The sequence below is a fragment of the Pseudomonas sp. B3(2017) genome (assembly GCF_002113595.1).
In the GTDB taxonomy this organism is placed as follows: Bacteria; Pseudomonadota; Gammaproteobacteria; order Pseudomonadales; family Pseudomonadaceae; genus Aquipseudomonas; species Aquipseudomonas ekonensis.
The window spans coordinates 56,142-283,058 of the sequence record NZ_NEIU01000002.1 but is presented as its reverse complement, the minus strand read 5'-3'; the positions used below and the strand labels follow the sequence as shown (position 1 = coordinate 283,058).

Annotated in this window: 202 protein-coding genes, 1 tRNA gene, 3 pseudogenes and 1 riboswitch (2 of these 207 running past the window's edge); of the genes and pseudogenes, 99 read left to right on the top strand and 107 right to left on the bottom strand. The window is 64.6% G+C overall.

Annotated features, from left to right (window positions below; all coding sequences use genetic code 11):
- From ftsY to rpoH, 4 genes are all read left to right on the top strand, one after another.
- A protein-coding gene (gene ftsY / locus CAG33_RS03915; protein ID WP_085637019.1) for a signal recognition particle-docking protein FtsY crosses the window boundary here: on the top strand, positions 1–331 show its 3' end. Its footprint begins 1,238 nt before the window's first position; the window shows 331 of its 1,569 coding nt (coding positions 1,239–1,569); its start codon lies beyond the left edge, outside the window; the stop codon is at positions 329–331.
- Positions 328–999, top strand: a complete 672-nt coding sequence (gene ftsE / locus CAG33_RS03910) for a cell division ATP-binding protein FtsE (protein WP_085580878.1) — start codon at positions 328–330, stop codon at positions 997–999. The genes ftsY and ftsE overlap by 4 nt, the downstream gene beginning before the upstream one ends.
- Positions 996–2,021 (top strand): permease-like cell division protein FtsX, encoded by a 1,026-nt coding sequence (ftsX, locus tag CAG33_RS03905; RefSeq protein WP_085630054.1) that lies wholly within the window; start codon positions 996–998, stop codon positions 2,019–2,021. The genes ftsE and ftsX overlap by 4 nt, the downstream gene beginning before the upstream one ends.
- 112 nt (positions 2,022–2,133) lie before the next feature.
- Positions 2,134–2,988 carry an RNA polymerase sigma factor RpoH gene (gene rpoH, locus CAG33_RS03900; RefSeq protein ID WP_085580874.1) on the top strand — a complete coding sequence of 285 codons (855 nt, stop codon included), beginning with the start codon at positions 2,134–2,136 and terminating at the stop codon, positions 2,986–2,988.
- Positions 2,989–3,188: 200 nt separating this feature from the next.
- Here rpoH and mtgA read toward each other — a convergent pair whose 3' ends face one another.
- Positions 3,189–3,911, bottom strand: coding sequence for a monofunctional biosynthetic peptidoglycan transglycosylase (gene mtgA / locus CAG33_RS03895; protein WP_085580872.1), 723 nt, complete (start codon positions 3,909–3,911; stop codon positions 3,189–3,191).
- A 74-nt stretch (positions 3,912–3,985) separates the two neighbouring features.
- On the opposite strand from mtgA, the gene CAG33_RS03890 reads away from it, so the two are divergent.
- The 4 genes from CAG33_RS03890 (at position 3,986) to trmB (ending at position 6,228) form a co-directional block, all read left to right on the top strand.
- Positions 3,986–4,366 (top strand): DUF423 domain-containing protein, encoded by a 381-nt coding sequence (locus CAG33_RS03890; RefSeq protein ID WP_085580870.1) that lies wholly within the window; start codon positions 3,986–3,988, stop codon positions 4,364–4,366.
- 71 nt (positions 4,367–4,437) lie between these two features.
- Positions 4,438–4,638 (top strand): sulfur carrier protein ThiS, encoded by a 201-nt coding sequence (thiS, locus tag CAG33_RS03885; protein ID WP_170929948.1) that lies wholly within the window; start codon positions 4,438–4,440, stop codon positions 4,636–4,638.
- Positions 4,639–4,698: 60 nt separating this feature from the next.
- Positions 4,699–5,493 (top strand): thiazole synthase, encoded by a 795-nt coding sequence (locus CAG33_RS03880; protein ID WP_085630052.1) that lies wholly within the window; start codon positions 4,699–4,701, stop codon positions 5,491–5,493.
- 9 nt (positions 5,494–5,502) lie between these two features.
- Positions 5,503–6,228 carry a tRNA (guanosine(46)-N7)-methyltransferase TrmB gene (trmB, locus tag CAG33_RS03875; RefSeq protein WP_085580866.1) on the top strand — a complete coding sequence of 242 codons (726 nt, stop codon included), beginning with the start codon at positions 5,503–5,505 and terminating at the stop codon, positions 6,226–6,228.
- A 131-nt stretch (positions 6,229–6,359) separates the two neighbouring features.
- Here trmB and CAG33_RS03870 read toward each other — a convergent pair whose 3' ends face one another.
- From CAG33_RS03870 to CAG33_RS03825, 10 genes are all read right to left on the bottom strand, one after another.
- On the bottom strand, positions 6,360–6,683 hold the full coding sequence (locus CAG33_RS03870) for a DUF3392 domain-containing protein (RefSeq protein ID WP_011336381.1): 324 nt from the start codon (positions 6,681–6,683) through the stop codon (positions 6,360–6,362).
- A gap of 22 nt (positions 6,684–6,705) precedes the next feature.
- On the bottom strand, positions 6,706–7,911 hold the full coding sequence (hemW, locus tag CAG33_RS03865) for a radical SAM family heme chaperone HemW (protein WP_085637016.1): 1,206 nt from the start codon (positions 7,909–7,911) through the stop codon (positions 6,706–6,708).
- Complete coding sequence (rdgB, locus tag CAG33_RS03860) at positions 7,908–8,504, bottom strand: RdgB/HAM1 family non-canonical purine NTP pyrophosphatase (RefSeq protein WP_085637013.1); 597 nt, start codon at positions 8,502–8,504, stop codon at positions 7,908–7,910. The genes hemW and rdgB overlap by 4 nt, the downstream gene beginning before the upstream one ends.
- On the bottom strand, positions 8,501–8,935 hold the full coding sequence (locus CAG33_RS03855; RefSeq protein ID WP_085637010.1) for a DUF4426 domain-containing protein: 435 nt from the start codon (positions 8,933–8,935) through the stop codon (positions 8,501–8,503). Before CAG33_RS03855 ends, rdgB begins: the two co-directional genes overlap by 4 nt.
- 26 nt (positions 8,936–8,961) lie before the next feature.
- Complete coding sequence (gene metW / locus CAG33_RS03850) at positions 8,962–9,582, bottom strand: methionine biosynthesis protein MetW (protein WP_085580859.1); 621 nt, start codon at positions 9,580–9,582, stop codon at positions 8,962–8,964.
- 7 nt (positions 9,583–9,589) lie between these two features.
- The gene (locus CAG33_RS03845; protein ID WP_085580857.1) at positions 9,590–10,729 is read right to left on the bottom strand and encodes a homoserine O-acetyltransferase; all 1,140 of its coding nucleotides are present in this window, start codon (positions 10,727–10,729) and stop codon (positions 9,590–9,592) included.
- Positions 10,730–10,962: 233 nt separating this feature from the next.
- Positions 10,963–11,256, bottom strand: a complete 294-nt coding sequence (locus CAG33_RS03840; RefSeq protein ID WP_085580854.1) for a DUF167 domain-containing protein — start codon at positions 11,254–11,256, stop codon at positions 10,963–10,965.
- Entirely contained in the window at positions 11,256–11,843 is a 588-nt protein-coding gene (locus tag CAG33_RS03835; RefSeq protein WP_085630048.1) for a YggT family protein, read from the bottom strand. The genes CAG33_RS03840 and CAG33_RS03835 overlap by 1 nt, the downstream gene beginning before the upstream one ends.
- A gap of 24 nt (positions 11,844–11,867) precedes the next feature.
- Complete coding sequence (gene proC / locus CAG33_RS03830) at positions 11,868–12,686, bottom strand: pyrroline-5-carboxylate reductase (RefSeq protein WP_085580850.1); 819 nt, start codon at positions 12,684–12,686, stop codon at positions 11,868–11,870.
- 9 nt (positions 12,687–12,695) lie between these two features.
- Complete coding sequence (locus tag CAG33_RS03825) at positions 12,696–13,388, bottom strand: YggS family pyridoxal phosphate-dependent enzyme (protein ID WP_085580848.1); 693 nt, start codon at positions 13,386–13,388, stop codon at positions 12,696–12,698.
- 56 nt (positions 13,389–13,444) lie between these two features.
- Here CAG33_RS03825 and CAG33_RS03820 point away from each other — a divergent pair, with 56 nt between their 5' ends.
- Complete coding sequence (locus CAG33_RS03820; protein ID WP_085580846.1) at positions 13,445–14,479, top strand: type IV pilus twitching motility protein PilT; 1,035 nt, start codon at positions 13,445–13,447, stop codon at positions 14,477–14,479.
- Between the two features lie 44 nt (positions 14,480–14,523).
- Here the strand turns inward: CAG33_RS03820 and CAG33_RS03815 are convergent, their stop codons facing one another.
- Entirely contained in the window at positions 14,524–15,141 is a 618-nt protein-coding gene (locus CAG33_RS03815) for a C40 family peptidase (RefSeq protein WP_085580844.1), read from the bottom strand.
- Between the two features lie 248 nt (positions 15,142–15,389).
- On the opposite strand from CAG33_RS03815, the gene CAG33_RS03810 reads away from it, so the two are divergent.
- Positions 15,390–15,821 carry a TM2 domain-containing protein gene (locus tag CAG33_RS03810; RefSeq protein WP_085580842.1) on the top strand — a complete coding sequence of 144 codons (432 nt, stop codon included), beginning with the start codon at positions 15,390–15,392 and terminating at the stop codon, positions 15,819–15,821.
- Between the two features lie 40 nt (positions 15,822–15,861).
- Here CAG33_RS03810 and CAG33_RS03805 read toward each other — a convergent pair whose 3' ends face one another.
- The 7 genes from CAG33_RS03805 to gshB all read right to left on the bottom strand — a co-directional run bounded on the left by CAG33_RS03805 (position 15,862) and on the right by gshB (position 21,825).
- Complete coding sequence (locus CAG33_RS03805; protein WP_085637007.1) at positions 15,862–17,133, bottom strand: dihydroorotase; 1,272 nt, start codon at positions 17,131–17,133, stop codon at positions 15,862–15,864.
- Positions 17,130–18,134 carry an aspartate carbamoyltransferase catalytic subunit gene (locus tag CAG33_RS03800; RefSeq protein WP_085580837.1) on the bottom strand — a complete coding sequence of 335 codons (1,005 nt, stop codon included), beginning with the start codon at positions 18,132–18,134 and terminating at the stop codon, positions 17,130–17,132. Before CAG33_RS03800 ends, CAG33_RS03805 begins: the two co-directional genes overlap by 4 nt.
- Before the next feature lie 27 nt (positions 18,135–18,161).
- Positions 18,162–18,665: a bifunctional pyr operon transcriptional regulator/uracil phosphoribosyltransferase PyrR gene (gene pyrR, locus CAG33_RS03795; protein WP_085580835.1), complete on the bottom strand. Its 504-nt coding sequence runs from the start codon at positions 18,663–18,665 to the stop codon at positions 18,162–18,164.
- Between the two features lie 81 nt (positions 18,666–18,746).
- Positions 18,747–19,184, bottom strand: coding sequence for a Holliday junction resolvase RuvX (ruvX, locus tag CAG33_RS03790; protein WP_085637004.1), 438 nt, complete (start codon positions 19,182–19,184; stop codon positions 18,747–18,749).
- Complete coding sequence (locus CAG33_RS03785) at positions 19,184–19,756, bottom strand: YqgE/AlgH family protein (RefSeq protein ID WP_085637001.1); 573 nt, start codon at positions 19,754–19,756, stop codon at positions 19,184–19,186. Before CAG33_RS03785 ends, ruvX begins: the two co-directional genes overlap by 1 nt.
- Before the next feature lie 111 nt (positions 19,757–19,867).
- Positions 19,868–20,767 carry an energy transducer TonB gene (locus CAG33_RS03780; RefSeq protein WP_085580829.1) on the bottom strand — a complete coding sequence of 300 codons (900 nt, stop codon included), beginning with the start codon at positions 20,765–20,767 and terminating at the stop codon, positions 19,868–19,870.
- A gap of 107 nt (positions 20,768–20,874) precedes the next feature.
- Positions 20,875–21,825 (bottom strand): glutathione synthase, encoded by a 951-nt coding sequence (gshB, locus tag CAG33_RS03775; RefSeq protein ID WP_085580827.1) that lies wholly within the window; start codon positions 21,823–21,825, stop codon positions 20,875–20,877.
- A 225-nt stretch (positions 21,826–22,050) separates the two neighbouring features.
- On the opposite strand from gshB, the gene pilG reads away from it, so the two are divergent.
- The 15 genes from pilG (at position 22,051) to madM (ending at position 39,394) form a co-directional block, all read left to right on the top strand.
- Positions 22,051–22,452, top strand: a complete 402-nt coding sequence (gene pilG, locus CAG33_RS03770; RefSeq protein WP_085580825.1) for a twitching motility response regulator PilG — start codon at positions 22,051–22,053, stop codon at positions 22,450–22,452.
- 60 nt (positions 22,453–22,512) lie between these two features.
- Positions 22,513–22,878, top strand: a complete 366-nt coding sequence (pilH, locus tag CAG33_RS03765; protein WP_003229091.1) for a twitching motility response regulator PilH — start codon at positions 22,513–22,515, stop codon at positions 22,876–22,878.
- Positions 22,879–22,888: 10 nt separating this feature from the next.
- The gene (locus CAG33_RS03760; RefSeq protein WP_085636998.1) at positions 22,889–23,428 is read left to right on the top strand and encodes a chemotaxis protein CheW; all 540 of its coding nucleotides are present in this window, start codon (positions 22,889–22,891) and stop codon (positions 23,426–23,428) included.
- Between the two features lie 140 nt (positions 23,429–23,568).
- Positions 23,569–25,629, top strand: a complete 2,061-nt coding sequence (locus tag CAG33_RS03755; protein ID WP_085580821.1) for a methyl-accepting chemotaxis protein — start codon at positions 23,569–23,571, stop codon at positions 25,627–25,629.
- A 20-nt stretch (positions 25,630–25,649) separates the two neighbouring features.
- Positions 25,650–31,547, top strand: a complete 5,898-nt coding sequence (locus tag CAG33_RS03750) for an Hpt domain-containing protein (protein ID WP_085636995.1) — start codon at positions 25,650–25,652, stop codon at positions 31,545–31,547.
- Positions 31,540–32,010, top strand: a complete 471-nt coding sequence (locus CAG33_RS03745) for a chemotaxis protein CheW (protein WP_085580817.1) — start codon at positions 31,540–31,542, stop codon at positions 32,008–32,010. Before CAG33_RS03750 ends, CAG33_RS03745 begins: the two co-directional genes overlap by 8 nt.
- A 130-nt stretch (positions 32,011–32,140) precedes the next feature.
- Positions 32,141–33,811 (top strand): malonate decarboxylase subunit alpha, encoded by a 1,671-nt coding sequence (gene mdcA, locus CAG33_RS03740; RefSeq protein ID WP_085636992.1) that lies wholly within the window; start codon positions 32,141–32,143, stop codon positions 33,809–33,811.
- Complete coding sequence (locus CAG33_RS03735; protein ID WP_085636989.1) at positions 33,811–34,683, top strand: triphosphoribosyl-dephospho-CoA synthase; 873 nt, start codon at positions 33,811–33,813, stop codon at positions 34,681–34,683. Before mdcA ends, CAG33_RS03735 begins: the two co-directional genes overlap by 1 nt.
- Positions 34,683–34,982, top strand: coding sequence for a malonate decarboxylase subunit delta (locus tag CAG33_RS03730; protein ID WP_085636985.1), 300 nt, complete (start codon positions 34,683–34,685; stop codon positions 34,980–34,982). Before CAG33_RS03735 ends, CAG33_RS03730 begins: the two co-directional genes overlap by 1 nt.
- On the top strand, positions 34,975–35,826 hold the full coding sequence (locus tag CAG33_RS03725) for a biotin-independent malonate decarboxylase subunit beta (RefSeq protein WP_085636982.1): 852 nt from the start codon (positions 34,975–34,977) through the stop codon (positions 35,824–35,826). The genes CAG33_RS03730 and CAG33_RS03725 overlap by 8 nt, the downstream gene beginning before the upstream one ends.
- Positions 35,823–36,608: a biotin-independent malonate decarboxylase subunit gamma gene (mdcE, locus tag CAG33_RS03720; protein ID WP_085636979.1), complete on the top strand. Its 786-nt coding sequence runs from the start codon at positions 35,823–35,825 to the stop codon at positions 36,606–36,608. Before CAG33_RS03725 ends, mdcE begins: the two co-directional genes overlap by 4 nt.
- Positions 36,605–37,228 carry a malonate decarboxylase holo-ACP synthase gene (locus tag CAG33_RS03715; protein ID WP_371856099.1) on the top strand — a complete coding sequence of 208 codons (624 nt, stop codon included), beginning with the start codon at positions 36,605–36,607 and terminating at the stop codon, positions 37,226–37,228. The genes mdcE and CAG33_RS03715 overlap by 4 nt, the downstream gene beginning before the upstream one ends.
- On the top strand, positions 37,225–38,145 hold the full coding sequence (mdcH, locus tag CAG33_RS03710; protein WP_085636976.1) for a malonate decarboxylase subunit epsilon: 921 nt from the start codon (positions 37,225–37,227) through the stop codon (positions 38,143–38,145). The genes CAG33_RS03715 and mdcH overlap by 4 nt, the downstream gene beginning before the upstream one ends.
- 66 nt (positions 38,146–38,211) lie before the next feature.
- The gene (madL, locus tag CAG33_RS03705) at positions 38,212–38,628 is read left to right on the top strand and encodes a malonate transporter subunit MadL (RefSeq protein WP_085636973.1); all 417 of its coding nucleotides are present in this window, start codon (positions 38,212–38,214) and stop codon (positions 38,626–38,628) included.
- A gap of 1 nt (position 38,629) precedes the next feature.
- Complete coding sequence (madM, locus tag CAG33_RS03700; protein WP_085580799.1) at positions 38,630–39,394, top strand: malonate transporter subunit MadM; 765 nt, start codon at positions 38,630–38,632, stop codon at positions 39,392–39,394.
- Between the two features lie 58 nt (positions 39,395–39,452).
- Here the strand turns inward: madM and CAG33_RS03695 are convergent, their stop codons facing one another.
- A complete protein-coding gene (locus CAG33_RS03695; protein WP_085636970.1) occupies positions 39,453–40,367 on the bottom strand; it encodes a LysR substrate-binding domain-containing protein in 915 nt (304 codons plus the stop codon).
- Between the two features lie 141 nt (positions 40,368–40,508).
- Here CAG33_RS03695 and CAG33_RS03690 point away from each other — a divergent pair, with 141 nt between their 5' ends.
- Positions 40,509–41,126, top strand: coding sequence for a hemolysin III family protein (locus CAG33_RS03690; RefSeq protein WP_085580795.1), 618 nt, complete (start codon positions 40,509–40,511; stop codon positions 41,124–41,126).
- Positions 41,127–41,141: 15 nt separating this feature from the next.
- Here CAG33_RS03690 and CAG33_RS03685 read toward each other — a convergent pair whose 3' ends face one another.
- Complete coding sequence (locus CAG33_RS03685; protein ID WP_085636967.1) at positions 41,142–42,059, bottom strand: LysR family transcriptional regulator; 918 nt, start codon at positions 42,057–42,059, stop codon at positions 41,142–41,144.
- Between the two features lie 108 nt (positions 42,060–42,167).
- On the opposite strand from CAG33_RS03685, the gene CAG33_RS03680 reads away from it, so the two are divergent.
- Positions 42,168–43,406, top strand: coding sequence for a D-amino acid dehydrogenase (locus tag CAG33_RS03680; protein WP_085636964.1), 1,239 nt, complete (start codon positions 42,168–42,170; stop codon positions 43,404–43,406).
- Positions 43,407–43,435: 29 nt separating this feature from the next.
- Entirely contained in the window at positions 43,436–44,350 is a 915-nt protein-coding gene (locus CAG33_RS03675) for a transporter substrate-binding domain-containing protein (protein ID WP_085630034.1), read from the top strand.
- Positions 44,351–44,486: 136 nt separating this feature from the next.
- Here CAG33_RS03675 and CAG33_RS03670 read toward each other — a convergent pair whose 3' ends face one another.
- Both CAG33_RS03670 and CAG33_RS03665 read right to left on the bottom strand, forming a co-directional pair.
- Complete coding sequence (locus tag CAG33_RS03670) at positions 44,487–45,206, bottom strand: 16S rRNA (uracil(1498)-N(3))-methyltransferase (RefSeq protein WP_085580787.1); 720 nt, start codon at positions 45,204–45,206, stop codon at positions 44,487–44,489.
- A gap of 149 nt (positions 45,207–45,355) precedes the next feature.
- Positions 45,356–46,762: an adenosylmethionine--8-amino-7-oxononanoate transaminase gene (locus CAG33_RS03665; RefSeq protein WP_085580785.1), complete on the bottom strand. Its 1,407-nt coding sequence runs from the start codon at positions 46,760–46,762 to the stop codon at positions 45,356–45,358.
- Positions 46,763–46,983: 221 nt separating this feature from the next.
- Between CAG33_RS03665 and CAG33_RS03660 the strand changes: the two genes are divergently transcribed.
- The 3 genes from CAG33_RS03660 (at position 46,984) to CAG33_RS03650 (ending at position 50,285) form a co-directional block, all read left to right on the top strand.
- Positions 46,984–48,771 (top strand): flavin monoamine oxidase family protein, encoded by a 1,788-nt coding sequence (locus CAG33_RS03660; RefSeq protein ID WP_085636960.1) that lies wholly within the window; start codon positions 46,984–46,986, stop codon positions 48,769–48,771.
- Positions 48,772–49,109: 338 nt separating this feature from the next.
- Positions 49,110–49,661, top strand: a complete 552-nt coding sequence (locus tag CAG33_RS03655; RefSeq protein WP_085580781.1) for a cytochrome b — start codon at positions 49,110–49,112, stop codon at positions 49,659–49,661.
- Between the two features lie 30 nt (positions 49,662–49,691).
- A complete protein-coding gene (locus CAG33_RS03650; RefSeq protein WP_085580779.1) occupies positions 49,692–50,285 on the top strand; it encodes a YceI family protein in 594 nt (197 codons plus the stop codon).
- Between the two features lie 252 nt (positions 50,286–50,537).
- Here CAG33_RS03650 and CAG33_RS03645 read toward each other — a convergent pair whose 3' ends face one another.
- The 4 genes from CAG33_RS03645 to ahcY all read right to left on the bottom strand — a co-directional run bounded on the left by CAG33_RS03645 (position 50,538) and on the right by ahcY (position 56,014).
- Positions 50,538–52,373: a DEAD/DEAH box helicase gene (locus CAG33_RS03645; protein ID WP_085580776.1), complete on the bottom strand. Its 1,836-nt coding sequence runs from the start codon at positions 52,371–52,373 to the stop codon at positions 50,538–50,540.
- A 224-nt stretch (positions 52,374–52,597) separates the two neighbouring features.
- Positions 52,598–53,407: an ABC transporter substrate-binding protein gene (locus tag CAG33_RS03640; RefSeq protein ID WP_085580774.1), complete on the bottom strand. Its 810-nt coding sequence runs from the start codon at positions 53,405–53,407 to the stop codon at positions 52,598–52,600.
- Positions 53,408–53,566: 159 nt separating this feature from the next.
- Positions 53,567–54,412 (bottom strand): methylenetetrahydrofolate reductase [NAD(P)H], encoded by an 846-nt coding sequence (gene metF / locus CAG33_RS03635; RefSeq protein ID WP_085630028.1) that lies wholly within the window; start codon positions 54,410–54,412, stop codon positions 53,567–53,569.
- A gap of 192 nt (positions 54,413–54,604) precedes the next feature.
- Complete coding sequence (gene ahcY / locus CAG33_RS03630) at positions 54,605–56,014, bottom strand: adenosylhomocysteinase (protein WP_085580770.1); 1,410 nt, start codon at positions 56,012–56,014, stop codon at positions 54,605–54,607.
- 23 nt (positions 56,015–56,037) lie between these two features.
- A riboswitch (S-adenosyl-L-homocysteine riboswitch) is annotated at positions 56,038–56,137 on the bottom strand.
- A 198-nt stretch (positions 56,138–56,335) separates the two neighbouring features.
- Here ahcY and CAG33_RS03625 point away from each other — a divergent pair.
- Both CAG33_RS03625 and CAG33_RS03620 read left to right on the top strand, forming a co-directional pair.
- Positions 56,336–56,740, top strand: a complete 405-nt coding sequence (locus tag CAG33_RS03625) for an acyl-CoA thioesterase (RefSeq protein ID WP_085580768.1) — start codon at positions 56,336–56,338, stop codon at positions 56,738–56,740.
- 175 nt (positions 56,741–56,915) lie between these two features.
- On the top strand, positions 56,916–57,797 hold the full coding sequence (locus CAG33_RS03620; RefSeq protein ID WP_085580766.1) for a formate/nitrite transporter family protein: 882 nt from the start codon (positions 56,916–56,918) through the stop codon (positions 57,795–57,797).
- Positions 57,798–57,808: 11 nt separating this feature from the next.
- Here the strand turns inward: CAG33_RS03620 and CAG33_RS03615 are convergent, their stop codons facing one another.
- Entirely contained in the window at positions 57,809–58,669 is an 861-nt protein-coding gene (locus tag CAG33_RS03615) for a LysR family transcriptional regulator (protein WP_085580764.1), read from the bottom strand.
- A 112-nt stretch (positions 58,670–58,781) separates the two neighbouring features.
- Between CAG33_RS03615 and CAG33_RS03610 the strand changes: the two genes are divergently transcribed.
- Positions 58,782–59,198: a VOC family protein gene (locus tag CAG33_RS03610; protein WP_085581208.1), complete on the top strand. Its 417-nt coding sequence runs from the start codon at positions 58,782–58,784 to the stop codon at positions 59,196–59,198.
- Positions 59,185–60,468: an amidase gene (locus tag CAG33_RS03605; protein ID WP_085636957.1), complete on the top strand. Its 1,284-nt coding sequence runs from the start codon at positions 59,185–59,187 to the stop codon at positions 60,466–60,468. Before CAG33_RS03610 ends, CAG33_RS03605 begins: the two co-directional genes overlap by 14 nt.
- Before the next feature lie 62 nt (positions 60,469–60,530).
- Here the strand turns inward: CAG33_RS03605 and CAG33_RS03600 are convergent, their stop codons facing one another.
- Complete coding sequence (locus CAG33_RS03600) at positions 60,531–61,793, bottom strand: sodium:proton antiporter (protein ID WP_085630024.1); 1,263 nt, start codon at positions 61,791–61,793, stop codon at positions 60,531–60,533.
- 190 nt (positions 61,794–61,983) lie between these two features.
- A complete protein-coding gene (locus CAG33_RS03595) occupies positions 61,984–63,153 on the bottom strand; it encodes an MFS transporter (RefSeq protein ID WP_085580758.1) in 1,170 nt (389 codons plus the stop codon).
- Positions 63,154–63,370: 217 nt separating this feature from the next.
- Here CAG33_RS03595 and CAG33_RS03590 point away from each other — a divergent pair.
- Together CAG33_RS03590 and CAG33_RS03585 are read left to right on the top strand one after the other, a co-directional pair.
- A pseudogene (locus tag CAG33_RS03590) lies at positions 63,371–63,550 on the top strand (EamA family transporter); the annotation flags it as partial.
- 40 nt (positions 63,551–63,590) lie between these two features.
- A complete protein-coding gene (locus CAG33_RS03585) occupies positions 63,591–63,974 on the top strand; it encodes an MAPEG family protein (RefSeq protein WP_085580756.1) in 384 nt (127 codons plus the stop codon).
- A 137-nt stretch (positions 63,975–64,111) separates the two neighbouring features.
- Here CAG33_RS03585 and CAG33_RS03580 read toward each other — a convergent pair whose 3' ends face one another.
- Positions 64,112–65,296 carry a murein transglycosylase A gene (locus CAG33_RS03580; RefSeq protein WP_085636954.1) on the bottom strand — a complete coding sequence of 395 codons (1,185 nt, stop codon included), beginning with the start codon at positions 65,294–65,296 and terminating at the stop codon, positions 64,112–64,114.
- A 128-nt stretch (positions 65,297–65,424) separates the two neighbouring features.
- Between CAG33_RS03580 and CAG33_RS03575 the strand changes: the two genes are divergently transcribed.
- Positions 65,425–65,874 carry a cytochrome c gene (locus tag CAG33_RS03575; protein WP_085581206.1) on the top strand — a complete coding sequence of 150 codons (450 nt, stop codon included), beginning with the start codon at positions 65,425–65,427 and terminating at the stop codon, positions 65,872–65,874.
- A 61-nt stretch (positions 65,875–65,935) separates the two neighbouring features.
- Here the strand turns inward: CAG33_RS03575 and CAG33_RS03570 are convergent, their stop codons facing one another.
- The 4 genes from CAG33_RS03570 to CAG33_RS03555 form a co-directional block, all read right to left on the bottom strand.
- Positions 65,936–66,322 carry a DUF1090 domain-containing protein gene (locus CAG33_RS03570; RefSeq protein ID WP_085580752.1) on the bottom strand — a complete coding sequence of 129 codons (387 nt, stop codon included), beginning with the start codon at positions 66,320–66,322 and terminating at the stop codon, positions 65,936–65,938.
- Positions 66,323–66,419: 97 nt separating this feature from the next.
- Positions 66,420–68,099: an NAD-dependent DNA ligase LigB gene (ligB, locus tag CAG33_RS03565; RefSeq protein ID WP_085636951.1), complete on the bottom strand. Its 1,680-nt coding sequence runs from the start codon at positions 68,097–68,099 to the stop codon at positions 66,420–66,422.
- A 204-nt stretch (positions 68,100–68,303) separates the two neighbouring features.
- Complete coding sequence (metK, locus tag CAG33_RS03560) at positions 68,304–69,494, bottom strand: methionine adenosyltransferase (RefSeq protein ID WP_085580748.1); 1,191 nt, start codon at positions 69,492–69,494, stop codon at positions 68,304–68,306.
- An 18-nt stretch (positions 69,495–69,512) separates the two neighbouring features.
- On the bottom strand, positions 69,513–70,508 hold the full coding sequence (locus tag CAG33_RS03555) for a metalloregulator ArsR/SmtB family transcription factor (protein WP_085636948.1): 996 nt from the start codon (positions 70,506–70,508) through the stop codon (positions 69,513–69,515).
- 271 nt (positions 70,509–70,779) lie between these two features.
- Between CAG33_RS03555 and tkt the strand changes: the two genes are divergently transcribed.
- The 6 genes from tkt to fba all read left to right on the top strand — a co-directional run bounded on the left by tkt (position 70,780) and on the right by fba (position 77,079).
- Positions 70,780–72,777 carry a transketolase gene (gene tkt, locus CAG33_RS03550; protein ID WP_085580744.1) on the top strand — a complete coding sequence of 666 codons (1,998 nt, stop codon included), beginning with the start codon at positions 70,780–70,782 and terminating at the stop codon, positions 72,775–72,777.
- A 181-nt stretch (positions 72,778–72,958) separates the two neighbouring features.
- On the top strand, positions 72,959–74,011 hold the full coding sequence (gene epd, locus CAG33_RS03545; protein WP_085580742.1) for an erythrose-4-phosphate dehydrogenase: 1,053 nt from the start codon (positions 72,959–72,961) through the stop codon (positions 74,009–74,011).
- A gap of 17 nt (positions 74,012–74,028) precedes the next feature.
- Entirely contained in the window at positions 74,029–75,192 is a 1,164-nt protein-coding gene (locus CAG33_RS03540) for a phosphoglycerate kinase (RefSeq protein ID WP_085580739.1), read from the top strand.
- Positions 75,193–75,226: 34 nt separating this feature from the next.
- Entirely contained in the window at positions 75,227–75,448 is a 222-nt protein-coding gene (locus tag CAG33_RS03535) for a hypothetical protein (protein WP_085580737.1), read from the top strand.
- Positions 75,449–75,505: 57 nt separating this feature from the next.
- A complete protein-coding gene (locus CAG33_RS03530) occupies positions 75,506–75,838 on the top strand; it encodes an MliC family protein (protein WP_085580735.1) in 333 nt (110 codons plus the stop codon).
- 176 nt (positions 75,839–76,014) lie between these two features.
- Positions 76,015–77,079, top strand: coding sequence for a class II fructose-bisphosphate aldolase (gene fba / locus CAG33_RS03525; RefSeq protein WP_085580733.1), 1,065 nt, complete (start codon positions 76,015–76,017; stop codon positions 77,077–77,079).
- A 79-nt stretch (positions 77,080–77,158) separates the two neighbouring features.
- Here fba and CAG33_RS03520 read toward each other — a convergent pair whose 3' ends face one another.
- From CAG33_RS03520 to CAG33_RS03505, 4 genes and pseudogenes are all read right to left on the bottom strand, one after another.
- Positions 77,159–77,410 (bottom strand): transcriptional regulator, encoded by a 252-nt coding sequence (locus tag CAG33_RS03520; RefSeq protein WP_085580731.1) that lies wholly within the window; start codon positions 77,408–77,410, stop codon positions 77,159–77,161.
- Between the two features lie 169 nt (positions 77,411–77,579).
- Positions 77,580–77,699 (bottom strand): annotated as a pseudogene (locus CAG33_RS28970) (DUF6124 family protein); the annotation flags it as partial.
- Between the two features lie 177 nt (positions 77,700–77,876).
- Positions 77,877–78,230 carry a DUF6124 family protein gene (locus tag CAG33_RS03510; protein WP_085636941.1) on the bottom strand — a complete coding sequence of 118 codons (354 nt, stop codon included), beginning with the start codon at positions 78,228–78,230 and terminating at the stop codon, positions 77,877–77,879.
- A gap of 388 nt (positions 78,231–78,618) precedes the next feature.
- Entirely contained in the window at positions 78,619–79,287 is a 669-nt protein-coding gene (locus CAG33_RS03505; RefSeq protein WP_085636938.1) for a polysaccharide lyase family 7 protein, read from the bottom strand.
- Positions 79,288–79,609: 322 nt separating this feature from the next.
- Here CAG33_RS03505 and CAG33_RS03500 point away from each other — a divergent pair, with 322 nt between their 5' ends.
- The 3 genes from CAG33_RS03500 to CAG33_RS03490 are packed head-to-tail and all read left to right on the top strand — an operon-like array spanning position 79,610 to position 82,598.
- Positions 79,610–81,733 carry a bifunctional diguanylate cyclase/phosphodiesterase gene (locus tag CAG33_RS03500; RefSeq protein WP_085580724.1) on the top strand — a complete coding sequence of 708 codons (2,124 nt, stop codon included), beginning with the start codon at positions 79,610–79,612 and terminating at the stop codon, positions 81,731–81,733.
- A 46-nt stretch (positions 81,734–81,779) separates the two neighbouring features.
- A complete protein-coding gene (locus CAG33_RS03495) occupies positions 81,780–82,271 on the top strand; it encodes a M48 family metallopeptidase (protein ID WP_085630018.1) in 492 nt (163 codons plus the stop codon).
- A 30-nt stretch (positions 82,272–82,301) separates the two neighbouring features.
- On the top strand, positions 82,302–82,598 hold the full coding sequence (locus CAG33_RS03490) for a helix-turn-helix domain-containing protein (RefSeq protein WP_085580718.1): 297 nt from the start codon (positions 82,302–82,304) through the stop codon (positions 82,596–82,598).
- 118 nt (positions 82,599–82,716) lie between these two features.
- Here CAG33_RS03490 and CAG33_RS03485 read toward each other — a convergent pair whose 3' ends face one another.
- Positions 82,717–83,169, bottom strand: a complete 453-nt coding sequence (locus tag CAG33_RS03485) for a GNAT family N-acetyltransferase (RefSeq protein WP_085580716.1) — start codon at positions 83,167–83,169, stop codon at positions 82,717–82,719.
- Positions 83,170–83,424: 255 nt separating this feature from the next.
- Between CAG33_RS03485 and CAG33_RS03480 the strand changes: the two genes are divergently transcribed.
- A complete protein-coding gene (locus CAG33_RS03480) occupies positions 83,425–84,162 on the top strand; it encodes an ABC transporter substrate-binding protein (protein WP_085580714.1) in 738 nt (245 codons plus the stop codon).
- Between the two features lie 134 nt (positions 84,163–84,296).
- Here the strand turns inward: CAG33_RS03480 and yccS are convergent, their stop codons facing one another.
- The 10 genes and pseudogenes from yccS to CAG33_RS28960 all read right to left on the bottom strand — a co-directional run bounded on the left by yccS (position 84,297) and on the right by CAG33_RS28960 (position 95,551).
- Complete coding sequence (yccS, locus tag CAG33_RS03475; protein WP_085580712.1) at positions 84,297–86,480, bottom strand: YccS family putative transporter; 2,184 nt, start codon at positions 86,478–86,480, stop codon at positions 84,297–84,299.
- 276 nt (positions 86,481–86,756) lie between these two features.
- Positions 86,757–87,935: an NAD(P)/FAD-dependent oxidoreductase gene (locus CAG33_RS03470; protein ID WP_085580710.1), complete on the bottom strand. Its 1,179-nt coding sequence runs from the start codon at positions 87,933–87,935 to the stop codon at positions 86,757–86,759.
- 81 nt (positions 87,936–88,016) lie between these two features.
- Positions 88,017–89,402: an ATP-dependent RNA helicase DbpA gene (gene dbpA, locus CAG33_RS03465; RefSeq protein ID WP_085630434.1), complete on the bottom strand. Its 1,386-nt coding sequence runs from the start codon at positions 89,400–89,402 to the stop codon at positions 88,017–88,019.
- 80 nt (positions 89,403–89,482) lie between these two features.
- A complete protein-coding gene (gene mdtD / locus CAG33_RS03460) occupies positions 89,483–90,910 on the bottom strand; it encodes a multidrug transporter subunit MdtD (protein WP_085580708.1) in 1,428 nt (475 codons plus the stop codon).
- 135 nt (positions 90,911–91,045) lie between these two features.
- Positions 91,046–92,383, bottom strand: a complete 1,338-nt coding sequence (locus CAG33_RS03455; RefSeq protein ID WP_085630016.1) for a TldD/PmbA family protein — start codon at positions 92,381–92,383, stop codon at positions 91,046–91,048.
- Positions 92,383–93,825: a TldD/PmbA family protein gene (locus CAG33_RS03450; RefSeq protein ID WP_085580704.1), complete on the bottom strand. Its 1,443-nt coding sequence runs from the start codon at positions 93,823–93,825 to the stop codon at positions 92,383–92,385. The genes CAG33_RS03455 and CAG33_RS03450 overlap by 1 nt, the downstream gene beginning before the upstream one ends.
- A 217-nt stretch (positions 93,826–94,042) precedes the next feature.
- The gene (locus CAG33_RS03445) at positions 94,043–94,384 is read right to left on the bottom strand and encodes an AzlD domain-containing protein (protein ID WP_085580702.1); all 342 of its coding nucleotides are present in this window, start codon (positions 94,382–94,384) and stop codon (positions 94,043–94,045) included.
- Complete coding sequence (locus CAG33_RS03440; protein ID WP_085580700.1) at positions 94,381–95,103, bottom strand: AzlC family ABC transporter permease; 723 nt, start codon at positions 95,101–95,103, stop codon at positions 94,381–94,383. The genes CAG33_RS03445 and CAG33_RS03440 overlap by 4 nt, the downstream gene beginning before the upstream one ends.
- Complete coding sequence (locus CAG33_RS28965) at positions 95,103–95,387, bottom strand: hypothetical protein (RefSeq protein WP_371856098.1); 285 nt, start codon at positions 95,385–95,387, stop codon at positions 95,103–95,105. The genes CAG33_RS03440 and CAG33_RS28965 overlap by 1 nt, the downstream gene beginning before the upstream one ends.
- Positions 95,388–95,524: 137 nt before the next feature.
- Positions 95,525–95,551 (bottom strand): annotated as a pseudogene (locus CAG33_RS28960) (hypothetical protein).
- A gap of 223 nt (positions 95,552–95,774) precedes the next feature.
- Between CAG33_RS28960 and CAG33_RS28955 the strand changes: the two are divergent.
- Entirely contained in the window at positions 95,775–96,026 is a 252-nt protein-coding gene (locus CAG33_RS28955) for a hypothetical protein (RefSeq protein ID WP_371857665.1), read from the top strand.
- 273 nt (positions 96,027–96,299) lie between these two features.
- Here the strand turns inward: CAG33_RS28955 and betA are convergent, their stop codons facing one another.
- From betA to betI, 3 genes are all read right to left on the bottom strand, one after another.
- Entirely contained in the window at positions 96,300–98,003 is a 1,704-nt protein-coding gene (betA, locus tag CAG33_RS03430; protein ID WP_085636935.1) for a choline dehydrogenase, read from the bottom strand.
- Between the two features lie 153 nt (positions 98,004–98,156).
- Positions 98,157–99,629 carry a betaine-aldehyde dehydrogenase gene (gene betB, locus CAG33_RS03425; protein WP_085580694.1) on the bottom strand — a complete coding sequence of 491 codons (1,473 nt, stop codon included), beginning with the start codon at positions 99,627–99,629 and terminating at the stop codon, positions 98,157–98,159.
- Between the two features lie 48 nt (positions 99,630–99,677).
- Positions 99,678–100,298 carry a transcriptional regulator BetI gene (betI, locus tag CAG33_RS03420; protein WP_085581202.1) on the bottom strand — a complete coding sequence of 207 codons (621 nt, stop codon included), beginning with the start codon at positions 100,296–100,298 and terminating at the stop codon, positions 99,678–99,680.
- A gap of 481 nt (positions 100,299–100,779) precedes the next feature.
- On the opposite strand from betI, the gene CAG33_RS03415 reads away from it, so the two are divergent.
- The gene (locus CAG33_RS03415) at positions 100,780–102,720 is read left to right on the top strand and encodes a BCCT family transporter (RefSeq protein WP_371856101.1); all 1,941 of its coding nucleotides are present in this window, start codon (positions 100,780–100,782) and stop codon (positions 102,718–102,720) included.
- 473 nt (positions 102,721–103,193) lie between these two features.
- Here the strand turns inward: CAG33_RS03415 and choV are convergent, their stop codons facing one another.
- From choV to CAG33_RS03400, 3 genes are all read right to left on the bottom strand, one after another.
- Positions 103,194–104,372, bottom strand: a complete 1,179-nt coding sequence (choV, locus tag CAG33_RS03410) for a choline ABC transporter ATP-binding protein (protein WP_085580689.1) — start codon at positions 104,370–104,372, stop codon at positions 103,194–103,196.
- Positions 104,369–105,214, bottom strand: a complete 846-nt coding sequence (gene choW / locus CAG33_RS03405) for a choline ABC transporter permease subunit (protein WP_085580687.1) — start codon at positions 105,212–105,214, stop codon at positions 104,369–104,371. Before choW ends, choV begins: the two co-directional genes overlap by 4 nt.
- Before the next feature lie 65 nt (positions 105,215–105,279).
- On the bottom strand, positions 105,280–106,227 hold the full coding sequence (locus CAG33_RS03400; protein WP_085580685.1) for a choline ABC transporter substrate-binding protein: 948 nt from the start codon (positions 106,225–106,227) through the stop codon (positions 105,280–105,282).
- A 435-nt stretch (positions 106,228–106,662) separates the two neighbouring features.
- On the opposite strand from CAG33_RS03400, the gene CAG33_RS03395 reads away from it, so the two are divergent.
- Positions 106,663–108,039 carry an L-serine ammonia-lyase gene (locus tag CAG33_RS03395; RefSeq protein ID WP_085580683.1) on the top strand — a complete coding sequence of 459 codons (1,377 nt, stop codon included), beginning with the start codon at positions 106,663–106,665 and terminating at the stop codon, positions 108,037–108,039.
- Between the two features lie 664 nt (positions 108,040–108,703).
- Entirely contained in the window at positions 108,704–109,807 is a 1,104-nt protein-coding gene (locus CAG33_RS03390; RefSeq protein WP_085580681.1) for a GlxA family transcriptional regulator, read from the top strand.
- Here CAG33_RS03390 and aac(6') read toward each other — a convergent pair whose 3' ends face one another.
- From aac(6') to CAG33_RS03355, 7 genes are all read right to left on the bottom strand, one after another.
- The gene (gene aac(6'), locus CAG33_RS03385) at positions 109,808–110,254 is read right to left on the bottom strand and encodes an aminoglycoside 6'-N-acetyltransferase (protein WP_085580679.1); all 447 of its coding nucleotides are present in this window, start codon (positions 110,252–110,254) and stop codon (positions 109,808–109,810) included.
- A 55-nt stretch (positions 110,255–110,309) separates the two neighbouring features.
- Positions 110,310–110,570: a hypothetical protein gene (locus CAG33_RS03380; protein ID WP_085580676.1), complete on the bottom strand. Its 261-nt coding sequence runs from the start codon at positions 110,568–110,570 to the stop codon at positions 110,310–110,312.
- A gap of 385 nt (positions 110,571–110,955) precedes the next feature.
- A complete protein-coding gene (locus CAG33_RS03375; RefSeq protein ID WP_085636932.1) occupies positions 110,956–112,119 on the bottom strand; it encodes a gamma-butyrobetaine dioxygenase in 1,164 nt (387 codons plus the stop codon).
- A gap of 24 nt (positions 112,120–112,143) precedes the next feature.
- The gene (locus CAG33_RS03370; protein ID WP_085580671.1) at positions 112,144–112,620 is read right to left on the bottom strand and encodes a thioesterase family protein; all 477 of its coding nucleotides are present in this window, start codon (positions 112,618–112,620) and stop codon (positions 112,144–112,146) included.
- A 136-nt stretch (positions 112,621–112,756) separates the two neighbouring features.
- Positions 112,757–113,722 (bottom strand): L-carnitine dehydrogenase, encoded by a 966-nt coding sequence (locus CAG33_RS03365; RefSeq protein WP_085630008.1) that lies wholly within the window; start codon positions 113,720–113,722, stop codon positions 112,757–112,759.
- A 137-nt stretch (positions 113,723–113,859) separates the two neighbouring features.
- Positions 113,860–114,747: a 3-keto-5-aminohexanoate cleavage protein gene (locus tag CAG33_RS03360; protein WP_085580667.1), complete on the bottom strand. Its 888-nt coding sequence runs from the start codon at positions 114,745–114,747 to the stop codon at positions 113,860–113,862.
- Positions 114,748–114,822: 75 nt separating this feature from the next.
- Complete coding sequence (locus tag CAG33_RS03355) at positions 114,823–115,767, bottom strand: choline ABC transporter substrate-binding protein (protein WP_085580665.1); 945 nt, start codon at positions 115,765–115,767, stop codon at positions 114,823–114,825.
- Between the two features lie 193 nt (positions 115,768–115,960).
- On the opposite strand from CAG33_RS03355, the gene CAG33_RS03350 reads away from it, so the two are divergent.
- Complete coding sequence (locus CAG33_RS03350; RefSeq protein WP_085630006.1) at positions 115,961–116,905, top strand: GlxA family transcriptional regulator; 945 nt, start codon at positions 115,961–115,963, stop codon at positions 116,903–116,905.
- Positions 116,906–117,071: 166 nt separating this feature from the next.
- On the opposite strand, the gene CAG33_RS03345 is transcribed toward CAG33_RS03350, so the two are convergent.
- Positions 117,072–117,488 (bottom strand): DUF3010 family protein, encoded by a 417-nt coding sequence (locus tag CAG33_RS03345; protein WP_085580661.1) that lies wholly within the window; start codon positions 117,486–117,488, stop codon positions 117,072–117,074.
- Positions 117,489–117,748: 260 nt separating this feature from the next.
- Here CAG33_RS03345 and CAG33_RS03340 point away from each other — a divergent pair, with 260 nt between their 5' ends.
- A complete protein-coding gene (locus CAG33_RS03340; RefSeq protein WP_085636929.1) occupies positions 117,749–118,696 on the top strand; it encodes a tyrosinase family protein in 948 nt (315 codons plus the stop codon).
- 40 nt (positions 118,697–118,736) lie between these two features.
- Here CAG33_RS03340 and CAG33_RS03335 read toward each other — a convergent pair whose 3' ends face one another.
- Positions 118,737–119,138 carry a lysozyme inhibitor LprI family protein gene (locus tag CAG33_RS03335; RefSeq protein WP_085630432.1) on the bottom strand — a complete coding sequence of 134 codons (402 nt, stop codon included), beginning with the start codon at positions 119,136–119,138 and terminating at the stop codon, positions 118,737–118,739.
- A 235-nt stretch (positions 119,139–119,373) separates the two neighbouring features.
- On the opposite strand from CAG33_RS03335, the gene CAG33_RS03330 reads away from it, so the two are divergent.
- The 9 genes from CAG33_RS03330 (at position 119,374) to CAG33_RS03290 (ending at position 134,997) form a co-directional block, all read left to right on the top strand.
- Positions 119,374–120,351, top strand: a complete 978-nt coding sequence (locus CAG33_RS03330) for a dipeptidase (RefSeq protein ID WP_085580657.1) — start codon at positions 119,374–119,376, stop codon at positions 120,349–120,351.
- Positions 120,352–120,425: 74 nt separating this feature from the next.
- Positions 120,426–120,956: a DUF5943 domain-containing protein gene (locus tag CAG33_RS03325; RefSeq protein ID WP_003228980.1), complete on the top strand. Its 531-nt coding sequence runs from the start codon at positions 120,426–120,428 to the stop codon at positions 120,954–120,956.
- 15 nt (positions 120,957–120,971) lie between these two features.
- A complete protein-coding gene (gene dgcA, locus CAG33_RS03320; protein ID WP_085580653.1) occupies positions 120,972–123,032 on the top strand; it encodes a dimethylglycine demethylation protein DgcA in 2,061 nt (686 codons plus the stop codon).
- A 154-nt stretch (positions 123,033–123,186) separates the two neighbouring features.
- Positions 123,187–125,136, top strand: a complete 1,950-nt coding sequence (dgcB, locus tag CAG33_RS03315) for a dimethylglycine demethylation protein DgcB (RefSeq protein ID WP_085580651.1) — start codon at positions 123,187–123,189, stop codon at positions 125,134–125,136.
- Positions 125,136–126,356 (top strand): electron transfer flavoprotein subunit alpha/FixB family protein, encoded by a 1,221-nt coding sequence (locus CAG33_RS03310; RefSeq protein WP_085629996.1) that lies wholly within the window; start codon positions 125,136–125,138, stop codon positions 126,354–126,356. The genes dgcB and CAG33_RS03310 overlap by 1 nt, the downstream gene beginning before the upstream one ends.
- Before the next feature lie 10 nt (positions 126,357–126,366).
- Positions 126,367–127,137 carry an electron transfer flavoprotein subunit beta gene (locus CAG33_RS03305; protein ID WP_085580647.1) on the top strand — a complete coding sequence of 257 codons (771 nt, stop codon included), beginning with the start codon at positions 126,367–126,369 and terminating at the stop codon, positions 127,135–127,137.
- Between the two features lie 1,106 nt (positions 127,138–128,243).
- The gene (locus CAG33_RS03300; RefSeq protein WP_085636926.1) at positions 128,244–131,696 is read left to right on the top strand and encodes a GMC oxidoreductase; all 3,453 of its coding nucleotides are present in this window, start codon (positions 128,244–128,246) and stop codon (positions 131,694–131,696) included.
- A gap of 162 nt (positions 131,697–131,858) precedes the next feature.
- Positions 131,859–133,727, top strand: coding sequence for a hypothetical protein (locus CAG33_RS03295; RefSeq protein WP_085636923.1), 1,869 nt, complete (start codon positions 131,859–131,861; stop codon positions 133,725–133,727).
- Positions 133,728–133,752: 25 nt separating this feature from the next.
- The gene (locus CAG33_RS03290) at positions 133,753–134,997 is read left to right on the top strand and encodes a metallophosphoesterase (RefSeq protein ID WP_085636920.1); all 1,245 of its coding nucleotides are present in this window, start codon (positions 133,753–133,755) and stop codon (positions 134,995–134,997) included.
- A gap of 107 nt (positions 134,998–135,104) precedes the next feature.
- Here CAG33_RS03290 and gbcA read toward each other — a convergent pair whose 3' ends face one another.
- Positions 135,105–136,397: a glycine-betaine demethylase subunit GbcA gene (gene gbcA / locus CAG33_RS03285; protein WP_085586769.1), complete on the bottom strand. Its 1,293-nt coding sequence runs from the start codon at positions 136,395–136,397 to the stop codon at positions 135,105–135,107.
- Between the two features lie 281 nt (positions 136,398–136,678).
- Here gbcA and gbcB point away from each other — a divergent pair, with 281 nt between their 5' ends.
- On the top strand, positions 136,679–137,779 hold the full coding sequence (gene gbcB, locus CAG33_RS03275) for a glycine-betaine demethylase subunit GbcB (protein WP_085586806.1): 1,101 nt from the start codon (positions 136,679–136,681) through the stop codon (positions 137,777–137,779).
- A 62-nt stretch (positions 137,780–137,841) separates the two neighbouring features.
- Here gbcB and CAG33_RS03270 read toward each other — a convergent pair whose 3' ends face one another.
- The 5 genes from CAG33_RS03270 to CAG33_RS03250 form a co-directional block, all read right to left on the bottom strand.
- Positions 137,842–138,606, bottom strand: a complete 765-nt coding sequence (locus CAG33_RS03270; protein ID WP_085636917.1) for a hypothetical protein — start codon at positions 138,604–138,606, stop codon at positions 137,842–137,844.
- The gene (locus CAG33_RS03265) at positions 138,603–140,012 is read right to left on the bottom strand and encodes a hypothetical protein (RefSeq protein WP_256576713.1); all 1,410 of its coding nucleotides are present in this window, start codon (positions 140,010–140,012) and stop codon (positions 138,603–138,605) included. Before CAG33_RS03265 ends, CAG33_RS03270 begins: the two co-directional genes overlap by 4 nt.
- A gap of 26 nt (positions 140,013–140,038) precedes the next feature.
- Positions 140,039–140,524: an Hcp family type VI secretion system effector gene (locus tag CAG33_RS03260; protein WP_085636911.1), complete on the bottom strand. Its 486-nt coding sequence runs from the start codon at positions 140,522–140,524 to the stop codon at positions 140,039–140,041.
- Positions 140,525–140,614: 90 nt separating this feature from the next.
- Complete coding sequence (locus tag CAG33_RS03255) at positions 140,615–141,439, bottom strand: NAD(P)-dependent oxidoreductase (protein ID WP_085636908.1); 825 nt, start codon at positions 141,437–141,439, stop codon at positions 140,615–140,617.
- 124 nt (positions 141,440–141,563) lie between these two features.
- Complete coding sequence (locus CAG33_RS03250) at positions 141,564–142,604, bottom strand: low specificity L-threonine aldolase (protein WP_085586775.1); 1,041 nt, start codon at positions 142,602–142,604, stop codon at positions 141,564–141,566.
- A 376-nt stretch (positions 142,605–142,980) separates the two neighbouring features.
- Between CAG33_RS03250 and CAG33_RS03245 the strand changes: the two genes are divergently transcribed.
- The 7 genes from CAG33_RS03245 to fdhA all read left to right on the top strand — a co-directional run bounded on the left by CAG33_RS03245 (position 142,981) and on the right by fdhA (position 151,975).
- Positions 142,981–144,234 (top strand): serine hydroxymethyltransferase, encoded by a 1,254-nt coding sequence (locus tag CAG33_RS03245; protein WP_085586776.1) that lies wholly within the window; start codon positions 142,981–142,983, stop codon positions 144,232–144,234.
- Positions 144,235–144,254: 20 nt separating this feature from the next.
- The gene (locus CAG33_RS03240; RefSeq protein WP_085586777.1) at positions 144,255–145,505 is read left to right on the top strand and encodes a sarcosine oxidase subunit beta; all 1,251 of its coding nucleotides are present in this window, start codon (positions 144,255–144,257) and stop codon (positions 145,503–145,505) included.
- Positions 145,506–145,519: 14 nt separating this feature from the next.
- Positions 145,520–145,849, top strand: a complete 330-nt coding sequence (locus CAG33_RS03235) for a sarcosine oxidase subunit delta (RefSeq protein ID WP_085586778.1) — start codon at positions 145,520–145,522, stop codon at positions 145,847–145,849.
- Positions 145,846–148,863, top strand: a complete 3,018-nt coding sequence (locus CAG33_RS03230; protein ID WP_085636904.1) for a sarcosine oxidase subunit alpha — start codon at positions 145,846–145,848, stop codon at positions 148,861–148,863. Before CAG33_RS03235 ends, CAG33_RS03230 begins: the two co-directional genes overlap by 4 nt.
- A gap of 127 nt (positions 148,864–148,990) precedes the next feature.
- Positions 148,991–149,623 carry a sarcosine oxidase subunit gamma gene (locus CAG33_RS03225; protein WP_085586780.1) on the top strand — a complete coding sequence of 211 codons (633 nt, stop codon included), beginning with the start codon at positions 148,991–148,993 and terminating at the stop codon, positions 149,621–149,623.
- 79 nt (positions 149,624–149,702) lie between these two features.
- Positions 149,703–150,560, top strand: a complete 858-nt coding sequence (gene purU / locus CAG33_RS03220; protein WP_085586781.1) for a formyltetrahydrofolate deformylase — start codon at positions 149,703–149,705, stop codon at positions 150,558–150,560.
- Positions 150,561–150,775: 215 nt separating this feature from the next.
- On the top strand, positions 150,776–151,975 hold the full coding sequence (fdhA, locus tag CAG33_RS03215; protein WP_085586782.1) for a formaldehyde dehydrogenase, glutathione-independent: 1,200 nt from the start codon (positions 150,776–150,778) through the stop codon (positions 151,973–151,975).
- A gap of 75 nt (positions 151,976–152,050) precedes the next feature.
- Here the strand turns inward: fdhA and CAG33_RS03210 are convergent, their stop codons facing one another.
- Complete coding sequence (locus tag CAG33_RS03210) at positions 152,051–152,311, bottom strand: hypothetical protein (RefSeq protein ID WP_085636901.1); 261 nt, start codon at positions 152,309–152,311, stop codon at positions 152,051–152,053.
- 75 nt (positions 152,312–152,386) lie between these two features.
- Positions 152,387–152,599, bottom strand: coding sequence for a cold-shock protein (locus CAG33_RS03205; protein WP_085586784.1), 213 nt, complete (start codon positions 152,597–152,599; stop codon positions 152,387–152,389).
- A gap of 327 nt (positions 152,600–152,926) precedes the next feature.
- Here CAG33_RS03205 and CAG33_RS03200 point away from each other — a divergent pair, with 327 nt between their 5' ends.
- Positions 152,927–153,481, top strand: a complete 555-nt coding sequence (locus tag CAG33_RS03200) for a DUF2780 domain-containing protein (RefSeq protein WP_085586785.1) — start codon at positions 152,927–152,929, stop codon at positions 153,479–153,481.
- A 1-nt stretch (position 153,482) separates the two neighbouring features.
- On the opposite strand, the gene CAG33_RS03195 is transcribed toward CAG33_RS03200, so the two are convergent.
- Positions 153,483–154,370, bottom strand: a complete 888-nt coding sequence (locus CAG33_RS03195) for an acyltransferase (RefSeq protein ID WP_085636898.1) — start codon at positions 154,368–154,370, stop codon at positions 153,483–153,485.
- 261 nt (positions 154,371–154,631) lie between these two features.
- On the opposite strand from CAG33_RS03195, the gene CAG33_RS03190 reads away from it, so the two are divergent.
- From CAG33_RS03190 to creD, 4 genes are all read left to right on the top strand, one after another.
- Positions 154,632–155,138 carry an ATP-dependent zinc protease gene (locus CAG33_RS03190; protein ID WP_085586787.1) on the top strand — a complete coding sequence of 169 codons (507 nt, stop codon included), beginning with the start codon at positions 154,632–154,634 and terminating at the stop codon, positions 155,136–155,138.
- Positions 155,139–155,212: 74 nt separating this feature from the next.
- A complete protein-coding gene (gene creB / locus CAG33_RS03185) occupies positions 155,213–155,893 on the top strand; it encodes a two-component system response regulator CreB (RefSeq protein WP_085586788.1) in 681 nt (226 codons plus the stop codon).
- Positions 155,893–157,311 (top strand): two-component system sensor histidine kinase CreC, encoded by a 1,419-nt coding sequence (gene creC, locus CAG33_RS03180; RefSeq protein ID WP_085636895.1) that lies wholly within the window; start codon positions 155,893–155,895, stop codon positions 157,309–157,311. The genes creB and creC overlap by 1 nt, the downstream gene beginning before the upstream one ends.
- Before the next feature lie 147 nt (positions 157,312–157,458).
- The gene (creD, locus tag CAG33_RS03175; protein ID WP_085586790.1) at positions 157,459–158,826 is read left to right on the top strand and encodes a cell envelope integrity protein CreD; all 1,368 of its coding nucleotides are present in this window, start codon (positions 157,459–157,461) and stop codon (positions 158,824–158,826) included.
- Between the two features lie 175 nt (positions 158,827–159,001).
- Here creD and CAG33_RS03165 read toward each other — a convergent pair whose 3' ends face one another.
- The 6 genes from CAG33_RS03165 to CAG33_RS03140 all read right to left on the bottom strand — a co-directional run bounded on the left by CAG33_RS03165 (position 159,002) and on the right by CAG33_RS03140 (position 165,445).
- Complete coding sequence (locus CAG33_RS03165) at positions 159,002–159,631, bottom strand: glutathione S-transferase family protein (protein WP_085636889.1); 630 nt, start codon at positions 159,629–159,631, stop codon at positions 159,002–159,004.
- Positions 159,632–159,933: 302 nt separating this feature from the next.
- Complete coding sequence (locus CAG33_RS03160; protein WP_085586793.1) at positions 159,934–160,113, bottom strand: hypothetical protein; 180 nt, start codon at positions 160,111–160,113, stop codon at positions 159,934–159,936.
- Positions 160,110–161,240, bottom strand: a complete 1,131-nt coding sequence (locus CAG33_RS03155; protein WP_085586794.1) for a PepSY domain-containing protein — start codon at positions 161,238–161,240, stop codon at positions 160,110–160,112. Before CAG33_RS03155 ends, CAG33_RS03160 begins: the two co-directional genes overlap by 4 nt.
- A 74-nt stretch (positions 161,241–161,314) precedes the next feature.
- A complete protein-coding gene (locus tag CAG33_RS03150; RefSeq protein WP_085636886.1) occupies positions 161,315–163,741 on the bottom strand; it encodes a TonB-dependent siderophore receptor in 2,427 nt (808 codons plus the stop codon).
- Positions 163,742–163,958: 217 nt separating this feature from the next.
- Entirely contained in the window at positions 163,959–164,930 is a 972-nt protein-coding gene (locus CAG33_RS03145) for a FecR domain-containing protein (RefSeq protein WP_085629965.1), read from the bottom strand.
- On the bottom strand, positions 164,927–165,445 hold the full coding sequence (locus CAG33_RS03140) for an RNA polymerase sigma factor (RefSeq protein ID WP_085629963.1): 519 nt from the start codon (positions 165,443–165,445) through the stop codon (positions 164,927–164,929). The genes CAG33_RS03145 and CAG33_RS03140 overlap by 4 nt, the downstream gene beginning before the upstream one ends.
- A 302-nt stretch (positions 165,446–165,747) precedes the next feature.
- Here CAG33_RS03140 and CAG33_RS03135 point away from each other — a divergent pair, with 302 nt between their 5' ends.
- On the top strand, positions 165,748–166,074 hold the full coding sequence (locus tag CAG33_RS03135) for a hypothetical protein (RefSeq protein ID WP_085586798.1): 327 nt from the start codon (positions 165,748–165,750) through the stop codon (positions 166,072–166,074).
- 53 nt (positions 166,075–166,127) lie between these two features.
- Here the strand turns inward: CAG33_RS03135 and CAG33_RS03130 are convergent, their stop codons facing one another.
- On the bottom strand, positions 166,128–166,835 hold the full coding sequence (locus CAG33_RS03130; protein WP_085586799.1) for a PolC-type DNA polymerase III: 708 nt from the start codon (positions 166,833–166,835) through the stop codon (positions 166,128–166,130).
- The gene (locus CAG33_RS03125; RefSeq protein ID WP_305879797.1) at positions 166,832–168,766 is read right to left on the bottom strand and encodes a putative nucleotidyltransferase substrate binding domain-containing protein; all 1,935 of its coding nucleotides are present in this window, start codon (positions 168,764–168,766) and stop codon (positions 166,832–166,834) included. The genes CAG33_RS03130 and CAG33_RS03125 overlap by 4 nt, the downstream gene beginning before the upstream one ends.
- 255 nt (positions 168,767–169,021) lie before the next feature.
- On the opposite strand from CAG33_RS03125, the gene CAG33_RS03120 reads away from it, so the two are divergent.
- Positions 169,022–169,480 (top strand): response regulator, encoded by a 459-nt coding sequence (locus CAG33_RS03120; RefSeq protein WP_085586801.1) that lies wholly within the window; start codon positions 169,022–169,024, stop codon positions 169,478–169,480.
- Positions 169,481–169,760: 280 nt separating this feature from the next.
- Here CAG33_RS03120 and CAG33_RS03115 read toward each other — a convergent pair whose 3' ends face one another.
- Positions 169,761–171,938 (bottom strand): malate synthase G, encoded by a 2,178-nt coding sequence (locus CAG33_RS03115; protein ID WP_085586802.1) that lies wholly within the window; start codon positions 171,936–171,938, stop codon positions 169,761–169,763.
- 564 nt (positions 171,939–172,502) lie between these two features.
- On the opposite strand from CAG33_RS03115, the gene CAG33_RS03110 reads away from it, so the two are divergent.
- Positions 172,503–173,021 (top strand): glycine cleavage system protein R, encoded by a 519-nt coding sequence (locus CAG33_RS03110; protein WP_085586803.1) that lies wholly within the window; start codon positions 172,503–172,505, stop codon positions 173,019–173,021.
- A gap of 223 nt (positions 173,022–173,244) precedes the next feature.
- On the opposite strand, the gene rarD is transcribed toward CAG33_RS03110, so the two are convergent.
- The 5 genes from rarD to CAG33_RS03085 form a co-directional block, all read right to left on the bottom strand.
- Positions 173,245–174,132, bottom strand: coding sequence for an EamA family transporter RarD (rarD, locus tag CAG33_RS03105; RefSeq protein ID WP_085586804.1), 888 nt, complete (start codon positions 174,130–174,132; stop codon positions 173,245–173,247).
- Between the two features lie 151 nt (positions 174,133–174,283).
- The gene (locus CAG33_RS03100; RefSeq protein WP_085636880.1) at positions 174,284–175,258 is read right to left on the bottom strand and encodes a serine/threonine protein kinase; all 975 of its coding nucleotides are present in this window, start codon (positions 175,256–175,258) and stop codon (positions 174,284–174,286) included.
- Positions 175,259–175,401: 143 nt separating this feature from the next.
- Positions 175,402–177,303 (bottom strand): PhoX family phosphatase, encoded by a 1,902-nt coding sequence (locus CAG33_RS03095; protein ID WP_085636876.1) that lies wholly within the window; start codon positions 177,301–177,303, stop codon positions 175,402–175,404.
- Positions 177,304–177,373: 70 nt separating this feature from the next.
- Positions 177,374–178,138 (bottom strand): TOBE domain-containing protein, encoded by a 765-nt coding sequence (locus CAG33_RS03090; RefSeq protein ID WP_085586346.1) that lies wholly within the window; start codon positions 178,136–178,138, stop codon positions 177,374–177,376.
- A 91-nt stretch (positions 178,139–178,229) separates the two neighbouring features.
- Positions 178,230–178,967, bottom strand: a complete 738-nt coding sequence (locus tag CAG33_RS03085) for a ComF family protein (RefSeq protein ID WP_085586344.1) — start codon at positions 178,965–178,967, stop codon at positions 178,230–178,232.
- A 91-nt stretch (positions 178,968–179,058) separates the two neighbouring features.
- Here CAG33_RS03085 and bioB point away from each other — a divergent pair, with 91 nt between their 5' ends.
- From bioB to CAG33_RS03030, 11 genes are all read left to right on the top strand, one after another.
- Complete coding sequence (gene bioB, locus CAG33_RS03080) at positions 179,059–180,114, top strand: biotin synthase BioB (RefSeq protein WP_085586342.1); 1,056 nt, start codon at positions 179,059–179,061, stop codon at positions 180,112–180,114.
- A gap of 154 nt (positions 180,115–180,268) precedes the next feature.
- The gene (gene bioF / locus CAG33_RS03075; RefSeq protein ID WP_085586340.1) at positions 180,269–181,447 is read left to right on the top strand and encodes an 8-amino-7-oxononanoate synthase; all 1,179 of its coding nucleotides are present in this window, start codon (positions 180,269–180,271) and stop codon (positions 181,445–181,447) included.
- Complete coding sequence (locus tag CAG33_RS03070; protein ID WP_085586338.1) at positions 181,440–182,171, top strand: alpha/beta fold hydrolase; 732 nt, start codon at positions 181,440–181,442, stop codon at positions 182,169–182,171. The genes bioF and CAG33_RS03070 overlap by 8 nt, the downstream gene beginning before the upstream one ends.
- Positions 182,164–182,973: a malonyl-ACP O-methyltransferase BioC gene (gene bioC / locus CAG33_RS03065; RefSeq protein ID WP_085636873.1), complete on the top strand. Its 810-nt coding sequence runs from the start codon at positions 182,164–182,166 to the stop codon at positions 182,971–182,973. The genes CAG33_RS03070 and bioC overlap by 8 nt, the downstream gene beginning before the upstream one ends.
- Complete coding sequence (bioD, locus tag CAG33_RS03060; protein WP_085586334.1) at positions 182,970–183,650, top strand: dethiobiotin synthase; 681 nt, start codon at positions 182,970–182,972, stop codon at positions 183,648–183,650. Before bioC ends, bioD begins: the two co-directional genes overlap by 4 nt.
- 122 nt (positions 183,651–183,772) lie before the next feature.
- A complete protein-coding gene (locus tag CAG33_RS03055) occupies positions 183,773–184,069 on the top strand; it encodes a pyrroloquinoline quinone biosynthesis protein PqqE (protein WP_085586332.1) in 297 nt (98 codons plus the stop codon).
- Positions 184,070–184,346: 277 nt separating this feature from the next.
- A complete protein-coding gene (locus CAG33_RS03050; protein WP_085586330.1) occupies positions 184,347–186,152 on the top strand; it encodes a phenylacyl-CoA dehydrogenase in 1,806 nt (601 codons plus the stop codon).
- Between the two features lie 263 nt (positions 186,153–186,415).
- The gene (locus tag CAG33_RS03045; protein ID WP_085636870.1) at positions 186,416–188,530 is read left to right on the top strand and encodes a cytochrome-c peroxidase; all 2,115 of its coding nucleotides are present in this window, start codon (positions 186,416–186,418) and stop codon (positions 188,528–188,530) included.
- 209 nt (positions 188,531–188,739) lie between these two features.
- Positions 188,740–190,029 (top strand): GGDEF domain-containing protein, encoded by a 1,290-nt coding sequence (locus CAG33_RS03040; RefSeq protein ID WP_085629952.1) that lies wholly within the window; start codon positions 188,740–188,742, stop codon positions 190,027–190,029.
- Between the two features lie 91 nt (positions 190,030–190,120).
- Positions 190,121–191,917, top strand: coding sequence for an acyl-CoA dehydrogenase C-terminal domain-containing protein (locus tag CAG33_RS03035; protein WP_085636866.1), 1,797 nt, complete (start codon positions 190,121–190,123; stop codon positions 191,915–191,917).
- A 232-nt stretch (positions 191,918–192,149) separates the two neighbouring features.
- Complete coding sequence (locus CAG33_RS03030) at positions 192,150–193,928, top strand: acyl-CoA dehydrogenase C-terminal domain-containing protein (protein ID WP_085636863.1); 1,779 nt, start codon at positions 192,150–192,152, stop codon at positions 193,926–193,928.
- Positions 193,929–194,184: 256 nt separating this feature from the next.
- On the opposite strand, the gene CAG33_RS03025 is transcribed toward CAG33_RS03030, so the two are convergent.
- Positions 194,185–195,084 (bottom strand): LysR family transcriptional regulator, encoded by a 900-nt coding sequence (locus CAG33_RS03025; RefSeq protein WP_085586319.1) that lies wholly within the window; start codon positions 195,082–195,084, stop codon positions 194,185–194,187.
- A gap of 169 nt (positions 195,085–195,253) precedes the next feature.
- Between CAG33_RS03025 and CAG33_RS03020 the strand changes: the two genes are divergently transcribed.
- Positions 195,254–196,531 (top strand): aspartate aminotransferase family protein, encoded by a 1,278-nt coding sequence (locus tag CAG33_RS03020; RefSeq protein ID WP_085636860.1) that lies wholly within the window; start codon positions 195,254–195,256, stop codon positions 196,529–196,531.
- Positions 196,532–196,715: 184 nt separating this feature from the next.
- Positions 196,716–196,874, top strand: coding sequence for a YqaE/Pmp3 family membrane protein (locus tag CAG33_RS03015; protein ID WP_065259115.1), 159 nt, complete (start codon positions 196,716–196,718; stop codon positions 196,872–196,874).
- Between the two features lie 48 nt (positions 196,875–196,922).
- Here CAG33_RS03015 and CAG33_RS03010 read toward each other — a convergent pair whose 3' ends face one another.
- From CAG33_RS03010 to CAG33_RS02965, 10 genes are all read right to left on the bottom strand, one after another.
- On the bottom strand, positions 196,923–198,731 hold the full coding sequence (locus tag CAG33_RS03010; RefSeq protein WP_085586315.1) for a S9 family peptidase: 1,809 nt from the start codon (positions 198,729–198,731) through the stop codon (positions 196,923–196,925).
- Entirely contained in the window at positions 198,697–199,869 is a 1,173-nt protein-coding gene (gene pqqE / locus CAG33_RS03005) for a pyrroloquinoline quinone biosynthesis protein PqqE (RefSeq protein ID WP_085586313.1), read from the bottom strand. Before pqqE ends, CAG33_RS03010 begins: the two co-directional genes overlap by 35 nt.
- Positions 199,841–200,116 (bottom strand): pyrroloquinoline quinone biosynthesis peptide chaperone PqqD, encoded by a 276-nt coding sequence (gene pqqD, locus CAG33_RS03000; protein ID WP_085586311.1) that lies wholly within the window; start codon positions 200,114–200,116, stop codon positions 199,841–199,843. Before pqqD ends, pqqE begins: the two co-directional genes overlap by 29 nt.
- Positions 200,113–200,865 carry a pyrroloquinoline-quinone synthase PqqC gene (pqqC, locus tag CAG33_RS02995; protein ID WP_085586309.1) on the bottom strand — a complete coding sequence of 251 codons (753 nt, stop codon included), beginning with the start codon at positions 200,863–200,865 and terminating at the stop codon, positions 200,113–200,115. The genes pqqD and pqqC overlap by 4 nt, the downstream gene beginning before the upstream one ends.
- Positions 200,866–200,999: 134 nt before the next feature.
- Complete coding sequence (pqqB, locus tag CAG33_RS02990; RefSeq protein ID WP_085586306.1) at positions 201,000–201,911, bottom strand: pyrroloquinoline quinone biosynthesis protein PqqB; 912 nt, start codon at positions 201,909–201,911, stop codon at positions 201,000–201,002.
- An 84-nt stretch (positions 201,912–201,995) separates the two neighbouring features.
- Entirely contained in the window at positions 201,996–202,070 is a 75-nt protein-coding gene (pqqA, locus tag CAG33_RS02985; RefSeq protein ID WP_003422658.1) for a pyrroloquinoline quinone precursor peptide PqqA, read from the bottom strand.
- A 164-nt stretch (positions 202,071–202,234) separates the two neighbouring features.
- Entirely contained in the window at positions 202,235–204,661 is a 2,427-nt protein-coding gene (pqqF, locus tag CAG33_RS02980) for a pyrroloquinoline quinone biosynthesis protein PqqF (protein ID WP_085636857.1), read from the bottom strand.
- 48 nt (positions 204,662–204,709) lie between these two features.
- Positions 204,710–205,504 carry a carbon-nitrogen hydrolase family protein gene (locus CAG33_RS02975; protein ID WP_085636854.1) on the bottom strand — a complete coding sequence of 265 codons (795 nt, stop codon included), beginning with the start codon at positions 205,502–205,504 and terminating at the stop codon, positions 204,710–204,712.
- 12 nt (positions 205,505–205,516) lie between these two features.
- Positions 205,517–207,199, bottom strand: coding sequence for an NAD(P)/FAD-dependent oxidoreductase (locus tag CAG33_RS02970; protein ID WP_085586300.1), 1,683 nt, complete (start codon positions 207,197–207,199; stop codon positions 205,517–205,519).
- 221 nt (positions 207,200–207,420) lie between these two features.
- Positions 207,421–207,882 carry an Lrp/AsnC family transcriptional regulator gene (locus CAG33_RS02965; protein ID WP_046029956.1) on the bottom strand — a complete coding sequence of 154 codons (462 nt, stop codon included), beginning with the start codon at positions 207,880–207,882 and terminating at the stop codon, positions 207,421–207,423.
- Positions 207,883–208,064: 182 nt separating this feature from the next.
- On the opposite strand from CAG33_RS02965, the gene CAG33_RS02960 reads away from it, so the two are divergent.
- The 4 genes from CAG33_RS02960 (at position 208,065) to CAG33_RS28115 (ending at position 213,772) form a co-directional block, all read left to right on the top strand.
- Positions 208,065–210,422, top strand: coding sequence for a glucose/quinate/shikimate family membrane-bound PQQ-dependent dehydrogenase (locus CAG33_RS02960; RefSeq protein ID WP_085636851.1), 2,358 nt, complete (start codon positions 208,065–208,067; stop codon positions 210,420–210,422).
- 461 nt (positions 210,423–210,883) lie between these two features.
- A complete protein-coding gene (locus CAG33_RS02955) occupies positions 210,884–211,477 on the top strand; it encodes a hypothetical protein (protein WP_085636848.1) in 594 nt (197 codons plus the stop codon).
- Positions 211,478–211,482: 5 nt separating this feature from the next.
- Positions 211,483–212,592: an ImmA/IrrE family metallo-endopeptidase gene (locus CAG33_RS02950; protein ID WP_085636845.1), complete on the top strand. Its 1,110-nt coding sequence runs from the start codon at positions 211,483–211,485 to the stop codon at positions 212,590–212,592.
- Positions 212,593–212,743: 151 nt separating this feature from the next.
- Positions 212,744–213,772 (top strand): hypothetical protein, encoded by a 1,029-nt coding sequence (locus CAG33_RS28115; protein WP_139832992.1) that lies wholly within the window; start codon positions 212,744–212,746, stop codon positions 213,770–213,772.
- An 81-nt stretch (positions 213,773–213,853) separates the two neighbouring features.
- Here CAG33_RS28115 and CAG33_RS28110 read toward each other — a convergent pair whose 3' ends face one another.
- On the bottom strand, positions 213,854–214,909 hold the full coding sequence (locus CAG33_RS28110; RefSeq protein ID WP_139832991.1) for a hypothetical protein: 1,056 nt from the start codon (positions 214,907–214,909) through the stop codon (positions 213,854–213,856).
- Between the two features lie 268 nt (positions 214,910–215,177).
- Between CAG33_RS28110 and CAG33_RS28105 the strand changes: the two genes are divergently transcribed.
- Positions 215,178–215,513, top strand: a complete 336-nt coding sequence (locus CAG33_RS28105; RefSeq protein ID WP_060484785.1) for a hypothetical protein — start codon at positions 215,178–215,180, stop codon at positions 215,511–215,513.
- Here CAG33_RS28105 and CAG33_RS02940 read toward each other — a convergent pair whose 3' ends face one another.
- Positions 215,514–217,769, bottom strand: coding sequence for a DotA/TraY family protein (locus tag CAG33_RS02940; RefSeq protein WP_085636839.1), 2,256 nt, complete (start codon positions 217,767–217,769; stop codon positions 215,514–215,516).
- A 292-nt stretch (positions 217,770–218,061) separates the two neighbouring features.
- Positions 218,062–218,289: a hypothetical protein gene (locus CAG33_RS02935; RefSeq protein ID WP_079743374.1), complete on the bottom strand. Its 228-nt coding sequence runs from the start codon at positions 218,287–218,289 to the stop codon at positions 218,062–218,064.
- A 573-nt stretch (positions 218,290–218,862) separates the two neighbouring features.
- On the opposite strand from CAG33_RS02935, the gene CAG33_RS02930 reads away from it, so the two are divergent.
- Entirely contained in the window at positions 218,863–219,108 is a 246-nt protein-coding gene (locus CAG33_RS02930; protein WP_085636835.1) for a hypothetical protein, read from the top strand.
- Positions 219,109–219,113: 5 nt separating this feature from the next.
- Entirely contained in the window at positions 219,114–219,542 is a 429-nt protein-coding gene (locus tag CAG33_RS28100; protein ID WP_139832990.1) for a hypothetical protein, read from the top strand.
- A gap of 83 nt (positions 219,543–219,625) precedes the next feature.
- On the opposite strand, the gene CAG33_RS28095 is transcribed toward CAG33_RS28100, so the two are convergent.
- The 5 genes from CAG33_RS28095 to rpoD all read right to left on the bottom strand — a co-directional run.
- Complete coding sequence (locus CAG33_RS28095; protein ID WP_139832989.1) at positions 219,626–220,591, bottom strand: hypothetical protein; 966 nt, start codon at positions 220,589–220,591, stop codon at positions 219,626–219,628.
- Positions 220,592–221,186: 595 nt separating this feature from the next.
- Entirely contained in the window at positions 221,187–222,266 is a 1,080-nt protein-coding gene (locus CAG33_RS02920; protein ID WP_085636829.1) for a site-specific integrase, read from the bottom strand.
- Positions 222,267–222,391: 125 nt separating this feature from the next.
- A tRNA-Ile gene (locus tag CAG33_RS02915) sits at positions 222,392–222,468 on the bottom strand.
- Between the two features lie 15 nt (positions 222,469–222,483).
- Complete coding sequence (locus tag CAG33_RS02910; RefSeq protein ID WP_085636827.1) at positions 222,484–226,230, bottom strand: bifunctional diguanylate cyclase/phosphodiesterase; 3,747 nt, start codon at positions 226,228–226,230, stop codon at positions 222,484–222,486.
- A 123-nt stretch (positions 226,231–226,353) separates the two neighbouring features.
- Positions 226,354–226,917, bottom strand: the final stretch of a protein-coding gene (gene rpoD / locus CAG33_RS02905; protein ID WP_085586292.1) for an RNA polymerase sigma factor RpoD. It continues 1,284 nt past the right edge of the window; only the last 564 of its 1,848 coding nucleotides appear in the window; its start codon lies beyond the right edge, outside the window; it ends in the stop codon at positions 226,354–226,356.

Here is a 226,917-nt window from a genome sequence, read left to right as displayed (position 1 = left end):
AGACAACCTGATGGAAGAGCTGAAGAAGGTTCGCCGGGTGATCGGCAAGCTCGACGCCGACGCGCCGCACGAAGTGCTGCTGGTGCTCGACGCCGGCACCGGCCAGAACGCCATCAACCAGGCCAAGCAGTTCAACCAGACCGTCGCATTGACTGGCCTGGCCCTGACCAAGCTCGACGGCACCGCCAAGGGCGGGGTGATCTTCGCCCTGGCCAAGCAGTTCGGCCTGCCGATCCGCTACATCGGCGTCGGTGAGGGCATCGACGACCTGCGCACCTTTGAAGCCGAACCCTTTGTCCAGGCCTTGTTTGCCGAGCGGGAGCGTTCATGATTCGATTCGAACAGGTCGGCAAGCGCTACCCGAACGGTCACGTCGGCCTGCATGAGCTGAGCTTCCGTGTCCGCCGTGGCGAATTCCTGTTTGTCACCGGCCATTCCGGCGCCGGCAAATCCACCTTGCTGCGCCTGCTGCTGGCGATGGAGCGTCCCACCAGCGGCAAGCTGCTGTTGGCCGGGCAAGACCTGAGCACCATCAGCAACGCGCAGATCCCGTTCCTGCGCCGGCAGATCGGCGTGGTCTTCCAGAACCACCAGCTGCTGTTCGACCGCACGGTGTTCAACAACGTCGCGCTGCCGCTGCAAATTCTCGGGCTGTCCAAGGCCGAGACCGCCAAGCGCGTCGACTCGGCGCTGGAGCGCGTGGCGCTGTCGGACAAGGCCGACCTGTACCCGGGCGACCTCTCCACCGGTCAGCAACAGCGCGTGGGCATCGCCCGCGCCATCGTTCACCGTCCGGCCCTGCTGCTGGCGGACGAACCCACCGGTAACCTCGATCCGCGCCTGGCGGCCGAGATCATGGGCGTGTTCGAAGACATCAACCGTCTGGGCACCAGCGTGCTGATCGCCAGCCACGACCTGGCCCTGATCGCCCGCATGCGTCACCGCATGCTCACCTTGCAGCGCGGCCGATTGATCGGCGACGGGGAGGCCGGCGTATGAGCGCGACTCGCAGTCCGAAGGTTTCCGAACGGGTGGCCCCCAAGGCCGCCGATCCGCAGCCGCCGAAGAAAAAGGCCAGCCATGACGATGACGGCCCGGATTTCGCCACGCTGTTCCGCGCTTGGCTCGAAAGCCACCGGGCCAGCTGGGTCGACAGCCTGCGCCGCCTCGGCAAGCAGCCGATCGGCAGCTTCTTCACCTGCATGGTGATGGCGGTGGCGCTGAGCCTGCCGATGGGCCTGTCGCTTCTGCTGAACAACATCGAACGCCTGGGCGGCTCGTGGCAGCGGGCGGCGCAGATTTCGCTGTACCTGCAGCTCGACGCCAGCCCGGAGCAGGGCGAGTCGCTGCGTGACCGGATCAAAGGCATGCCGGGCGTCGCCGAGGCCGAGTACGTCGGCCGCGACCAGGCGCTGGAAGAGTTCCAGCAGCAGTCCGGCCTGGGCGAGGCCCTGCGCGAGCTGCCGGAAAACCCGCTGCCCGGCGTGGTGCTGGTGACGCCGAAGGAAGTCGACAAGGCGAACCTGGAAGCATTGAGACAAACACTTTCCGAACTGCCCAAGGTACAGCAGGCGCAACTTGATCTAGTCTGGGTCGAGCGTCTGGCCGCCATCCTCAAGCTGGGCGACCGTTTCGTGTTCGGGCTGACGGTGCTGCTGGTTTCCGCATTACTTTTGGTGATAGGCAATACCATTCGTCTTCATATCGAAAACCGCCGCACAGAGATAGAAGTGATTAAACTCGTCGGCGGCACCGACAGCTATGTGCGGCGTCCCTTCCTTTATATGGGGGCGTTGTACGGCTTCGGTGCGGGGATTCTGTCCTGGGGTGTCCTGGCGTTCGGCCTGGACTGGCTGAACGACGCGGTGGTCGGGCTGGCCGGCCTGTACGGCAGCGATTTCGCGCTGGCCGGCGTGCCGGTCGCCGACGGTCTGTCGCTCTTGCTTGGCGCGGTGCTGTTGGGTTATATCGGTGCATGGATTGCAGTCGCACGTCATCTCAGGGAGCTGGCGCCGAAGTAGAATCTTTTTGCGCGTGATTGACCTCACGGTTTCAAGGGGAACTTGTTCAGCGGTTCCCGGTCAATTTTCGCAGTGCCAATGGCACGAGTATGTAAGTGGGAGGTTTTTTCGCATGACCAATTCTTTGCAGCCTGCGTACGCGTTGGTTCCGGGTGCGAACCTGGAAGCCTATGTGCACACCGTCAACAGCATTCCGTTGCTGTCGCCGGAGCGGGAGCGTGAACTGGCCGAGAGTCTCTACTATGAGCAGGATCTTGAGGCGGCTCGGCAGATGGTGCTCGCCCACCTGCGGTTTGTCGTACACATTGCCCGCAGCTATTCCGGCTACGGTCTGGCTCAGGCCGACCTGATCCAGGAAGGCAACGTCGGCCTGATGAAGGCCGTGAAGCGTTTCAACCCGGAAATGGGCGTTCGTCTGGTGTCCTTCGCGGTGCACTGGATCAAGGCCGAGATCCACGAGTTCATCCTGCGCAACTGGCGGATCGTGAAGGTCGCGACCACCAAGGCCCAGCGCAAGCTGTTCTTCAACCTGCGCAGCCAGAAGAAGCGTCTGGCCTGGCTGAACAACGAGGAAGTCCACCGTGTGGCGGAAAGCCTCGGCGTCGAGCCGCGGGAAGTGCGTGAGATGGAAAGCCGTCTGACCGGCCACGACATGGCCTTCGACCCGGCCGCGGAAGCGGACGACGACAGCGCTTTCCAGTCGCCGGCCAACTATCTGGAAGACCACCGGTACGACCCGGCCCGTCAACTGGAAGACGCCGACTGGAGCGACAACTCCAACCACAACCTGCACGAAGCGCTGGAAGTGCTGGACGAACGCAGCCGTGACATCCTCTACCAGCGCTGGCTGGCGGAAGAAAAGGCCACGCTGCACGACCTGGCGCAGAAGTACAACGTGTCGGCCGAGCGTATCCGTCAGCTTGAGAAAAGCGCGATGAACAAGCTCAAGTCGTCGATTGCCGCATGACCGGCCGCCCGGCATAAGAAAACGCCCCGATCAGCGATGATCGGGGCGTTTTCGTTTGTGGCCCTGTCCAGTGAAGCCCTGCGGTGATTGGGCTGACGCCATCGCCAGCAGGCTGGCTCCCACATGGGGGAGGGCAGCTGTATGCAGCTCCGTGTTCGCCGCAGGATCCTGTGGGAGCCAGCCTGCTGGCGATGTCGGCCTTACTGGGTCCAGGGCGCCCGGCGCGAATCGTTCAGGCCCAGCAGATAGCTGTCTCCGCCCAACTGGTTCATCTGCTGGCGGATCCAGCTCGCCCGGCGCAGGACGTACGGGCTCGGGCGGCTGGCGCTCCAGGCCCGCGGGTTGGGCAGCACGGCGGCGAGCAGGCTGGACTGCTGGCGCGACAGCGAGCGGGCGCCGGTGCCGAAGTGATGCCGTGCCGCCGCCTCGGCGCCGAACACGCCGTCGCCCCACTCCGCACTGTTCAGGTACACCTCAAGGATCCGCTGCTTGGGCCAGAGCACTTCGATCAGCGCGGTGAACCAGGCCTCCAGCCCTTTGCGCAGGTAGCTGCGGCCCGACCACAGGAACAGGTTCTTCGAGACCTGCTGGCTCAGCGTGCTGGCGCCGCGGATCGAGCCGCCCAGTTCGTTGTGGGCCAGCGCCGCGCGGATCGCGCTGATGTCGAAGCCCCAGTGCTCGGGGAATTTCTGGTCTTCCCCGGCGATCACCGCCACCTTGAGGTCGTCGGAGATCTCGTCCCACGGTTTCCAGGTGCGCTGCAGGTCGATGGGCTCGCCGTCGACCCAGGACTCGACCTTGCGTTCGACCATCAGCGCCGTGCCCGGCGGCGGCACGAAGCGGAACAGCACGACCAGCAAGACACTGCCGCCCGCGAACCAGAGCAGCGCCTTCGACAGGCGACGGAAAAATGAACGCAGCATAGAGATGGCTTGGCCGAACCGGATGAGCGGGCCATTATACAGACCCTGCCGACCGAGTCTGACTGGAGTTCTTCATGCTGCGTAGCTTTCTGATGCTGGCCGCTTTTTTCGGCTTCACCGGTGTCGGCCTGGGCGCGTTCGCCGCCCACGGCCTGAAAAGCCGCCTGACCCCCGAGTACCTGGCGATCTTCCACACCGGCGTCACCTATCAACTGGTTCACGCCTTGGCGCTGTTCGGCGTGGCGCTGCTGGCCACCCAGGTGCCGGGGCGTCTGGTCGCCTGGGCCGGTGTCTCGTTCAGCATCGGCATCCTGCTGTTCTCCGGCAGCCTGTACCTGTTGACCACCGTCGGCATCGGCAAGCTCGGCATTATTACCCCGTTCGGCGGCCTGGCCTTCCTGGTCGGCTGGGTGTGCCTGGGGCTGGCCGCCTGGCGTTTGCCGCTGACCGCTTGACGCTTGGTGCTGACCTTTAGGTCATGATCGGGCTAGAATGCCAGCCCCTAAAAATGATGGCGGCATCGCGCATGCGCATTCAGTTGAACGGCGAATCCTATGAACTGCCCGACGGTGAGACCGTTGCGGCCCTGCTGACCCGTCTGGAACTGACCGGACGCCGGGTGGCGGTCGAGCTCAATCTGGATATCGTCCCGCGCAGCCAGCATGCCGAGACCACGCTCAACGACGGCGACAATGTCGAAGTGGTGCACGCCATCGGCGGCGGCTAGTCCCGCCGGCCCCGTGGCCCGGCCATCCTGCAAGACCCTCACCTTTGAAGAGGATTTCCCATGAGCATCGTTCGCAGCGACAAGCCTTTCGTTCTGGCCGGTCGTACCTACCAGTCGCGTTTGCTGGTCGGCACCGGCAAGTACCGTGACATGGAAGAGACCCGTCTGGCCATCGAGGCCTCGGGCGCCGAGATCGTCACCTTCGCCGTGCGTCGCACCAACCTCGGCCAGATCGAGGGCGAACCGAACCTGCTCGACGTGCTGTCGCCGGACCGCTACACCTTCCTGCCGAACACCGCCGGCTGCTACGACGCGGTCGAGGCCGTGCGCACCTGCCGCCTGGCCCGTGAGCTGCTCGACGGCCACAACCTGGTGAAACTGGAAGTGCTGGCGGACCAGAAGACCCTGTTCCCCAACGTGATCGAAACCCTCAAGGCCGCCGAAACGCTGGTCAAGGAAGGCTTCGACGTGATGGTCTACACCAGCGACGACCCGATCGTCGCCCGCCAGCTGGCGGAAACCGGCTGCATCGCGGTCATGCCGCTGGCCGGCCTGATCGGCTCGGGCCTGGGGATCTGCAACCCGTACAACCTGCAGATCATCCTGGAAGAGGCGAACATCCCGGTGCTGGTGGATGCCGGTGTCGGCACCGCTTCCGACGCCGCCATCGCCATGGAACTGGGCTGCGACGCCGTGCTGATGAACTCGGCCATCGCCCACGCCCAGCAGCCGGTCATGATGGCCGAAGCCATGAAACACGCGATCGTCGCGGGCCGCCTGGCCTACCTCGCCGGCCGCATGCCGAAAAAACTCTATGCCAGCGCCTCTTCGCCGCTGGATGGTCTGATCAAGTAAGAGCCATTGATGACTGAATCGAACGACACGCCAATCCAGACGGAAGAAGGCGACGAGCGCCAACACCGCCGCATCAAGAGTTTCGTGATGCGCGCCGGGCGCATGACCGAAGGCCAGCAGCGCGGCCTGGAGCAGGGCGCGCCGAAGTTCGTGCTGCCGCTGGCCGACGCGCCGGTGGATTACGATCAGGTGTTCGGCCGCTCGGCGCCGCGCTCGCTGGAGATCGGCTTCGGCATGGGCCACTCGCTGCTGGAAATGGCGGCGGCGGCGCCGGAGCAGGACTTCATCGGCGTGGAGGTTCACCGTCCGGGTGTCGGCGCGTTGCTCAACGGCGTGCTGACCCAAGGCCTGAGCAACGTCCGCGTCTACGACTGCGATGCGATCGAAGTGCTCAACCGCTGCGTGGCCGACAACAGCCTCGATCGCCTGATGCTGTTCTTCCCGGATCCGTGGCACAAGAGCCGTCACCACAAGCGCCGCATCGTTCAGGCGTCCTTCGCTGAGCTGGTGCGCAGCAAGCTGAAGGTCGGCGGCATTCTGCACATGGCCACCGACTGGGAGCCGTATGCCGAATACATGCTGGAAGTGATGAATGTCGCCCCGGGCTACCGCAACCTCGCCGAAGACGGCAAGTGCGTGCCACGCCCGGCCGAACGTCCGATCACCAAGTTCGAACGCCGCGGCGAACGTCTTGGGCATGGCGTGTGGGACCTGAAGTTCGAAAAGCAGTCCTGATTCAGGCTGTAGATAAACCTGTGGGAGCTGGCTTGCCAGCGATGACGGCATAACATTCAACATCATCGTCGACTGTTGCGCCCCCATCGCTGGCAAGCCAGCTCCCACAAGTTTTCATGGCGTACTCAAAATCAGCGGCGATCCGCGACCACGCCGATCAGCACCAGCACCACCAGCAACACCGGCGCCAGGCTGTAGTTGTTGAACTGGCTCAGCCCCTTCACGACCCACGGCGTGGCGTAGATCAGCGCCGCACCGCTGCCGATCATGCACAGCAGGGCCATCAGCGGGACGCGCAAGGCGCCGGCGATGCTGCCCAGGCGTTGCTCGACCCAGCCCTTGAAGTCGGCGCCGAACAGCACCAGCAGGCAACCCACCAGCGCCAGGGCGATTTCCGAAAGGTTGCTGCGGCTCCACCGGGAGACGGTGGCGAGCAGGTCGAGTATCAGATCCATGCGGGTTTCCTTAGGGCTGAAATCAGCTCAGAAATGTCTGCAGCAAGTCGTTGAGAAAGAGTTGTCCGCGCTCGGTGGCCGCCAGACGTGACGGTTCGACCTGCAGCAGGCCGCTTCGTTCGGCTTCGCGGCGGCCTTCGGCCAGCGTCTCCAGCGGCAGGCCGGTGCGTTCCGGGTACAGGCGCGATTCGACGCCGGCGGTCAGGCGCAGGGCGTTCATCAGGAATTCGAACGGCATTTCGTCGTCGGTCAGGGCCTTCTCGCCGGCCTGAAAGCTTTTGGCCGGGTTGAGGTAGTCCTTCGGCAGGCGGGTTTTCCAGGTACGCACGATGCGCCCGTCCGGATGGCTGAGCTTGCCGTGGGCGCCGGCGCCGATGCCGATGAAGTCGCCGAAGCTCCAGTAGTTGAGGTTGTGCCGCGCCGCCCGGCCGGGCTGGGCGTAGGCCGAGACTTCGTACTGCGCGTAGCCATGCTCGGCCAGCAGCGCCTGCCCGGCTTCCTGGATGTCCCACAGGGTGTCGTCTTCCGGCAGCACCGGCGGCTGGTTCCAGAACACGGTGTTCGGCTCCAGCGTCAGTTGATACCAGGAAATGTGCGTCGGTTTCAGCTCGATGGCCTGGCGCAGATCGCTCAGGGCATCGTCCAGTGACTGGTCCGGCAAGCCGTGCATCAGGTCGAGGTTGAAGTTATCGAACCCGGCCTGGCGCGCCATGCCGGCGGCACGCACCGCTTCGTCACCGTTGTGGATACGGCCAAGGGCCTTGAGCTTTTCCTGCTGGAAGCTCTGGATACCGATCGACAGGCGATTGATCCCCAGTTTGCGGTAGGCGACGAACTTCTCTTGCTCGAAAGTCCCGGGGTTGGCTTCCAGGGTGATTTCGATGTCCTCGGCAAACGGGATGCGTTGTTTGACGCCTTCGAGCAAGCGGCCCAGTGCTTCGGCACTGAACAGGCTCGGCGTACCGCCGCCAAAGAAGATCGAACTCAACTCACGGCCGTACACCGCGTGCAGATCCTGATCCAGGTCGGCAAGCAACGCGTCGACGTATTCCTGTTCCGGCAGCACCGGGCTGGCGGTGTGGGAGTTGAAGTCGCAATACGGGCATTTGCGCACACACCACGGGATGTGGATGTACAGCGCCAGGGGCGGCAGCGTCGGCAACGGCGCCCGAGGCGAAGAGGCGGCGCCACCGACGATCAGTGGCGACGCAGAAGAATCACGGGTCATTTCAAGCCCAGACGCTGGCGCAGCAGATCCATTGCACGGGCGCGGTGGCTGATCTGGTTCTTGTCGCTCGGGCTCAGTTCGGCGCTGGACACGTTACGCTCCGGCACCCAGAACAGCGGGTCGTAGCCGAAACCGTGTTCACCGCTGGCGGCGGTCAGGATGCGCCCTTGCCACAGGCCTTCGCAGAGGATCGGCAGCGGATCGTCGGCGTGACGCACCAGCGCCAGCACGCAGACGAACTGTGCGCCGCGCTCGGCTTCAGGCACATCCTTCAAGGCGTCGAGCAGTTTGGCGTTGTTCGCCGCGTCGCCCTTGCCGTCGGCGTAGCGCGCCGAGTAGATGCCCGGCGCACCACCGAGGAAATCCACCGCCAGACCCGAATCGTCGGCCAGCGCCGGCAGCCCGGAGATGCGCGCGGCATTACGGGCCTTGAGGATCGCGTTCTCGACGAACGACAGGCCGGTCTCTTCCGGCTCCACGCTGCTGAACTCGCCGATCGAGCGCAGTTGCACCGATTCGCCGAGCATGGCCTGGAGTTCCTTGAGTTTGCCGGCGTTATGGCTGGCCAGTACGAGTTGCTTGAGATTGATCATTGGCCAGGGAAAAGCTCTTGGTTGAAATTGATGGTGTTGATCTTGTCGTCGGTCTGCACCTTGATCTCGAAGGTGCGGGTTTCCTGTTGTTCCACCGGGTATTGGGCAATGTAGTAGATCGCGCCCTGTTCGGTGATCTGGCGGAAGGTCAGCGGCACGCTCTGGCTGGTCAGATCCTTGACGGTGCCGGTGACATGGGCGATCAGCGGTTTGCCGTCCTTGATTACCGAGACATTGATCACGCCTTGATACTTGCTGCGGATCAGCTCGGCAGCTTTGGCGATGTCCGGTTGCAGGAACGTCGAGTTGAAGGTGTTGTAGTGCACCGTCACGTCGCCGAAGGTTTCCTGGCGTTCGCTCTTGATGACGTCGGCAGCCATGGCCGAGAGGCTCAGGCAGGCGGCCAACAGCGTGGTAATCAGGCGTCCCATGTTCGTTCTCCTCGCAATGTCGTGGTTCAGACCGCGATTCTGTGATCCTGCAGCGCCGGGCTGCTGACGCGGTAGATGCCGATCTCACCTAACAGATTAGGCCATAGCTTACTGGCCCACCCGTGGCGGTGCTGTTGATCCACGGCAAGCCGATCAATGACCTTCGCCTCACGTTCGCGGCAAAGTTCCTCAAAGTCCTCGAAGGTGCAGAAGTGGATGTTCGGCGTGTTGTACCAGGTGTACGGCAGGAACTCCGACACCGGCATCCGCCCCTTGCTCGCCAGGTACCAGCGGCAGCGCCAGTGGCCGAAGTTGGGGAAGGTGATGATGCACTGGCGGCCGACCCGCAGCATTTCGTCGAGGATCTTGTCCGGGTAGTGCACCGCCTGCAGGGCCTGGGTCATCACCACGATGTCGAAGCTGTTGCTGGCGAAGTTGCCCAGGCCCTTGTCCAGGTCCTGCTCGATGACGTTGATGCCCTTGGCCACGCACTCGGCAATGTTGTCCGGGTCGTTTTCCAGACCGTAGCCGGTGACCTGCTTGTGGTCGCGCAGCCAGGTCAGCAGTTCGCCGTCGCCGCAGCCGAGGTCGAGCACGCGGCTGCCGGCGGGGATCCATTCCTGGATGATTTCCAGATCGGCTCTCATGTCTTCCTCAAAGCGTGATGCGGTTCATGTAGTTGCCGAACGCCTGCAGATAGCGCGGGATCGGAATCAGGAAGGCGTCGTGGCCCTGGGGCGCGTCGATCTCCAGGTAGCTGACGTCCTTGCGCGCCGCCATCAGCGCGTCCACCAGTTCCCGCGAGCGGGCCGGGGAGAAGCGCCAGTCGGTGGTGAACGACATCACGCAGAACTTGGCCTTCGCGCCTTCGAAGGTTTTCGCCAGGTTATCGTCGAAGTTCGCCGCCGGATCGAAGTAATCCAGCGCCTTGGTCATCAACAGGTAGGTGTTGGCGTCGAAGCGGCCGGAGAACTCTTCGCCCTGATAGCGCAGGTAGCTTTCGACCTGGAATTCGACGCTGTGGAAGTCGTAGTTGAGCTTCTCGCTCTTGAGGCCCCGGCCGAATTTCTCGCCCATGGAGTCGTCGGACAGGTACGTGATGTGCCCGACCATCCGCGCCAGCATCAGGCCGCGCTTGGGGATCACGCCGTGTTCCTGGAACGAGCCGCCGTGGAACTCCGGGTCGGTGAGGATCGCCTGGCGCGCCACTTCGTTGAAGGCGATGTTCTGCGCCGACAGCTTGGGCGCCGAGGCGATGGCCAGGCAGTGGCGCACACGGTCCGGGTAGGTGATGGTCCATTGCAGCGCCTGCATGCCGCCGAGGCTGCCGCCGATCACCGCCGCCCACTGGGTGATGCCGAGGCGGTCGGCCAGGCGCGCCTGGCTGTGCACCCAGTCTTCGACGGTGAGCACCGGGAACTCGGCGCCGAACGGCTTGCCGGTGTCCGGGTTGACGCTGCTCGGGCCGGTGGAGCCGTTGCAGCCGCCGAGGTTGTTCAGGCTGACCACGAAGAATTTGTTGGTGTCGACCGGCTTGCCGGGCCCGATGCAGCTGTCCCACCAACCGGGCTTGCGGTCGTCGGGGCTGTGGTAGCCGGCGGCGTGATGGTGGCCGGACAGGGCGTGGCAGATCAGCACGGCGTTGCTCGCTTGGGCGTTCAGCGTGCCGTAGGTTTCGTAGATCAGGTCGTAGGCGGCCAGCGAACGGCCGCAGGCCAGGGCCAGCGGTTCGCTGAAGTGCGCCGTTTGCGGCGTCACCAGACCAACAGAATCGGGGGGAAAGGCAGCTGGCATCGACCCTGCTCTCGTTGAAATGAGGCGTAAGTCTAAAGACCGGTGGGGTCAGCGGCAAGCAACCGTCGGGCCTGATTTCACCCGTTGGGTGGGCGTTGTGAAACCCTGCGTCGCAATTGTGGTGCCGCTCAAACGGTGGGAGCCCGCCTGCTGGCGATGGCGCCTTCGCAGACGCCATCGCCAACAGGCGGGCTCCCACAGGAATCTCGGTCTGATGCTGTCGGGGCGGTGGGTCAGGCCGGACGCACCAGCCCCGGCAAGTCGGGCAATGTCTTGGGCGAGCACACCCGCACCCGCTTCTGCCGGTTCAGCTCGCCGGCGACCAGGCTGACCTGGCTCTTGGAGACCCCGAACGCCTTGGCCAGGAATCCCATCAGATAGGCATTGGCCTTGCCTTCGACCGGCGGCGCGGTCAGGCGGATCTTCAGGCGGTCGCCGTGCAGCCCGGCGAAATCATCGCTGCGGGCTGCAGGTTGCAGGTGGCACTCCAGGATCAGGTCGTCGCCGTCCCAGCGGAACCAGGCCATCAGATCAGGCCGAACAGTTCCCGCGGCATCAGGGCGTAGTAGGCCAGGCGCGGGATCAGCCAGCTCTGCAGCAGTTGCAGGACGATGAAGGCGAAGATCGGCGAGATGTCCAGGCCGCCCAGGTTCGGCACCAGGCGGCGGAACGGCGCGAGCACCGGCTCCGTGATCTGCTGCACCAGCTCGGCGCCGGGGTTGTGGCTGCCCGGCGCGACCCAGGACAGCACCACGCTGATGATCATGGCCCAGAACAGGATCTTCAGGAACAGCGCGAAGATGCCGATCAGCGCCCACGGCACCAGGAACAGCACATCGACCTTGTAGCCGCTGAGCAACAGGATCACGGCGAACAGCAGCATCTGCACCACGAGGGCCAGCACCAGCGACGACATGTCCAGGCCGAACAGGCTCGGGATGAACCGGCGCAGCGGCTTGAGCAGCGGTTGGGTGGCCTTGACCACGAACTGGCAGAGCGGGTTGTAGAAGTTCGCCCGCACCAGTTGCAGGATGAAGCGCATCAGGACGACCAGCAGGTACAGGCTGCCCAGGGTCTGGATCACGAAAATGGCAGCGTCGTTGAGTCCAAGCATTGTTGATTCCTTATGAAGTGCTGATCAGCGGCCCAGTTGCTCGGCCATTTCGGCCGAACGGTGCGCGGCGGCGCCGAGGGCCTTTTCCACCAAGGCTTCGAAGCCGTCGGCCTGGAACGATTTGATGGCGGCTTCCGTGGTGCCGGCCGGCGAGGTCACGCGGCGGCGCAGTTCGGCGGCGTCGACGTCGCTGGACACGGCCATGTGCGCGGCGCCCAGGGCGGTCTGCAGGGTCAGGCGCTCGGCGGTTTCCTTCGGCAGGCCGAGCTTGACGCCGGCGGCGGTCATGGCTTCGATCAGCAGGAAGAAATAGGCCGGGCCCGAGCCGGACACGGCGGTCACGGCGTCCAGTTGCTGCTCCTGCTCCAGCCACAGGGCGATGCCCACGGCGGACAGCAGTTCTTCGGCCTGCTGGCGCTGCGCGGCGCTGACGGCGGCGGTGGCGTACAGGCCGCTCACGCCCTGGCGCAGCAGCGCCGGGGTGTTGGGCATGCAGCGCACGATCGGCTGCTCGCCGAGCCAGGCGGTCATGCTGGCGCAGGTGATGCCGGCGGCGATGGACACCACCAGCTGGTTCGGCTTGAGGCTCGGGCGGATCGCTTCGCACACGGCCTTCATGGCCTGGGGCTTGACCGCCAGCACCACCACGTCGGCGCCGTCGATGGCCTGGGCGTTGTCGGCGAAGGTGTCGATGCCGTGTTCGGCGCTGACCCGGGCGCGGGTCTCTTCGCCCGGATCGCTGGCGCGGATCCGTCCCGCTTCCAGACCCTTGGCCCGCAGGCCGCCGATCAGGCTGGCCGCCATGTTGCCGGCACCGATAAAGGCAATGCGTGTATCGCTCATGTCAGGTCCTTATTGAGAAATGTGGCCGTAGTCGCGGGCGCCGAACAGGGCGGTGCCGATACGGACCCAGGTGGCGCCCTGGGCGATGGCCGACTCGAGGTCGTGGCTCATGCCCATGGAAAGGGTGTCGAGGGGCAGGTCGAGGCTGGCCTGCAAGCGCTGCACGGCGGCGAAGGCGGCGTCCTGGGCGGCCCGGTCTTCGGTCGGCTCGGGGATCGCCATCAGCCCGCGCAGCTTCAGGCGCGGCAATTGGCTGATGGCCTGCGCCAGGGCGGGCAGGTCGGCCGGGGCGCAGCCGGACTTGCTGGCTTCGCCGCTGACGTTGACCTGGATGCAGATGTTCAGCGGCGGCAGGTCGGCCGGGCGCTGCTCGGACAGGCGTTGGGCGATTTTCAGACGGTCCACGGAGTGCACCCAGGCGAAGTGCTCGGCGATCGAGCGGGTCTTGTTCGACTGAATGGGGCCGATGAAGTGCCAGATCAAGGGCAGGTCGGCCAGTTCCTGCTGCTTGCCCAGGGCTTCCTGCAGGTAGTTCTCGCCGAAGTCCCGCAGGCCGGCGGCATAGGCTTCACGCAGGGCCCGGGCGGGTTTGGTCTTGCTCACGGCCAGCAGCCGGACGCTGTCTTCGCCGCGTCCGGCGGCCTGGGTCGCGGCCTGGATGCGCGACCCGACGTTGAAAATGTTGTCTGCTATCGTGGACATCAAGAGGCGCCGGCGGTCTGAGGGTTCGCGGCATTCTACTGGAATTGGGGGACGCTATGGATATCACCGAACTGCTGGCCTTCAGCGCCAAACAGGGCGCTTCCGACCTGCACCTGTCGGCCGGCCTGCCGCCGATGATCCGCGTGGACGGCGACGTGCGGCGGATCAATCTGCCGGCGCTGGACCACAAGCAGGTGCACGAACTGATCTACGACATCATGAACGACACCCAGCGGGTGGACTTCGAGAAACATCTGGAAACCGACTTCTCCTTCGAAGTGCCCGGCGTCGCGCGGTTCCGGGTCAACGCGTTCAACCAGAACCGCGGCGCCGGCGCGGTGTTCCGCACCATCCCGTCCAAGGTGCTGACCATGGAGGACCTGGCCATGGGCGACGTCTTCCGCAAGATCACCGACGCCCCACGCGGCCTGGTGCTGGTGACGGGGCCCACCGGTTCAGGCAAGTCCACCACCCTGGCGGCGATGATCGACTACCTCAACACCCACCGCCACCATCACATCCTGACCATCGAAGACCCCATCGAATTCGTCCACGAATCGCGCAAATGCCTGATCAATCAGCGTGAAGTCCATCGCGATACCCGCAGTTTCGCCACGGCCCTGCGTTCGGCGCTGCGCGAAGACCCGGACGTGATCCTGGTGGGCGAGATGCGCGACCTGGAAACCATCCGCCTGGCGCTCACCGCCGCCGAGACCGGGCACCTGGTGTTCGGCACCCTGCACACCACTTCGGCGGCGAAGACCATCGACCGGGTGGTGGACGTGTTCCCCGGCGACGAGAAATCGATGGTGCGCTCGATGCTGTCCGAGTCGTTGCTGGCGGTGGTGTCGCAGACGCTGATCAAGAAGATCGGCGGCGGGCGGGTGGCGGCCCACGAGATCATGCTCGGCACCTCGGCGATCCGTAACCTGATCCGCGAGGACAAGGTGGCGCAGATGTACTCGGCGATCCAGACCGGCGGGTCGCTGGGGATGCAGACCCTGGACATGTGCCTGAAGGAGTTGGTGACCAAGGGGTTGATCAGCCGCGAGCATGCGCGGGAGAAGGCGCGCACGCCGGACAATTTCTGAGGGGGAGGTGTGCGGTGAGGGAGCAGGCTCCCTCACGGCGGGGCTCAGCGCTGGACGACGCGCATCTGCTTGGGTTCTTTGGGCAGTACGCGCTTGGCGACGACGTAGTGCTGTTCCCAGTACGGCTTGTTCAGCGTGTCGATGCTCACGGCCTTGCCGCGGCGCGGGGCGTGGATGAAGCGGTCGTTGCCCAGGTAGATGGCGACGTGGTTGACCCGGCGGCTCTTGATGTTGAAGAAGATCAGGTCGCCCGGCTTCAGGTCCTTGCGCTCGACCTTCTCGCCATGGCCGCTGGCCATTGCGTTGGAGGTGCGGGGCAGGTCGAAGGTGGCATCGTTGAACGCGTACTTCACCAGGCCGCTGCAGTCGAAGCCTTTGCTCGGGCTGCTGCCGCCCCAGCGGTACGGCGTGCCGAGGACGTTCACCGCGCGGCTCAGGACGTTGCTGCTTTCCTTGTTCGCCATCGGCGGCACGACCTTGCTGTGGCCGTTGCTGCTGAGCGTAGTGTGCTTGCTCTGCTTGCCCTTGTTCGACGGAGCAGACGCATGGGATTTGGGGGTGTAGCCGTTGACGTTGGGAAGTCGTTGCTCACGGTTGGTGGCGTGGGCGGCCAGTGGCATCAGTAGGCAAATGGTCAGCCATGTCTTGAAAAATGGACGCATTAGGCAGGGCTCTTGTGTGTTAGCGCGCAACTTTATAACAGCTTTTTTGTCCCTTCCGAGGCCGTTGGTCGATTCGAACAGGGGGCAACGGAACCAAACAAGCGGCAAATGGACGCCATTGTCGGACAGAAGTCAGGTGCTATAAGGCTTTGACGGGGAACACGGTAGCATTTGCCGTACGTCGGCTACCTGTAAAAAAGTCACAAAGAATTAAAGAATATTTATCTATTGCGTGAATCGAGGTCTTCATGAACCGCTATCAACCGCCTGGCGCGAACCAGGACACCCACAGCAAAGTGATCGGCTACCTGCTGTGGATTTTCGGCTTCACCGGCGCTCACCGCTTCTATTACGGCAAGCCCGTGACCGGGACGATCTGGTTCTTCACGTTCGGCCTGCTCGGCATCGGCTGGCTGATCGACGTGTTCCTGATCCCGGCGATGGACCGCGAGGCCGACCTGCGCTTCACCGCAGGCCCCATCGAATACAACGTGGCGTGGATCCTGCTGACGTTCCTCGGGGTGTTCGGCGTGCACCGCATGTATCAGGGCAAGTGGATCAGCGGATTGCTGTACCTGCTGACCGGCGGGCTGTTCTTCATCGGTGTGCTGTATGACTTCTGGACGCTGAACGACCAGGTTTCGCTGCGTAACCAGCAGAACCGCAGGGCCTTCCAGTGAAACGAATTGCGGCGAGGGAGCAAGCTCCCTCGCCGCAGGGTTACGCCTGGTGGCTGATCCGGCCGTCCACCAGGGTGTAGCGCACCACGCCCGGCAGGCTGTGGCCGATGAACGGGCAGTTCTCGCCCTTCGACAGCCAGGCTTCGCCGGCCACGGTCGACGCCTTCGGATCGAACAGCACGATGTCCGCCGCGCCGCCTACCTCCAGCTTGCCCGCCGGCAGGCGCAGGGCCTCGGCAGGGCCGGCGCTCAGGCGCGCCAGCAAGGTCGGCAGATCCAGCAGACCGTCCTCCACCAGTGTCATTGCCAGCGGCAGCAGCAGTTCGACGCTGCTGATGCCCGGTTCGGTGGCACCGAACGGCGCCAGTTTGGCGTCGCGCTCGTGGGGCTGGTGATGGCTGGAGATCGCCGTGACCACGCCGGACTTCACCGCTTCACGCAGGCCGTCGCGGTCGGCGCGGGTGCGCAGCGGCGGCTGGACGTGATAGAGGCTGCTGAAGTCGATCAGCGCCTCGTCGGTGAGAATCAGTTGATACAGCGCCACGTCCGCCGTGACCTTCAGGCCGCGGGCCTGGGCCTGGGCGATCAGCGCCACGCCCCGGGCACTGGTGAGCTGGCTGAAGTGCGCGCGCACGCCGGTCTGCTCCACCAGCAGCAGGTCCCGGGCCAGGGCCACGGTCTCGGCGGTCTCCGGGATGCCCGGCAGGCCGAGGAAACTGGCGGTGGCGCCTTCGTGGGCCAGGCCGCCGTCGGCCAGGTCGTGATCCTGGGAGTTGAAGATCACCGTGAGGTCGAAGGTCGCGGCGTAGTCCAGCGCCCGGCACAGGGTGCGGGTGTTGCCGAAGCTCTTGAGGCCGTTGCCGAACGCCACGCAGCCGGCGTCGCGCAGGGCCGCAAGCTCGGCCAGTTGCTCGCCGTCCAGGCCTTTGCTCAGGGCGCCGATGGGGAACACCTTGGTGTTGCCGGCCTCGCGGGCGCGGTCGAGGATCAGTTCGGCCACGGCGGAGGTGTCGAGCACCGGTTTGGTCTTCGGCGGGCAGCACAGGCTGGTCACGCCGCCGGCCGCCGCCGCGCGGGTTTCGCTGGCGATGGTGCCTTTGCGGCTGTAGCCCGGCTCGCGCAGGGCGACGTTGAGGTCCACCAGCCCCGGAGCGGCCACCAGGCCTTGGGCGTCGATGGTTTCCACGGCGGCGAACCCCGCCGGGGCGGCGCCGAGGGCGACGATCTTGCAGGCTTCGACGTGAATGTCGGTGACGCGGTCCAGGCCGCTGGCCGGGTCGATGACGCGTGCGCCGAGAATGCTGAGCTTCACTGGGCGTTCTCCTGCTCGAATTGGCGCTGGGCGGTCTGTCCGCTCATGGCCATGGACAGCACGGCCATGCGGATCGCGATGCCGTAGGTGACTTGGTTGAGGATGACCGAGTGCGGGCCGTCGGCCACCGCCGACTCGATCTCCACCCCGCGGTTGATCGGTCCCGGGTGCATGACGATGCAGTCGGGCTTGGCCCCGGCCAGGCGCGCGGTGGTCAGGCCGAACAGGCGGTAGAACTCGCCCTCGCTCGGCAGCAGGCCGCCGGTCATGCGCTCGCGCTGCAGGCGCAGCATGATCACCACGTCGACGTCCTTCAGGCCTTGGGCCATGTCGGTGTAGACCTTCACGCCGTACTGCTCGATGCCGATCGGCAGCAGGGTCTTGGGTGCGATCACGCGGATGTCCCGGCAGCCGAGGGTCTTGAGGGCGAGCATGTTCGAGCGCGCCACCCGCGAGTGCAGGATGTCGCCGACGATGGCCACCGAGAGGTTCTCGAAGCTGCCCTTGTGCCGGCGGATGGTCAGCATGTCGAGCATGCCCTGGGTCGGGTGGGCGTGGCGGCCGTCGCCGCCGTTGATGATCGCCACCTGCGGGCAGACGTGCTCGGCGATGAAGTGCGCGGCGCCGGAGTCGCCGTGACGCACGACGAACATGTCGGCGGCCATGGCTTCCAGGTTGCGCAGGGTGTCGAGCAGGGTTTCGCCCTTGCTGGCCGACGAGGTCGACACGTTCAGGGTGATCACGTCCGCCGACAGCCGCTGGGCCGCCAGTTCGAAGGTGGTGCGGGTGCGGGTGGAGTTCTCGAAGAACACGTTGCACACGGTCTTGCCGCGCAGCAGCGGGACTTTCTTCACCGCCCGGGCGCCGACTTCGAGGAACGAGTCGGCGGTGTCGAGGATTTCCGTCAGCAGCTCGCGGCGCAGGCCGTCGAGCGAGAGGAAGTGGCGCAGCTGGCCCTGGTCATTGAGCTGCAGCGGGCGCTTGGTGTCTAGAGGCGTCATCGCGAAGGGGACTCTCAATAGGGCGGATTAAAAGGCAAGGTCTTGCAGTTCGAGGTTCAGCTCAGGGCCGGACAGCTTGACCCGCTCGTGGGCGGCCAGCTTCAGCGTGGCGCCGACCACGTTCGGGCGGATCGGCAGCTCGCCGGCGTCCAGGTCCAGCAGGCAGACCAGGGTCACGCTGGCCGGGCGGCCGTAGTCGAACAGTTCGTTCATGGCGGCGCGGATGGTGCGCCCGCTCATCAGCACGTCGTCGATCAGCACCAGGTGCTGGCCTTCGATCTCGAAGGGCAGGGCCGAGGGGCGCACCTGCGGGTGCAGGCCGTTCTGGCTGAAGTCGTCGCGGTAGAAGGAGACGTCCAGGGTGCCAAGCGGCGCATCGCTGCCCAGTTCCTTGAGCAAGGCCTGGGCGACCCAGACGCCGCCGGTGCGGATGCCGATGAAACGCGGCTCGCCGATGCCGCGCGCGTCCAGGTGCGCCTTGAGGCGGGTCGCCATCTGGCTGATCAGATCGGCGGGATTGGGCAGGCTCATGGTTGCTCCTTCTCGGGGGCGGGCCGGCGCGTGTGGACGGCGGCCCGGGTCGTAGCCAAAAGAAAAGCGCCGAAGCGCTTGTCAGGATTCAAACAATGCGGTGTTTTCGTCGAGCCAGCCCTGCAGCAGCAGGGCGGCGGCGATGGCGTCCACCGGGTTGTCGCGGTAGCTGCCCTTCTGGCCGCCGCGGGCCATCCGCTCGCCCTTGGCCTCGAAGGTGGTCAGGCGTTCGTCGTGGGTATAGAAGGGCAGGTTGTAGCGGCCGTTGAGGCGGCGGCCGAACTTCTCGGCGCGCTCGCACATCTCGCTGGGCGTGCCGTCCATGTTCAGCGGCAGGCCGACCACCACGGCGTCGGGTTTCCATTCCTTGATCAGCGCTTCGACCTGGTTCCAGTCGGGCACCCCGTTCTGCGCCCTCAGGGTGCACAGCTCGCGGGCCTGGCCGGTGATGACCTGGCCGACCGCCACGCCGATCGAGCGGGTGCCGTAGTCGAAGCCGAGGATAAGGCGCAGGTCCATCAGGCGTGCCCCGCCTGGCTGGTCAGCAGGCTCAGGTTGATGCCCAGGTGCTTGGCGGCGGCTTCCAGGCGCAGGTCGCTGCGGGTGCTGAACAGGACGTCGGCGTCGTACGGGCAGGTCAGCCAGGCGTTGTCGGCCAGTTCGGCCTCAAGCTGCCCCGCTTCCCAGCCGGCGTAGCCGAGGGTGATCAGGCTCTGTTGCGGGCCGACGCCGTCGGCGATGGCGAACAGCACGTCCTGGGAGGTGGACAGCGCCAGGTGGCCGTCCAGTTCGACGGTGGCCTGGAAGGTCTGCCCCGCCGGATGCAGGACGAAGCCGCGGTCGGTCTGCACCGGGCCGCCGATGTAGATCGGCACGTGCTGGCAGCGTGCCGGCGGTTCGATGTCCGGGCGCAGCTGCTCCAGGATGTCGGTCAGGTTCAGCTCCTGCGGTCGGTTCACCACCAGCCCCATGGCGCCATTGGCCGTGTGCTCGACGATGTAGGTCAAGGTGTGGGCAAAGTTGGGGTCGGCCATGTGCGGCATGGCGATCAGGAAGTGATGCTTGAGGTAGCTGGGGCTGACGTTTTTCATGTGCGCTAGTGTGGCGGTCAAGGGGCGAACTGACAAGCCGGGGATGCTGACAAGTGCGCCCTGCGGTGCCCTTGATGGCGTCTTTGCGGGCAAGCCCGCGAAGGCGTTCCGTCAGTTGCTGGACAGGCGGTCGCCCCGGGCGAATTTCCAGGTGCGGATGATTTCCAGCCGATCGATGTCCGACAGATCCCCGGTGAACGGCGCAAACGGCGCCGCCAGGCGGACGATGCGCTGGGCGGCCTGGTCCAGCAGCGGCTGGCCGGAGGACTCCAGCACCATCACCTCATACAGCGATCCGTCGCGGTTGATCGACACCATCAGCCGCAGGTTGCCGTAGATCTGCTGGCGCCGTGCCTCGTCGGGGTAGTTGAGGTTGCCGATGCGCTCGACCTTCTTGCGCCATTCGTCCTTGTACCAGGCGCCCTTGTCGCGCATGGTCGAGGCGGCGCTCAGACGGTGGATCCGCGGGCGCTTGGCGTACAACTGCTGTTCGTGGGCCAGTTCGGCCTCAAGACTGGCGATGTCGCTGGACAGCTGCGAGCTGTCGAACGTCGGCGCGTCGACCGCCGGCCGGGTCTCGGTCTTGGTCTCTTCCTTTTTGGTCGGCGCCTTCTGCGGCTTTGGCGCGACCGTGGTCACGGCGGCCTTGGGCGCCGCTTCCTTCACCTCGGCCTTGGCGGCGGGGGGCGGGGTGATCTTCTTGACCTGGTTGTCCTGGAACGGCGCGACCTCGGTGGTCTTGGGAATCGCCTTCTTGTCCAGCGTACCGCTGCCTTCCTGGTTTTCCTGGGCGAGGAAATCCGCCTTGGCGGGCTTCTTCTCGCTCTTGAACGTGGCGAGGGTGATTTCCAGGGTCTTGCTGATCTGCTTGGGCTCGACCATGGTGAAGCCCACGCCCAGCAGCAGCGCCAAATGGATCAGCGCCGCCAGGAACAGGGTAAATCCGAGGCGATCGACCGGGCGCACGCCGGTGTGGGCGAGTTCTGCGGGCAGATCGGACGGAAGCGTCATGACAAGGAAACCAACATCGCGTTTTTCACAGGCCGCGCATGATAACGCAATGTTGGTCGTACGCCTTGGGCTTCAGGCATCAAGCGACAGGCTGCATGTGACGCACATCAAGCCTGCAGCTTTTTCCAGATGGCCTCCATCAGCAGACCGCCGATGTCGGTGCCGAAGGCGTTGTCGATTTCGCGGATGCAGGTCGGGCTGGTGACGTTGATCTCGGTCAGGTGCTCGCCGATCACGTCCAGGCCGACGAACAGCAGGCCCTTGGCGCGCAGGGTCGGGCCGACCTGGGCGGCGATCCAGCGGTCTTTGTCGGTCAACGGGCGGGCTTCGCCCCGGCCGCCGGCCGCCAGGTTGCCGCGGGTTTCGCCCTGGGCCGGGATCCGCGCCAGGCAGTAGTCCACCGGCTCGCCGTCGATCATCAGGATGCGCTTGTCGCCGTCCTTGATGGCCGGCAGGTACGCCTGGCCCATGATCTGCTGGGTGCCGAGGGCGGTCAGGGTCTCCAGGATCACCGACAGGTTCGGGTCGCCCGCGCGGTGGCGGAAGATCGACGTGCCGCCCATGCCGTCCAGCGGCTTGAGGATCACGTCGCCATGCTGGGCGGCGAACTCGCGCAGCACGTCGGCGCGGCGGCTGACCACGGTCGGCGGCGTGCACTGCGGGAACAGCGTGGCGAACAGCTTCTCGTTGCAGTCGCGCAGGCTCTGCGGCTTGTTGACCACCAGCACACCGGCGCTTTCGGCCTGCTCGAGCAGGTAGGTGGAGTACACGAACTCCATGTCGAACGGCGGATCCTTGCGCATCAGGATCACGTTCAGGTCGCTGAGGAGCGAATCCTGCTCCTGGCCCAGCTCGAACCACTTCTGCGGGTCGGCGAACACCTTCAAGGGCTTCATCCGTGCCCGGGCCTGGCCCTCGGCCTGGTACAGGTCGCGCTGCTCCATGTAGAACAGTTCCCAGCCGCGTTTCTGCGCGGCCAGCAGCATGGCCAGCGAGCTATCCTTTTTATAGGAGATGCTGGCGATGGGGTCCATCACAATCCCGACGCGAACGCTCATGGGGTTTTCCTCGAAAATGGGCTACCGAAACGGTGCGGAAAAAGTGGCGTCAGAGTGGCGCCGGGCGGGTTTGCGGTCAAGGGAAAACCCGTCGATAGATTGCATGGGGAGACTGTGCTAAAAAGGCTGCCATACCGGGCTGGCCCTTGAACGGCAAGGGTTTGCAGCCGGCAGTCATCGCAAAACGGACATATTGATTCGCAAAGGCGACGGTAGAGCCCCCTTATGGAACAGCAGTCCAGCGCCTTGAAGGTCATGGTGATCGACGACTCGAAAACGATTCGCCGCACCGCCGAGACCTTGCTGAAAAACGCAGGGTGCGACGTCATCACGGCGGTCGACGGTTTCGAGGCGTTGGCCAAGATCGTCGACAACCATCCGGACATCGTTTTCGTGGACATCATGATGCCGCGTCTGGATGGTTATCAGACCTGCGCTTTAATCAAGAACAACAGCGCGTTCAAGGCGACGCCGGTGATCATGCTGTCGTCCCGCGACGGGCTGTTCGACAAGGCCAAGGGGCGGATCGTCGGTTCCGACCAATTCCTGACCAAGCCGTTCAGCAAGGAAGAGCTGCTCGACGCGATAGCGGCCCATGTGCCGGGCTTTGCCGCAGTGCTGCAGTGAGACACGTACAAGGACGCGCGGCCAGCGGGCCGGGCGTCGACAAGAAAAATGGGGAAGACCATGGCTCGTATCCTGATCGTCGATGATTCGCCGACCGAAATGTACAAACTGACCGGCATGCTGGAAAAGCACGGCCATGAGGTGCTCAAGGCCGAAAACGGCGCCGACGGCGTGGCCCTGGCCCGTCAGGAGAAGCCCGACGCGGTGCTGATGGACATCGTCATGCCCGGCCTCAACGGCTTCCAGGCCACCCGCCAGTTGACCAAGGATGCCGAGACCAGCCACATCCCGGTGATCATCATCACCACCAAGGACCAGGAAACCGACAAGGTCTGGGGCACCCGCCAGGGCGCGAAGGACTACCTGACCAAACCGGTCGAGGAAGACACCCTGATCAAGACCCTGAACAACGTGCTGGCCGGTTGAGCGCGCAGCCATGAGCGGGTCGCTGACCGCGTTCGAGCTGCTGTGGCAGATGGACCTGCGCTGCCGGTCGCTGGCGGCGCAGCTGACGTCGCCGCCGGCCAGCCGGGACCTGTGGAGCGGCATCGGCTTCCGCCTGGGCGAGCACTGGTACGTGACGCCCATGGGCGAGATCAGCGAAGTGCTTCCTGAACCGCGCTTCACCCAGTTGCCGGGGGTCAAGCCGTGGGTCAAGGGCGTCGCCAACCTGCGCGGGCGGCTGTTGCCGGTGATGGACCTGTGCGGCTTCTTCGGCCATGAGCTGTCGCCGTTGCGCAAGCAGCGGCGGGTGCTGGTGGTGGAGCACCGGGAGGTGTTCGCCGGGCTGCTGGTCGATGAGGTCTTCGGGCTGCAGCATTTCGAGCAGGACAGCTTCGAGCCGTTGCCGATCAGTGAGCGGCAGGGTGCGAAGGCCGGGTTTCTCAAGGGGCACTTCCGGCGCGAACAGGACTGGCGGGTGTTCAGCCTGTTTGCCCTGGCGCAGTCCCCGGGGTTCATGAACGTCGCAATATAGCCGCAACAACAGAGCGCCCCTGTGGGAGCGGGCTTGCCCGCGAATGCGGTCTGACATTCAACATTGAGGCTGGCTGAGCCGCCCTTTCGCGGGCAAGCCCGCTCCCACAGGTCTGTGGCGAGTTTCGAAGGCGAGGACCGATGACAAAAGCAAAACCAGGCATGCCCGCAGAAGGCTCGCGCAGCCGCTCGCAGATCATCGTGCTGTTCATCGCGCTGATCGTGTTCATCATGCTGCTGTTCGCCAACTTCGCGTACCTCAACACCCAGGCCAACTACGACAAGCAGTACATCGGCCACGCCGGGGAGCTGCGGGTGCTGTCCCAGCGCATCGCCAAGAACGCCACCGAAGCCGCCGCCGGCAAGGCCGCCGCGTTCAAGCTGCTGAGCGATGCGCGCAACGACTTCGCCCAGCGCTGGGGCTACCTGAAGAAGGGCGACGCGGCCACCGGCCTGCCGCCAGCGCCGTCCACCGTGCGCCCGGAGATGCGCGCCGTGCAGCTGGACTGGGAGCGCCTGCTGAAGAACGCCGACGCCATCCTGTCCAGCGAACAGACCGTGCTCTCCCTGCACCAGGTGGCGGCGACCCTGGCCGAAACCGTGCCGCAGCTGCAGATCGAATACGAGAAGGTCGTGGAGATCCTGCTCCAGCGCGGCGCCCCGGCGGGGCAGGTGGCCATGGCCCAGCGCCAGTCGCTGCTGGCGGAGCGGATCCTGGGAGCGGTCAACACCGTGCTGTCCGGCGACGAGAACTCGCAGCAGGCCGCCGATGCCTTCGGCCGCGACGCCACCCGGTTCGGCCAGGTGCTCAACGGCATGCTGCAGGGCAACCCTTCGCTGAAGATCAGCCAGGTCGAAGACCGCGACGCCCGGGCGCGGCTGGGCGAGATCGCCGAGCTGTTCCAGTTCGTTTCCGGCTCGGTGGACGAGATCCTGGAAACCTCGCCGGAACTGTTCAAGGTGCGCGAGTCGGCGACCAACATCTTCAGCCTGTCGCAGACCCTGCTCGACGAAGCCTCGCACCTGGCCAGCCGCTTCGAGAACCTGGCCGGCGGGCGCAGCACCGACACCATCGGCGGCTACGTGCTGGGCCTTTTGGCGCTGGCGTCGATCATCCTGATCGGCATGGTCATGGTGCGCGAGACCAACCGTCAGTTGCGCGAGACCGCCGAGAAGAACGAACGCAACCAGAACGCGATCATGCGTCTGCTCGACGAAATCGAAGACCTGGCCGACGGCGACCTGACGGTGACCGCGTCGGTGACCGAGGACTTCACCGGCACCATCGCCGACTCCATCAACTATTCCGTCGACCAGCTGCGCGACCTGGTGGCGACCATCAACCTCACCGCCGGCCAGGTCGCCGCTGCGGTGCAGGAGACCCAGGCCACCGCGATCCACCTGGCCCAGGCCTCGGAGCACCAGGCCCAGCAGATCGCCGAAGCCTCCAACGCGATCAGCGACATGGCCCAGTCCATCGACCAGGTGTCGGCCAACGCCGCCGAGTCGTCGGCGGTGGCCGAACGTTCGGTGGACATCGCCAACAAGGGCAACGAGGTGGTGCACAACACCATCCACGGCATGGACAACATCCGCGAGCAGATCCAGGACACCGCCAAGCGGATCAAGCGCCTGGGCGAGTCGTCCCAGGAGATCGGCGACATCGTCAGCCTGATCGACGACATCGCCGACCAGACCAATATCCTGGCGCTCAACGCCGCGATCCAGGCGTCGATGGCCGGCGATGCCGGGCGCGGCTTCGCCGTGGTCGCCGACGAGGTGCAGCGCCTGGCCGAGCGTTCCTCCGCCGCCACGCGGCAGATCGAGACGCTGGTGCGGGCGATCCAGGCCGACACCAACGAGGCGGTCATCTCCATGGAGCAGACCACCACCGAAGTGGTGCGCGGCGCACGCCTGGCGCAGGACGCCGGGGTGGCCCTGGAAGAGATCGAAGGCGTGTCCAAGACCCTCGCCGCGCTGATCCAGAGCATTTCCAACGCAGCGCAGCAGCAGACCTCGTCGGCCGGGCAGATCTCCCTGACGATGAACGTGATCAAGCAGATCACCTCGCAGACCTCGTCCGGCTCCACCGCCACCGCCGACAGCATCGGCAACCTGGCGAAAATGGCCAGCCAGCTGCGCCGTTCGGTGTCCGGCTTCACCTTGCCGACGACGCCGGCGCCGGCAACGGACAAAGCGTGAGGCCGGCGGACGGAGCGGTCATGGGCGACCGGCACGACTATGTGGCCCTGGAATGGGTCAAGGGCGAGATCGCCGAAACCCTGAGGCTGGCGCACCAGGCCATCGAAGCGGTGCTCGACGAACCGTCGTCCGTCCCCGGGCTGGACGAGTGCCTGGCCTGCATCCATCAGGTGCACGGCAGCCTGCAGATGATCGAGTTCTACGGCGCGGCGCTGCTGGCCGAAGAGATGGAGCAATTGGTCGAGGCCCTGCGCGAGGGCCGCGTCAGCCACCGCGAAGAAGCCCTGCACCTGCTGCTGCAAGCCATCGGCCAGTTGCCGGTCTACCTCGACCGCGTGCAAGGCGCCCGGCGCGACCTGCCGCTGGTGGTGCTGCCGTTGCTCAACGACCTGCGCAGCGCCCGTGGCGAAAGCCTGCTGTCGGAGACCAGCCTGTTCAGCCCGCATTTGCCCGACAGCCCGCCGCTGGACGCCGAGACCCTCAAAGGGCTTGAACCGCCGGACCTGCCCAACGTGCTGCGCAAGCTGCGCCAGACGCTGCAGATGGCCCTGGTCGGCCTGCTGCGCGAACAGGACGACCAGACGCACCTGGCTTACCTAGCCAAAGTCTTCCTGCGCCTTGAGGCGCTGAGCGGCGCCGCGCCGCTCAGCCCGTTGTGGCAGGTCGCCTCGGCGCTGGTCGAGGGCATGCGCGAAGGGCGGATCGCCAACAGCCCGGCCTTGCGCAGCCTGTTCAAGGACGCCGACAAGGAACTCAAGCGCCTGCTCGACCAAGGCATGCCGGCCCTGAACCGGCCGCCCCCGCCGGAGCTGCTCAAGAGCCTGCTGTTCTACATCGCCAAAGCCGAACATCCCACCGGGCAGATGCTGACCATGAAAGACCGCTACTCCCTGGACGACGCGCTGCCCGACAGCGCGATGGTCGACGAAGAGCGCGCGCGCCTGGCCGGCCCCGACCGCGATGCCATGCGCTCGGTGCTGGTGGCGCTGTGCGAAGAGCTGGTGCGGGTCAAGGAGCGCCTCGACCTGTTCGTGCGCAGCGACCGCCAGCACGTCTCGGACCTGGACAGCCTGCTGGCGCCGCTGCGGCAGATCGCCGACACCCTGGCGGTGCTCGGCTTCGGCCAGCCGCGCAAGGTGATCATCGACCAGTTGGCGGTGGTGCTCGGCCTGGCCCAGGGCCAGCGCGTACCGAACGACGCCACGCTGATGGACGTCGCCGGCGCCCTGCTGTACGTCGAGGCGACCCTGGCCGGCATGGTCGGCACGGTCGAGCCGCAGGATCCGGACGACAGCCGCCTGCCCACCACGGACCTGACGCAGATCCACCAGATCGTGATCAAGGAAGCGCGCATCTGCCTGCAGCAGGCCAAGGACATGATCGTCGACTACATCGAGGCCGACTGGGACCGCCAGCCGCTGCAGCCGCTGCCGGAGCTGTTGATCCAGGTGCGCGGCGCGCTGGCGATGATCCCGCTCAGCCGTGCGGCGAGCCTGGTCGAGGCCTGCAACGGGTTCATCCGCGAGCGTTTGCTGCTCGACCCGCACGAGCCCGGCTGGCAGCAGCTGGACAGCCTGGCCGATGCCATCGCCAGCCTGGAATACTGCCTCGAACGCTTGGGCGATGACCCGCAGGCCGCCACCGAACCCTTGCTGGACGTGGCGCAGAAGAGCCTCGCCAAGCTCGGCTACTTCCCGGACGAACCCTATGTGCCGGTGCTGGCCGACGTGGTCAGCCCCGTTGACGCGCAGGCGATGCAGGATCGCCAGGCCCTGGACGATCCCGGGATCGTGCAGTCGCTGGCCGAGGTGCTGGCCAGCCCGGTGTCGGCGGTCAACCCGCCGGCGCAGACCACCCCCGAAAGCCTGTTGCCGCCGCCCGCCGATGAACCGCCGGTGGACGACGAGCTGCGCGAGGTGTTTCTCGAAGAGACCGACGAGGTGCTCCAGGTGCTGGGCGAGTGCCTGCCGCGCTGGTCGGCCGACCCCGGCGACCGCGCGGCCCTGAGCGAACTGCGCCGGGCCTTCCACACCCTCAAGGGCAGCGGCCGCATGGTGCGCGCGCTGATCCTCGGCGAACTGGCCTGGGCCGTGGAGAACCTGCTCAACCGCGTGCTGGAGCACAGCGTCGAGCCTGCTCCTGCGGTGGGCCAGGTGCTGACGGACTGCCTGCAACTGCTGCCGGAGCTGATCGCCGAATTCGCCGCCAACGCCCAGCGCCAGCGCAGCGATGTCGATCGGCTCGCCGCCCGGGCCCATGCCCTGGCCAGGGGCGATGCGCCGCCGGCCGCCCCAGGCATGAAGGACACCGCCGCGACGGATCCGCTGCTGCTGGAGATTTTCCGCAACGAGGCCGAAACCCATCTGGCCAGCCTCAACCGCTTCCTCGACCAGGCGGCCGAGCATGTGCCGCTGCCGGCCAGCGACGAATTGCAGCGCGCGCTGCACACCCTCAAGGGCAGCGCGTCGATGGCTGGCGTCTTGCCGATCGCCGAACTGGCGGCGCCGCTGGATCACCTGGCCCGGGAGTTCAAGGCCCACCAGCTGGCGCTGGATCTGGACGAAGTGGAACTGCTGCTGGAGGCCGAAGGGCTGCTGCGCATCGGCCTGCGTCAGTTGGGCAACGATCCGCTGGCGCCGATCGTCGGTGCGCAGTCGCTGATCAAGCGCACCGAGACCTTGCTGGCGGAACGGCTGGCGTCGATCCTCGACGAGCCGAGCGGCGGACTGCGGGTCAAGCGCGATCCGCAGTTGATCAACGACTTTCTGGCCCAGGGCATGGACATCTTGCTCGACGCCGAAAACCTCCTGCAGCGTTGGCAGCGGCACCCCGGCGAACGCCAGGAACTGAGCGCGCTGCTGGATGAGCTGACCACCCTGGGCGAGGCCGCGCACCTGGCCGACCTGTTGCCGGTGGACGTGCTGTGCGAAGCCTTGCTCGACCTCTACGGTGCCGTGGAGGAAAGCAGCCTGGCGGTCAGCGAGGCGTTCTTCGAGCAGGCGCAGTTGGCCCACGAAGCGCTGATCAACATGCTCGACGAACTGGCCGCCGGCCAGGAAATCACCCCGCAGCCCCAGCGCATCCGCGCCTTGCACGAGTTGCTCGACCAGAGCCTGGATCCGGCGTCCATGGGCCTGATCCGCAGCGACGGCAGCCGCACCCTGAGCATCCGCGAACTGGGCAGCGCCACCGCCGAACTGAACAAGGCCGCCGCCGGCAACGGGCCGGACGACGAGATCGTCGAGATCTTCCTGGAAGAGGCGGTGGATCTGCTCGACAGCGCCGGGCAAGCCCTGCGCCGCTGGCTGGCGGATCCTGCCAACGGGGCGCCGCTGCCGTCGCTGCAACGGGACCTGCACACCCTCAAGGGCGGCGCGCGGATGGCCGAGGTCGATGCGGTCGGCGATCTGGCCCAGGAGCTGGAGACCGTCTACAAGGGGCTGGCGGAGCGCCGTCACCGCCACAGCGATGCCTTGGGGCAACTGCTGCGTCAGTGCCATGAGCGGCTGGCGCTGCAGCTCGGTCACCTGCACGAGCGGCAGCCGCCGGAACCGGCGCAGGCGCTGATCGAGGCGCTGCGCCGGTTCCGCCAAGGCGAGCCCGAGACGCCCCCGGCGCCAGCCGCCCACGAGGAGAGCGCCGGTCACGACCCGGAGCTGCTGGAGGTGTTCCTCGACGAAGGTTCCGACATCATCGAGAGCTCCGGCGCGGCCCTGACCCGCTGGCAGGCCGACCCCGGCAACCGCCAGGAGGTCGAAACCCTGCTGCGCGACCTGCACACCCTCAAGGGCGGTGCGCGGATGGTGGAGATCGGCCCCATCGGCGACCTGGCCCATGAGCTGGAAAACCTTTACGAACGCCTGTCCGCCGGCACACTGCAGCCGGGGGCCGAGCTGTTCGCGCTGGTGCAGCGCAGCCACGACCGCCTGGCCCAGATGCTCGACGCGGTGCGCGCCGGGCAGCCTTGTCCGCCGGCGGACCGGCTGATCAATGCGATCCGCGACTTCAGCCACCCGGCGGCGCCGCAGGCCGCGGCCCCGGTGCCGGCCGTGCCGGTGAAGGCCGAACCCGCCGCCGCGGCCGCCGACAGCGGCGCGGACATGGTCAAGGTGTCCGCCGAACTGCTCGACGATCTGGTCAACCTGGCCGGCGAAACCTCGATCGTGCGCGGGCGGATCGAGCAGCAGGTCAGCGACGCGCAGGTGGCGCTCAATGAGATGGAAACCACCATCGAACGGATGCGCGACCAATTGCGCCGCCTCGACACCGAGACCCAGGGGCGCATCCTCAGCCGTCAGCAGGTGGACAACGAGCGGCTGGGCTACGAAGAGTTCGACCCGCTGGAGATGGATCGCCATTCGCAACTGCAGCAGCTGTCCCGGGCGCTGTTCGAGTCCGCCTCGGACCTGCTGGACCTGAAGGAGACCCTCGACCGGCGCACCCGCGACGCGGAAAACCTGCTGCAGCAGCAAGGCCGGATCAACTCCGAACTGCAAGAAGGGCTGATGCGCACGCGCATGGTGCCGTTCGAACGGATGCTGCCGCGCCTCAAGCGCATCGTCCGTCAGGTGGCCGAGGAACTGAACAAGGACGTGGCCTTCACCGTCGGCAACGCCGAAGGCGAAATGGACCGCAACGTGCTGGAACGCATGGCGGCGCCGCTGGAACACATGCTGCGCAACGCCGTCGACCACGGCCTGGAGCCTGCCCACGTGCGGCTGGCGGCGGGCAAGCCGGCCCAGGGGCAGATCACCCTCGACCTGTCCCGGGAGGGCGGCGACATTGTCTTCGATATCCGCGACGACGGCGCCGGGGTGCCGCTGGACGCGGTGCGGCGCAAGGCGGTCAAGCGCGGCCTGCTGGCGCCGGACGCCGAGATCAGCGACCGCGACGTGCTGCAGTTCATCCTGCAGCCGGGGTTCTCCACCGCCGAGAAGATCACCCAGATCTCCGGGCGCGGCGTGGGCATGGACGTGGTGCACGAAGAGGTGCGCCAGTTGGGCGGCACCATGAGCATCGATTCGGTGCCGGGGCAGGGGGTGCACTTCCGCATCCGCCTGCCGTTCACGGTGTCGGTCAACCGGGCGCTGATGGTGCAGTGCGGCGACGATCAGTACGCGATTCCGCTGAACACCATCGACGGCATGGTGCGGGTGCCGCCGAACGAACTGGAAGGGCACTTCCGGCTCGACCCGCCGGTGTACGAGTACGCCGGCCAGCGCTACGAACTGTGCTACCTGGGCGAGCTGCTCAAGACCGTCCCCCGGCCCAAGCTGCTGGGCCAGAGCCTGCCGCTGCCGGTGCTGCTGGTGCAGTGCAACGAGCGGCATGTGGCGGTGCAGGTGGACGCCATGGCCGGCACCCGCGAGATCGTGGTCAAGAGCCTGGGCCCGCAGTTCGCGGCGGTGCAGGGGGTGTCCGGGGCGACCATCCTCGGCGACGGCCGGGTGGTGCTGATCCTCGACCTGCTGGCGCCGATCCGCGCGATGCAGGCCCGTCTGCCGCAACGGCCGGCGCAGCCGGACATCGACAGCGAACCGCAGCGGCCGGTGCTGGTGCTGGTGGTGGACGACTCGGTCACCGTGCGCAAGGTCACCAGCCGCCTGCTGGAGCGCCACGGCATGAACGTGCTCACCGCCAAGGACGGGGTCGATGCGATGCTGCTGCTCGAAGAGCACCTGCCCGACGTCATGCTGCTGGACATCGAAATGCCGCGCATGGACGGCTTCGAAGTGGCGACCCGGGTGCGCGGCGACGAGCGCCTGCAGCACCTGCCGATCATCATGATCACCTCGCGCACCGGGCAGAAGCACCGCGACCGCGCCATGGCCATCGGCGTCAACGAATACCTCGGCAAGCCGTACCAGGAATCGGTGCTGCTCGACAGCATCGCCCAATGGAGCAAGAGACATGCATGAGCGGCGTCATAACCCGCGCACCAGCCAGCTCACCGGCCTGCTGCTGCCGCTGGCCGACCGCAACCTGATCCTGCCGAACGTGGCGGTGGCCGAGCTGATCGACTACCAGGCCGGCGCCTTCGACCTCGACACGCCGCCGTGGTACCTGGGCCGGGTGACCTGGCGCGAGCGGCAGATCCCGCTGCTCAGCTTCGAGTCGGCCTGCGGCAACCGGATCGTCATCGGCGAGCGGGCGCGGATCGTGGTCCTCAACGCCTTGGGCGGCCTGCCGCAGCTGCGCTTCATGGCCCTGCTGGTGCAGGGGATCCCGCGCTCGTGCAAGCTCGACAGCCAGTTGAGCTATGTGGACGTGCCGTTGTGCGCGCTGGAGCAGGCGGCGGTGCAGGTGGGCGACCAGGTGGCGAAAGTGCCGGATCTGCTGGGGCTGGAGAAGCTTTTGGTGGAGGCCGGGCTCACCGATTGACCCGGACGCTCCCGGCACCCACGGCCTCAACCATTACGCTGACCGTAACGATTCGCCGCGCTGCTTGATTGATGCTCCCTCCGCCCGCTCCTAAGGTTGGCTCCACGACAGCGAACCCCGTGGAGTGAGCATGACAACAACAATGACCCCCGACCCGCGCTGGACGCGGCGGCGTGACGAGAAGCGGCGTCGCCTCGACCGGGTGAGCGGCCTGGCCGACGGTGCGGTGCTGCCGACCGACCGGATCGTCGCGGCGCTCGAAGCGCTGATCCTGCCCGGCGACCGAGTGGTCCTGGAGGGCAACAACCAGAAGCAGGCGGACTTCCTGTCCCGGGCCCTGGCCAAGGCCGACCCGTCGAAGCTGCACGACCTGCACATGATCATGCCCAGCGTCGGCCGCTCCGAGCACCTGGACCTGTTCGAGCGCGGCATCGCCCGCAAGCTGGACTTCTCCTTCGCCGGCACCCAGAGCCTGCGCATCAGCCAGTTGCTGGAGGACGGCCTGCTGGAGATCGGCGCGATCCACACCTACATCGAACTCTATGCGCGGCTGGTGGTGGACCTGACGCCCAACGTGGTGCTCTCGGCCGGCTTCATGGCCGACCGCGCCGGCAACATCTACACCGGCCCCAGCACCGAGGACACCCCGGCGCTGATCGAGCCGGCGGCGTTCAGCGACGGCATCGTCATCGTCCAGGTCAACCAATTGGTGGACGACGTCAGCGAATTGCCCCGCGTCGACATTCCCGCCTCGTGGGTGGATTTCGTGGTGGTGGCGGACAAGCCGTTCTACATCGAGCCGCTGTTCACCCGCGACCCCCGGCACATCAAGCCGGTGCACGTGCTGATGGCGATGATGGCGATCCGTGGCATCTACGAAAAACACAACGTGCAGTCGCTCAACCACGGCATCGGCTTCAACACCGCCGCCATCGAGCTGATCCTGCCGACCTACGGCGAGTCCCTGGGCCTGAAGGGCAAGATCTGCCGCAACTGGACGCTCAACCCGCACCCGACCCTGATCCCGGCCATCGAAAGCGGCTGGGTCGAGAGCGTGCATTGCTTCGGCACCGAGCTCGGGATGGAGCAGTACATCGCTGCCCGCCCGGACGTGTTCTTCACCGGCCGCGACGGCTCGCTGCGCTCCAACCGGATGTTCAGCCAACTGGCGGGGCAGTACGCGGTGGACCTGTTCATCGGCGCCACGTTGCAGGTCGACGGCGACGGCCATTCCTCCACCGTCACCCGCGGGCGCCTGGCCGGTTTCGGCGGTGCGCCGAACATGGGCCACGACCCCCGCGGCCGCCGTCACGGCACCCCGGCCTGGCTGGACATGCGCCACACCGATTCGGCGCAGCCGATGCTCGAACGGGGCAAGAAACTGGTGGTGCAGATGGTCGAGACGTTCCAGGAGGGCGGCAAGCCGACCTTCGTCGAGACCCTCGACGCCGTGGACGTGGCGAAGAAGAGCGGCATGCCGCTGGCGCCGGTCATGATCTACGGCGACGACGTCACCCACCTGCTCACCGAAGAAGGCATCGCCTACCTGTACAAGGCCCGTTCGCTGGACGAGCGCCGGGCGATGATCGCGGCGGTGGCCGGGGTCACCGCCATCGGCCTGCGCCATGACCCGAAAGACACCGAGCGCCTGCGCCGCGAGGGCCTGGTGGCCTTGCCCGAAGACCTCGGCATCCGCCGCACCGACGCCACCCGCGAACTGCTGGCGGCCAAAAGCGTGGCCGACCTGGTCGAGTGGTCCGGCGGCCTCTACAACCCGCCCGCCAAGTTCAGGAGTTGGTGATGCACGCACTCCATCCGCAAGCGAAACCCGTCAGCCTGGCCGAGCGCCTGGCGGACCTGGCGGTGGACGCGCTGATCGACGAGGCCGACCTGTCGCCGAAACCGGCCCTGGTCGACCGTCGCGGCAACGGCGCCCACACCGATCTGCACCTGGGGCTGATGCATGCCTCGGCGCTGGCGCTCTGGCCGGCCTACAAGGAAATGGCCGAAGCCGCCACCGAGACCGGAACGATTGACCTGGCGTTGCGCGAAACCGTCGGCCGCATCGGCCGTGAAGGCGAACAGGCGATGCTGGCCACCACCGGCGGCGTCAACACTCACCGCGGCGCGATCTGGGCCTTGGGCCTGCTGGTGACGGCCGCGGCGCTGGCGCCTGAATCCAGCGGTGCCGGTGCGGTCGCCCTGCGCGCCGCGCGCCTGGCGCTGCTGGAGGACCGTCATGCGCCGCGTCCGTTGAGCCATGGCGCCCAGGTCGCCCTGCGCTACGGCGCCCGTGGCGCCCGCGAGGAAGCGCAACTGGGCTTCCCGGCGGTCACCGGGCGCGGCCTGCCGCAGCTCGAACGCAGCCGCGCCGCCGGCCACGGCGAGCAGAACGCCAGGCTCGACGCCTTGCTGGCGATCATGACCGGCCTGGCCGACACCTGCGTGCTGTACCGCGCCGGGGAACCCGGCCTGCACGCCATGCAGCGCGGGGCCCAGGCCGTGCTCGACGGCGGCGGCAGCGCCAGCCTGGCCGGCCGCCGGCATCTGCACGCGCTGGACCGGCAACTCATCGCATTGAATGCCTCGCCCGGCGGCGCCGCCGATCTGCTCGCCGCCACCTTGCTGCTCGACCGGATCGGTCACGGCGGCATCCTTCAGGGAGCGTATTGATGGAAACCCTATCGTTTGAATTCCCCGCCGGTCAGCCGCCGCGCGGACGTGCCTTGGTGGGCTGCGTCGGCTCCGGCGATCTGGAGGTGCTGATCGAACCGGGCCTGGCCGGCACGCTGTCGATCAGCGTGCAGACCTCGGTCAACGGCAGCGGGCAGCGCTGGCGGCATCTGTTCGTGCGGATGTTCGACGGCACGGTGCCGCCGGCCATGAATATCGAGATCCACGACTTCGGCGCCACCCCCGGCGTGGTTCGCCTGCGTCTGGAACAAGGCTTCGAGGAGATCGGCCATGACTGACAGCGCAACGTTGCTGAACAAGCACAGCTTCGTCGAGCTCGGTGCGCGGCAACGGGCCAAGGCCTTGCTCGACGCCGGCACCTTCCGCGAGCTGCTCGACCCGTTCCAGCGCGTCATGTCGCCGTGGCTGGAGCGCCAGGGCGTCGTCCCTCAGGCCGACGACGGCGTGGTGATCGCCAAAGGCAGCCTCGACGGCCTGCCGGTGGTCGTTGCCGCCATCGAAGGCGCGTTCCAGGGCGGCAGCCTCGGCGAGGTCGGCGGGGCGAAGATCGCCGGCGCGCTGGAGCTGGCCGCCGAGGACAACCGCAACGGCATCCCGACCCGCGCCGTCCTGCTGCTGGAGACCGGCGGCGTGCGCTTGCAGGAGGCCAACCTGGGGCTGGCGGCGATTGCCGACATCCATGCGGCGATTATCGACCTGCAGCAGTACCGGCCGGTGGTCGGCGTGGTGGCCGGCAGCGTCGGCTGCTTCGGCGGCATGTCGATCGCCGCCGGCCTGTGCAGCTACCTGCTGGTGACCCAGGAAGCCCGGCTGGGCCTGAACGGGCCGCAGGTGATCGAGCAGGAAGCCGGCATCGCCGAGTACGACTCGCGGGACCGGCCGTTCATCTGGAGCCTGACCGGCGGCGAGCAGCGTTTCGCCAGCGGGCTGGCGGACCGCTACGTGGCCGATGACGTGGCGCAGATTCGCGGGCAGGTCGCCGACCTGCTGCACCAGGGCCTGCCGGCGCACCCGCGCAGCCGGCGCGCCGAGTGGTTTTTGCAGCGTCTGGCGAGCCTGGACGCCGAGGCGCAGATCGAACCCTCGGTGGTTCGCGACCTGTATCAAGGAGAGCGTTCATGAGCGGAATATCCCTGCGGGGCCTGAACTGGTTCAACGCATTGAGCGGCGGTGCGCCGGCGCTCGAAGGCTTGCCGCCGTCGCTGCGGGTGGCGGACGTCGCCCTGGGTCGTCTGCTGGCGGTGGTGGCCGATCCGGACAACCGTTTTCCCCGCGCCCGTCAGGGCGAGGTCGGCCTGCTGGAGGGCTGGGGCCTGGCCAAGGCCGTGGACGACGCCGTTGTGGCCGACCGCGACGCATCTCACAAACGGGCCCTGATCGCCATCGTCGATGTGCCGAGCCAGTCCTACGGCCGTCGCGAAGAGGCCCTCGGCATCCATCAGGCGTTGGCCGGGGCGGCGGACAGCTATGCCCGAGCACGCCTGGCCGGGCACCCGGTGATCGCGCTGCTGGTGGGCAAGGCCATGTCCGGGGCGTTCCTGGCCCACGGTTATCAGGCCAACCGCTTGATCGCCCTGCGGGATCCGGGGGTGATGGTGCACGCGATGGGCAAGGCTTCGGCGGCGCGGGTGACCTTGCGCAGCGTCGAGGAACTGGAGGCGCTGGCGTCCAGCGTGCCGCCCATGGCTTACGACATCGACAGCTACGCCAGCCTGGGCCTGCTGTGGGAAACCCTGTCGGTGGCGCAGACCGAACAGCCGACGGCGGAGGATCTGGCGCGGGTGAGCGAATGCCTGCGGCAGGCCATCGCCGATGTGTCGTCGGCGGGCCTGGGCGGGCGCCTCGGCGCGGCCAACCGCGCCGCGTCGAGCCGGGTGCGCGAACTGCTGAGGGCGCAGTGGTGAGCCTGTCCTGGCCGCTGCCCCACGATCTGCTCTGGGGCATGACCCCGGCGCAGCTGCCGGCGCAGGCGCCGCTGTGGGCGGTCGAGTCGTTGCGCGCCGGCCATCCGGTGGTGGTGCGGCGTGCAGAGGGCGCACCCGGTCAGGTTGCTGTTGGCCTGCGCGGTGCGGCGCGGGAGCAGCGTTGGGCGGCGTTCATGGCGGCCGATTCGGTGGTGCGCCGGGTCAGTCCGGAGGCGCTGTGCCACGTCGACAGTCCCCGTGACCTGCCGGCGATGCGGGCGCTCAGGCAGCTTCGCCCGCTGCTCGACGACGGCGGCTGGGCCTGGGGCGTCAGCGGCAGCGCCGGGTTCGAACTGGCGAGCGGGTTTGCCGCGATGCACGCCGGCAGCGACCTCGACCTGATCCTGCGCACGCCGCAGCGGTTGCCCCGTCATCAGGCGCGCCAGTTGCTGGCGCTGCTTGAGCGTGCGGCCTGCCGGATCGATCTGCAGTTGCAGACGCCGTCCGGGGCGGTGGCCCTGCGTGAGTGGGCGGGCGCTTCGGCAAGGGTGCTGCTCAAAAGTGCGCAGCGGGCGTACCTGGTCAGCGATCCGTGGAACCCGCAGGAGCTGGCGGCGTGAGCAGCCTGCTGGTGTTCCCCGGCCAGGGCGCGCAGCAGCCGGGCATGCTCCGGCCGTTGCCCCGGCAAACGCTGGCGGAGGCCAGCGATGCGCTGGGCGAAGACGTCACGCGGCTGGACTCGCCGCAGGCCCTGCGCACGACACGGGCGGTTCAGCTCTGCCTGCTGATCGCCGGCGTGGCGGCGGCCCGACAGCTGCTGCAGGACGGTGCGCAGGTGGATTATGTCGCCGGCCTGTCCATCGGCGCCTACCCGGCGGCGGTGGTGGCGCAGGCGTTGAGCTTCGGCGATGCGTTGCGCCTGGTCAGCCTGCGCGGCGAACTGATGCAGCAGGCCTATCCGCAGGGCTTCGGCATGACCGCCATCACCGGCCTGCCTCCGGAGGCCGTGGAAGCGCTGGTCGCGCAGGTGCACAGCGGCGAATCCCCGGTCTACCTGGCCAACATCAACGCCGACAGCCAAGTGGTGATCGCCGGCTGCGATCCCGCGATGCACGCGGTGGCGGAGCTGGCGCGCCGCCGTGGGGCGGGCCTGGCGAAACGGCTGGCGGTGAGCGTGCCGTCGCACTGCCCGCTGCTGGAGGGCCCCGCGCAGGTGCTGGCCGACGCGTTCGCCGCCGTGCCGGTGCAGGCGCCGAAGATCGCATACCTGAGCGGCAGCCGTGCGCGTCCGCTCACCAGGCCCGAAGCCCTGCGCGACGACCTGGCCTTCAACATGTGCCGTGTGGTGGACTGGCGCGGCACCGTGCAAGGCGCCTATGAGCGCGGCGTGCGGCTGCAGATCGAACTGCCGCCCGGCGCGGTGCTGACCGGGCTGGCGCGCCGGGTGTTCGAGCAAGGCACGGTGATCGCCTTCGACGGCGCCCGGCCCGACACCCTGCAGGCGCTGCTGCGTGAGGAGGAGGGCCGCCGACCCTAGACCACCCAACTTCAGGCTTCGAACAACAAAAACAACATCCGACGATGCAACTTGAGGACTGCGACAATGATTATTTACGGTGTGGCGCTGCTGGCGATCTGTACGCTGGCAGGGGTGATCATGGGTGACCTGCTCGGCGTGCTGCTGGGGGTCAAATCCAATGTCGGCGGGGTCGGGATCGCCATGATCCTGCTGATCTGCGCACGGCTGTGGATGCACGGGCGCGGCGGCATGACCAAGGACTGCGAGATGGGCGTCGGCTTCTGGGGCGCCATGTACATTCCGGTGGTGGTGGCGATGGCCGCGCAGCAGAACGTCGTCACCGCGCTGCACGGCGGCCCGGTGGCGGTGCTGGCGGCGATCGGTTCGGTGGTGGTCTGCGGCTGCACCATTGCCCTGATCAGCCGTACGAACAAAGGCGAGCCGTTGCCGGACGAGCCGGCGCAGCCGGCCCCGATGGCCGCCCCGGCGGGAGGTCGCTGACATGTGGGATCTCATCGAGAAAGGTCTGGAGCACAACGGTCTGGTCACCGCGTTCGCGTTCGTCGGCGTGATCATGTGGGTGTCGGTGATTCTCTCCAGGCGCCTGACGTTCGGGCGCATCCACGGTTCGGCCATCGCCATCGTCATTGGCTTGGTGCTGGCCTGGGTCGGCGGCACGCTGACCGGCGGGCAGAAAGGGCTGGCGGACCTGACCCTGTTCTCCGGCATCGGCCTGATGGGCGGGGCGATGCTGCGGGACTTCGCCATCGTCGCCACGGCGTTCGAGGTGCAGGCCACCGAGGCGAGGAAGGCCGGGCTGATCGGCGTGGTCGCGCTGCTGCTGGGCACGGTGCTGCCGTTCATCGTCGGTGCGTGCATGGCCTGGGCCTTCGGCTACCGCGACGCGGTCAGCATGACCACCATCGGCGCCGGGGCGGTGACCTACATCGTGGGGCCGGTGACCGGCGCGGCGATCGGCGCGACGTCCGACGTGATGGCGCTGTCGATCGCCACCGGGCTGATCAAGGCGATCCTGGTGATGGTCGGCACCCCGGTGGCGGCGCGCTGGATGGGCCTGGACAACCCGCGTTCGGCGATGGTGTTCGGCGGCCTGGCCGGCACCGTCAGCGGCGTGACCGCGGGACTGGCGGCGACGGACCGGCGGTTGGTGCCCTACGGCGCGCTGACGGCGACGTTCCACACCGGGCTGGGCTGCCTGCTGGGGCCTTCGGTGCTGTTCTTCATCGTGCGCGGGATCGTCGGCTGACGTCGGGTGCCGGGTTGCCCTCAATCGCCAGCAGGCCGGCGATCGGGGGCGCCCGGCCTCAGGCCTGGCGGTTGGCGTACATCCGGCACTCCGCCAGCAACGCCAGCAGGTTCGGGTCGCGTTCCTTGGCCTTGAGGAACACCACGCCGATGTGCTGCTGCAACCGGTACTTTTCCTGCAACGGGATCAGTTTCACCCGGTTTTCGTACACCGCCGCGATCCTCCCCGGCAGCAGCGCATAGCCCACCCCGGAACTGACCATGCTCAGCAGGGTGAAGATGTCGTTGACCTGCATCGCCACCTTCGGCTCGAACCCCGCCTGGCGGAACACCCGGATGCCGTCCTGATGGGTGGCGAAGCCTTGGGTCAGGGTGATGAAGGTCTCGTCGCGCACGTCGGCCAGGTCGACCTCGCTGCGTTGGGCGAACCGCGAGTCGGCCGGGGTGGCCAGGAAAATGTCGTCGGAGAACAGCGGGATCTGTTCGCAGTCCGGGTCGCTGACGCTGTCGTCCAGCGACACCAGGATCGCATCGACCTCCATGTTCTTGAGCTTGTAGAGCAGGTCGATGTTCGAGCCCAGGATCAGGTCGATGTTGAGTTCGCTGCGGCGGATCTTCAGGCCCATGATCAGCTGCGGCACAGTCTTCACCGTCAGCGAGTAGAGGGAGCCCAGCTTGAAGCGTTCGGCGGAGAACCCGGCGGCCTCGCGGGTCAGGCGCACGCTCTCGACCACGTCCTGGATCAGCTTCTGCGCCCGCTCCTCCAGCACGTAGGCGCTTTCCAGCGGCGTCAGGCTGCGCCCCTCGTGCTTGAACAGCGGGCAACGCAGGGCGCTCTCCAGCGAATGGATGGCGCGGTGCACGCTGACGTTGCTGGTCTGCAGTTCGGCGGCGGCCCGGGCGAGGTTGCCGGTGCGCATGAAGGCGAGGAACACCTCGAGTTTCTTCAGGGTCAATTCTTCGTCGATCAGCATGGCGCGGACTCTTCTTGATTTCGGTCGATTGTGCCCAATTAACCGGACAGGCGCAGGCCCGCGTCGAACCGAAACATTGCGCTTTTACGCTCAAGGCCCGAGCCTTGCGCGCGGCGGTCATGAATCTGAGGTCAGCGACACATGTATCACGGGGAAAAACTCAACGCCTGGACGCACCTGGTCGGGGCGGTGGCGGCCTTCATCGGCGGGATCTGGCTGGTGGTGATCGCCAGCCTGGACGGCAGTCCGTGGAAGATCGTCAGCGTGGCAATCTACGCCTTCACCTTGCTGGTGCTGTACAGCGCCTCGACCGTGTACCACAGCGTGCGGGGGCGCAAGAAAGCGATCATGAAGAAGGTCGATCACTTTTCGATCTACCTGCTGATCGCCGGCAGCTACACGCCGTTCTGCCTGGTGACGCTGCGCGGGCCGTGGGGCTGGACGCTGTTCGGGATCGTCTGGGGGCTGGCGCTGATCGGCATCCTGCAGGAGATCAAACCGCGCTCGGAGGCGCGGATCCTGTCCATCGTGATCTACGCGGTGATGGGCTGGATCGTGCTGGTGGCGGTCAAGCCGCTGCTCGATGCGCTGGGGCCTGCGGGTTTCGCCTGGCTGGCCTCGGGCGGCGTGCTGTACACCGTGGGCATCATCTTTTTCGCCCTCGACCACCGGCTGCGGCATGCCCACGGGATCTGGCACCTGTTCGTGATCGCCGGGAGCCTGCTGCACTTCGTGGCGATCTGGTTTTACGTTTTGTAGGCGCCGGCCTGCCGATCAGTGTTGTGCGGCGCCCGGGCCACCGAGCTGTTCCCGGGCCCGGCGGCTGAAGATCTCCAGCAAGTCGCTCAGCGCATGGGGCGGCGGTTCGCTGGCGCGGATCACCGCGTACAGGGTGATCGGCAGCGGCGGGGCCAGCGGCCGCAGCGTCGTGGTCGCCGGGGCGGCGCCGAGGGCGGTGAACGGGTCGATCACTGCGACGCCGGCGCCGGACTCCACCATCGCCCGCGCCAGCGAGTAAGTCTGCACGGCGATGCGCACCCGAGGCGGCGGCTCCACCGCTTCGAGGTAACGGTCGAGCCGGGCGGCCAGCGGGTCGGCGCTGGACAGGCCGATCAGCGGCGCGTCCGCCAGCGCCGTCAGCGGCAGCGGCCGGCCGGCGTCCTCCGGCGGCCAGAACCCCTTCGGCGCCAGCGCCACCAGCACCCCCGACGCCAACGCCTGGGCTTTGAGCCCCGGATGGTCGGGCAGTTGCAGGGTGAGGGCCACGTCCACCTCGCGCATCAGCAGGTTCTGCGTCAGTTCGCGGCTGTGGGCGCTGGACAGCTCGCAGGCGATGTCCGGCCAGCGCACCGTCCATTCGTGGATGGCCGGCGGCAGCAGCGACAGCGCCAGGGCCGGGGTCGCGCCGATCCGCAGGCTGCGGCCGGGCGTGCGGCGCAGGCTCTGGGCCAGGCGCCGCACGCCTTGCAGGCTTTCGCTGACCTTGTCGACTTCGCGCTCCAGCTCCAGCGCTTCCGGGGTCGGCTGCAGCTTGCCGCGCACCCGCAGGAACAGGGCGAAGCCCAATTGCTGTTCGGCGTGCTGCAGCACTTTGGTCACCGCCGGCTGTGAGACATGCAGCAGCTGCGCGGCGGCGCTGACCGAGCCGGTCTGGCGGATGGCCTGGAAGACCTCGATGTGACGTAGGCGCATGGCAAGTCCATAACCTTTGCTTATGGGTCTGGCATCTTTATTCATTGTCCGGCGCCTGTCACCTGGCACTAACCTCGGCCTCGTCTTCACGAACGGTTAAGGACGGACATGGCTCAGCGTGTGTGCATCATCGGCGGCGGCGTGATCGGCCTGGCAACGGCCTATGCATTGGTGCGCGACGGCTTGCGGGTGACGGTGGTCGAGGCCCGCGACAGCTTCGGCGCCGAGACCAGTTTCGCCAACGGCGGACAGTTGTCCTACCGCTACGTCGCGCCGCTGGCCGACGCCGGCGTGCCGTGGCAGGCCCTCGGCTGGATGCTGCGCGGCGACTCGCCGCTCAAGCTGCGCCCGCGCCTGGATCCGCAGCAGTGGCGCTGGATGGCGGCGTTCCTGGCCGCCTGCCGCAGTTCGGTGAACCGTGAAAACGCCGCGCACCTGCTGCGCCTGGCGCTATTGAGCCAGCGCACACTGAAGGCCTGGCGCGAGGAGGACGGCCTCGCCGGGTTCCACTGGCGGCGCAACGGCAAACTGGTGACGTTCCGCGATGCCGGCCGTTTCGCCCAGGCCCGCCGGCACCTGGCCGACCCCCGGCAGCAGCAGGTGCTGAGCGCCGCCGAGTGCGCGCAGCTGGAACCGGCGCTGGCCGACGGGCCATTCGTGGGCGGGATCCATACGCCGGACGAGGAAGTCGGCGATTGCCACGGCTTTTGCCGGCAACTGGCGGCGCGGCTGGAGGTCTCCGGGTTGTGTGAGTTTCGCCTGGGCCGGACGGTGACCGGCCTGCGCCACCGCGACGCAGAGGTCACGGCCATCGAATTGGGCGACGAGGTGCTGGCGGTCGATCAACTGGTGATCGCCGCCGGCCACCGCAGCCCGCTGCTGGCGCTGCCGGGTCTGCGCCTGCCGCTGTACCCGCTCAAGGGCTACAGCCTGACCGTGCCGATCGGCGAGGGGCATCGGGCGCCGGACGTGAGCATCACCGACTACGACCGCAAGATCGTCTACGCCCGGATCGGCGAACAGCTGCGGGTGGCGGCGATGGTCGACATCGTAGGCTTCGACCCGGCCGTGGATCCCGCGCGGTTGGCCCTGATCCGGCGCCAGGCCCGCGACACTTTCCCCGAGGCCGGCGATTACGGCGCCGCCGTGGAATGGGCCGGCATGCGTCCGGCCACCCCCACCGGCGTACCGCTGCTGGGCGCCACGGCCTACCGCAACCTGTGGCTGAACCTGGGCCACGGCGCGCTCGGGTTCACCCTGGCCTGCGCCAGCGGGCAACTGCTCAGCGAGCTGATCGGCCAGCGCCGGCCGTCCATCGACCTGCACGGCTTCAATCCCCACGTCTGAACCCCGAACACCCACAACGGAGAACAACAATGCAAAAAATCACGTTGCTCGGCTGCACCCTCGGTCTGTTGCTCGGCGCTCAAGCCCAAACCCAAGCCCACGCCGGCGAAGCACCGCTGGGCGGCACGCTGGCCAAGATCGCCGGCGCCAATAGCATCACCCTGGGCTACCGCGACGCCTCGGTGCCGTTCTCTTACATAGGGGACAACACCGGCCAGCCGATGGGCTACTCGGTGGAGCTGGCGGGCAAGATCGTCGAACGCATCCGCCAGCAACTGGCGTTGCCGGAGCTGAAGGTGAAATACAACCTGGTGACCTCGCAGACCCGCATTCCGCTGGTGCAGAACGGCACCGTCGACCTGGAGTGCGGCTCCACCGGGGTGACGGCCGAGCGCCAGAAGCAAGTGGCGTTCTCCTACGGCTTCATCTACGTCAAAGGACAGCTGCTGACGGCCAAGGACAGCGGCATCCAGCGCTTCGACGACCTGCGCGGCAAGAACGTGGTGACCACCGCCGGCACCACCAACGAGCGCTACCTCAAGAGCTACAACCTCGACCACAAGCTCGACATGTTCGTGATCAGCGCCAAGGACCACGGCGAAGCGTTCCAGATGCTGCAGTCGGGGCGGGCGGCGGCGTTCTACATGGACGACGCGCTGCTCTACGGCGAACGGGCCAAGGCCCGGGATCCGCACAATTGGGTGGTGGTGGGGGAGGAGCAGTCGCGGGAGATCTACAGCTGCATGGTGCGCAAGGATGACCCGCCGTTCCTGGCGCTGGTCAACGGGGCGTTGGGGGATTTGTACGCGTCGGGCGAGATCAACGGGATCTACCGCAAATGGTTCGAACAGCCGATCCCGCCGAAGGGCCTGAACCTGGAGTTTCCGATGACCGTCGAGCTGAAGGCGATCATCGCCAGGCCGGTGAGCGATCCGGTGCAGTGACCGGCTTCAGGTCCGTGTGCCGCCCATCGCGGGCAAGCCCGCTCCCACAGGTATTTGTGGCGTATGCAATGCTTGTGAGCGACAGGGAACACTGTGGGAGCGGGCTTGTTCCGGGCGGCGATCCGACGATGGCGCTCTAGAAGTCACCCCAAAGTTGCTGGGCCACCGCCAGCGCCACCACCGGCGCGGTCTCGGTGCGCAGCACCCGCGGGCCGAGACGGGCGGCATGGAAACCGCCGGCCTTGGCCTGCTCGACCTCGGCCTCGGACAACCCGCCCTCCGGCCCGATCAGGAACGCCAGGCTCGCTGGTTTGGCGTGGCTCACCAGCGGCTCCGCCACCGGGTGCAGCACCAGTTTCAGGTCGGCCTCGGTCTGCTTCAGCCAGTCGGCCAGCAGCACCGGCGGATGGATCACCGGCACCCGCGAGCGGCCGCACTGCTCGCAGGCGCTGACCGCCACCTGGCGCCAGTGCAGCAGGCGCTTGTCGGCGCGTTCGTCCTTGAGCCGCACTTCGCAGCGCTCGCTGAAGATCGGGGTGATCTCGTTCACGCCCAGTTCGGTGGCCTTCTGGATTGCCCAGTCCATCCGCTCGCCGCGCGAAAGGCCCTGACCGAGGTGGATGCTCAGCGGCGATTCCGGCTGGCCGGCGAACTGCTCGTCGATGCGCACCGTCACGCGCTTCTTGCCGACCTCCGCCAGTGCGCCGAGGAACTCCTGGCCGGAACCGTCGAACAGCTGCACCGCATCGCCCTCGGTCATGCGCAGCACACGGCTGATGTAATGCGCCTGGGCTTCGGGCAGTTCGTGCTCGCCGAGGCTCAGGGGGGCGTCGATGAAGAAGCGGGACAGTCTCATGCGGGGTCTCTGTAAAAGGTGTGGGGCGTACGCAGCGGCTGTTCTGTGGGAGCGAGCCTGCTCGCGATGGCGACGACGGGGGCCGTCAGGCGAACCGGGGCGCTGTCATCGCGAGCAGGCACATTCCCGCAAGGGGGACTCTGCGGCAATCAGCCCGGATCGCGGAAGCCGGGGTGGAAGTCCTTCGGCACCGCCACGCTGACGCTGTCGCGGGTGGCGATGTCGATCCCTTCGCCGGCGACTTCGGCGAGGAAGTCGATCTGCTCCGGCGTGATCACATACGGCGGCAGGAAATACACCACGCTGCCCAGCGGACGCAGCAGCGCGCCGCGCTCCAGCGCATGCTGGAACACTTTGAGGCCGCGGCGCTCCTGCCAGGGATACGCCTCTTTCGAGGCCTTGTCCTTGACCATCTCGACCGCCAGCACCATGCCGGTCTGGCGCACTTCGGCGACGTGCGGGTGATCGGCCAGGTGCGCGGTGGCCGACGCCATGCGCCGGGCCAGCGCCTGGTTGTTCTCGATCACGTTGTCCTGCTCGAAGATGTCCAGGGTCGCCAGCGCCGCCGCACAGGCCAGCGGGTTGCCGGTGTAGCTGTGGGAGTGGAGGAAGGCGCGCAGGGTCGGGTAGTCGTCGTAGAAGGCGCTGTAGACCTCATCGGTGGTCACGCACGCCGCCAGCGGCAGGTAGCCGCCGGTCAGGGCCTTGGACAGGCAGAGGAAGTCCGGGCGGATGCCGGCCTGCTCGCAGGCGAACATCGTGCCGGTGCGGCCGAAGCCGACGGCGATCTCGTCGTGGATCAGGTGCACGCCGTAGCGGTCGCAGGCCTCGCGCAGCAGCTTGAGGTACACCGGGTGGTACATGCGCATGCCGCCGGCGCCCTGGATCAGCGGCTCGACGATCACCGCCGCGACGCTGGCATGGTGCTCGGCCAGGGTCTGCTCCATCGCGGCGAACATGTTGCGCGAGTGCTCCTCCCAGCTCATGCCTTCGGGGCGCAGGTAGCAATCGGGGCTGGGCACCTTGAGGGTGTCCAGCAGCAGCGCCTTGTAGGTCTCGGTGAACAGCGGCACGTCGCCGACCGACATCGCCGCCACGGTTTCGCCGTGGTAGCTGTTGGTCAGGGTGACGAAGCGTTTCTTGTCCGGCTGGCCGCGGTTGAGCCAATAGTGGAAGCTCATCTTCAGCGCGACTTCGATGCAGGACGAACCGTTGTCGGCGTAGAACACCCGGTCCAGCCCTGGCGGCGTCATCTTCACCAGGCGTTCGGACAGCTCGATCACCGGCTGGTGGCTGAAGCCGGCCAGGATCACGTGCTCCAGCTGGTCGACCTGATCCTTGATCCGCTGGTTGATGCGCGGGTTGGCATGGCCGAATACGTTCACCCACCAGGAACTGACGGCATCGAGGTAGCGTTTGCCGTCGAAGTCTTCCAGCCAGACGCCTTCGCCGCGCCGGATCGGGATCAGCGGCAGCTGTTCGTGGTCTTTCATCTGGGTGCAGGGGTGCCACAGGACCTTGAGGTCACGCTGCATCCACTGGTCGTTCAGGCCCATTTCCGGTCTCCTCGGGACGGCTCGCGCCTGGCGCGGGCAAACAATCGCGCAAGCCTATGCAATGCGTCGCGCCGGGACAACCCATTGTGTCGATTGAGCTACTTTACTTGGGGCGATAGACGTCGCTGGCGGCGTTTTGATGGCTGACGTATTCTTCGCGGTTCTCTGGGTCGCCTGACCCGAAAAACCGTTTTTTCCCGTGTATTTCCGGAGTTCGCTGAATGTCTGTCGGTTGGCTGCGCGCCTGTGCGCTGGTGGTGTTGGGGCTGTTCAGCGTTTCGGCGCTGGCCAAGGATAAAACCGCGATCGTGATCGGCGGCGGCCTGTCGGGCCTGACCGCCGCCTACGAGCTGCAGAACAAGGGCTGGCAGGTCACCCTGCTGGAAGCCAAGCCGAGCATCGGCGGCCGTTCCGGCATGGCCACCAGCGAGTGGATCGGCAACGACAAGACCCAGCCGGTGCTGAACAAGTACGTGTCGACCTTCAAGCTGAGCACCACGCCGGCCCCTGAGTTCGTGCGCACGCCGGGCTACCTGATCGACGGCGAGTACTTCTCCGCCGCCGACCTCGCCGCCAAGCAGCCGGCCACGGGCGATGCGCTCAAGCGCTACGAGAAGACCCTGGACGACCTGGCGCGCTCGATCGACGATCCGCAGAACCCGGCGTCCACCAACACTCTGCATGCCTTGGACCAGATCAACGTGTCCAGCTGGCTCGACAAGCAGAACCTGCCGGCCACCGCCCGCCAGCTGATCAACCAGCAGATCCGCAGCCGCTACGACGAGCCGTCGCGCCTGTCGCTGCTGTACTTCGCCCAGCAGAGCCGGGTGTACCGCGGCGTGTCCGACCGTGACCTGCGCGCCTCGCGCCTGGTCGGCGGCAGCCCGGTGCTGGCCCAGGCCTTCGTCAAGCAACTGAAGACCATCAAGACCAACTCGCCGGTGTCGGCCATCACCCAGGACAAGGACGGCGTGACCGTCAAGGTCGGCGCGGTCGGCTACCAGGCCGACTACGTGGTGCTGGCGGTGCCGCTGCGCGCCCTGAGCAAGATCCAGCTGACCCCGGCGCTGGACGCCCAGCACCAGGCGGCGATCAAGGGCACCAACTACGGCTGGCGCGACCAGATCATGCTCAAGTTCAAGACGCCGGTGTGGGAAAGCAAGGCGCGGATGTCCGGCGAGATCTACAGCAACACCGGCCTGGGCATGCTCTGGGTCGAGCCTGCGCTCAAGGGCGGGGCGAACGTGGTGATCAACCTGTCCGGCGACAACGCGCGGGTGATGCAGGCGTTCGGCGACAAGCAGATGGTCGATCAGGTGCTGATCCGTCTGCATGCGTTCTATCCGCAGGCCCGCGGTTCGTTCACCGGCTATGAGATCCGCCGCTACAGCACCGACCCGTCCACCGGCGGTTCGTACCTGGCCTTCGGCCCGGGCCAGATCAGCAAGTTCTGGCGCCTGTGGGAACAGCCGCTGCAGCGGGTGACGTTCGCCGGCGAGCACACCGACACCCTGTATCCGGGCACCCTGGAAGGTGCGCTGCGCACCGGCCAGCGCGCCGCCGGCCAGGTCGAAGACCTCGCGGCGGGCAAATCCTTCGCGCCGGTCAAGGTCGGCCCGACAGCCGCGGCCGCTGCGGTGGCGGCCGGTGCGGCGGGTGGCGCCGTGGCGGCGAAGAAGGGCAACTTCTTCACCAACCTGTTCGGCGGTTCGGACGACGACAAGAAGCCTGAGCCGGTGAAGGCCCCGGAGCCTGCGCCAGCCCCGGCTCCAGCTCCGGCGCCTGCGCCGACCCCGGCACCCGCGCCTGTTCCGGCGGAAGCGCCGAAGCCTGCGGCCCCTGTGAAGGCCGAACCGGCGAAGAAGGCCGCCAGCAAGCCGGCGGCGAAGAAACCGGCGGCCAAGACCGAGGCGAAAAAGCCTGCGGCCAAGGCACCGGCGAAAAAGGCCGAGCCGGCCAAGAAGCCTGTGGCCAAACCGGCGGCAAGCACCGAGGCCAAGACGCAGTAAGGCTTTGGCTTGAATGAAGAAGCGCGGCTCATGGGCCGCGCTTTTTTTGCCTGTCAGAGCGTCATCGCGAGCAGGCTCGCTCCCACATTCGAACGGATCTGTTCAGTTGAACAGCAATCCCTGTGGGAGCCAGCCTGCTGGCGATCGGGCCAGTACCGGCCATGAAATTCTCTGATCTCCCCACCAACATCCCGTCACACTTTCGCCTTTAATCTTTCCTTAACTCGCCACTTACAGACTCTTGATCGTATTTCTCGATATTTCAAAGCAAAATTTTCCGCTTTAATTCGATAGATAAGTCGATAGTCTTGGTTCGCAGTTCTCACAGGATTTGGGCAATGCAGCTACGTAACTCTTCTTCGCGCTACGGTTGGGTCAGCATCTTCATGCACTGGGGTGTGGCGCTGGCGGTCTTCGGGCTGTTCGCGCTGGGCTTGTGGATGGTGGGGCTGGATTATTACAGCAGCTGGCGCAAAGACGCGCCGGACCTGCACAAGAGCATCGGCCTGGTGCTGCTGGCGGTGATGGTGCTGCGGGTGCTGTGGCGTTTCGTCAGCCCGCCGCCGCCGACGCTGCAGAGCTACAGCCGGATGACCCGCATCGGCGCCAAGTTCGGCCATGCGTTCCTGTATTTCGGCCTGTTCGCCGTGATGATCGCCGGTTACCTGATTTCCACCGCAGACGGTGTCGGGATCCCGGTGTTTGGTTTGTTCGAAGTTCCTGCCCTGGTGTCCGGACTACCGGACCAGGCTGACACCGCCGGTGCGATTCACCTGTACCTGGCCTGGGCGCTGGTAATTTTTTCCGGCCTCCATGCGTTGGCTGCATTGAAGCACCACTTTATCGATCGTGATGCGACCCTCACCCGAATGCTGGGCCGCAAAGCCTGAACTCAACCTCGACTCAAAGGAAAAGAAAGCATGTTGAAAAAGACTCTGGCCGCTCTGGCCATCGGCTCCGCTGTGCTGTCCGCCAACGTGATGGCCGCTGACTACACCGTCGACAAGGAAGGCCAGCACGCCTTCGTCGACTTCAAGATCAGCCACCTGGGCTACAGCTTCATCACCGGTACCTTCAAGGACATCAGCGGCAAGTTCAGCTTCGACGCCGCCAAGCCAGAAGACAGCAAGATCGAGTTCGACGTGAAGACCGCCAGCGTGTTCACCAACCATGCCGAGCGTGACAAGCACATCGCCAGCAAAGACTTCCTGGACGTGGGCAAATACGCTGACGCCAAGTTCGTCTCCACCAGCGTCAAGTCCACCGGCAAGAACGCCGCCGGCAAAGACACCGCCGACGTGACCGGCGACCTGACCCTGCACGGCGTGACCAAGCCGATCGTGGTCAAGGCCGTGTTCCTGGGCGAGGGCAAGGATCCGTGGGGCGGCTACCGCGCTGGCTTCGAAGGCACCACCAGCATCAAGCGTTCCGATTTCGGCAAGATGATGGACCTGGGCCCGCAGTCCGACAACGTCGACCTGTACATCTCGTTCGAAGGCGTGAAAGCGAAGTAACTTTCGCCCGATGCGCAAAAAAACCCTGGCCTTGCGGCCAGGGTTTTTTTTGCCTTGCGGATGACTGCCGTCGCCGCAGCACCCCTGTGGGAGCCAGCCTGCTGGCGATAGCGGTGGGTCAGTCGGCAAATGCCTTGGACATGCCGGCCCCAGCGCCAGCGGGCTGGCTCCCACAAGGGGCAGGATCGCCCATGGCTTTTGCAAAAATGCCCCGGTTCTTGCGAACCAGGGCATTTTTTCAGCGGCGCGAGATCAGCGGTTGCGGGTCAGCAACGCCGGTTTCTCGCCACGCGGGCGGCTCGGCAGTTGATCGAGCTGCTCAGGGGTCGGGAAGCGGTCGGCCTTGGACTCCTTGTGCATGATCTTCGGCCCGGTGCTGCGCGGGTTCTGCACGGCCGGTTCGGCGCGGGAGCCTTCGTCGCGGTTCGGACGGCGGTTGCGCGACTCGTCGCGGCGGCCCTGGCCGTCACGGGACGAACCGCTGCGCGATCCGCCGCCGCCATTGCGTGGCTGGCCGTTCTGGCGGCCCTGGGACTGGCCGTTGCGCGGTGCGCCGGAGCCCTGGCCTTGGCCGGAACCGCCGGGACGACGGCCGCGGCCCGCTGCCGGAACCTGCTTGGGCACGTAGTCGACGCGGTTGCCGAAGTTGTCGATGTCGTCGTCGAGGAACTCGTCCGGGGCGCGGTCAGGGGCCGGGCGCGGCGGCTGGCTCGACTGACGCTGCTGACGGCTGCCTTCACGTTGCTTCGGCTGGCGGGCCGGACGCTCGCCGCGCTCGGATTTCTCGCCGGAAGCGGACTTGTCCTTTTCCTTGCCCTTGTCTTTGCCTTTGTCCTTGCGGCCGCCGCCGTTCTGGCCTTCGCCGCGCGGGCTGCGGGCGTTGCGCGGGTTGCGGCCGTCGGGACGCTCGCGGGTCTCCGGCTTCTCGGCTTCCACGGCGCTGGCATCGAAGCCCATCAGGTCGCCGTCGGCGATCTTCTGCTTGGTCATGCGCTCGATGCTCTTGAGCAGCTTCTCTTCGTCCGGCGCGACCAGCGAGATCGCCTCGCCCGAACGGCCGGCCCGGCCGGTGCGGCCGATGCGGTGCACGTAGTCTTCGTCGACGTTCGGCAGCTCGTAGTTGACCACGTGGGGCAGTTGGTCGATGTCCAGGCCACGGGCGGCGATGTCGGTGGCCACCAGGATGCGCACTTCGTTGGCCTTGAAGTCGGCCAGGGCCTTGGTGCGGGCGTTCTGGCTCTTGTTGCCGTGGATCGCCACGGCCGGCAGGCCGTGCTTGTCCAGGTATTCGGCCAGGCGGTTGGCGCCGTGCTTGGTGCGGGTGAACACCAGCACCTGTTCCCACGCGCCGGCGGTGATCAGGTGGGCCAGCAGCGCACGCTTGTGGCTGGCCGGCAGGCGGAACACGCGCTGTTCGATGCGCTCGACCGTGGTGTTCGGCGGCGTGACTTCGATGCGCTCAGGGTTGTGCAGCAGCTTGCCGGCAAGGTCGGTGATGTCCTTGGAGAAGGTCGCCGAGAACAGCAGGTTCTGGCGCTTGGCCGGCAGGCGGGCGAGGACTTTCTTCACATCGTGCACGAAGCCCATGTCGAGCATGCGGTCGGCTTCGTCCAGCACGAGGATCTCGACATGGGACAGGTCGATGCTGCCTTGGCCGGCGAGGTCCAGCAGACGGCCGGGGCACGCCACCAGCACGTCCACGCCACGGGCCATGGCCTGGACCTGCGGGTTCATGCCGACGCCGCCGAAGATGCAGGCGCTGACGAACTTGAGGTCACGGGCGTAGATCTTGAAGCTGTCGTGCACCTGGGCCGCGAGTTCGCGGGTCGGGGTCAGCACCAGCACGCGCGGCTGGCGCGGGCCGTGGCGCTGGGACTTGTCCGGGTGACCGTTGGGGAACAGCCGCTCCAGGATCGGGAGGGCGAAACCGCCGGTTTTACCGGTACCTGTCTGTGCCGCGACCATCAGGTCGCGACCTTGCAACACGGCGGGAATGGCCCGCTGTTGCACCGGAGTAGGCTCGGTATAGCCCGCGTCTTCGATAGCGCGGACCAAAGCCTCGGAGAGACCGAGGGAAGCAAAGGACATGAGTAATCCTGTTTTTTAGTTAGGGCTGGGCCCAATGGGAGTCTTGCCTGGCGCGAACCGCGTTTAACGTGACGCGGTCCCGTCCGGTCCTGCGGCGCATCCGAAGGCTCGTCCGGAGCGCTCGCGCGGGCTGAAAAGCTGCGCTGTAGCGGGTCGGGAGGCCTGTTACGGATCCGGGCGTCCGGGCGTGAGCCTGGCGGGAACGCCGGAGTATAACAGAGCAATCACTGTGCGCTGCGTTCCTGCTGCTCAACGGCCTTGCCGGCGGTGCTGGCGCTTTCCAGCGGCGCGGCGGCAGGGGCCGCTCCGTAGCGTGCGCTGAGCTCGGCGTAGGCCGGTTCGCGCTTGAAACGCTTGAGTTCGGCGCCGAAACGCTGCACCAGCAGATCCATCCCGGCGTTGCGCCGCACGGCCAGGTACTGGCTCTGGCGGCTGATGACCGTCGGGTTCTCGGTGATCTGGTCGCGGATCTCCAGTTGGTCCAGCAGGTGCTGGCCGACCCGGCGATCGGTGATCAGCAGGTCGATGCGCCCGCGCACCAGTTTGCCGAAGTTGGCCTCGTGGGTCGGGGCCGGTTCCCGGGTGAACAGCGGCGATTCGCTGAAGTCCTGGCTGTACAGGTAGCCGGGGGAGGTGCCGACGGTCAGGCCCTTGAGTTCGTCGAGGGTGCGGAACGGGTGCGGCCGCTCGTTGGCGTAGAACATCACGAATTCCACCACCGACAGCGGCTCGCTGGGGTAGAGCAGGGTGGCGTCGCGCTCGTCGCTGTGGAAGATGTCCAGCGCACCGTCGGCCTGGCCGGTCTCGAGCATCGACAGGCAGCGCTTCCAGGGCAGGAACTGCCATTCGACCTCGATGCCCAGGCGTTTGAAGACGATGGCGGTGGCTTCGTAGTCCAGCCCCAGGTTCTTGCCGCCGTCCTCATAGACGTAGGGCGCCCAGGGCTCGGTGACAATACGCAATTTCTCGCCCCGGGCGGCGAAGCTCAGGCAAGCGAAAACCAGCACGGTGAAAAACTGCGCGATCAAAGGCATGACTGGAGAGTACGACGAGAATCGGGAAAGAGCCAGAAAGCGGCGGCAGAAGCTCTGTTTCGGGCGTTGAAAGCAAAAAATCGCAGTTGCGAAAACTTCCGTAGGCGTTTTCCCAAACTGCGATTTCCCTTCTTGCTTGCCCCGTGAAGCTGACTGCCGTTAGCGCGGCAGCTTCAGGTTGTTCCACACCGCCAGGCTCGGTTCGGCCTGGTTCAGGGTGTAGAAGTGCAGCCCCGGCGCACCGCCCTGCAGCAGGCGTTCGCACATCTCGGTGATGACCTGTTCGCCGAAGCCCTGAATGCTTTGGGTGTCATCGCCGTAGGCTTCCAGCTGCTTGCGGATCCAGCGCGGGATTTCCGCGCCGCAGGCATCGGAGAAGCGCGCCAGCTTGCTGTAGTTGGTGATCGGCATGATCCCCGGCACGACCGGGATGTCCACGCCCAGGGCCTTCACGCGGTCGACGAAGTAGAAGTAGCTGTCGGCGTTGAAGAAGTACTGGGTGATCGCGCTGTCGGCGCCGGCCTTGGCCTTGCGCACGAAGTTGGCGATGTCGTCCTCGAAGTTGCGCGCCTGCGGATGCATCTCCGGGTAGGCGGCGATTTCGATGTGGAAGTGGTCGCCGGTCTCTTCACGGATGAATTCGACCAGCTCGTTGGCGTGGCGCAGCTCGCCGCTGGCCATGCCCATGCCGGACGGCAGGTCGCCGCGCAGGGCGACGATGCGGTTGATGCCCGCAGCCTTGTACTGGCTCAGCAGGCCGCGCAGGTCGGCCTTGCTGTCGCCGACGCACGACAGGTGCGGGGCGGCCGGGACTTTGACTTCGCTTTCCAGCTGCAGGACGGTGTTGAGCGTGCGGTCACGGGTCGAACCGCCTGCGCCGTAGGTGCAGGAAAAGAAGTCAGGGTTGTAGGTGGCCAACTGACGGGCAGTGGCGAGGAGCTTTTCATGCCCAGCATCGGTCTTGGTCGGGAAGAACTCGAAGCTGTAGCGACGTTCTTGGGACATGGAGGGAGCCTCCAGCTGCAAGCCGCAAGCTTTGGGCCGCAAGAGAAGCGGAGATGCGCTGATCCCTTGTGCCGCAGGCCTGTTGCCTGAAACTGTTCTGAAATAGTGGCGGAGCCCTCAGGCCTCGCACGGCAAGTTCGGCTTTTGGCCTTGCTTGCCGCTTGAAGCCTGAGGCTCGCAGCTGCTCGTGTCTTAGTAGCGGTAAGCGTGCGGCTTGAACGGGCCTTCGACGGTCACGCCGATGTAGTCAGCCTGTTGCTTGGTCAGTTGGGTGACCACGCCGCCGAAGCCGCGCACCATTTCCAGGGCCACTTCTTCGTCGAGTTTCTTCGGCAGCACTTCCACGGTCAGGCGCTCGGCTTTCTGGGCCGGCGACAGGTCGGCGTACTTCTGGCCGAACAGGAAGATCTGCGCCAGCACCTGGTTGGCGAACGAACCGTCCATGATGCGGCTCGGGTGACCGGTGGCGTTGCCCAGGTTCACCAGACGGCCTTCGGCCAGCAGGATCAGGTAGTCGTCGTTCTGTGCGTCGAAGGCGCCTGGGCCGGTGCGGTGGATCTTGTGCACCTGTGGCTTCACTTCTTCCCATGCCCAGTTCTTGCGCATGAAAGCGGTGTCGATTTCGTTGTCGAAGTGACCGATGTTGCAGACGACGGCGCGCTTCTTCAGAGCCTTGAGCATGTTGGCGTCGCACACGTTGACGTTGCCGGTGGTGGTCACGATCAGGTCGATCTTGCCCAGCAGCGCCTTGTCGATGCTCGCTTCGGAACCGTCGTTGATGCCGTCGATGAACGGCGAGACCAGTTCGAAGCCGTCCATGCAGGCCTGCATGGCGCAGATCGGGTCGACTTCGGACACCTTGACGATCATGCCTTCCTGACGCAGGGACTGGGCCGAGCCCTTGCCCACGTCACCGTAGCCGATGACCAGCGCTTGCTTGCCGGACAGCAGGTGGTCGGTGCCGCGCTTGATGGCGTCGTTCAGGCTGTGACGGCAGCCGTACTTGTTGTCGTTCTTGGACTTGGTCACCGAGTCGTTGACGTTGATGGCCGGGATCTTCAGCTCGCCCTTGGCCAGCATGTCCAGCAGGCGGTGAACGCCGGTGGTGGTCTCTTCGGTCACGCCGTGGACGCGATCCAGCACCTGCGGGTACTTCTTGTGCAGCAGCTCGGTCAGGTCGCCGCCGTCGTCGAGGATCATGTTGGCGTCCCATGGCTGGCCATCCTTCAGGATGGTTTGCTCCAGGCACCACTCGTACTCTTCTTCAGTCTCGCCTTTCCAGGCGAAGACCGGGATGCCGGCGGCGGCGATGGACGCGGCGGCCTGATCCTGGGTGGAGAAGATGTTGCAGGACGACCAGCGCACTTCGGCACCCAGGGCGACCAGGGTCTCGATCAGCACGGCGGTCTGGATGGTCATGTGGATGCAGCCGAGGATCTTGGCGCCTTTGAGCGGCTGCTCGGAAGCGTACTTGCGGCGCAGACCCATCAGGGCAGGCATTTCCGATTCGGCGATGATGGTTTCGCGACGGCCCCAGGCAGCCAGGGACATGTCGGCGACCTTGTAGTCGGTGAAATCTGCAGGCGTGATTACAGCGCTCATGAAGAGCCTCCATTCGTAATGTATGCGAATGGGCGCCGTTGTGCGTTTGGTGTCCGGCGCAAGGCCGGTCAACGCCCCATCCGAGCCTGACAGGTGGAACCTGCTGCAGCGCCCCTCGGACAGGTGGCGGGAAAACGGTAGCGCGTGAAGGTTACCGTTTTGAAACGGGGGCGATTATAGCCGTCTAGACTGATCTTCCAAAGGGTTTCTGTCGGCCAAATGAAGATTGCCAATGATGGCCATAGCGGATGGCTCATGGAGCGTGACTGTTCGGTCTGACATGATGGCGACCATCATTCGGCAAGACGCTCAGGAGTGAAGATGAATTTCCACACCCGCAAGTGGGTAAAACCCGAAGACCTCAATCCCAACGGCACCCTGTTCGGCGGCAGCCTGCTGCGCTGGATCGACGAAGAGGCGGCGATCTACGCCATCGTCCAGTTGGGCAACCAGCGCGTGGTGACCAAGTACATCTCCGAGATCAACTTCGTCAGCGCCTCGCGCCAGGGCGACATCATCGAACTGGGCATCACCGCCACCGAGTTCGGCCGCACCTCGATCACCCTCACCTGCGAAGTGCGCAACAAGATCACCCGCAAGAGCATCCTGACCGTGGAGAAGATGGTCTTCGTCAACCTCGGCGAAGACGGCCTGCCGGCGCCGCACGGGCGCACCGAGATCAAGTACGTCAAAGACCAGTTCAAGGATGACGTGCCGGTCCAGTAAGACCGGTTTCGCTCCCATCGCGGGCAAGCCCGCTCCCACAAGGACAGCGCTGCTCCCTGTGGGAGCGGGCTTGCCCGCGATGGCGGCCGCACAGTCACGAAGATTCTCCAGGCCGGTGAACAGTCCCGAGCGGCGCGGGTCGTAGCTAAACAACCCTGCCACCGGATTGCCTGCCATGACCACTCCGACAGACGGCAAGACCCCGGACCTTTCGCCCAAGGAACGGCACGAAGTCGAGAAGAGCCAGCCGCCCCGCGCGGCCGTGCTGCACGAAATCATCCGCACCCAGGGCGACCAGGAACTGGAGCGCAGCATCGCCGCGCTGTGGTGGTCGGCGCTGGCGGCGGGCCTGACCATGGGCCTGTCGCTGATGGGGATGGGCCTGCTCAACTCACGCCTGCCCGAAGGCGACGAGTTCAAGGTGATCGCCAGTTTCGGCTACTGCGCAGGCTTCCTCGCGGTGATCCTCGCGCGCCAGCAACTGTTCACCGAAAACACCCTGACCGCCGTGCTGCCGGTGATGACCCGACCGACCCTGGGCAATGTCGGCCGCCTGGTCCGGCTGTGGACGGTGGTGCTGGCCGGCAACCTGTGCGGCACGTTGCTGGTGGCCTACGTGATGCTCGAACTGCCGATCTTCGACAGCAAGACCGACGAGGCCTTCCTTGAGATCGGGCGCAAGGTCATGGAGAACCACGCCAGCCAGATGTTCGCCAAGGGCATCGTTTCCGGCTGGATGATCGCCACCATGGTCTGGATGATCCCGTCCATGGAGAGCGCGAAGATGTGGATCATCATCCTCATCACCTACCTCATGGCCTTGGGCGACTTCACCCACATCGTGGTCGGCTCGGCGGAAGTGTCGTACCTGGTGTTCGCCGGCGAACTGCCGTGGAGCGATTTCTGGGCGGTGTTCGCCGGGCCGACGCTGGCGGGCAACATCATCGGCGGCAGCTGCATCTTCGCCTTGATCAGCCATGCGCAGATCCGCAGCGAGAGCGGCGCACCGACACCCGACGCCCCTGAAGAAGACCGGGGCGAGTCGAAGAAGGATTGAGTGCGCTCAGGCTAGGCACTTGAAAGCGTCTTGCACAAGGCGCTGATCATGTTCGGCCGATCGGTCTGGGCAGGGCTGATCAGCACAATCTCTCGGTCGTATCGGTCAGAACCAATCGGGCTCACCGCACATTGATGACCCCATTGTTCAAAGCCGGACCAAAGGGGCACGAGGCTCACGCCCATCCCGCCTGTCACGAGCATGGCAATGGTCTCCAGCGCATCAAGATCGACCAGCGGCGTCGGCGTCAGTCCCTGATCCGCCAGATATTGCTCGGCATGCCGTCCGCCCCACGCGTCAGGGTCATAGCGGATGTAGGGCTGGCTCATCAGTTGTGCGGGGATGCTTTGCGTGGACTTCTCCTTTGACAGAAACACCAGCGGTTCTTTGCGCAGGGACACCACTTGCAGCGCTTTGGGCAACTCGAACGGTGGAACCACGAGGATTGCCGCATCCACCTCAGCCGAGAGCAGGGCTTGATACAACGACCGCGATGTTCCCGGCACGATCACTGGCGTCAGCCCCGGCGCCAGCTCGGTCAGTGCTCGCAGTGCTCCCGGCAACAGCCCGGTCAGAACCGTGGAGATTGCGCCGATGCGCAACTGTCCCGTCAGCCCTGCGACGTCGGCATCTCCCGCCAGTAGCGCTACTTCACGAACGATGCGCCTGGCCCGGGGCAGTAAATCGAGGCAGGCCTGGCTCGGCTTGGCGGCGTGGCCGACGCGGGACAACAGTTCAAAGCCGAGTTGCCGTTCGAGCGCGAGAATGCGCTGGCTGATCGCTGCGGCCGTCAACCCTTCGACACGCGCGGCATTGGCAATCGAGCCACACTCGACGACGGTGATCAGACTTCTCAGATAGCGCGAGTCCATAAGAAATGCTTTCGATGGTGGAAAGAATTACAGGCTATCTGTTTTGATGAAAACCGCACAGTCTTCAACCGTTGAGAGGTTTCTCTCGTCCGGCGATCGTCAGGAGTTCTTTATGCAGTCGATTTTCCATCTTGCTATGCATGTCCGTGATTTGCAGGTTACGCGCCAGTTCTATGGGGATTTACTGGGGTGCGAAGAGGGGCGCAGCACTGACTCCTGGGTCGATTTCAATTTTTTCGGGCATCAATTGTCGTTGCATCTGGGCGAGCCTTTTGCAGTCCGTAACACCGGTAAGGTTGGTGATCACGACGTGCCGATGCCGCACCTTGGCGTGATCCTCGAAATGTCGGACTGGCGCGTTTTGAGAGATCGCTTGATCGAGGCCCAGGTGCAGTTTGTTCTGCCACCCGGCATTCGTTTTGCCGGCCAGCCCGGTGAGCAGGCAACCATGTTTTTCCTCGATCCCGCCGGAAACCCGATCGAGATAAAAGGCTTCACAGATCTGCAGGGTATCTATGCGCAATTTTAATCAGATGGACGCGAGCGATATTTCCGAGAGCGTTCGGTCGCAGGCCGTGAGCGCAGAGTCGGTCGCCGAGCATTTTCTGGGCTGTGTCGAAGCGCGGGAGCTCAGCATAAAAGCCTTTGCAGCGTTCGACCCGGGTCAGGTGCGCGCTCAAGTTCGCCAGTTGAACAATGGCCACTTCAAAGGCCCTCTCGCCGGCGTGCCCGTGGGCATCAAAGACATCTTCGACACCGCCGATCATCCCACGGGGTTTTACTCCCCGATCTATGCGGACAACCGTCCTTCACGTGACGCACACGTTGTGGCGCTGTTGCGTCAGGCCGGCGCGGTGATCATGGGCAAGACCCACACCACCGAATTCGCCTACATGCACACTGGGCCGACCCGCAATCCGCATGATCTCGAACGGACGCCGGGAAGCTCCAGTGCCGGCTCGGCGGCGGGGATGGCAGCCGGGTTTTTCCCGATCGCCTTGGGCACGCAGACCGCCGGGTCGTTGATCAAACCCGCCTCGTATTGCGGACTGTATGCTTTCAAACCGACCTATGGGCTGGTTTCTCTGGAGGGGGTAAAACCACTTGCGCCGAGTTTTGACACGGTGGGCTGGTACGGCCGCTCGGTTCGTGACCTGCAACTGTTGGCTGAGGTGTTGATCCCCGGCATTGCGCAGCGTACTGATGAGCGTCGTCCAGGCAAGTTCGGCTTCTGTCGTACAGCGCGCTGGGATCAGGTCGATGAGGACATCGCCAGATCGCTGGACGCTGCCGTTGAAGATCTGCGCCGGGCCGGACATCAGGTGAGTGAGGTGGAGTTGCCGCAGGCGTTTGCGACGGTATTCGATGACCATTTGCTGATCAACGATTGCGAGGGGGCGCGGTCACTGGCCAAGGAGCTGCAAGCGCGACCTGAGCTGCTCAGTGATGAAGTGTTGGCCATGATCGAACGGGCCCGCCAGACAACGTGGGAGCAGGAGTCTGCGGCGAAGAAGCGCCTGGCAACTTTGGCTCCTGTGCTTGAAGCCCTATTCAAACCGTTTGATGCCATGCTCGGTGCGAGCTGCGGCATCGTCGCCCCGTTGGGCCTTGGCGCGACCGGGCCTTCCGATTTCAGTAAGTTCTGGATGGCGTTCGGTTTACCTCAGATCAACATCCCGCTCGTGCGCAATGCCGGGGCGTTGCCGGCTGGCCTGCAAATGATTGGCGGTTTCAGAGACGACAGCATTCTTTTGCACGCGGCCGAGCAGGTGGATGCGGTACTGAGAGCGGCGGACTGATGAAGGAGATATTGCGAGTGCCGTCGCAGCGCGGGTGCGCTGCGACGGAGTCCGATCCAGTGTCAGTGCGCAACATTGGCCGTGGCGGTGTCTTGTGGAGTCGTCACCCTACGGACAACCCGGCCAATGGTCAGGCCCTGCACCAGAATCGATGACAGCACGACGATGTAGGTGATGCTCAGCAACAAATCCCGTTCAGCGCCCAGCGGCAGCGACAGGGCCAGCGCCACCGAGACGCCGCCGCGCAGGCCGCCCCAGGTCAGTATCCGGATGGTGCCGCGCGGCACCGTGCGCCAGCGCCGCAGCAGGACGATGGCCGGGGCCACGGTGAGCAGGCGCGACAGCAGGATCGCCAGCGCCAGCAGACTCGCCGCCGCCACGTGCAGCCAGTTGAACGGCAGCAGCAACAGCTCCAGGCCGATCAGCGCGAACAGCAGAGCGTTGAGCATGTCGTCGAGCAGCTCCCAGAAACCGTCCAGGTACTTGCGGGTCATGTCGTTCATCGCCAGGTTGCGCCCCAGGTTGCCGATGATCAGGCCCGCCACCACCATCGCGATGGGCGCCGAGACGTGCAGTTCGGTGGCCATGGCCGAGCCGCCGATCACCAGCGCCAGGGTCAGCATCACTTCGATCTGGTGCTGCTCGATGCTCTTGATCATCAGGTACACCAGGTAGCCGATCAGACCGCCGAACAGCACGCCGCCGATGGCCTCGTGGGCGAACAGCAGGGCCGTGGCGCCGAGGGTCGGGGTCTCGCCCAGCTGCGCGATGCCCAGCAGCACGGTGAACACCACGACGGCGGTGCCGTCGTTGAACAGCGATTCGCCGACGATGGTGGTCTTGAGCGGCTTCGAGGCGTTGGCGGTACGCAGCACGCCGAGCACCGCGATCGGGTCGGTGGGGGAGATCAGCGCGCCGAACAGCAGGCAGTAGAGGAAGCTCACGTGCCAGCCGAACAGGGCAAAGATGTAATAGGCGAGGCTGCCGATCACGGCGGTGGCGATCAGCACGCCGAACGTGGCCAGCAGGCCGATGGGCCAGCGGTAGCTGCGCAGGTCGTTGAGGTTCACGTGCAGGGCGCCGGCGAACAGCAGGAACGACAGCATCCAGTTCATCAGCAGGTCGCCGAAGTCGATCTGGCCGATCAATTGCTGCACGCGCTCTTCAAGGCCCGGGTAGCCGAGAAAGCTCAGGCCTTGCAGCAGCAGGGAAAACATCAGTGCGGTGACCATCACGCCGATGGTCGGCGGCAGGCCGATGAAGCGGAAGTTCACGAAGGTCAGGAGGGTGGTGAGGCAGATAAACGCAGCAACGAGTTCAAGCATCCGGGGTCCTTTGGATGGGAGATGGAAGAGGCGCGTCCGATACTTGGACGCAAGGGTTGGATGGGCTGGCGCCGCTCAGGGGCACATGAGGCCGTCTGGGGTGAGGGAGCTTGCTCCCGCCGGCCCGCATGCAATTTTCCGTCGGGCGGGAGCGAGCGCCCCCGCCACGGGGATTGCGGCAGCCGGTGCTTCAGCCGCAGGCATTGACCGCAGCCATGCGCCGACGTTGCAGATAAATGAAGAAAAGCGCCGCCAGCACGGTGAGCACGCCGACCAGGGCACCGGTCCACGGGAGGTCCGCCAGGTCCGCGCCGCTGGCCACCACCAGCCCGCCGATCCACGCGCCCGACGCGTTGCCGAGGTTGAAGGCGCTCTGGTTCAGGGTCGAGCCGAGGTTCGGTGCTTCATGGGCCTGGTCGATGATCAGCAGTTGCAGGATCGGGCACAGGGCGAAGGCGAATACGCCCCACAGCACCAGGGTGATCGCGGCGGGCACCGCCGAGCGGCTGGTCTGGCTGAACGCCGCCAGGATCACCACCACCGCCAGCGCCACGCCCACCAGCGACGGCAGCAGGCGGCTGTCGGCCAGGCGGCCGCCGAGCATGCTGCCGCCGGTCAGGCCGACGCCGAACAACAGCAGCATCACTGTCACGCCGTGGGGGCTGATGCCGGTGACGTCCTGCAGGATCGGCGCGATGTAGGTGTACACGCTGAACAGGCTGGTGGATGCCAGCACGCTCATGCCCAGCGCCAGCAGTACGTTGGCCTTGCCCAGCACCTTGAACTCGCTGGCGAGGTCGGCGCGCTCCATCGGAATGTGCTTGGGCAGCCACAGCCACTGGGCGAGGGCGGCGATCACACCAATGGCGGCCACGGCCCAGAAGGTCGAACGCCAGCCGGCGAACTGCCCGAGCGCGGTGCCCAACGGCACGCCGAGCACGTTGGCCAGGGTCAGGCCGGTGAACATCAGCGCGATCGCCTGGGCCCGTTTGTTCGGCGCCACCAGGCCGGCGGCGACCACCGAACCGATGCCGAAGAACGCCCCGTGGCACAGCGCGGTGACCACCCGGGCGGCCATCAGGGTCGCGTAGTTCGGGGCCAGTGCGCAGAGCACGTTGCCGAGGATGAACATCAGGGTCATGCCCAGCAGCGTCGCCTTGCGCGGCATGTTGGCGGTGCCGACCGCCAGGACCGGCGCGCCGAACACCACGCCCAGGGCGTAGCCGGTGATCAGCAGGCCGGCGTGGGGGATGCTCACGGCGAGGTCGCGAGCGACGTCGGGCAGCAGGCCCATGATGACGAATTCGGTGGTGCCGATGCCGAAGGCGGCAGCGGCCAGTGCAAGCAAGGCGAGTGGCATGCGCAAGGTCTCTGTCGGTAGTCTTGACGCTTCGTTCAGGCAGGCGCAGGCCGACGGCCGGTCTCGGGCGGAGAACGGGTCAGGCAGTCATTGTTGGAATAGGTCTGTGCGCAACCGAGTGCGGCGTGGTCGCGTGCAGTATAAACAGCTGCGGCCCCATCGCGAATCAATAATATGACTAATTGCCCGCGGCCCTTGCGCAGCGCCGGCAAAGCCCTACGCTCTGGTGCTGGAGGCGATTCGGCAGGGCTCGATCGCCGAAGCGGCGGCGCTGCGGGAAATCAGCCTGATCCTGGGGGTGCTGTTCGGCATGCGCTGCCTCAAAGAACCTTTCGGCCGGCCACGGCTCTTAGCCTGTGGGCTGGTGCTGATCGGCAGGCTGGAGATGAAGCTCTGATCCGCCCGCCATTCGAACGACACGAAAAAGGGACTGCGCTATGACCGTGGCTTTGTGGTGTGTATTGATCGCGATTTTCCTGCCGTACCTGTGCACCGCCGTGGCCAAGGCCGTCGGCGGCTACAGGATGAGTGACAACCATGATCCCCGGGACTTTCTGGAGAGCCTCAACGGCCTGGCTCGGAGGGCCCATGCGGCGCAGCTGAACAGCTTCGAGGTGACGCCGGCCTTCGTCGCCGCCGTGATCGTCGCGCACCTCGTGGGCACGGCCGAGCTTGTGACGGTGAATGTGCTGGCGGTGCTGTTCATCACCAGCCGCCTGCTCTACATCATTTGCTACCTGGCGGACTGGGCGGTGCTGCGGTCGCTGGTGTGGCTCGTGGGGATGGGGTTGATTGCCGGGTTCTTCATTGTGTCGGCCTGAGCCTTGGGGAGGCTGACGGCCTCATCGCGAGCAGGCTCGCTCCCACATTGATCGGCAGTGACCGGGCCCCCGTGGGAGCCAGCCTGCTGGCGATGGCGTCAGTGACGGCGCCGGCGGGCTCCCACAAGGTTCGGCGGTCAGGACTTGCCCTTGACCGTATCGGCCACCTGCGGCACTTGCGGCAGCGCCGTGCCTTTAGGCCAGAGCATCCAGATCTGCCCCTGCTGCTTCATGTCCCCGGCCAGTTGCCCCGCCGCATCGCCGGTGCCCCAGAACAGGTCCGCGCGCACTTCGCCGGCGATGGCGCCGCCGGTGTCCTGTGCGGCCACCGGGCGCACCAGGGCGGTGCCGTCCGGGCGGGTGGTGGACAGCCACAGCAGGCTGCCCAACGGAATCACCTTGCGGTCCACCGCCGCGCTGTAGCCGGCGGTCAGCGGCACGTTCAGCGAACCGCGCGGGCCTTCGTCGCTGTCCGGGTTGCGGGTGAAGAACACATAACTGGGGTTGCTGCCCAGCAGCTCCGGGATGCGCGACGGGTTGGCCTTGGCCCAGTCGCTGATGGCGCCCATGGTGACGTCTTCCTTCTTCAGCTCGCCCTGTTCCACCAGCCAGCGGCCGATCGGGCGGTACGGGTGGCCGTTCTGGTCGGCGTAGGCGATGCGCAACTGGCGTCCGTCGTCGGTCTGGATCCTGCCCGATCCCTGGATCTGCAGGAACTGCAGGTTCATCGGATCGGTCAGCCAGGCCACCACCGGCGCATTGACGCCTTTGCTCTCGATGGTCGCCGCGTCGTCGTAGGGCTTGAGCACCCGGCCTTCGAGGCGTCCGCGCAGGCGCTTGCCCTTGAGCTCGGGGTACACGCTGTCCAGCGACACGATGATCATGTCGTCAGGCACGCCGTACACCGGGACGTTCGCCGTGGCAGTCTGGGTCAGGCTGCCGGGGTAGACCGGCTCGTAGTAGCCGGTGATCAAGCCGTTGGGGTTGTCGTTCTCGGCGCGCAACCCGTAGACGTCGAGGTTTTGCTTGAGGAACGCGCGGATGCTGCCGGCGCTCTGCGGGACATCGGCCGCCGCCGCGCAGGTCTTGCCCCAGACCGGGTCGGCCTTGAGCCGGTTGCACGCGCTGCGCCACGAACCGAAGCCGGCCACCAGGTCGTTGTCGGACACGGCGGGCAGCGCCTCCCAGGCGGCGCTGGAGTAAGTGGCGAGGGCGTGGGTCTTGGGCTTGGCCGTGTCGCCCCCGGTGCAGCCGGCGAGGATCGCCAGCAGCGGCAGGGTTGCGAAAAGCGGATGACGCCAGGCCTTGAAGCGGCTGTTCATGGAGTGGTTCCTGTGCCGGTTGCGTGAATGCTCCATGCGTTCAGGCAACCCGTATTTTTAATAGGGCTATTGGTGTTTGGCGGCCGCGCGAGGATACTGGCCGCCATTTTTCCGTGACCGAAGCCACCATGACACTCAAAAGAATCTCTGTTGCTTTGCTGGCCTGTCTGACCCTGTCCGCCTGCGGCGGCGTCGACCCCAACTCTCCGCTGGGCCAGCGCAAGGCGATCTTCAAGCAGATGCTCAAGACCGGCGAAGACCTGGGCGGCATGCTGCGCGGGCGCATTCCCTTCGACGGGGCGAAATTCGCCGACGGCGCGGTGAAGCTCGATGCGCTGTCCCATGAGCCGTGGAAGCACTTCCCGCAGGTGCGCGAAGAGGATCACACCAGCGCCAAGGACGATGTCTGGCAGAGGCAGGCGCGTTTCCAGGAAATGGCCCGCACCCTTGAGGCGGCCACCGGTGAACTGGTGATCGCCAGCCAAGTGCAGCCCTACAAGGCCAGCAACCTGGGGCCAGCGGTGCAGAAAGTCGAAGATGCGTGCAGTGCCTGCCATAAAGAGTTTCGCGATCACTGATAGCTGACGCGGTTGAATGACCGTGGCGAGGGCGCTTGCTCCCTTGCCGCAGTGGCTCTCGTTACTTGTCCAGTTCGTCCAGCGCCTGCTGCAATTCCTTGCGGGACTCGGCCAGCTTGTTCTTGCGCTTGTCGATCTTCTCCGGGTCGCCCTTCTTCATGGCCTTGTCGAGGTCGGCCTGGCGTTTGCTCACTTCGTGCTTGGCCTCCAGCACCTTGTTTTCGCGTTCCTTCTTCAGGCCGGCGTCGGTGCAGTGATCGGTGACTTCGCGCAGGGCGGTCTCCAGGCCGGCCTGCTGGTCGGCGTTGCCGTGGGCCTTGGCCTGTTCGATCTGGGTGACGATGTTCTGCTTCTTGGCGGCGCAGCCGGTGAGTTCCGGCGCTTCCTCGGCGGCCATCAACGGGGCGGCCAGGAATCCGCATAGGGTCAGCAGGGCAAGCGATTTCATAAAGGCTCCATGCGCTAAGGCATTCGGTTCGGTGGTGCGCTGCGCTGTTGGAGCGCCCCGACGGACATTGGGTTCCCGGCGTGCCGGGAGGCTGTGTTCAGAAGCCGTCGATGCCGGCGGCTTGCAGGGTGTCGCGCAAGGCCAGCACCTGCGGGTCGCGGAAAAAGGCGCTCAGTTGCGCCGCGCGGCCGGGGCCGATGCCGGGTTCTGCCTGCCATTGTTCGGTGTCGCGTTGCGCCAGCTCGTGCCAGGTGCCGTCCAGCGGTGCCTGTCCGGTCGGCGGCATTCCCAAGGCTTTGAGCCAGGTGGCGAACGGCCGCTGGCGGGCTGTGCGAAAACTGTCCAGCAGGCGGGCGCCGCTGCGCTCGCCGAAGCCGGGCATGTTAGCAAGCTCCGGCCCCTCGAGGGTCAACCAATCCAGCAGGCCGGTCAGGCGGCCTGTTTCCAGAAGTTTCTCCCAGGTGCCGCGACCGACATGGGGCAGCCCCAGCCCCTGCTTGCCGCCGAGCCAGGTCAGGCGGGCGAGGAACTGGCTTTCGCAGCCGGGCGTCGGTCGCCAGCAGCTCAAGGCGTGGAAATCGGTTGCCTGCGGAACAGCCAGCTCGACACGCTCGGCCGCGCGCAGGACGACGCCGTCTAGCCGGGGGATGGTCAGGCCGGCCAGGCTGACCGCGACCTGGTCGCCGGGGCGGATGTCCAGCGCCTGCCAGCGCTGGAACGAGCTGACGCTGACCCGTCGGATCTGCCGGTCGTCCAGCCGCACCGGCGCCAGCTCCAGCACCGGTGTGATGCGCCCCGTGCGCCCGATCCTGAAATCGACCTTGCGCACCTCGGCCAGGGCCTGGGCGAACGGGTACTTCCAGGCAATGCCCCAGTGCGGCGGCCGTGCCTGCCAGCGCTCGGCCGACGGGCGCCGGTCCTGACGCAGGACGACGCCGTCCGTGGCGAACGGCAACGGCGTGCGGAACCAATGCTCGCGCCATGCCTGGGCGTCGGCAAAGCGTTCGAGGGTGTGGGTGTAGGGCGCGGTCGCGGCGAATCCCAGGGCGGCCAGCGTCGAGAGCCTTTCGGACAAGGCCGAAGGCCCCTGCGGCCAGTCCCAGACGAACAGCCCTATGCCGCCGGCCTCTTCGGCGCCCAGATCCTTGCGGCCCATCAGGCCGGCGACGGTGGCGCGGGCGTTGCGGCCGCCGTCGCGGGACTGAACGTGGTCGCTCAGGCGCCAATAGAGTTCGCCCTGCACCAGCAGATCCACCGGTTCGGTCAGTTGCCGGGGAATGGCGGCGATCTTCTGCGCCGACGCTGTCCAGTCCTGGCCCCGGACTCCGTCGCCGCGGCTGATGGCCTGGTGCAGTCGCCCGCTGCGGTAGATCAGCGTGACCGCGACGCCGTCGACCTTGGGTTGAATCCAGAGGCCTTCGCGGTCGCGCAGCCAGGCTTCGACGTCTTTGCCGTCGTGGCGTTTGTCCAACCCGGTGTGGGCGATCGGGTGAGTGACAGGGCCTGTGGCCGTGCGCAGCGGGTTGGCCGGTGACGGAAGGCCGAAGCACCGGCGCCATTCGTCCAGGCGCAAGCGCGACTGGTCGTAGAGCCCGTCGGCGATCAGCGCCCGGCCTTCGCGGTGGTAAGCGTCGTCCCAGCGGTCGATCTGCCTTTGCAGGACGGCGGTTTCGGTGCGGGCCTTTTCCGGTGGCCAATCGGGGCAGTCGTCGGCGAGGGCGTTCGGGAGGATGAGCATCAACAGCAGTGGGAGCAGCAGGGGCATTGCAGCGGGCATCGTGAGCGTCCTTGCTCAAGGGGAACGCTTGAAGGGTAGGCGGGGAATCCGGGGGCGTCGGGCGGGTGTTTTTCGGGCTGTTTCCGGATGGGCAGATGCGGGCTTTTGGCTGGGGCGCTGCCCGAAGCGGGGAGGGAACCTGCAGGCATGAAAAAGCCCCGCAGGGCGTGAGCCGTGCGGGGCTTTTCGTGTCGCCTGGAGGTGTTACAGGCCGGCGGCGGAACGCAGGGCGTCGGCGCGGTCGGTCTTTTCCCAGGTGAAGGTGCTGAAGGTGTCGTCGCCGACGGTCTTGGTCTGCGGAGCGCGACCGAAGTGACCGTAGGCTGCGGTTTCCTGGTACATCGGGTGCAGCAGGTCCAGCATGGTGGTGATGGCGTAAGGACGCAGGTCGAACACTTCACGCACCAGTTTGATGATCTTGTCGTCGCTGATCTTGCCGGTGCCAAAGGTGTTCAGCGAGATCGAAGTCGGCTGGGCCACGCCGATCGCGTAGGACACCTGGATCTCGCAGCGCTCGGCCAGGCCGGCGGCGACGATGTTCTTGGCCACGTAACGGCCGGCGTACGCAGCGGAGCGGTCAACCTTGGACGGGTCCTTGCCGGAGAACGCGCCGCCGCCGTGACGGGCCATGCCGCCGTAGCTGTCGACGATGATCTTGCGGCCGGTCAGGCCGCAGTCGCCCACCGGGCCGCCGATGATGAACTGGCCGGTCGGGTTGATGTGGAACTGGGTGTCCTTGCTCAGCAGTTCGGCCGGCAGCACGTGCTTGACGATCAGCTCCATCACGCCTTCGCGCAGGTCGTTGTACGACACTTCCGGGTTGTGCTGGGTCGACAGCACCACGGCGTCGATGCCGACCACTTTGCCGCCTTCGTAACGGCAGGTGACCTGGGACTTGGCGTCCGGACGCAGCCAAGGCAGCAGGCCCGACTTGCGGGCTTCGGCCTGGCGCTGCACCAGTTGGTGCGAGAAGGTGATCGGGGCCGGCATCAGCACGTCGGTCTCGTTGCTGGCGTAGCCGAACATCAGGCCCTGGTCGCCGGCGCCCTGGTCTTCAGGCTTGGCGCGGTCAACGCCCTGGTTGATGTCGGGGGACTGCTTGCCGATGATGTTCATCACGCCGCAGGTGGCGCCGTCGAAGCCGACGTCGGAGCTGGTGTAGCCGATGTCGCAGATCACGTCACGGACGATCTGCTCCAGGTCGACCCAGGCGCTGGTGGTCACTTCACCGGCAACGATGGCCACGCCGGTCTTGACCAGGGTCTCCACCGCCACGCGTGCGTGCTTGTCCTGGGCAATGATGGCGTCCAGCACTGCATCGGAAATCTGGTCGGCGATTTTGTCCGGATGCCCTTCAGACACGGACTCGGAGGTGAAGAGGGAGTATTCGCTCATCTCGATGTTTTCCTGAATTTACCGATGGTGAGTGTCGCCAGCCGGCCGCTGAAAGTGGCGGACCTGGATCTGGAAACCATTACGTAAGCCTACATAGAGGCTGTCCCCGGGAACGAGTCCCGCAGCGGTGGCCCAACGGGCCAAATCGTCCTGTTCAAACCCCAACCACAGATCACCGCAGGCCTCCCTGGCCCAGCTCTGGTTGTGGCTGCATAACTCTGTCACGAGCAGGCTACCGCCCGGTTGCAGCAGGCTGGCCATGTGCTTGAGCGCTTCGGCCGGCGCGGCGAAATGGTGCAACACCATGTTCAATACCACGCAATCGGCCTGAAGGCTCACACCGTTCAATGCATCGGCCAATTGCAGGCTGACGTTAGCCAGCCGTTCACGAACGCATACCTGACGCGCCAGTTCGAGCATCGCCGCGCTGTTGTCCAGTGCGGTTACCGTGCCGAAACGGCGGGCCAGTTCCGGCAGGAAGGCTCCATCGCCGGGGCCGACTTCGATGGCCGTGGCAGCGCCGCCGAAGTTCAGTTTGTCGAGCAGGGCCAGCACGCTGTCGCGGTACTGCGGCAGGCCTGCGATCAAGTCTTGCTGGGCGCGGAATTTCTCCGCCACCCGTGCGAAGAAGTCCTGGCTGGCCGCCGCCCGTTGCCCGTGCACCTGGGCGATCCGCGCCTGCACGTCGTCCGGCAGGGCCAGGTTGTCGACTTCTTCTAACAATGCCGCGTGCAGCGTGCCGCCCAACAGTTCGGTGTGGGGCAGGGCGCGGCGGTAGAAAATCGCGTTGCCTTCACGGCGGGTCGCCACCAGCTCCGCCTGGGCCAGCACCTTGAGGTGATGGCTCATGCCGGACTGGCCGATGCCGAAGATCTGCGCCAGCTCCAGCACGCCGAACGAGTCGTTGGCCAGCGCCCGCAGCACGTTCAGCCGCAGCGGATCGCCGCCGGCCTTGCACAGGGCCGCCAGGTCGTCGCAGGCGTCATGGCGAATCGTAGGCACGCGTAAGTTCATAGGGGCAGCAGTCTAGTGACGGCCGGAAAGCATCGCAAGATCAATATCAAAAAGTTTTGATATTGATCGATGGGTGGTGTTTCCCACGCAATGGTTAACGTTACAGACGGGCGGCGGAAAGGATTCACCCGCCGAAAGCGCCGCCCGGCAGGGGAAAAACGTCTTCAGATGACTATCTGTCATTGCCCCGAGGCGTCCGGGTGAGGGAAAATGCTCGCCTTTTTTCCGTTTCGATTTTTCACCTTCAGCTTCAGAACCCAGGAGATCAGCGATGCCTAGCCGTCGTGAGCGTGCCAACGCCATTCGTGCCCTCAGCATGGATGCCGTGCAAAAAGCCAACAGCGGCCATCCCGGTGCCCCTATGGGTATGGCGGATATCGCCGAGGTGCTTTGGCGCGATTACCTCAAGCACAACCCGAGCAACCCGTCGTTCGCCGACCGTGACCGCTTCGTGCTGTCCAACGGCCACGGCTCGATGTTGATCTACTCGCTGCTGCACCTGACCGGCTACGACCTGTCGATCGACGACCTCAAGGCGTTCCGCCAACTGCACAGCCGCACCCCGGGCCACCCGGAATTCGGCTACACCCCGGGCGTCGAGACCACCACCGGTCCCCTGGGCCAGGGCCTGGCCAACGCCGTGGGCTTCGCCCTGGCGGAAAAGGTGCTGGGCGCGCAGTTCAACCGTCCGGGCCACAACATCGTCGACCACCACACCTACGTGTTCCTGGGCGACGGCTGCATGATGGAAGGCATTTCCCATGAAGTCGCTTCCCTGGCCGGCACCCTGGGCCTGGGCAAGCTGATTGCCTTCTACGACGACAACGGCATCTCCATCGACGGCGAGGTCGAAGGCTGGTTCACCGACGACACGCCGAAGCGTTTCGAGTCCTACAACTGGCAGGTGATCCGCAACGTCGACGGCCACGATCCGGAAGAGATCAAGACCGCCATCGACACCGCGCGCAAGAGCCCGCTGCCGACCCTGATCTGCTGCAAGACCACCATCGGCTTCGGTTCGCCGAACAAGCAAGGCAAGGAAGACTGCCACGGCGCCCCGCTGGGCGACGCGGAAATCGCGCTGACCCGTGAAGCCCTGAAGTGGAACCACGGCCCGTTCGAGATCCCGGCCGACATCTACGCCGAGTGGGACGCCAAGGAAGCCGGCCGCGCCGTCGAAGCCGATTGGGACCTGCGCTTCGCTGCCTACTCCGCCGCGTTCCCGACCGAAGCCAACGAACTGGTGCGTCGCCTGAGCGGCGAGCTGCCGGCCGACTTCTCCGAGAAGGCCGACGCCTACATCGCCGAAGTGGCGGCCAAGGGCGAAACCATCGCCAGCCGCAAGGCCAGCCAGAACGCCCTGAACGCGTTCGGCCCGCTGCTGCCGGAAGTGCTGGGCGGCTCGGCTGACCTGGCCGGTTCCAACCTGACCCTGTGGAAAGGCTGCAAAGGCGTCAGCGCCGAGGACGCCAGCGGCAACTACATGTACTACGGCGTGCGCGAGTTCGGCATGACCGCGATCATGAACGGTGTCGCCCTGCACGGCGGCCTGGTGCCTTACGGCGCGACCTTCCTGATGTTCATGGAATACGCCCGCAACGCCGTGCGCATGTCGGCCCTGATGAAGCAGCGCGTGATCCACGTCTACACCCACGACTCCATCGGTCTGGGCGAAGACGGCCCGACCCACCAGCCGATCGAGCAGCTGACCAGCCTGCGCAGCACGCCGAACCTGGACACCTGGCGTCCGGCCGACGCCGTCGAATCGGCAGTGGCCTGGAAAAACGCCCTGGAGCGCAAGGACGGCCCGTCGGCGCTGATCTTCTCCCGCCAGAACCTGCAGCATCAGTCCCGCGACGCGATCCAGATCGCCGACATCAGCCGCGGTGGCTACGTGCTCAAGGACTGCGCAGGCGAGCCTGAGCTGATCCTGATCGCCACCGGCTCCGAAGTCGGCCTGGCCGTCCAGGCCTTCGACAAGCTGACCGAGCAGGGCCGCAAGGTTCGCGTGGTGTCGATGCCGTGCACCAGCGTGTTCGACGCCCAGGACGCCGGCTACAAGCAATCGGTCCTGCCGCTGCAGGTCGGCGCGCGCATCGCCATCGAAGCGGCCCACGCCGACTTCTGGTTCAAGTATGTGGGTCTGGAAGGCCGCGTGATCGGCATGACCACCTACGGCGAATCGGCACCGGCTCCGGCGCTGTTCGAAGCGTTCGGCTTCACCCTGGAGAACATCCTGGGCCAGGCCGAAGAGCTGCTGGAAGACTAAGGCACACGGCGGTGACCTCCCGGTCACCGCAATTCCCTGTGGGAGCTGGCTTGCCAGCGATAGAGTCCGTTCAGTCAGCACATAGGTTGAAGCGGATGGCCCTATCGCTGGCAAGCCAGCTCCCACAAGGGCTGTGTCGCACATAAGCATTGCGTCTGGTCTGCGTATTATCGAGAACCCCATGCCTCAACCGCGTCCCTACAAAGTTGCACTCAACGGCTACGGCCGGATTGGTCGTTGCGTCTTGCGTGCGTTGTTCGAGCGAGGCGAGAAGGCCGGGTTCGAGATTGTCGCGATCAACGACCTGGCCGACATGGCCAGCATCGAATACCTGACACGCTTCGACTCCACCCACGGCCGGTTTCCCGGCGAAGTGAAGGTCGACGGCGATTGTCTGCACATTAACGGCGACTGCGTGAAGGTGTTGCGCAGTCCCACCCCCGAAGGCATCGATTGGGCGTCCCTGGGCGTCGATCTGGTGCTCGAATGCTCCGGCGCCTGGCACACCCGCGGCGACGGCCAGCGCTTTCTCGACGCCGGCGCGCCGCGGGTGCTGTTCTCCCAGCCGATGGCCAGCGAGTCGGATGTCGACGCCACCATCGTCTACGGCGTCAACCAGGACTGCCTGACCGGCGCCGAGCGCCTGGTGTCCAACGCCTCCTGCACCACCAACTGCGGCGTGCCGCTGCTGCGCCTGCTGGACCGGGCGGTGGGGCTGGAGTACGTGTCGATCACCACGATCCACTCGGCGATGAACGATCAGCCGGTCATCGACGCCTATCACCACGAAGACCTGCGCCGCACCCGTTCGGCGTTCCAGTCGGTGATTCCGGTGTCCACCGGCCTTGCGCGCGGCATCGAGCGCCTGCTGCCGGAACTTGCCGGGCGAATTCAGGCCAAAGCCGTACGCGTGCCGACGGTCAACGTGTCCTGCCTCGACATCACGATGCAGACCGCGAACGACACCGACGCCGCCGAGGTCAACCGGATCCTGCGCGACGCCGCCACCGCCGGCCCGCTCAAGGGGTTGCTGGCCTACACCGAGCTGCCCCATGCCAGTTGCGATTTCAACCATGACCCACATTCGGCCATCGTCGATGCCAGTCAGACCCGCGTCTCCGGCCCACGGCTGGTGAACATCCTGGCCTGGTTCGACAACGAATGGGGTTTTGCCAACCGAATGCTGGACGTTGCAGAGCACTATCTGCAGACAGCGATTCCAACAAACAAGTAATCCAGGAAGTGCGACCCATGACCGTGTTGAAGATGTCCGACCTCGATCTGCAAGGTAAGCGCGTATTGATCCGCGAAGACCTCAACGTCCCAGTCAAGGACGGTGCAGTCACCAGCGATGCGCGCATCCTGGCTTCGCTGCCGACCATCAAGCTGGCCCTGGAGAAAGGCGCGGCGGTGATGGTCTGCTCGCACCTGGGCCGTCCGACCGAAGGCGAGTTCTCCGCCGAGAACAGCCTCAAGCCTGTCGCCGACTACCTGAGCAAGGCTCTGGGCCGCGAAGTGCCGCTGGTGGCCGACTACCTGGGCGGCGTTGACGTCAAGGCCGGCGACATCGTGCTGTTCGAGAACGTGCGCTTCAACAAGGGCGAGAAAAAGAACGCCGACGAACTGGCCCAGCAATACGCCGCCCTGTGCGACGTGTTCGTGATGGACGCCTTCGGCACCGCCCACCGCGCCGAGGGTTCGACCCACGGCGTGGCCAAGTTCGCCAAGGTCGCCGCCGCAGGCCCGCTGCTGGCCGCCGAACTGGACGCGCTGGGCAAGGCCCTGGGCGCGCCGGCCAAGCCGATGGCCGCCATCGTTGCCGGCTCCAAGGTCTCGACCAAACTGGACGTGCTGAACAGCCTGAGCCAGATCTGCGACCAACTGATCGTCGGCGGCGGCATCGCCAACACCTTCCTGGCGGCGGCCGGTCACCCGGTCGGCAAGTCCCTGTACGAGCCGGACCTGCTGGACACCGCCCGCGCCATCGCCGCCAAGGTCAGCGTGCCGCTGCCGGTGGACGTGGTGGTGGCCAAGGAATTCGCCGAAACCGCCGCCGCCACCGTCAAGCTGATCGGTGACGTGGCCGCCGACGACATGATCCTGGACATCGGCCCGCAGACCGCAGCCAACTTCGCCGAACTGCTGAAATCGTCGAAGACCATCCTGTGGAACGGCCCGGTCGGCGTGTTCGAGTTCGACCAGTTCGGCAACGGCACCAAAGTGCTGGCCCAGGCCATCGCCGAAAGCGCCGCGTTCTCCATCGCCGGCGGCGGCGACACCCTGGCGGCCATCGACAAGTATGGCGTGGCCAGTGATATCTCCTACATTTCCACCGGTGGCGGCGCGTTCCTCGAATTCGTCGAAGGCAAGGTGCTGCCGGCCGTCGAAGTCCTGGAAAGCCGGGCCAAGGCCTGAGGCCGCCCGATTGGCCAGGCAAAGGAGTGTTCACATGGTCAAGTCGTTAGCGCTGTTGCTGCTGACCGCTGCGCTGGCCGCCTGCGGGAGCCACCCGCAGGCCGACGCGCAGCCGGACGCCGGCGAGGCGCACAAGGGCTGCTACCAGGCCGACTGGCAAGCCGAAACCAACCCGGTGCTGAACAAGCGCTCGGGGCCGGAAGGCCTGGACAAGTACGAGACGCAAACCCCGGCCAAGGAACAGGGCTGTCCTTGACGGGTCTGACCCTTTAACTCAGGGCCGGCGGCGTGCGCCGTCGGTCGAGGAACACGGATGAAAGGCTTGATCGCCGTTGCGGCGTTGGGATTGTTGGGCGGTTGCGCACAGTTGGGGCTGTTTCAGCCGTCCGCACCGGCGGACGACTGGACAACCTGGACCTGCGACAGCCAGGCCAAGGTGCTGTGGCGCTACACCGATGCCGGGCGCAAGGAAGTCGACGTGCGCCTGGGCGGCGGCGATCAGGTCTACCGCCTGAAGGAAGAGCCGGGCGCGTCGGGTGCGCTGTACAGCGACAACATGCTGGCGTTTCACATCAAGGGTGAGGAAGGCCTGGTCTACTGGGTCGCCACCAATGATCTGATCGGCCGGGGCTGCAAGGCGCAGTGACACGATTGAACGGATGTGCAGAGGTCCGATGCAGGGGCCTTTGCCGTTCACAGGATTTTGGCAACACCGAATCACCGGACCGGGCCTCGACCCCCGATCCGCAATCACTTGAATAGCCGCCGCCGCTCCGGCAGGCTGGCACGATTAACGACCCTCAACCGGGAGAGACACACACAATGGCACTCATCAGCATGCGCCAGATGCTGGACCACGCAGCCGAATTCGGCTACGGCGTTCCGGCCTTCAACGTCAACAACCTTGAACAAATGCGCGCCATCATGGAAGCCGCTGACAAGACTGACTCCCCGGTGATCGTCCAGGCTTCGGCCGGTGCCCGCAAATACGCAGGTGCCCCGTTCCTGCGTCACCTGATCCTGGCGGCCATCGAAGAATTCCCGCACATCCCGGTGTGCATGCACCAGGACCACGGCACCAGCCCTGACGTCTGCCAGCGCTCCATCCAGCTGGGCTTCAGCTCGGTGATGATGGACGGCTCCCTGGGCGAAGACGGCAAGACTCCGACCGACTACGAATACAACGTGCGCGTCACCCAACAGACCGTCGCCATGGCTCACGCCTGCGGCGTTTCGGTTGAAGGCGAGCTGGGCTGCCTGGGTTCGCTGGAAACCGGCATGGCCGGCGAAGAAGACGGCATCGGCGCCGAAGGCGTGCTGGATCACAGCCAGATGCTGACCGACCCGGAAGAAGCCGCCGACTTCGTCAAGAAGACTCAAGTTGACGCCCTGGCCATCGCCATCGGCACCAGCCACGGCGCCTACAAGTTCACCAAGCCGCCGACCGGCGACGTGCTGGCCATCGACCGCATCAAGGAAATCCACAAGCGCATCCCGAACACCCACCTGGTGATGCACGGTTCCTCGTCTGTTCCGCAAGAGTGGCTGGCGATCATCAACCAGTACGGCGGCGACATCAAAGAAACCTACGGCGTACCGGTCGAAGAGATCGTCGAAGGCATCAAGCACGGCGTGCGCAAGGTCAACATCGACACCGACCTGCGCCTGGCGTCCACCGGTGCGATGCGTCGCCTGATGGCCACCAACCCGAGCGAGTTCGACCCGCGCAAGTTCTTCGGTGAGACCGTGAAGGCCATGCGTGATGTGTGCATCGCGCGTTACGAGGCTTTCGGCACTGCCGGTAATGCTTCGAAGATCAAACCGGTTTCGCTGGAAGGGATGTATCAGCGTTATCTGAAAGGTGAGTTGAACGCTAAGGTCAATTGAGACTGGCGTTGAGCTGATTCAAAAGAAACCCGCCGAGAGGCGGGTTTTTTGTGGGCGCTGAGAAACCAGCCAGAGATTTTTACTCGAACAATCCCTCTAGCTCTTCAAGCGTCGGCATGCCCGCCGGAACGACGGTGAGTTCGCAATCGAGAGCGCACAATGCGCGAGCGTAGGCGATCATGCCGACAGAGAGGGTGCCTTTCTCGATAGCAATCACTTTGTATCGCGTCAATCGCGCGAGTTCGGCAAGTTGCGCCTGGGTCAGGCCGAGAGCGATACGTTTTCCGCGTATCTGAGCACCAAGTCGGCTGACGAGCAGAATATGATCCATGTGTCGTTAACGTAACATTCGTGAGGGAGTGTTCTTTAAACGGAACACTGAGTTTGAGCGAGCTTACGCCTGTGACGATCGAGCGAATGACACCCATAACGGACATTTCCAGTACCGATTGGGCAAAAGTCCGTTACAGGTAACATTTCTCACTGGGTTCCAACCCCAATCACACCTTTAACTCAACATGATCCAGCGCCTGATTCACCGCCAACTCTCCGAGCATCACCACTTGGGCGATGCCCAACGCGGTCTTGCGATAAGGCGTGTCGAGAGTGGCGGCGAAGTTGGGAGAAAGGGGAGAAAGGGGACGGATATATTTACTGATTAAATAAATCTGTCCCCTTAATACTGAAACGGCTGGCAGGTTGGCATTCACTCTTTCATTTGTGCATCGCTACAGAAAACCCACCGATTGGCGGGTTTTCGATGGCGTAAGTCAGGTGCGTGTCATCCGGTTCGAGCGCTACAGCTTCGGCTCAACGTTATCCAACGCCTGATTCACGGCCAATTCTCCCAGCATGACCAGTTGCGCAATGCCCTGGGCCAGTTTGCGGTGCGGGGTGTCGAGCAGGGTGGTGAAGTGGTCGAGCATGGCGCTGGCCGAGCCGAGGTTTTCGCTGGCGTCGGCCAGCAGGGATTCGGTGGTGTAGGCCGGGTTGGCGAAGTACATGGGGTCATGGGCGGGGTAGTTGGGCGTGACGGGGTTGAGGTAGTGGTCGAGGGCACGTTCGGCGGCTTCGTGGAGTTTGCGGGAATCGATGGATTCGTAGGGGGAGGCCGGATCGGTTTCAGGTGGATGCGGTGTCGATTTGATCATTGATGGTTTCTCGGATTGGGGCCGCAAACATCTCGCTACTAAACGGAGGGTGGCGGCTGTACGCAAGTTAGTAGACCGGGCAAAACCACCAAATCCCGGCGCACCCGAAGGCGCCATGCGCACAGCCACCATCAAGTGCAGGCGAAGGCCTGACGGGATGACGCTTGTACGGTGGTGGAAGTGCCGGGCTACTAAACCCGATCACTGGAAATCAGTGACGCGAACCAAGTTACCGAGGGCCCCCCAGGCGCACAAGCCGGCGGATTCTGGCGTACCGGTAGGCAGCGGCGCAAGCCGTTGTAGGCCTGGGGACGTAACGCCGGGTGTCTGTAAACGGGTGCGTTTAAGCGCGCTGCCCAAGGCCGGAAATCCCTGTGGTGAGGGTCGGTTACTTGTTGTGATCAATGTCGAGCTTGGAAAACGTCACCTGCCCACCCTCGCTCGTGTAGCCGGTGTTGTCCTGCACATACACCCCGGCCTTGAAATACAGCGGCTTGTTGCGCCAGGTCGCGCTGATCTGCGAATCCCATTGATAGCCCGCCGCGCTGACGCCCAAGGCGCCGCCGGGGCTGAGGTGGATGAGGTAGTTGAACTCGCGATCCAGTTTGATCCCGGTGGCGAGGGTGATGACGCGGCTTTCGTCCTGATCGGGGTGGGTGCGCAACTTGATCACCAGGTTGCCGGTCTCGGTGCTGGTTTTGTACTGGTATTCGAGTTTGAGCATCGGCTTCTGGCTTTCGTAGGCGTGGATCTGGCCGATGACGATCTTGCCGGAGCTGGGCACCTTGTTCACCGCCAAGGTTGCGCGCAGCAGGTTGTCGGCGTCGGGGTAGTACCAGTTGCGCAGGGTGCCGTTGCTGTAGGTCTCGCGCAGTTCGGTGCGCGGGTAGATGGCGTTCTCGGTTTTGGAGCCGGTGACCGGCGACCAGAAGAACAGCGTGCCGGTGTCGGAGTGGAAGTACTGGTCCTTGAAGCCGTTCACCAGTTTGGCGGTGTCGACGGTGTACGGCGGGTTGCCGACGGGAACGCTGAGGTTCCAGGTTGCGAGGTCGATCATGTCGGTGCTTCCGCTGATTTTCGCTGCACGCGCGTGCCAGAAGCTCTAGCCCGCGCCTTTCGGGGGCGGCCTTTATAAGCGCAAGGGTGTTTTTTGTTAACGCCCGCTCGGCGGATGATTGGCGCCAACATCCTGTCGAAGTGCCATCCTTCCCGGTTTCCGGGGGCTTCAGCGACGACCGTTAGTCGGCTACTCAAGCGTTTGCTTGGGTGATGGCCCTGTGATAGCTACAGCTTTTGCCGATCCCGGACTAGAGTGATGGCTCAGTAGGTGTACGGTTTTTCACCGGAATCCCGTCTGACGTCCCGACAAGAGAAGCAGCATGGAATGCGCGCAACCACAGCCAGGTGAAGGCAGCTCAGTCCTTTTGATCGTTGATGATTACCCTGAAAACCTGATCAGCATGCGGGCGTTGCTGCAACGCCAGGACTGGCAGGTGATGACGGCCGCCTCAGGCTTCGAGGCGCTGAACCTGTTGCTTGAGCACGATATCGACCTGGTGCTGCTGGATGTGCAGATGCCGGGCATGGACGGTTTCGAGGTCGCGCGGCTGATGCGCGGCAGCCAGCGCACGCGCCTGACGCCGATCATTTTCCTGACCGCCAACGAGCAGTCCCAGGACGCCGTGATCAAGGGCTACGCCAGCGGTGCGGTGGATTACCTGTTCAAGCCCTTCGACCCGCAGATCCTCAAGCCCAAGGTGCAGGCGTTGCTGGAGCACCAGCGCAACCGGCGGGCCTTGCAGCGCCTGAGCCAGGACCTGGAGATCGCCCGGGCGTTCAACGCCTCGGTGCTGGACAACGCGGCGGAGGGGATCCTGGTGTTGGCCGAGGACGGCTTGATCCGGTTCGCCAACCCGGCGATCTCCCGGCTGCTCAATGCTCCGGTGCAGGAACTGCAAGGTCAGGAGTTTCTCGATTTCCTGCAAAAGCCTCACATTCCCTTGTGGGCCGATTCCGATTTTTACGTGAGCTACAAGCGCGGCGAAACCCTGCGCCTGCACGACGCCTTGCTGCGCACCGCGCCGGGCCAGCAGGTGCCGGTGGCGTTGTCCTGCGCGCCGCTGCCCACCGAACAGCATGCGATGGTGGTGACGGTGCTGGACATGTCGGTGGTGCGCCACCTGCATCAGCAGCTGGAGTTCCAGGCCGTCACCGACCCCTTGACCGGGCTGCTCAACCGGCGCGGCTTCTACCAGACCGTGGAGAACCTGCTGCTGCGCGGCGAGCGCAGCGACAGCGCCTGGGTGCTGATGTACCTGGACCTCGACGGCTTCAAGCGGGTCAACGATTCCCTCGGCCACGATGCCGGCGACCGGGTGCTGCGCTGGGTGTCCGAGCAGTTGAAGGCGTGCCTGCGCCCGTTCGACATCCTGGCGCGGATGGGCGGGGACGAGTTCACGGCGCTGCTGGACCTGGAGTTTCCCGAGCAGGCGGCGAAGATCGCGGAGAAGCTCATCGAACGGGTGTCGATCTGTCAGCAGATCGAGGGCATGGACGTCACGTTGGGTGCCAGCATCGGCATCGCCACTTACCCGGATTGCGGCAACAGCGTCGATGGGTTGCTGCGCGCCTCGGACATCGCCATGTACGAGGCCAAGCGCGCCGGGCGTCAGCAGTACCGCTTCTACGACCCGGAGATGAACGGCCGGGCGCGCTCGCGGCTGATGCTGGAAGAGAGCGTGCGCACCGCCATCGAGAACCTCGACTTCAATCTGGTGTACCAGCCGCAGGTGGCGATCGCCGACGGGCGGATCCGTGGCTTCGAGGCGTTGCTGCGCTGGCACCATCCGAGCGCCGGCGACGTGCCGCCGGGCCTGTTCCTGCCGTTGCTGGAGGAAGCGCAGCTGATCAGCCGCCTCGGCAGCTGGATCTACCACCACAGCGCCGGGCAGCGGAAGGCCTGGCAGGCGCAGTTCGACGAGGACCTGGTGCTGGGCGTGAGCCTGAGCAACACCCAGTTCGGCCTGCCGAACCTGGTCACCGAGCTGCGGCAGGTGCTGGAACGTCATGGGTTGAAGCCACGGCAGTTGGAGGTGGAAGTCACCGAAGAGGCGCTGACGGTCAACCCGGACGACACGCGCAAGCAACTGCGCCTGTTGCGCAACCTCGGGGTGCGGGTGGCGCTGGACGACTTCGGCTCCGGCGCGTGCTCCTTGGCGCACCTGCGCGACCTTGAGTTGGATACGCTGAAGCTCGACCGACACCTGATCGCCCGATTGCCGGACTCGGCGCGGGACGCCTCGCTGGTGCGCAGCGTGCTCGAACTGAGCAAGGAGTACGGCCTGCTGGTGATCGCCGAGGGTGTCGAGACCCTGGCGCAGTACCGATGGCTGCAGGCCCATGGCTGCGAATACGTGCAAGGCTTCCTGGTGGCGCGGCCGATGGTCGCCGACGAGACCGTGCGGTTTGCCCAGCCGTTCGACTGGGGCGCGTTGGTCGGTTGAATTCGCTACACTGGCGGCCTTTCCATGAGCCCGTACCGCCAGCCCCATGACTGCGTTGAAATACCTCCAGGCCTATCCCGTGCAACTGCAGGATCAGGTGCGCCAGCTGATCGCCGACGGTCGCCTCGGCGACTACCTCGACCAACGCTACCCCGGCCGTCACGACGTGCAGAGCGACAAGGCCCTGTACGGCTACGCGCTGGAGCTGAAGCAGGAATACCTGCGCAACGCCCCGGCCATCGACAAGGTGCTGTTCGACAACCGCCTCGACCTGACCCACCGCGCCCTTGGCCTGCACACCACGGTGTCGCGGGTGCAGGGCGGCAAGCTCAAGGCCAAGAAGGAAATCCGCATCGCCTCGCTGTTCAAGGAGGCCGCGCCGCAATTCCTGAAGATGATCGTGGTGCACGAACTGGCGCATTTCAAAGAGTCGGACCACAACAAGGCGTTCTACAAGCTGTGCGAGCACATGTTGCCGGGCTATCACCAGATCGAGTTCGACCTGCGGGTGTACCTGACCTGGCGGGATCTGCAGTAGCGATCAACTGACGCGACAAGGAGTGTGTGGATGGACGTGAGCAAGACCAAGAGCAGTTTCTACCGCCGTCTGTACGTGGCGTACCTGATCGACAGCGGCCTGGCCAGCAGCGTGCCGGCGCTGACCGACGCCACCGGCATGCCCCGGCGCACGGCGCAGGACACCATCGCGGCGCTGGCGGACCTGGACATCGTCTGCGAGTTCGAGCAGGAAGAGGGTGCGCGCAACCATGCCGGGCGCTACCGGATCCGCGAGTGGGGGGCGATCGACCGGGGGTGGATCGAGCGCAACCTGCGGCAGATCAAGGCGGTGCTGGAGTATCCCTGAGTGCTGCGGTGAGCGGGCCGGCCCCATCGCCAGCAGGCTGGCTCCCACAGGTTCTGTGCCAGGCGCAACAGTGTGGGAGCAACGGTCTTGATCCTGCGGCGATCCGACGATGAGGCCCTCAGGCCCGGCGCATGCCGATGTGCGGAATGTCGTCTTCGAGGTATTCCTCGCCTGCCACGGCGAACCCGTAACGCCCGTAATACCCTTGCAGGTGCGCCTGGGCCGACAGGTAGACCGGCACCTGCGGCCAATGCTTTTCGGCCTGCTTCAGCGCCTGTTCCATCAGGGTGTGGCCCAGGCCCTTGCCGCGCCCTGACGGCGCGGTGAGCACCCGGCCGATCACCACGTCGCCGCCCTGGGACTGCGGATCCAGCAGGCGCAGGTAAGCCACCAGCTCGTCGCCTTCCCAGCCCATCAGGTGGCAGGTGTCGCCTTCCAGGTCCTGGCCGTCGGGGTCCAGGTAGGCGCAGCGCTGTTCGACCACGAACACTTGCGAGCGTAGCTTCAGGATGGCGTACAGCTGCTCCTTGCCCAGATCGCTGTGATGTTTGCAGACCCACTCGATTGTCATTGTCCGGTTCCTTGATTGGCGTCGCCCGATACTAAGCGCCGGGCCGGAATCTGTCTGCATGGCGCATAAATCTGTGACAAAGACCAAAATGCCATCATTCCGTCCTCGCGGTTCCGAGTTCTTTGTGTAATCTGCTGGTAAGCACTGTGCACTGGCTGCAATGAGCTAATGTTAGGGCCTGGGATGCGCGTCCACAGGCCTTGGGGTTTTGACTGAAAACACGCCGGGCAGCCCGCCCGCTAAGGATTTTCAAGCATGCCGCGATTGCATCGAGCCTTTGCTTTGATCGGATTGCTGTTGCTGGGCCAAAGCGCTGCCGCGGACAAGCTGCGCCTGGTGTTCGATGTCTGGCCGCCGTTCACCGACGAAACGCTGGCCAACGGCGGGCTGGCCACGGACATCGTCAGCACGGCCCTGTCCCGGGCCGGGTATGCCAGCAGCTATGAACAGGTGCCGTGGGCGCGGGCCTTGCTCGGCGTCGGCGAGGGCCGCTACGACGTGCTGGTCAACGCCTGGTACAACGACGAGCGGACCAAGCTTGGGCAGTTCTCCGGCGAGTACCTGCTCAACCGCGTGCGGTTCCTCAAGCGCAAGGACATGCCACTGGAATACAGCAGTCTGGAGGAACTGCACACCTACCCGATCGCGGTGGTGCGCGGTTACGCCTATTCGGCGCCGTTCGACGCCGACACCGCGTTGCAGAAGGTGCCGGTGCACAACTTCGCCATGGCCGTGCGCATGCTGGCGGCGGACCGGGTCAAGCTGACGCTGGAGGACGAGTACGTCGCGCGCTACTACCTGGCCCGCGAAGCGCCGAAGGTGCGCAACGCCGTGGAATTCCTGCCCAAGCCCCTGAGCGAGAACAGCCTGCACATCCTGGTGAGCCTGAAGAACCCGCAGCACGAGCAGATCGTGGCCGGGTTCGACCGGGAGATCGCGGCGATGAAGGCTGACGGCAGCTACGACAAGTTGCTCAGGCAGCATGGCATGTGAGCCCTGATCCGGAATCCGCTGTGCGGTGGATGGCCTCATCGCCAGCAGGCTGGCTCCCACAGTGGACTGTATTCCAGTCTTCAAAGGTGGGAGCCACCCTGCTGGCGATGACGCCATGAAAGGCGCCGCAGGACTCAGGCCTCGCCGGTGTCCTTGATCAAATGCGCCGCCAGGGTCCGCAACGGGCCCAACTGACGGCAGATCAACGCCAGTTGCGTCTGCACCAGCCGCTGCCCCTCATCGATCTCGTCCGGCATCTGCTCCAGCGCGTTGGCCAGCGCTTCTTCCTCGTCGCTCTGGATCGCGATCGGCTGCTTGCTCGCCAGGCCCTGGGCGATGTCGTCGATGCTGGCGGCCAGGCTGACGCCGGCGCCGTCGATCAGGTGCTCGCGTACGTCCTCCGGCAAGCGGGTTTCCCGGTGCGCGCCCAGGCCCGAGAGATAACTGAGCAGGGTGTGCGACAGCACCAGGAAGCGGAACCCGACGTCGGCCTCCTTACGGAAATGCCCAGGCTCCATGAGCATGTTCGCCAGGGTGGTGGACAGCGCCGCGTCGGCGTTGTGCGCGTTGCGCCGGGCCAGCCGGTAGGCGAGGTCGTCGCTCTTGCCGGCGGCGTACTGCTGCATGATCTGGCGCAGGTAGATGCTGTTGCAGGTCAGGGTGTTGGCCAGCACCTTGTTCAGGCGCCGGCCCTGCCAGTCCGGCAGGAACAGGAACACCGCCAGGCCCGCGATCAGGCTGCCCAGCAGGGTGTCGAGCAGGCGCGGGACGAACAGGCCGTAGCCGTCGCCCACCTGGTTGAAGCAGAACAGCACCATGATGGTGATCGCCGCGGTCGCCACGGTGTAGCGCGTGGTGCGGTTGGTGAAGAACACCACGCCGGCGGCGATGGCGAAGCACGACTGCACCAGCGGGCTGGGGAACAGGTCGAACAGCGCCCAGGCCACGGTCAGGCCGATGGCGGTGCCGAGGATCCGCTGGCCGAGCTTGCGCCGGGTGGCGCCGTAGTTCGGCTGGCAGACGAACAGCGTGGTGAGGATGATCCAGTAGCCCTGCGAAGGGTGGATCAGGTGCACCATGCCGTAGCCGATGCTCAAGGCCAGCGGCAGGCGCAGGGCGTGGCGGAACAGCAGCGAGGTCGGCGTCAGTTGCGTGCGCAGGCGCGTCCACACGTCCTTGAGGTTGCGCGGCGAACGGTCGAGCAGGCTGCTGTCGGTGGCGTCGGCCAGGGCGTCGGGGTTGCTGGCGTCGCTGAGCAGGCGGTCGAGGGTGCCGAGGTTGGCCGCCAGCGCCCGCAGCGAACGCAGCAGGCCGCGCCAGGCCGGGTTGCTCTGGATGCGCAGGTGTTCGAGGGAGGCGTGCAGGTCGCCCAACGCTTCGGCGAAGCTGGCGTCGTAGATGAACGGCTGGCGCATCTGGATCGATTCGGCCAGCGCCCGGCAGGCCTTGCCTTGCTGGCGCAGCAGGCGCTGGCAGCGGAACAGCACGTCGCTGTGGAAGAACGCGTCGGCCAGGGCGTTGTACGGGTAGTGCGAGGAACTGGCGCGCTCGTGGATGTCCTGGGCCAGGAAGTACAGCTTCAGGTAGCGGCTGACCTTGGAGCCTGGGCGACCGTTGCCGACCCGGTGCAGGATGATTTCCTTGGCGGTGTTGAGCGCCGCCACCACCCGGCCGTTCTGCTGCGCCAGCTCCAGGCGCCGGGCCTCGACGTCCAGTTGGCGGATCGGCTCGAACAGCGAGGCCTTGAGCTTGAGGTAGTAGCCCAGCTCGCGGAACAGCCGCGCCAGGCTCTGCTGCACCGGCTGGTTGGAGAACAACGCCTGCCACAGCACCGACAGCAGCCCGTACCACGCGGCGCCGGCCACCAGCAGCATCGGTTCGTGCCAGAAATCGCTGACCGCGCCGCCGCGCTGGTCGACGCCGATCATCGTGTACACCGACAGGATCAACGTCGCCGAGGCGATCGCCCCGTAGCGCTCGCCCAAGGCGCCGAGCATGGTCAGGCCGAAACTGGCCAGCGCCAGGGCGATGACGAACACGACGGGGTAGGGGAACAACAGCTCCACCGACAGCGCGGCGACGCTGAAGCAGACCAGCGTCACCGCCAGCGCGTTGAGGCGGCCTTGCCAGCTGTCGTCGGTCTCGGCCAGGGCGCTGGCGATGATCCCCAGGAACAGCGGGATCAGCAGCCCCATTTCATCCTGGAACCAGCACAGCGCCATGCTGCCGGTCAGGGCGATGAACACCCGCACGCTGTAGCTGAACTTGTCCAGCGCCCACAGGCGCCGCAAAGACTGACGAAACGAGGTCGAGGACATGAAATGCGAAGGCCTTCCGAGGCGATGCCGCTAAATTGAGCCAGTAATGACGCCGACGCAATGGCGCCGATCACATCGGACAGCAAAAAGTGTTCCTTGCATTGGTTTTGCCAAGCTCAATGTCCGAGGTTGGCAAAGAAACCTGTGGGAGCTGCGGTGCGACGATTCGACTTGCCAGAGATGGCTGACTGTCAGGCAACTACGATGTTGGCTCTACCGGCCTCATCGCTGGCAAGCCAGCTCCCACAGAAATTGCGTTTCATGTTTGAAAACGGATCAGACGTACTGCGCCGCCGCGTAGCCCGAGGCCCAGGCCCACTGGAAGTTGAAGCCGCCCAGGTGCCCGGTGACGTCGAGCACTTCGCCGACGAAGTACAGGCCCGGGCTTTTCAGCGATTCCATGGTCTTGGACGACACTTCCCGAGTATCGACGCCGCCCAGGGTGACTTCGGCGGTGCGGTAGCCCTCGGTGCCCGCCGGCACGACTTTCCAGCTGCCGAGCTTGTCGGCGATGTCCGCCAGCTCCGCGTGGGTGTACTGCTTCATCGGCTTGGAGGCGAACCAGTTGTCCGCCAGCAGGGTGGCCATCTTCTTGGTGAAGATTTCCCCGAGCAGGGTCTTCAGTTCGCTGTTCGGGCGTTCGGCCTGCTGCTGTTGCAGCCAGCCGGCGGCGTCGTGGTCCGGCAGCAGGTTGATCTCCACCGTGTCGCCGGATTCCCAGAACGACGAGATCTGCAGGATCGCCGGGCCGCTGAGGCCGCGGTGGGTGAACAGGATGTTCTCGCGAAAGCTCTGGCCGTTGCAGCTGACCAGGCAATCGACCGAGGTGCCCGACAGTTCGCCGCACAGGTCCTTGAGCTGGTCGGTGATGGTGAACGGCACCAGCCCGGCGCGGGTCGGCAGCAGTTCGTGGCCGAACTGCCTGGCCACCTGATAGCCGAAGCCGGTGGCGCCCAGGGTCGGGATCGACAGGCCGCCGGTGGCGATCACCAGCGACTGGCACTGGACCTGGCCGAGGGTGGTGTCGAGCAGGTAGCCGCCTTCGGTCTTCTCGATGGTCTGGATCGAGGTGTCCAGGCGCAGTTCGACGCCCACCTGGTCGCACTCGTCGAGGAGCATGCCGAGGATGTCGCTGGACTTGTTGTCGCAGAACAGCTGGCCGAGCTTCTTCTCGTGGTACGGCACGCCGTGCTTGGCGACCAGGCCGATGAAGTCCCACTGGGTGTAGCGGGCCAGGGCGGATTTGCAGAAATGCGGGTTCTGCGACAGGAAATTGCCGGGCTCGGTGTACATGTTGGTGAAGTTGCAGCGCCCGCCGCCCGACATCAGGATTTTCTTGCCGGCCTTGTTCGCGTGGTCGAGCAGCAGCACCTGGCGCCCACGCCCGGCGGCGGTCAGGGCACACATCAAACCGGCGGCGCCGGCGCCAATGATCACGACTTCGGTAGAGCGCAAAACGGTGTCCTCACACAAATTTCAAAATCACCGGAACCCCCTGCAGGAGCGAGCAGGCTCGCTCCTGCAGGTGTGTTGCTCTTACAAAATTCGCACCCGCAGCGAACGGCCCTTGATCTTGCCGCTGTTGAGCCGCGCCAGGGCCTGTTTGGCGATGCCGCGCTCCACCGCCACGTAGGCCTGGAAGTCGAAGATCGCGATCTTGCCCACCTGGGCGCCGGGGATGCCCGCGTCGCCGGTGAGGGCGCCGAGGATGTCGCCCGGACGCACCTTGTCCTTGCGCCCGGCGGCGATGCACAGGGTGCTCATGGCCGGCAGCAGCGGGCCGCCGCCCTGGGACTTGAGGTTGTCCACCTGATCCCAGTTCAGCGGGGCCTTCTGGCGCTCTTCGATGGCCCGTGCGCGGTGCGCTTCCGACGGCGCCACCAGGCTGACCGCGATGCCTTTCTCGCCGGCCCGGCCGGTGCGGCCGACGCGGTGGATGTGGACTTCGGAGTCGCGGGCCAGTTCGACGTTGATCACCATGTCCAGCGCATCGATGTCCAGGCCGCGGGCGGCGACGTCGGTGGCCACCAGCACCGAGGTGCTGCGGTTGGCGAACATCGCCAGCACCTGGTCGCGGTCGCGCTGCTCCAGGTCGCCGTGCAGGCCGACGGCCGAGATGCCCTTGGCGGTCAGGTGGTCGACGGTCTCCTGCACCTGCTGCTTGGTGAAGCAGAACGCCACGCAGGAGGCCGGGCGGAAGTGGCCGAGCACCTTGGTCACCGCGCTCAGGCGATCTTCGGGGGCGATCTCGTAGAAACGCTGTTCGATCTGGCTGTCGTCGTGCAGGGCCTCGACCTTCACCTGCTGCGGATCGCGCATGAAGTTCGACGCCAGCTGCTTGATGCCCGCCGGATACGTGGCGGAGAACAGCAGCGTCTGGCGGCGCGCCGGGGTCTGGCCGAGGATGTCTTCGATGGCGTCGTAAAAGCCCATGTCGAGCATGCGGTCGGCTTCGTCCAGCACCAGGGTGTTGAGGCCGTCGAGCACCAGGGTGCCCTTGCTCAGGTGCTGCTGGATGCGCCCCGGCGTGCCGACGATGATGTGCGCGCCGTGCTCCAGCGAAGCGATCTGCGGGCCGAAGGGCACGCCGCCGCACAGGGTCAGCACTTTGATGTTGTCTTCGGCGCGGGCCAGGCGGCGGATTTCCTTGGCCACCTGGTCGGCCAGCTCGCGGGTCGGGCACATCACCAGCGCCTGGCAGCCGAAGTAGCGCGGGTTGATCGGGTTCAGCAGGCCGACGCCGAACGCGGCGGTCTTGCCGCTGCCGGTCTTGGCCTGGGCGATCAGGTCCAGCCCCTTGAGGATCACCGGCAAGCTCTGCGCCTGGATCGGCGTCATCTGGGCGTAACCGAGGGAGTCGAGGTTAGCCAGCATGGCGGCGGACAGCGGCAAAGTGTTGAAAGCGGTGGCGATGGTGGTCACGGGACGGGCCTGCAAAACAAAATGTCGCGCAGTGTACCAGCACCGTGCCACTTTCCTCGAAAGTTCTGGACGAACAGCGGTCAATGTTCGATGTGCTGCTCCGCGCTGCGCACGCGCCGCCCGTCGTCCTTCGACAGCTGGGAGAAGATCGTGGCCGCCAGCATCGCCATCACGCCCACCGTCACGAACGTCAGCTGGAACGCGCCCAGGACGGTGTCGACGCCGTCGTTGCCGATCTGCGCGGTGAACCCGCCCAGCAGCGCGCCGGCGCAGGCCACGCCCAGGCTCAGCGACAGCTGCGCCACCACCGACAGCAGGCTGTTGCCGCTGCTGGCGCTGGCGTCGTCGAGGTCGATCAGGGTCACGGTGTTCATGGCGGTGAACTGGAGCGAGTTGATCGCCCCCAGGATCGCCAGCAGGCACAGCAGCAGCCAGTACGGCGTCTGCTCGCTGACCAGGCCCATGCTCGCCAGCATGATCCCCAGCGCCAAGGTGTTGCCGGTGAGCACGATGCGGTAGCCCAGGCGCTCGATCAGCGGCCGCGCCACCCACTTGGCGACCATCGCCGCAGCGGCCAGCGGCAGCATGCTCATCCCGGCCTGGGACGGCGAATAGCCCAGCGCCACCTGCAGCAGCAAGGGCACCAGGAACGGCAGGGCGCCGCTGCCCAGACGAGCGAACAGGTTGCCGAGGATGCCGACGGCGAAAGTGCGGGTCTTGAACAGCGACGGCGCGAACAGCGGATTGTCGATGTGCCCGGCGCGCAGCCAGTAGGCCGCCAGGCACGCCAGCCCGGCGAACAGCAGCAGCATCACCCGCAGGTGCGGCAGGTGCAGTTCGCCCAGGCCTTCCATGGCGATGGTGATCAGGATCATCGCCGCGCCGAACAGCACAAAGCCCATGCTGTCGAAGCGCGTGCGCTCGCTGCCGCGCAGGTCGGGGATGAACTTCCACACCGCGTAGCAGCCGATGACGCCCACCGGCAGGTTGATCAGGAAGATCCAGTGCCACGTCAGGTACTCCACCATCCAGCCGCCCATGGTCGGGCCGATCAGCGGGCCGAGCAGGCCGGGGATGGTGATGAAGCCCATGATCCGCACCAGTTCGGAGCGCGGGTAGGCGCGCAGCACCACCAGCCGTCCGACCGGCAGCATCAGCGCGCCGCCCAGGCCCTGGATCACCCGGGCGCCCACCAGCATGCTCAGGCTGCCCGACAGCGCACAAAGCAACGAGCCGAGGCTGAACAGCAGGATGGCGCCGAAGAAGATCTTCTTGGTGCCGAAGCGGTCGGCGATCCAGCCCGAGGCCGGAATCAAGAGGGCCACGGTGAGCATGTAGGCGATGACCACGCCCTGCATGCGCAGCGGGTCTTCGGCCAGGTCCTGTGCCATGGCGGGCAGGGCGGTGTTGAGGATCGTCCCGTCGAGGGACTGCATGAAGAAAGCGATGGCCACGACCCACGGCAACCAGCGGGCGGTGATGGCGTCAATCGGCGTGCGGTCGGGCATGGAACCTCTTGCGATGGTCGGGTAACCGGACAACCTGCGGGGGCGGGCCGGCCTGCGAAGAGGCCGTTTCATCCGACATCCCTGTCGATTGACCCACCGCTTTGGCGGCCAAGCCCGTTCCCGCAGGTCTTGTGTTTACAGGGTCAGCGTCAACCGGCTGACCAGCGCCCCCGGCAACAGCGCCGAAGACGTGTTGCGCTGGCTGTACGTGCTGGCCGACAGCAGCAGTTCCCGTTCGGCGGTCAGGGCTTCCAGCTGCGAACCCAGCAGGCTGTAGGCGCTGTCGTCGAAGCGCATGGTGCTGACCGGCGCCTGGATCCGGCCGTCCTCGACCCAGAAGGTCGCGAAGCGGGTCATGCCGGTCAGGCGCGCCGCCGGTTGGTCCGAGTAGTTCAGGTACCACAGGTTGCTGATGTACAGCCCGGTGCCCAATTGCTTGAGGATCTCGTCCTGGGGCAGTTGGCCTGCGGCCATGTTCAGCGCGCTCGGCGCTTCGCCGCCGCCGGCGCCGTTGGCGGCCAGGCCGTATTCGGCGGCGCTGCGCGAGCCCACCAGACGGTCGCCGGCCTTGCCTTCGACGATCAGGCGCAGGTCGCTGCGCGGATAGCCTTCACCGGAAAACGCCGGGCTCAACGAGCCGCTGACCTGCTCGTCGACGCAGACCAGCGGGCTGAAGGCCTGATCGCCGGCATACAGCTTCTGCAGCGGGCTGCTCTTGCTGGCGATCGACTGGGCCGAGAATCCACCCCAACTGAGCATGCCCATGATTTCCTCCAGCGCCGCCGGCGCCAGGTACGCCCGGTACTGCCCCGGCGCCAGGGTGCGCAGCGGCCGGCCGAGAAATTCCAGTTGCTCGCGGGCCTGGGCGAAGCGCTGGGCGAAGCCTTCGCGGCTCCAGTCGTGGCCGGCGTAGCTGGCCTTCACGGCCTGGCCGTTGTCGTGGAACAGGCTGAAGTCGAAATTGAAGCTGTTGGCCTGGTGCCAGCCGAACGCCCCCGAGGAGCTGGCGAAACCGCGGCTGATCGGCCCGGCGGCATAGAAGCCCACCAGATCCAGGCCGGCGGCGGCTTCGGTGATCTGCGCCACCACGTCTTCGGTGTCCGGCAGGGGATGTTCCTGCACGCTCTGGCTCTGCCAGCGGTTGTGGTTGAGCAGCAGGTACGGATCCTGCGGCAGCAGCGGCACGGTCTCGCGAAGCTGCTGCAGGCCTTCGGCCAGGCGTTGCAGGTCGGTTTCCGGCTCGCCGGACAGGGTGATCTGCAAGTCCGCATGGCGGCCGTCGTCGATCAGTTTCAGCCCGATGTTGGCCTGCTGCACCTGCCCGGCCTGACGCACCTTGGCGTGGTTGAAACGCACGAACGCCGAGGACTCGGCGGCGTAGCTGAGGGTGAATTGTTCCGGTTCGCGCACGGCGTCATGCAGCCAGTCGACCAGCGCCTTGAAGGCGGCGCTTCCGTTCCTGGAAATACTCATCAGGCGTCTCCCCCAAACACATCAACGTTGCTGAATACGCAGGCCGGCGAGGCGTGGCCGACGCGGATCACCTGGTTCGGCTCGCCCTTGCCGCAGTTGGGCGTGCCCAGCACGCGGGTGGTGCCGGCGTCGCCGACGGCGCGCAGGCTCTTCCAGAAGTGCGCGGAAATGCCCCGGTAGTTCGGGTTCTTCACCACGCCCTTGAGTTCGCCGTTCTCGATCAGTTGGCCCCACTCGCAGCCGAACTGGAATTTGTTGCGGGCATCGTCGATCGACCATGAGCGGTTGGTGCTCATGAGGATGCCGTGCTCGATGCCGTTGATCAGTTGCGCCAGCGACTGGTCGCCCGGCTCGATGTTGAGGTTGGCCATGCGGTCGATCGGCGGGCGGTTCCAACCGCAGGCGCGGCTGTTGGCGACGCCGTCGAGACCGGCGCGGAACTGCGACAGCGCCCCGCCCAGCGGCCGCACCAGCAGGCCTTCGCGGATCAGGAACTGCTTGCTGGCGGCGCTGCCGTCATCGTCGTGGCCGTAGCTGGCCAGCTCTTCGGGAATGTCCGGGTCGAAGGTCACGTTGAGCAGCTTCGAGCCGTACTGCAGGGTGCCGAAGTCGGCGGCGGTGACGAAACTGGTGCCGGCGTAGTTGCGTTCGTCGCCCAGGATCCGGTCCAGCTCCAGCGGGTGGCCGATGGACTCGTGGATCTGCAGCATCATCTGGTCGGGCATCAGCAGAAGGTCGCGCGGCCCTTGCGGGGCGTTCGGCGCCAGCAGCAGCTGCAGCGCCTGGTCGGCCACTTGCGGGCCGGCGCCGATCAGGCCGCAGCGGCGCACCACGTCCATGCCGCCCTGCTGGCCGAAGTTCTCCCGGCCCAGGCTGCGGGTCTGGCTGTCGTTGCCGTCGTAGGCGGTGACGTCCAGGCCAGGGTAGATGAAGCGCTGGGCCTGGCGCAGTTCGGCGCCGGCGCTGCTCAGGTAGATCTGCTCGACATGGGTGATGCCCAGGCTCACTTCCCAGTTCACCAGGCGCTCATCCTTTGGCACCGAGGCGGACTCCGCGCCGAGCAGCTCGAAGCATTCGCTCAGGGACGGGAGGGGTTGGTCGAGGTGGGGCGAGAAGTAGTCGGCGCGGTCGCCGGACACCGGCTGCTCGCGCAGGTCGAGCAGGGCGTGGGGCTTGAGCCGCCGGGCCTGCTGTTCGGCGCGGTCGAGGGCGGCCTGCAGGCCCTGCTGCGACAGGTCGTTGGTGGCGGCGTAGGCTTCGACGCCGTTGACCCGCACGGTGAGCATCGCACCTTCGTCGCGGCGCAGGCTCGGCGGCTCGGCGACGTTCTTGCGCACCGACAGGTACTGGCCGGACTCGCGCACATAGCGCAAGGAAAAGAATTCGGCACCCGTGCGCAGGGCAGCGAAGCGCTGCTTGAGCCGGGGGTGGAAATCGAACATTCGGAAACCTCCTTGTCATGGAGTAGCGGCGAAGCGGATTCGGCGGGGAGGGGTGATGCGATGGGGCGAGGACTAGAGTAGGCCTGCGTGGGGGTAGGATCAAGGGCATTGCGAGAGAGGGAAAATGCTCTCTGAATGTCAGACGTTGTACCTGACAGGTGAGGGTTCGTGAGCCTGCCAGGCTCACGAGGGTCACTTGGAGGGGTTGCCGGGCGCTTCAGCTGCTCAAATGAAACGCGAGCAGGTAAATCGCCAGGCTGCCCAGGAAACTCGGCAGAATCTGCCTGGTCTTCGCGACGACGACGAACGTTCCCGCCAACAGCAGTATCTTCAGCGCATCGAGAACCTGAAACTGCTGCAACAGGCTCGGGCCGTCTAGCTTTCCAAACGCCGTGTCGTAGACGATCACTCCTAGCATGGCTTGAGCGCTGTAACTGACGAATCGATAGAAAGAACCCTGGGTACGGGTTAATGCAGGTGCATTTTTGAAGGCAAACGGCAGTGCGCGAAATGCAAACGCCGTCAGTGCGCCAAAGCCGATCAGCAACCAAATCGTCATCGGGAAGCCAATCCTTGGGTCGAGCCATTTTCAATCATCACGATCAGACCGCCGATCAGAAAGGGTGTGATTAACAGGTTGTAGTCCTTGAGCAGCAACACGAGCAGTGGAGCGCTGACGAAACCGAGCCAATAGCTGGACACCTCCCCATGGTTCGGCCAGTGCTTGCCGGCCAGCGCCGTGAACTGAAGGGGCAGCAGCATTGTTATGGCGGCGGCGATGACCGGCGAAGTGAGCCCAGCACCCGCGACAAACCCGATCCAGGTGCAGACTGCCGAAACAGCGAAGATGGGGGTGCCCACCCCGATGAGATAGGCGAACGGAAACTCCGCGTTTTGCTTGAAGCGCGTTATGCATGCAGTGAAGACCGAGGGCGTGAACAGAATGAGCGAAGCCAGGATCTTTCCCGTCGGCGTTTCCTTGAAGTAGGGCGCCAGCGTCGTTGAAAGCAAGACGAAGCGAGCATTGAGCGCCAACACGATCGGTATCAGAAACCATCCCTCGCCATGGTTCTGAATGAGCAGGAACTGCAGTGGCGTAGAAAAGATCAACAAGGTCGTCGCAAGGGTCTGATTCAACGTCAGTGCCTGGGCCGAACCTGTCATGCCGATCGACAGGTACAGAAAGATGAACGCGACCCCGAAGGTGATCGAGTCGCGGCCTCCTTCTCCAAGTGCCTTGGCGAAAGGCGAAAGAGAGGTCTGTAGGCCACCCTTCATCAAGCGGCTTCCAGCGCGGCGTATTTCCCGTCAAGCGAGTAGTACTGCTTGCGGGGCCCTTTGCTGCGAAACAGTAGGCGTGGCGTCGTGCTGTATGTCGAGTTTGCCGTCTGTGAGCGAACCTCATCCGCGCTGATGTTCAGTATGGGGCGCGCGTGCAGGATCTTGTGATTGGCAACGATCAGGAAGGTGCCAGTCTGTGCGGTGGAGACATTGCTCTTGGCGGTTGAGATATTGGCCCTGATCTTGTCCAGAACTTGTTGGCCACCATTGATTGCTCGCATCCGTTCACCGCAATGGGTATCGATGCGGAAATCCAGTGAGAACTGGTAGCCATATGTTTCGCTGTATTCAACGATGTTTCGGATTCGCTTTTTCGAGCCGTCGACGTTCTTTCCGGAAATGAATTCCGCTTGCGTGCTCAGGAGCGTTTCAATGTCTTCGTCATCAAGGCATTGAAGTAAGTCAGCAGGGTAGTAATAAGCGGTCGGTGTATGGGTGGTGTCACGGCAAACGGTGAGCGCAAGATAGTCGACGTTCAGGCTTTCATAAAGGTCATCAGAGTGCGGAGTGATGTCACCGTACCCATTTCCCCATTCGCGGTACTTTTCGGCGCTCGGTTTCAGGTACAGCGCCTTGTGGTCTTCATATTCGTACTTAATGTCTGTCAGGTGGAACAGATCGGCCAGTGCCTCATGGACGGTCAGCGCCAGTTCTGGAGAGTCGGTCGTGAATATGTTGGTGATGCAGACCGCCGCCACGCCGCTCTTGGCGATGCCGACTTTGCCGAAGTAGGCGATGTGGTCAGGATGGAGATAGGTCATGAAAATATTCGTAAGCTCTATCTTGAGCGTATGAATATCCCTTTCTTTATTTTTGCTCCACCACGACTCAATGGTTCCGCTGATGTAGTCGAAGTCTAGCGAGATGGTTTTTTCGTTGGAGAGTTCGTGTCGAAAGAATTCAACGGAGTTGTATTGGTCTTTATGGCTGCGCACGGTTGGCCTTCCTTGGTGGGTGATTTTCTGGCGCGCATATTAGTGTTTTTGATAGACGGGTAAAGAATGTAATTGTTGCGGTTTTTGTTTTCTTGGAGAGTGTCTTTTTGGAAACTTTCTTATATGAGAATCGAAATTAAAAAGCCGCCAGTTTCGCAGGGAAACTGGCGGCTTTCGTTTGCGCTGACAGTTGAGCCGTCAGTGCGCTGCGGAGCTCACTTCACGCAGCGGCTTGCCTTTGACCGGTGCATCGCCGGCCACGTAGTAGGCGGCCTTGCTGCGCGGCAGCGGCTGACGGCCGCGGATCTTGTCGGCGATTTTCTCGGCCATCATGATCGTCGGCGCGTTCAGGTTGCCGGTGGTGATGATCGGCATGATCGAGGCATCGACCACGCGCAGGCCCTGCATGCCGTGGACGAGGCCCTGGCCGTCGACCACCGCCATCTCGTCGGTGCCCATCTTGCACGAGCAGGACGGGTGGAACGCGGTTTCGGCGTGCTCGCGGATGAACTTGTCCAGCTCTTCATCGGTTTGCACTTCGATGCCCGGGCTGATCTCGCGGCCGCGGAAGGCGTCCAGCGCTGGCTGCTGCATGATTTCGCGGGTCAGGCGGATGCCGTCGCGGAATTCCTGCCAGTCCTGCTCGGTGGCCATGTAGTTGAACAGGATGCTCGGGTGCTGGCGCGGATCCTTGGACTTGAGCTGGATGCGGCCGCGGCTCGGCGAGCGCATGGAACCCATGTGCGCCTGGAAGCCGTGCTCCTGCACGCCGTTGCTGCCGTTGTAATTGATCGCCACCGGCAGGAAGTGGTACTGGATGTTCGGCCAGGCGAACTCAGGACGGGTGCGGATGAAGCCGCCGGCCTCGAACTGGTTGCTGGCGCCGATGCCGGTGCCGTTGAACAGCCACTCGGCACCGATGGCCGGCTGGTTGTGCCACAGCAGCGACGGGTACAGGGACACCGGCTGGGTGCAGGCGAACTGCAGGTACAGCTCCAGGTGATCCTGCAGGTTCTCGCCGACGCCCGGCAGGTCGTGGACCACCGGAATGTCGAGGCTTTCCAGCAGCTTCGCAGGGCCCACGCCGGAACGCTGCAGCAGTTGCGGCGAGGCGATGGCGCCGGAGCAGACGATGACTTCCTTGCGCGCCTTGGCTTCGACGCGCTCTTCGGCGGAGCCGACCAGGTAACGCACGCCGACCGCACGCTTGCCTTCGAACAGCACTTTGTCGGCCAGGGCGTGGGTGACGATGGTCAGGGTCGAGCGCTTCTTGGCGGTGTCCAGGTAGCCGCGGGCGGTGGAGGACCGGCGGCCTTTCGGCGTCACGGTGCGGTCCATCGGGCCGAAGCCTTCCTGCTGGTAGCCGTTCAGGTCTTCGGTGCGCGGGTAGCCGGCCTGCACGCCGGCTTCGACCATGGCGTGGAACAGCGGGTTGTTGCCGGCCTTCGGCGTGGTCACGCTGACCGGGCCTTCGCCGCCGTGGTAGTCGTTCGGGCCGATGTCGCGGGTTTCCGCCTTGCGGAAATACGGCAGGCAGTCCAGGTAGGACCAGTCTTCCAGGCCCGGCAATTGCGCCCAGCCGTCGTAGTCCATCGCGTTGCCGCGGATGTAGCACATGCCGTTGATCAGCGACGAGCCGCCCAGGCCCTTGCCGCGGCCGCATTCCATCCGGCGGCCGTCCATGAACGGCTCAGGATCGGTTTCGTAGGCCCAGTTGTAGCGGCGGCCCTGCAGCGGGAAGGCCAGCGCGGCCGGCATCTGGGTACGGAAGTCGAGACGGTAGTCCGGGCCGCCGGCTTCGAGCAGCAGGACGGTGACGCCCTCGTCTTCGGTCAGGCGGGTGGCCAGGGTGTTACCGGCCGAGCCGGCACCGACGATGATGTAATCGAATACTTGGGACATTGAATGCACCCTCTTTGAAGTTGGTCAGATCAAGGCCGGATGAGTGCTGCGCACTCAATCGCCAGCAGGCTGGCTCCCACAGGGGTACGCATTCCATTGTGGGAGCGAGCCTGCTCGCGAAGGCGGCCTCGCGAGCAATGAAGGACTCGGGTCTCAGAACACCGAGACGTAATCGCCCAGCTCGACCTGTACCGATTTGATGCGTGTGTAGTTGGTCAGCGAGCTGATGCCGTTCTCGCGGCCGACGCCCGACTGCTTGTAGCCGCCGACCGGCATCTTCGCGTCGGACTCGCCCCAGGCGTTGATCCAGCAGATGCCCGCTTCCAGCTGATGAATCACGCGGTGGGCGCGGTTCAGGTCGCGGGTGACGATGCCGGCGGCCAGGCCGAAGTCGGTGTCGTTGGCGCGGCGGATCACTTCTTCTTCGGTTTCGTAGGTCAGGATCGCCATGACCGGGCCGAAGATCTCTTCGCGCACGATGGTCATGTCGTCGGTGCAGTCGGTGAACACGGTCGGTGCCACGAATGCGCCCTTGGCGAAGTCGCCGTCGGTCATGCGCTCGCCGCCGCACAGCACGCGTGCGCCTTCTTCCTTGCCCTTGGCGATGTAGCCCAACACGCTTTCCATGTGGGCGAAGCTGACCAGCGGGCCGAAGTTGGTGTTTTCGTCTTCAGGGTTGCCGACGCGGATGCGGGCGACGCGCTCGACGATCTTGGCTTCGAAGGCCGCTTTCAGGTGGCTCGGCACGAACACGCGGGTGCCGTTGGTGCAGACCTGACCGGAGCTGTAGAAGTTGGCCATCATGGCGGTGTCGGCGGCGCGATCCAGGTCGGCGTCGTCGCAGATGATCAGCGGGGACTTGCCGCCCAGTTCCATGGTCACGTCCTTCAGGGACGAGGCCGAGGCGCTGGCCATGACTTTCTTGCCGGTGTCGGTGCCGCCGGTGAAGGAGACTTTCTCGATGCGCGGGTGCTCGGTCAGCCAGGTGCCGACTTCGCGGCCGCTGCCGGTGAGGACGTTGAACACGCCGTTCGGCAGGCCGGCTTCGGTGTAGATCTCGGCCAGTTTCAGGGTGGTCAGCGAGGTGACTTCGCTCGGCTTGAAGATCATCGCGTTGCCGGCGGCCAGGGCCGGGGCCGATTTCCACAGGGCGATCTGGATCGGGTAGTTCCACGCGCCGATGCCGGCGACCACGCCCAGCGGCTCGCGGCGGGTGTAGACGAAGGAGGTGTCGCGCAGCGGGATCTGCTCGCCTTCGATGGCCGGCACCAGGCCTGCGTAGTATTCCAGCACGTCGGCGCCGGTGACGATGTCGACGTACTTGGTTTCGGAGTAGGCCTTGCCGGTGTCCAGGGTTTCCAGCGCAGCCAGCTCATCGTTGCGCTCGCGCAGGATGTCGACGGCGCGGCGCAGGATGCGCGAACGCTCCATGGCGGTCATCGAGGCCCAGATCTTCTGGCCCTTTTCGGCGCTGACCACGGCGCGCTCCACGTCTTCCTTGGTGGCGCGCTGCACGTGGGCGAGGACTTCGCCGTTAGCCGGGTTGATGGCTTCGAAGGTGGCATCGCTGCCGGCGTCGGAGTACGCGCCATCGATGTAGAGTTTTTGCAGTTCGAAACGGGCCATAAAGTCCTCGCAAGTGCATGAGTGGTTGGCTGCCGCCATGGCGGCGGTTCAGGGGCCGAGCGTTTTCTGTGTGCTCTGGCTCGCCTGCTTGGCCAGTTGGAAGTCCATGTATTCGTAAGCGATCCGTTGCGCCTGCTCGGTGTCGAAAGCGTCTCCCGACAGCGCGCCGCGCAACCACAAGCCGTCGATCAACGCTGCCAGTCCGCGTGCGGCGTTGCGCGCCTCTTCGAGCGGCAACGCGCGGCGGAACTCGCAGCACAGGTTGGAATACAGACGGTGATCGTTGATCCGCTGCAACCTGTGCAAAGACGGCTGGTGCATGCTGGTGGCCCAGAAGGCCAGCCAGGTTTTCATTGCCGGGCCATTGACCTGGCTGGCGTCGAAGTTGCCTTCGATGATCACCTGCAGATGAGCCCGGGGGCTGTTGTCTGCCAGCGCCTGACGGCGCGCGGTGACGCTCTCGCTGAGGGCGGTCATCAGATACCGCATCGTGGCGGCGATCAGGCCGTTCTTGTCCTGAAAGTAGTGACTGATGATGCCGTTCGAGACACCGGCCAAACGGGCGATCAGCGCAATGCTGGCGTCCCCCATCCCGACCTGGTCGACGGCCTGCAACGTGGCTTCGATCAGTTGTTGGCGGCGGATGGGTTGCATACCGACCTTGGGCATCTTGCACATCTCCTTAGGCCTTCCGGCAGCCGCGCAACGGCTGTCGGATCGAGGGCCAGTCTATTTTGTTTTGATTGAACGTTCAATCAACAAAGAATAAGATCTGCGACAAATCGTCGCTGCCTACAGGTTTTTCCTACGTGTAAATGGCGATAAACCGACATCCGAAAATGCTCGAAACCTGCGTGGGGCAAGGCGCGGTTCGGCGTTCGATGGACGTGTTGAATGGGCAAGACGCTTGGGGCCAGGTTTCGGATGAATGTCCGGATCATAGCCACGACGGCGATTCGCGGTGCCATCTCTGCAGGTTCGGGCTTTTTCGGGGTGTCTTTATATCACCCGCCGGTCGGCTGCCAACTCACCGATTGGTCGGGTTCCGTGTTGCCTTGTGTTCTTCTCTCGCACTGCCTGGAGCATTTGTGCCATGAGTTCTGCCTCGCTAATAAAGACCCCGCCCGAGAAGGTGACGGTCAACGGTTGGGTGTTCTACACCTCGACCGCGCTGATTCTGCTGTTGACCGCCATCCTGATCGCCGCCCCGCAAGAGGCGGGCAGGTTGCTCGGTGTGGCCCAGGCCTGGCTGTCCCGCAGCTTCGGCTGGTACTACATGGTGGTGATCGCCGCCTATCTGGTGTTCGTGGTGGGGCTGGCGTTTTCGTCCTACGGCAAGCTCAAGCTGGGCAGCAAGGACGATACCCCCGATTTCAGCTACGGCGCCTGGGCGGGGATGCTGTTCTCGTCGGGCATCGGCATCTCGCTGCTGTACTTCGGCGCCTCCGAGCCGCTGGACCACTACTTCAACCCGCCGGAAGGCGCTTCGGCCACCAACCTGGCCGCGCGTCAGGCGGTGCAGCTGACGTTCCTGCACTGGGGCCTGCACGGCTGGGCGATCTACGCCCTGGTGGGCCTGGCCGTGGCGTACTTCGCTTACCGTCACAACCAGCCGCTGGCCTTGCGTTCGGCGCTGTACCCGCTGGTCGGCGAGCGTTGGGTCAAGGGCGGCGCCGGTCATGCGGTGGACGGCTTCGGCATGTTCGTGACCCTGCTGGGCCTGGTGACTAACCTGGGCATCGGTTCGCTGCAAGTGGCGTCGGGCCTGGAAAACCTGTTCGGCATGGAGCACAGCAACACCAACCTGCTGATCGTGATCATCGTGATGAGCACCGTGGCGACCATCGCCGCCGTGTCCGGTGTGGAGAACGGCATCCGCCGCCTGTCCAACCTCAACATCATGCTGTTCAGCGGCCTGCTGATCTTCGTGCTGCTGTTCGGCCCGACCCTGCACCTGCTCAACGGCTTCGTGCAGAACATCGGCGACTACCTCAACGGCGTGGTGCTCAAGACCTTCGATCTCTACGTGTATGAAGGCGACAGCGCCAAGTCCGACCGCTGGCTGGGCCTGTGGACTCTGTTCTACTGGGCCTGGTGGATCTCCTGGGCGCCATTCGTGGGCATGTTCATCGCTCGCATCTCCCGTGGCCGCACTGTGCGCGAACTGGTGGCCGGCGTGCTGCTGATCCCGCTGGGCTTCACCCTGGCATGGCTGTCGATCTTCGGCAACTCGGCGCTGGACCTGGTGATGAACCAGGGCGCGGTGGAACTGGGCAAGACGGCGCTGGAGCAGCCGTCGATGGCGATCTATCAGTTGCTTGAGCATTACCCGGCGTCGAAGGTCGTGATCGGTGTGTCGATCTTCGTCGGCTTCGTGCTGTTCCTGACCCCCGCCGACTCCGGCGCGGTGATGATGGCCAACCTTTCGTGCAAGGGCGGCAACGTCGACGAAGACGCCCCGCACTGGCTGCGGATCTTCTGGTCGGTCGTGATCACCCTGGTGACCATCGGCCTGCTGTTCGCCGGCAACTTCGAAGCCATGCAGACCATGGTGGTGCTGGCCGGCCTGCCGTTCTCGGTGGTGCTGGTGTTCTTCATGTTCGGCCTGCACAAGGCGATGCGTTCGGACGTGCAGATCGAGCAGGAGCAAGCGGAGCTGGCGGCCCGTGGCCGTCGCGGCTTCAGCGAGCGCCTGACCCAGTTGGACCTGCAGCCGAGCCAGTCGGTGGTTCAGCGTTTCATGGACAAGCACGTCACTCCGGCACTGGATGACGCCGCCGCGCAGTTGCGCGCCCAGGGCCTGGAAGTGCAGACCCTGCTGGGCAAGTCCAAGCGCTGCATGGGCGTGCGCGTCGAGATGGAAGAGGGCAACCCTTTCGTCTACGAAGTGAGCCTGGACGGCTACCTGGCGACCCCGACCGAGTCGGCCCAGTCCGACGAGGCGCGCCAGCGTTACTACCGCGCCGAGGTGTACCTGCACAACGGCAGCCAGGACTATGACCTGATGGGCTTCACCCAGGACCAGATCACGCGGGATGTGCTTGATCAGTTCGAAAGCCATCGGCAGTTGTTGGGCCGGGTGTATAGCTAAGCGGTAAGCGGTAAGCGGTAAGCGGTAAGCGGTAAGCGGTAAGCGATAAGCGATAAGCAACAAGCGGTGCGGTGTTTCGGTCTGGGATGCCGCGCAGGCTTCATCGCCAGCAGGCTGGCTCCCACAGGGGAGTGTGGGGCTGGCTTGTTGGGGAAGGGGGCTTAAGGCCTCACCGCAGACGCGCAAAAACAAAGACGCCGCGATCGATTCGCGGCGTTTTTGCGTTTGGGGGTAATGCTTCTGCGACTGATGGGACGCATCGTGGCGAGGGCGTTTGTCGGATCGCCCGCACCGTCCCGGTCGACTGCGCAGCAGTCGTAAACCTGGATCGCGGCGGCGCTTTGCCCGGGGCCGCTTCGCGAGCCGGCGGGACGGTGCGGCGATCCAACAAGCGCCCTCGCCACAGCTACATTCCCTGCACCAACGAAAACGCCGCGATGATTCGCGGCGTTTTCGTGTCGGTGGCCTTTCCTTTACCCCAGGTTCTTGCCGAGCAGCGCGTGGTACAGCTCGCTGTCGCCGAGGATCCCCACCACGTGATTGTTGTCGTGCAGCACCAGTTTGTTGCCGGTCTGATAGCGGATCTGCAGCGCTTCGCGCATGCCGATGTTGGAGTCCACCAGGGTCGGGCGGCGGTCGAGGGCTTCCACGGCCTGGCCCGGCACCCAGTTCTGCAGGTCGAGGGTGGAGCCGTTCTTGCGGGCACCCTTGATGGTGTTGCCTTCGGCCAGGTCCAGCCACGAGTCGCCGCCCGGATCCAGGCACACCGAGCCGTTGATGCGCTTGCAGTTGTCCAGGGTGCGCATCAGGCTGCGGCCGCACAGCACGTTCAGCGGGTTGGTGTGGGCGACGAAGGTGCGCACGTAGTCGTCCGCCGGGTTCAGCACGATCTCTTCCGGCACGCTGTACTGGATGATCCGGCCGTCCTTCATGATCGCGATGCGGCTGCCCAGCTTCAGCGCCTCGTCGAGGTCGTGGCTGACGAACACGATGGTCTTGCTCAGCTTGCGCTGCAGTTCCAGCAGTTCGTCCTGCAGGCCCTGGCGGATCAGCGGGTCGAGGGCCGAGAACGGCTCGTCCATCAGCAGGATGTCGGCGTCCATCGCCAGCGCACGGGCCAGGCCGACCCGCTGCTGCATGCCGCCGGAGAGTTCGTCCGGCTTCTTGTTGCGCCATTGGGTCAGGCCCACCAGCTCAAGCTTGTCGTCCACCAGCTTGCGCCGTTCCTTTTCCGGACGGCCCTGCATCTCCAGGCCGAAGCTGATGTTCTCGCGCACCGTCAGCCAAGGCATCAGGGCGAACTTCTGGAACACCATGGCGATGCGCTTGGTGCGCATCATCTTGAGTTCAGCAGGGGTGCAGGAGGCGATGTCGATCTGCTTGCCTTCATGCTCGACGAACAGCTTGCCGCGGCTCACGGTGTTGAGGCCGTTGATGCAGCGCAAGAGGCTCGACTTGCCGGAGCCGGACAGCCCCATCAGCACGCAGATCTCGCCTTTGTTGATGTCCAGGCTGGCCTTTTCCACACCGACGATCTGGCCGGTCTTCTTCAGGATCTCGTTGCGGGTCATGCCCTGGTCGAGCAGCTTGAGCGCCTCGCGCGGGTCCTTGGAGAAGATGACGTCTACGTTGTCGAATCGAATAATGCTCATGCATCACCCCCTACTTTGCCTTCGGGCTGTTTGCAGATCCGGTCGAGCATGATCGCCAGCAGGACGATCGCCAGGCCCGCTTCGAAGCCCAGGGCGATATCGGCAGTGTTCAGTGCGTTGACCACCGGTTTGCCGAGTCCGTCGGCGCCCACCAGTGCCGCGATCACCACCATCGACAGCGACAGCATGATGCACTGGGTGATGCCGGCCGCGATGCTCGGCATGGCGTGGGGCAGTTCGATCCGTGACAGCAGTTGGCGACGCGAGCAGCCGAAGGCCTTGCCGGCGTCCATCAGTTCTTGCGGGACATCGCGGATGCCCAGGTAGGTCAGGCGGATCGGCGCGGCGATGGCGAACACCACGGTGGAGATCAGGCCCGGCACCACACCCAGCCCGAAGAGGGTCAGGGTAGGAATGAGGTAAACGAAGGTCGGTACGGTCTGCATCAGATCGAGCACCGGACGCATTAAAGTGTAGAACATCGGCTTGTGCGCCGCGACGATGCCCAGCGGCACGCCGATGACCACGCAGACCAGGGTCGCGAACATGACCTGGGCGAGGGTTTCCATGGTTTCCTGCCAGTACCCCAGGTTGAGGATCAGCAGGAAGGAGGCGACCACGAACGCGGTCAGGCCCCATTTGCGCTGGATGTAGTGGGCCAGCAGGGCGATCAGGCCGATCAGCGCCAGCGGGTTGAACCAGGTCAGCGCAAACGTCACGCCGTGGATCATCGTTTCCAGGGTCGCGGCGATGGCGTCGAAGGTGCTGGCGCCGTGTTGCGTCAGCCATTCGACGAAGCCTGCGATGTACTGGCCTAAAGGGATTTTCTGATCAATCAGCATGGTAGTGAACGTCCGCATGCAAGGAAATAACAGCCCGGGCGGGCGAACCCGCCCGGCGTAAGCGATTACTGATTCAGCTTGGCTTTCACGGCCTCCAGGCCAGGTTTACCGTCAGTGGTGGTCACGCCAGCGAGCCAGGTATCGAGCACCTGTGGATTCTTCTTCAGCCAGGCCTTGGCGGCCGCCTCAGGCTTCATTTTGTCGTCCAGGATGTTGCCCATCAGTTCGCTTTCCATGTCGACGGTGAACTCCAGGTTCTTCAGCAGCTGGCCGACGTTGCCGCACTCTTGGACGTAGCCCTTGCGGGTGTTGGTCGCTACGGTGGCGGCGCCGAAGTCGGGGCCGAAGAAGTCGTCCCCGCCGGTCAGGTATTGAATCTTGAAGCGCTTGTTCATCGGGTGCGGCGCCCAGCCGAGGAACACCACGGCGGTGTCGCGCTTCTGCGCGCGGTCGACCTGGGACAGCATGCCCGCCTCGCTGGATTCCACGACCTTGAAGCCGGCGTCCTTCAGGCCGAAGGCGTTCTTGTCGATCATGCTCTGGATCAGGCGGTTGCCGTCGTTGCCCGGCTCGATGCCGTAGATCTTGCCGTCCAGTTCCTTCTTGAACTTGGCGATGTCGGCGAAGTCGTGCAGGCCCTTGTCGTACAGGGCCTGGGGCACGGCGAGGGTGTACTTGGCGCCCTTGAGGTTGGTGCGCACCGTCTCGACGGTGCCGGCATCGCGGTAGGCCTTGATGTCGTTTTCCATGGTCGGCATCCAGTTGCCCAGGAACACGTCCATGTTCTTGCCGTCGGCCAGGGACTTGTAGGTCACCGGCACGGAGATCATGGTGGTCTTGGTCTTGTAGCCGAGGGCGTTGAGCACGACGCTGGTGGTCGCGGTCGTCGCGGTGATGTCGGTCCAGCCGACATCGGAGAAGTTCACGGTGCTGCATTGCGCCGGTTCGGCGGCCTGAGCCAGCAGCGGCAGACTCAGCATGGCGGCCAACAACAACGACGGGGAACCTTTCATGAATGGACTCCTTGGTGTTTTTTTCGGCAGTGTTCCGATTGGACCACCGCACTTATGGGTTGCGGTTGGGTGGCGTTCTGAAAACAGCTCTACCGCGGCGCCTTTCAATCGAGTCATAACGATCATGTACCAGTGAAAATCTGACGCCTACAGGGTGCGTCGTATCCAGTACAGGGATGGTCGCATCCAGTGTCGGTGACGTCGTTTACAGCTTTTTTCGGCCCTTTTGGCGTGTCTGAACCGCAGAAAAACGGCGCAGGAACGGGCGTAAAGCGGTACGGCGTTGGTGGACATGAGTGCGTCGGTGCCAGACGCCGGGCGCGCCGGGAAAAGCTTGATGATGCGGGCATCCCGGCGGAACGCAGCTTGAGCGTAGCAGCTCCGCCAGCGGGCGTTTCGCGCCCCCGAACGGCATCCTTGAGGAGCTTCGCAGCAATGGCTATCAGCGTTTTCGACCTGTTCAAGATCGGCATCGGCCCGTCCAGTTCCCACACCGTCGGCCCGATGCGCGCCGCCGCCCTGTTCGTCGGGTCGCTGCGCGACAGGCACCTGCTGGAACAGGTGCGTCGCGTCGAGGTGCAGCTGTACGGCTCGCTGTCGGCCACCGGTATCGGTCACGGCAGCGACAACGCGGTGATCATGGGGCTGATGGGCGAATGGCCGGACGCCATCGACCCGTCGCTGATCGGCCCGCGGATCCAGGCCCTGCGCGAAACCCACACGCTGTTGCTCGACGGACGGCTGTCGGTGCCATTTATATGGGCACGGGACATGCGCCTGATCGACGAGAACCTGCCGTTCCACCCCAACGCCATGACCCTGGTCGCCGAAGGTGATCACGGCGAGCTGTACCGCGACACCTACTATTCGGTCGGCGGCGGGTTCGTGGTGGACGCGGCGCAGGCCGCCAGCGGCGTGGCGGACCTGGACCGGACGGAATTGCCTTACGACTTCTCAAGCGCAGTGGAGCTGCTGGAGCTGTGCAAGAAACACAACCTGCGGGTGGCCGAGCTGATGATGGCCAACGAAAAGGCCTGGCGCAGCGAAGAGGAAATCCGCGCCGGCCTGATGAAGCTCTGGCAGGCGATGCAGGATTGCGTTGAGCACGGTCTGAAGCACGAAGGCATCCTGCCCGGCGGCCTCAATGTGCGCCGGCGCGCAGCCAAGCTGCACCGCAGCCTGCAGGAACTGAACAAACCCAACGTGATCGGCTCGACCCTCAGCGCCATGGAGTGGGTCAACCTCTATGCACTGGCGGTCAACGAAGAGAACGCCGCCGGCGGGCGCATGGTGACGGCGCCGACCAACGGCGCGGCGGGGATTGTTCCGGCGGTGCTGCACTACTTCATGAGGTTCAGCGAAGCGGTGACCGACGCCAATGTCGTCGACTACTTCCTGGGGGCCGCGGCGGTGGGCATCCTCTGCAAGAAGAACGCCTCGATCTCGGGCGCCGAAGTCGGCTGCCAGGGCGAGGTCGGCTCGGCCTGCGCGATGGCGGCGGCGGGCCTGGCCGAAGTGCTGGGCGCAACGCCGGAGCAGTTGTGCAACGCGGCGGAGATCGGCCTGGAGCACAACCTGGGTTTGACGTGCGACCCGGTGGGCGGGCTGGTGCAGGTGCCGTGCATCGAGCGCAACGCGATCGCGGCGGTCAAGGCGATCAACGCGGCGCAGATGGCGTTGCGGGGCGACGGGCAGCATTTCATTTCCCTGGACCGGGTGATCCGTACCATGCGCGACACCGGTGCGGACATGCACGACAAATACAAGGAAACCTCACGGGGCGGGTTGGCGGTCAGCGCGGTCGAGTGCTGAGACCGCGTCGCCCCCATCGCTGGCAAGCCAGCTCCCACAGTGATTTGGGTGAATGCAGGATTTGTGAACACCCCGGCAGGCTGGCTCCTACAGTTATTCGGGTGAGCACAGTATTTGTGAACAACCCAAAAAGCTGTGGGAGCAGACAGGCCAGCTTCCACAGTGAATCGGGTGTACACAGGATTTGTGAACGACCGGAAAACCTGTGGGAGCTGGCTTGCCAGCGATAGCGCCAGACCAGTCAAAACTGCGCACCCAGGGAGCACTGGCCGCCCACCGCGCCACCTTTTGGCGCGTCGCAATCAGACAAGAACCATTCCCGTCCGGGCGGCGCCGTGCGCGCCCGCGACCGTCCGTCCGCCGTGCCATGGGTGACACTGCGCCGCACCGGCCCCCGGGCCAGTTCCCACAAGTGCTACCGATTTGCTCACACCCTGCGGGGCAGTGCTTTCGCCGACACTGATGGCTCTTCACACGACCTTTCGTCAGGCGTCTTGAATAGACGCTCCGCGACGTCGTTTTCAGGAGTTATTGAACGCGCATTCAATTTCAGGCACGGCAATTGCTCTGTCATAACAAAGCCCCGTCTCGCGCAAGAGAACGACGGCAATAACAAGAGCCTCCGCCTGAGGCCATCACCCGCTTTGTGTGAGGAGATACCGCGATGACGTCGTTCAACTCCGGGGCTCAACCCCAGAACCGTGCGCCTCAATCCATCGGCTTCCTGCTGCTGGACAATTTCACGCTGATTTCCCTGGCTTCCGCGGTCGAACCGCTGCGCATGGCCAACCAGTTGTCCGGTCGCGAGCTGTACCGCTGGACCACCCTCACCGTAGACGGCGGCCAGGTCTGGGCCAGCGACGGCCTGCAGATCACCCCCGACGCCTCCATGCACAAAGCCCCGCCGATGGACACCGTGATCGTCTGCGGCGGCATCGGCATCCAGCGCACCGTGACCCGTGAACACGTCTCCTGGCTGCAGGGCCAGGCGCGCCAGTCGCGCCGCCTCGGCGCCGTGTGCACCGGCAGCTGGGCCCTGGCCTGCGCCGGCCTGCTCGACGGCTTCGATTGCAGCGTGCACTGGGAATGCCTGGCGGCGATGCAGGAAGCCTTCCCGCGCGTGGCCATGAGCACCCGCCTGTTCACCCTCGACCGTAACCGTTTCACCAGCTCCGGCGGCACCGCGCCGCTGGACATGATGCTGCACCTGATCAGCCGCGACCACGGCCGCGAACTGTCCGCCGCGATCTCGGAGATGTTCGTCTACGAGCGCATCCGCAACGAGCAGGATCACCAGCGCGTGCCGCTCAAGCACATGCTCGGCACCAACCAGCCGAAGCTGCAGGAGATCGTCGCGCTGATGGAAGCCAACCTGGAAGAGCCGATCGACCTCGACGAGCTGGCGGTGTACGTCTCGGTGTCCCGGCGTCAGCTGGAGCGCCTGTTCCAGAAGTACCTGCACTGCTCGCCGTCGCGCTACTACCTCAAGCTGCGCCTGATCCGCGCCCGGCAACTGCTCAAGCAGACGCCGATGTCGATCATCGAGGTGGCGTCGGTCTGCGGATTCGTGTCCACGCCGCACTTCTCCAAGTGCTACCGCGAGTACTTCGGCATTCCGCCGCGGGACGAGCGCGTAGGCTCCAACACCGCCCAGCAGGTGGCGATGCTGCCGCTGCCGCAGGCCATCGTGATGTCGCCGCTGTCGGGACCGCTGTCGGCGTTGAGCCAGGCGCGCAACGAATCGACGTTCGCCAGCGTGAGGCTCTGATCAGAGCGGGCGCCTGAAGTACACGACGCGCTCGGTTTCCTCGAAGCCGAGCGCCTTGTGCGTCGCCTGGCTGACCAGGTTGTCGAGGCCGGTGTCGGAAGCCATTTCCACGCAGCCGTTTTCCCGTCCCCATTGCGCCACCTGCTCGATCAACCGGGCGGCCACGCCGTGGCGGCGCTGCTGCGGCACCACGTAGATGCCTTCCAGGAACACCACCGGCGAGCTGTCGGTGCCGTTGACGTAATCGGAGCGTAATGAGGCTTCGGCGAGGCCGACGGGATGGTTTTGCGTGTCGTAGGCAACGAAGTTGATATAGCGCTGCGGCGCCTTCAGCTGCTGCTCGATGTCGTCGCGGTGCTCGTGTTCCGGCGCATCGGGCCAGAGCGCCTGGCGTAAGGGCAGCCAGCCCGGTTGTTCGCTGGACTGGCAGGTCTGGATAAAGAACATCGGCGTTCGCTCGTGGTGATCGTCAAGGCCACCACTCTAGCAAACGCCCGGGATCTCAGACGCGGGTCTGTTGGTACTGCGCCAGCGCCGGCAGCAACTGCTTGTCGATGGCTTCACGCACGATCGGCTGGATGCTCGCGCTGCTGGTGTACATCTGCTTGACCATGGTGCGCAGGGTATTGGCCCGTACATCGTCCAGACCGCGAACGGCGCACTCGCAGGCCTGCTGGGCCGTGGAGCCCGACGGCACTTCGAATCCCAACGACTTGAGTTGGCCCAACAGGTCTTCCTGATCGATCAAATCGGCATACATCATGACGCGGATCCTTCTTTGGCAACGGAGGTCGTGGCTCGATTCTGGTAGGCCTGCCGAGGCGCGGCAAGGGTGTTTTGTCGCGGTGTCCACATTGGCTATGAGCATGTCGTTTTCGGCTAACTTGCGCGCCCAGGGAGTGGGCACACTGATCCCAGCTCGCTTCACGAAGGTTTGGTCACCCTCGCACGGCAGCTCCTCAACAGTACCCTCGCCCCGATCCTGTCACGGCTTGCATCGGGGCTTTTTTTTGCCTGCCGACTGGTAAGTCCGCGGTGGTTTCATCGCCAGCAGGCTGGCTCCCACAGGAGCGGGGCGACCACCAGTTTCGTGGGCACCGCTGATCCTTGTGGGAGCCGGCCTGCCGGCGATGAACGATGACGCGGTTTCAGCGCTGCAGCACCAGAATCCGCGACAGCAGCTCGTCCCGGTCGATGTAGCAGCCCTGGAAATGCCGGGCCCCGCTGGCCGGGTCGAACGCGTTGCGCGCGTGCAGGGTGCGGCGGTTGTCGAAGCACCACAGCTCGCCCGGATTGAGCCGCCGCATCACCCGAAAGCGCGGTTCGCGGGTCATGGCGATGAAGCGCCGGTAGGCCCGGTACAGCAGCGGCATCTGCTCCACCGACGTGTCGAACGCCCCGCGCAGGAAGTTGGCCATGCGGATCTCGGCCACGTGACCCAAGGCGTCCAGCGCAATGATCGGCGCCAGCCGGCGATAGTCGCTGTGGCGATCCTTGTTGCGAAACTCCACGGGGATGTCGCACAGGGCCTGGAACGACGGGGGATCCTCCCGGCGCAGCGCCTCGGCGATGGCGAACCCGTCGACGAAAATGCTCTCGCCACCCTCGGCGTCGTTCACCAGGCAATGCAGGAACTGCAGCCCCGGTTGCAGCTCGCGGGTCGGCAGGTCCGTGTGCAGCGGCAGGTTGAAGGCAGTGTAGGCGTTGCTGTCGGCATCGGCCTTGGACTGCACGTTGAACAGCACACCGAAATTGCTCTCGCGGATGAACGAAATGCGCTGGGCGACCGCCTTCAGCGAGCCGGGTTCGGTGGGCACGCCGCGCACCTGGGTCAGGCCGATGTCGCGCACCGCCAGCAGCCAGTGCAGCAGCGCGTCGTTGCCGTTCATCAGGGCGGCGTAGTCGAACACCGGCAGTTGCAGGTCGCTGCGCCAGAGGAAGGGCCTGGGCTTGGCGGCGAGGCGTTCGGCGCGGGATTCGTCGTCGTAGGCGTGGGCCCGCAGCCAGCCGGGGTCGAAGCGGCTGAGGTGGCCGTCCTGCCAGTCGATGAGCAGGCGGCCGTCGCTGTCGATGCGGGCGGCGGCGGGTTCCAGCGAGGACGAGGCGTCGACGATCTCGAACACCTGCTCGCGGGTGACGCTGTACACGCACTGCGGGCACGGGCAGTTGTCCCGCAGCCAAGCGTGGTGGAACGGGCTGACTCGCCCGTCGGCCCATTCGGCCAGGACACGGTCCGCCAGACGCTGCACGCCGTTCAGCGCGCTGATCAACGGATAGGTACGGAAATCGGCTACGGCGGCAACGGTGTTCATGGCGGCTCCTTGCGATGGACGGGTTTACCGGGCGGGGGGCAGGGCGATGACCCGGCCGATGTACTCCGGCGCGGGCAGGTCGGCCTGTTCCGCGACGAGGGCTTGCAGGCGTTCCAGCGTCGGCGGGCTGAACGGCGCCGAACGGGGGCCGGCGAGGTCGACGTGGAGCAGCATCTGCTCGTTGCCGGCCAAGGCCTTGTCGCCGCCGCTCAGGTGCAGGCTGTGGTAGAGGTGCAGGCGCTTCTGGTCGTGGCCGATGATCTGTGTGCGCACCTCAACTTCGGCGTCGAGCTTCACTTCGTGCAGGTAGTTCAGGTGCAGTTCCAGGGTGAACAGCGACTGGCCGCTGGCTTCGCGGTTGCCGCTGTCCATGCCCAAGTGATCCATCAGGGCGTCGGTGGCGTAGCTGAAGATCAGCAGGTAGAAGGCGTCGCGCAGGTGGCCGTTGTAGTCGACCCACTCCGGGAGGATGCGGGTCTGGTAGGTGGTGAGGGCGGGCATGCTGCTGGCTCCGGCAAAAGGGGTGAATGGATGGCCGCCTTCGCGGGCAAGCCCGCTTCCACAGGGAACCACATCCCACTGTGGGAGCGGGCTGGCCCGCGAAGGGGCCGGTAGTGCTGGCCTCGGTCTGCGGGGCCTACTCGCTGAAACTCATGCCGTGCTTCTGCTTGGTGGCCTTGACCGCCTCCAGCACCGCCAGCAGGCAATCGTCACGATAGCGCTCCAGCGCCGAAATGCTGTGTCGGCCCAATTGGTCGCTGGTGCCGTCCACCACGTCGTCGATCAGCTTGTCGGTCAGCTCCGGTGCCGGCAGGTAGGTCCACGGCAGCTTCAGTGCCGGGCCGAACTGCGACATGAAGTGGCGCATGCCCGCATCGCCGCCGGCCAGGGTGTAGGTCAGGAAGGTGCCCATGAACGACCAGCGCAGGCCGGCGCCGAAGCGGATCGCGTCGTCGATCTCGCCGGTGGTCGCCACGCCGTCGTTGACCAGGTGCAGCGCCTCGCGCCACAGCGCTTCGAGCAGACGGTCGGCGATGAAGCCCGGCACTTCCTTGCGCACGTGCAGCGGGCGCATGCCGAGGGACTCGTAGACCTGCATGGCCGCCTGAACCGCTTCGGGCGCGGTGTTCTTGCCGCCGACCACTTCCACCAGCGGCAGCAGGTAGACCGGGTTGAACGGGTGGCCGACCACGCAGCGTTCCGGGTGGGTCGAACTCTCGTAGAACTCGCTGGGCAGCAGGCCCGACGTGCTGGAGCCGATCAGTGCGTTCGGCTTGGCCGCTGCGCTGATCTTGCTGTGCAGCTCCAGTTTCAGCTCCAGGCGCTCCGGGGCGCTTTCCTGGATGAAATCGGCGTCGCGCACGCATTCCTCGATGGTGGCGACGAAGCGCAGGCGATCTTGCGAGGCGCCGGGCGCCAGGCCGTTCTTCTCCAGCGCGCCCCAGGCGTTGGCCACGCGCTTGCGCAGGGCCGCTTCGGCGCCGGGCGCCGGATCCCAGGCCACGACGTCGAGGCCATGGGCGAGGGCGCGGGCCACCCAGCCGCTGCCGATGACACCGCTGCCCAGGGCAGCGAAGGTTTTGATGTCGGTGATAAAGCTCATGCTGATGTCCTGAAGTGGGCTTAAAAAACTGTGGGAGCGAGCCGGCCCGCGAAAGCGTCGGGTCGATTGACGAAGAGGCTTGCGGCGTACCGGCCTCTTCGCAGGCAAGCCCGCTCCCACAGGGGGAAAGGGGTGGATCAGCCGCGCCGGGTCAGGCCCATTTTCTGGCGGCCCTCGGCCGGGGTCAGCACGCGGGCGCCGAGGCGGCTGAGGATTTCGGTGGCGCGTTCGACCAGTTGGCCGTTGGTCGCCAGCACGCCTTTGTCCAGCCACAGGTTGTCTTCCAGGCCGACCCGCACGTTGCCGCCCAGCAGCACCGCTTGCGCCGCCATCGGCATCTGCATGCGGCCGATGCCGAAGCCGGCCCACACCGCGTCGGCCGGCAGGTTGTCGACCATGGCCTTCATGGTGGTGGTGTCGGCCGGGGCGCCCCACGGGATGCCCAGGCACAGCTGGAACAGCGGGTTGTCGAGCAGGCCTTCCTTGATCATCTGCTTGGCGAACCACAGGTGGCCGGTGTCGAAGATCTCAAGCTCGGCCTTCACGCCCAGCTCGGTGATGCGCTTGGCGCCGGCCCGCAGCTGCGCCGGGGTGGAGACGTAAATGGTGTCGCCGTCGCCGAAGTTCAGGGTGCCGCAGTCCAGGGTGCAGATTTCCGGCAGCAGCTCTTCGACGTGGGCCAGACGGGTCAGCGGGCCCACCAGGTCGGTGTTCGGGCCGAACTCCATCGGCCGCTCGCCCGGGCCGATCTCCAGGTCGCCGCCCATGCCGGCGGTGAGGTTGACGATGATGTCGACGTCGGCTTCGCGGATGCGCTCCATCACTTCGCGGTACAGCGCCACGTCGCGGCTGAACTTGCCGGTCTGCGGGTCGCGGACGTGGCAGTGCACGACCGTGGCGCCGGCCTTGGCCGCTTCCACGGCGGCTGCGGCGATCTGTTTCGGGGTGACCGGCACGTGGGGGCTCTTGGCGGTCGTGTCGCCAGCACCGGTGAGTGCGCAGGTGATGATGACGTCGTGGTTCATGGTGCGGTTTCCTTCAGGCGTGAGGGGTCTGTCCGCAGCCCGCGGCGGGCTGCGGAACGGTTTTTCGGTTGCGGTCTATTTGCTGGTGAGCTGGAGGTTCTCGGCGGCCGGCTTGCCGTCGAAGGTCGTGACGCCTTCAAGCCAGCGCTGCTTGTCCTGGGGGTGATCCTTGAGCCATTGCTTCGCCGATTCGAAGGCGTCCTTGTGGTCGAGCAGCGGCTGCATCATGCGGCTCTCGTCTTCGGCGCTGAACGTCAGGTTGCTCAGCAGGCGGCTGACGTTCGGGCACTGCTCGGCGTATTTCGGCGCGGTGACGGTCCAGACGGTGGCCATGCCTTCGTTCGGGCCCAGGGCGTCGTCGCTGCCGGTCAGGTAGGTCATCTGCACGTTGACGTTCATCGGGTGCGGCGCCCAGCCGAAGAACACCACGGCCTCCTTGCGGCGCACGGCGCGGTCCACGGCGGCGAGCATGCCGGCCTCGCTGGACTCCACCAGCTGGAACTTGCCCAGGCCGAACTGGTTCTTGGCGATCATCGCCTTGATCTGGGTGTTGGCGCCGGAGCCCGGTTCGATGCCGTAGATCTTGCCGCCCAGCTCTTTCTCGAACTTGGCGATGTCGGCGAAGGTCTTCAGGCCCTTGTCGGCCAGGTAGGTCGGCACGGCGAGGGTGGCGCGGGCGTCCTTCAGGCTCGGCTCGGCGAGCACCTTGACCTGGTTGGCGTCGACGAACGGAGTGATGGTCTGGGTCATCAGCGGGTTCCAGTAGCCGAGGAACAGGTCCAGGCGCTGGTCGCGGATCCCGGCGAAGACGATCTGCTGGGACGCGCTGGTCTGCTTGGTGCTGTAGCCGAGGCCGTCGAGCAGCACCTGGGCCATGGCGCTGGTGGCGATCACGTCGGTCCAGTTGACCACGCCCATGCGCACGTTCTGGCACGCGGCGGGCTCGGCCGCCATGACGCCGGTGCTCAACAAGGCGGTGGCGCTGAGTGAAAGGACGCAGCGGCTGATCAGTCGTTTCATGTCGGGTTCCTCGGCAGTTCGTTATTGTGGGGCCCGGTGTCTGTTGCGCCGGTGATGCCAAAACTACGCAGCAACGCGCCGGCGAAAACGCACTGCGGCGACCGACTCTTGCACTGCAGCGACCTGTCCTCTTGAATGCCGCCGACAACTGGCGTATCAACGTTGCACGCTACCCGCCCACCGAGTGCGCGCCATGTCCCAGGATTTCTACTTTCTGTTGATGCCGGGTTTTTCGGCCATCGGGTTCATCTCCGCGATAGAGCCGCTGCGGGTCGCCAACCGCTTTCGCGGCGAGCTGTACCGCTGGCACGTGTTGAGCGCCGACGGCGGAGCGGTGCTGGCGAGCAACGGCATGTCGGTGAACGCCGACGCAGCGTTGGAGCCGCTGAAGAAAGGCGCGACGTTGCTGGTGGTGGCCGGGTTCGAGCCGCTGAAGTTCGCCACCCCCGCGCTGGAGCACTGGCTGCGGCGCCTGGACAACGAAGGCGTGACCCTGGGCGCCATCGACACCGGCAGCTTCGTCCTGGCCGAAGCCGGCCTGCTCGACGGCCACCGCCTGACCCTGCACTGGGAGGCCATCGACGCCTTCCGGGAGTCCTATCCGCAGTTGAGCGTCACCCAGGAGCTGTTCGAGATCGACCGCCGCCGCATCACCTCGGCCGGCGGCACCGCGTCCATCGACCTGATGCTCGACCTGATCGCCCAGGCCCACGGCCCGCAACTGGCGATCCAGGTCAGCGAGCAATTTGTGTTGGGAAGGATCCGTCCGCGCAAAGACCACCAGCGCATGGAAGTCGCCACGCGCTACGGCATCAGCAACAAGAAGCTGGTGCAGGTGATCGGCGAAATGGAACAGCACAGCGAACCGCCGCTGACCACCCTGGAGCTGGCGGAATCGATCAAGGTGACGCGGCGCCAGCTGGAGCGGCTGTTCCGCCTGCACCTGAACGACACGCCGAGCAATTTCTACCTGCGCCTGAGGCTGGAGAAGGCCCGGCAACTGCTGCGCCAGACCGACATGAGCGTGCTGGAGGTCAGCATCGCCTGCGGGTTCGAATCGCCGTCGTATTTCACCCGCAGCTACCGGGCACGGTTTGCCCGCTGCCCAAGGGAAGACCGGCGCACCGCCCAGGCCTGAGTGACTGCACGCAAGACCGATGTGGGAGCCGGCCTGCCGGCGATGGCGGTGAGTCAGGCAATCGGGATGTCGGCAGTGCCGGCCTCATCGCTTGCAGGCAAGCTCCTACAGGTTTTGTGGTGTGCGGGGCTCCCACAATTGACCGGCAGTGGCCGGGAAGGAAAGGTTACTTCTTCAGCAACGCCGCGCACGCCGTCCTGTACGCCTCGTGCTGATACTTGTTCAGCGTGCCCGGCAGCTCGACGTTGTGCTTCTTGGCCTGGGCGTTGACGGTCTGCGGCGACAGCAGCGTCACCTCGCAGCCATCCAGCAACTGGAACACGCCCTCGATCTTGAACGTGGTCGGCCCGCCGGCGAACTCGCCCTTCTTGCTGCGCTTCTTGATCGCAATGCGATCAATCGAATTCTCGCGCACGAACGACGCCACCTGCGCGGCGAACAGCCGGACGTTGGCGGTCTCGTCGTCATCGTCGAGGGCGATTTTCTTGGTGCCCAGCGCAACATGGTGAAGGCTCGCCCCGTCAAGGGACGCCACGGCGATGATCGCTTCGCTGCCTTTGATTTCGATGCCGCAGATGTTCATGTGAATCCTTTGATTGGCCTGAGGCGTGCAGCTTACAGCGCCAGGCGACGGGGTGCGTCGCCGAATGCCGTCTCGGCTGCCCTGCGGCTGTCCGGATCGTCCTGGAAGTGTCCCTCGACGCGTCTTCCGGCAGGCTCGACCGTTCATCTGAAAACAAGATCGACCTGTTACTTGTGACAGTGGTCGCCTGCGTTCATGCCTCTTAGATTGGCGTGAAGCCACCTTCGGCCGAAAGCTGCCTCAGGCAAAGGAGTCGTGCCATGATCATCAGGAAAAACGTTCGTTCGCTGACGTTCGAGGAGCGTTCGGACTACATCAGGGCTGTTCTGGAGCTCAAACGAATAGGGCGCTATGACCGTTATGTGCATTGGCATCACGAAATGATGGTGCAGCCGCAGGATCCCGAGTACCGGAACGGCGCGCACCTTGGTCCGGCGTTTCTGCCTTGGCACCGGGAAATGCTGATGCAGTTCGAGTCTGACTTGCGCACCGTCAGCCCCGATGTCGCCTTGCCGTACTGGGATTGGACCGAAGACGCCGACGACCCGGAGAACTCGCCGATCTGGTCAGAGCTATGGATGGGCGGCAATGGAGACCGCGGCGATCATGACCGGGTGCAGACGGGGCCCTTTGCCCATCAGTACGGAAACTGGCCGGTTCCAGCCTATCCCGAAAATGGAGAGACGGAACCTGGCCTCAAGCGTCAGTTCGGTGTTTCAGTCGCATCACTGCCGACGCTTGCCGATGTGCAAATGGCGATGGACGAGTGGCTGTACGACACACCGCCTTACGATTCCGGGCCGTATACCCGAGGGTTCCGCAACCGGTTGGAAGGGTGGGTCACGCGGCGGGGCGATCCGCAGGTCACCACTGCCGGTTCGCAATTGCACAACCGCGTCCACCTGTGGATAGGTGGCAACATGTTGGCCATGACTTCGCCTGAAGATCCGGTGTTTTTCCTGCACCATTGCTTCATCGACAAGGTCTGGGCCGAGTGGCAGGCGCAGATGGCACTGGACCACCCGCAGTGGGCGCCCCATTACGCGCCGGTCATGGAGGGGCCGCCCGGCCACAACATCGATGATGCGCTCGCGCCCTGGACAAGGACGGTGAGGCATGTCTTGAACATTCAGGATCTGGGCTACGAATACTCGCCGGTCAAGCAGTTGCACAAACGCCCCTTCAAATCGCCTTTCATGGCGCCCTGAGGGACGCACGGTTCCCGCGCCGCAGGCGCAGGAACCGGCCTCACTCCTGCCCGATCGACTCCAGAAACTCCGACCGCTCGTCGCTCATCCGCGCCACGCAGTCGTTCTGCGCGATCTTGAACGCCTTGCTGCCTTCGGTGGCCGGGAAGGCCTCGACGGCGCAGTCGGCGTCGCGGGTCTTGAGCCATTGCTGCTGGGCGGACTTGAGCTTGGCGGTGATGTCGGCCAGTTGCCCGGCGTTCTTGCCGTAGGCGGTCTGCATGCGCTCGTTCAGGCTCTTGTAGTTGTCCTTGAGCAGGTCTTCGGCGGTGGTGCGGCTGTAGGTGGAGCATTCCAGGGTCTGGACGTCGTTTTCCACCGCGTCGCACGGGTTGCTGTCGGACTCTTCGGCGGCGTGTGCGCCGGTCGCAATCAGGGCCAGGGCCAGGAAGATCGATTTCATTGGGGTCGCCGCTCTAATCCAGTGGTGTGTGCGAGATGCGCAAGATTCTGGCTCAAGCTCGCGGCCTTGAACAGGTGGCCGGTCGGGCCGGTCGGCGACCCTTTGTCGCGGATTGACGCTTTCGGTGATTCCCCTGTCGTTTTTGCACCGGAACGACCCGGGCCCTAGGCATATGCTGGCCCCAAAGCGCCGGCAGACGATTCGGCGCAGGAATCGCCAATAAGGGGACAGCCTGATGAGCCCAGCCGAACTACACGCCGACAGCATCGTTATCGACGGTCTGATCATTGCCAAATGGAACCGCGAGCTGTTCGAAGACATGCGCAAGGGCGGTCTGACGGCGGCCAACTGCACCGTGTCGGTGTGGGAGGGCTTTCAGGCCACGGTCAACAACATCGCCGCCAGCCAGAAGCTGATCCGCGAGAACAGCGACCTGGTGATGCCGGTGCGCACCACCGCCGACATCCGCAAGGCCAAGGAGCTGGGCAAGACCGGCATCCTCTTCGGCTTCCAGAACGCCCACGCCTATGAGGACCAGATCGGCTACGTCGAGGTGTTCAAGCAGCTGGGCGTGGGCATCGTGCAGATGTGCTACAACACCCAGAACCTGGTGGGCACCGGCTGCTACGAACGCGACGGCGGTCTGTCGGGCTTCGGCCGCGAGATCGTCGCCGAGATGAACCGCGCCGGTGTGATGTGCGACCTGTCCCACGTCGGCTCCAAGACCAGCGAGGAAGTCATCCTCGAATCGAAGAAGCCGGTCTGCTATTCCCACTGCCTGCCGTCGGGGCTCAAGGAGCACCCGCGCAACAAGTCCGATGCGGAACTGAAGTTCATCGCCGACCACGGCGGCTTCGTCGGCGTGACCATGTTCGCGCCGTTCCTGGCCAAGGGCATCGATTCGACCATCGACGACTACGCCGAAGCCATCGAATACACCATGAACATCGTCGGCGAAGACGCCATCGGCATCGGCACCGACTTCACCCAGGGCCACGGCCAGGACTTCTTCGAGTACCTGACCCACGACAAGGGCTACGCCCGCCGCCTGACCAACTTCGGCAAGATCATCAACCCGCTGGGCATCCGCACCGTCGGCGAGTTCCCGAACCTGACCGAAACCCTGCTCAAGCGCGGCCACTCCGAGCGGGTGGTGCGCAAGATCATGGGCGAGAACTGGGTGAACGTCCTCAAGGACGTCTGGGGCGAGTAAGCCGCTTCCCGAATACTTTCCCCCGGCCGTCCGCGCCGGGGGCAACACCAAAATTTTTCTGGAGTTAAGTTTCCATGGCCAAGATCGCCCCGCAATTGCCAATCGAAGTCGACAGCGAGACCGGTGTCTGGACGTCCGACGCCCTGCCGATGCTGTATGTGCCGCGCCATTTCTTCGTCAACAACCACATGGGCATCGAGGAAGTGCTGGGCGCCGAAGCCTATGCCGAGATCCTCTACAAGGCCGGCTACAAGTCCGCCTGGCACTGGTGCGAGAAAGAAGCCGAATGCCACGGCCTGGAAGGCGTCGCAGTGTTCGAGCACTACATGAAGCGCCTGTCGCAGCGCGGCTGGGGCCTGTTCAAGATCCAGGACATCGACCTCGACAAGGGCACCGCCAGCGTCAAGCTCGAACACTCGGCGTTCGTCTACGTGTACGGCAAGGTCGGGCGCAAGGTCGACTACATGTTCACCGGCTGGTTCGCAGGTGCCATGGACCAGATCCTCGCCGCCCGCGGCAGCAAGATCCGCACCGTGGCCGAGCAGGTCTACGGCGGTTCCGAAGAAGGCCACGACGACGGCCTGTTCACCGTCAAGCCGTTGTAAGTCGAGGAATCCGCCATGGCTTTCGAAGCAATGTTCCAGCCGATCCAGATCGGTAAACTGACCATCCGCAACCGCGTGCTCAGCACCGCGCACGCCGAGGTCTATGCGACTGACGGGGGCATGACCACCGAGCGCTACGTCAAGTACTACGAAGAGAAAGCCAAGGGCGGCATCGGCCTGGCGATCTGCGGCGGTTCGTCGGTGGTGGCCATCGACAGCCCGCAGCAGTGGTGGAGTTCGGTGAACCTGTCCACCGACCGGATCATCCCGCACTTCCAGAACCTGGCCGACGCCATGCACAAGCATGGCGCCAAGATCATGATCCAGATTACCCACATGGGCCGCCGCTCCCGCTGGGACGGCTACAACTGGCCGACCCTGATGTCGCCGTCGGGCATCCGCGAACCGGTGCACCGCGCCACCTGCAAGACCATCGAGCCGGAAGAGATCTGGCGGGTGATCGGCAACTACGCCCAGGCCGCGCGCCGGGCCAAGGCCGGCGGCCTGGACGGCGTCGAGCTGTCGGCGGTGCACCAGCACATGATCGACCAGTTCTGGAGCCCGCGGGTCAACAAGCGCACCGACGAATGGGGCGGCACCTTCGAGGGCCGCATGAAGTTCGGCCTGGAAGTGCTCAAGGCCGTGCGCGCCGAGGTCGGCGACGACTTCTGCGTGGGCATGCGCATCTGCGGCGACGAGTTCCACCCGGACGGCCTGTCCCACGAGGACATGAAGCAGATCGCCAAGTACTACGACGACACCGGCATGCTCGATTTCATCGGCGTGGTCGGCTCGGGCTGCGACACCCACAACACCCTGGCCAACGTGATCCCCAACATGAGCTACCCGCCGGAGCCTTTCCTGCACCTGGCGGCCGGGATCAAGGAAGTGGTCAAGGTGCCGGTGCTGCACGCGCAGAACATCAAGGACCCGAACCAGGCCACCCGCATCCTCGAAGGCGGCTACGTGGACATGGTCGGCATGACCCGCGCTCACATCGCCGACCCGCACCTGATCGCCAAGATCAAGATGGGCCAGGTCGACCAGATCAAGCAGTGCGTGGGCGCCAACTACTGCATCGACCGCCAGTACCAGGGCCTGGACGTGCTGTGCATCCAGAACGCCGCGACCTCCCGCGAATACATGGGCGTGCCGCACATCATCGAGAAGTCGGCAGGGCCGAAACGCAAGGTGGTGATCGTCGGTGCCGGCCCGGCAGGGATGGAAGCCGCCCGGGTGGCGGCCGAGCGCGGCCACGACGTGACCCTGTTCGAGAAGAAGGAATTCATCGGCGGCCAGATCACCACGGCGGCCAAGGCGCCGCAGCGTGACCAGATCGCCGGCATCACCCGCTGGTTCCAGCTGGAGCTGGCGCGCCTGAAAGTCGACCTGCGCCTGGGCGTGGCGGCGGATGCGCCGACCATCATGGATCTGCGTCCGGACATCGTGGTGCTCGCCGTCGGCGGCCATCCGTACCTGGAGCAGAACGAGCACTGGGGCGCCGCCGAAGGGCTGGTGGTCAGCAGCTGGGACGTGCTCGACGGCAAGGTCGCGCCGGGCAAGAACGTGCTGGTCTACGACACCATCTGCGAGTTCACCGGGATGTCGGTCGCCGACTTCCTCGCCGACAAGGGCAGCCAGGTCGAGATCGTCACCGACGACATCAAGCCGGGCGTGGCCATCGGCGGCACGTCGTTCCCGACCTACTACCGCAGCATGTACCCCAAGGAAGTGATCATGACCGGCGACATGATGCTGGAGAAGGTCTACCGCGAGGGCGACAAGCTGGTGGCGGTGCTGGAGAACGAATACACCGGCGCCAAGGAAGAGCGGGTGGTGGATCAGGTGGTCGTCGAGAACGGCGTGCGCCCGGACGAAGAAATCTACTACGCGCTCAAGGAAGGCTCGCGCAACAAGGGCCAGATCGACGTCGAGGCGCTGTTTGCGATCCAGCCGCAGCCATCGCTGAGCCAGGCGGGGGACGGCTACCTGCTGTTCCGCATCGGCGACTGCGTGGCCCAGCGCAACACCCATGCGGCGATCTATGACGCGCTGCGGCTGTGCAAGGACTTCTGAAGACTTGCACACAACCCTGTGGGAGCGGGCTTGCCCGCGATAGCGGTGGATCAGTCGATGAAAATGTGACTGACAGAATGCATTCGCGGGCAAGCCCGCTCCCACAGTAACCGCAGACCGTGTTTCTCCAGGCTGTACTGGTGGGAGCTTCACCATGTTGAACACCCTTCTTCCGATCCTGCTGTTCGCGGCCATCGCCCTCGCGGTGTTGGGCGCGTTGCGGCGGGTGGCCATGTGGCGCCGGGGCCGTGCCTCGAAGGTCGACCTGATCGGCGGCCTGTTCGCCATGCCCAAGCGCTACATGGTCGACCTGCACCACGTGGTGGCGCGGGACAAATACATCGCCAACACCCACGTCGCCACGGCGGGCGGGGCGGTGGCGTCCATCGTGCTGGCGATCCTGGTGCACGGCTTCGGCCTGCACAACCGCATCCTCGGCTACGCGCTGCTGCTGATGACAGCCGTGATGTTCGTCGGCGCGGTGTTCGTCTACCGCCGTCGGCTCGACCCGCCGTCGCGCCTGTCCAAAGGCCCGTGGATGCGCCTGCCGAAAAGCCTGCTGGCGTTCTCGGCCTCGTTCTTCCTGGTGACCTTGCCGGTGGCCGGCATCCTGCCGCAGGACTTCGGCGGCTGGGTGCTGGCGGCCATCCTGGGCGTCGGTGTGCTGTGGGGCGTGTCGGAGCTGTTCTTCGGCATGACCTGGGGCGGACCGATGAAACACGCCTTCGCCGGTGCCCTGCACCTGGCCTGGCACCGCCGCGCCGAACGCTTCGGCGGCGGTCGCTCCACCGGCCTCAAGCCGCTGGACCTCAACGATCCGGATGCGCCGCTGGGCGTGGAGAAACCGAAGGATTTCACCTGGAACCAATTGCTCGGCTTCGACGCCTGCGTGCAGTGCGGCAAGTGCGAAGCGGCGTGCCCGGCGTTCGCCGCCGGCCAGCCGCTGAACCCGAAAAAGCTGATCCAGGACATGGTCGTCGGCCTGGCCGGCGGCAGCGACGCGAAGTTCGCCGGCAGCCCGTATCCGGGCAAACCCGTCGGCGAGCATTCGGGCAACCCGCACCAGCCGATCGTCAACGGCCTGGTGGACGCCGAGACCCTGTGGTCGTGCACCACCTGCCGCGCCTGCGTCGAGGAATGCCCGATGATGATCGAGCACGTCGATGCCATCGTCGACATGCGCCGTCACCTGACCCTCGAAAAGGGTGCGACCCCGAACAAGGGCGCCGAGGTCCTGGAGAACCTGATCGCCACCGACAACCCCGGCGGTTTCGCCCCGGGCGGGCGGATGAACTGGGCGGCGGACCTGAACCTCGACGTGCTCGGCGAGAAGAAATCCACCGACGTGCTGTTCTGGGTCGGCGACGGTGCCTTCGACATGCGCAACCAGCGCACCCTGCGCGCCTTCGTCAAGGTGCTGAAGGCGGCGAAGATCGACTTCGCCGTGCTGGGCCTCGAAGAGCGCGACAGCGGCGACGTGGCCCGGCGCCTGGGCGACGAGGCGACATTCCAACTGCTCGCCAAGCGCAACATCCAGACCCTGGCCAAGTACCGCTTCAACCGCATCGTCACCTGCGACCCGCACAGCTTCCACGTGCTGAAGAACGAGTACGGCGCCTTCGACGGCAACTATCTGGTGCAGCACCACAGCACCTACATGGCGGAACTGATCGGCGACGGCGCGCTGAACCTGGGCCAGCACAAGGGCGACAGCGTGACCTATCACGACCCGTGCTATCTGGGCCGCTACAACGGCGAGTACGAAGCGCCGCGCCAGGTGCTGCGGGCCCTGGGCATCGAGGTCAAGGAAATGCAGCGTTCCGGCTTCCGTTCGCGCTGCTGCGGCGGCGGTGGCGGGGCGCCGATCACCGACATTCCGGGCAAGCAGCGGATCCCCGACATGCGCATGGAAGACATCCGCGAAACCGGCGCTGCCCTGGTGGCCGTGGGTTGTCCGCAGTGCACGGCGATGCTCGAAGGCGTGGTCGAACCGCGTCCTTTGATCAAGGACATCGCTGAGCTGGTGGCCGACGCGCTGCTGGAGGAGTCCGCCTCGGGCAAGCCCGCCGCCCCGGCCAAACGTGAACCTGCGGAGGCCCACTGATGAGCGACATTATCCGCCGCGATCCGCGCGCCGAATGGATCGCACGCAACCGTCTGCATCCGCTGCACGCAGCCATGCAACCGGCGCAGCACAGCTGGATGGGCCCCCACGGGATCGTCCGCAAGAACCCCCACGGCGTCGGCTTCATCGGCCCCAACGGCATCAAGCGCATCGACCGCAGCGGTGCCCAGCAGGGCGGGGCGGCCAAGCGCTCGGCCGCCGTGGAAGTACAGTTGCCGCTGCACCAGGTGCCGACACCGGCGTTCTACATCAGCGTGGTGCCGGACATGGTCGGCGGCCGCCTGAGCAGCCACGACCGCGACCTGCTGGGCCTGGCCCGTCAGTTGGCCGGCCAGGACGGCGCGGTGCTGGCGGTGGTGTTCGGCGAGCACAAGGAAAGCGCCTTCGCCACGGCGGGCGTCGACCGCCTGCTGGTGCTCGAAGGCGAGCAATTCAACGGTTATGCACCGGAGCAACGGGTGCAGGGCCTGCGGGCTGTGGATAACCAGTTCGCTCCGCGCCACTGGCTGCTGCCCGACAGCCGCAGCGGCGGCGGCGAACTGGGCCGGCGCTTTGCCGCAGCCCTGGGCGAACGCCCGGCGACGCGTGTGTGGCAAGTCAAGGATCAGGAATGCACCGGCCGCGCCGGGGCAGGCCTGCAGGACCTCGTCCGGCCGCTGGCGCGGCTGATCCTGGCCTCGGCCGAATGCGCCGAGCCGGTCAGCGAGACCCGCCACGAAGCGTTGCCGGTGGAGTTATCCACAAGCGTTGCCCGCAGCCTGTCGCGCATTGAGGATCTGGGCGCGGTGGCGGTGGATCCGGCGGCGATCCCGATGGCCGAGGCGGAGTTCATTTTCTCCGGCGGCAACGGGGTCAAGGACTGGGATCTTTTCCACAGGACGGCCGCCGCCCTCGGCGCCACCGAAGGCGCTTCGCGGGTGGCGGTGGACGATGGCTTCATGTCCCGCGACCGTCAGGTCGGCGCGTCCGGCACCTGGGTCACCGCCCGGGTGTACGTGGCGGTGGGGATTTCCGGGGCGATCCAGCACCTGCAAGGCATCGGTGCCTGCGACAAGGTGGTGGCGATCAACCTCGACGCCGGCTGCGACATGATCAAGCGCGCCGACCTGTCGGTGATCGGCGAGAGCGCCGAGGTCCTGCAGGCCTTGATCGCGGCGGTGGAAGCCTGGCGCAACGGCGCCAAACGTGATGCGGCTTGAGGAAAGGGTCATGAACGCGAAAGTCATCAGTCTGGTTTCAATCGGCGCCCACCCGACCTCGGGCCGGCCGCGCCGCGCCGAGCAGGACGCCCGGGCCGTGGAGCTGGGCCTGCAACTGGCCGGGGACGGCCTGCAAGTGCTGCACGCCGGCGACATCGCCGAGCCTGCGCTGCGCGCCTACCTGGGCATGGGCCTGGAGCAGATGCACGTGCTGGAGCAACCGGCGGGGGCGGACGCGCTGCCGGCGCTGACCGACTACCTGCGCGGGGCCGGGGCCCAGGTGGTGCTCACCGGCAGCCAGGCGGAAACCGGCGAAGGTTCGGGGATGCTGCCGTTCCTGCTGGCCGAAGGGCTGGGCTGGCCGCTGGTGGTGGGGCTGGCGCAGGTCGAATCGATCGACGGCGGCTCGGCGCTGGTGCTGCAAGCGCTGCCGCGCGGGCAGCGGCGGCGGCTGAAGGTGCGCCTGCCGTTTCTGGCCACTGTGGATAACGCCGCGCCCAAGCCGCGGCAAAGCGCCTACGGGCCGGCCCGGCGCGGTGTGCTGCAACCTGAAGACGTCGAAGTGGTGGACGACGGCCTGTTGGCGGCAGCGACGCTGCAACCGGCCAAGCCGCGCCCGAAGCGGCTGAAGGTGATCAAGGCCAAGAGCGGCGCCGACCGGATGAAGGCCGCCACGGCCAAGGCCAGCGGCGGGGGTGGACAGGTGCTCAAGGGCGTCAGTGCCCAGGCGGGGGCCGAGGCGATCCTCAAGCTGTTGATCGAAGAGGGAGTGGTTCGCTGAATCCCCTGGGGGCGCAGTGGCGCTCTCACTGACGCCATCGCCAGCAGGCTGGCTCCCACAGGGGTTGTGGTGCAGCTGAAAATTGTGGGAGCCAGCCTGCTGGCGTTGCGGCCGACGAGACATTTGCTCCCACAGGCTTTACCCACAATCCCTGTTGGCGATTCTGTGGATAACATGTTCACCCCTCCCCAGACCCCACGCCAATCAAGCCCTGCAGCCCTGCGATCAAAAAACGATCAGCCTAAGTCACGGTTTTTTCGGCCTTTTTCCCATGACGGCCGACGAAAGTTTCCCCCAATCTCTGTTGGCCCTTTTGTGGATAAGATGTTCGCTCTCGGCTGAAAGCCCCGCAGAACGTGGCTTGCAAGGCGCTGATCAAAAAACGTTCAATTCAGCCTTCGCCGACACAAAACGCCTTCAATGGCAGGTTTATTCAACAGCCTGGGCGCTTTTCCACAGCGATCTCAAAGTTACCCCCGAACTCTGTTGGCGCTTCTGTGGATAAGGTGTTTGCCATACGCTGCAAGCCACGTTCTGCGTGGCTTGCAATGATCTGATCAAAAAATGATCATTGCGTACGCTCGCGTATCGTCCTGAAAAATCCACGGTTTTTCCCCGCCGCAAGCCCCCGTTTCCGTCCGGGTTGTCCCCAGTTGTCCCCATTTGCTGTGGGTGGTCATGTGGATAACTTGTTCGCCAAACCGCGAAAGGCCCGCCGGGCTTAGTCCAAACGGCAATTGATCAGATTTCATACAGTTCTAAGGGCCTGCCTTGACTTCGATCCGGCGGCTGTCTTCACTCCAATGGCACAAGGACAGCCGTCACTTATCCACATCCGGTTCAGGGAGAACGCCGTGATGGATAGCCATTCACCCCGCCCGCTCCCCGTTCCCTGTGTGCCGCGCACTGCGTGGCCGGCACCCCGGCCGCGCAAACGCACGCTGCGCCGCGCCGCCAACCAGCGCGCCCGTCTTTAGCGCTTTTGCAATGCCCACTGCCCAAATCGCCGTACTGCCGCCGGCTCCGTCCGGAGGCCAGGTGCCGTTCGCCCCATGATCGCAGGCAGCCGCAGAGTTGCCCCGTCAGCCTGAGAGAGGAACCTACCCATGTCACGGATCGCAACGCCCATCAGTGAGATCAAGGAACACTACGACGTGATCGTCATCGGTTCGGGGTACGGCGGCGGCATTGCCGCCTCGCGCCTGTCCCGGGCCGGCAAGAAGGTCTGCCTGCTGGAGCGCGGCCGGGAAATCCGCCCCGGCGAGTACCCCAACACCATGATCGCCGCCACCGAAGAGCTGCAGGTGCACGACCCCGACGGCCACATCGGCTCGCGCACCGGGCTGTTCGACCTGCACGTCAACGCCCAGCAGAACGTGGTGGTCGGCTGCGGCCTGGGCGGCACGTCGCTGATCAACGCCAACGTCTCGCTGGAGCCTGAGCCGGGCGTGTTCGAGGATCCGCGCTGGCCGGCGGAAGTGCGCGCGCACCGCGACACCCTGCTCAAGGACGGCTACGCCCGGGCCCGCGAGATGCTCAAGCCCAACCCTTACCCCGCCTCCGCACCGAATCTGCCCAAGCTCGACGCCAACAAGAAGTCCGCCGATTTCCTCAAGCAGGGCGCGCATTTCTACAAGCCGCCGATCAACGTGACCTTCGACAAGCTGCCCAACAACACCAACCATGTCGGCGTCGAGCAGCTGCCGTGCAACCACTGCGGCGACTGCGTGTCGGGCTGCAACAACAAGGCCAAGAACACCACGCTGATGAACTACCTGCCGGACGCCTGGAACCACGGCGCGGAGATCTTCTGCCAGGCCCAGGTGCGGCACCTGGAGCGCGACGGCGACGGCTGGATCGTGCACTTCCAGTACCTGGACAGCGGCCGCGAGAAGTTCTCGGCGCCGACCCTGTTCGTCAAGGCCGACATCGTCGTGGTGTCCGCCGGCACCCTGGGTTCCACCGAAATCCTGCTGCGTTCGCGCGACAAGGGGCTGGTGATGTCCGGTCAGCTCGGCGAGAACATGAGCGGCAACGGCGACATCCTTGGCTTCGGCCACAACTGCGAGCAGACCGTCAACGGCATCGGCTTCGGCGCGCACTCGGCCAAGGAACTCAAGCCGGTGGGGCCGTGCATCACCTCGATCATCGACATGCGCACCGAAGGCGACGTCAGCAGCCGCATGGTCATCGAGGAAGGCTCGATCCCCGGTGCCCTGGGCCGGCCGATGGTGCCGGCGATGGCCGGGTTCGCCGAAGCGCTAGGCAAACCCACCGACGACAGCTTCAGCGGCAAGGTGAAATACAAGGAACGCGAAACCGAAAGCTTCCTGCGCGGCCCGTACCATGGCGCGCTGCACAACATGCAGACGTACCTGATCATGAGCCACGACAGCGGCCAGGGGCGGATGGTGCTCGACAGCAAGGATCAGCTGCGCATCGACTGGCCCGGCGTCGGCGAGCAGGACAACTTCAAGATCGGCAACGAGCGCCTGCACCAGAGCACCAAGGCCCTGGGCGGGATCTGGGTGGAGAACCCGATCTGGACCAAGCTGCTCAAGCACAGCATCGTGTCGGTGCACCCGCTGGGCGGCTGCGTGATGGGCCAGGACGCGGCGCAAGGGGTGGTCAACCACAAGGGCCAGGTGTTCAGCGGCGCCAGCGGCACCGACGTCTACGCCAACCTGTACGTGACCGACGGCGCGGTGATCCCCACCTCCCTGGCGGTCAACCCGCTGCTGACCATCTCCGCCGTGAGCGAGCGCAACATGGGCCTGTTGGCCGCCGACCGCGGCTGGCACATCGACTACACCTTGCCGTCGGCGCCGCGCAAGCAAGTGGCGCCGCCGACCCTCGGCGTGCAGTTCACCGAGACCATGAAAGGCTACTTCTCCCGGGCGTTCACCGCGGCGCAGAGCACGGACCTGAAAGTCTACGAGGCGGCGGCCAAGCGCGGCGAGGCGGACAACTCGCCGATCGACTTCACCCTGACCATCACCGCCAACGACCTCAACCGGATGATCAAGGAGCCGACGCACGCCGCGACGATCGTCGGCACGGTGATCGCCCCGGCGCTGTCGCCCGAGCCGCTGACCGCCAGCAATGGCGTGTTCAACCTGTTCGAACAGTTCGAGCAGCAGGTCGACACACGGCACATGAAATACGACATGAAGCTCACCGCCGAGGACGGCAACGACTACTTCTTCAGCGCGTTCAAGACCGTGCCGGAGGACAACGGCGTGCTGAATATCTGGCACGACACCAGCACCCTGTACGTCACCCTGTACCGCGGGCCGGACAAGTCCGGCGAGGTGATCGGCTCCGGGGTGATGCACATCAAGCCGGCGGACTTCGCCAAGCAGATGACCACCATGAAAGTGCTCAACGCGCGCAACGAGCGTGAGCGCATCGAGGGCCTGGCGCGGTTCGGCAAGTTCTTCGCCGGGATCCTCTGGGAAAGCTACGGCGGGGTGTTCGCCGGGGACATCTACTTCAACCCCGATGCGCCGCCGCGGCTGAAGCGGCCGCTGGACGCGCCGACCCCGGAGGTGCATTTCTTCCCCACCGAGGATGGCGTCCAGCTGCGCCTGACCCGCTACCGGGCCGGCAGCAAGGGTCCGGTGATGCTGGTGCACGGGCTGGGCGTGGGATCGAACATCTTCTCCACCGACACCATCCAGACCAACCTGCTGGAGTTCCTCTGCAAGCACGACTACGACGTGTGGCTGCTGGATTTCCGGGTGAGCATCCTGCTGCCGGCGAGCAAGAAGGAATGGAACGGCGACCAGATCGCCCAGTACGACTTCAAGGCCGCCATCGGCCAGATCCGCCGCGAGACCGGGGCCAAGGACGTGCAGTGCGTGGTGCACTGCTACGGCGCGACCACGTTCTTCATGTCGCTGCTGGCCGGCCTTCAGGACGTGCGCTCGGTGGTCTGCTCGCAGATCGCCGCCGACACGGTGGTCGCCACCGCCACGGGGCTCAAGGCCGGGCTGCACCTGCCGGGCATGCTCGACGCCATCGGCGTCAAATCCCTCACGGCCTACGCCGACAGCAAGGAGAACTGGTTCAACAAGCTGTACGACAAGGCCCTCAACGGCTACGCCAGGATCGAGGCCCAGGGCTACTGCACCAACCCGGTGTGTCACCGCATCACGTTCATGTACGCCTCGCTGTACCGCCACGACACCTTGAACGAAACCCTGCACGAGAACCTGCATGAGCTGTTCGGCGAGTCGAACATGCAGACCTTCGAGCACCTGGCGCTGATCGTGCGCAAGGGCCACCTGGTGGACTTCAAGGGGCACGACGTGTACATGCCGCACTTCGAGCGGCTGAGCATGCCGATCTGCTTCATCAGCGGCGCCGACAACCAGTGCTACCTGCCGGAAAGCACGCTCAAGACCTACGAGCGGGTGTGCAAGGTGCATGGGCCGGAGCGCTACAGCCGGCATGTGGTGCCGGGCTACGGTCACATCGACTGCATGTTCGGCAAGAACGCCGTGGTGGACGTGTACCCGATCATCCTTGAACACCTGGAGAAGACCGCCCTCGGTTGACGGGGCCGCATCGGCCGCTTCGCGGGCAAGCCCGCTCCCACAGGGATCTGCGCCGGGCGCAGATCCCGAGTGAGGCTCCGCGCTCCTGCGGGAGCGGGCTCGCACGCGAAGGCGGCGCATCAGGCGCTGCACCTTCGGGATCCGCACAAGGAAATGGATGATATGGACAGCTATCTGCGCTGGTTTCAACGCTTCATCTGGCTCGGCATTCTGATGAACATGGTGTTCGCGATCCCGGCGCTGTTCGCGCCGGGGCTGCTGACATCCGTGGTCGGCCTGCCGCCCCAGCTCTCCGACCCGTGGCTGGAGAACGCCGGGATGCTGCTGGTGGGCATCAGCGTGTTCTACATGCCGTCGGGCTTCAACGCGCCACGCTATGTGGTGCACTCCTGGCTGTGCGTGCTGACGCGGCTGATCGCCGTGGCGTTCTGGATCTACCTGATCAACACCAGCAGCCAAGGCTCGGTGTTCGTGCCGATGCTGATGGGCGACCTGAGCTTCTTCCTGATCCTGGGCATCCTGCTGTACCTGGGCAGCGCCCCGGAGAACCGGCCGCTGCCGCTGCTGTGCGCCGGTTGGCGGGAATGGCGGGCGGGCTGGGCCCGGCGCTGGCAGAACCACGGGTTCAAGGTGGCCACGTTCGTGGTCGTGGCGCTGCTGGCGTTCATCGGCTACCAGACCTGGTACCAGATGCTGCGGGTGGTGCCGGAGCAGGAGTACGCCTCCGACGAAGACCACTACAAGTACGCCGCCATCGGCCTGGGCATCGAGGCGCGGATCCCGTACTACCTGTTTTCCGTGCTGCCGCAGATGTGCCCCGAGAAGATGCCGAAACCCGGCGGCTGGGAAGTCTTCGGCTTCCTGTTCGAGAACGGCAAGGACTTGCCCATCGGCATGGCCAAGCGGCAGATCGGCTACCCGACCGTCGAACCCAACTGCGCGCTGTGCCACACCGGCTCCTACCGGGCCAACGCCAGCGACGTGGCGATCAACGTGCCGAGCGCACCGGCCAACACCCTGCAGCTGCAGGCGTTCCAGTGGTTCGCCTACGATTGCGCCAGCGACCCGAAATTCACCACCGACGCGGTGATGGCGGCGATCAACGCCAAGTTCCAGCTGGGCTTCTTCGAGCGCCTCTACAACCGCTTCCTGATCATCCCGATGGCCAAGACCGCGCTGCTCAAGCAGAAGCAGGCCTACGCCTGGCAGAAACTGCGTCCGGCCCAGGGGCCGGGGCGCACCGACACCTTCAACCCGACGAAGATGGTGGTGTTCGGCTTCCCGGACGACTCGACCATCGGCACCGTCGACCTGCCGCAGGTGTGGAACCAGAAGCCGCGCGAGTCGATGTACCTGCATTGGGACGGCAACAACAACAAGATCCACGAGCGCAACTACGCGGCGGCGATGGCCGTGGGCGCGACGCCGCAATCCGTGCTGCCGCCCAGCTTCAACCGCGTGACCAATTGGCTGCTCGGACACAAGGCGCCGGTCTGGCCGTGGGCGCTGGATCAGGCCAAGGTCGCACAGGGCAAACCGATCTGGGAAACCAACTGCGCCGGTTGCCATGACTTCGGCCGCACCGACACAGGCCAGGTCACCACCAACATCGACCAGTTGGGCACCGACCCGCACCGCCTCGACTCGTTCACCACGGGGCTGGTCGCCGCGTTCCACACCTTCAAGACACCGCCGTTCGACTTCGGCGCCTACCGCAAGACCCAGAGCTACAGCAACACGCCCACCGACGGCATCTGGCTGCGGGCGCCGTACCTGCACAACGGTTCGGTGCCGACCCTGTGGGACCTGCTGCAGCCGCCTGAGAAACGGCCGCAGGTGTTCTACACCGGCTCTGACGTGTACGACCCGGTCAACGTCGGCTTCGTCACCAGCGGCGCGCAGATGAAGGCCTCGGCGGACTTCAAGTACGACACCCGCCTGGAGGGCAACCACAACAGCGGCCACCTGTACGGCACGCAACTGTCGGACGTGGACAAGCGCGCCCTGATCGAATTCATGAAAACCCTGTGAACCCTTACGGATAGAGGATTTCGCCATGTCAGCGGTCGGTCATCTGAAGCACGAGTACGACAAGGTCAAGGTGCGCCTGCACGGCTTGCTCACGCGCATGGAAATGGCCTGGATGAAGCTGGTCAGCGAGCTGGAGCCCAAGGAGTTCGAGGCGATCATCACGCTGCTCAAGCGCGGCCACGATCAGGCGCAGTACGTGCTCAAGCACGGCGAACTGCCGGACGACGAGCCGGCCGTGCCGTGGGAACTGGCCCACGGCTTGTCGATCCTGCGCATCGGCAACGCCACGCCGCTGCCGCAGTCCACCGATCAATTGCAGACCCGCGTGCTCAAGGACGGCACGCTGCTGGGGTGCCGCAAGTGGGAACTGCTGGATCTGCTGTGGAGCGAGGCGCTGCTCAAGTGGATCGAGAACCTGCGCCATCACGCGACCTTCGGTACCGACCCGGCCATGGTGAAAATGGAGCGCGACGTGACCCTGGCGATCGCCGGCGACTGGGGCACCGGGCCGTTCAACAGCCATGCGCCGGCGGTGTCGGTCGCCAACCAGATGCAACTGGCCAATGCCGACTTCACCATCCACCTGGGGGATGTGTACTACGCCGGCACCCACTCCCAGGAAGACACCGACATGGCCGGCTGGCCGATGGGCACCCACGGCTCGTTCACGCTCAATTCCAACCACGAGATGTACAGCGGCGCCCACGGATACTTCAAGGAACTGGCGCACCGCTTCCCCGGGCAACAGGGCACCAGCTATTTCGCGATGTACAACGATGACTGGCTGATCGTCGGGCTGGACACGGCGTATGCGTCCGACGTGATGAACCTGTACATGGACGGCACCCTGAACAAGCCGCAGATCGAGTGGATGAAAGGCCTGCCCAAACGCAAGAAGCTGATGGTGCTCAGTCACCACCAGGGCTTCGACATCACCGGGCATCACAAGACCGCGCTGTACCAACCGGTCTGCGATGCGCTCGGCCGTGAACCGGACTACTGGTATTGGGGGCATCTGCACAACGGCATCGTCTACGCGACCCAGGGCGGGCTGCATGCGCGCTGCGCCGGGCACGGAGCGATTCCGTACGGGGTGACCAGCCAGCTGGACGGGCATTCGCGGGTGCTGTTTTCCGAGACCAAGAACGCCCAGGATCCGTCGTACCCGCTGCGGGTGCTGAACGGTTACGCGAGGGTGCGGTTGGTGGGCGAGGAGATCTTCGAGGAGTTCATCGGTGAGGATGGCTCGGTGAGGTGGTCATCCAGGTGATGCGGTGAGGGGGAGGGGCCCATCGCCAGCAGGCTGGCTCCCACCGGGGATTCTCCGTGCATCGGAGATCCCGTGTGGGAGCCGGCCTGCCGGCGATGCTTTTGCCTTTAGCCTTGCACCGGCACGCCTTTGAGGTACGGCGCAGGCTCGGCGCCGAGGTTGCTCAGCATGCGCTCGCTGTACCAGTCCACGAAGTTGACCACGCCGAACTCGTAGGTCTTGGAGTACGGGCCCGGCTGGTAGGCCGTGGAGTTGATGCCGCGCTGGTTCTCTTCGGCCAGGCGCCGGTCCTGGTCGTTGGTGGCGTCCCACACCTTGCGCATGCGCTCGACGTCGTAGTCCACGCCTTCGACCGCGTCCTTGTGCACGATCCACTTGGTGGTGACCATGGTTTCCTGGGCGCTGATCGGCCACACGGTGAACACGATGATGTGGTCGCCCATGCAGTGGTTCCACGAGTGCGGCAGGTGCAGGATGCGCATCGAGCCCAGGTCCGGGTTCTTGATCCGGCCCATCAGCTTGGCGCAGCCCTGCTTGCCGTCCATGGTCATCGACACGGTGCCCTTGAGCAGCGGCATGCGCACGATGCGGTTGCGCAGGCCGAAGCTGGCGTGGGCGTAAGGGATCTTCTCGGCTTCCCAGGCGGCGGCGGAGGCGGCGACATGGTCCTTGAACGCCTGGTCGGCGCGGGGGTCGGTGACGTCGTCCCATTCCAGCAGGGTTTTGAGCAGCTCAGGGTGCGAACCGTTGCAGTGGTAGCACTCGCGGTTGTTCTCCAGCACCAGTTTCCAGTTGGCCTTCTCCATCAAGGTGGTCTGCACCGCCACCTTGGTGTTCTCCATGTCGTAGGGTTCCATGTAGTGGTTCAGGGTCGACAGGAAGTCGTCGATGGCCGGCGGGTTCTCCGCCAGGCTGATGAAGATGTAGCCGCCGGCGGTCTTCACGTTCACCGGCTTGAGGCCGTACTGGTTCATGTCGAAGTCGGCGCCCATCTCGGTGCCGGCGAACAGCAGGCGGCCGTCCAGCTCGTAGGTCCACTGGTGGTAGTGGCAGACCAGTTTGGCGACCTTGCCCTTGTCGCTGGTGCACAGGCGCGAGCCGCGGTGGCGGCACACGTTGTGGAACGCATGCACCACGCCCTCGGCGCCGCGGATCACGATGATCGGGTTCTTGCCGATCTGCAGGGTCAGGTAGTTGCCCTTGGCCGGGATCTCGCAAGTCATGCCGGCGATCAGCCATTCCTTCTGGAAGATCTCCTGCATGTCGATGTCGAACAGGCGCTCGTCGCTGTAGAACGGCTGCGGCAGCGAGAAGGTGCGCTCGCGTTCCTGAAGCATTTGCGCGGTGGCCTTGCGTGCGGGTTCCAGCGGATCGCCCAGGCTGAGTTTTGCGGTGTCCATCGATTCGTCCTCAAGGCCATTCTGCGGGCCGGTGAAAGTGGCTGATCAGGTGTGCTGCGCAAGGTGCTGCAAATCGTCGTTATGTGGAGCCGAGTGTGGGGCCGGCGCAGCCCGCAACCTTATCCATGGGCGACATGGCGCAATCTGATCCCGACGCGCAAGCCCCGGTGGTTGGGGGCTGGTCGCGATAAGCATGTGAATGTCGCGGATAGGTAAACGCACGGTTTGCGCCATGCGCAGAATCGCCACATGAAGGCCGACCGTCGGCCGTGGAGAACAGCATGTCCAACAACTTCCTGAATCCGGTCACCACCCAGACCTGGGCCAATGGCCGGCACATAGTCCGTTGCGTCAAAGTCATCCAGGAAACCTGGGATGTGCGCACGTTCTGCTTCATGGCCGACCAGCCGATCATGTTCTTCTTCAAGCCGGGCCAGTTCGTGACCCTGGAGCTTGAGATCGACGGCCAGCCGATCATGCGTTCCTACACCATCTCCAGTTCGCCGTCGGTGCCCTACAGCTTCTCGGTGACCATCAAGCGCGTGCCGGGGGGCAAGGTCTCCAACTGGCTGCACGACACCCTGCACGAAGGCCAGGAACTGGCGGTGCACGGGCCGGTCGGGCTGTTCAACGCCATCGACTTCCCAAGCCCGAAAGTGCTGTACCTGAGCGGCGGCGTCGGCATCACCCCGTGCATGTCCATGGCGCGCTGGTTCTACGACACCAACGGCAACGTCGACATGTCGTTCATCCACAGCGCCCGCTCGCCCAAGGACATCATCTACCACCGCGAGCTGGAGCACATGGCCTCGCGGATCGACAACTTCAGCCTGCACCTGATCTGCGAGAAGCACGGGCTGGGCGAGCCGTGGGCCGGCTACCGCGGCTACCTGAACCACAAGATGCTCGAACTGATGGTGCCGGACTTCCTGGAGCGCGAAGTGTTCTGCTGCGGCCCGACGCCGTACATGAACGCGGTCAAGCGTCTGCTGGAAAACGCCGGCTACGACATGAAGCGCTACCACGAGGAGTCCTTCGGCGCCACGCCGCCGGAAGCCCAGGCCGACGCCGTGGAACAGGCCGAACAGGCAGCGGAAGCGCCGGCGGTCGATGCGGCGGACCTGCACCTGGTGGAGTTCACCTCCTCGGACAAGAGCATCCGCGTGGCCCCGGGCGAAACCGTGCACGCGGCGGCGGCCAAGGTCGGCCTGATGATCCCCAAGGCCTGCGGCATGGGCATCTGCGGCACGTGCAAAGTGCTCAAGCTCGGCGGCGAGGTGGAGATGGACCACAACGGCGGGATCACCGAGGACGACGAGGCCGAGGGGTACATCCTGTCGTGCTGCAGCGTGCCGAAGGGGGATGTGCGGATTGAGTTTTAAGTCGGATTGTTTGCACTTGGGCCGATCTCCTCAGCGAGGAGGTCGGCTGGAATACTGCGACTTCAAACCAGTTCGGACATGGCGAGCAAGGTAAAGCCCACGAACGTAAAACCAAATATTCGCTGGTATTGGTTCAGTCTAAGCAGGACGCGTTTGAGCTTTGGGGGAAAACTCTTAACGTCTCTTGCGCTTACTTTGCCTTGGGATATATATCGTGAGGGGTTTTTGAGGATGCCAAAGATCTCTCCTAACATATAGATGCGCCCCCCTAAACCCGACTGCCATAACATGAGCAGAGACGAGGTGATCGAGCTTCTTTCAAAGCTGTTGAGGATTAATTCCAGCTTTTCCTTGGCGACATAAAGCAAAATCCCATTGACTGATAAAAGGCCTATGAAGCTCACTATGGCCATAATCACTATTGGCTCTTTTGCGATGTCGCGCATGTGATCTGCAGATGAGGCAAGTCCCAGGCACATCATCATTGCGAAAAAAATTAAAACGAGTCTGTATAAGGTGATTAAGTCTTTCTTGAGTTTTTTGGGGAAGTTTTCGAAGTCCTTCGCGCAAAGTGTTCCGGTGTGGATATAAATCGCTGGGTTTCTCATGATGGCGAACACTTCGCCCATCATGCGAATTCTGCCCCGGATTCCTCCGTGCCAAAGTACTATTATTTTGTTTGAGATCGAGCTGTTAGTTAGGTGGCTTAGTATGGTTTCGGTTTTTGTTTTGGCGATATACAACATTATCCCTATTAGAATAAATATGCCGATGAAGTCTATAATGCCAACCAACAAAAATATTAAGTCTGAAATGCGGAGGGTCATTTAACAGCCTCGTATACTTTCTCTGCGATCCGATCACCGCCTTTCTCGCCCAAAGTCCCGCCGGCATAATTTCCGACTCCTGCCAATAGAGCAGCGCAAAGGACAGTGCCGAGTCCGCCAGTCGGGAGACCAACTCCTACGCAGATCGTTGAGGCACTCAAACTCACGAGCGCGCCGGCGGCTATTCCGCCACCCACTCCACCCAAAAAGCTTCCGGTCTCCGTGAACTTCACTTTTTCACACGCTTCGATGCTTCCATTCGCGCAAACTTCCTGAACCTTCATCACCGACGCACTACCTCCCACCGCCGTGCCGATCCAACCGCCATATTTGACGTATTGCGACGCGTTGGTGACGGCCTGGAAATGAGTGGCGTAACCGGGAATCTGGCTGATGCCGCCGGCCTTTCTCCAGCGATGGATCAGGTGTGGGTTATCGATACCTAAGGCGGTTTTCAGGTTTGGGTAGTCAGGGAGGTTGAGGGTTTCTCTGGTGAGTCGGGTGAGTTGGCCGTCCAGACCTTTGAGCAATTGCGCACGCTGCTTTTTGAAGTCTTTTGAATTCAGGCTCCCATTTGCCTCAAGGGTATTGGTATGCAAGAGCTCGATGTCGTTCAGAATGCTTTTTATACCGTCCAGATGATTGGCCGCTATGGCCGTGACGACGCCAATCACTTTCGATTGATCCGAGAGTGCGCCCTGAATGATGCCGTAGTTCTGCGCCATGAAATCCGCCTCTTCCACCGTCAACGGTGCTAGCGCCGTGCTCACGGTACGCGCGGTCTCCATCAGCAACGATTCCTCATAGGTGCACTGCTGATTGCCCGGATCGCTCAAAACAATCAGCGACCCGGCCTTCACCACGTCCTCCAGCGGATTCAGGCGTTTGAAGGTGGCGATGACATTGGGCTTGGGCGACGGGAACAGGCGCGCCTGAAGGGCCTCGGCGGGCAGGCTTTCGGGCACGATGTAGAACCCCGGCTCTACAGGCGCCGGCACTTCCTGCGGCCAGCGCTCGCTGGGGAAGAGCCGTAGGTCGTTGACGGGGTGCGGGGACGGGCCGGACATCGCCGCCAGGCGCGACACGTTCAGGTTCTGCCGGTGGACGGCCCGCAGCAGGCGTTGCGGGTCGGAATGGGCTGCGGGCTGCGCGGACAACGGTCTGGCCCTCGCCGGGCGGAGGTTGCGCGACAGGGCCCGGGACTGGTTCAGCAAGTCCCGCTGTTCCTGCGCAAGGGCCAGGATCCCTTGCTCCGGGTTCAGGTGGCCGGCGGCCACTTCATCGGCGATGCGCTTGGCGTAGCGTGCGACCTGTTGGGTGAACCGCACGCGCGCCATGCCGAAGGCCAGATGGCGGGCGCCGCTGGTCAGGGCCTGGCCCAGCAAGCGGCCGGCGGCGTCCTGCACGTCACTGGGATCGGATGGCCGTGGGCTCAACCCATTTCGCCCCACGAGGTGCAGCCGGTGGTGCCGGCGATGTGGTGCACCCAGCTGATGCCGCGGTAACGGATGGCCAGCTGTTCCTGGGGCTGGGCGTCGTTCTGCAGGATGACGTGCGGCACATCCTGCGAGAGCTCGGCGAGGACGGCGCCGTCGAGGGCGATCGTATAGAACTTTTCCTGCTGGCCTTGGGGCGAGGTGCGATACAGGCTGATCGTGCACTCCAGCTCTTCGCTGTTCGAATGGGCCTGGGCCAGCAGCGGGGAGGACTTGTCCAACGCTTTGGTGATGATCACCGGTTGGTGGACGGCTTTGCCGAGGTTGTTGTCGCGGCGCATTTCATGGCTCAAGGCAAGCACCATGATTTCGTCGGTATGGGCGGATTGGTAGCTGTTGCCCACGGACTCCGGGGTCGAGCAGCCCGCTGAAATGAGGCCTTGTGTCTTGCCGGTGATGGTCATGTAGGCAGGGTTCGCCATAGCCTTCGCTCCTTGAATGTGGAGCGGGCAGTCTATGAGGAACCCTGTTTACTTGATGTCGGACGAGGCGTAGTCCGATTCTGAAATTGTTCAGTCGATGAACAGGTCGGGCATCAGTTTGGCGTCGCTGTCCGGTTCGAAGCGGTAGTGGCCGAATTCGGTCGCGCCGTGTTCGCGCAAGATCTCCTCGTCGATCAGCAGGCGCCCGGTGATCTGCCGCCCGCTGCTGCTCAAGATGGCGTGGGCCGCGTCCGCCATGATCGCCGGGGTGCGCGCATGCTTGAACGACTCGCGGTTGCCCAGCTGAAACTCGATGGCCGCCGTGGCGATCATGGTCTGCGGCCACAGGGAGTTGACGCTGATGCCGTGGGCGGCGAATTCCTCGCTCATGCCCAGGGTGAGCATGCTCATGCCGTACTTGGTGACGGTGTAGGGGCTGTATTGGGCGAACCATTTTGCCGCGAGGTTCAGCGGCGGCGACAGGTTGAGGATGTGCCCGGCGGATTTTTTCAGGTAGGGCAGGGCGGCCTGGCTGCACAGCAGCACCGCGCGGGTGTTGATCTGGTGCATCAGGTCGAAGCGCTTGAGCTCGATGTGGGCCACGCCGGTGAGCTTGATCGCCCCGGCGTTGTTCACCAGGGCATCGATGGCGCCGAAGCGTTCGTTGGCCTGGGCCAGCGCCTGGCGCACGGCGTCTTCGTCGCGCACATCCACTTGCAGGGCCAGCGCCTGGCCGCCGGCCGCCTCGACTTCCCGGGCCACGCTGTGGATGGTGCCGGGCAGTTTCGGGTGGGGCTCGGCGCTCTTGGCCGCGATCACGATGTTGGCCCCGTCCTTCGCGGCCCGCAGCGCGATCTCGCGCCCGATGCCACGGCTGGCGCCGGTGATGAACAGGGTCTTGCCTTTGAGGGACATGCGTTCGCTCCTGCTTGTTGTTATGTGAGCGGAAAGGCTCGACACACACTGTAGACCAGGCAGGAGGGCGTGCAGGGGCGGGGGCTTGCGGCGAGGGAGCAGGTTCCCCCGCCACAGGGGCGTGTTACGCGGTCATCACCTCGCGGATGTCCCGCGCCAGCTCGCGCACCCGCTCTTCTTCGGTGTCCCACGAGCACATGAACCGTGCGCCGCCCTTGCCGATGAAGGTGTAGAAGCGCCAGCCCCGGGCGGTCAGCGCGGCGAGGGCCGGCTCCGACAGTTGCAGGAACACGCCGTTGGCCTGCACCGGGAACATCAGCTCGACGCCCGGGATGTCGCTGACCAGCTCCGCCAGCAACTGCGCGCAGCGGTTGGCGTGGCGGGCGTACTTGAGCCAGGCGTCGTTCTCCAGGATGCCGACCCACGGCGCCGACAGGAAGCGCATCTTCGAGGCCAGCTGGCCGGCCTGCTTGCAGCGGTAGTCGAAGTCTTCGGCCAGTTCGTGGTTGAAGAACAGGATCGCCTCGCCGACCGCCATGCCGTTCTTCGTGCCGCCGAAGCACAGCACGTCGACGCCGGCCTTCCAGGTCAGGTCCGCCGGCGAGCAGCCCAGGAACGCGCAGGCGTTGGAGAAGCGGGCGCCGTCCATGTGCAGGTTCAGGCCCAGTTCCTTGCAGGTGGCGCTGATGGCGCGCACTTCGTCCGGGGTGTAGACGCTGCCGACTTCGGTGGCCTGGGTCAGGGTCACGACGCGGGGCTTGGGGTAGTGGATGTCCTGGCGCTTGAGGGCGATCTCGCGGATCGAGGCCGGGGTCAGCTTGCCGTTCTCGGTGCCGGCGATCAGCAGCTTGGAGCCGTTGGAGAAGAACTCCGGCGCGCCGCACTCGTCGGTCTCGACGTGGGCGGTCTCCGAGCAGATCACGCTGTGGTAGCTCTGGCACATCGAGGCCAGGGCCAGGGAGTTGGCGGCGGTGCCGTTGAAGGCGAAGAACACCTCGCAGTCGGTCTCGAACAGCCTGCGGAAATGGTCCGAGGCGCGGGCGGTCCATTCATCGTCGCCGTAGGCGCGCTGGTGGCCCTGGTTGGCCTGTTCCATGGCGGCCCAGGCCTCGGGGCAGATGCCGGAATAGTTGTCGCTGGCGAATTGTTGGCTCTTGTCGGTCATGGCCGGCTTCCGTGATCGGGGCACTTGTGGTGACCCGTTGGTCAATGAGGGTGCGCACTGTACCGAAGATCGTCCGGGGCGCGCACGGGATGTCGCTTGCGGAACTGTACAGCGATGCCGTCCGGCCTGCACCACCGATCCATGTGGGAGCCAGCAGGCCGGCTGCCACAGGTCGGCGGTGCGGCGGGCATCGCCAGGCGTCGGGCCTTGCGTCTGGCCCGCCGGTTTCGCGCCATGTCGTAAACGCGCCTTTGCGTGGCGTCCGTAGGCATTTGACGTGTCCGAACCGGTCATACCATCGCATCCAAAGGGCACCGCCGAAACGCCGGTGCCTGACCGAGACGAATGGCGCACAGACGCCGCTGGGAGAGACGCGATGTTCAGCAAGCAAGACCGGATCCAGGGTTACGACGATGCACTGCTGGCGGCGATGAATGCCGAGGAGCAACGTCAGGAAGATCACATCGAGCTGATCGCGTCCGAGAACTACACCAGCAAGCGCGTCATGGAGGCCCAGGGCAGCGGCCTGACCAACAAGTACGCCGAAGGCTATCCGGGCAAGCGCTACTACGGCGGCTGCGAGCACGTGGACAAGGTCGAGGCCCTGGCCATCGAGCGCGCCAAGCAACTGTTCGGCGCCGATTACGCCAACGTCCAGCCGCACTCCGGCTCCTCGGCCAACAGCGCCGTGTACCTGGCCCTGCTGCAGGCCGGCGACACGATCCTGGGCATGAGCCTGGCCCACGGCGGCCACCTGACCCACGGCGCCAAGGTGTCGTCCTCGGGCAAGCTGTACAACGCCGTGCAGTACGGCATCGACACCGCCACCGGCCTGATCGACTACGACGAAGTCGAGCGCCTGGCCGTCGAGCACAAGCCGAAGATGATCGTCGCCGGCTTCTCGGCGTACTCCAAGACCCTCGACTTCCCGCGTTTCCGCCAGATCGCCGACAAGGTCGGTGCGCTGCTGTTCGTCGACATGGCCCACGTGGCCGGTCTGGTGGCGGCGGGCCTGTACCCGAACCCGATCCCGTTCGCCGACGTGGTCACCACCACCACCCACAAGACCCTGCGCGGCCCGCGCGGCGGCCTGATCCTGGCCAAGGCCAACGAAGAGATCGAGAAGAAGCTCAACGCCGCTGTGTTCCCCGGCGCCCAGGGCGGCCCGCTGATGCACGTCATCGCCGCCAAGGCCGTGTGCTTCAAGGAAGCGCTGGAGCCCGGCTTCAAGGCGTACCAGCAGCAGGTGATCGAGAACGCCCAGGCGATGGCGGGCGTATTCGTCAAACGTGGCTACGATGTAGTGTCCGGCGGCACCGACAACCATCTGTTCCTGGTCAGCCTGATCCGTCAGGGCCTCACCGGCAAGGACGCGGATGCGGCGCTGGGCCGTGCCCACATCACCGTGAACAAGAACGCCGTGCCGAACGACCCGCAGTCGCCGTTCGTCACTTCGGGCCTGCGCATCGGCACCCCGGCGGTGACCACCCGCGGCTTCAAGGTGACCCAGTGCGTGACGCTGGCCGGCTGGATCTGCGACATCCTCGACAACCTCGGCGACGCCGACGTCGAGGCCAACGTCGCCCAGCAGGTCTCGGCCCTGTGCGCTGACTTCCCGGTTTATCGCTGAGCGGTTCTGGAGTAATGACTATGCAACGCTATTCGGGCTTCGGCCTCTTCAAGCACTCCCTCAGCCACCATGAGAACTGGCAGCGCATGTGGCGCACGCCGACCCCGAAAAAGGTCTACGACGTGGTCATCGTCGGCGGCGGCGGGCACGGCCTGGCGACCGCCTACTACCTGGCCAAGGAGCACGGCATCACCAACGTGGCCGTGGTCGAGAAGGGCTGGCTGGGCGGCGGCAACACCGCCCGCAACACCACCATCGTGCGTTCCAACTACCTGTGGGACGAGTCGGCGCACCTGTACGAGCACGCGATGAAACTGTGGGAAGGCCTGTCCCAGGACCTGAACTACAACGTGATGTTCTCCCAGCGCGGCGTCTACAACCTGTGCCACACCCTGCAGGACATCCGCGACTCCGAGCGCCGGGTCAGCGCCAACCGCCTCAACGGCATCGACGGCGAACTGCTCGACGCCAAACAGGTGGCGGACGAGATCCCGTACCTGGACTGCTCCAAGAACACCCGCTACCCGGTGATGGGCGCCACCGTCCAGCGCCGCGGCGGCGTGGCCCGCCACGATGCCGTGGCCTGGGGCTTCGCCCGTGCGGCCGACGCCCTGGGCGTGGACCTGATCCAGCAGACCGAAGTGATCGGTTTCCGCAAGGAAAACGGCGTGTGCATCGGCGTGGAGACCAACAAGGGCTTCATCGGCGCCAAGCGCGTCGGCGTGGTCACCGCCGGCAACTCCGGCCACATGGCCAAGCTCGCCGGCTTCCGCCTGCCGCTCGAATCCCACCCGCTGCAAGCGCTGGTGTCCGAGCCGATCAAGCCGATCATCGACAGCGTGATCATGTCCAACGCCGTGCACGGCTACATCAGCCAGTCCGACAAGGGCGACCTTGTGATCGGCGCCGGCATCGACGGCTACAACGGCTACGGCCAGCGCGGCTCGTACCCGGTGATCGAGCACACCATCCAGGCCATCGTCGAGATGTTCCCGGTGCTGTCCCGCGTGCGCATGAACCGCCAGTGGGGCGGCATCGTCGACACCACCCCGGACGCCTGCCCGATCATTTCGAAAACCCCGGTGCCGAACATGTTCTTCAACTGCGGTTGGGGCACCGGTGGCTTCAAGGCAACACCTGGCTCGGGCAACGTGTTTGCCGCGAGTCTGGCCAAGGGTGAGATGCACCCGCTGGCCGCACCTTTCTCCATCGACCGTTTCCACAACGGTGCGTTGATCGACGAACACGGCGCTGCGGCTGTCGCCCACTAACAGGAGAAATCCCCATGTTGCACATCTTCTGTCCTCACTGCGGCGAACTGCGCTCCGAAGAGGAATTCCACGCTTCCGGCCAGGCGCACATCCCGCGTCCGCTGGATCCGAACGCCTGCACCGACGAGCAGTGGGGCGACTACATGTTCTTCCGCGACAACCCACGCGGCCTGCACCATGAGCTGTGGGACCACGTCGCCGGTTGCCGCCAGTACTTCAACGTCACCCGCGACACCGTGACCTACGAGATCCTCGAAACCTACAAGATCGGCGCCAAGCCGCAATTCACCGACAAGGCCGACAGTCCGAAAGCGGCCGCGCAGGCTCTGGGAGAGAAGGTATGAGCCAGATCAATCGCCTGTCCAACGGTGGACGGATCGACCGCAACAAAGTGCTGAGCTTCACCTTCAACGGCCAGAGCTACAAGGGTTTCGAGGGCGACTCCCTGGCGTCGGCGCTGATCGCCAACGGCGTCGACATCATCGGCCGCAGCTTCAAGTATTCCCGGCCGCGCGGCATCTTCGCCGCCGGTGCCGAAGAGCCGAACGCGGTGCTGCAGATCGGCGCCACCGAAGCCACCCAGATCCCCAACGTGCGCGCCACCCAACAGGCGCTGTACCAGGGCCTGGTCGCCACCAGCACCAACGGTTGGCCGAGCGTGAACAACGACATGATGGGGATCCTCGGCAAGGTCGGCGGCAAGCTGATGCCGCCGGGCTTCTACTACAAGACGTTCATGTATCCGCAGTCGTTCTGGATGACCTACGAGAAGTACATCCGCAAGGCCGCCGGCCTCGGCCGCTCGCCGACCGAGAACGATCCGGACAGCTACGACTACATGAACCAGCACTGCGACGTGCTGGTCGTCGGCGCCGGCCCCGCAGGCCTGGCCGCCGCGCTGGCCGCTGCGCGCAGCGGCGCCCGGGTGATCCTGGCCGACGAGCAGGAAGAGTTCGGCGGCAGCCTGCTCGACTCCCGCGAAAGCCTCGACGGCAAGCCTGCCGTGGAGTGGGTCGCCGGCGTCATCGCCGAGCTGAAGAACACCCCGGACGTGCTGCTGTTGCCGCGCGCCACGGTCAACGGCTACCACGACCACAACTTCCTGACCATTCACGAACGCCTCACCGATCATCTCGGTGACCGTGCGCCGATCGGCCAGGTGCGCCAGCGCATCCACCGGGTGCGCGCCAAGCGCGTGGTGCTGGCCACCGGCGCCCATGAGCGTCCGCTGGTCTACGGCAACAACGACGTGCCGGGCAACATGCTGGCCGGCGCGGTCTCGACCTACGTGCGCCGTTACGGCGTGGCGCCGGGCAAGAAGCTGGTCCTGAGCACCAACAACGACCACGCCTACCGCGTGGCGCTGGACTGGCTCGACGCCAGCCTGCAAGTGGTGGCGATCGCCGACGCCCGCAGCAACCCGCGCGGTGCGCTGGTGGAAGAGGCACGCGCCAAAGGCATCCGCATCCTCACCGGCAGCGCCGTGATCGAGGCCCGGGGCAGCAAGCGCGTGACGGCCGCCCGCGTGGCCGCCATCGATGTGAAAGCCCATGCCGTGACCAGTCCCGGCGAATGGCTGGACTGCGACGTGATCGCCAGCTCCGGCGGCTACAGCCCGGTGGTTCACCTGGCGTCGCACCTGGGCGGCAAGCCGGTCTGGCGTGATGACATCCTCGGCTTCGTGCCGGGCGAAGCGCCGCAGAAACGCGTTTGCGTCGGCGGCATCAACGGTGTCTACGGCCTCGGCGATTCGCTGGCCGACGGTTTCGAAGGCGGCGCCCGCGCCGCCAGCGAGGCCGGTTTCACGGTGGTCGAAGGCACCTTGCCCAAGGCCCTGAGCCGTCTCGAGGAAGCGACCCTGGCGCTGTTCCAGGTGCCCCACGAGAAAGGCACCGCCCGTGCGCCGAAGCAGTTCGTCGACCTGCAGAACGACGTCACCGCCGCCGCCATCGAACTGGCGACCCGCGAGGGCTTCGAGTCGGTCGAGCACGTCAAGCGCTACACCGCGCTGGGCTTCGGCACCGACCAGGGCAAGCTGGGCAACATCAACGGCCTGGCCATCGCCGCCCGTTCGATGAACATCACCATCCCGCAGATGGGCACCACGATGTTCCGTCCGAACTACACGCCGATCACCTTCGGCGCCGTGGCCGGCCGGCACTGCGGGCACCTCTTCGAGCCGGTGCGCTTCACTGCGCTGCACGCCTGGCACCTGAAGAACGGCGCCGAGTTCGAGGACGTCGGCCAGTGGAAACGCCCTTGGTACTTCCCGAAGAACGGCGAAGACCTGCACGCGGCGGTCAAGCGCGAGTGCAAGGCCGTGCGCGACAGCGTCGGCCTGCTGGACGCCTCGACCCTGGGCAAGATCGACATCCAGGGCCCGGACGCCCGTGAGTTCCTCAACCGCGTGTACACCAACGCCTGGACCAAGCTCGACGTGGGCAAGGCCCGCTACGGCCTGATGTGCAAGGAAGACGGCATGGTCTTCGACGACGGCGTGACGGCGTGTCTGGCCGACAACCATTTCGTCATGACCACCACCACCGGCGGCGCGGCCCGCGTGCTGCAGTGGCTGGAGCTGTACCACCAGACCGAGTGGCCGGACATGAAGGTGTACTTCACCTCCGTCACCGACCACTGGGCGACCATGACCCTGTCGGGCCCCAACAGCCGCAAGCTGCTGAGCGAAGTCACCGACATCGACCTGGACCGCGACGGCTTCCCGTTCATGACCTGGAAGGAAGGCCTGGTCGGCGGCGTGCCGGCCCGGGTGTTCCGGATCTCGTTCACCGGCGAGCTGTCGTACGAAGTCAACGTGCAGGCCGACTACGCCATGGGCGTGCTGGAAAAGATCGTCGAGGCCGGCAAGAAGTACAACCTGACCCCGTACGGCACCGAGACCATGCACGTGCTGCGGGCCGAGAAGGGCTTCATCATCGTCGGCCAGGACACCGACGGCTCGATGACCCCGGACGACCTGAACATGGGCTGGTGCGTCGGCCGCACCAAGCCGTTCTCGTGGATCGGCCAGCGCGGCATGAACCGTGAGGACTGCGTGCGCGACCAGCGCAAGCAACTGGTGGGCCTCAAGCCGATCGACCCGAACCAATGGCTGCCGGAGGGCGCGCAACTGGTGTTCAACACCAAGCAGGCGATCCCGATGACCATGGTCGGCCACGTGACCTCCAGCTACGCGCACAACTCCCTGGGCTATTCGTTTGCCATGGGCGTGGTCAAGGGCGGCCTCAAGCGCCTGGGCGAGCGGGTGTTCGCGCCATTGGCCGACGGCCGCGTGATCGAGGCGGAGATCGTTTCTTCGGTGTTCTTCGATCCGAAAGGCGATCGCCAGAACATTTGAGACACCACAGTCCCTGTGGGAGTGGGCTTGTCGGCCCGCGGCATCGCCGCGATAGCGTCAGACCGACACACCGCTATCGCTGGCAAGCCAGCTCCCACAGGAACACAGAATTCAGAAAGGGTGCTTTATGACCGCAGCCAATGTGTACCAACAACGCCCGACCACCGGGGCCAAGGCCGAGTCGTCGCTGCATCATGCCGACCTCGCCGGACTGGTGGGCAAGGGCCGCAAGAACGCCGGCGTGACCGTGCGCGAAAAGAAACTCCTGGGCCACCTGACCCTGCGCGGCGACGGCCATGACGCCGCCTTCGCCGCCGGCGTGCACAAGGCCCTGGGCATCGAGCTGCCGGGCGCCCTGAGCGTCATCGTCAAGGGCGAGACCAGCCTGCAGTGGATGGGCCCGGACGAGTGGCTGCTGATCGTGCCGAGCGGCGAAGAGTTCGCCGCCGAGCAGAAGCTGCGCGAGGCGCTGGGCGACCTGCACATCGCCATCGTCAACGTCAGCGGCGGCCAGCAACTGCTCGAACTGAGCGGGCCGAACGTGCGTCAGGTGCTGATGAAGTCCACCAGCTACGACGTGCACCCGAACAACTTCCCGGTGGGCAAGGCGGTCGGCACGGTGTTCGCCAAGTCGCAGCTGATGATCCGCCACACCGCCGAAGACACCTGGGAGCTTTTGATCCGCCGCAGCTTCTCGGACTACTGGTGGCTGTGGCTGCAGGATGCCGCCGCCGAATACGGCCTGAGCGTCCAGGCCTGATCGTCATCCCCCTGCGGGAACGGGCTTGCCCGCTCCCGCAGGGGCGCAACGATTATCAAAGTTTCAGGAGCGATCCCTTATGAGCCGCGCCCCGGATACATGGATTCTGACCGCCGACTGCCCCAGCGTCCTCGGCACGGTGGACGCGGTCACGCGTTTTCTCTACGAGCAGGGCTGCTACGTCACCGAGCACCATTCGTTCGATGACCGGCTCTCGGGCCGGTTCTTCATCCGCGTGGAGTTCCGCCAGCCCGACGGCTTCGACGAGCAGTCGTTCCGCGCCGGCCTCGCCGAGCGCGGCCAGGCCTTCGGCATGGTCTTCGAGCTGACGGCGCCGAACTACCGGCCAAAAGTGGTGATCATGGTCTCCAAGGCCGACCACTGCCTCAACGACCTGCTCTACCGCCAGCGCATCGGCCAGTTGTCGATGGATGTGGCGGCGGTGGTGTCCAACCACCCGGACCTCAAGCCGCTGGCCGACTGGCACCAGATTCCCTACTACCATTTCCCCCTCGACCCCAACGACAAACCGGCCCAGGAGCGCCAGGTGTGGCAGGTGATCGAGGAGGCCGGCGCCGAACTGGTGATCCTCGCCCGCTACATGCAGGTGCTGTCGCCGGAACTGTGCCGCAAGCTCGACGGCAAGGCGATCAACATCCACCACTCGCTGCTGCCGGGCTTCAAGGGCGCCAAACCGTACCACCAGGCCTACAACAAGGGCGTGAAGCTGGTCGGTGCCACGGCGCACTACATCAACAACGACCTGGACGAGGGGCCGATCATCGCCCAGGGCGTCGAGGCCGTGGACCACAGCCATTACCCCGAAGACCTGATCGCCAAGGGGCGCGACATCGAGGGCCTGACCCTGGCGCGGGCCGTGGGCTATCACATCGAGCGGAGGGTGTTCCTCAACGCCAACCGCACGGTCGTTCTTTAGATTGGTTTCGCTGCGTTGCGGCGGTCCGACAAGCCAGCTCCCACAGGGATTTGTGTCGTACACAGATCTTGAACCCATCAGGGATCCTGTGGGAGCTGGCTTGCCAGCGATGAGGCCATAACAGGCGACACAAGATTCAGCATCTGTACCCGAGCACTCAACGCGCGGCCTGCCTGGGCGGCGCGGTTCCATAAAAACAACAGCGAGGTGAAAGCATGTCTGGCAATCGTGGTGTGGTGTATCTCGGCGCTGGCAAGGTCGAAGTGCAGAAGATCGACTATCCGAAAATGCAGGATCCGCGCGGCAGGAAAATCGAGCACGGTGTCATCCTGCGTGTGGTTTCCACCAACATCTGCGGCTCCGACCAGCACATGGTGCGTGGTCGCACCACCGCCCAGGTCGGGCTGGTGCTGGGCCATGAGATCACCGGCGAGGTGATCGAGAAGGGCAGCGACGTCGAGAGCCTGAAGATCGGCGACCTGGTGTCCGTTCCGTTCAACGTGGCCTGCGGGCGCTGCCGTTCCTGCAAGGAGCAGCACACCGGCGTCTGCCTGACCGTCAACCCGGCCCGCGCCGGCGGTGCCTACGGCTACGTCGACATGGGCGACTGGACCGGCGGCCAGGCCGAGTACGTGCTGGTGCCGTACGCCGACTTCAACCTGCTGAAGCTGCCGGACCGCGACAAGGCCATGGAGAAGATCCGCGACCTGACCTGCCTGTCCGACATCCTGCCGACCGGCTACCACGGTGCCGTGACCGCCGGCGTAGGTCCGGGCAGCACCGTGTACATCGCCGGCGCCGGCCCCGTCGGCCTGGCTTCGGCCGCCTCGGCGCGCCTGCTGGGCGCGGCGGTGGTGATCGTCGGCGACGTCAACCCGATCCGCCTGGCCCACGCCAAGGCCCAGGGCTTCGAGATCGTCGACCTGTCCAAGGACGCGCCGCTGCATGAGCAGATCGCTGCGCTGCTGGGTGAGCCGGAAGTCGATTGCGCCGTGGACTGCGTGGGCTTCGAAGCCCGTGGTCATGGCCATGACGGGGTGAAACAGGAAGCCCCGGCCACGGTGCTCAACTCGCTGATGGGCGTGGTGCGCGTGGCCGGCAAGATCGGCATTCCGGGCCTGTACGTGACCGAGGATCCGGGCGCGGTGGACGCGGCGGCGAAGATGGGCAGCCTAAGCATCCGCTTCGGTCTGGGCTGGGCCAAGTCCCACAGCTTCCACACAGGGCAGACCCCGGTGATGAAGTACAACCGTCAGCTGATGCAGGCGATCATGTGGGACCGCATCAACATCGCCGAAGTGGTGGGCGTGCAGGTCATCAGCCTCGACCAGGCACCGGAAGGCTACGGCGAGTTCGACGCCGGCGTGCCGAAGAAGTTTGTGATCGATCCGCACAAGCTGTTCAGCGCGGCCTGAGGCCAGAGCGGCAAAAGGAAAACGGCGCCTGAGGGGCGCCGTTTTTTGTTTGTCGACGGAAAATGGGAGCAGGCGTCAGGCGGTGTCAAAGTTGTCTTCCTCTGTCGCGTCAGACTCCAGCCGGATATCGATGGCATACCACTGACCGTTGTCTCCGCGCACCAGTTCGTACGTGACGGTTTGCCCGGCCTTGATCCGCTTCATCAACGGATCCGACGGGTCGATGCAAAAGACGATGGAAGGGGAGGACAGATTGGCCTGCATCGCCCACTCCTCTGGCGAGTCCGCCATCTCGGCCTTGTTCGGTTCATCGCAGTCGCGCCAACGTCTCTCCATCGCCGCCTCTCCCGTATGGGTTACCCGCGCCTGCGGTGGGACAGACGCGGAGTGGTGCGCCGGTTCAAGGGTGCCTCAGTCTTTGACTTGAACCTTGTCCGCTTGCATGCCTTTTTGTCCTTGTACGGCCTCAAACGTTACTTTCTGACCTTCTTTGAGGCTTTTGAAGCCGCTGCCCTCAATGGCTCTGAAATGTACGAAGAGATCCGGGCCGGATTCCGGGGTGATGAACCCGTAACCCTTTTCATCGTTGAACCATTTGACTGTACCGTCCTGTCTGATTGCCATGCTCTGCACTTCCTGCTCGCTTGACTGAATAACGGGTCGGCCGCCTTCGTCAGGCGGGCGTACCCTTTCCGAGACCGCAGATTCAATGTAGGTGAGGATCCGCCATCGGGTAACTGTCAGATATGACAGTCCTTTAGTGCATTTCTTGATAGTCGCCGACGGTGTTATCGCTGACCGGCAGCGGCGCCCTGAGGTCCTTTTCACGATGTATGGACACCGGCACGCGGAATATGGCCGCACCGCCCCGGAACATGCCGGCGGATGCCCGGTCAAACCGGCAGTTTCGCTGCCTGTCGGGCGGCTTTGATGCCACAAGAGGATGTCTGAATGAAGATTTCGCGCGGTATTGCCCTGGCCTCGCTGATGGCGCTGGCCGGCCCCGTGTTCGCCGGTTTCAGCCTGAACGACGTGGCGGGCGCGGTGGCGGGCATGCAGGGCGGCGACAAGGCCGCGGATGCTGCGCCGACCTCGCAGACCGCCGGCCTGCTCAACGCCCTGGGCGCGTTGAACGTCACCCCGCAACAGGCGGTGGGCGGCACCAGCGCCATGCTGGGGCTGGCGAAGAACCAGCTCAGCAACACCGACTACTCGGAGCTGGCCAAGAGCGTGCCGGGCATCGACCAGCTGTCGGGCGGGGCCGGCAACCTGGCCATGCTGAGCGGGCTGTTGGGTTCTTCGGGCAAGTCCGCCGGGCTGGACAACGCCCTGGGCAACGTCAAGGACACCAACGACCTGAACAACGCCTTCGGTGCCTTGGGCATGGACAGCGGCATGGTCGGCCAGTTTGCCCCGGTGCTGCTGCAGTTCCTCGGTCAGCAGGGCGTCGGCGGCCCGCTGCTGCAGAGCCTGGGCAGTATCTGGGGCACCGGCGCCGGCAGTTGAGTCAGCGGCGTTCGTTCTTCAGTTCGGCGATGCGCCGATCCTTCAAGGTCCAGAGCTGGTTGACCCAGCCCTGGACCTTTTCGCGAAAGGCCGGGTCGTTCTCGTAGTCGCCCTGCCACAGGGCCGGGTCCAGCTCGCGGGTCTGGATGTCGACGATCACGCGGGGCACGTTGCCGCTGATCAGGTCCCAGAACCCCGGGATCTTCTCTTGCGGGTAGACCACGGTCACGTCGAGGATCGCGTCCAGCTGTTCGCCCATCGCCGCCAGCACGAATGCCACGCCGCCGGCCTTGGGCTTGAGCAGGTGGCTGAACGGCGATTGCTGCTGGGCGCTTTTGGCCGCGGTGAAGCGGGTGCCTTCCAGGTAGTTGACCACGGTCACCGGCTGGCGCTTGAACAGTTCGCACGCGGCCTTGGTGATCTCCAGGTCCTTGCCGGCCAGTTCCGGGTGCTTGGCCAGGAACGCCTTGGTGTAGCGCTTCATGAAGGGGTAGTCCAGCGCCCACCAGGCCAGGCCAAGGAACGGCACCCAGATCAGCTCTTTCTTGAGGAAGAACTTGAAGAACGGCGTGCGCCGGTTGAGGGTCTGGATCAGCGCCGGGATGTCGACCCAGGACTGGTGGTTGCTGACCACCAGGTACGAGGTGTCGCCGCGCAGGTCGTCGCCGCCGCGGATGTCCCACTGCGTGGGGATGCACAGGCGGAAGATCAGCTTGTCGATCTCCGCCCAGGTCTCGGCGATCCACATCACCGCCCCCGAAGCGACGTCGCGCAGGCGTCCCGGCAGGATCAGCTTGAGCAGGGCGAACACCATCAGCGGGCCGAACAGCGCCAGGGTGTTGAGCAACAGCAGCAGGGTGACGAGACAGCCGGTGAGCAGGCGGCGCATAAGCGACTCTATGAAAGCGGATGGGCGCGCCATGATAAGTGGCTTCGGGCGACAGGCCAAATCGTCGGTGACAAATGTTTCACCTGTGCGCGGGTAGGGTTGATCCCTGGTGGCGAGGGCGCCTGCCTCCGCCGGCTGCGCAACCGTCCCGGCGCCAGCAGGCGCCCTCGCCGCAGAGGCCGGCGCGTGATCAACTATTGTGATTTTCAGCGGTCTAGAGTTCGGCGTCTGACGCCCCCATTTCCCAAGGAAGCCCTCAACGTGAAATCCCTCCTTGCATTGCTTTCCCTGGTGGCCTTGCCGGTCATGGCCGCCGAACCGACCCTGTACGGTCGCTACGAATACATCGCGCTGCCGGAAATCGGCGGCCAAGTGCTCAAGGCGAAGATGGATACCGGCGCACTGACCGCGTCGCTGTCGGCCAAGGACATCGAGACCTTCACCCGCGACGGCGACGAGTGGGTGCGCTTTCGCCTCGCCACCAAAGGCGCCGACAACAAGGTCTACGAGCACAAGGTGGCGCGGATCAGCAAGATCAAGAACCGCTCCGAGGAGGAAGGCGAAGAGGGCGACAGCGTCGAGGTCGCCAAGCGTCCGGTGGTCGACCTGGAGCTGTGCCTGGGCAACGTCAAACGCACCGTGGAGGTCAACCTGACCGACCGCAGCAGCTTCAACTATCCGTTGCTGATCGGGGCCAAGGCCTTGCGTGAGTTCGGCGCGGCGGTGAACCCGGCGCGGCGCTTCACCGCCGACAAGCCCGATTGCTGATGCCGAAGTGGTCTCATTGACGTAAGGCGAGGCTTGGGGCACCGTTCGCGCACCAACCCACAGGCTCGGACGCCATGCCTCACATTCTGATTGTCGAAGACGAAGCGGCGATTGCCGACACGCTGATCTTTGCCCTGCAAGGCGAGGGGTTCACCACCACGTGGCTGAGCCTCGGCGCCGCCGCGCTCGCCCATCAGCGCCAGACCCCGGCCGACCTGATCATCCTCGACATCGGCCTGCCGGACATCAGCGGTTTCGAGACCTGCCGGCAACTGCGCAGGTTCTCGGAAGTGCCGGTGCTGTTCCTCAGCGCCCGGGACGCCGAGATCGACCGGGTGGTGGGCCTGGAGATCGGCGCCGACGACTATGTGGTCAAGCCGTTCAGCCCCCGGGAAGTCGCGGCGCGGGTACGGGCAATCCTCAAGCGCATGGCCCCGCGCCCGGCCGTCGAGGCCGCCTCGGCCCTGTTCCGCATCGATGCCGAGCGCGTGCAGATCTGCTACCGAGGCCAGGCCCTGAGCCTGACCCGCCATGAGTTCCGCCTGCTGCAATGCCTGCTCGAACAGCCGGAGCGGGTGTTCAGCCGCGAACAATTGCTCGATGCCCTGGGCGTGGCCGCCGATGCCGGCTACGAGCGCAGCATCGACAGCCACATCAAGAGCGTGCGCGCCAAGCTGCGCCTGGTGCGCGCCGACGCCGAGCCGATCCAGACCCATCGCGGCCTCGGCTACAGCTACAGTCCGGGGCACAGCTGATGCCGCTGGGGCTGCGGATCTTTCTGGTGTACGTGCTGTTCATCGGCCTGACCGGCTATTTCGTGCTCAACACCGTCATGGAAGAGATCCGCCCCGGCGTGCGCCAGTCCACCGAAGAGACCCTGGTGGACACCGCCAACCTGATGGCGGAGATCCTGCGCGACGACTTCAAGGCCGGCACCCTCAACCAGAACCGCTGGCCGCAGCTGCTGCGCGCCTATGGCGAGCGCCAGCCGAAGGCGACGATCTGGGGCCTGCCGAAGAACCAGGTCAACCACCGCATCTACGTCACCGACGCCAACGGCATCGTGGTGCTGGACTCCAGCGGCGCCGCAGTGGGCCAGGACTATTCGCGCTGGAACGACGTCTACCTGACCCTGCGCGGCGAGTACGGCGCCCGCTCCAGCCGCAGCGACCCGGACGACCCGGCCTCGTCGGTGATGCACGTAGGCGCGCCGATCCGCGACAGCGGGAAAATCATCGGCGTGGTGACGGTGGCCAAGCCCAACAGCTCCCTGCAACCGTACGTGGACCGCACCGAGCGCCGGTTGCTGGGCTACGGCGCCGCGCTGATCGGCCTCGGCCTGCTGTTCGGCGCGTTGCTGTCGTGGTGGCTGAGCCGGGCCCTGCACCGTTTGACCGGCTACGCCCAGGCCGTGAGCGAGGGCCGCCGGGCGCAAGTGCCGCACTATCGCGGCGGCGAGCTGGCGCAACTGGCCACGGCCGTGGAGCAGATGCGCACCCAGCTCGAAGGCAAGGCCTATGTCGAACGCTATGTGCACACCCTGACCCACGAACTGAAGAGCCCGTTGGCGGCGATCCGCGGGGCGGCGGAGCTGTTGCAGGGGGACATGCCGGCGGAGCACCGGCAACGCTTCGTCGGCAACATCGACAGCGAAAGCGCGCGGATGCAGCAGTTGATCGAACGGCTGCTGAACCTGGCCCAGGTGGAACAGCGCCAGACCCTGGAGGAACAGGTGACGGTGCCGTTGGCGGAACTGGTGGACGGACTGTTGCAGGCCCAGGTCGCCCGGATCGAGGGCCGGCGATTGCGCGTCGAACAGGCCGTCCCGGCGGATTTGGCGTTGACCGGCGAGCCGTTCCTGTTGCGCCAGGCGCTGGCCAACCTGCTGGAGAATGCGTTGGACTTCACGCCGGCCGGCGGTTTGCTGCGCTTGAGCGCCGAACGTGACGGCGGGCAGGTGGTGGTTCGCCTGTTCAATGAGGCCGAGCCGATTCCCGATTACGCCTTGCCGCGCCTGAGCGAGCGGTTCTATTCGTTGCCCCGCCCGGACAGCGGGCGCAAAAGCACGGGGTTGGGGCTGAACTTCGTCGAAGAGGTGGTCAAACTGCACGGCGGCTCGATGGCGGTCGGCAATGCCGAGAACGGCGTGGAAGTGATCCTGCGCCTGCCTTGAGCGCGTGTCGCTGTCTTTGCTGTCTTTGTGCAGGCGCGAGCCTGCTCGCGATCAGGCAGGCCAAATCTCCACACAAACTCCACACATCCCCCACATTCCCCCCACACCGCCCAACCAGACTCTGCCCACCGAAACAGGGAGAGTCCCATGAACAAGAACCTTGCATTGAAACTCGGGGCGATCGCCCTGCTGATCCTGCTGTTGCTGGTGCCTTTGCTGATGATCGAAGGCGTGATCGACGAGCGCCAGCAGTTGCGTGACGGGGTGCTGGAAGACATCGCCCGCAGTTCCAGCTACAGCCAGCAGGTGAGCGGGCCGGTGATGGTGGTGCCGTACCGCAAGACTGTCCGTATCTGGAAGACCAACGAGAAGACCAACCAGCGCTATGAAGAGCTCAGCGAAGCCCGCGGACGGCTGTACTTCCTGCCGGAGCGCTTCGAGCTCGACGGCCAGGTGCAGACCGAACTGCGTGCCCGCGGCATCTACGAGGCCAGGCTGTTCCATGCCGACAACCGCCTCAGCGGGCATTTCTCGCTGCCGGCGCAATTGGGCATCAAGGAAGACTTCGCCGACTACCGGTTCGAGGCGCCGTTCCTGGCCGTGGCCATCAGCGACATCCGCGGCATCGAAAACGCGCTGAAGCTGGAACTCGACGGCCAGCGCCTGGACTTCGTGCCCGGCACCGAAGTGGGCTGGCTCGGCGAAGGCGTGCGGGTGACGCTGCCGCCGCTGGACGCCGGCAAGGCCACGCAGCTGACGTTCGGCTTCGACCTGCGCCTGCAAGGCACCGGCTCGCTGCAGGTGCTGCCGGTGGGCAAGACCAGCCGTGTGAGCCTGGCCGCTAACTGGCCGCATCCCAGCTTCGTCGGCAACTTCCTGCCGGCCAAACGGGAGATCACCGATCAGGGCTTCACCGCCGACTGGCAGACCTCGTTCTTCTCCACCAACCTGCAGGAGGCCATGCAGCACTGCGTGGCGGGGGATTGCGAAGGGTTCAACGGGCGCCGCTTCGGCGTGAGCTTCATCGATCCGGTGGACCAATACCTCAAGAGCGACCGGGCGATCAAATATGCGCTGCTGTTCATCGTCCTGACCTTCGCCGGCTTCTTCCTGTTCGAGGTGCTCAAAGGCCTGGCGGTGCACCCGGTGCAATATGCGCTGGTGGGCGTGGCGCTGGCGTTCTTCTATCTGTTGCTGCTGTCGTTGTCGGAGCACATCGGCTTCGCCCTGGCGTATCTGCTGTCGGCCGGCGCCTGTGTGCTGCTGATCGGTTTCTATGTGTGCCACGTGCTGCGCAGCGTGCGCCACGGCCTGAGTTTCTCGGCGGGGCTGGCGGCGCTGTACGGCCTGCTCTACGGCTTGCTGAGCGCCGAAGACTACGCGCTGCTGATGGGCTCGCTGCTGTTGTTCGGGCTGCTGGGCGTGTTCATGGTGCTGACCCGCAAGCTGGACTGGTACGGGATCGGGCAGAAACCGGCCAAGCCGCTGGAGTTTGACCTGGGGGCGGTGCAATGAGCCGGTCGTTGGGGTTGCGCGAGGACCGGCGCGAGGCGCAGGTGCTGGTGACGCTGATCCTTGGGTGGTTGCCGGAGGAACCGAGGTGGCGCCGTCGCGAGCAGGCTAGCTCCCGCACGGAGCCGCAGACACGTGTGGGAGAAAGGCCGCTCGCGGTGAGGCCCGAACGGCCGGCCTAGGCCTTGGGCATCGTCGCGATCATCGAAGGCCGCTGGCTCACCTCGAAGTACCAGTTGGCCAGTTGTGGATTGGCCGTGCGCCAGTCCATGTCCGGGAAGCGCAGGTCGAGGTAGCCCAGGGCGCAGGCCAGGCTGATCGCGGCGACGTCGAAGTGGCTGGTGAGTTCGGCGATGGCGTCGCGCTCCAGCAGGGCGAGGGTGCGGCGGATCTTGTCGCGCTGGGCGTCGAGCCATTCTTCCCAGTGCTTTTCCGGGGCGCGCAGGGCCTGTTCGTAGCGCACCGTGACGGCGGCGTCCATGATCCCGTCGGCCATCGAGGCCAGGGTCAGGCGCCGCCAGCGGGCCGAGCCGTCGCGGGGGATCAGCGGGTTGCCGACGTGCTGATGGTCGAGGTAGTCGAGGATCACCCGGCTGTCATGGATGACGTTGCCGTCGGCCAGGCGCAGGGCCGGGATCTTGCCCAGGGGGTTGTCGTGGTTCAGCGCCGCGTCCGGGCTGACGGGGCTGAGGACGCAATCGTGCAGGGCCATGCGGTTCTGCTGGCCGGTCTCGTGCAGCAGCACCATGATCTTGCGCACGAATGGGGACAGGGTGTTGTGGAACAGGGTCATGCTGGGGGCGGACATGGGCAAACCTCGGCAATCGGCGAAAATGCAGAGGTCTAGCCTAGTGAGTTCCGGCGCGGCTGGCGAGGGCTTGATGGTGTCTGGTCAGGCCCTTTCGCGGGCAAGTCCGACCGCGCAGGTCTTGTGCACGACATAGATCCTGTGGGAGCAGCTGTCTTGCTTCTGTCCTGCGGCGCCTGGACTGCCGCCATCGCTGGCAAGCCAGCTCCCACAGAGTTCTCGGTTGAATGCAAAGTGAGGGGGCACCGCAAAACATTGTGGGAGCGGGCTTGCCCGCGATGAGGCCCGGCAGGCCTGCACACTCACCGGCGCGCGAGCAATCCCCTCATCCCCAGCCACGCCGGCACGCCCAGGCCGATCCAGCTCAAGGCGTCCCAGATCCCGTCCCCCAGCAGCGCCGCGAACAGCCCGGCGGCGCTGAGCAGCGCGATCACCAGCGGCGTGCTGAAGACTTTCCAGAAATTCGACCGGCGCGGCTTCATGCTGACGCCTCCGTCGCTTGCGGCAGGGCCTTGGCCGCCTTGCGCCGCACCACCCACAGGTACACGCCGCTGCCGAGCACGATGATGGTCAGCACATCGAGGGTGGCCCAGAGGATTTTCATCGGCATGCCGCCGTAGTCGCCGAAGTGCAGCGGCTGCGACATGCCCATGGCGTCCATGTACCACGGCCGCTCAGCCACGGCCGTGACCTCAAGGGTGCTGGCGTCGATCAGCACCGGCGTCAGCAGGTGCGAGGTCAGGTGGGTGCCGCCCTTCATGAACACCGCGTAATGGTGCTCGCTGGAGAACCGCGTGCCGGGGAAGGCGATGAAGTCCGGCTGCATGTCCGGCGCGACTTCGGCGGCGATGTCGAGCAGGCGGGTGGCCGGTGCCCGCAGGGTCAGCGGCGGCGCGTCGCGGTAGGGCTCGACCAGGGCGGCGAGCGCGTCGTTGCGCCAGGCGGAGATGAGCAGGTCGGCGCAGGCGCTGATGACGCCGGTGACCCCCACCACCAGCGCCCAGGTCAGGGTGACGACGCCGATCAGGTTGTGCAGGTCGAGCCAGCGCAGGCGGGCGGACTTGTCCCGGCGCACGGTGGCGAACTCCAGCCGGCGCATGAACGGCAGGTACAGCACCGTGCCGGAGACGATCGCCACCACGAACAACACCCCCATGAACGCCAGCAGCAGCTTGCCCGGCAGGCCGGCGAACATGTCCACGTGCAGGCGCAGGATGAACAGCATCAGGCCGCCGTTGGCCGCCGGCGTCTCCACGGCTTCGCCGGTGCGGGCATCGAGCATGAAGGAGTGCGACGAGTTGGGTTCGGTGCCGGCGGTCTTCGCCATGATCGCCAGCACGCCGTTGGGTTCGTCCTCTTCGAAACCGAAGTACTGCACGACTTCGTCGGGGCGATGGCGTTCGGCGGCCTCCACCAGTTGCGCCAGGTTCAGGCGCGGGGTGTCGGCGGGCATTTCGCGAAACTCCGGCGCGTCGCCGAGCAGGTGTTCGATCTCGTGGTGGAACACCAGCGGCAGGCCGGTCAGGGCCAACAGCAGCAGGAACACGGTGCAGATCAGGCTGGTCCAGGTGTGCACGAACGACCAGCGACGAATTGTTTTGCTTTTCATTTCATGACCTTCAGAAACGCCAAAGCCGTCCCCGGGGGGACGGCCTGGCTGCGGGGCCGGTTCAGCTCAGTCGCTTACCACTTGTAGGTGGCGCTGGCGACGACGCTGCGCTGGTCGCCGTAGTAGCAGTAGAAGCTGTCGCAGGTGGAGATGTAGTCCTTGTCCAGCAGGTTGGTGGCGTTGATGGCCACCGACGCGCCCTTGAGGCTGTTGTCCAGGCGGCCGAGGTCGTAGTGCACGGCGGCGTCGAACACGGTGTAGGCGTCGGCCTTGCCCAGCCAGGTGTTGGCCTTGTCGCCGTAGGTGTTGCCGGTGTAGCGGGCGCCGGCGCCGATGCCGAAGCCGTCGAGCACGCCGGTGTGCCAGGTGTAGTCGGCCCACAGGGACGCCTGCTGGTTCGGCATCAGTTGCAGGCGGTTGCCCTTGTCGTCACCTTTCTGCACTTCGGACTTGGCCAGGGTGTAGGCGGCGATCACCTTCAGGTTGTCGGTGACGTCGGAGACCGCTTCCAGCTCCAGGCCCTTGACCTTCACTTCACCGGTCTGGCTGGTGAGCGGGATGTTGTTGACGGTGGTGGTGACCGACACGTTTTTCTGGGTCAGGTCATACACGGCGGCCGTCAGCAGGGTCTTGCTGCCGGGCGGCTGGTACTTGATGCCCATTTCCCACTGCTTGCCTTCGGTCGGCTTGAGCGATTCGGTGGAGCTGGAATCGGCGCCGCTGGTGGGCTGGAAGGACTCGGCGTAGGAGATGTACGGCACGAAGCCGTTGTCGAACACGTAGCTTAGCGCCGCGTTGCCGCTGAAGGCCTTGTCGCGGTCGGTGCTGGTGGCGTTGCCCTTGTTGAAGAACTTGGTGCCGGTGTGCACCCAGTCCTCGCGGCCGCCGAGGGTCAGGCGCCATTGGTCGAGGGCCATCTGGTCCTGCATGTACAGGCCGGTCTGGTGGGTCTTCTGGTCGTAGTCGTAGAACGCGGTGGAGCGCGCCGGACGGGTGATCGGCAACCCGTGGATCGGGTTGTTCACGTTGATCGACGGCGCGCTGCCGAAGATCGAGGTGTAGTTGGTGTTGCTGCGCTGGTGATCCAGGCCCAGCAGCAGGGTGTGGCGGATGTCGCCGGTGGCGAAGTCGGCCTGGAAGTTGTTGTCCACGGCGAACTGGCTGATGTCTTCGTCGACGATGGTGGTCGAGCGGCCGACGTTGCCTTCGTTGTCCACCTGGGTGAACGGGTAGGAGCCGACGGTGATGCCCTGGAACGACAGGTCCGACTTGGTGTAGCGCAGGTTCTGCTTGAACTGCCACACGTCGTTGAGGCGGTGCTCGAAGGCATAGCCCAGCGCGTAGTAGGTGCGGTCGTAATATTCCCAGTCCGGATCGCCCAGGTTCTTGTGGTGCGAGACCTTGCCGAACGGCATGTCGATCTTGGTGCCCTGCACCGGCAGGAACTGGCTGGTGATGCCGGTGTCGTCGCGGGTGAACTGGGTCAGCAGGGTGAACTTGGTGTCGTCGTCGATGTTCCAGGTCAGGCTCGGCGCGATGTTGTAGCGCTTGTTGTCGACGTGGTCGATCTGGGTGCCGCTGTCGCGCACCACGCCGCTGATGCCGTAGAGGAACTGACCGGCGTCGTCGATCTTGCCGGTGCTGGCGAAGTTGATCTGGCGGTGGTTGTCGCTGCCGTACTGCAGTTGGATCTCGCTGCTGGCGATGTCGCTGGGACGCCGGCTGACCATGTCCAGCAGGCCGCCCGGCGGGGTCTGGCCGTAGACGGACGAGGCCGGGCCGCGCAGCAGGGCGAGGCGGTCCAGGTTCCAGGTTTCCTGTTTCGGGTTGGCGTAGACGCCTTTGGGCAGCGGCAGGCCGTCGAGGAACTGGGTCGGTTCGAAGCCGCGCACGCGCAGCCAGTCGGCGCGGGTGTCGCTGCCGTAGCTGCTGGCGGTGATGCCGGGCATGTAGCGCACGGCGTCATCGAGGCTGTGCACGCTGCGGTCGTCCATCTGCTGGCGGGTGGCGACGGAGATCGAGCGCGGGGCTTCGACCAGCGCGGTGTCGGTCTTGGTGCCGGCGGCGGTGCGGGTGGCGGTGTAGCCTTCGGCCGGGCCCCAGGCGCTTTCCGTGTTCTCGACGCCGATCACCGAGGTCTCCGGCAGGGCCATCACGCCGTCCGGCACGGCCACCAGGGTGTAGGTGCCGGTGCCGCTCTGCTCCAGTTGCAGGCCGGTGCCGCGCAGGGCCGCGCGCAGGGCGCCGGCCGCATCGTACTGGCCGTTGACCGGCGCCGAGGTCTTGCCGGCCGCCAGCGCGGGATCCAGCGACAGCGCGAGGCCGCCCTGGCTGGCGATCTGGTTCAGGGTGGTGGACAGCGGCGCCGCCGGCAGGTTGTACGCGCGTACGTTCGACGCCTGTTCAGCGGCGATCAGTTGGCTGCTGGCCAGCGGGGTGCAGAGGGCGATGGCGACCGCCAGCAAACTGGGGCGCAACAAGGTGTCTAGCGAACGGGACATACGGCGGCTCCTGAATGGAAATATTTCTCAATTGCCTGTGTGCCGGACGAGATTCGAAAAGTGATAGGGCTGGGTGAAATTTTTTCGGGCGGCGGGATCAGCCCTCTTCGGTGCGGCGGATGGCCCTGTCGCGAGCAAGCCCGCTCCCCCAGGTTTGCGGGTGTTCTCGGGATTCCATGTGGGGGCGCGATGGCGAACGTGCGGACAACGCGATTCTTCAGGGCTTGGCATCGGCCTTGGCGACGGTGACCCACCACGGCGTGTGGTGTTCGATCTGCACCGGCAGGGTCGGCAGCAGGGCGCTCAGGGCCTTGTCGGTGTCGTGCAGCGGGAAGCTGCCGGTGATGCGCAGGTCGGCGACCTCCGGCGCGGTGCCCAGATGGCCGCGGCGGTAGCGGCCGATCTCGCGCACCAGGTCTTCCAGCCGGGCATTGTCCACCACCAGCATGCCGCGGGTCCAGGCATCGGCGCCGGGGTCGAGCGTCGCCACCGGATCCAGGCCGTCGCGGCGGATCAGCACCTGCTGGCCTTCGCGCAGGATGCGCTCCTGCAGATCGCTCTGCGGATGGGCGGCCACCGCCGACTGCAGCACGCTCAGGCGCGTGCCGTGTTCTTCGCGCTTGACCAGGAACCGCGTGCCCAGCGCCCGCATGCTGCCTTCGCGGGTCTCGACGATGAACGGCCGGGCATCGCCGTGGCCGGTCTCGATGAGGACTTCGCCTTCCTGCAGCACGATCAGCCGTTGCCGCTGATCGAAGCGCACATCCACCGCGCTGTGGGTGTTGAGGTTGAGCAAGGTGCCGTCCGTCAGGCGCACGGTGCGCTGTTCGCCGGTGGCGGTGCGCTGGTCGGCCAGCCAGTAGTCCAGCGGCAGGTAGCGCTCGCTGGCGAACAGGGCCAGGCCGACCACCGCCACCATCCCGGCCAGGCCGCTGCCCAGCTTGCGCACCCGGCGGCGTATGCCTTCGCGCGATTGCAGCAGGGCCGTGCGCGCCGGCCCCTTGGCTACGCTGAAACGCTGGTCGAGCATGCCCAATTGGCGCCAGGCGCGGGCGTGCTCTTCGCTGGCGGCGTGCCATTTGGCGAACTCTTCGCGCTCCAGCGGACTGCTGGAATCCAGGGTCAGTTGCCAGGCGATGGCCGCGTCCAGCACATGGGCCGGCACCGGCCGGGAACCGGCGGGGCTCATGTCGGTTCACCGTACAGGGCGATGTAGCACTGGCGGATGCCCTGGGCCAGGTACTGGCGCACACGGGGCACCGACACGCCGAGCTTCTCGGCGATCTCGGCATGGCCGAGGCCGTCGAGGCGGTTATAGAGGAAGGCGGCGCGGGCCTTGGTCGACAGTTGGCCGAGCATCCGGTCGATGGCCTTGAGGTCTTCGAGGATCAGTTGCTGTTCTTCCACCGACGGCTGTTCGCCTTCGGGGATCAGCATCAGTTCGGTCAGGTAGGCCTGTTCCAGCGCGGCGCGGCGGAAATAGTCGAACAGCAGGCCCTTGGCGATGGCCACCAGGAAGGCCCGGGGCTCGCGGGGCACCGGCAGCTTGTCGCGGCCGAGCAGGCGCACGAAGGTGTCCTGGCTCAGATCCTCCGCCCGCTGCGGACACGCCACATTGCGCCGCAACCAGGCCAGCAGCCAACTGCGGTGGTCGCGATACAACGCACCGACGAGCTCACTGTGGGGGCTTTGGGCTGACGACACGATGCATCACCGACTGGGAAGTGTTAACCAACGAGAATTGTTCGCGATTGTGTCAGAGGTGGGAATCGTTAGCAATTGGCCACCGGTCGGGTAATCCCGAGGCGCCGTTGCCTGTGGATGGGATCGCCGGGCGATCAATCCCGTCGACGGCGTAAGTGAGACGGATGATGAAACTTGATCCGGGCGGTGCCGAACGGGTGGGCAACAAGGTAGGATAGGCGGAGTTTATGGCGATATGATGTCATTTGCCTTTCGTTCGTTCGCTTGCAGACGATCGGACGCCGACCCGGAGAAACACCCTGATGAAACTGATTTACCTCGCATTGCCCAGCCTGATTTTCATGGCGGCATGGATTGGCGCATTACTGCTGGGCGAGGCAGGGCGAGTCGGCTGGAACTGGATCGACGACAACGAGCGGCCCATCGAGCGCAATCCCGTGATGGCCCTGGTGCTCAAAACGTTCTTCCGCGAAGGCGGGGACATGCTGGATGTGTGGCTGCAAGTCGTGCTCATTACGTTGTGGCCCCTCTATCTGGCCGGGGCGCTGGTTTACTTCGTCGGATTGCACGCACGCCAACGGCGCCGTCTCGCCAAGCAAAAAAGCCGGGACGGCGTCGCCGTACAATGAGCCTGTGAACAGGCCTGCCCTGCGTCTCCCCGCCCTGCGTCGCGGAGCGGGGATCAGAACGACGGCGCCTGTTGCCGGCGCCTCCACTGGCCCAGGCGCTGCTGCAGGTTCAGCGGGCTGTGGATCTGCTGTTGCCGGGCACGGCTGAACAGGATCAGCGCCAGTTCGGCGGTGGCCAGGGCATCGGCGCTGGCGTGATGGCGCTCGAACACCTCCAGCCGGAACCAGCCGATCCAGTCGTCCAGCCCGGCTTCACGCAAATGCGCCTGCGGACACAGCAGCGGCGCGAGGTCCGCCACGTCGAGAAACACCGACTGCAACTTGTGGCCCAGGTGTTCCTTCACGGCCCGGCCCAGCATGTGCCGGTCGAACGGCGCATGGAAGGCCAGCACCGGGCTGTCGCCGATGAACTCCAGAAGATCGAGCAGCGCCTCGGCCGGATCGCTGCCGGCGGCGATCGCGCTCGGCCCCAGGCCGTGGATCAGCACGCTGGGCCCCAGCTTCATTTCGCGGCATTGCAGGGTGCGTTCGAACTGTTGGCCGAAGTCCACCGCGCCGTCCTCGATCACCACCGCGCCGATCGACAGCACGCGGTCCTTGTTCAGGTTCAGCCCGGTGGTTTCCAGGTCCAGCACCACCCAGCGCTGTTCGCGCAGGCTGCATTCATCCAGCTCGCGGGGCGGCGGCAGCTTCGCCAGCCGTTGCCGCAACGGATCCGGCAGGTCGGGCCCGGCCGGTCGCAGCCACGAGAACAGGTTCATAGCTGATACCGCAACGTCAGGCTGCTTTGCAGGCGTTGGGCCTGGCGCAGGGACTCGCGCAGGATGCGCCGGTCCAAGTGGTTGAGGCTGTCGGGATCGACCCGGTTGGAGTACGGCAGGTTTTCCCGGGTCTGGATCTGATGCTGCTGGAGGCGGGTCTGCTGGATGAAGTGGTAGGCCTCCTCGTAGGCTGCGCCGTCCAGGCGGTCGATGACGTCCTTTTCCACCAGGCTGCGGAAGCGTTCCAGGGTGTTGTTGGCGTCGATGCCGTGGGCAAGCGCCAACAGACGCGCGCCGTCGACGAACGGGGTCAGGCCCTGGACCTTCAGATCCAGCGTGGCCTTTTCGCCGCCCTTGCGCGTCAGCACGAACTCGCGCAGGCGCCCCACGGGCGGACGGTTGCGCAGGGCGTTCTCGGCCATCATGCGCTGGAACAGGCGGTTGTCGCCGACCTGCTCGAGAATGCCGCGGCGCAGTTGCTCGCAGCCTTGCCCGTCGCCCCAGACCACCCGCAGGTCGAAATAGATGCTCGATCCCAGTAGGTTCTCGGGTGTCGCCTCGCGGATGAACGCGGCGAAGCGCCGGGCCCATTCGGCGCGGGACAGGCACAGCTGCGGGTTGCCGGCCATGATGTTGCCCTTGCACAACGCGAAACCGCACTGCGCGAGGCTGTGGTTGATCTGCTGGGCGATCGGCAGCAGCTTGCCGCGGATCTCGGCGGCGTGCGCCGCGTCGCGGGCCTCGAACAGGATGCCGTTGTCCTGGTCGGTGTGCAGGGTCTGTTCGCGTCGGCCCTCGCTGCCGAAGCACAGCCAACTGAAGGGCACGCCGGGATCGCCCTTGTCGGCCAGGGTCAGTTCGATCACCCGGCACACGGTGTGGTCGTTGAGCAGCGTGATGATATGGGTGATCTGGGTGGACGACGCGCCGTGGGCCAGCATCCGCTCCACCAGTTGGCCGATCTCGCCGCGCAGGGCCACCAGTTGCTCGACGCGCTGGGCGCTGCGGATCGTGCGCGCCAGGTGCACCAGGTCGACCCGCTGCAGGGAAAACAGGTCGCGCTCGGACACCACGCCGCACAGGCGCTGCTCCTTGACCAGGCAGACATGGGCGATGTGCCGCTCGGTCATGGCGATGGCCGCGTCGAACGCGCTGTGGTCCGGCGACAGGCAGAAGGGCGACGGGGTCATGTGGCGTTCGATGGGTTCGCTCAGGTCGCCGACGCCTTCGGCCACCACGTGGCGCAGGTCGCGCAGGGTGAAGATCCCCAGCGGCGCCTTGTGCCCGTCCACGGCGACGATGCTGCCGACCTGCTGCTCGTGCATCAGCTTCACCGCGTCGCGCAACGGCGTGGCCGGGGCGCAGGTCACCGGATGCCGCATCGCCAGTTCGCCGAGGCGGGTGTTCAGCGAGTATTGGGTGCCGAGGGTCTCCACGGCCTTTTGCTGGACCTGCTGGTTGACCTGGTCCAGCAGGCTGCTGACGCCGCGCAGGGCGAAATCGCGGAACGGCCCGGAGAGCGCGAACAGTTTGATGAACGCCGGTTTGTTCAGTTGCAGGCAGAAGGTGTCTTCGCCGGCCAGGTGTTCGGTGCGTGTCGCCCGTTCGCCGAGCAGGGCGGCGAGGGGAAAGCACTCGCCGGCGGTGATTTCGAACGTGGTTTCGGTGCCGCCCTTGGCGGTATGGGGCCGTTCGCCGACCACCTGGCCCTGCTTGACGATGTAGAAGTGTTCGACCGGCCCGTCAGCGGGCTTGACGATGCTCTCGCCCTGGCCGTAGAAGCGCAGTTGGCACTGCTCCACCAGGTAGGCCAGGTGGGCATGTTCCATCTGATTGAAGGGCGGGAAGCGCTGAAGGAATTGCAGGGTGCCCTGGATGTTCTGCAATACGGCGGTTTTCCCTGCCTGGGTGAAGGCGTCCGCTTTACTCATGACCATGACCGCAGTTTCTTTGAATTGTTGTTGGAGCGTTGTCGCCATGGTCGGCCCCTGCGGCCGGGGTGCCCATTGGACGTAAGTCTAGGTGGGCAATGCCGTTCGGGGCATTTCGGAAATGCCCTACGTTATCAGTCGGATTTTCTTTTTCCGGCCCCTTGGAAAACAATCCGACGAAGTGCACATTGAAGCTCTGTCCAGCGATGTCTGACCACTGTGCCAGGGGAACGACTTGCCTACGTAGAGAACGCCATGTCCGATCACGATATTTTGAGCGACGCCGAACAGGAGGCGCTGCGGGACGTCATGCTCGAGCCCGCGCTGCCGCCTCAACGGGCATTGATCGTCGACGACGACAAGGACGCCCGGGAGTTGCTGGCGGAGATCCTCGCCTTGGACGGCATCGATTGCGTGACCGCCTCCAGCGGCGAAGAGGCGCTCAGGATGCTGATGCCCGACACGGACAACAAACGGCGGATCGGGTTGGTGATCACCGACCTGCGCATGGAGCACGTGGGGGGGCTTGAGCTGATTCGTCGGGTGCGCGAGTCGGAGCGCGCGGCCCTGCCGATCATCATCGTGTCCGGCGACGCCTCGGTGAAGGACGCCATCGCCGCCATGCACCTGAGCGTGGTGGACTTTCTGCTCAAGCCCATCGACACCGCCAAGCTGCTGCAGTTGGCGAGGCGTGAATTGGGGATGGCGCCCTGACCTTGCTGTGAAGGTTTGTGAGGCCGGTATCTGCTCCCCCCCACTTTTGAACCCGGTTCCCTGTCCGTTGCGCGAGCAGGCGTCTTGGTCTGCGGTGGTCTCGTTGACGCCATCGCCAGCAGGCTGGCTCCCACCTGGTCTTGCAGCGTTCGCAGGTACCCCATTCACCCAAGATTCCGTGTGGGAGCCTGCCTGCTGGCGATGGCGTCAGCCAAGGCGCACCCCAAAAAAAGCCCTGACCGCAAGATCAGGGCTTTTTCGTCTCCGGCGTCAGCGCGGGTTACAGGCCGTTGGCCTTCTTGAACTCGCGGCGGCGGCGGTGCAGCACCGGCTCGGTGTAGCCGTTAGGCTGTCGGGTGCCTTCGATCACCAGTTCGACCGCCGCCTGGAAGGCGATGTTGCGGTCGAAGTCCGGCGCCAGCGGGCGGTACAGCGGGTCGTTGGCGTTCTGACGGTCCACCACCGGCGCCATGCGCTTGAGGCTTTCCATCACCTGGGCCTCGGTGACGACGCCGTGGCGCAGCCAGTTGGCGATGTGCTGGCTGGAGATGCGCAGCGTCGCACGGTCTTCCATCAGGCCGACGTCATTGATGTCCGGCACCTTCGAGCAGCCCACGCCCTGGTCGATCCAGCGCACCACGTAACCGAGGATGCCCTGGGCGTTGTTGTCCAGTTCGTGCTTGATCTGCTCCGGCGTCCAGGTCGGGTTGACCGCCAGCGGGATGGTCAGGATGTCGTCCACCGACGCACGTTCGCGCTTGGCCAGTTCGGCCTGGCGGGCGAACACGTCGACCTTGTGGTAGTGCAGCGCGTGCAGCGCGGCGGCGGTCGGCGACGGCACCCAGGCGGTGTTGGCGCCGGCCAGCGGGTGGGCGATCTTCTGTTCGAGCATCGCCGCCATCAGGTCGGGCATCGCCCACATGCCTTTGCCGATCTGCGCACGGCCTTGCAGGCCGGCGCGCAGGCCGATGTCGACGTTCCAGTTCTCGTAGGCGCCGATCCACTTCTCGGCCTTCATGTCGGCCTTGCGCACGACGGGGCCGGCTTCCATGGAGGTGTGGATCTCATCGCCGGTGCGGTCGAGGAAACCGGTGTTGATGAACACCACGCGCTCGCTGGCCGCCTGGATGCACGCCTTGAGGTTGACCGTGGTGCGGCGCTCCTCGTCCATGATCCCGACCTTCAGGGTATTGCGCGCAAGGCCCAGCACGTCTTCGATGCGGCCGAACAGCTCGTTGGTGAACGCCGCTTCTTCCGGGCCGTGCATCTTCGGCTTGACGATGTAGATCGAGCCGGTGCGGGTGTTCTTGCGCGAGGTGTTGCCGTTGAGGTTGTGCATCGCCGCCAGGCAAGTCACCAGACCGTCGAGGATGCCTTCCGGCACTTCGTTGCCGTGCCGGTCGAGTATCGCGTCGATGGTCATCAGGTGGCCGACGTTGCGCACGAACAGCAGCGAGCGGCCGTGCAGGGTCAGTTCGCTGCCGTCGGCCTTCGTGTAGGTGCGGTCGGGGTTCATGGTGCGGGTGAAGGTCTGGCCGCCCTTGGCCACTTCTTCGGCCAGGTCGCCCTTCATCAGGCCGAGCCAGTTGCGGTAGATCACCACTTTGTCGTCGGCGTCGACGGCGGCCACGGAGTCTTCGCAGTCCATGATGGTGGTCAGCGCCGCTTCCATCAGGATGTCTTTGACGCCGGCGGCGTCGGTCTGGCCGACCGGGGTGGCGGCGTCGACCTGGATCTCGAAGTGCAGGCCGTTGTTCTTCAGCAAGATGGCGAGCGGGGCGTTGGTGTCGCCCTGGAAGCCGATCAGCTGCGCCGGGTTGCGCAGGCCGGTCTCGCTGCCGTTCTTGAGCGAGACGGCCAGTTTGCCGTCAACGATCCTGTAGCCGGTGGAATCGACGTGGGAGCCGGACGCCAGCGGCGCGGCTTCGTCGAGGAAGGCGCGGGCGAAGGCGATGACCTTGTCGCCGCGCACCTTGTTGTAGCCTTTGCCCTTTTCCGCGCCGCCGGCTTCGCTGATGGCGTCGGTGCCGTACAGGGCGTCATACAGCGAACCCCAGCGGGCGTTCGAGGCGTTGAGGGCGAAGCGGGCATTCATCACCGGCACGACCAGTTGCGGGCCTGCGGTGCGGGCGATCTCGTCGTCGACGTTTTGCGTCGTTGCCTGGAAATCGGCGGCTTCGGGCAGCAGGTAGCCGATCTCTTGCAGGAAGGCTTTGTAGGCCGCGGCGTCGTGAGGCTGACCGGCACGGGATTGGTGCCAGCCGTCGATACGGGCCTGGAAATCATCGCGTTTGGCGAGTAGGGCTTTGTTCTTCGGCGCCAGGTCGTGGATGACCTTGTCGGCGCCTTCCCAGAACTGCTCGGCGGTGAGGCCGGAACCGGGAATGGCTTCGTTGTTCACGAAGTCGAACAGGACTTTGGCGACCTGAAGGCCACCGACTTGAACGTGTTCAGTCATTGCTTGCCTCACTCTGCTCAGCTATTTCGCTTTTCAGCTCTTCGAATTGACGATGAAGCCACTGGCCATTTAAACCACAAACCCCTCTACCAGTACATGCCGTCGCCGGCGGCTGGGTTGGCATCCAATCAACGGCTTGGGGCCTTGCTGACGGGGCTTTCGGGGTTGCGGACGTGCCTTGGGCAGACATCGGTCCAACATTATGTAGTGCGCGCTGCGGCATACTACATGATGACCTGCGGTTGTGAAAATCAGACTAATTACGTCGTTCTGCGACCCCATGACGCATTGCGGTCACGGCGCGGAACGGGATGTTCTCAAAAAAGTGCTGGATTGTTCCAGCTAAATATAAAAAGTTGTACACGATTTGTTCTGTGGCCGGGATCGGCGGCGCCTGGGTTCGCGGGCAGGCCCGCTCCCGCAGAAGCTGGGGCGCCCTGGCGGGCGCCATCGCCAGCAGGCTGGCTCCCACCGTTCTGTCGGTGTCGACGGCCCCGCCGCACAGTCTGCCCGCTTGCCTATACTTGCCTTTCCATCACAAAAGTCACGACAGAGGGCTGCGCCATGGATCACCTCGTACTCACCGTCTTCGCCCCGGACAAGCCGGGCCAGGTCGAGCGCATCGCCCAATGCATCGCCGAGCACGGCGGCAACTGGCTGGAGAGCCGCATGTCGCGGATGGCCGGGCAGTTCGCCGGGATCCTGCGGGTGGGCGTGCCGGCGGAGGCTTACGAAGCTTTAGTCGATTCCCTACAGGCGCTGTCGGCCCTGGGCATCCGCGTGCAGATCGCCGAGAGCGGCATCGAGCAGGCCTGCACCTGGAAACCGATCGCCATGGAACTGGTGGGCAACGACCGCCCCGGCATCGTGCGGGACATCACCCGGTTGCTGAGCGAGCAGGGGGTGAACCTGGAGCGGCTGGTGACCGAAGTGCGTCCTGCTCCGATGAGCAGCGAGCCGCTGTTCCACGCCGAGGCGATCCTGGCCGTGCCGCTGACCCTGTCGCTGGATGTGCTGCAGTCGCGGCTGGAGACCCTGGCCGACGACCTGATGGTGGAACTGGTGCTGCGCACAGACCCTTGAGCGCCGGACAGGTTATCCCGTGAAAAGCTGAACCTGGCTGTGGATAACCTGTAGAGACCGCGCGCCAGGCCACGCCGGCCGTGGCTTGGCGAAGATTGATCAAAAAATCACCGCCAATCAGCGACTTGCGCACAATCGGCGGGGATCACGCTGTGGATAAGCTTGGGAAGGAACGGTGCAGGCCACGAGAACCGTGGCCTGCGCAGGGGTGTTCGTTTTTTGATCAGGCGCGCCGGCGCAGGCTCAGCCAGGCATCGACGCTGTACACCGCCAGACCCGCCCAGATGAACATGAACGCCACGAGGGTGCTCGACGACAGGTGCTCGCCGAACAGCAGCACCGCCTGCAGCAGCACCAGGGTCGGCGCCAGGTACTGAAGAAAGCCCAGGGTGGTGTAGGGCAGGTGCCGCGCGGCGGCGTTGAAGCACACCAGCGGCACCAGCGTCACGGGCCCGGCCGCCACCAGCCACCAGGCTTGGGACGTGCTCCAGAATTCGGCCTGGGCGCTGGCCGCGGTCGGGTTGAGCAGCAGCCAGGCGAGCGCGATCGGCACCAGCATCCAGGTCTCCACCACCAGCCCCGGCAACGCCTTGACCGGCGCCTGCTTGCGGATCAGTCCGTAGAAGCCGAAGGACAACGCCAGCGCCAGGGACACCCACGGCAGGCTGCCGACCTGCCACACCTGCTGCGCCACGCCGATGGCCGCCAGCGCCACCGCCAGCCACTGCATGCGCCGCAGGCGTTCGCCGAGGATCAGCATGCCCAGCAGCACGTTCACCAGCGGGTTGATGTAGTAGCCCAGGCTGGCCTCCAGCATGCGGCCGTTGTTCACCGACCACACGTAAGTCAGCCAGTTGGCCGCGATCAGGGTGCCGCTCAGCGCGAGGATGGCCAGGCGCTTGGGGTTTTCCCGCAGTTCGCGCCACCAGCCCGGGTGTTTCCACACCAGCAGCAACAGCGCGCCGAACAGGGCCGACCAGAGCACCCGGTGGATGATGATCTCGACGGCCGGCACGGCGGCGATGGCTTTGAAGTAGAGCGGGAACAGGCCCCAGATGATGTAGGCGCTCAGTCCCAGGATGTACCCGCGGCGCGGGTTGGCGGCTTGCATGCAGAGTCCTTGCTTAGGCAGCTAACAAAGGGGGGATTGTAAGGAGTTTCGCCCTGGAATGTCGCAGTCGATCGCTCAGGAATTCGCGCACAAAAAACGGTGGGAGCGAGCCTGCTCCCACAGGGGAACCTTCCAGGTCGAGGGGGCGGGATCAGAACAGTTTCAGCGGCTCTTCATCCAGCGCCGCCGTTTGCTCGCGCAGCGCCAGCACCTGATCGCCCCAGTAGCGCTCGCTGCCGAACCACGGGAAGCTGCGGGGGAACGCCGGGTCGTCCCAGCGCCGGGCCAGCCAGGCGCTGTAGTGCATCAGGCGCAGGGCCCGCAGCGGCTCGATCAGCGCCAGTTCGCGCGGGTCGAAGTCGTGGAACTCGTTGTAGCCGTCCATCAGCTCGGCCAGTTGTCCGAGGCGTTCCTGGCGGTCGCCGGCCAGCATCATCCAGAGATCCTGCACCGCCGGCCCCATGCGGCAGTCGTCGAGGTCGACGATGTGGAACACGTCGTCGCGGCACAACAGGTTGCCGGGGTGGCAGTCGCCGTGCAGGCGGATGTTGCGGTGCGGGGTGGCGGCGTAAAGGTATTCGACGCGCTTGAGCAGGTCGCGGGCGACGGATTCGTACGCCGGCAGCAGGCTCTTGGGGATGAAATTGCCTTGCAGCAGCGTGTTCAGCGAATCATGGCCGAAGTTGTTCACGGCCAGGGCTTCGCGGTGTTCGAACGGTTGGGTCGCGCCCACGGCATGCAGGCGCCCGAGCAGTTGGCCGAGGCGGTACAACTGATCGAGGTTGCCCGGCTCCGGCGCCCGGCCGCCGCGACGGGGGAACAGGGTGAAGCGGAAACCCTGGTGTTCGTGCAGGGTGTCGTCGTTGTGGATCAACGGCGCCACCACCGGGATCTCGCGTTCGGTCAGTTCCAGGGTGAAGCGGTGCTCTTCCAGGATTGCCGCATCGCTCCAGCGCTGCGGGCGGTAGAACTTGGCGATCAGCGGCTCACTGCCTTCGATGCCGACCTGGTACACGCGGTTTTCGTAGCTGTTGAGCGCCAGGATGCGCGCGTCGCTGAGGAAACCGATGCTCTCGACGGCGTCGAGCACGAGGTCTGGGGTGAGGGTTTCAAACGGGTGGGCCATGCTGACTCCTGCGCGCGGCAGGCGGCCGCGTCCGGCCCGGCATGGTAACGCAGGTGGGCGGTGGGTGTCTGTGCTGACGCCATCGCGGGCAGGCTGGCGCCCCCGTTTCCTGTGGGAGCCAGCCTGCCGGCGATGAGGGCCGGTCAGGCGCCGACGATCCCGCCGTCCTCACGGGTGATCGCCATCACCGACGAGCGCGGCTTGCCGTTGGGCAGGTGCTCGGGGAAGGTCGAGCCGCCGTTCTCGCCCGGATGCTGGATCCCCACGAACAGGGTTCTCTGATCCGGCGAGAAGCTGATCCCGGTCACTTCGCAGCCGATCGGCCCGACCATGAACCGGCGGATCTCACCGGTGGCAGGGTCTGCGCAGAGCATCTGGTTGTTGCCCATCCCGGCGAAGTCGCCGGCGTTGCTCGAATCGCCGTCGGTGAGGATCCACAGGCGCCCGGCCTTGTCGAAGCCCAGCCCGTCGGGGCTGTTGAACATGTTCTGCGGGGTGATGTTGGAGGAGCCGGCCTTCGGCGTGCCGGCGTGCACGCCCGGGTTGCCGGCGACCACGAACAGGTCCCAGGCGAAGGTCTTGGACGCGTGGTCGTCGCGGTCGGTGCGCCAGCGCAGGATCTGCCCGTAGACGTTCTTCGCCCGCGGGTTCGGTCCGCCCACCGGCTGGCCGTCCTCGCCGCGCTTGGCGTTGTTGGTCAGGGTGCAGTAGACCTGGCCGTCCTTGGGGCTGACCACGATCCACTCCGGACGGTCCATGCGCGTGGCGCCGACCACGGTGGCGGCCATCCGCGCGTGGATCAGGACTTCGGCCTGGTCGGCGAAGCCGCTGCTGGCGTCGATGCCGTTCTTGCCGTGGGTCAGTTCGATCCACTGGCCCTGGCCTTTCGGATGGTCGGGGTTGCCGTCGCCGGCGTCGAACTTCGCCACGTACAGGGTGCCGTGGTCGAGCAGGTCGCGGTTGGCTTTCGGGTTGCGGTGGTTGATGCGGTCGCGGCTGACGAACTTGTAGATGAACTCGCCGCGCTCGTCGTCGCCCATGTACACCACGGCGCGGCCGTCGTCGGTTTCGGCCAGGGCGGCGTTCTCATGCTTGAAGCGGCCCAGGGCGGTGCGCTTGACCGGGGTCGACTGCGGGTCGAACGGGTCGATCTCCACCACCCAGCCGTGACGGTTGAGTTCGTTGGGGTTCTTGGCCATGTCGAAGCGCGGGTCGTACGGGTGCCAGTTGATCTCGCGGCTGGCGGCGGACACGCCGTAGCGCTTCTGCGCCGCATCGAACTGTTGCTGGGCGTTGCTGCTGCCGAAGCAGTCGGTGAAGTTCTCTTCGCAGGTCAGGTAGGTGCCCCACGGGGTCTTGCCGTTGGCGCAGTTCTGGAAGGTGCCGAGGACTTTCTTGCCGTGCTTGTCGGCGCTGGTCTTCATCAGTTCGTGGCCGGCGGCCGGGCCGCTGATGCGCAGCGGCGAGTTGCCGTGGATGCGTCGGTTGTAGCGCGAGCCCTGGACGAACTGCCACTGGCCGTTCCTGCGCTGCACCTCGATCACCGACACGCCTTCGCAGGCCAGGGCCTTGCGCACGTCCTCGGCCGACTGCGGCAGGCCACCGTGGGGGTAGAGGTAGCGGTAGTTGGTGTATTCGTTGTTGATCGCCATCAGCGCGCGATTCTTGTCGCCGGGGAATTCGAACAGGCTCATGCCGTCGTTGTTGTCGCCGAACTGCACTTCCTGCGCGGCGGCGGTGCCGTTGCCGCTCGGATCGAAGGCCGGGCCGTTCTTGTGCAGGGGCTGGCCCCAGCTGATCAGCACCGACGAGGTGTAGCCCTTGGGCAGGCTGATGCTGTCGGCGGTGGCGGCGGGAATGCTGTCGAAGCCCAGCAGTCGGCTGTTGCCGGCGCTGACGCCGGCGGCCAGGACGCTGCGGCTCAGCAGGTTGCCGCCGAGGAACATCGCCGCGCCGCACAGCGCGCCGGCGCTGATGAAACCGCGGCGGCTGAGGCCGACCATTTTCTCGAGGTCGGTGGATTGGTTTTCTTCTAATAGGCTCACATCAGGCTCCCTGCTTGGTTTTGGCAGCCACCTTAATGTGGGTCGATGACGCTTTCGTTGCAGGTGCCGGTCAGAGCGGCGTGCCGATCAGCACATTGGAGGGCGAGAACTGCACGCGCACCGGCCGGCCCGGGCCCAGGCCGCGGGTGCGCAGCTCCAGCGGTTCGGCCAGGGCGCAGAGGGTCTGGCCGTTGGGCAGGACGATGCGCACTTCGCTGGGGCCGTCCTCGGCGTCGAGGATCGCTTCGAGGGTGCCGTCCAGAAGATTGTGACCGGGTGTTGCAGGCTGATCCTTGCCCAGCAGTTCGAGCCAGCCCGCCTTGATCAACGCCACCACGCCAGTGCCCGGCTCAAGCTCCAGGTGCACGGTGCTGTCGTGGGTGATCTGCGCCGCGATGCAGAGGTGCTCGGCCAGTTGCAGGCGGATCAGGTCGTTGCGGCCCTGACCTTCGATGGCCACGACCTTGCCGTGCAACTGGTTGCGGGCGCTGGTGCGCAGCATCAGCCGGCCGAGCAGGTCCAGGTCGCTGGCGTCCTCGGCGGCTTCCAGCACCTGGGCCTGCAGGGCCTGGAGCTTCTGGTACAGGCGCAGCACCCGTTCGCCCTCTTCGGACAGCTTCGCCCCGCCGCCGCCCTTGCCGCCCACGGCCCGTTCCACCAGCGGCTTCTGCGCCAGGTTGTTCAGTTCGTCGATGGCGTCCCAGGCGGCTTTGTAGCTCAGGCCGGCACTCTTGGCGGCGCGGGTGATCGAGCCCTGTTCGGCGATGTGTTGCAGCAGGGCGATGCGCTGCGGGCGACGGGCGATGTGCTGGGACAACAGGGTGGGCAGGGACATGGCGGTGGCTTTGAACTCGGCTGATGGGGTGTGAAGTTGGCGGCTTGCGCCACCGGAGTCAAGCCAGGCGCAGCGCCTGGCAGGCTCGCGCCTACCGGGGATCGGGCTTCGGCGTGCGCGCCAGGCAGTAGACGTCCACCCGCGCGGCCCCGGCATTGCGCAACAGCCGGGCGAGGGCCTGGGCGGTGGCGCCGGTGGTCAGCACGTCATCGACCAGCGCCAGGTGCCGCCCCTTGACCGCTGCGTCCGGCGCCAGGGCAAACGCCGTGCGCAGGTTGCGTTTGCGCGCTTTCGCGTCGAGGGCCTGCTGGGCGTCGGTGTCGAGGACTCGCTGCAGTATGTCGTCCTCGCTAGGCAGCCCGAGCCGCTCGCCCAGCCAGCGGGCGAGCATCTGCGCTTGGTTGAACCCTCGTCGGCGCAAGCGCTGGCGTGCCAGCGGCACGGGCAACAGGGCGTCCGGGCGCGGCAGGCCCTCATCGAAGCGATAGTGCAGGAACTGGCCGAGAACGTCGGCGAGCAGGTGGCCGAGCGGCCATTTGGCATTGTGTTTGAAGCGCGTGATCAGGCTGTCCACCGGAAAGCCGTAGGCCCAGGGCACGGCGACCTGTTCGAACGCCGGCGGATCCTTCAGGCAGTCGCCGCAGGTCAGGCCGGGCGCCGGCAAGGGCAGGGCGCAGGTCAGGCACTGATCGCCCAGCCATGGCAACTCGGTTTCGCAGGCCGGGCACAGGGGTGTTTCGGCGTCTGCCGGCTCATCGCAGAGCAGACAGGTCTGATTGTTTTTTAACCAGATGTAAACCGGCCAATTGACATGTGGTTGACAGTGCATCGCTCTTCCTTAAATATGGCGAACATCCGTGTCGCGCCTGTGGGTATTCCATTGCCTGCGGCGCCAGCCAAGCATAACCAAGGAAACGCCCATGAGCGCGAGCACCACTGCCACCCTGCGTCACGATTGGTCTTTGGCCGAAGTCAAAGCGCTGTTCGTCCAGCCGTTCAACGACCTGCTGTTCCAGGCGCAGACCGTGCACCGCGCGCATTTCGACGCGAACCGCGTCCAGGTGTCCACCCTGCTGTCGATCAAGACCGGCGCCTGCCCGGAAGACTGCAAGTACTGCCCGCAGTCCGGCCACTACAACACCGGGCTGGAAAAAGAAAAACTGATGGAAGTGCAGAAGGTGCTGGAAGAGGCCGCCCGCGCCAAAGCCATCGGCTCCACCCGCTTCTGCATGGGCGCGGCCTGGAAGCACCCGTCGGCCAAGGACATGCCTTACGTGCTGAAGATGGTCGAGGGCGTGAAGGCCCTGGGCCTGGAAACCTGCATGACCCTGGGCCGTCTCGACCAGGAGCAGACCCAGGCCCTGGCCAAGGCCGGTCTGGACTACTACAACCACAACCTCGACACCTCGCCCGAGTTCTACGGCAGCATCATCACCACCCGCACCTACAGCGAGCGCCTGCAGACCCTGGCCTATGTGCGCGATGCGGGCATGAAGATCTGCTCCGGCGGCATCCTCGGCATGGGCGAATCCCTCGACGACCGCGCCAACCTGCTGATCCAGCTCGCCAACCTGCCGGAGCACCCGGAATCGGTGCCGATCAACATGCTGGTGAAAGTCGCCGGCACGCCGCTGGAGAACGCCGAAGACGTCGACCCGTTCGACTTCATCCGCATGCTGGCCGTGGCCCGGATCCTGATGCCCAAGTCCCATGTGCGCCTGTCCGCCGGCCGTGAGGCGATGAACGAGCAGATGCAGGCCCTGGCGTTCTTCGCCGGCGCCAACTCGATTTTCTACGGCGAGAAACTGCTGACCACCGCCAACCCGCAGGCCGACAAGGACATGCGCCTGTTCGCTCGCCTGGGCATCCAGCCTGAGGCCCGCGAAGAGCATTCCGATGAGGTGCATCAGGCCGCCATCGAGCAGGCCCTGGTGGAGCAGAAGAGCAGCGAGCAGTTCTACAACGCCGCCGTCTGAAGTTCGCGCGCATTCCCCTGAAGGAATGCACAAGACCTGCGGGAGCGGACTTGCCCGCGAGAGCGGAGCGTCAGGCAGCCTCAATGCCGGACGCGCCGCTATCGCGGGCAGCCCCGCCGCAGGGGATCCGAGTCAATTGAAAGCCGAGGCCTGCATGTCTTTCGATCTCGCCGCACGCCTTGCCGCCCGCCGTGCCGAAAACCTCTATCGTCAGCGCCCCCTGCTCGAAAGCCCGCAAGGGCCGCAAGTGGTGGTCGACGGCCAGCCGTTGCTGGCGTTCTGCAGCAACGACTACCTGGGCCTGGCCAATCATCCGCAGGTGATCGAAGCCTGGCGCGCCGGCGCCGAACGCTGGGGCGTGGGCGGCGGTGCTTCGCATCTGGTGATCGGCCACAGCGGCCCGCACCATGCCCTCGAGGAAGCCTTGGCCGAATTCACCGGCCGGCCGAGGGCATTGCTGTTCACCACCGGTTACATGGCCAACTTGGGCGCAGTGACGGCGCTGCTCGGCCAGGGTGACACGGTGCTGGAGGATCGCCTCAACCACGCCTCGCTGCTGGATGCCGGGCTGCTGTCCGGCGCACGGTTCAGCCGCTACCTGCACAACGACGCCGAGAGCCTGGCCAAGCGTCTGGAGAAGGCCACCGGCAACACGCTGGTGGTCACCGACGGCGTGTTCAGCATGGACGGCGACCTGGCCGACCTGCCCGCGCTGGCCCGTGAAGCGAAGGCCAAAGGCGCGTGGCTGATGGTCGACGACGCCCACGGCTTCGGCCCGCTGGGCGCCAACGGCGGCGGGATCGTCGAGCATTTCGGCTTGAGCCCGGACGACGTGCCGGTGCTGGTCGGCACCCTGGGCAAGGCGTTCGGCACCGCCGGCGCGTTCGTCGCCGGCAGCGAAGAGCTGATCGAGAGCCTGATCCAGTTCGCCCGCCCGTACATCTACACCACCAGCCAGCCGCCGGCGCTGGCCTGCGCGACCCTGAAAAGCCTGGAGCTGCTGCGGAGCGAACATTGGCGGCGCGAGCATCTGCAGACGCTGATCCGCCGCTTCCGCCAGGGCGCCGAGCAGATCGGCCTGGAACTGATGGACAGCTTCACGCCGATCCAGCCGATCCTGATCGGCGACGCCGGGCGCGCGGTGCGCCTCTCGCAGATGCTGCGCGAACGCGGGTTGATGGTCACGGCGATCCGTCCGCCGACCGTGCCGGCCGGCAGCGCGAGGCTGCGGGTGACGCTCACCGCCGCCCACAGCGAAGCTCAGGTGCAGCAATTGTTGGACGGTCTGGCCGATTGCTGTGCCCGACTGGCCTTGGAGCCGAACCATGCGTGACCGACTGATCCTGTTGCCCGGCTGGGGGCTGGGCGCATCGCCGCTGGAGCCGCTGGCCGCCAAGCTGCGCGGGCTCGACGAACACCTGAAGGTCGAGATCGAGCCGTTGCCGGCGCTGGACTCCGGCGACCCGCAAGACTGGCTGGATGAACTCGACCGACGCCTTCCCCAGGACGCCTGGCTCGGCGGCTGGTCGCTGGGCGGCATGCTCGCCAGCGAGCTGGCGGCGCGGCGCGGCGAACATTGCTGCGGCTTGCTGACCTTGGCGAGCAACCCGTCCTTTGTCGTGCGCGAGCAATGGCCGAGCGCGATGGCGCAGGACACCTTTGAGGCGTTTCTGGCCGGGTGCCGCGCCGATCCGCAGGCGACCCTCAAGCGTTTCTCGCTGTTGTGCGCCCAGGGCGCGCAAGACCCGCGCGGCGTGTCGCGGCAGTTGCTCGGCGGTGCGCCGGAGCCATCGCCGGCCGCGCTGACGGCCGGGCTGCAGGTGCTGGCCGGGCTCGACACGCGCGCTGCCTTGCAGGCCTTTCACGGGCCGCAACTGCACCTGTTCGCCGGTCTCGACGGGTTGGTGCCGGCCGAGGCGGCAGGCGAACTGTTCGCGTTGATCGCGGATGTCGAGGTCGGTCTGGTCGAGCAGGCCAGCCATGCATTCCCGCTGGAGAACCCCGAGGGGGTGGCGGGCGCGATCCAGGCTTTTCTACATGAGTGCGGTGATGACTGAATGGTCCAGCGCTGCACCCGGCGGCTTGCCAGACAAGCGCCAGGTGGCGGCTTCCTTTTCCCGGGCGGCGGGCAGCTACGACAGCGTCGCCGAGTTGCAGCGCGATGTCGGCAACCAGTTGATGCAGCGCTTGCCTGAGGGCTTCGTGCCGTCCCGCTGGCTTGACCTGGGCTGCGGCACCGGGCATTTCACCCGTGCCCTGGCCGCACGTTTCGACGCCGGCCAGGGGCTGGCCCTGGACATCGCCGAAGGCATGCTCAATCACGCCCGTCCTTTGGGCGGTGCCGACTACTTCGTGGCGGGCGATGCCGAGCGTCTGCCCCTGCGGGATTCGACCTGCGACCTGGTGTACTCCAGCCTGGCGGTGCAGTGGTGCGCCGACTTCGGGGCGGTGCTGGCCGAGGCGTCGCGGGTGCTGAAACCGGGCGGAATCTTCGCGTTTGCTAGTCTTTGCACAGGGACGCTGTACGAACTGCGCGACAGTTGGCGTCAGGTCGATGGCCTGGTGCATGTCAACCGGTTCCGCGAGTTCGAGCGGTACGGGCAATTGTGCGCGGCCAGCGGCTTGCGCACGGTCAGCCTGGAAAACCGGCCCCATGTGCTGCACTACCCGGACGTGCGCAGCCTGACCCATGAACTCAAGGCCTTGGGCGCGCACAACCTCAACCCCGGCCGGCCCGGCGGGCTGACCGGGCGGGCTCGGATTCTCGGGTTGGTCGAGGCGTACGAACGGTTTCGGCAGGCACAGGGACTGCCGGCGACTTATCAAGTGGTCTATGCCGTGTTGGAGAAACCCTTATGAGCGCAGCCTATTTCATCACCGGAACCGACACCGACGTCGGCAAGACCACCGTGGCCGCCGGCTTGCTGCATGCCGCGCGGTCGGCAGGGCTGAGCACCGCGGCAGGCAAACCGGTGGCCTCCGGTTGCGTGGTGACGCCCAAGGGCCTGCGCAATTCGGATGCGTTGGCGTTGCAGGCCGAGTGTTCGTTGCCGCTGTCGTATCAGCAGGTCAACCCGGTCGCTTTCGAGCCGGCCATCGCACCGCATCTGGCGGCGCGGGAAGCGGGCGTCGCGTTGACCGTGCAGTCGCTGCTGGCGCCGATGCGCGAGATCCTGGCGCTGAACGCCGATTTCACCCTGATCGAAGGCGCGGGCGGCTGGCGGGTGCCGTTGGCGGACCAGGACAATCTGTCGGATCTGGCGATCGCCTTGCAGTTGCCGGTGATCCTGGTGGTCGGCGTGCGCCTGGGGTGCATCAGCCACGCGCTGCTGACCGCCGAAGCGATCGCACGGGACGGGCTGCAGCTGGCGGGTTGGGTGGCGAACATCATCGATCCGAAGACTTCGCGGCTGGAGGAGAACCTGGCGACGCTGGCCGAGCGGATCCCGGCGCCGTGCCTGGGCCGGGTGCCGAAGCTCAAGCCGGCCAGCGCCGAGGCGGTGGCTGGGCACCTGCACCTGGATCTGCTCGACTGAGCGGTTCGAAACGCGGCTTTTGCCTATGACAAGGCAGTGTGCCATTAGTGTTTTTGACGGGCGTTTTTCGGGCGGCTCTGGTTCAATGGTCGCCATTGATCCTTCCCAGGGACGAGAGCTCCATGGAAATTTCCGGAAATACCGCTTTCTATGCCGGGCTGAGCACCATTCAGACCGGGCAGAACCGCGTCGATCAGGCGGCCAGCCAGATCGCCGGCAACACCATCGAACGTGCCGCCACCAGCCAGTCGTCGGAGCTGCAGGTCGAGCGCTTGCGCGGCGTTGACCGCAGCCAGCAATCGGACCTGGCCAGCAACATGGTCGAGATGGCCCAAGGCAAATTCCAGGCGGAACTGGGCGTGAAGGTCGCCAAGGCTTCCGATGAAGTGCTCGGTACGCTGATCGACACCTACGCCTGATTTTTTTGTTGCCCCGCTTTGCCCGACGCCGCGACCTGTTCGCGGCGTTTTCGTTGTAAGTCCTTCTTCCTCAACTAATCTTTTTTCATCCTGCGTGCATTCGCCCGGTGCGCGGCGCACGGCTGCGTCCGGCGTTCGCCGATCACCATGACAAACGGCCAGAGATCGACGCTTGACAAGATTTCGGCGTAAACGTATGTTTCAAACAACTGTTTGACCGTCACAACAAATCTACGCGGTCGTTCATTCCCGGTTACATCAGCAGAGGTTTATCGCTATGCCTGACTACAAGGCCCCCTTGCGTGATATTCGCTTCGTACGTGACGAACTGCTCGGCTACGAGGCGCACTATCAGAGCCTTCCGGCCTGCGCCGAAGCAACGCCGGACATGGTTGACGCCATTCTCGAAGAGGGCGCCAAGTTCTGTGAGCAGGTGCTGGCACCGCTGAACCGCGTGGGTGACACCGAAGGCTGCACCTGGAGCGAGTCCGGCGTGAAAACCCCGACCGGCTTCAAAGAGGCCTACAAGCAATTCGTCGAAGGCGGCTGGCCGAGCCTGGCCCACGACGTCGAGCACGGCGGCCAGGGCCTGCCGGAATCGCTGGGCCTGGCGGTCAGCGAAATGGTCGGCGAAGCCAACTGGTCGTGGGGCATGTACCCGGGCCTGTCGCACGGCGCGATGAACACCATCTCCGAGCACGGCACCCCCGAGCAGCAAGAGGCCTACCTGACCAAACTGGTCTCCGGCGAGTGGACCGGCACCATGTGCCTGACCGAGCCGCACTGCGGCACTGACCTCGGCATGCTGCGCACCAAGGCCGAACCTCAGGCCGACGGTTCCTACAAAGTCACCGGCACCAAGATCTTCATCTCGGCCGGTGAACACGACATGGCCGACAACATCGTCCACATCGTGCTGGCCCGCCTGCCGGACGCTCCGGCCGGCACCAAAGGCATTTCCCTGTTCATCGTGCCGAAGTTCCTGCCGAACGCCGACGGCACCGTCGGTGCCCGCAACGCTGTGGCCTGCGGTTCGATCGAACACAAGATGGGCATCCACGGCAACGCCACCTGCGTGATGAACTTCGACGGCGCCACCGGTTTCCTGATCGGCCCGGCGAACAAAGGCCTCAACTGCATGTTCACCTTCATGAACACCGCACGTCTGGGCACCGCGCTGCAAGGCCTGGCCCACGCCGAGATCGGCTTCCAGGGCGGCCTGAAGTACGCTCGCGACCGTCTGCAGATGCGTTCCCTGACCGGCCCGAAAGCGCCGGACAAGGCCGCTGACCCGATCATCGTGCACCCTGACGTGCGCCGCATGCTGCTGACCATGAAGGCATTCGCCGAAGGCAACCGCGCGATGGTGTACTTCACCGCCAAGCAGGTCGACATCGTCAAGTACGGCGTGGACGAAGAAGAGAAGAAGAAGGCCGACGCACTGCTGGCCTTCATGACCCCGATCGCCAAGGCGTTCATGACCGAAGTCGGCTTCGAGTCCGCCAACCACGGCGTGCAGATCTACGGCGGCCACGGCTTCATCGCCGAGTGGGGCATGGAGCAGAACGTTCGCGACAGCCGCATTTCGATGCTGTACGAAGGCACCACCGGCATCCAGGCCCTGGACCTGCTGGGCCGCAAAGTGCTGATGACCCAAGGCGAGGCCCTCAAAGGCTTCACCAAGATCGTCCACAAGTTCTGCCAGGCCAACGAAGGCAACGAAGCGGTCAAAGAGTTCGTCGGCCCGCTGGCCGCACTGAACAAAGAGTGGGGCGAACTGACCATGAAGGTCGGCATGGCCGCCATGAAAGACCGCGAAGAAGTCGGCGCGGCGTCGGTGGACTACCTGATGTACTCCGGTTACGCCTGCCTGGCCTACTTCTGGGCCGACATGGCACGCCTGGCCGCCGAGAAACTGGCCGCCGGCACCACCGACGAGGCGTTCTACACCGCCAAGCTGCAGACCGCGCGCTTCTACTTCCAGCGCCTGCTGCCGCGTACCCGCACCCACGTGGCGGCCATGCTGTCGGGCGCGAACAACCTGATGGACATGAAAGAAGAAGACTTCGCCCTGGGCTACTGAGCCTCGGCGCTGTCCGCTTGAAGACCGCTGCCCCCTGTGGGGCAGCGGTTTTTTTTGCGCTCGGTTTTCCCCGATATCGGGGCAGGTTCCCCACTGGCCGTGGTGCAGGCCGGAGCCGAAACTCTGTGTTTATTGATTCCAAATGTTTCAGAAAGGAGTGGCAAATTAATTGCACCGCGCCTGTCAACCGGCGCTGACGAGAACTGCCTGCTCATAGAAGCATCACGCCCGGCCACTTGAACACAACCGTCAGGGTGAAGCCTATGAACATCAGTCGACCCGTTCGTTTGACCTTCTGGATCCCGTTCGCGCTGTGCGCCCACGGCGCCATGGCCGCCGATCCGGCGGAAGTGGATCCGCCGGTTCCGGAAGTCCCCAGCCTGCAATCCCTGCGCGGCATGCTGCCGCCGGATCCTTCGGGCACCGAGGGCGGACGCAAGGTCGACCTGATGACCGACTACGTGCTCAACCGCCAGGCGGCGATCCTGCTGGGCAAGGCGCTGTTCTGGGACATGGAGATCGGCAGCGACGGCGCCACCGCCTGCGCTTCGTGCCATTACCACGCGGGCGTCGACCACCGCATCACCAACCAGCTCAACCCCGGCCAGGCGCACACCGACCCCAACGTCGCGTCGATCTTCAACAAGCCGTTCGTGGCCTCCAACATTCCGGGGGACGTGGCGTCCTACGCCACCCTGTCCGGCGGCAAGGGCGGCCCGAACTACACGCTGAAGAAAACCGACTTTCCGACCCATGTGCTGAGCAATCCCCTGGAGCGCAATTCGCCCATCGTGTATTCGACCGATGACGTGGTCGGCTCCCAGGGCGTGTTCGACGCCAACTTCGTCAAGCCCAACCAGGCGCGGTTCGACAAGTGCACCCAGCAGCCGGACGGCATCTTCCAGATCGGCGGCGTCAACGTGCGCCGCAGCACCGGGCGCAACGCGCCGTCGGTGATCAACGCGGCCTTCAACGTGCGCAACTTCTGGGACGGCCGGGCCAACAACGTGTTCAACGGCTTCTCGCCGTTCGGCAACCGCGACCCGGACGCGGGCATCTACGTCACCGCCGGCAGCAGCGGCGTGGCGCAGAAAGTGAGGCTGGCGCTCAACGACGCGTCCGCCGCCTCCCAGGCCGTGGGCCCGCCCGGCAGTGCGGTGGAGATGTCCTGCGGCGGCCGCACCTTCGCCGACATCGGCCGGCGCATGCTCGACACGCTGATGCTCAAGCAGCAGCGGATCTCGTCCACCGACTCGGTGCTGGCGCCGGTGTCCGGCGCGCGCCGTCCGACCTACCGCGAGCTGATCAAGAACGCCTTCCAGCCGCGCCTGTGGAACGCCACGCAGAACGTGTTGGTGGGTGGTGCGCCGTATACGCAGATGGAGGCCAACTTTCCGCTGTTCTTCGGGTTGGCGATCCAGATGTACGAAGCCACGCTGGTGTCCGATCAGGCGCCGATCGACGCCTACCTGCAAGGCGACATGACGGCGATGAACGCCCAGCAGGTCGAAGGCATGAACCTGTTCCTCGGCAAGGGCAAATGCGTCAACTGCCACGGCGGCCCCGAGTTGACCAACGCCGCCAGCCGCCTGCTGATGCACCCGCGTGAACGCATCGAGCGGATGGTGATGGCGGACAACCTGACCACCCTCTACGACAACGGCTTCTACAACACCGGCGTGCGGCCGACGGCGGAAGACCTGGCCTTGGGCGGATCGGACGCGTGGGGCAATCCTTGGTCGTTCACCCGCCAGTACAACACCGTGCTGCAGGGCGGGCAGATTCCCGACCCGCTTAATGTCGATGTGTGCACCTTCGAGGCGCCGCTCAGCGCCGCGATCCCGTGCGACGCCACGCTCAAGCCGAACGTCGGTTTCCGCGATTCGGTCGACGGCGCCTTCAAGACGCCGACCCTGCGCAACATCGCGCTCACCGGGCCGTACTTCCATAACGGCAGCCGCGCGACGCTCAAGCAAGTGATGGAGTTCTACAACCGCGGCGGCGATCGGCGCGGCGAGGACGCCAACAACACCAGCGGCTTCGAGCACCCGGCGGTGAACCAGCACAACACCTCCAACCTCGATCCGGACATGACCGCGCTGAACCTGACGCCGGACGAGGTCGACGCGCTGGTGAAATTCATGGAAGTGGCCCTGACCGACCCGCGCGTCGCCTGGGAGCGGGCGCCGTTCGATCATCCGTCGCTGGTGCTCCCGCAGGGCCACGTCGGTGACGTGAACGCCGTGACCCAGCGGCCCGCCAGTCCGAAGGTGACGACCCGCCAGGCGGCGGACGCGACGATCAGCCTCAAGCCCTACGGCGCCGAAGGCCGGCGGCCGGAAGAAGGGCCGTTGCTGCCGTTCTACAACGATCTGTGAGGGAGATTGGCCAGCATGGCCACCAGGAATGGTGGCCATGCTGGCCCGCACGTCCGGCCGTTGTAAAAAACCTGAGTCCTGCGCTCAGAAATCGAGGGTTTCGGCCGTTAAAGAGACTGGCTGTGATGTGGATCACATTGTGTGTGCCCATCAGTCCACATTGCAGGCACAATGATATCTCTTTGCTATGACGGGTCGGAGCTTTACCCTTGCCGCGTTCTTCTGCTGTACGTTTCAGTCATTTCCTACCTTCACTGCTGTTGTTGCTCGCGGGGTTGGCGGCTGCGTACGTCAAAGACCTCAACGTGTTCTTCACTTCGCTGTTCAACGTGCTGCCGACCCTGGTGCTGTTGCTGGGCGGTTCGTACTGTGCGGTCTACCGTCGCCAGCGCGAACTGTTCCTGATGGTCACCGTGTACATCGCCTACTTTTTGCTCGACACCCAGACCGACTATTACCGCGACAACGGCCGGGTGCGCGAGGACGCGGCGGTGGTGTTCCATCTGGTCTGCCTGCTGCTGCCGCTGCTGTTCGGCCTGTTCGCCGCCTGGCAGGAGCGCACTCACCTGTTCCAGGACATGGTGGCGCGGTTCGCCGTGCTGCTTGCCTTCGGCAGCGTGGCGTTGGGCCTGGAGCAGAGTTATCCCCAGGCGCTGCTGATGTGGCTGTCGGAAATCCGCTGGCCGGCGCTGCACGGCGCATGGATGAGCCTGATCCAGCTGTCGTACCCGGTGTTCCTGTCGGCCTTCCTGCTGCTGGCCTGGCAGTACTGGCGCAACCCGCGTCCGCTGCACGCCGCGCAGCTGGTGGGGTTGCTGGGCGTGTTCTGGATGTTGCCCAAGACCTTCATCCTGCCGTTCACCCTGAACATCATGTGCAGCCAGGTGATGCTGATGATCGCCGCCGCCGTTGCGCACGAGGCGTACCAGATGGCGTTCCGCGACGAGCTGACCGGCCTGCCCGGGCGCCGTGCGCTGAACGAGCGGATGCAGCGCCTGGGCCGCAACTATGTGCTGGCGATGACCGACGTCGACCACTTCAAGAAATTCAACGACACCCATGGCCACGACGTGGGCGACCAGGTGCTGCGGCTGGTGGCCAGCAAACTGTCGAAAGTCACCGGCGGCGGCCGGGCCTACCGGTACGGCGGCGAGGAGTTCGCCGTGGTGTTCGCCGGCAAGACCCTGGAGGAATGCCTGCCGCACCTGGAGCTCATCCGCGAGGCGATCGCCTCCTACAACATCCAGTTGCGCAACCAGGAGAACCGCCCCCAGGACGACCACCAGGGGCGTCAGCGCCGCGGCGGTTCCGGGGCGTCCAGCGTGTCGGTCACGATCAGCATCGGGGCGGCCGAACGCCTGGAGCAGCGTACGCCGGAAGAGGTGCTCAAATCCGCCGACCAGGCGCTCTACAGCGCCAAGGGCGCTGGGCGCAACTGCGTGATGGCGTTCGGGCAGACCCGCCGCGGCGCGGTGCGCACGGAGAATGCTGCGGGCTGACTGATGACGGCGCATTCAGCGCCTGTACATTGATTGTGGGGGCAGGGCGGCCGGCGGTAGGTTGAGGGCAAACCGCTGAAGGAGAAGCACCATGCCCGAGTACAAGGCCCCCTTGCGCGACATGCGCTTTCTGATCGACCACGTCTTCGGTTTCCATGCCCACTACGCGGCCCTCGGCGCCCACGACGCCAGCCCGGACATGGTGCATGCGATCCTCGAAGAGGGTGCGAAATTCTGTGAGAACGTGCTGGCGCCGCTCAACCGCAGTGGCGACGAAGAAGGCTGCCGTTTCGACAACGGAACGGTGACGACGCCCACAGGGTTCAAGCAAGCGTTCGCGCAGTACGTCGAAGGCGGCTGGCACGGGCTGGCGGCGGATCCGGCCTACGGCGGCCAGGGCCTGCCGAGCTCGCTGGGGCTGGCGGTCAGCGAGATGGTCGCCTCCAGCAACACCTCCTGGGGCATGTACCCGGGCCTGACCCACGGCGCCATGTCGGCGATCCACGCCCACGGCAACGACGCACAGAAACAGACCTACCTGAACCCGCTCACCGCCGGCCGCTGGACCGGCACCATGTGCTTGACCGAAGCCCACTGCGGCACGGATCTGGGCCTGATCAAGACCCGCGCCGTGCCCCAGGCCGACGGCAGTTACGCGGTCACCGGCAGCAAGATCTTCATCTCCGCCGGCGAGCACGACATGAGCGCCAACATCATCCATCTGGTGCTGGCCAAGCTGCCGGACGCGCCGGCCGGCACCAAGGGCATTTCGCTGTTCATCGTGCCCAAGTTCCTGCCTGATGCGGCGGGGGAGGCGGGCGAGCGCAACGGTGTGACCTGCGGCTCCATCGAACACAAGATGGGCATCAAGGGGTCGGCCACCTGCGTGATGAACTTCGACGGGGCCAAAGGCTTTCTGATCGGCGAGCCGAACAAGGGCCTGAACTGCATGTTCACCATGATGAACCACGCGCGGCTCGGCACCGGCATGCAAGGCCTGTGTCTGGGAGAGGCGAGCTTCCAGGGCGCGGTCCGCTACGCCAACGACCGCTTGCAGATGCGCTCGCTGACCGGCGCCAAGGCACCGGACAGGCCGGCCGACCCGATCATCGTCCACCCGGACGTGCGGCGGATGCTGCTGACCATGAAAGCCTTCAACGAAGGCAACCGCGCCTTGACCTACTTCACCGCGCAGATGCTCGACATCGCCCACCTGAGCCGGGACGAGGCCGCCCGCCGCGAGGCAGAGGATCTGTTGGCGTTCCTCACGCCGATCTGCAAGGCGTTCATGACCGAGACCGGGCTGGAGGTGACCAACCACGGCATGCAGGTGTTCGGCGGCCACGGCTTCATCCGCGAATGGGGCATGGAGCAACTGGTGCGGGACTGCCGGATCGCGCCGATCTACGAAGGCACCAACGGCATCCAGGCGCTGGACCTGCTCGGGCGCAAGGTGCTCGGCAGCCAGGGCAAGCTGCTGCGCGGATTCACCCGGATCGTGCACAAGTTCTGTCAAGCGCACGCCGGCCATGCGCAGTTGGGCGGGTTCGTTGCGCAGCTCGATCAGCTCAACCGACAGTGGGGCGAATTGACTCTGCTGGTCGGCGGCGCGGCGATGAAGAACCCGGACGAGGTGGGTGCCGCGTCGGTGGACTATCTGATGTACAGCGGCTACATCGTCCTGGCTTACCTGTGGCTGCGCATGGCCCAGGTGGCCCAGGCGCAACTGGAGGCGGGCGAGGGCGACGGCGATTTCTGCCGGGGCAAGCTGGCCACCTGCGAGTTCTATTTCAAGCGCCTGCTGCCGCGCACCGCCGCTCATCGGGCCGCGGTCGAGGCGGGCAGCGATTGCCTGATGAAGCTGCCGGCGGAGCTGTTCTCGCTCTGACATCTCCTGTGGTTTGCTCCCGCTCGAGTGCGCAGCGCTGACTTTGGGTCGGCTGCGCTGTCGGCGGGAGCAAGCGCCCTCGCCACAAGGCCTTCACGTGCGGAATGCGGTGACCAAAAATTACATAATGGTCATCTGTTGACCCTATGTGTCGCAAAAGTTGTTGATGTACACTCCGGCTCAACGAAACCACCACTCCACGAATCACCTGTTTAGATCTGCGAGGTTTGCCATGGCTGACTACAAAGCGCCGCTGCGCGATATGCGCTTCGTCCTCAATGAAGTGTTCGAGGTCGCCAAGCTCTGGGCCGAACTGCCGGCGTTGGCCGAGACCGTCGACGCCGAGACCGTCGAAGCGATTCTCGAAGAGGCCGGCAAGGTCACCAGCAAAAGCATCGCGCCCCTGAGCCGGGCCGCCGACGAAGAAGGCTGCCGTTGGGCCGACGGTGCCGTCACCACGCCGGCCGGTTTCCCGCAGGCTTATCAGACCTACGCCGAAGGCGGCTGGGTCGGCGTCGGCGGCGATCCGGCCTACGGCGGCATGGGCATGCCCAAGGCCGTGTCGGCCCAGGTCGAGGAAATGGTCAACTCCGCCAGCCTCGCGTTCGGCCTGTACCCGATGCTGACCGCCGGCGCGTGCCTGTCGATCAACGCCCATGCCAGCGAAGAGCTGAAGGCCGCGTACCTGCCGAACATGTACGCCGGGGTCTGGGCCGGTTCCATGTGCCTGACCGAGCCGCACGCCGGCACGGACCTGGGCATCATCCGCACCAAGGCCGAGCCTCAGGCCGACGGCACCTACAAGGTCAGCGGCACCAAGATCTTCATCACCGGCGGCGAGCACGACCTGACCGAGAACATCATCCACCTGGTGCTGGCCAAGCTGCCGGACGCGCCGGCGGGCCCGAAAGGCATCTCGCTGTTCCTGGTGCCGAAGTTCCTGGTCAACGCCGACGGCAGCCTGGGCGCCCGCAACCCGGCCAACTGCGGCTCGATCGAGCACAAGATGGGCATCCAGGCCTCCGCCACCTGCGTGATGAACTTCGACGAAGCCGAAGGCTATCTGGTCGGCGAGCCGAACAAGGGCCTGGCCGCGATGTTCACCATGATGAACTACGAGCGTCTGGGCGTGGGCATCCAGGGCCTGGCCACCGGCGAGCGCTCCTACCAGAACGCCCTCGAATACGCCCGTGACCGCCTGCAGAGCCGTGCGCCGACCGGCGCGCAGAACAAGGACAAGGTCGCCGACCCGATCATCGTCCACCCGGACGTGCGCCGCATGCTGTTGACCATGAAGGCCTCGAACGAAGGCGGCCGTGCGTTCTCCACCTATGTGGCGATGCAACTGGACACCGCCAAGTTCAGCGAAGACGCCGCGACCCGCAAGCGCGCGGAAGACCTGGTGGCGCTGCTGACCCCGGTGGCCAAGGCGTTCCTCACCGACCTGGGCCTTGAGACCACCGTCCACGGCCAGCAGGTCTTCGGCGGCCATGGCTACATCCGCGAGTGGGGCCAGGAGCAACTGGTGCGTGACGTGCGCATCACCCAGATCTACGAAGGCACCAACGGCATCCAGGCGCTGGATCTGGTGGGGCGCAAGATCGTCGGCAGCGGCGGTGCGTTCTACAAGCTGTTCGCCGATGAGATGCGCCACTTCACCGCGACCGCCGACGCCGGTCTCGCCGAGTTCACCCAGCCGCTGAATGCGGCGGTCGATGTCCTCGACGAACTGACCGCCTGGCTGCTGGACCGCGCGAAGACCAACCCGAACGAAATCGGCGCGGCTTCGGTCGAGTACCTGCAAGCGTTCGGCTACGCCGCCTACGCCTACATGTGGGCACTGATGGCCAAGGCCGCGCTGAGCAAAGAGGCGCAGGACGATTTCTACGCGAGCAAGCTCGGCACCGCCCGGTTCTACTTCGCCCGCCTGCTGCCGCGGATCCACTCGCTGAGCGCATCGGTGAAGGCCGGCAGCGAGTCGCTGTACCTGCTGGACGCGGCGCAGTTCTGAGTCAGCCACGTCATGTAAGCTTTCGCTTACATGACGTGCCGCTTTTCTCCCCTATGCGCAGATTGGATCCAGAGCTAATCTTCTTTCCATGGACGTCGCGCAGGAAGCGCAAAGCAACAACACGGACACGTAGGATTCTGCCAGGGTGGCGGAGTGAAATGGATGTCAGGGAAACAGTCTGCAAAGCCCCGCTTCGGCGGGGTTTTCTTATGCCCGCAGAAAAGTTTCCACCCCTCGCCTCAAGGCCTTTCGCGGACTACAGCGGATCGGCCTCACGCTGCATCACCTCTTCCAGCAAGGTTCGCAGCAAGCTCATCGAAGCCTGCTGGCGTTGCACGTCGCGACACACCAGCCCCACCGTCAGCGGCACCCGCGGTTCGCTGAGCGGCTTCCATAGCAGGCCCTGATCGTCGTACTCCTGCTGCGAACGGCCGGGCAGCACCGTCGCCAGCCGCGTGTGGTGCAGGCTGTCGAGAATCCCCACCATGTTGTTCAGTTCCGCCTGCACGTGCGGGCGTCGCCCGAGCCGGGTCAGTTGCGCCTGCCAGATCTGGCGGATCTGGAACTCTTCCCCCAGCAGCAACATCGGCAGTTCGGCGGCCTGGCTCATCGAGACTTTCTTGAATTCCCGCAACGGGTGATCCGCCGGGATGACCAGCGTGAGTTCATCTTCGTACAGCTTCACGCCATGCAACCCGGGCTGGCGCGGCGGCAAGTAGCTGATGCCGATGTCCAGCGAGCCGTTGAGCAGGCGCCGTTCGATCTCCAGCCCCGTCAGCTCATAGATCTGCACCACCAGATGGGGCTGGGCCTTGCGCACCCGTTCGAGCATCTGCGGCACCAGGCTGGTGTGCACGGTCTGCAGCACGCCGATGGCCAGGGTGCGCAGAGCCTGGCCCTTGAAGTTGCCCAGGGCTTCCCGGGCCCGCTGCAGGCCGTCGAGCAACGGCAGGGCGTGGTTGTACAGGGTGTGGGCGGCGAGGGTGGGCAGCAGGCGTTTGCTGCTGCGCTCGAACAGGGTGACGTCGAGGTGCTGTTCAAGCTGGCGGATCTGCTGGGACAGGGCCGGCTGGGAGATCGACAGCCGCTCGGCCGCCCGCCCGACATGACCTTCCTCGTAGACCGCGACGAAATAGCGCAGTTGTTTGAAATCCATAAGCGTTACTTATCGAAAATGCTGGTAAATCGAAATGGCCCGACGCCGGGAACCGGCCTAGTCTAACCGCATTCACAGGGCTTGCAGGGCCGGAAAGGGCAATGACCAGCGTTTGTTTCAACCGAGTTTGCATAGGCAGTTCAAAAAACCTCAAACGAGGTTTTTTCCAATGACGCTGTTCGGATTGCGGCGTCCGGCGCCGAGCCTCGATGACCTGGCTTTCGAAGCCGGGCAAACCGATGCCGGCGACGTCGTGGAGCGCCTGATGTCCGGCGTCGAGCGCCCGCAGCAGGTATTCGTGCGCGGCCAAGGCTCGTGGCTGTGGGACAGCAACGACCGCGCGTACCTGGACTTTTCTCAGGCCGGCGGCGCCAACAGCCTCGGCCACAGCCCTTCGGCCCTGGTCAAGGCCATCGCCGGCCAGGCCCAGGCCTTGATCAACCCCGGCTTCAACCTGCTCAACCGCGGCATGCTCAGCCTCGCCGAGCGCCTGTGCGCCGGCACCGCCAGCGATCAGGCCTACCTGCTCAACAGCGGCAGCGAAGCCTGCGAGGCGGCGATCAAGCTGGCGCGCAAATGGGGGCAGCGGCACCGCGGCGGCGCCTCGCGGATCATCGTGGCCCGCCAGGGTTGCCACGGCCGCAGCCTGGCGACGATCTCGGCCTCGGACAGCGCCAACCTGACCAACCGTTTCGCGCCGCTGCTGCCGGGTTTCGACCAAGTGCCGTTCAACGACCTGCCGGCCTTGCATGCGGCGGTGGACGCGCAGACCGTGGCGATCATGCTTGAGCCGATCCAGAGCGATGCCGGGGTGATCCCGGCCAGCGAGCATTACCTCAAGGGCGTCGAGCGCCTGTGCCGCGAACTGGGCATCCTGCTGATCCTCGATGAGGTGCAGACCGGCATCGGCCGCTGCGGCACGTTGCTCGCGGAGCAAACCTTCGGCGTGCGCGCCGACATCGTCGTGCTCGGCAAGGGGCTCGGCGGCGGTGTGCCGCTGGCGGCCCTGCTGGCGCGGGGCACCGCGTGCTGTTTCGACGCCGGCGAGCTGGGCGGCACCCATCACGGCAATGCGCTGATGACCGCCGCCGGCCTGGTGGTGCTCGACAGCGTGCAGGACCGCGCCTTTCTTCAGCATGTGAACGACAACGGCCAGCATCTGCGAGAAGGCCTGGCCCGGTTGGCCCATCGATACGGGCACGGCGAATTGCGCGGTCAGGGCCTGTTCTGGGGGCTGAGCCTGTCGGACGACTCGGCGGATGCTGTGGTCAAAGCCGCGCTGCATGAAGGCCTGCTGCTCAACGCGCCGCAACCGGACTGCCTGCGCTTCACCCCGGCGTTGACGGTCAGCCAGGCCAACATCGACGAGATGCTGGTGCGCCTGGCCCGGGCCTTCTCCCGGGTGCGCACCGCGCAGGTGCAATGCCGCAAAGGGATTGCCGTCTGAGCTGACGTTTCCCACCCGAATTCAAGAACCGTCTCGCGGTATAACGCACGCCTCACGCCTGATTCTTTTCGCGTGGGGCGTTTTTTTGTGCCGTGAGCGGCGATTGCACTGAACCCCTGACCCGGCGTGCAGGTCGATTGGCTTGTACGGCTTGAGCCGACCCCATCCCGAACAGGAGCTGCCCATGGACTTCATCCGCATCATCATCGCCATCATCCTGCCGCCGCTGGGGGTGTTCCTTCAGGTCGGATTCGGCGGCGCGTTCTGGCTGAACATTCTGCTGACGTTGTGCGGGTACATTCCGGGGATCGTGCATGCGGTGTACATCATCGCCAAGCGTTGAGCGCTACGGCGTCTGACTGACCCCATCGCGAGCCTGCCCGCGATGGGGTCAGTCCATCGAATCCATCACCCGCCGATAGAACGCCCACTCTTGCTCCAGCGCATGGGCCTGGTTCGCGGCGCGGCGGAAGCCGTGGCGCTCATCGGCGTAATAGTGCGCCTCGACCGGAATGCCGTTGCGCTCAAGCGCCGCCACCATGTCGCGGGTCTGCTGCGGCACCACGACCGCATCCAGTTCGCCCTGAAAGAAAATCACCGGCACACCGATGTTGCCCGCATGCAGCAGGGGCGTGCGGGCGGCATAGCGTTCGGCGTCCCGCTGCGGATCGCCGATCAGCCAGTCCAGGTAATCGCCCTCGAACTTGTGGGTCGCCCGGCCCAGCGCCAGCGGATCGCTGACTCCGTACAGGCTGGCGCCGGCGCGGAACACCCGGTGGAACGCCAGGGCGCACAAGGTGGTGTAGCCGCCGGCGCTGCCGCCTCGGATAAAGGCGCGTTCGCCGTCGATCATGCCGCGTCCGGACAGATGCGCCACCACCGCGCAGGCGTCCTCGACGTCCACCTCGCCCCAGTTCAGGTGCAGGGCCTGCCGATATTCACGGCCGTAACCGCTGCTGCCCCGGTAGTTGAGGTCGGCGACGGCGAAGCCGCGTTGCGCCCAGTACTGGATGCGCGGATCGAGGATCGGGTAGCAGGCTGACGTCGGGCCGCCGTGGATGAACACCACCAACGGCGGCCGTGCGTCGCCGTTGGTGGCCGGATAGAAGAAACCGTGGGCCTCCCCGCCGCCGCTGGGGTAGCGCAGGGTCTGCGGTCGGCTGATGCGTTCGGCGGGCAGCGGCGCAGCGCCGCCGGCCAGTACCGTTACCTCGTGCGAGGTCCGGTCGATGGCGATGACCGCCGACGGGCTCACGGGGGAGGCGGCGATGGCGTAGATGAAACGCTCATCCAGCGCGAGATGACGGAAGCGGCTGTAAGCGCCGGTGAAGTCTTCGCCGGCGAGTGCCAAACGACCGAAGCCGCCTTCGCTCCAACTGGCCAGAAACGTCTCGCCCTGCGGCAGCCACGTGCAGCCGCCCATCTGCCAGGGCGCCGGGGCGTGGTCGGCCTCGGCGCTGGCCAATGGCTGCAGGCCGTCTGCGGACTCGACCCATGGCTGCCAATGCCCGCCACGGTCGGTCAGGCACCCCAGCCGTCCGTCAGCATCGAAGCGCGGTTGCTGGACCGACTCTTCTGGCCCGTCCCCGGCGATGCATCGTGCCGCGCCAACTCCCTGCGCCGTGCGTTCGGCCACCATCAACCGGGTCGACGTCCAAGGCTGATGCGGCCGGCTCCATTCGATCCAGGCCAGACGCCGGCCGTCGGGGCTCACGACCGGAGCGGCGTAGAAGTCCGCGCCTTCGGCCAGCACCTTTCGGTGGCCGTCAGCCAGACCGACGGACACCAAGCGGTGCCGGTCGCGCTGTTCTTCGACCGCCAGCACCTGGCCACCGTAGAAACCCAGGTCGCCATAGCGGCACTCGCCGGAGGTCAGCGCCTCGGGCGCCCCTTCCGGCGTTTGGCGGTAAAGCTGCTGATCCGCCTCGTTGACGAACACCACCCCGTCATCCGTCAGGCAGAACGCCCCGCCGCCGTATTCGTACACGCGGCTGCGCACGCTGAACCCGGGCGGGGTCAGGCATCGGGCCTGCCCGTCCCGCCAGTGCCAGATCCGGCATGCGGCGTCTTGGGGACGGTATTCGTTCCAGAACAGGCCAAGGGCGCCCAGTTGCAGTTCGGCGAAATCCACCCCGGCGGTGACGGCGGCGGTGGCGCTGAACGGTTCAGCCCTTGGCGATGAGGCGCGAGTTTCGTTCATTGCGAAAGGCCAGTTGATCGATGGTCTGGGTGGCGTGCTCGGCCTCTTCGCGGGCGGCCAGGATCACGCCGTGGTGTTCGGACTTGCTGCACACCGGGTCGGCGTTGCTCGCATCGCCGGTGAGCATGAAGGCCTGGCAGCGGCAGCCGCCGAAGTCCTGTTCCTTCTCGTCGCAGGAGCGGCACGGCTCGGGCATCCAGTCGTAGCCGCGAAAGCGGTTGAAGCCGAACGAGTCGTACCAGATGTGCTGCATGCTGTGGTCGCGCACGTTGGGGAACTGCACCGGCAACTGCCGGGCGCCGTGGCAGGGCAGGGCCGTGCCGTCCGGAGTGACCGTCAGGAACAGGCTGCCCCAGCCGTTCATGCAGGCCTTGGGGCGTTCTTCGTAGTAGTCCGGGGTGACGAAGATCAGCTTGCACGGATGCCCTTCGGCCTCCAGTTTGGCGCGGTACTCGTTGGTGATGCGCTCGGCGCGCACCAGTTGCTCGCGGGTCGGCAGCAGGCCGACGCGGTTGAGCTGCGCCCAACCGTAGAACTGGCAGGTGGCGAGCTCGACGAAATCCGCCTCCAGCGCCAGGCACAGCTCGATGATGCGGTCGATCTTGTCGATGTTGTGCCGGTGGGTGACGAAGTTGAGCACCATCGGATAGCCATGGGCCTTGACCGCCCGGGCCATCTCCAGCTTCTGGGCGAAGGCCTTCTTCGAGCCGGCCAGCAGGTTGTTCACCTGCTCGTCGCTGGCCTGGAAGCTGATCTGGATGTGGTCGAGGCCGGCTTTCTTGAAGTCACTGATCTTCTGCTCGGTGAGGCCGATGCCAGAGGTGATCAGGTTGGTGTAGAAGCCCAGCTTGCGCGCCTCGCCGATCAGTTCGGCGAGGTCCTGGCGCACCAGCGGTTCGCCCCCGGAAAAGCCCAGTTGCGCCGCGCCCATCTCCCGCGCCTCGCGGAACACCTTGAGCCACTGTTCGGTGCTCAGTTCCTGGCCCTGCTGCGCGAAGTCCAGCGGGTTGGAGCAGTACGGGCATTGCAGCGGGCAGCGGTAGGTCAGCTCGGCGAGCAGCCACAGCGGCAGGCCGACCTCGGGTTTGGGCGGCACCTGCACCGACGGTTCAGGCAAGGGTGATCCAGTGCTCTGCACGGGCGACCTCCATGAATTGCTCGATGTCGTCACCGAGCTCCAGCACGCCGGGGAACTGCAGCGCGAGGGTGTCGATGATCGCGGCGACATCCCGCTCGCCGTCGATCAGGCCGCCGATCAGCGCGGCGCTGTCGTTGAGCTTGATCATGCCCTCGGGGTACAGCAGCACGTGGCCTTTCTGCGCCGGTTCGTACTGGAAACGGTAGCCGGGGCGCCACTGCGGGATCAGGCTGCGGTCGAAGCTCATAGGGTGATTCCTTTATGCCAGACCCGTTCTCCGGTCACGCTGTGATACGGCGGGCGGTTCAGTTCGTAGGCCATGCTCATGGCGTCGAGCATGCTCCAAAGGATGTCCAGTTTGAACTGGAGAATCTCCAGCATGCGCTCCTGGCCCTCGCGGGTCTTGTAGTGCTCCAGGGTGATCGCCAGGCCGTGCTCCACGTCCCGGCGCGCCTGGCCCAGGCGGGTGCGGAAGTATTCGTAGCCGGCCGGGTCGATCCACGGGTAATGCTGGGGCCAGCTGTCGAGGCGCGACTGGTGGATCTGCGGCGCGAACAGCTCGGTCAGCGAGCTGCTGGCGGCTTCCTGCCAACTGGCGCGGCGGGCGAAGTTGACGTAGGCGTCGACCGCGAAGCGCACGCCGGGCAGCACCAGTTCCTGGGAACGCAGTTGATCCGGGTCGAGGCCGACCGCCTGGCCCAGGCGCAGCCAGGCCTCGATGCCGCCGTCTTCGCCGGGCGCGCCGTCGTGGTCGAGCAGGCGCTGGATCCACTCGCGGCGGATTTCGCGGTCCGGACAGTTGGCCAGGATCGCCGCGTCCTTCAGGGGAATGTTCACCTGATAGTAGAAGCGGTTGGCGACCCAGCCCTGGATCTGCTCACGGGTGGCCCGGCCTTCATACATCGCCACGTGGTACGGGTGATGGATGTGGTAGTAGGCGCCCTTGGCGCGCAGCGCCGCCTCGAATTCGGCGGGGGACATCGGGGTGTCGGTCATGTCGGTTCTCCGGGAACAACCGTTGGATTCTTGGGTGCCGGTCAGGACGCCTTCGCCGGTCAGCCAGCTGCCACAGGTTTTGTGTGTATCACGGAACCTTGTGGGAGCTGGCTGGCCAGCGATGATGCCATCAACTAGAGCACCAGGCTCATGCCGTCATAGGCCACTTCGACCTCACGCCGCGCCAGCTCCGCCCGCTCCGGCGAATCCTCGTCGAGGATCGGGTTGGTGTTGTTGATGTGGATGAGCACCTTGCGCTGCTTAGGCAATTGCTCCAGCACTTCGAGCATGCCGCCGGGGCCGTTCTGGGCCAGGTGGCCCATCTCGCGGCCGGTGCGGGTGCCGACGCCGCGGCGCTGCATCTCATCGTCGTCCCACAGCGTGCCGTCCACCAGCACGCAGTCGCTGCCGGCCATGATCGCCAGCAGCGGCGCATCGACCTTGCCCAGCCCCGGAGCGTAGAACAGCTTGCCGCCGGTGTTCAGGTCTTCGACGATCAGGCCGATATTGTCGCCCGGGTGCGGGTCGAAGCGGTGCGGCGAATACGGCGGCGCGGCGCTGCGCAGGGGCAGCGGGGTGAAGCGCAGGTTCGGGCAGGCGGCGATGGTGAAGCTCTGGTCGAGCTCGATGCGGTTCCAGTCCAGGCCGCCGTTCCAGTGCTTGAGCATGTTGAACAGCGGGAAACCGGTGCTCAGGTCTTCGTGGACCATGTCCGTGCACCAGACCTGATGCGGGCAACCTTCGCGCAGGCTGAGCAGGCCGGTGGTGTGGTCGATCTGGCTGTCCATCAGGATGATCGCGCCGATGCCGGTGTCGCGCAGGGCCCGGCCCGGCTGCATCGGGGCGAAGCCCTGGAGCTGGGCGCGGATGTCCGGCGAGGCGTTGCACAGCACCCAGTTCACGCCGTCATCGGAGATCGCGATGGACGATTGGGTGCGGGCCCGGGCGTTCAGGCTGCCGTCGCGAAAGCCGGCGCAGTTGACGCAGTTGCAGTTCCACTGCGGAAAACCGCCGCCGGCGGCCGAACCCAGAATCTGGACAAACATGAGCGCTCCATCATTTCAACGCGGATAACAAAACGCCCCGGCGGGCCGAGGCGTTGCACTGCTGTGTTCTGCCTGGGGCAGGACTCAGCGGCTGGCGAAGTACATGGTGACTTCGAAGCCGATGCGCAGGTCGGTGTAGGCCGGTTTGGTCCAGGACATAAGGTGACTCCTCAATGGTTTCGGGTGGTTGAGACAGCGCTATCCATAGGTATAGTCCACGGCAGCGCGATGACGTTCAAAATAGTTAGGCGGCTATGTTACTCAAAATTTCAGAGGCTTTGCCCGTGAATCTGCGAGAAAGCTCATTGCAGCTCAGGTAATGATCATTTTGCCGTTCGCCACGGCGCACCCGGCGAAGGGCTGTCGGCCAGGCAGCGCCAGCCGCCTTCGGCGCTGATCAGGCGCTGCGCTGCGGCGGTCAGGGCCACACGGTTCGTCTCGCCGATGGCGCAGGCCAACTGCGCCAGATAATCCGACGGATGGCCGGCCAGCCTGGCCTGCCACAGCAGTTCGGCGGCGTCCTTCAGGGCGAGGCCGTTGACGTCGAACTGATCGGCCAGCGCCTGGCGCTGTTGCCGGAACGCTTGATCGTCAAGGCTTTCGGTAAGCGCCGCAAGCGCGTCCATGAACTGCCGGATGTGTTCGAGCAACCCGGCAGGCGCAACGCTCGGCGACTGCACGCCGAACAGCAGCCCGGTCTGGCCGTGCACCGAGCGGATCCCGCTGAACACCGCATAACCCAATTGCAGCTCGACCCGCAGGCGTTGGTAGAACGGCGTCTGGCCAATGTGGGCCAGCAGGCGCCAGGCTGCTTCGTCGTCGAGTCCGTGGCGGGCGGCCGGGCAGAACAGCAGCAGCGCATGCTCGCGGGACGCGGTATCGATGTGAGTCCAGAGCCGTTCGCCGTTGATCGCCGGCTGCGGCGGCAATTGATTGTCCGCGGTGCCCGGAATGCGGCTCAGGGCCAGGCCCATGGCCGACTGGGTCCTGGCGTTGAGGCCGAGGGCCAGACCGTCCCAGCGCGCCGTTGTCCACAGGTGCGCGGCGTCGTCAGCGCTGCCGACGGATTCCAGGCCTTGCTCCGGCAACGCCTTGAGCAACTGGCGGATCGGCATCAATGGCCTCTCCGGTTCGGCCGGCGGGGCATCGCCGTCCGTTTGCGTCAGCGTTTGCAGCGCAGATTCGAGGACCGCCGGCATCGGCTCCTGCAGGCCGGTGAGTTTCAGCAGCCATTGATTCCCCGTTGTCGCGAAGGTCAGCTCGACCCCGGCCTGACGCGCGTCCTCGCCCACGTCTTGCAGAGCCCGTTGCAGCCTCGCCGGCAGCCCTTCGGCCGGGGCCGATGCGAGCACCGAGCGCACAAACACCGCGCCTTCTTCGCCGGTATCCGGCAAGGCCTGGCTGAACTGCATCGCCGAGCGTTCCCGGCGGCTGCGCGAGCGATCCTGGGCAAAGGTGCGCAGGCCGCGGTGGGCGCTGGTCTGGCCGCGGATCAGATTGGCGTTGGCCAGCGGCGGCGCTTCACGCAAGAACGGATTGGCGGCGGGCAGATGCCAACGGTCGCTGAAGTTATCCACAACGCCGAGCTGGCGCAGGAGTTGTCCGAGCGCAGCGGCGCCGGCATCGGACAGGCTGCTTTCCGATTGCTCGCTGTCCGCCTGCGCCGATTGCAGCGCGCCGCTGACCTGTTGCCGGCGTTGCAGCAGCGTCGCGTATTCCTGGCGCAATGCCGGCCAGTCCCGCTGCGCGGCAAAGAAGCTCAACCAGTCGTGCAGCGTTTCGACGAGGGCTTCGGCACCCGTGGCGGGAGTGCTGAACTGCACATGCAGCAAGGCTTGCCCGCCGAAGCGGTACAGCGGCTCGGCCTTCAGGGCTTGCGCCAATCCCTGATGGCGCAGGTGGGCGAGCAGCCCGCCGGGTTTGGCGCTGTTCAGCCAATGGCAGAGGAACGCCATCGCTTCGGCGGATCCGTCCGGCAGATCCTCAAGAGCGAACAACTGGTGAAGCACTCCTTCACCGACCTGTTGATAACTTTTCGCCGAGCCAGCCACCAAGGGTACGGGAGGCGTTTGCGCAACCTTATCCCCAACCGGCAGCGCCGCGTCGAACTGCCGGGCCAGGGCCTGCAATGCGTCGAGGCTCTGGGGGCCGACCAGGCTCAGGGTCATCTGGCCGGTGCGATAGAACCGCTGATGGAAGGCCTTCAACGCCTGCTGAAATTCCGCCTGTGGCACCGGCAGGCTGTCCCGATTGCCGGCATGGAAGCCGCGCAGCGGATGGTCGGCCGCCAGACCTGCATACAGCGCCTGTTGCTGCTGGGCTGCCGCATCCTGCGACCAGGCGACGAATTCCGCGTGCAGCACTTCCCGTTCGCGCAACTGATCGTCCGGATTCATGCGGGGATGGGCGAGCATGTCCGACAGACGCTCAAGCCCATCGCTGAAGGACGCGGTCGGTAGCTCAATGAAAAAGTCCGTGGTGCGTTCGCGGGTGCTGGCGTTCACCTGGCCGCCGTGGCGCTGCACGTAGGCCATCAGCCCTTGCTGCGCGGGAAAGCGCTCGGTGCCGAGAAACAGCAGATGCTCCAGGAAATGCGCCATGCCCGGCCATGCCAACGGCACGTCATGGCTGCCGGCGGCCACCCGCAGCACGGCGGCGCTGCGCGTCATGCCGGGCACGTGGCGCAGGGTCACGCGCAAGCCGCTGGCCAGGGTTTCGGTGTGGGGGCGGGAATGAGTCGGCGCAGGCATGGGCACTTCCAGAACGGTGAGGTGCCCATGCTAGCGGATTACGCAGGGTCAGCGTTTGTTCAGTGCGTCGTACAGCTCGGGGCGACGGTCGGTGAAGTAGCGGTTGGCGGCGCGGGAATCGGCCATCAGGCGCCGGTCCAGTTCGCCGACGATCAAGGCTTCGTCCAGGCCGGCCTGGGCGATGCGGCTGCCGTCCGGCGCGGCGATGCTGCTCTGGCCGCAGTAATGGATGTCGCCTTCGTGGCCGCAGTAATTGGCGTAGGCCACGTAGCACTGGTTTTCGAAGGCGCGGGCACGGACGGTGACGTCGGCGATGAAGTCGTACGGCACCATGTTCGCCGTCGGCACCAGGATCAGCTCGGCGCCTTGCAGGGCCAGGCGCCGGGCGTTCTCCGGGAACTCCACGTCGTAGCAGATCAGGAAACCGAGCTTCCAGCCGTTGAGCTCGACGATGGGAAACTCATCTTCGCCGGGGCTGAACATCGACCGGTCGAGATCGCCGAACAGGTGCGTCTTGCGGTAGTTGCACAGGCGTTCGCCCTGGGCGTCGATCAACTGCACGGCGTTGTAGATCTGCCCGTCGGCGGTGCGCTCCGGATAGCCGTATAGGATCGCCAGGCCGGCGGCCTTGGCGATCCGTCCGATCTGTTGCGCCCATTCGCCGTTGTAGACCTCGGCCAGCGTGCCGACCGCTTCCTGGCCGATGTTGTAGCCGGTCATGAACATCTCCGGCAGCACCAGCAGGTCGGCGCCCTTGGCCTCCATCGCCACTCGCTGGAGGCGCTGCAGGTTCGCGGCCGGTTCCAGGGGCAGCGGCGGACATTGGTAAAGGGCTACACGCATCGGGGGTTCCTCTTACTCAGGCAGGGCGACAGGGCCGATGTCTTTGAACACATCACCCGGGCCCGGGTTCTCTTTATGTGTGGCGCCGCCGAAGTGTTTCATGATTCCCCACACCGCGTTGAGCGAAGTCTGCACCGCGCCTTCGACCCACGCCGGGGTCCACGACACGTCGTCGCCTGCGATGAAGATCCCGCGCTGCTCGGCCGGCATCTCGTCCTGCATGAAGTGCGCGTACATGCGCTGGTTGTAGCGGTAGTGGCCGGGCAGGGCGCCTTTGAAGGCACCGAGGAAGTGCGGGTCGGCTTCCCACGACACGGTGATCGGATCGCCGATGATGCGCGAGGCGATGTCGACCTTCGGGTAGATCTTCTTCAATGCATCCAGCGCCAGTTTCACGCGCTTTTCCACCGGGTGCGGGAGCATCTTCAGCGCATCGCTCATCCACGAGTACGACAGGCAGATCACGCCCGGCTTGTCGTCGCCGTTGTCGAACAGGTACGTGCCGCGGGTGAGGCGGTCGGTGAGGGTCATGCTCATCAGGTCGCGGCCGGTTTCCGGATCCTTGTCCTTCCAGAACGGCCGGTCGACCATCACGAAGGTTTTCGACGACTGCATGTAGCGGGTGCGGTCGAGGGCCATCCACATCTTTTGCGAGAACAGGGTCTCTTCGCACTCGATCTGGGTGGTCAGCAGCCAGCTCTGGCAGGTGGTCAGCACGGCGGCGTATTCCCGGGTGTCGCCGTTGTTGTCGGTGACGGCGAAACGGCCGCCCGGCGCGTGGGCGATCTTCTTCACGCCCGAACGCGGCGCGCCGCGGTGCAGCGACTTCAGGCTGGTGCCTTGCGGCCAGTGCACGCAGCGCTCCGGCACGTGCCGCCAGATGCCCTGAGGCACCTGTTCGACGCCGCCGACCACCAGGTGCTGGTGATCGTCGCAGTTGGTCATCACCACGCGGAAGATTTCCAGCATCGAGTTGGGGAAGTCCGAGTCCCAGCCGCCGGTGCCGAAACCGACCTGGCCGAACACTTCGCGGTGGTGGAACGACAGTTTGGCGAACGCCTTGGACGTGGCGACGAAGTCATAGAAGGTGCGGTCGTCCCACAGCGGCACGAGGGTGTTCCACAGCTCTTTGAGGCGCGGCACGTCGCGGTCGCGGATCGCCTGCTGGATCTCGCCGAAGCGCGCGCCGTCCTCCAGGGCGTCCGCCCAGGCGTCGGCCACTTCCTGGAACAGTGCAGGAAGATCCGCCAGTTTCTGTGCGTAATGGGTTTTGCCTTCCAGGTCGATCACGGTGCTGCCGGAGGCCGGCGTCAGCGGGTTGGGGAAGGGCTTGGTTTCCAGGCCGAGCTTGTCGACATAGTGGTAGAACGCGGTGGACGACACCGGGAAACGCATCCCGCCCAGTTCCGCGACGATGCCGTCGGTGCCGTTGAACGCCTGGGAGCGCAGGCGGCCGCCCAGCTTCGAGGCCTCGTAGACCACGGGCTTGAGGCCCAACTTCATCAGCTCGTAGGCGGCCACAAGCCCGGCGATGCCGGCGCCGACGATCGCCACTTCCGCGCCGTGGTGCTGCTCAGGAATGCTGCCCAGGCCGGCTGGGTGTTCGATCCAGTCGTCGAAGGCGAATGGGAAGTCCGGGCCGAAGATGGTGACCGGTTTTTTACCGTCTGCAGGATGGCGATTGTTCTTGTTCATGGCTGACCTTGCTGGCGACCCGACGCCGGATGCGCGTCTGAGTATAGGAAAAGATGCCGGCCATTCTAGGGAGCGCAGAACACGTTAATAAGACGCAAAGTGTCGTCGTTATGCTGATTCATCAGTCGATATGACGAAGCTGGTGTGCATAGTGAGCAAAACAGGAGCGAGCCTGCTCGCGATGAGGCCCGACCGCACGACCGAAATGCCGAACCCGACGGTCAAACCGGCTGCCCCCGGTCGATCTTGCTGCTCAGGATGATCGACGTGGTCGTCTTCTCCACCCCGTCCACGCTGCCGATCTGGTCGAGCAACTGATCCAGTTGCTCCGGCGAGTCGGTGCGCAGCCACGCCACATAATCAAATTCGCCACTCACCGCACACAGCTGTTGCACCTGCGCCATGGCGCTGAGCCGGCGCAGCACCTCTTTGCCGGAGCGCGGCTGCACGGTGATGCCCACGTACGCCTGCAATCCGCCGTCCACCACCCGCTGGCCCAGGCGCACGCCATAACCGGTGATGACCTTGGCCTTTTCCAGCCGCGCCAGCCGCGACGTCACGGTGGTGCGGGCGATGCCCAATTGCCGCGCAAGCATCGCCACGCTTTCGCGGGCGTTGATTTGCAGGGCGGCGATCAGCTGGCGGTCGATTTCGTCGAGCACGGGCGGGCGGATGTCAGGCAAAGGGCGTCTCCAGGGGCGCGGACGGATGGGCTGCATGTTACAGATTCAGGCGCGAGAACGCTTACGGCCGATAATCGAACGGTTTTTTGGACTGTCTGGTTCATTTCTATTGCGACAAATTGCCATAAGTAACCGTCCGGTACATTATTCCGCCCTTGTCACAAATGGGAACAACGTCCGACATGAACGATTCTGGGGCTGCCGCCGGCAGCAAATGGCTGCTGCGCGGTCTGGGTGTGTTGATTGCCTTGATCGGGCTCGGTCTGGCCGGCGGCGGTGGCTGGCTCGTCGCCTTGGGCGGCAGCGGGTACTTTCTGCTGATGGGCCTGGCGATGCTGGTGTCCGGGGCAATGATCGCCCGTGGCCAACGGCAAGGGGCATGGCTGTACGGCGTCGCGTTGATCCTCACCGTGATCTGGGCACTGTGGGACGCTGGCCTGGAATACTGGCCGCTGGTTTCCCGGGTGCTGACCTTCGCCGTGATCGGCTTCGTTGTGGCGCTGGTCTACCCGACGCTGGCGCGGGTCTCCGGTGCCAAGGCAGGGCGGGGCGCCCACGGGCTGGCGGGCGTGCTGGGCGTCGGCATCGCCGCGGCCCTGGCCTACATGTTTGTGCCGACCCACGTGGTCGAAGCCTCCAGCGTGCCGGCCGTCACCCCAGTCACGCCGGGCACGGAGCAGAAGGACTGGGCCCATTGGGGCAACACCACCGCCGGCAACCGCTTTGCCGCGCTGGACCAGATCAACAAGGCCAACGTCGACAAGCTCCAGGTGGCCTGGACCTTCCACACCGGCGACATCCCGCAGAGCACCGGTGCCGGCGCCGAAGACCAGAACACGCCGCTGCAGATCGGCGACACGGTCTACGCCTGCACCGCCTACGGCAAGGTCTTCGCCCTCGATGCCGACACCGGCACCCAGCGCTGGAAGTTCGACCCTCAGGGCAGCGCACCGAACTGGCAGCGATGCCGGGGATTGGGTTACTTCGAAGCGCCTTCAGACGGGTCGGCCGCTGCCCCGGCAGCCTGTGCGAAACGTCTGTTCCTGCCGACCGGCGATGCGCGCCTGATTGCGATCAACGCCGAAACCGGCGAGCCCTGCGCCGACTTCGGCGACAAAGGCACCGTCGACCTGAAAACCGACATGGGCGACGTCAAACCGGGTTACTACCAGCAGACCTCGACCCCGCTGGTGGCCGGCGACGTGGTGATCATCGGCGGCCGCGTGGCCGACAACTACTCCACGGGCGAGCCGCCGGGCGTCATCCGCGCCTACGATGTGCGCAGCGGCGAGCTGGTGTGGGCCTGGGATCCGGGCAACCCGAACATCACCAAACGCCCGCCGCCCGGTGAGACCTACACCCGCGGCACGCCGAACGTGTGGTCGGCCATGTCCTACGACGCCAAACTCGGACTGGTCTACCTGCCGACCGGCAACGCCACACCAGACTTCTTCGGCGGCCAGCGCACCGAGTTCGACGACAAGTGGAGTTCCTCCATCGTCGCCCTCGACGTGAAGACCGGTCAGGTGCGCTGGCACTTCCAGACCACCCATCACGACCTGTGGGACTTCGACCTGCCGGCCCAGCCGCTGCTGTACGACCTGCCGGACGATCGGGGCGGCACGCAGCCGGCGCTGGCGCAGGTGACCAAGCAGGGCGAGATTTTCTTGCTCAACCGCGAGACCGGCAAACCGATCGCCCGCGTCGAGGAACGCAAGGTGCCGCAAGGCAACGTGCCGGGCGAACGCTACTCGCCGACCCAGCCGTTCTCGGTGGAGATGCCCTCCATCGGCAACCAGACCCTGACCGAATCCGACATGTGGGGCGCCACGCCGTTCGATCAACTGATGTGCCGCATCCAGTTCAAGGGCATGCGCCACGAAGGCGTCTACACCCCGCCGGGCATGGATCGCGCCCTGCAGTTCCCCGGCTCCCTCGGGGGCATGAACTGGGGCAGCGTGTCGGTGGATCCGAACTCCCATTACATGTTCGTCAACGACATGCGCCTGGGCCTGGCCAACTACATGATCCCGCGTAACCGGATCGCCGCCGGCGCCAGCGGCATCGAGATGGGCGTGGTGCCGCAGGAAGGCACCCCGTTCGGCGCGATGCGCGAGCGCTTCCTGTCGGCGGCGGGCATTCCGTGCCAGAAGCCGCCGTTCGGCACGATGTCCGCCATCGACCTGAAGACCCGCAAACTGGTCTGGCAAGTGCCGGTCGGCACCGTGCAGGACACAGGCCCGCTGGGCATCCGCATGCACCTGCCGATCCCGATCGGCATGCCGACCCTGGGCGCCTCGCTCGCCACCCAGTCCGGCCTGCTGTTCTTCGCCGGCACCCAGGACTTCTACCTGCGCGCCTTCGACACCGGCACCGGCGACGAAATCTGGAAATCCCGCCTGCCGGTGGGCAGCCAGTCGGGGCCGATGACCTACGTGTCGCCCAAGACCGGAAGGCAGTACATCCTGCTGACGGCGGGCGGTGCGCGGCAGTCGACGGATCGGGGGGATTATGTGATTGCGTATGCGTTGCCGCGGTGAGGGCTGAGACGCAGACATGAAAAAGCCGCGCATTCGCGCGGCTTTTTGGTGTCTGGTGGGCCCACACGGACTCGAACCGTGGACCAAAGGATTATGAGTTCGCCAATGACACCGTTGCGCTAGGTTTCATTGGGTTACACGAGGAAACGGTACAGTACGCGAAAGTGCAGGGCAATCAGTACGTTAGCGAACGGTACGTTACAGGTGAGGACCTTCGTGCTGTACCGCTAGTGTACCTTTGCGATAGAGGCACACGCGTCCGGCTTGATGTCGGTGTTATCGTGGTTCGGCTCAAATCCTGCGCCCCAACCCTCGACCGGCTGCGGCAGCAGAGCTGCCTTGGTCTCGGGTTATCGACCTTAAGGCATCACCAGCGTTTATTGGATTGTTTCAGGTTGACAAAATCCCGAAATTGCCAGATTCTCTCGGTTGACAAAAACCGATTTTCGCCAGGAATCGCTATGACCTATCGACACCCTTCTTCGTTTTACCCGGACCTTACCGACGATCGCCTGGCGAAAATTGCTGAGCCGCTGCTCGACATTCGTTATAGCACCATCCGCGAGATGGCTTCCCCGTTTGACGATACGTATACCCAAGAGACAGCGGTATTTGGACGGTCCCGCAACATGCTGATCCATCTTTGCATGGGCGGCAAGTATGACTGGCTAAGTCTCGCCAGCCCCGGCATGGATGTCACTTTCCGTATTGGCAATGTGCCATGTCGCTTTTTCCGTGATGATCCTGAACTGCCGGGAAAACCGGGGTTCTTCAAGAGAAATGCGGTTGATGATCTCTTCTCTCCAGATGAAAACGATCCTGTTATGTGGCGTTTTGTCGTTGAGCGAGCTCTAACTGAGGATGACGAGGATCGAGTTTTTCTGATTGGCTACAACGCATTTCAGGAAAAGATCTCTCAGTGGGCCTATGGTTCCTCTGGACCAATCCTCCATTCTGTGGACAGCGACGTGCCTAAGGTCAAAGAGCTTCCCCCAGCAGCAGTCGAGGTGCGGGAAGACACTGTCCGGAAAGATAGAGACGCTCAAAACGAGTGAAATAGATGAACGTTTTATTTGATGGAGCATCCCTAAGACTAGCCCGCGTATTTAGCGGGCTTGCTCTTGAAGAGGTTGCTGAAAAGGTAGGGAAAACCCGCCAGTACTTGCATAAGCTTGAAACCGGGCAGGGTAAGCCCACTGAGCAGCTAGCGTACGACCTTGCAGATGCACTTGATGTCGAGGTGGGTTTTTTCGCGCCTAGAAATAACAGGCTTCACGAAGACCAGTTTCACTTTAGAAAACTACTCACTACAAAAAATACTATAAAACAAGTTGCTGTTGCGCGCGGAGAAATGATTGATTCCCTGATTCGATTTCTCGAACAGGAGCTTCGATTGCCGGAAGTGAAAATTCCAAGTATTGCTCAGATTCAGACGTACGAGGACATTGAGCGTGCAGCGGAGCGTTGCCGAAATGAGTGGGATCTTGGGCTTGCGCCAATTGGTAGTATGACCAGGTTGGCAGAGAACCTAGGAGCTGTGGTTACTACATTCTCCGGTATTTCCAAAGAAATCGACGCGCTCTCAGTTTCTGTGGAAAGACCTTTTATAGTTAGGAACACTGCAAAAGAGAGTGCATGCCGACAGCGGTTTGACATTGCGCATGAGTTAGGGCACCTGGTGATGCATGAAGGTATCGTTACAGGTGATCGCGTTACTGAAAATCAAGCAAACCGCTTTGCTAGTGCGCTGCTGCTGCCGCGCACTATGATGGCTAAATTATTTCCGCGTCCAAATGGTACTAGACTAGACTGGAAAGGAATGCGTGAGTTTAAACTGACCTGGAAAGTCAGTAAGGCCGCTATTCTGTACAGAGCTAAGCAGCTAGATCTAATTACGGAGTCGCAATACAAGACTGGAGTTATCACTCTCAAAAAGTACGGAGAGTCAAACGGGGAGAAGGAAGATTATCTAATAGCTCAGGAACCTCCAGAAATGCTCGCTAGGTCACTGTTTGTTTTGGCCGAAAAGAGAGGGATCGGTGTTGGCGAAATTGCCAAGGCTCTAAACGTAAAGGTTGGTTTTTTGAAAGAGCTTACCGGTTTAGAGGATTTTGTCGAGCAGCGCCCCCAAGTCCCACCAAGGGTTCCGTACTTACGGCTTGTGACTTGATATAAGAGATCATTTGGAATAGAGGTTTTCTGGCAGTTATTGCGTAAACTGTCGGAAGCTTCATCTAATAGAGGCTATTACTGCCAATAACAAGGTGGTAGTGGCCTTTTATTTTTATGCGACAAAAATTTATAGGGCGGACTAAGGCTTTATGACTTACCAGCATCTTGAATCTGCCGTGGTGATTGAAGATTTAGATCACGATTGTGCGAGCTACCTAGAATTGCGATTGAGGAATAAAGCAGGAGGGACAGCTTATGCTAACCAGTGTCAGTTCTGTGGAGAATTTCGCGGTGGTGAGATAAGTAAGTCTAAAGTGAAAGTTCAGCCGCCGCATGGTGATTCAATTCTAGAGGATGCGTTTAATAGGAAAAGGACAGAAATACTATCTTCAGCGCGAGTTGAGTTGATGCCTTCATTGAACCCTTGGCAAGGGAAAACAATGGAGCAGAAGTTGGCTGGGCTTGAGGAGGTTATTAGTGGCTACTGCAGGGAAAACGAGGTAGAGGTTTCTAGTTTGCTTTCTACCTATTTAATACGGCAGCGTAATAAATATATAGATGAGGGGTTTTCGTCGAAGTGGTGTAGTGAGGAGGAGCTTCATGCTTGGTTTGAAAAGAATTTTTCAAAATGGTTTTATATCTATCATGAGGTCAGCGGTACCGGATTTGTTGATAGAGAGATTGAGCGTGTAAGAATAGACTTTGTAATCAGGGCAAGGGATGAGCTTGTTGCGTGTGGGTTTACTGATAAGTATATCGGGGTGGAGGTCAAGCATTTAAGTCCAGTGACCGGAAAAGGATTTCATGGTAAGAGCTCTAGAGGAGTGTTTCAGGCCCTTAGCTATTGGTATAGCGGGGCTAGATGGGATCTGCCTAATGAAAGTGGTGTTGAGTTGGCCACTGTATTAATGTTTAGCAATCTTTCGTTTCAAGATGAGTCGGATTATGTATTTGGTAGTTATGATTCCCATTATAGAAAGGTCTGGAAGTCATATCTTAGTGTCGCGAATCACGCTAATGTCGGTGAGCTAACAGTCAAGATTTGGAATGGTGCTGTTGACTCTTGGGCTATGGAGTATGATGGCTCTAAATATTTTTCGGTAAGCAATTGGCGTGGTCCCGCGAAGGGTAACCCAAATGTCATCGCGAAACGAAGAATTGGTAGCATGAAAAGATAGGTTTCCTTTGTAATTGCCTGGGGCAGGGCGGCCGTTGTCTATTATGCTGAAAGTAGGCAGCTTGGCGCTGCCCTACATGAGTTAGTGATATTTTTTAAGGGTTGAGTATGCTGAAACTCCACTTGGAGTAGGTGTTCGAGTGTTCAAGACAGTTCGTGCTGCAGTGACTTTGCAAGGCCGCAGCCCCTCGCTACCTTGTCCTAATTGGAATTGCCCGTAGCTACTAGAAGTTTTGTTTACGCAGTGCCCCAGCGCAGCCGAGATGTCTTCATCAATCAACCCGTGCCGCTTCCAATCACTTGCTGCGGCATTGCGCAGATGATAGGGACATATTCTGAATTTCAGTCTGGGCCACAATTTCTGTCCAGCCGACGACAACGATGCACGCCAGTTGGTAGTTTTCTCAACTTGAACAAATGTCTCGATTCTTTCCGTGTCCGAGCCAATATTTTGGCAGACCTCAAATAGAGCTCTAACCAGTGGGCTTTGATCGATCCGATAGGTGATCTCGCGCCAGGGCTGACCTTTCTGGTCGGTGACCTTGATTCCGTTGTCGATGCGGACAGTCAACAGCTCGTTTTCTTTGGAACAAATCACTTTGACTCCCTTCTCAAGCTCGCCTGGCCGACATCCAGACACTGCCTCCACCAGGTACGCGAGCTCATACTTGCTACCCTTAAATTGCTTATGTAGTTGATCCCGCCAATCACTCGGTAGATTTTTTAGGTCAGATCGTTTGGACTTCCGTCTTACTGTATTTTCGAGAGGGCACTGTCCTTTGTGTCCATCTACAATATTCAAAATTCCAACCACCTCTTCGATCACCGCTATGTGGTGTCTAACGGCGTTCATATCACCTATACGCTGGGCCGCATCTTGTCTCCGTATCGCCTCCTGAAGCTGAATGCGACAACAGTGTAATGTTGCGGCTACTCGTCTCCGATATGTGGACTTACTTTGAGTCGCGCAGATCGCTGACCATAGTTTCTCTGGATCAGCCCCTTCCTCGCCAACCATACGGTTATATTCGCGAACGTAACCATCATCGGTTGAATTATTTAGCTTTTTGGGTGGCATTTCCTTTATTCGTTGGCGGGCAGTTTTTACGATCTCAAAGATATCTTCCGGGGTTTTCATAGTGCGATCTCCAGTGACCTAAGTCGTTTGAGCTGGTTGGCTGAAGGGGCACCTTTCGCTACGCGAATCGCCGTTCCGGCGACCGATGCCCACATTCACGCAGCTGCGTGAATGTGATTTCTTTTTAGGTCACTTAGGACCTATTCTTTTTAGGTCACGCATGACTCATCGATTTTTAGGTCACATGTGACTTTTTCTTTGCCTGATCCTTGTGCAGCTTAAATAAGTTTGCTTGAATACTCTCATCGCCTATGTATGGAGACTTTCAATGTCATCCTCCGGATATCAAGTTGGCTTATCTGCTGGTTACGCTCACTCTCGCGCAACCCAAGCGTCATACGAAGCTGTAATTGATGAGTGGCGCTTGCACTCAGAGAGCCTGAAGCGTCAAGTAAACGCTTTAAATGAGCGTATCGAAATCATGCAAGGCCACTTTGAGGCGAATAACTATGTCTTGCTTCTATTGCTGGAGGAGTTAAGAAAGACCTCTCCTAACTCTCCATTGCTGGAAAAGGAAAACAGGGATTCGCTTCGTCAGAAGGCCTTTGATAGATATCTTGAAGATCACGAATATGAGGGGCAAAGTTCACGCCTCCGGAGATAATTAACCTCCAGGAGGCGGCCCCCCCAGCAGTGTGCTGTTGTCTGGCATGCTTCGGCCAGGCGTAGAGCTATCTGGCCCCTTGGAGTGTTTCGCCCCGCCACCCAGACCACCCGCGGCCCCGTGCTTCGTTTCCCTGACGCCGGCGACAAACACATCCTGGCCGCTGTCACCCGTGCGCTCTGCGTCGGCGATACCACCAGTAGATCCGTTACCGATCCATCGCAGGATGTTGTCCGGAACCCAGTGAATCAGGCTGAAAACGATATGGACAACCGTCGTCATCATCACCACATAGATGGCCACGTAAGCGATAAAGCTGACGATGCCCGTCATGCTGTCGGCCTGGATCCCCGAGACAACTGACATGAAGGCTGCATTGATGTAGCCAACGATTGGCTGGGTTAGCAGCATCCCGCCGATGAGGCCGAACAGCATCAGTGCCGGGCGCATCACCAGTGACAGGATCATCATGTACCCCTGGCCAGCTCGGCCAACAGCATCGTCTCCGTCCGGGTGGATGTGGGCCACAGCGAACAGCGGGGCCGCAATAACCGACTCCAGGACAAGAACGAACCAGTTCACGATCGAGGTCACCCAGGTGATGAAAGGGATCATTGGGACGTAGGTGCTGAGCGTCACGCCGAAAGCGAACAGCAAAATCAACAGCGTGGTGATCAGGGTTGAGAGAAACTGGAATACCGCTCCTGCGTCGAAACCGACCTTCACTGTGGCCTGTGCTGCCCAGGAGTTCGCGACGCCGGTGGCGCTGGTCATGGCCGCGACCATCACCTCGCCGGTAGTCACGATGACATCGCCGAAGCTTTTCATCTGGCTCATGTGGTTGAGGTTGGAGCCGGCGATGCTCTGCGTCATCTGGTTGATCGCACCCATGAACGGGGCGGAAATCATCTTTTTGACGTATTCCCATGCCCCTTCGCCATCGCGGGGCTCACGCACGTTGGTCTCGGCATAGTAGGTGTTGCGCACCGAGTCGACGCGGTGCTTGGCATATTCGTCGGCGGTGAGCATCACGTCGGCATAGGTCTGGAGTGTCTCCTTGGTCTCCTTGTCGACGATGGCAATAGGGTCGGCTGCCGGCAGACCGTTCAACGTGGATTGCATCACGTCGTTCATTTTGACGATGTGGTTGTACCAGGTGCCGGCGAACAGCCAGCCGCCGTCCTTGGCGGCCTTGAGGAAGTCCGCTGCAGCGCGATCACTGGTTTGCATTACGGCCGTCTTGGCGGCGGCGCGAAGCGAGTTCTCGTAGGTGTTCGCTGCGGCGTCTATCACGCCCGGGGCCGGTTTTTGCCCGGCGACGATCTGCTGTGCCGTCGGCCGGATATCCTGGATCATCTGCTGGATGGCTTTGGCGTGGGCCGCGAGAATCGGCTCTTTGATGACCTTAGTATTTGAATTTCCTTCGCTCGCTTCCCATGATTGTTTCCAAGTGAGTGCACCGCACACATCGGGATTTATGTAGGACTTGTCGTTTGCCTTCCACTTGTAGTCGGTGACGTTATAGCTCGCCTTGTTGTACTTCTGCACCATGTTGATGCCGCCGTAGACCGGTATGGCATCGGTGATGTCAACGTCGATCTCCCCGGTATTGACGACCTTGCGGGTGGATGCGACAGCCTGGATGCGCGTCGACCTGCCTGAGGCCTCAAACTGCTTGTTCATCGCCGCGGCGCAGACTTCGAATTTCAGGATGTTGGCTGCGAGCGGCCTAGAATCAGGGATCAGCGGGCGCGACAACATCCCGTCCTTGCCGATCTGGTCGACGGCCTGGCTCCAGATAGCATCGCCTACACCCACGCCCTGTATCGCGAGCCATAACACCATAATCTGGATCAGCGAATACCCATGGCCCAAAGGTAAGAGTAACGCGCCGCCTGCGGCAGTACGCAGCGGGATCCAAATGTCACTCATCTTCCGGCCGAGGACCTCCCCGTCCTGAGCGGAGTCGACGGTGCCTTTGATCGTGGTGTAGGCGATAAAGAGCATGCCCAAGAACATCACGGCACCACCGAAAACGGACATCATGCTGCCCAGCACGTCCTCGGTCTCGCCGCCCTCTACGTTCCCGCCAGAGTGGATGGTCCCCACGATCGAGCCGAACACTTCTTCCAGGAAGTCAACGGAAGTATCGCCCGGCGGCGGGGTGAATTGGTTCAGTCCGCCTGAGGAGTTAGCGTGAGCTGTGCCTCCGAAGAGAGCGGCCAGAAGTAGGCAAAGCAGCAGCGATTTTTTCATCTGGCTGTACCCCGCTGTGCCGGCGGTAAAACTAGAGGCGTGGCACTAGCGTCAAACACATACAGCAACGCATACGGGATGCCGGCGAGCGCATAAAACTGACCCCCGCCGGACAAATACTGTTGCACGGCACAAAGGGCCAGGACGGCTGTTGAGGGGAACAACCACCAGCCTGGGAGTCCACCCCAAGCACGATGTTGCCCGAAGGGAACTGCTAGGTTGGTGAGGAGTAAAAGAAGGTAAAAAATTCTGTGCGTTAGACGGCTAAAGCCCGGTGAGCCAAGCCAGCTTATTAGGCCGGGCATGCGAGGATCTCCGCAACTTCTGGGGTTCTGTAGTAAACACGGCGACCAACTTTTACAGAGGTACCATTGAGGCTTCGATAAAAATTATCGTTTTTGTAACGGGTGAGATGAACGCGAAGGGCTTCTGGAGACTTGCCTAAAAGCTCTGCGAGTTGGGCAGGAGACATCAAAAGTCCAAATTTTTCGACTAGGGCTTCTTCGAATCGACTTTTCATCGGAACGCTCCACAACTTGGGGGTAAGTGTTGTGGCCTATTTAAATTCGGCGGCTCATATGCGGTCAACTAACGTGGCGTTATGTCTTGTACCGCTAATTTGTTATTTTGGCGTATTGTTGCGTATTTTTTGTTGTTATTTGTTATTGTTTAGCGCTTTTGATTACTCGGGGTTAGCGGCCCTATACGCTTATATGAAAAAAAGATCTAAGAATGGTCCTCCCCATAAGTTTTCACCTTCGCCCCATAAGCTTTCACTTTCAACCCCATATGTTTTCACCTTTGCTCCCCATAAATGTTCACCTATTAAAGTTGTCGCCCCATATCTCTTCACCTTTCGCCCCATATCCTTTCACCTTAGGCCCCATAAGCTTTCACCTTTGATTGGTAAAGTCCTTTAAATTCAATGAGTTATGAAAAAATATAGTTTCCTCTGTTTGTATGTCTTAAAGAAAAAACAAACAGACAGACCGGAGGGCTGGACTAAAATTAGCGGGTGGAGATAAAGTGACGACGCTGGATGGGGTTGCAGCCCTATCCAGCGTCTGACCAAAAAGATCGACAGGAGATCCTAATGGCTTCCAATATCCTACCACGTCAGCTTTTTCCTCAAAACCTCACGCATGATTTACTAACAGAAGTCGCACCAGAGCTTGATACCCTCAATGGTGAGATGCTGTTAGAAAAATTCACTGGTATGTTGCAGCCAGCGCTGGATGCTGTTGTAGGTGCATACAAACAGGCGGCTGCTAGCAAAGTGACAGAGCAGGCATTCCAATTGTTTTTAGAAAACCTCGTTGTGGCTGCTGACGAGGAGTAAGGCTGATGCATCCGCTGAAGAGGTTAGTCCAGGGGGAGCTTCATCACGCCAATCCTGAAGTATTGGTTGAGACTGCTTTGAATCTTTGGTACCACCCTGATCCTATGCCTCTGGTTCTAAAGGTCGTTAATGGCCTCCAAGATATAGAATTGCGTCGAGCCCTGTATACCCTGGATCGTTTGAGGCGTTATGGTACCGCGCTGACCGAGCAAAGACGTATAGAGTTGACAGAGCTCGTACGCTCACCACGTTGGGACTCATTGAAAATCTTTTTTGTGCTTTCGCCGCCACCACCCTGGGGTGGCGGCGAAAGATGGCCAGATATACTCGCGCAGGGGTGGGGTTTGGGTGAGGCAGAGCGGCTTGATACCGCCTGCATCTTGAAATACCAGACTCGTCATTATGCTGCTAAGCGGCGTAAAGGTCAGAGTTGAGGAGCAACAGGTGGACGGGTGCGAGATCGCAGAATACTTGATCAGCTGTTTACATAGGGATTGACGGCGTCGTTGTAGAACTATTATTGATGAGAAGCTGCTTCCCTTGGAGCAGTTTTATTATTTTCATTAATAATGTTTTTCAGGATTTCCTTGGTCTCGCTATCTGTTGTGAGAGGCGGACTGCAGCTGATTTTTATAAACTTATAACCAAGCTTAACATCAGGTATCGCTAGCGCCGCACGATCATCCGGCATCACCGCAACGTTAACGCCGTTAGTATCTTCAAGTCCGCAATATGATGTTGGGAGGTGGAAGGATGAAAATGCAATGGCCTGCCTTAGTCTAGGCTCATAAAAGCTTTTGCTTGCAATTTTCTGCATTAGCGTAAGTAGTATTATGGCTCCAAGGGAAAGTGCAACTATTGCCATGACTGGTGAGAATTTGTTCTTTTCGCGAAGGGGGCGTTTTTTGTTTTTGTTACGATGTTCATCCACTAGGTTCTTAACTAAAAGAGCTGGGATTAATGGTAAGCTCGCATACCCAAAGGCTAATGATGCAGCCAAGAGCCATATTGTTGGCGTCAGGATTAGAGTAAGAAATAGTTGAGTGCCTGGCAGGTCTGCAGGAGATAGCCCGCTAAGCTCAGCAATTGCTGCATCGGAGTAAATCTTTGAAAGTGTTGCTACGCATACCACCACTGGTGTGATGAGGGTCTTAAATAGCTCCCAGTGCCGCCCAATAAAGGCAGAGACTCTCCAATGATAGTAAAGAAATACAAAGGCGGAGAGGCAGTTTATTGACAGTACGGTTAGCGCAGTTGTTGAGTTGGATTTGTTCCCCATGATTGCAGAAAGGCCCAACGTGTAAAATGCAGCTGTGGCAGCAACGAAAGCTGCGGCTGAATATTCTAGCTTTTTCCAGCGCTTGATCCTGCGTAGTCGTTTATACCACCATATTTTTTTGTCTCTTGAGTTCAGGATATTTGCAATACATCCCAACAGAACCGGTAGGAGGAAAAATATTCCAAATAGAGTTATTGCGATCATGCTATTCCTTGATCGTTGGTTTTATCGTTGGCTACTAAAACAGGTGGATAGTATGTTCAATTGCGCAGCTGGTGAGGCATGGATGCCGCGCCAGGGCCGGGCGGCTTCATGCCCGGGCCTGGCCACCAGCGCCGGCAGGGATGCCGGAAAACGATCTATAAATTCGCACAGGACAACATTTCTTCGCACAGCAAGAGTAGTGCGACTTCTCTCCAGTAGTTGGTTCTGGCTTGGAAGCGAGCCAGGACAAGCTTGAGAAGTTCTGCTTCAGGAAAAGGATGGGTCTCATTGAGTTCGCTATATGTCAAAAGGTCTAGCCCGAGCTGCCGACTAGCGAACTTGTCCGTAGGAAGCATCGCTAACGTTCTTCCGCGATCGTCTAGGCTACGCTTCAGCGAGCTGAGCAATCCGTATATAGTGGAATCAGGCGAAGAGTTTGAGGTGCTGTGTGTCGCCTCCTGCTCATTCAGGGAGGTGGCTACACTCCTGATAAAGTCCTCCCCCAGTGCCATACATCTATCAGAGTCTGCTTGCGATAGAATTGGAGCCAGTAGCTCCAACTCTTCCTGCCTCTTTAGGCGTAGCTCATCGAACGTCATGCTTTTCGCTTTTTCTTCGGGCGGCCGATAGCATCTAAATCTTTCACCAGGTCTTCGGCTCTCAGATGCGTATAGCGCCGGAGCATCTGCATAGATTTATGCCCACTTATGGACGAGACCTTCTGGTCCGACATGCCGCTTTCGACAAGCCGACTCACTGCTTCATGACGTAGATCGTGAAAGCGCAGATCAGACATACCTAGCTTGGTCTTGAGCAGTCCCCATTTCTTTGTGAAGGCATAGGGCCGGCGTTTACCGTCTTTACCTGGCTCGCCAAAGAATACGAGGTTGCAATCGGTTGGTCGCACTGGATTATCCAAAGCGGCCTTGAAGGTGTCCGTAGCCTGTTTGGTGAGAGGAACGGTCCGGGCACTATCATTTTTTGTGTCTGACAGGCGCACTACACGCTTTTTCAGGTCGACCTGGTGACAGCGTAGACCTGTGATCTCCGATGAGCGCATGCCTGTCTCCAGGGCGATACGAACGATCCAGCCAAGCATAGGGTTGCTGTGTGTGCTAGCGGCGCTAAGCAGGCGTCGTTCTTCATCGGCTGACAGTCGGCGGTCGCGACCTTCTCCAGGGCTCGGTTTGCGAATATTGAGCACCGGGTTGAATGTCAGTCCGAGCCCCCATTCTTGAATCGCCACGGTATAGAGATGGCTAAGCAAGGCTATCTCGAGGCGCACGGTGTTATTGCTAACGGGGACGCCACGCTTGCTCAGGGCGCCCAGTCGGGTGTCGCGGTAATTGGCGATAACTTCGGCGGAGAGGGCGGCCAAGGAGTATTTGCCCAGATGTTCGATCAGCTGCTTGGCCTTGGTCGCCTCGGCTTTCTGCGTGGTGGGTTTTTTACTTGGGGTGACCTCGGCCAGATAGCGCTCCAGTGCTTTCTCAAGCGTTAGGCGCTCTGAGCCGCTGCGCTGGATGTAAACCCCTCGCACCATTTCGTCCTCGGTACGACGTGACCAGTCTTCTGCGTCGCGTTTAGTTCGGAAGGTTTTAGAGTTGGTGGGCCATCCAGTTTTGCGGATGACAGCTTTCCAAGTGCCGGCAGGGGTTTTGACAATTGTGGCCATCTGAGGACTCCAAAGGCGAGCAGACAGAACTGCACTGTACCTAAATTGTACCTTTGGACCATAGGATTATTCGTGAGGCCACACCTCTGAAAAGCAAAAAGCCGCGCAGTGCGCGGCTTTGAAGGTGGTGGGCCCACACGGACTCGAACCGTGGACCAAAGGATTATGAGTCCTCTGCTCTAACCGACTGAGCTATAGGCCCTCAGTAGGCGGCGGATTATAGCGACGGTTTGGCGGCTGTGCTATCCGAAAAATCCGATACGGCAATGCGCAGAAACGTGGCGGCGAACTCTTCGGGCGGCAGGGGCAAGCTGACGATGTAGCCCTGGATCTGTTCGCAGCCTTCGGCGGCGAGGAACTGCTCCTGGGCCTGGGACTCCACGCCTTCGGCGATCACGGTGAACTGCATGCTGCGGCCCAGGGCGATGATGGCGCGGACGATGGCTGCGTCGTGCGGGTCGTCGGGCAGGCCGCGGACGAAGGACTGGTCGATCTTGAGGATGTCCAGCGGCAGGCGCTTGAGGTAACTGAGCGAGGAATAGCCGGTGCCGAAGTCGTCGATGGCCAGTTGCACGCCCAGGCGCTTGAGCTGGTGCAGCACGGCGAGCGCCTCTTCGGCCTGGCTCATGATGAAGTTCTCGGTGATTTCCAGTTGCAACAGGTCCGGCCTGAGGCGGTTGTCCTTGAGCAGTTGCTCGATGCGGCCCAGCAGGTTCGGCTGGCGCAGCTGGGCGCCGGCGAGGTTGACCGACAGCGGGCCCAGGCTTTCGTAGATCTGGCTCCACTCGAACATCTGCCGGCAGGCGGTCTCGAGCACCCAGTCGCCGATCTGCAGGATCATGCCGTTCTCTTCGGCCAGCGGAATGAAATGCTCCGGCGGCACCTCGCCGAAGTTGGGGTGACGCCAGCGGATCAGGGCTTCGGCGCCGACCAGGCGGTGGTCGTCGAGGCTGATTTTCGGCTGGTAGTAGAGGTACAGCTCATCGCGTTCGATGGCCCGGCGCAGTTCGTGCTCCAGGGCCACGCGTTCGCTGGCCTGGGCGGTGAGGTCGCGGGTGTAGCTTTCGACGCGGTTGCGGCCCTTGGCCTTGGAGCGGTACATCGCCGCATCGGCGTTCTTGACCAGCGTGGCCACGTCGCAGCCGTCCCGTGGATAGAGGCTGGTGCCGATGCTGGCGCTGATGAAGAACTCGTGCTCGCCGGCCTGGAACGGCGCGCTGAAGCAGTGCAGCAGCTTGTTGGCGATGTAGTCGGCGTCGCTGGCCTGCTGCAGGCCGGGTAGCAGGATGATGAATTCGTCGCCGCCCAGGCGGGCGACGGTGTCGATGTCGCGCAGCTGTTCCTTCAGGCGCACGGCGATGCCCTTGAGCAGCAGGTCGCCGACCGGGTGGCCGAGGCTGTCGTTGATGTGTTTGAAGCGGTCGAGGTCCAGGAACAGCACGGCACCCTGGCCACCGTCCTCCTGCTGGCTGTTCAGCGCCATCAGCAGGCGGTTCTCGAACAGGGTGCGGTTCGGCAGGCCGGTGAGGGGGTCGTGGTGGGCTTGATAATCGAGCTTGGCCTGGGCGTGCTTGAGGCTGGAGATGTCGGCGAATACCGCGACGAAGTGGGTGATGGAGCGGTCGCGGTTGCGCACGGCGCTGATGGTCAGCCAGCTGGGGTAGAGCTCGCCGTTCTTGCGCCGGTTGGAGATTTCGCCCTGCCAGTGGCCTTCGTCGGTCAACTGGTGCCACATGGCAGCGTAGAAGGCGCTGTCGTGCAGGCCGGACGCCAGCAGGCGAGGGGTGTGGCCCAGGGCCTCGCTTTCGCTGTAGCCGGTGATCTCGGTGAAGGCACGGTTGACGGCGCTGATGTGCTGCTGGGTATCGGTGATCAGTACGCCTTCGGCGGTGCTTTCGAACACCGTGGCCGCCTGTTGCAGTTTCTCCTGCATCAGGTGCCGCTCGGTGATGTCCCGGGCGATGGTCAGCATGCAGTCGTCCTCGCCGATCGGCAGCGGTCGGCTGGAGACCTCGCAGAGGCGGATCTGCCCGTCGCTGCGGCGGATGTGGCAGCTGAAGTCGCGCACGTAGCCGTCGCGGTGCAGCAGGTCGAGCATCTGCTTGCGTTCGTTGAGGTTGACCCAGATCCCCAGATCCAGCGCCGAGCGATCCACCGACATGGCGCTGTTGTAGCCGGTGATGCGGCTGAAGCCTTCGTTGACCTCCAGCAGCAGACCGTCGCTTTGGCGCGACAGGAGCAGGCCGTCCGGCGAGGCATGGAACGCCTTGGCGAACTTTTCCTCGGAGGTCTGCAGCTGTTGCTGGGTTTCCTTGAGCTGGGAGATGTCGCGCACCACCACCACCAGGGCCGGCGTGGTGTCCAGGTCGAACGGCTCGGCGGAGATCAGGCCGGTGAACAGTTGGCCGTTGCTGCGCCGAAAGGGCATCTCCAGGTTGCGGATGCTGCCGGCCTGCAGGCGTTGCAAGAGTCCCGGGCCGACACCGGGAATCCCCCAGATGTTCAGTTCGGTGGCGGTCTGGCCGATCACGTCTTCGGCCTTCAGCCCGATCTGTTCTTCGAAGGCTTCATTGACCTCCAGCAGGCAGCCGTCGGACAGCCGGGCGATGACCAGGATGTCCGGGCACTGCCGGAACACCGAGGCGAATTTCTGCTCCGACAGCCGCAGCGCCTCTTCGGTGCGTTTGGCTTCGCTGATGTCGATCATCAGGCCGCGCATCACCGGCTCGTGGCCGTGCTCGATCAGGCTGACGATGTCGCGGACCCACAGGCAGCGGCCGTCGGCGGTGATCACCCGGTAGTCGAGGCTGTGGTCGCGCCCGGCCTCTACCTCGTGGTCGCAGAAGCTCTGGGCCCGGGTCAGATCCGCCGGGTGGATGATGTTGCGCCAGAAACCCGGGATCAGCCAGTGGGACAGCGGATAGCCCAGCAGATCCTCGGCATGGGGCGAAACGTAGCTGTAGGTGAAATCGCTGATCCGCGCTTCCCAGGCGATGGCCGACAGGCTCTCCACCAGACCGCGGTAGTGGTACTCGCTGCTGCGCAGTTCCTGCTCGAGGTCGATGCGCCGGGCGATCTCCGAACTCAGGCGGCGGTTGATGCGGATCACCACCGCCAGCACGCTGAACAGCAACAACAGGCCCGGCAGGCCGTATATCAGAAGATCCGACCAGAATGTCCGGTGATCGAGGACGTTGCCGACCCAATGCTCCTGGATGCTGCTGATCTCCTCCGGGGACATGTCGGCGAGCACCTTGTCCAGGATGGTCACCAGCATCTTGTTGTCCCGGGGGACGGCCATCGCCAACTGGTAGCGATAGGGCGTTTCGCCGCTGACGTACAGGCCGTCGAGCTTGAGTTGGCGCAGGCTCCAGACGCTGGAGGCGAGGTCACCGACCACGGCGTCCACTTCGTCGGTCGCCAGGGCCTGGAGCGCTGAGCTGACGTTGGGCATGGCCACCAGGTTCAGGTCGGGATGGTGGGTGCGCAGTAATTCATGGGGCGCGTAGTTTTCCACCACGGCGATCTTCAGGCCGTACAGGTCGTCCAGCTTGCGCGGCTGCGGGCCGCCGACGTGGGCGAGGATGACGATCGGGAAGTCGAGGTAGGGGCGGGTGAACGCCAGGTAGGTCTGGCGCTCCGGGGTGGACATGATGCCCGGCAGCAGGTCCAGGCTGCCCTCCTTCGCTTGCGCCAGCACCACCGTCCAGCTCACCGGCTCGATGGGCGTGAGCTTGATCGCCAGGCGCTGGCGGATCACGTCGATGTAGTCCGCCGCCAGGCCCTGGTAGCGGTTCTGGTCGTCCCGGAACTCGAAGGGCGGCCACGAGGCGTCCACGCCCAGGCGCAAATCCGGGTGAGCCGCCAGCCAGGCACGTTCTTCGTCGGTCAGAGTCAGCGCGCCAGCCGTTGCGGTCCAGGTAATCAGCGACAGCAAAAAAAGCACGGTCGGCAGTCTGGGCATAACGGTCTCGTTATGGCACGGGGGAATGCTTCGAGTGTAGACGGGCTGCGCGGGGGGAGGGGGAGGCGGGGGATTTAATCTGCCGCAAAACAAAACCCCCGGCCTGGGCCGGGGGTTCTGGTGTCACTCGTCGAGGAAGGAGCGCAGATGCTCGCTCCGCGTCGGGTGGCGCAGCTTGCGCAGCGCCTTGGCTTCGATCTGACGGATCCGCTCGCGGGTCACGTCGAACTGCTTGCCGACCTCTTCCAGCGTGTGGTCGGTGTTCATGTCGATGCCGAAACGCATGCGCAGCACTTTGGCTTCACGGGCGGTGAGGCCGGACAGCACTTCGCGGGTCGCTTCCTTCAGGCTTTCCACGGTGGCGACATCGATCGGCGACTGCATGGTCGAGTCTTCGATGAAGTCACCCAGATGGGAGTCTTCGTCATCGCCGATCGGGGTTTCCATGGAGATCGGCTCTTTGGCGATCTTCAGTACCTTGCGGATCTTGTCCTCAGGCATCTCCATGCGCTCGCCCAGCTCTTCCGGCGTCGGTTCGCGACCCATTTCCTGCAGCATCTGGCGGGAAATGCGGTTGAGCTTGTTGATGGTCTCGATCATGTGCACCGGAATACGGATGGTGCGCGCCTGGTCGGCGATCGAACGGGTGATGGCCTGACGGATCCACCAGGTCGCATAGGTCGAGAA

Excerpts from the sequence above, each read along its gene's own strand:
- CAG33_RS03520 (WP_085580731.1), bottom strand. The coding sequence starts at position 77,410 with ATGGATCATATTCTGCTCGTCAGCCGACTTGGTGCTCAGATACGCGGA.
- mdcA (WP_085636992.1), top strand. The coding sequence starts at position 32,141 with ATGACAACAACAATGACCCCCGACCCGCGCTGGACGCGGCGGCGTGAC.
- hemW (WP_085637016.1), bottom strand. The coding sequence starts at position 7,911 with ATGACCCGTGATTCTTCTGCGTCGCCACTGATCGTCGGTGGCGCCGCC.
- betA (WP_085636935.1), bottom strand. The coding sequence starts at position 98,003 with ATGTCCCAAGTATTCGATTACATCATCGTCGGTGCCGGCTCGGCCGGT.
- trmB (WP_085580866.1), top strand. The coding sequence starts at position 5,503 with ATGACTGAATCGAACGACACGCCAATCCAGACGGAAGAAGGCGACGAG.
- CAG33_RS03015 (WP_065259115.1), top strand. The coding sequence starts at position 196,716 with ATGGACTTCATCCGCATCATCATCGCCATCATCCTGCCGCCGCTGGGG.
- madL (WP_085636973.1), top strand. The coding sequence starts at position 38,212 with ATGATTATTTACGGTGTGGCGCTGCTGGCGATCTGTACGCTGGCAGGG.
- ligB (WP_085636951.1), bottom strand. The coding sequence starts at position 68,099 with ATGCCCGCTGCAATGCCCCTGCTGCTCCCACTGCTGTTGATGCTCATC.
- rdgB (WP_085637013.1), bottom strand. The coding sequence starts at position 8,504 with ATGATCAATCTCAAGCAACTCGTACTGGCCAGCCATAACGCCGGCAAA.
- CAG33_RS28115 (WP_139832992.1), top strand. The coding sequence starts at position 212,744 with ATGACTTACCAGCATCTTGAATCTGCCGTGGTGATTGAAGATTTAGAT.
- CAG33_RS03615 (WP_085580764.1), bottom strand. The coding sequence starts at position 58,669 with ATGGACTCGCGCTATCTGAGAAGTCTGATCACCGTCGTCGAGTGTGGC.
- CAG33_RS03295 (WP_085636923.1), top strand. The coding sequence starts at position 131,859 with ATGGACAGCTATCTGCGCTGGTTTCAACGCTTCATCTGGCTCGGCATT.
- choV (WP_085580689.1), bottom strand. The coding sequence starts at position 104,372 with ATGAGCATTATTCGATTCGACAACGTAGACGTCATCTTCTCCAAGGAC.
- CAG33_RS03575 (WP_085581206.1), top strand. The coding sequence starts at position 65,425 with ATGACACTCAAAAGAATCTCTGTTGCTTTGCTGGCCTGTCTGACCCTG.
- CAG33_RS03110 (WP_085586803.1), top strand. The coding sequence starts at position 172,503 with ATGGATCACCTCGTACTCACCGTCTTCGCCCCGGACAAGCCGGGCCAG.
- CAG33_RS28110 (WP_139832991.1), bottom strand. The coding sequence starts at position 214,909 with ATGAAAACCCCGGAAGATATCTTTGAGATCGTAAAAACTGCCCGCCAA.
- CAG33_RS02960 (WP_085636851.1), top strand. The coding sequence starts at position 208,065 with ATGAACGATTCTGGGGCTGCCGCCGGCAGCAAATGGCTGCTGCGCGGT.
- CAG33_RS03195 (WP_085636898.1), bottom strand. The coding sequence starts at position 154,370 with ATGCGCCGCCTGCTCACCGGCTGTCTCGTCACCCTGCTGCTGTTGCTC.
- CAG33_RS03330 (WP_085580657.1), top strand. The coding sequence starts at position 119,374 with ATGAGCCCAGCCGAACTACACGCCGACAGCATCGTTATCGACGGTCTG.
- CAG33_RS03150 (WP_085636886.1), bottom strand. The coding sequence starts at position 163,741 with ATGTCCCGTTCGCTAGACACCTTGTTGCGCCCCAGTTTGCTGGCGGTC.
- CAG33_RS03725 (WP_085636982.1), top strand. The coding sequence starts at position 34,975 with ATGACTGACAGCGCAACGTTGCTGAACAAGCACAGCTTCGTCGAGCTC.
- CAG33_RS03820 (WP_085580846.1), top strand. The coding sequence starts at position 13,445 with ATGGATATCACCGAACTGCTGGCCTTCAGCGCCAAACAGGGCGCTTCC.
- CAG33_RS03230 (WP_085636904.1), top strand. The coding sequence starts at position 145,846 with ATGAGCCAGATCAATCGCCTGTCCAACGGTGGACGGATCGACCGCAAC.
- CAG33_RS02920 (WP_085636829.1), bottom strand. The coding sequence starts at position 222,266 with ATGGCCACAATTGTCAAAACCCCTGCCGGCACTTGGAAAGCTGTCATC.
- CAG33_RS03485 (WP_085580716.1), bottom strand. The coding sequence starts at position 83,169 with ATGACAATCGAGTGGGTCTGCAAACATCACAGCGATCTGGGCAAGGAG.
- CAG33_RS03660 (WP_085636960.1), top strand. The coding sequence starts at position 46,984 with ATGTCTGTCGGTTGGCTGCGCGCCTGTGCGCTGGTGGTGTTGGGGCTG.
- CAG33_RS03845 (WP_085580857.1), bottom strand. The coding sequence starts at position 10,729 with ATGCCAGCTGCCTTTCCCCCCGATTCTGTTGGTCTGGTGACGCCGCAA.
- pilH (WP_003229091.1), top strand. The coding sequence starts at position 22,513 with ATGGCTCGTATCCTGATCGTCGATGATTCGCCGACCGAAATGTACAAA.
- CAG33_RS03645 (WP_085580776.1), bottom strand. The coding sequence starts at position 52,373 with ATGTCCTTTGCTTCCCTCGGTCTCTCCGAGGCTTTGGTCCGCGCTATC.
- creD (WP_085586790.1), top strand. The coding sequence starts at position 157,459 with ATGAACAAGAACCTTGCATTGAAACTCGGGGCGATCGCCCTGCTGATC.
- CAG33_RS03690 (WP_085580795.1), top strand. The coding sequence starts at position 40,509 with ATGTATCACGGGGAAAAACTCAACGCCTGGACGCACCTGGTCGGGGCG.
- CAG33_RS03680 (WP_085636964.1), top strand. The coding sequence starts at position 42,168 with ATGGCTCAGCGTGTGTGCATCATCGGCGGCGGCGTGATCGGCCTGGCA.
- CAG33_RS03745 (WP_085580817.1), top strand. The coding sequence starts at position 31,540 with ATGCATGAGCGGCGTCATAACCCGCGCACCAGCCAGCTCACCGGCCTG.
- CAG33_RS03135 (WP_085586798.1), top strand. The coding sequence starts at position 165,748 with ATGAAACTGATTTACCTCGCATTGCCCAGCCTGATTTTCATGGCGGCA.
- CAG33_RS03250 (WP_085586775.1), bottom strand. The coding sequence starts at position 142,604 with ATGACCGACAAGAGCCAACAATTCGCCAGCGACAACTATTCCGGCATC.
- CAG33_RS03675 (WP_085630034.1), top strand. The coding sequence starts at position 43,436 with ATGCAAAAAATCACGTTGCTCGGCTGCACCCTCGGTCTGTTGCTCGGC.
- thiS (WP_170929948.1), top strand. The coding sequence starts at position 4,438 with ATGCGCATTCAGTTGAACGGCGAATCCTATGAACTGCCCGACGGTGAG.
- CAG33_RS03260 (WP_085636911.1), bottom strand. The coding sequence starts at position 140,524 with ATGGCGAACCCTGCCTACATGACCATCACCGGCAAGACACAAGGCCTC.
- pqqC (WP_085586309.1), bottom strand. The coding sequence starts at position 200,865 with ATGACCGACACCCCGATGTCCCCCGCCGAATTCGAGGCGGCGCTGCGC.
- CAG33_RS03605 (WP_085636957.1), top strand. The coding sequence starts at position 59,185 with ATGCGCAATTTTAATCAGATGGACGCGAGCGATATTTCCGAGAGCGTT.
- pqqF (WP_085636857.1), bottom strand. The coding sequence starts at position 204,661 with ATGCCTGCGCCGACTCATTCCCGCCCCCACACCGAAACCCTGGCCAGC.
- dgcB (WP_085580651.1), top strand. The coding sequence starts at position 123,187 with ATGTTGAACACCCTTCTTCCGATCCTGCTGTTCGCGGCCATCGCCCTC.
- creB (WP_085586788.1), top strand. The coding sequence starts at position 155,213 with ATGCCTCACATTCTGATTGTCGAAGACGAAGCGGCGATTGCCGACACG.
- CAG33_RS03115 (WP_085586802.1), bottom strand. The coding sequence starts at position 171,938 with ATGACTGAACACGTTCAAGTCGGTGGCCTTCAGGTCGCCAAAGTCCTG.
- CAG33_RS03880 (WP_085630052.1), top strand. The coding sequence starts at position 4,699 with ATGAGCATCGTTCGCAGCGACAAGCCTTTCGTTCTGGCCGGTCGTACC.
- dgcA (WP_085580653.1), top strand. The coding sequence starts at position 120,972 with ATGGCTTTCGAAGCAATGTTCCAGCCGATCCAGATCGGTAAACTGACC.
- CAG33_RS02930 (WP_085636835.1), top strand. The coding sequence starts at position 218,863 with ATGGCTTCCAATATCCTACCACGTCAGCTTTTTCCTCAAAACCTCACG.
- CAG33_RS03800 (WP_085580837.1), bottom strand. The coding sequence starts at position 18,134 with ATGACGCCTCTAGACACCAAGCGCCCGCTGCAGCTCAATGACCAGGGC.
- CAG33_RS03670 (WP_085580787.1), bottom strand. The coding sequence starts at position 45,206 with ATGAGACTGTCCCGCTTCTTCATCGACGCCCCCCTGAGCCTCGGCGAG.
- mdcE (WP_085636979.1), top strand. The coding sequence starts at position 35,823 with ATGAGCGGAATATCCCTGCGGGGCCTGAACTGGTTCAACGCATTGAGC.
- metK (WP_085580748.1), bottom strand. The coding sequence starts at position 69,494 with ATGAGCGAATACTCCCTCTTCACCTCCGAGTCCGTGTCTGAAGGGCAT.
- CAG33_RS03325 (WP_003228980.1), top strand. The coding sequence starts at position 120,426 with ATGGCCAAGATCGCCCCGCAATTGCCAATCGAAGTCGACAGCGAGACC.
- CAG33_RS03440 (WP_085580700.1), bottom strand. The coding sequence starts at position 95,103 with ATGAAGGGTGGCCTACAGACCTCTCTTTCGCCTTTCGCCAAGGCACTT.
- CAG33_RS02955 (WP_085636848.1), top strand. The coding sequence starts at position 210,884 with ATGACCTATCGACACCCTTCTTCGTTTTACCCGGACCTTACCGACGAT.
- CAG33_RS28095 (WP_139832989.1), bottom strand. The coding sequence starts at position 220,591 with ATGATCGCAATAACTCTATTTGGAATATTTTTCCTCCTACCGGTTCTG.
- CAG33_RS03815 (WP_085580844.1), bottom strand. The coding sequence starts at position 15,141 with ATGCGTCCATTTTTCAAGACATGGCTGACCATTTGCCTACTGATGCCA.
- CAG33_RS03555 (WP_085636948.1), bottom strand. The coding sequence starts at position 70,508 with ATGAACTTACGCGTGCCTACGATTCGCCATGACGCCTGCGACGACCTG.
- CAG33_RS03035 (WP_085636866.1), top strand. The coding sequence starts at position 190,121 with ATGCCCGAGTACAAGGCCCCCTTGCGCGACATGCGCTTTCTGATCGAC.
- CAG33_RS03640 (WP_085580774.1), bottom strand. The coding sequence starts at position 53,407 with ATGCCTTTGATCGCGCAGTTTTTCACCGTGCTGGTTTTCGCTTGCCTG.
- pilG (WP_085580825.1), top strand. The coding sequence starts at position 22,051 with ATGGAACAGCAGTCCAGCGCCTTGAAGGTCATGGTGATCGACGACTCG.
- CAG33_RS03365 (WP_085630008.1), bottom strand. The coding sequence starts at position 113,722 with ATGAGCTTTATCACCGACATCAAAACCTTCGCTGCCCTGGGCAGCGGT.
- CAG33_RS03750 (WP_085636995.1), top strand. The coding sequence starts at position 25,650 with ATGGGCGACCGGCACGACTATGTGGCCCTGGAATGGGTCAAGGGCGAG.
- CAG33_RS02975 (WP_085636854.1), bottom strand. The coding sequence starts at position 205,504 with ATGCGTGTAGCCCTTTACCAATGTCCGCCGCTGCCCCTGGAACCGGCC.
- gbcA (WP_085586769.1), bottom strand. The coding sequence starts at position 136,397 with ATGGACACCGCAAAACTCAGCCTGGGCGATCCGCTGGAACCCGCACGC.
- creC (WP_085636895.1), top strand. The coding sequence starts at position 155,893 with ATGCCGCTGGGGCTGCGGATCTTTCTGGTGTACGTGCTGTTCATCGGC.
- CAG33_RS03130 (WP_085586799.1), bottom strand. The coding sequence starts at position 166,835 with ATGAACCTGTTCTCGTGGCTGCGACCGGCCGGGCCCGACCTGCCGGAT.
- CAG33_RS03810 (WP_085580842.1), top strand. The coding sequence starts at position 15,390 with ATGAACCGCTATCAACCGCCTGGCGCGAACCAGGACACCCACAGCAAA.
- CAG33_RS03210 (WP_085636901.1), bottom strand. The coding sequence starts at position 152,311 with ATGGAGAGACGTTGGCGCGACTGCGATGAACCGAACAAGGCCGAGATG.
- epd (WP_085580742.1), top strand. The coding sequence starts at position 72,959 with ATGCCTCAACCGCGTCCCTACAAAGTTGCACTCAACGGCTACGGCCGG.
- CAG33_RS03480 (WP_085580714.1), top strand. The coding sequence starts at position 83,425 with ATGCCGCGATTGCATCGAGCCTTTGCTTTGATCGGATTGCTGTTGCTG.
- CAG33_RS03355 (WP_085580665.1), bottom strand. The coding sequence starts at position 115,767 with ATGAAACGACTGATCAGCCGCTGCGTCCTTTCACTCAGCGCCACCGCC.
- CAG33_RS03240 (WP_085586777.1), top strand. The coding sequence starts at position 144,255 with ATGCAACGCTATTCGGGCTTCGGCCTCTTCAAGCACTCCCTCAGCCAC.
- CAG33_RS03730 (WP_085636985.1), top strand. The coding sequence starts at position 34,683 with ATGGAAACCCTATCGTTTGAATTCCCCGCCGGTCAGCCGCCGCGCGGA.
- CAG33_RS03450 (WP_085580704.1), bottom strand. The coding sequence starts at position 93,825 with ATGTTCGATTTCCACCCCCGGCTCAAGCAGCGCTTCGCTGCCCTGCGC.
- CAG33_RS03020 (WP_085636860.1), top strand. The coding sequence starts at position 195,254 with ATGACGCTGTTCGGATTGCGGCGTCCGGCGCCGAGCCTCGATGACCTG.
- CAG33_RS02935 (WP_079743374.1), bottom strand. The coding sequence starts at position 218,289 with ATGAAAAGTCGATTCGAAGAAGCCCTAGTCGAAAAATTTGGACTTTTG.
- mtgA (WP_085580872.1), bottom strand. The coding sequence starts at position 3,911 with ATGCTGCGTTCATTTTTCCGTCGCCTGTCGAAGGCGCTGCTCTGGTTC.
- CAG33_RS03155 (WP_085586794.1), bottom strand. The coding sequence starts at position 161,240 with ATGAAAAGCAAAACAATTCGTCGCTGGTCGTTCGTGCACACCTGGACC.
- CAG33_RS03855 (WP_085637010.1), bottom strand. The coding sequence starts at position 8,935 with ATGGGACGCCTGATTACCACGCTGTTGGCCGCCTGCCTGAGCCTCTCG.
- CAG33_RS03570 (WP_085580752.1), bottom strand. The coding sequence starts at position 66,322 with ATGAAATCGCTTGCCCTGCTGACCCTATGCGGATTCCTGGCCGCCCCG.
- CAG33_RS03290 (WP_085636920.1), top strand. The coding sequence starts at position 133,753 with ATGTCAGCGGTCGGTCATCTGAAGCACGAGTACGACAAGGTCAAGGTG.
- CAG33_RS03225 (WP_085586780.1), top strand. The coding sequence starts at position 148,991 with ATGACCGCAGCCAATGTGTACCAACAACGCCCGACCACCGGGGCCAAG.
- CAG33_RS03595 (WP_085580758.1), bottom strand. The coding sequence starts at position 63,153 with ATGCCACTCGCCTTGCTTGCACTGGCCGCTGCCGCCTTCGGCATCGGC.
- CAG33_RS03495 (WP_085630018.1), top strand. The coding sequence starts at position 81,780 with ATGACTGCGTTGAAATACCTCCAGGCCTATCCCGTGCAACTGCAGGAT.
- CAG33_RS03445 (WP_085580702.1), bottom strand. The coding sequence starts at position 94,384 with ATGACGATTTGGTTGCTGATCGGCTTTGGCGCACTGACGGCGTTTGCA.
- bioF (WP_085586340.1), top strand. The coding sequence starts at position 180,269 with ATGTCTTTCGATCTCGCCGCACGCCTTGCCGCCCGCCGTGCCGAAAAC.
- betB (WP_085580694.1), bottom strand. The coding sequence starts at position 99,629 with ATGGCCCGTTTCGAACTGCAAAAACTCTACATCGATGGCGCGTACTCC.
- CAG33_RS03270 (WP_085636917.1), bottom strand. The coding sequence starts at position 138,606 with ATGACCCTCCGCATTTCAGACTTAATATTTTTGTTGGTTGGCATTATA.
- CAG33_RS03610 (WP_085581208.1), top strand. The coding sequence starts at position 58,782 with ATGCAGTCGATTTTCCATCTTGCTATGCATGTCCGTGATTTGCAGGTT.
- CAG33_RS03300 (WP_085636926.1), top strand. The coding sequence starts at position 128,244 with ATGTCACGGATCGCAACGCCCATCAGTGAGATCAAGGAACACTACGAC.
- CAG33_RS03580 (WP_085636954.1), bottom strand. The coding sequence starts at position 65,296 with ATGAACAGCCGCTTCAAGGCCTGGCGTCATCCGCTTTTCGCAACCCTG.
- purU (WP_085586781.1), top strand. The coding sequence starts at position 149,703 with ATGAGCCGCGCCCCGGATACATGGATTCTGACCGCCGACTGCCCCAGC.
- CAG33_RS03530 (WP_085580735.1), top strand. The coding sequence starts at position 75,506 with ATGAAAGGCTTGATCGCCGTTGCGGCGTTGGGATTGTTGGGCGGTTGC.
- CAG33_RS03370 (WP_085580671.1), bottom strand. The coding sequence starts at position 112,620 with ATGCCCGCCCTCACCACCTACCAGACCCGCATCCTCCCGGAGTGGGTC.
- ahcY (WP_085580770.1), bottom strand. The coding sequence starts at position 56,014 with ATGAGCGCTGTAATCACGCCTGCAGATTTCACCGACTACAAGGTCGCC.
- pqqD (WP_085586311.1), bottom strand. The coding sequence starts at position 200,116 with ATGAGCTTCGACCGCAGCCTGATCCCGCAGTGGCGCCCCGGCTACCGT.
- CAG33_RS02970 (WP_085586300.1), bottom strand. The coding sequence starts at position 207,199 with ATGAACAAGAACAATCGCCATCCTGCAGACGGTAAAAAACCGGTCACC.
- fba (WP_085580733.1), top strand. The coding sequence starts at position 76,015 with ATGGCACTCATCAGCATGCGCCAGATGCTGGACCACGCAGCCGAATTC.
- CAG33_RS03345 (WP_085580661.1), bottom strand. The coding sequence starts at position 117,488 with ATGAACATCTGCGGCATCGAAATCAAAGGCAGCGAAGCGATCATCGCC.
- CAG33_RS03835 (WP_085630048.1), bottom strand. The coding sequence starts at position 11,843 with ATGCTTGGACTCAACGACGCTGCCATTTTCGTGATCCAGACCCTGGGC.
- CAG33_RS03390 (WP_085580681.1), top strand. The coding sequence starts at position 108,704 with ATGACGTCGTTCAACTCCGGGGCTCAACCCCAGAACCGTGCGCCTCAA.
- fdhA (WP_085586782.1), top strand. The coding sequence starts at position 150,776 with ATGTCTGGCAATCGTGGTGTGGTGTATCTCGGCGCTGGCAAGGTCGAA.
- madM (WP_085580799.1), top strand. The coding sequence starts at position 38,630 with ATGTGGGATCTCATCGAGAAAGGTCTGGAGCACAACGGTCTGGTCACC.
- CAG33_RS03625 (WP_085580768.1), top strand. The coding sequence starts at position 56,336 with ATGAATTTCCACACCCGCAAGTGGGTAAAACCCGAAGACCTCAATCCC.
- metW (WP_085580859.1), bottom strand. The coding sequence starts at position 9,582 with ATGAGAGCCGATCTGGAAATCATCCAGGAATGGATCCCCGCCGGCAGC.
- bioC (WP_085636873.1), top strand. The coding sequence starts at position 182,164 with ATGACTGAATGGTCCAGCGCTGCACCCGGCGGCTTGCCAGACAAGCGC.
- CAG33_RS03100 (WP_085636880.1), bottom strand. The coding sequence starts at position 175,258 with ATGGCCCACCCGTTTGAAACCCTCACCCCAGACCTCGTGCTCGACGCC.
- CAG33_RS02910 (WP_085636827.1), bottom strand. The coding sequence starts at position 226,230 with ATGCCCAGACTGCCGACCGTGCTTTTTTTGCTGTCGCTGATTACCTGG.
- CAG33_RS03045 (WP_085636870.1), top strand. The coding sequence starts at position 186,416 with ATGAACATCAGTCGACCCGTTCGTTTGACCTTCTGGATCCCGTTCGCG.
- ftsE (WP_085580878.1), top strand. The coding sequence starts at position 328 with ATGATTCGATTCGAACAGGTCGGCAAGCGCTACCCGAACGGTCACGTC.
- proC (WP_085580850.1), bottom strand. The coding sequence starts at position 12,686 with ATGAGCGATACACGCATTGCCTTTATCGGTGCCGGCAACATGGCGGCC.
- CAG33_RS03490 (WP_085580718.1), top strand. The coding sequence starts at position 82,302 with ATGGACGTGAGCAAGACCAAGAGCAGTTTCTACCGCCGTCTGTACGTG.
- CAG33_RS03160 (WP_085586793.1), bottom strand. The coding sequence starts at position 160,113 with ATGAAGCCGCGCCGGTCGAATTTCTGGAAAGTCTTCAGCACGCCGCTG.
- CAG33_RS03755 (WP_085580821.1), top strand. The coding sequence starts at position 23,569 with ATGACAAAAGCAAAACCAGGCATGCCCGCAGAAGGCTCGCGCAGCCGC.
- CAG33_RS02950 (WP_085636845.1), top strand. The coding sequence starts at position 211,483 with ATGAACGTTTTATTTGATGGAGCATCCCTAAGACTAGCCCGCGTATTT.
- pyrR (WP_085580835.1), bottom strand. The coding sequence starts at position 18,665 with ATGAGCCTGCCCAATCCCGCCGATCTGATCAGCCAGATGGCGACCCGC.
- CAG33_RS28105 (WP_060484785.1), top strand. The coding sequence starts at position 215,178 with ATGTCATCCTCCGGATATCAAGTTGGCTTATCTGCTGGTTACGCTCAC.
- CAG33_RS03600 (WP_085630024.1), bottom strand. The coding sequence starts at position 61,793 with ATGCTTGAACTCGTTGCTGCGTTTATCTGCCTCACCACCCTCCTGACC.
- CAG33_RS03305 (WP_085580647.1), top strand. The coding sequence starts at position 126,367 with ATGAACGCGAAAGTCATCAGTCTGGTTTCAATCGGCGCCCACCCGACC.
- CAG33_RS28965 (WP_371856098.1), bottom strand. The coding sequence starts at position 95,387 with ATGCGAGCAATCAATGGTGGCCAACAAGTTCTGGACAAGATCAGGGCC.
- CAG33_RS03125 (WP_305879797.1), bottom strand. The coding sequence starts at position 168,766 with ATGAGTAAAGCGGACGCCTTCACCCAGGCAGGGAAAACCGCCGTATTG.
- CAG33_RS03310 (WP_085629996.1), top strand. The coding sequence starts at position 125,136 with ATGAGCGACATTATCCGCCGCGATCCGCGCGCCGAATGGATCGCACGC.
- CAG33_RS03505 (WP_085636938.1), bottom strand. The coding sequence starts at position 79,287 with ATGATCGACCTCGCAACCTGGAACCTCAGCGTTCCCGTCGGCAACCCG.
- rarD (WP_085586804.1), bottom strand. The coding sequence starts at position 174,132 with ATGCAAGCCGCCAACCCGCGCCGCGGGTACATCCTGGGACTGAGCGCC.
- CAG33_RS03145 (WP_085629965.1), bottom strand. The coding sequence starts at position 164,930 with ATGAGCCCCGCCGGTTCCCGGCCGGTGCCGGCCCATGTGCTGGACGCG.
- CAG33_RS03245 (WP_085586776.1), top strand. The coding sequence starts at position 142,981 with ATGTTCAGCAAGCAAGACCGGATCCAGGGTTACGACGATGCACTGCTG.
- CAG33_RS03395 (WP_085580683.1), top strand. The coding sequence starts at position 106,663 with ATGGCTATCAGCGTTTTCGACCTGTTCAAGATCGGCATCGGCCCGTCC.
- CAG33_RS03050 (WP_085586330.1), top strand. The coding sequence starts at position 184,347 with ATGCCTGACTACAAGGCCCCCTTGCGTGATATTCGCTTCGTACGTGAC.
- CAG33_RS03200 (WP_085586785.1), top strand. The coding sequence starts at position 152,927 with ATGAAGATTTCGCGCGGTATTGCCCTGGCCTCGCTGATGGCGCTGGCC.
- CAG33_RS03785 (WP_085637001.1), bottom strand. The coding sequence starts at position 19,756 with ATGAAAAACGTCAGCCCCAGCTACCTCAAGCATCACTTCCTGATCGCC.
- CAG33_RS03665 (WP_085580785.1), bottom strand. The coding sequence starts at position 46,762 with ATGGGCCTGAACGACCAGTGGATGCAGCGTGACCTCAAGGTCCTGTGG.
- CAG33_RS03375 (WP_085636932.1), bottom strand. The coding sequence starts at position 112,119 with ATGAACACCGTTGCCGCCGTAGCCGATTTCCGTACCTATCCGTTGATC.
- CAG33_RS03255 (WP_085636908.1), bottom strand. The coding sequence starts at position 141,439 with ATGTCCCTCAAAGGCAAGACCCTGTTCATCACCGGCGCCAGCCGTGGC.
- yccS (WP_085580712.1), bottom strand. The coding sequence starts at position 86,480 with ATGTCCTCGACCTCGTTTCGTCAGTCTTTGCGGCGCCTGTGGGCGCTG.
- ruvX (WP_085637004.1), bottom strand. The coding sequence starts at position 19,184 with ATGGACCTGCGCCTTATCCTCGGCTTCGACTACGGCACCCGCTCGATC.
- tkt (WP_085580744.1), top strand. The coding sequence starts at position 70,780 with ATGCCTAGCCGTCGTGAGCGTGCCAACGCCATTCGTGCCCTCAGCATG.
- CAG33_RS03085 (WP_085586344.1), bottom strand. The coding sequence starts at position 178,967 with ATGCACTGTCAACCACATGTCAATTGGCCGGTTTACATCTGGTTAAAA.
- CAG33_RS03780 (WP_085580829.1), bottom strand. The coding sequence starts at position 20,767 with ATGACGCTTCCGTCCGATCTGCCCGCAGAACTCGCCCACACCGGCGTG.
- gbcB (WP_085586806.1), top strand. The coding sequence starts at position 136,679 with ATGTCCAACAACTTCCTGAATCCGGTCACCACCCAGACCTGGGCCAAT.
- CAG33_RS03535 (WP_085580737.1), top strand. The coding sequence starts at position 75,227 with ATGGTCAAGTCGTTAGCGCTGTTGCTGCTGACCGCTGCGCTGGCCGCC.
- CAG33_RS03585 (WP_085580756.1), top strand. The coding sequence starts at position 63,591 with ATGACCGTGGCTTTGTGGTGTGTATTGATCGCGATTTTCCTGCCGTAC.
- CAG33_RS03500 (WP_085580724.1), top strand. The coding sequence starts at position 79,610 with ATGGAATGCGCGCAACCACAGCCAGGTGAAGGCAGCTCAGTCCTTTTG.
- CAG33_RS03510 (WP_085636941.1), bottom strand. The coding sequence starts at position 78,230 with ATGATCAAATCGACACCGCATCCACCTGAAACCGATCCGGCCTCCCCC.
- CAG33_RS03335 (WP_085630432.1), bottom strand. The coding sequence starts at position 119,138 with ATGAAATCGATCTTCCTGGCCCTGGCCCTGATTGCGACCGGCGCACAC.
- bioD (WP_085586334.1), top strand. The coding sequence starts at position 182,970 with ATGAGCGCAGCCTATTTCATCACCGGAACCGACACCGACGTCGGCAAG.
- mdtD (WP_085580708.1), bottom strand. The coding sequence starts at position 90,910 with ATGCCCGACCGCACGCCGATTGACGCCATCACCGCCCGCTGGTTGCCG.
- bioB (WP_085586342.1), top strand. The coding sequence starts at position 179,059 with ATGAGCGCGAGCACCACTGCCACCCTGCGTCACGATTGGTCTTTGGCC.
- CAG33_RS03400 (WP_085580685.1), bottom strand. The coding sequence starts at position 106,227 with ATGAAAGGTTCCCCGTCGTTGTTGTTGGCCGCCATGCTGAGTCTGCCG.
- CAG33_RS03455 (WP_085630016.1), bottom strand. The coding sequence starts at position 92,383 with ATGAGTATTTCCAGGAACGGAAGCGCCGCCTTCAAGGCGCTGGTCGAC.
- CAG33_RS03360 (WP_085580667.1), bottom strand. The coding sequence starts at position 114,747 with ATGAACCACGACGTCATCATCACCTGCGCACTCACCGGTGCTGGCGAC.
- pqqB (WP_085586306.1), bottom strand. The coding sequence starts at position 201,911 with ATGTTTGTCCAGATTCTGGGTTCGGCCGCCGGCGGCGGTTTTCCGCAG.
- CAG33_RS03840 (WP_085580854.1), bottom strand. The coding sequence starts at position 11,256 with ATGGCCTGGTTCCGCTGGGACGGCGACGACCTGATCCTGGAGTGCCAC.
- CAG33_RS03340 (WP_085636929.1), top strand. The coding sequence starts at position 117,749 with ATGATCATCAGGAAAAACGTTCGTTCGCTGACGTTCGAGGAGCGTTCG.
- CAG33_RS03025 (WP_085586319.1), bottom strand. The coding sequence starts at position 195,084 with ATGGATTTCAAACAACTGCGCTATTTCGTCGCGGTCTACGAGGAAGGT.
- metF (WP_085630028.1), bottom strand. The coding sequence starts at position 54,412 with ATGTCCCAAGAACGTCGCTACAGCTTCGAGTTCTTCCCGACCAAGACC.
- CAG33_RS03380 (WP_085580676.1), bottom strand. The coding sequence starts at position 110,570 with ATGATGTATGCCGATTTGATCGATCAGGAAGACCTGTTGGGCCAACTC.
- CAG33_RS03030 (WP_085636863.1), top strand. The coding sequence starts at position 192,150 with ATGGCTGACTACAAAGCGCCGCTGCGCGATATGCGCTTCGTCCTCAAT.
- CAG33_RS03120 (WP_085586801.1), top strand. The coding sequence starts at position 169,022 with ATGTCCGATCACGATATTTTGAGCGACGCCGAACAGGAGGCGCTGCGG.
- CAG33_RS03010 (WP_085586315.1), bottom strand. The coding sequence starts at position 198,731 with ATGAACGAAACTCGCGCCTCATCGCCAAGGGCTGAACCGTTCAGCGCC.
- CAG33_RS03055 (WP_085586332.1), top strand. The coding sequence starts at position 183,773 with ATGGAAATTTCCGGAAATACCGCTTTCTATGCCGGGCTGAGCACCATT.
- betI (WP_085581202.1), bottom strand. The coding sequence starts at position 100,298 with ATGCCCAAGGTCGGTATGCAACCCATCCGCCGCCAACAACTGATCGAA.
- CAG33_RS03090 (WP_085586346.1), bottom strand. The coding sequence starts at position 178,138 with ATGTCCCTGCCCACCCTGTTGTCCCAGCACATCGCCCGTCGCCCGCAG.
- choW (WP_085580687.1), bottom strand. The coding sequence starts at position 105,214 with ATGCTGATTGATCAGAAAATCCCTTTAGGCCAGTACATCGCAGGCTTC.
- CAG33_RS03890 (WP_085580870.1), top strand. The coding sequence starts at position 3,986 with ATGCTGCGTAGCTTTCTGATGCTGGCCGCTTTTTTCGGCTTCACCGGT.
- CAG33_RS03685 (WP_085636967.1), bottom strand. The coding sequence starts at position 42,059 with ATGCGCCTACGTCACATCGAGGTCTTCCAGGCCATCCGCCAGACCGGC.
- CAG33_RS03655 (WP_085580781.1), top strand. The coding sequence starts at position 49,110 with ATGCAGCTACGTAACTCTTCTTCGCGCTACGGTTGGGTCAGCATCTTC.
- ftsX (WP_085630054.1), top strand. The coding sequence starts at position 996 with ATGAGCGCGACTCGCAGTCCGAAGGTTTCCGAACGGGTGGCCCCCAAG.
- CAG33_RS03695 (WP_085636970.1), bottom strand. The coding sequence starts at position 40,367 with ATGCTGATCGACGAAGAATTGACCCTGAAGAAACTCGAGGTGTTCCTC.
- CAG33_RS03650 (WP_085580779.1), top strand. The coding sequence starts at position 49,692 with ATGTTGAAAAAGACTCTGGCCGCTCTGGCCATCGGCTCCGCTGTGCTG.
- gshB (WP_085580827.1), bottom strand. The coding sequence starts at position 21,825 with ATGAGCGTTCGCGTCGGGATTGTGATGGACCCCATCGCCAGCATCTCC.
- CAG33_RS03825 (WP_085580848.1), bottom strand. The coding sequence starts at position 13,388 with ATGTCCACGATAGCAGACAACATTTTCAACGTCGGGTCGCGCATCCAG.
- CAG33_RS03760 (WP_085636998.1), top strand. The coding sequence starts at position 22,889 with ATGAGCGGGTCGCTGACCGCGTTCGAGCTGCTGTGGCAGATGGACCTG.
- rpoH (WP_085580874.1), top strand. The coding sequence starts at position 2,134 with ATGACCAATTCTTTGCAGCCTGCGTACGCGTTGGTTCCGGGTGCGAAC.
- CAG33_RS02940 (WP_085636839.1), bottom strand. The coding sequence starts at position 217,769 with ATGAAAAAATCGCTGCTGCTTTGCCTACTTCTGGCCGCTCTCTTCGGA.
- CAG33_RS03165 (WP_085636889.1), bottom strand. The coding sequence starts at position 159,631 with ATGTCCGCCCCCAGCATGACCCTGTTCCACAACACCCTGTCCCCATTC.
- CAG33_RS03735 (WP_085636989.1), top strand. The coding sequence starts at position 33,811 with ATGCACGCACTCCATCCGCAAGCGAAACCCGTCAGCCTGGCCGAGCGC.
- CAG33_RS03235 (WP_085586778.1), top strand. The coding sequence starts at position 145,520 with ATGTTGCACATCTTCTGTCCTCACTGCGGCGAACTGCGCTCCGAAGAG.
- CAG33_RS28100 (WP_139832990.1), top strand. The coding sequence starts at position 219,114 with ATGCATCCGCTGAAGAGGTTAGTCCAGGGGGAGCTTCATCACGCCAAT.
- CAG33_RS03870 (WP_011336381.1), bottom strand. The coding sequence starts at position 6,683 with ATGGATCTGATACTCGACCTGCTCGCCACCGTCTCCCGGTGGAGCCGC.
- CAG33_RS03205 (WP_085586784.1), bottom strand. The coding sequence starts at position 152,599 with ATGGCAATCAGACAGGACGGTACAGTCAAATGGTTCAACGATGAAAAG.
- CAG33_RS03620 (WP_085580766.1), top strand. The coding sequence starts at position 56,916 with ATGACCACTCCGACAGACGGCAAGACCCCGGACCTTTCGCCCAAGGAA.
- CAG33_RS03350 (WP_085630006.1), top strand. The coding sequence starts at position 115,961 with ATGTCCCAGGATTTCTACTTTCTGTTGATGCCGGGTTTTTCGGCCATC.
- CAG33_RS03070 (WP_085586338.1), top strand. The coding sequence starts at position 181,440 with ATGCGTGACCGACTGATCCTGTTGCCCGGCTGGGGGCTGGGCGCATCG.
- CAG33_RS03540 (WP_085580739.1), top strand. The coding sequence starts at position 74,029 with ATGACCGTGTTGAAGATGTCCGACCTCGATCTGCAAGGTAAGCGCGTA.